Below are 230,686 nucleotides of genomic sequence, written 5' to 3' on the forward strand. Positions count from 1 at the left end.
ATTCTCGCCGTTATCGTCATGTGGCGCACGCGCTGGTCGACGCGGGCTATGTCGTCTATGCGAGCGACCATCGGGGCCACGGCGAGGCAGCGCTCGCAGCCGGTACGCGCGGCGATTTCGGGCCGCGAGGATTCAATGGGCTCGTCGACGATATGGCGACGGTGAGTCGGCATTTACGTGAGCACCACCAGGATTTGCCGCTCGTGATGCTCGCGCACAGCATGGGTTCGTTCGCCGCGCAGATCTACCTGCTCGATCATGCGGCGTTGATCGACGCGCTTGCGTTGTCGGGAACGAGTGCACTCGAGTTGCTCGATCCGCGCCGCTCCGGCTGGACGCTCGAGACGGCCAATGGTCCGATTGAGCGGCCGCTCACGCCTGTGGATTGGTTGAGCCGTGACCCCGCGGTGCCGGCGGCGTATATCGCCGATCCGCTGTGCGGTTTCGCGCTGACCGAGGCGTCGCTGTTTTCGATTTTCGACGATGGCTTGCGGACTGCCGATCTCGCGCAATTCGAGGGCGTGCCGAAAGCGCTGCCGCTCTATCTCTTCACCGGCGATCAAGACTGCGTGAACGGCTATCTCGCGTGGTTCGAGCCGTTGGTTGCCCGGCTGCGGCGGGCGGGCTTCCGAGATCTGTCGACCCATGTTTATGGCGGTGCGCGTCATGAAGTGCTGAACGAGACGAACCGCGACGAGGTGATCGCGAACCTGGTTGCATGGTTGAAACGCGTCGCCCCGTAAGCGTTGGCTTTCCCGCGGCGGTCCGATCGCCGCGGGATTGAACCGGCGGACGCAGATAGAGGTAAGTTGACGTTCACTAATCGTTTAATTTAGTTAGGACTACGAAATAAATTAACGAGCGTACAAGAAGCGCAAAAGGAGGTGGTTGTAGATCGCAAAGTACCGAGTTTAGTTAGGACTACAAAATAAATTATCAGGCATCAAGGAGACGAAGCATGAAGCTGAGTTGTGGTTGGAAAGTACGATTGATAACGGCTGCAATCGGGCTGTCGGCGGCGGGCGCCTCGCACGCGCAAGGTAGCGTCACGCTCTATGGCGTATTGGATGCCGGGCTGCTCTACACGAGCAAGACGCTGGACAGCGCAACCGGTACCAATGCGGGTCATCAACTGTCGCTGATCGATGGGGGTTCCGCGGGGTCGCGATTCGGCATCAAAGGCGCTGAGGACCTGGGCGGCGGCACTCAGGTGATCTTCGATCTGGAAAGCGGCATCAGCATCGTCAATGGCGGCTTCGCCAATTCGGACGGCAACTTCTTCGGCAGACAAGCTTGGATCGGCCTCACTGGCCACCTCGGTACCGTGCAGGCAGGCTTGCAGTACTCGCCTTTCGTGTTGTCGCTGATCAACACCGATCCGCGCAACGTATCGTATTTCGGCAGTGCCGCGCCGATTTATGTCGGCAACGTTCTCGACACCGGTTTGTTCAACCCGAACGCCGTCTCTTACACGAGCCCCGTCATCGGCGGGTTGCAAGGCAGCGCCATGCTCGCGCTCGGCGGTGCGGCGGGTGATTTTCAGGCGGGGCGGCAATACAGCGCCCGTCTCAAGTACGAGCGCAACGGGTTGCTGCTCGATGCGGCGCTGTACAGCGGTAACGCGGGCGGTAGCGCGGCCTCGACACCGGTGCCGACCACCGTCGCTTTCACGGGGCGTGCGCTTGGCGCCGGCTATACGTTCGGCAACGTGACGATGAAGGCGTCGTTCGCCAACTACAAGGTGGCCGGCTCTTTCGACAGCCGTGTCTATGGTGGCGGCGCGAGCTATGCCGTCACGCCTGCGCTCGATGTCGATGCCGGGGCCTGGTACACGAGCGACGGCAACGACACGGCCAATCATTCGATTCTCGCGAGCGCCGGCGCCGAATACTCCTTGTCGAAGCGTACCGCGCTCTATGCGCAGGTTGCGTTCGCCGACAACCATGGCCGGATGAATACCGGCGTGTCGCTGAACGGCGCGCTATACGGCGTGGCCGGTTCCACCACCGGTGTGGCGCTCGGCATGCGCCACGCGTTCTAACGCCGCGTGTGGCGCGAACCCTTCGCGCCACATCCGTGAAACGAACATGGAGACGAACGTGATCGATACCCTCAAGAGAATCAAGACCCTGTTGCTGAGCTGCGCGCTGGCGTTGGCGGCGACCGGTGCTTCAGCGGCGGATTTGCAATTGTTGCCCGACGGCCTGCTTGCGCCGACTTCCGCTGTGCAAACCAAACCGGATCAATACAAGAAGGCCCCGCCCTGGCGGGTGGGTGTGTCGTTTGCCGGCGTCGGCAATAGCTGGATCGACCAAATGATCGAGGAGATGCGACATGAAGCGGCGGCGCACCGCGAGATCGGTCAATTCATTTTCACCGAGGCGGAGTGGAAGCCTGCGAAGCAAGTGTCCGACGTCGAGGATTTGCTCGCAAAGAAAATCGACCTCCTGATCATCGGGCCGATCTCGGAAGCGATCGGCGCGCCGCTCATTGCCGAAGCGGCTAAGCGCGGCATACCGGTGGTGACGTTCGGCGCATACGGCACTGCGACGCAATCCACCACGGAGATCATGGGAGGCGGGCGCGTCTTCGGGCGCCAAGGCGGTCAGTTCCTTTGCGATGCGTTGAAGGGTAAAGGCAAGATCTGGGCATTTCGGGGCGTAGCGGGCGTGGACGAGGAACAGCTTCGTTACGAGGGGTTTCGCCAAGCGGTCGACGCGTGCGGGCTCAAGATAACGAACGAGGTATTCGGAGACTGGAGCTATGCCAAGGGCAAGCAGCTTTGCGAGAACTTGGTGCTCTCGGGCCAGCCCGTCGATGGCATCTGGTTTTCAGGCGCTGAAATGACGCGTGCTTGCATCGACGTGTTCAAGGAAGTCGGCAAGCCGCTCGTGCCGATGACGGGCGAAGCCAATAACGGCTTTCTGCGCGTATGGCGTCAATCGGGCGTCAAGAGCATCGCGCCGATCTTCACGCCCGGCCTCGGCGCAGCCGTGGTACGCGCATCGGTTGCGATCCTGAGCGGCGAACCCGTCCATCGTTCGTACTTCTCCGAGCCGCCGCCGGTGACCGGTGCGACGCTGGATAAGTACTACCGTCCCGATCTGAACGACGCCTACTGGTTTCCGTCGACGCTGCCCGACGCGATGCTGGTGAAAATGTTTCATCGCTGAGGCTACCGATGACTACGCTCTTTGACGAATCGAGCGCGCCGGCGCGGGTGGCGCTACGCGGCGTATCGAAAGCGTTCGGCCGCACGCAGGCGCTATCGCGTGTGACGCTCACGGGCGCGCCGGGCTCGGTTCACGCGATCACGGGAGAGAACGGGGCCGGTAAGTCGACGCTGATGAAGCTGCTGGCCGGTGTGCATACGCCCGATGAGGGTGAAATTCTTCTCGACGGCGAATGCGTGCATCTGGGCAGTCCGGGCCAGGCACGCCGAGCCGGCGTATCGACGGTTTTTCAAGAACTCACGGTGCTGCCGAACTTGAGCGTGGCGGAAAACCTCTGCCTCGGCCGGGAGCCGCGTCGCTACGGCCTGTTGGATCGCGCGGGCCTTCATCGGGCCGCCGCCGACGTGTTGGAGCGCGCCGGTATCGATCTGGATGGTCGAAAGCCCTGCACGACGCTGACGGTGGCCCAGCAGCAGTTGCTCGAAGTGGCGAAGGGCCTCGTGAGCGATGCACGTGTGTTTATCTTCGACGAACCCACGGCGCCGCTCAACGCAGCTGAAGTCGACAAGCTCGAGCACTTGATCGCGCGGCTCAAGCGCGAAGGCAAACTTGTCTTTTACATCAGTCATCGGCTCGACGAGATCTTTCGCTTTTGCGACACCGTCTCGGTCATGAAAGATGGCCGACATGTGGCAACGCATTGTGCGAGCGATCTGACCGAGGATGAACTGATCAGACTGATGGTCGGCCGCGAGTTGACGGCACTGTTTCCGCCGCGGCGTGCCGAGCGAGGCGGTGCGATCGCGCTCGACGTCGGCGAGTTGACCGTGCGAGCCGGCGCCGCCGCCGTGTCGTTCGACGTGCGGCTAGGCGAGATCGTTGGCATCGCCGGGCTCGAAGGGCACGGGCAACGGGAGATCATGCGCGCGCTGGCTGGTATCGAGCGGCCTGAGCATAGTGAAATTCGCTTGACCGACGAACAGGGCACGCCGCGGCGATTCAACCCCGGCGGCGGCCCGCGCGCCGCGGTACGGCAAGGCTTGGCTTTGATGCCCGAGGACCGCAAGACTGAAGGGCTGTACCTCGATCTGACGGTGCAAGAGAACATCTGGCACGGTGCGTTGCGTGGCGTTGCCCTTTGGCGGCGCGCCCGACGCGATCAGCGCTTGATCGGTCGGACGTCCGCCGCCATGCGCTTGCGCTGTCGGCCGACCGATACGGTCGGCTCGCTGTCGGGTGGCAATCAGCAAAAGGTGATGCTCGGGCGTTGGCTTGCGGCCGGCATCCGCGTGTTGCTCGTCGAGCAACCGACGCGCGGTGTCGATATCGGCGCGAAGGCTGAAATCTATGGCCTGCTGCGCGAATTCACCGCACAAGGTGGTGCTGTCGTCGCCGTTTCGGGGGATCTGCTCGAACTGATCGGGCTGTGCGATCGCATTCTCGTCGTGCGCGACGGGGCGCTCGTCGCCGATCTGCCCGCCGAACACGCTACCGAGGAACAGGTGCTGACGCATGCGCTACGCGAAGCCTCGACTGCCGACGGCCGCGCCGCGGCCGTAACCGGAGACGCGCGATGAACCGAGCTCGTTCGGGTTTGACTCGCTACACGGCAGGGCTTCCTGCCATCGCCTGCGTGGCGATGTTGATCACGGTGCCAGGCTTTCGCGATCCGCAGAACCTCGCCAACTTCAGCGGACAGATCACGGCGCTGTTGATCGTATCGCTCGGACAGATGTTCGTCGCGCTCACGGCGGGCATCGATCTGTCGGTCGGATCGGCGATGAGTCTTGCGAGCTGCATCGTCGCGACGCAACCCGATCCGCTTGCGGGTGTCGCGCTCGCGTTGGCGGCGGGTGCGGCGATTGGGCTTGTCAACGGTATAGGCGTCGCCTACGCGAACGTGCATCCGCTCGTTATGACGCTCAGCACCGCCACATTTCTCAAGGGCCTTTGCTACATCGTGCTGTCGATTCCGGGCGGCTACATAGCGCCTGTGCTGGTGCGGCTTGCCACTGCGACGGCGGCGGGCTTGCCGGTTTCGTTTTTCTGGTGCGCGGCGGCGCTCTGTATCGCATCGCTGACATTGCGGCGCAGTCGCTTCGGGCTTTACCTTTTCGCGCTCGGCGTAAATCCGCGCAGCGCGCATTTGAACGGAGTGCGCGTTGCGGCCACGACCGTCATGGCATACGTCGCTTGCAGCTTGATCGCCGTCGTTGCAGGCGTTTTCCTCGCAGCGCGCGTCTCGGCCGGTGACCCGGGGCTTGGCGACGAGTTCGCGCTCGAATCGGTTGCGGCCGTTGCGCTCGGTGGCGTGCAACTCACTGGCGGCATCGGCAGTGGCACCGCCGTTCTTGCCGGCGCTTTCTCGCTGGGGCTGATGACGAACGGATTGAATCTGCTCGGTATCTCGCCGTTCTTGAGCGCCGTCGTGACGGGTCTTTTGTTGTTGACGGCGGTCAGCGTGCAGCGCCGCCGTGTCGTGGGGTTATGACCATGAAAACGCTTATTTTTCGTCTTTCGCCGGCGATGGCGCCGCTGCATCGCGCGGCGGCTCGATGCGTGGGGTCGCCGCCGGCCTATGCGGCGAGCCTATTGCTGGTTGCGTGCGCGGCCATTTGGCGAACGAATCTCGTGACGCCGACGATGTTGTTGCTGATTCTGCGGCAAGCCGCACCGCTGGGCGTCGCCGTGATTGGACAGTCGCTGACGATCCGGTGCCGCTCGCTCGATTTGTCGATCGGCGGCATCGCGGCGGCGAGCACGTATTTGCTCACCTGCGGCGTCATGCACATGTCCGCGCCACTGGCGCTTGTGCTATGCGTCCTGTTCGGCGCGGCTATCGGCGCGCTCAATGGATTGTTGATCGCGCGTGTGCGGGCTTCGGCGGTGCTCGTCACGCTGGCGGTGTCGATGGTGCTCTCGGGTACCGTGATTGCGTTGAGCCGGATGCATGCACCGGGCGATGCCCCTATGCTGCTGACCGACTTCGCGGCCGCTCGTCTCGGGCGTGTCCCATTGGCGCCGCTCGTGTGGCTGGCGCTGCTCGTGCCGACCGCGCTGTTTTTGCGGCGCAGCGCGTTCGGTGCGGCGCTCGATGCGATCGGCGCCAATCCGCGTGCCGCGGAGCTGTCGGGCATGCCCTATCTCCAAGTGCCGTTCATCGCGCATGTCGTTTCGGGAGCGACGGCGGCATGCGGCGGATTGTTGCTGCTCAGCTTCGTCGGCGTTGGCAGCGTGACGCTCGGCGCCGATCTCACGCTGAACTCGCTTGCCGCAACGGTGCTCGGCGGCGTGTCGTTCGGCAGCGGGCGCGGCGCGATGGCAGGACCGGCGGTGGCCGCGTTCATGATGGTCTTTCTGTTCAACTTGCTCACGAGCTTCGGGCTCGGCGAAGCGGGGCATCTGATGATGGAGGGGGCGATCATCGGTGCGGCGGCGCTTGCCTATTCGCTGCGCGGCACGGCCGCCGCACATACGTGATTCGACTTTAAAGAGGAATCCTAATGAAACGGACACTTGGATGGCTGACGGCGTTCATCGTCGCATCGTCGGCAATCGCGGCGAGTGTTGCGAGCGGTGTGATCGGCTTCGGGGGCCTCGGTAGCTTCGGCGGCGAGGAGGCCGCAAGGCTTGCCGGATGTGCTGCGACGGTCGCAATCGGTGCCGCGATCGGGCTCGTTGTGCGTAGGCGCGGTGCTCGGCCGGCGAAGCCTCGCGCCATGCGATAAGTGTGTTGCTCGGCTCGGCTGCACGGGTGGCGTATCGGTCGATTGGTGGCAGTGGTGCTCGAATGAATGGTTAGGAGTGCGAATGAACCGATGGATCTCGATGGGGATGGTCCCGGGCAGAAAATGGATGCGATGCCTTGGCTTTCGGGCGAAGTTCGCTGTACTCGGCCTATTGACGGCAGCGTGTGCGGCGAATATGGCGGCCGCCTCGTTGGCGTCGCTCACAGCATCGTTCGCTGCGTCGGTGACGCGTGTCGGATCGGGCATCGCTCTTTTCGCATTGCTTTACCTCGGTGCGGCATTCCGAGCCGAGCTGCTCGCGTCGCTTGCGCAGTTGCGGCGCATGATCGACGCGGTCGGCGCCGGTAACTTGTGCGAGTCGATCGAGGTCTTGGGTTGCGACGACGTCGCTGATGCCGGTACACGAATCGAGGCCATGACGCAGCGGCTTTCGCAAATGGTCGCGCGAAGCCGGAGCGAGTCCGAACTCATTGCCATGGCGGGGCGCCGCTTGACGACTAGCGCGCGCGAGCTAGCGAGCCGTACCGAGGCTCAGGCAGCGAACTTGCAGCAAACGGCGACGAGCGTGACGCAACTGAACGCGACGACGGCGCGCAGTGTCGACGATGCGCGTGCTGTGACACAGCTTGCCGATCGCGTACGCGAAGGCGTGGATGCGGGTGTGGTGCTCGTCGACCGTTCGCTTCATGCGATGAACCGGATCGAGGCGCAATCGCGTCAGATGCGCGAGATCGTCGCGATCATCGATGGCATTGCGTTTCAGACGAACATCCTTGCGCTGAACGCCGCGGTGGAATCGGCGCGCGCCGGAGCGGCCGGGCGCGGATTTGCCGTGGTGGCGAGCGAAGTGCGCGTGCTCGCGCACCGCAGTGCGCAAGCGGCTACCGGCGTGAAGAAGCTGATCGACGATTCGACGGCGCAGGTGGCGCAAGGCGTGGAATCGATCGGTAAACTCACTAGTTCGCTCGCGAACATGGCAGAGGGTGTTCGCGAAACGGTTTGTCGAATGCATGCCATTTCGCTGGCGAACGAGGAGCAGGCAACGAGCCTGAACGAGATTTCGGCGGCGGTGACCGAACTCGAACGAATCACGCAAAGCAACGCGACGATGGCCGATGCGGCGCTCGGCTCGGCTGAAAAACTACATCAGCAGGCGGAGCTTCTGGGGCGCTCGGTCGGCGACGTTCGGCTGCGCCAAGGTTGCGCGGACGAAGCGAAGGCTTTGGTCGAGCGGGCCGCGCAATTGATCGATTCAACCGACATCGCACGGGCGAGGGCGCAATTCCATTCGCGTGACGGCGGCTTCATCGATCGGGATTTGTTCGTGTTCGTGCTCGATCGCGAAAACTACTTTCGGGCGTTCGGCGCGAATCCCGCGAAGGCCGATCACCCGGCGGTGGCCGCGCCTGGCACCGATATCGCGGAACTCTGCGCGCGCATCTGGTATGCGGCTGATAGAGGCGGCGACTGGATCGAATACCGGGCGCCACACCCTGCGACGAACGCGCTGACCGACAAGATCGGATATGCCTTGTCCGCGGCGGGCGGCCGGTATGCGGTTGTATGCGCGGTCAACCGGGCTGCCGTACAGGCGCGGTGATTGGCTGGCATATCCGAATCCGCGGCTCCGCCGTGTTCAATCTAGAGGAATCGCTAGCCGATCGATCACGGCGCTGGTCTGGGGACGCACGCCGCGCCACCATGCGAACGCTTCCGCTGCCTGTTCGACCAACATGCCTACGCCGTCCGTGACACCATGCACCCCCGCGTTGCGCGCGAGGCGAAGGAATGGCGTCAATCCCTTGCCGTATGCTAGCTCATAGGCCGTGCCATCCGGGCTGAAGACGCTCGGCGGGACGGGCGGTAGGTCGCCGGTCAGACTGGCCGACGTGGCATTGACGACCAGATCGAAGCGCCCCAGCCGTTCGAGATCGGAATAGCCGCACGCGATGAGCGGGCCTCGCCCCGCGACGCTAGCGACAAGCGCGTCGACTTTGGACACGTCGCGGTTTGCCACGACCAATTCGGCCGGATGAGCCGCCAAGAACGGCAATAGCGCACCGCGTGCGGCGCCGCCGGCACCGAGCATCAGCACGCGCTTGCCGACCATCGGCAGGCGCAGATTGACCTCGATGTCGCGGACGAGTCCGATACCGTCGAAATTGTCGGCGAGAAGGCGTCCGTCTTCGAACTTGACGGTATTGGCGGCGCCCGCCAGCGTTGCGCGCTCGCTGCGATCGTTCGCCATTGCGAAGGCTTCGAGCTTGAACGGTGCGGTAACGTTCATGCCCTTCCCGCCCCTGGAGGCGAATGTTCGCACTACGTCTTGGAAAGCATTGCGCGGTTCCAGCGGCCCCTCGATCGCCGTATAGCTCATATCCTGCCGCGTCTCTTGCGCGAAAAGGCTATGAATCAGCGGCGATTTCGTGTGCCCGATCGGATTGCCGACCACTGCGTACTGATCTTTCATCTTTACCTCACTTCGAATAAAGCACGCCTGCGGTTTGCATCGCGTCGATTTCAGCCGGATCGAAACCCAGCGAGCGCGCCACTTCCGTGTTGTGCTGTCCCAGATCCGGTGCGACATCGCGAATCGTCGTATCGCAATCGGAGAACCGAAACGGCAGATTGGGAAGGCGCAGCGTTCCGTAGCGTGGATGCTGTTGCTCGATCACCATGCCTCTTGCCTGGATTTGCGGATCGGCCAGCACTTCGTCGATGCGCTGAACCTTCGCGCAGGGAACGTCGATGCCATCGAGCAATGCGAGGATCGACGCCACTGGGCGGGCGCTCACCCAAGACTCGACGACTGACAGGATGTGCGACCGATGCGCATTACGTCCAACGCTGTCGCGCAATCGCGGGTCGGCCCCAAAGCCCGTCGGGCCGCCATACGCCTCGATCAACCTCGCAAAGCGTTGCCACGCATCGTCCACCTGCGCCGCGATGACGAGATCGCCGTCTGCGGCGCGAAATACGCCATACAGCGTGGAGGTCGGCATGTCGTGTCCTGCCTGTTCGGGCAGCACGCCTCGCAGCGTATAGCCTTGCACCGCATACTCGTGCATTGACACCAGCGTGTCGTACAGCGCCATATCGATGTGCTGGCCACGTCCGCTTTTCGCGCGGCCCAGCAATGCAGCATTGATAGCCGCAACCGCGTGGATACCCGTGTACATGTCGCCGAGCGAGATGCGCAACAGCGGAGGCCGCTCGCCCGGTGTGCCGACCATTTGCATGATGCCGCTTTTGGCTTCGGCGATCAGTCCGAAGCCGGCGCGATGTGCATCCGGTCCCGTATGGCCATAAGCGGAGATCGAGCAGTACACCAGGCCCGGATTGCTTGCCGATAGCGCTTCGTAGCCTAACCCCAACTTCTCGAGAGCGCCCGGCCGGTAGTTTTCGATGAACACGTCTGCCGAGTCGCACAGTCGTTGCATGAACATCTTGCCGCGCGGATCTTTCACGTCGACGCTGACGCCGCGCTTACCCATGTTGAGCTGCAGGAAATAGCCGCTTTGCCGATCGTCGAGCACCGTGGCGTGCTGGCGTCCGGCGTCGCCGGTCCCGGGGCGCTCGACCTTGATGACTTCGGCGCCGAGCGCCGCGAGGCAGCGGCCCACGTAAGGCCCCGCGAGGAAGTGGCTGTAATCGACGACGCGGATACCTTCGAGAGGGCGGGCCTGCATCAGAACGCTCCCGGCCGTCGCGGCACCATCAGGCGGTGCTCGCCGTGTTGAACCACGTCGCCATCCTGATTGATCAACGCCGAAGGCAGCACGACGATACCCCAGCTCGGGCGGCTTTTGCTCGCGCGCATCGAGCCCACATGAAACTTCACGTGCAAGACGTCGTTGACCTTGATCGGCAACACGAAATCCCAGGTCCAGCCGAGCGACATGCCGGGCAGGAAGCGGTAGTCGCTCTGCGTCTTGAGGCCATCGGCGATCGATAGTCCAAACAGCCCGTGTGCCACGATGCAGCCGAAATGGCTCGCGTTCGCATAGTGCTCGTCGACGTGCACCGGGGTATGGTCGCCGGTAAGATCGGCGTAAGCGAGGATGCGTTCTTTCGTCACGCTGTAATGCGGGCTGACGCATTCGTCGCCTTCCCGCGCATCGTCCCAGTATTTTTCTGCGATCGCCATGTTTACCCCTTCGCGCGCGGGTTGATTGCGAGCACTCGCGCAACGCACGAGGCCGGCTCGGCCTGAATGAGTTCGACGGTAAGGCCGTCCGGCAGACGTAGCCAGTTACGTCCCTGAAGCATTTCGGTCACACCGAATCGCTGCGCCGCGGTGAGCGCGGCTTCCAAGTCTTCGCACATCACGCCCAGGTGGGCGAGCCGCCCTTCGGGCCCTTCGTATCGGGGAGCTTGGATGAACTGGAGTCCGCCGATCGTCCAGTACTGACACGGTTCCTCGCGTGTGCCGTCCACTTCGCGCAGGGTCATGCCTAGGACTTCTTCAAAGAAACGGATGTGCCAGTGGATGTCCTTCACCCAGATGGCGACATGTTCGAGGTACGCCTTCGGGATGCTCATGCCGAGATCTCCTCGCGTCGACGGTCGGCCATTGCGCGTTCAATTCCCTTGATGCAGGCGACGAGCGTGGCATTGACCGGTGTCGGTACGCCATGCTGCTGCCCGCATCGCACAACCGAACCGTTGATGAAGTCAATTTCCGTGATCGAGCCCTTCTCCAGGCTCTGCAGCATGGATGTCTTGAACGAAGCGGGTAGACCTTCGGCGGCCAATGTCCAGGCTTCTTCGGGGTCTGCCATCGACAGCTTGACGCCGGCTGCCTGCGCGGCCGCGATCGCTTCTGTCACCGCCGCGAGCGAGGCTTCCTTCAGCAGCGGCTCGTCATAGAGCTGTCCATAGGTCAGACCCGTGATGCCGGTGAGCGCTCCGGTCGCGACATTGACCAGCAACTTGTCCCACATCGTGCCGACGATGTTGTCGCTGACGCTCGTAGCGAGCCCCGCGGCATTGAAGGCATGGGCGATTGCCTTTACACGGGGTGTGATGCGACCGTTGAGCTCGCCGATATAGGTGTGCTTGCCGACCACGCCGGACTCGATGTGTCCGGCACCGCGCAGCACGCCGCCGACGTAGGTCTTGCCCGCGAGCACCCGCTCGCGGCCGACCACGTCGGCGAGAATGTCCTCATGGCCGAGGCCGTTTTGCAATGACAGCACCGTGGTGTCGGGCCCGATCAGTGCGCGCGCGCCGCGCATCGCCGCATCGGTATGGAACGACTTCACGAGAACAATCACGAGTTCCGCGACGCCGACTTCGCTGGCCTGCGTCGTCGCGCGGACGGAAACATACGTCGAGTTGCCGGCGCCGTCGACGCGAAGTCCATCGCGGCACATGGCGTCGACGTGCGTCGCCGATCTATCGATCAGCCAGGTCTCGTGGCCGCCTTCGGTGAGCGTGGCGCCGATCGCGCAACCGAGTGCGCCCGTGCCGAGAATCGCAATCTTCAATGGCTTCTCCTTGATGTGCCGCCAAAGATAGGACTCGCCGCGCATGCTGACAATGCAATGATTACAATAGCCGTATTGCCACACGCAATAACGCTATGATGCTGACCGATCTACCGGACCTCAAGCTGCTGCAGCTCTTCGACCTTCTTTACGACATGCGCAGCGTCACCCGCGTGGCCGAGCAGCTCGGCCAGAGTCAGCCAACCGTCAGCATCTGGCTCGGACGCTTACGGGAATATCTTCACGACCCGTTGTTCATTCGAACGCCTGGCGGCATGGTGCCGACGCCGCAGGCCGATGCGTTGATCGGGCAGTGTCGGGAAATCCTCGAATCGCTGCGGCGATTCACTGCGTGGGAGATTGCGTTCGATCCTGCTACTGCGCAGCGGCGCTTTCGCATTTGCATGACCGACGCGAGCCATATAACGCTGCTGCCGCGGCTACTCGCGCATGTTCGTGCGCAGGCGCCCGGCATTCGACTGGAAGCGACGAGGATCGACGGCAACCTGGAACAGGCGCTGGAGTCCGGCGAGGCGGACCTCGCGATTGGCTACGTACCTTCGCTGGGCGGCGGTATTTATCAGCAGCAGTTGTATACGCAGGACTGGGTATGCCTAGCCAACCGCCATCATCCGAGGATTCGCGGCCGGCTGGGGCCGAGGCAATATCGTTCGGAGGGGCACGTGGCCATCACGGCCGGGACCGGCGCGCAACTCCTCGAACAGGTGCTGATGCGGGAACGCATCGAACGGCAGGTCGTATTGGCGCTACCGGGGTTTCTCGGGCTCGGGGCGATCATCCAGAGCACCGACCTTATCGCCACGCTGCCTCGCCACATCGGCGAGACCCTGGCGCAGGCCAATGACTTGGCGGTTCATGCATGCCCGATCCCCGTGGAGGGGTTCGCGGTCCGTCAGCATTGGCACACTCGATACCATCACGAGGCGGGGAATCGTTGGCTGCGGAGTTTGGTGCATCAGCTATTTGGGCGTTCGTGCTGATTGGAGGGCGATCGAGTTTTTCATGATCTCGGTTCCGTTTCGAACATCGCACGCGTCCGTGCGATAGGCGCGCAATTCTAGGGTATGCTCGAATGACGTCTGAGCCTACAGCACCGCAAATGCACCTTAATCCCGCGCGAGAGATGCCGATATATGTACCAAATAGTTAATCTCGCGAGGTGCTCGTATGAAGTTACGCACGAAACTAACTATCCTCGTTGGCGCCGCCCTCGTTGGCGTCTTACTGCTCGCTGGCGTGGCGCTGCAAACGTTGAGGGGGGCATTGATAGACAGCCGACGGGACGAGGTCGTGACGCTGCTGACGAAAGCAGAACATCTCGTCAACGGGTATCGAGAGTTGGAGGCGCGCGGGACACTCACGCGCGAGCAGGCACAGCAGCAGGCGAAGGAAGCATTGTCGCGACTCAACGCCAATACGAAGAGCTACTATTGGGTGACGACCTCCGACGGCATTAACCTAGTGCATCCGAATCCGGTGTTCATCGGCACGAAGGCCAAAGGCAATCGGACGACCGATGGAAGGACCGATAGCGAGGCTTACCGTGACGGGATGGCGCAATCGCATTTCGCACTCGTCGACATATTGGTCAAACGTAGTCCCGACGCAGCGCCTGAGCCGAAACTGCAAGGCGTCGTCGCGATCCCGGACTGGGATTGGTGGATCGGCACGGGCTTCTTTTATGACGACATCGATGCGGCCTTCATGAAGCTCGCGGTAACACTGGCTTCGGTCACGCTCGGGATTGCAGCGATTCTTTCGGCTATCGCATGGGCCGTGTTGCGCAGTATTAGGCGTACGCTGGGCGGCGAGCCTATGCACGCGACGCGCGTTGCCGTGCAGATCGCTGACGGCAACTTGGACGTGCAGCTCGATGTGGGGAAGGCCGAGCCGGGCAGCCTGCTCGCGGCCTTAGGCGAGATGAAGAAGCGGCTTAGCGGGATGATCGCGGAGATTCAGTCCGTGAGTCAGTGCATCGCGCATGGTGCAGGTGAGATTGCGCAAGGCAATCTGGATCTATCGCAGCGCACGGAGGAGCAGGCGGCCTCGTTGCAGGAAACGGCCGCGAGCATGGAGCAGATCACCTCGACCGTGAAGCAGAACGCCGATAATGCGCGACAGGCTACGGGCATCGTCGGTTCGGCAAAGGAGGCGACGGAACGCGGCGGCGCGGTCGTTCAAGAAGTGATCGCTACGATGCAGCAGATTGCAGGTCAGTCCGTGCGCATTGCGGACATCACGTCGGTCATCGAGGGCATCGCGTTTCAGACGAACATTCTTGCGCTGAACGCGGCCGTCGAAGCGGCACGGGCGGGGGAGGACGGCCGCGGGTTCGCCGTCGTGGCGGCGGAGGTGCGTTCGCTGGCGCAACGCAGTGCGGCTGCGGCTCGCGACATCAAGGATCTGATTCAGGCGTCGGTCGTGAAGGTGGACGACGGCAGCCGTCTCGTCGCGGTGGCCGGCGAGCGCATGGCGGAGATCGTCCACTCGATTGCTCAGGTGGCCGACATCATGGGCGAAATCTCATCGGCATCGGAAGAGCAGAGCACCGGCATCGAGCAGGTCAGCCGCGCGGTTACGCAGATGGACGACGTGACGCAGCAGAATGCCGCGCTAGTCGAACAAGCGGCCGCAGCGGCAGCGTCGCTCGACGAACAGACGGCGAAGCTGCATTCGGCGGTATCGGTGTTCAGGCTTGGCCTATCGATGCGCTGAGAGCAGCGTAACGCCCGAACTTGCACCCGATGCGATCGGACGGATAGGACGGCTCGTCATTGAATACAGATACGGCTCAGGTCGACCGTCCTGCGAAATACGCTTCTGTTCAGCCACGGCACGAACGTGTACTCGTAGTAAGCGTGTGTGGAAACATGGATCCAGTGACTCAAGACGTTCGACATAGCCCTTACCCGTAAATCGACCCGCCGTACGCATGCTGCATTCGCTGCGTACGGCATGACCGCACATCGGCCATGAGACAAAGGTAGGACTACTGCGTCTTCAACGCCATTCTACGAATGGTTTGCCTCGCTCCTGCATTGGCATGCGGCCTTCATACGCACGTATATCCGTATTGGACCCGAGGCATGTGTCGGTGCATCGCCGCGGCCTGTTCAGCCAGGCGACTTCATCGTTTCGGCACGGAGATGCGATCGGCCGCGCGGCCGTTGGAGAGCACACACATGATCGGCACATGCGTAGCGGATGTCGCTGGCCCTGGTAGGGAGCCGGGCCGGTTGCGACCGCTCAGGACGATGATCGGAAAGCGCCGCCGGTTTCGATAAGGGCGTGCGCGGCCTCGCTGCGGTTTCGTCGACATGAGCGCCTTCCGCGGAAAAAGGTAACGAATACATCGCGCAAATCGGGGCGGTACATATTCACGATAGACGAACGGCGCGCAATGCACAAACCTACGAACGGCTGGTTCGGCTCCGACGAGGGGTTGAGCCGATCATCCTTTCGTATAGGATGCTGCTCGATACGTTCGTATAGTGTCCGTTCCGGCGCTTCCAGCCTAGACTGCCGTCATCAACGCGTGCCAGATGTCGACTTGATCACGCTGCATTGTCCGACGCAGCGAGGAGTGACGTATGGGTGCCGGCCGAACCGTTTCGATCGTCGACGATGATGAGGCTGTCCGTTTGGCCGTCGCAAGCCTGGTTCGTTCATTGGGTTGGGAGGCGCGACTGTTCACGTCGGCTGAGGACTATCTCGCGTCCGCACACATGGGCGACGCGACTTGCTTGATCTCCGATGAGCGCATGTCGGGTATGTCCGGCACCGCCATGCACGATCGTCTTCTGCAACTCGGCTATGCAACGCCGACCATTTTCATCACCGCGTTTCCAACGCCGGAACTGTGCGCAAAAATCGGCACGAACGAGGTCTTGGCCGTGATCGAAAAGCCGTTCGACGCGCGTTCGATCGAACATTGGCTCAACGTTGCGCTGAACCGGCCATGACGTTCGGCGCGCGCAACTGCGGCTTGACGTGCAGCGCTTCTGCCTTTCTGACCAGATCGGCCAGCGAGCGAGCGCCCATCTTCTTCATGACCTGGCCGCGATGAATCTTCACGGTGATCTCGCTGAGATTCAGCGCCGACGCAATCTGCTTGTTCAGCATGCCGCCCACCACGAATTCCAACACCTCGCGTTCGCGCGGCGTCAGCGATTCGTAGGATGCATGCAGTGAGGCAATCGATCGTTCGGCAGCGAGACGCTCGCTGTCCCGCGCCAATGCGCTCGAAACCGCATCGAGCATGTCTTGCTCGCGGAACGGCTTGGCAAAGAAGTCGATCGCGCCCGCCTTCATCGCTTTCACCGTCATCGCAATGTCGCCATGCCCCGTCATGAATACGATCGGCATGTACAGGCCGCTTTTTGCCAACTCGTCCTGAAACGCGAGCCCGCTTTCGCCGCGCAATCGCACATCGAGTACGAGGCAACTCGGCGTTTCCTCCTTGGGGAACGCGAGGAACGTTTGCGACGATTCGAATGTCACGACGTGCAGCCCAGTCGAGCGAAAGAGGCTGCTGAGCGCCAATCGCATCCCTTCGTCATCGTCCACGACATAGACGACGGGCCGCTTGTCGCCCGCCGCGCTGCCGGCCGGCGCCGGATCGGAACCCAGGCTCATCCCATGCCCCTTCTCGGTGGGATCGTTGCTGTGTGACGGCAGGCACTCGATAGCGGTGCGATGCCGCGGGTATACGCTTACGGCGATCTCGTCGCGCCGGATCAATTCGATTCTCGTGTCGGGAGAGAAGAATCGGATCGCGCGGGTCAATGCTTTTGTCTATTGATTGCGAACGCACGTGAGCGCTGCTGAAGGTGATTTTACGCGCAAGAAATGTGTGGCAGGCGTGTCTTTGGGCGCGACCGCTGCGATAGTATCTTCTTCGCAGGGGTACCCTGCGAGCGCATGTTTTGGTTCGCCTTCCATGAGGGTCGATCGACCCGATGGGGGGCGTTGGGGAGCGCCATGAGGGGCTGGCTTCTGGCATGCATGTGGGCCGCATGCATGTCCTCGGGCATCGCGGCGCAGCGGTTGTCCGTGGCTTACGCGCTTCCGGTGCCGGTCGTCGCTTCGCACGGCTACTTGGCCGAAGCGAAGCGCGTCGTCGATGCCGCGGAGCAACCCGCTGCCTCGTGGAACGGGCCGCGCGCCGGGCCGCGCGCCGAATCCGGGAAGCACGTCGCGGTCGTTGCCGAAGATTTGCGCAACGGCGGCATCCTCGGCGTCGTCGACGGCGTGCTGGAAGCAGCCAAGGCCATAGGCTGGAGCGTAAAGATATTCGACGCAGGCGGCTCGCCGGATCTACGGTTCAAGATGCTTGCGAACGCATTGGCCGGGCATCCGGACGGCTTGATTGTCGTTGGCGGCGACGCACACGTGCTGCTGCCCGGGCTGCGGCCATTTGCAGAGCGGGGCATTCCGATCGTCGGCTGGCATGTCGCCGCGAAGGTTGGACCGGTGCCCGGCACGCCCGTGGCGATGAACGTATCGACCGATCCCCTCGAAGTCGCCCGAGTGACCGCGCTGGCGGCCATCGTGCAATCCGGTGGGCACGCGGGCGTCATCATATTCACCGACTCCAATTTTCGGGTTGCTCAAGACAAGGCGGACGAAATGGCCGCCGTCATACGCGCTTGCAGCGGTTGCACCTTGCTCGGCGTGCGCGACGTGGCGATCTCGCGATGCGAGGAATTGATGCCCGGCACGACCCGCGCGTTGCTCACCCAATACGGCAAGCGCTGGACGTATGCGTTGGCGATCAACGACATTTACTTCGACTATGCGGTCCCGGTTCTGACCGAGGCCGGCATTCCCAACGGCGCCATCGCCATGCTCTCCGCCGGTGACGGCAGCGAGTCCGCCTTTCTGCGCATTCGCACGGGCACGTTCCAGACTGCCACGGTAGCGGAGCCATTGAACCTGCACGGCTGGCAGTTGATCGACGAGATGAATCGGCTTTTCGCCGGAGAAAGCGTCACGGGTTACGTGTTTCCGGTGCATCTCGTGATGGCCGGCAACGTCGGCGCGGACGGCGGCGATCGCCTGCTTTACGATCCCGCCAACGGGTACCGCGACATTTACCGCCATATCTGGCAACGCCCGTGAAACTTCCGCTGCCCCAGTCCCTCATCGCACAATTTGCGCTCGGAGCGTTATGCTTGGCCGCCTTGATGGTCGCGCTCGGCGCCACGACGCTCTACTCGTTGACCGGGTCGGCATACGCGTTGCGCGAGTTGGCTGGAGATAGGCTGACGCGTTTGCAGGACGCGCAGGATCTGGCCGAGCAAACGCTGACGATCGAACGCTTGGCACTGCAACTGTCGAGTGACGGCACCGTCGACGCGGTGCGCGAGACACAGCGGCGCGTCATCGAGCGCCTGGCGTCGTTCGACCATCTGGTCGACGGGTTGGCCTCCGCGACGCCTACGCGCGACGACGTTGGAGTCGACACGCTGACGTTGCATCGATCGAGCCAGCGCTTTCGCAATATGATCAACATCGAGGCGCGGATGCGCGAGACCTCGCTGGCCGCGGGATCCTCACCGCGGCCGGACGCGTCATTGTCGAGCTTGGACGACGATCTGAACCGCCAAGCCAATACGCTAGCCGTTGCGGCGCGCCAGCAATCCGACCGCCTCACGCGCGACTACCGCAAGGCTGTCCGGGACCTGGCCGACGATACGGCTCGCACACGCGAGTGGGTTGTCGGCGAAGTGGCGATGAGCGTGCTGCTGGCGTGGTTGATCGCTCATGTATTTTTCGGTCGCCACGTTGTGGGGCGATTGCGCCGAGTCAGCCACGCGCTGCTGCATGGCGATGGCGGTGGCGTGAGCGCCGGCGTCCCCGTGCGCGGCCGTGACGAGATCGCCGGCATGGCGCGTGCAGTGGAGCAGTTTCTCGAAGATCGCCGCCAGCGCAAGCAAGCCGAGGATGCACTGAAGGCGCTCAACGCCGAACTCGAGGAGCGTGTCGCGCAGCGCACGGCCGAATTGAGTTCGGCGCTGTCGAGTCGGACGGCTGAGATCGTCGAACGACAGCACGCCGAAGAGGCTGCACGTGCGAGCGAGCACTTCCTGGACAGCATCATCGAGAATATCCCAGACACGATCTTCGTCAAGGATGCGGCCACGCTGCGTTTCGTACGCTTCAACAAGGCGGGGGAGCAACTGCTCGGCTACCGCCGCGAGGAACTCATCGGTAAGTCGGCCCATGATCTGTTTCCGGCGCAGGAGGCTGATTTCTTCGCTATGAAGGATCGCGACGTGCTGCGGGCGCGGCGCATGGTCGATATTCCGGAGGAGCCGGTGCTCACGCGTCACGGGCCGCGCTTGGTGCACACGATGAAGATCCCGATCGTCGACGTGCGGGGCGAGCCTCGGTTTCTGCTCGGCATCTCGCGCGACATCACGGAGCATAAGCGCGCGGAGGCTGAATTGCGCGAGAGCGAGCGGCGCTACCGCGAGGTTCGGATGGCGCTCGCACACGCGAATCGCGTCATGACGATGGGGCAGCTCATGGCTTCTATCAGCCATGAAATCAAGCAACCGATCGCGGCGAGTACCACGAACGCTCAGGCAGGATTGCTTTGGTTGCGTGCACAACCACCCAATCTGGAGGAAGTTCGGCAAGCGTTCGAGCGAATCACCCAGGACATGAAGCGCGCAAGCGACGTCATGAATCGGATTCACGGCCTCGTCAAGAAAGCCCCGCCGGCCATGGAGAGGCTGCAGATCAACGAGGCGATCGGCGAGGTCATTGCGCTCATACGCAGTGAGATCGTGAAGCACGGTGTCTGCGCGAAGACGCAGCTCGCGGAATATTTGCCTCCTGTGGAAGGCGATCGCGTCGCGCTTCAGCAGTTGATGCTGAACCTGATCATGAACGCCGTCGAGGCTATGAGTACGCTCGCGGAGGGGGCGCGGGAAATGACCATCAGCACCGACAGGCTGAGTTCGGGGGCCATCCTCGTCGCCGTGTGCGATTCGGGGCCGGGCGTGAAGATCGACGACATGGAGCGGCTCTTCGAGCCGTTTTACACGTCGAAGGCCAGCGGAATGGGTATGGGATTGTCGATTTGCCGTTCGATCGTCGAAGCGCACGGGGGGCGGTTGTGGGCGTGCCCGAACGTGCCCCGGGGCGTCGTGTTTCAGTTCACCGTGCCTGCCTGGGTGGTGCGAAGCAGTGCGGCATGAACCCGCACGATCGGCTCGCCGTAACGCGTTAGTAAGGCGGCAGTAAACCCTGATGCAAACGTTTTAATCCTGGCCTGGGGTTCAGGTAGCCATGTTTGTGTCCGTTGTAGTGAACACGGTAGGACGGCAATGCCGTTCCGGTGCACGACCTATATCCGTGAGCCGACAACATGGAAAATCATATGAATATTTCAAACATGACTGTGCGGCTGAAACTCACAGTCGCTTTTGGTCTCCTCACCATTCTGGTATTGATCGTTTCGGGCTTGGCGCTGAGTTCGCTCGATGCCGCGAACGCGAGATTCGATGGCTTCGTCAAAGGCATCAATGCGCGCGCGCGGCTGGCCGAGCAGATCCGCACGGCGGTCGATAGGCGCGCCATTGCCGCGCGCGACATCCTCTTCGTCACCTCGCCTGCCGAGGTCGATGCGGAGAAGGTGGAAGCGCTGAAAGCCCACGACGACGTGCATGCGAGGTTGAGACAACTCCAGGACATGCTCGCCAGTGCGACTGACACCAGCGATAAGGCGAAGGAGCTTGCTGCCAATATTGCGAACGTGGAAGAGAAGTACGGACCGGTTGCCGTCGCGATCGTCCAGGCCGGCGTTGCTGGCCGTCGAGACGAGGCGGCCAAGATGATCCGCGAGCAATGTCGTCCGCTGCTCGCCAAACTGATCGATGCGACCAATGCCTACAGCGATTACACGCAGTCGCGAGCAACGGCCATGGTTGAGCAGGCGGCCGAGAACTTCGCCCACCAGCGTGACCTGCTCATCGGAATTTGTATCACATCGGTTCTCGCGGCAGTGGTGGCAGGGGTATTGATTACCCGAGGCTTGACTCGCGCTCTCGGCGCGGAGCCGGCACAGCTCGGCGAAATAACCCGACGCGTCGCCGAAGGGGACCTGCGGCCGGTCGAAGGGGCTTCCACCGCGCCCCGAGGCAGCATCCTCGCGTCGATCGGCGAAATGCAGGCAAGTCTGGTCAGATTGATCGCGCAGGTTCGCGGCGCAGCCGACGGCATTGCAACCGGCTCCAGCGAGATCGCGACGGGGAACGCGGAATTGTCCTCACGTACCGAGCAGCAGGCCGCGTCGCTTCAGGAGACAGCATCGAGCATCGAGGAACTGACTTCGACGGTGAAACAGAATGCGGAGAACGCGCAGCAGGCGAGCGCGCTGGCTTCGAATGCCTCGGAGGTTGCAAATCGCGGCAGCGTCGTGGTGGGACAGGTGATCGGAACGATGGAAGAGATCAGCGCCGAGTCGAACAAGGTGGCCGATATCACCGGCATTATCGAAAGCATTGCGTTTCAGACCAACATCCTCGCGCTCAATGCGGCGGTGGAAGCCGCCCGTGCCGGCGAGCAGGGCAGAGGTTTCGCGGTCGTGGCGAGCGAGGTGCGCAGCCTGGCGCAGCGTTCGTCCGGGGCGGCCAAAGAAATCAAGGACCTCATCAACCGATCCGTGACTCGGATCCAAAGCGGCTCATCGCTTGCCACGCAGGCAGGTAGCACGATGTCGGAGGTGACGCAGGCGGTGACGCGGGTGACCGACCTGATGGGCGAGATTGCCGCCGCCTCTCAAGAGCAGAGTCGCGGGATTGGTCAGGTCAATGTAGCGGTGACGCAGATGGATTCCGTCACCCAGCAGAACGCAGCGCTGGTCGAGGAAGCCGCAGCCGCGTCGAAGTCTCTCGAGGATCAAGGCCGGCAGCTTTCGGCCGCGATCAGTTCGTTCCGGCTCGATGAGATGGCCGTGGGACGCTAGCGCAAAAATGTCCGGTGCCGATCGTCGCATCGTCGATCAAAGCGACTTCGCCAACTCCGGCACGGCTTCGAATAGATCCGCAACGAGGCCATAGTCTGCGACGCCAAAGATGGGTGCCTCCGCATCCTTGTTGATCGCGACGATGACCTTCGAATCCTTCATACCTGCCAGATGCTGAATGGCGCCCGAGATTCCTACCGCGACGTAGAGCTCGGGCGCGACGATCTTGCCGGTTTGGCCGACCTGCAAATCGTTGGGCGCATACCCCGAGTCCACAGCGGCGCGCGACGCGCCGATCGCCGCGCCGAGCTTTTCGGCGAGCGGCTCGAGCAGCGCGAAGTTGTCGGGACTGCCAAGACCTCGGCCGCCCGACACGACGACGCGTGCCGCGGTCAAGTCGGGGCGATCGTTTGCGGCGATCTCGCGGCGCACGAAGGTCGATAGCCTCGTGTCGGCGACCGCGGCCATTGCCGCGACCTCCGCATGGCCGCTTCCGATCTGCGCCGCTTCGAACGCGGTGGTTCTGATCGTCGCGACCTTGATGGGGTCCGGCGATTGCACGGTGGCAATAGCATTGCCGGCATAGATCGGGCGCTGGAACGTATCGGGCGAATCGATAGCGATGACGTCGGAAATTTGCGATGCGTCGAGCTTGGCTGCAACACGCGGGGCCGTATTCTTGCCCGCTGCCGTTGCCGGAAAGAAGATGTGCGAATAGCCGTTTGCAATGGCGATCACCTGCGCGGCAAGGTTCTCCGCCAGCCCATCTTTTAGATGCGGCGCTTCGACCACGATCACTTTATCCACACCGTCGATGGCTTTTGCCGCATCGGCGACGGCGCGTGCATCGCTTCCCGCGACGAGCACGTGCACATCGGCGCCGACCTTTCGTGCAGCAGCAACGGTATGGAGCGTCGAGCTCTTCAGTTGAACGTTGTCGTGTTCCGCAATAACGAGAGTAGGCATTCAGATCACCTTGGCTTCGGATTTCAGTTTCTCGACGAGTGTCGCGACGTTCGGGATCATCACGCCGGCCTTGCGCGCCGGCGGCTCGACGACTTTTAGCGTCTTCAGGCGCGGTGCCGGATCGACGCCGAGATCGGCTGGCTTGACGATGTCGATCGGCTTCTTCTTCGCCTTCATGATGTTCGGCAGCGTCACGTAGCGCGGCTCGTTCAATCGAAGATCGGTCGTGACGATCGCCGGCAAACGTAGGGATACGACCTCGAGACCGCCATCCACCTCGCGCGTGATCGTTGCCGTGCCGTCATCGATTTCGATGTGGCTGGCAAACGTCGCTTGCGGCCAGTCGAGCAGTGCGGCCAATAATTGGCCGGTTTGTCCGGCGTCGTCGTCGATCGCTTGTTTGCCGAGAATGATGAGTTGCGGCTGTTCCCGCTCGACGATCGCTTTGAGCAGTTTCGCCACGGCAAGAGGTTGAAGCTCAACGTCGGTTTCGACGAGCACGCCTCGATCCGCGCCGATCGCAAGCGCCGTGCGCAGCGTTTCCTGGCTTTGCGCGACGCCGCAGGAGACGGCCACGACTTCCGTGGCCACGCCCGCCTCCTTCAGACGAGTGGCCGCTTCCGTTGCGATTTCATCGAACGGATTCATCGACATTTTCACGTTGCCGATGTCGACGCCGCTGTGATCGGATTTGACGCGAACTTTGACGTTGTAATCGACCACGCGCTTGACTGCCGTCATCACCTTCATTGCTTGATCCTCAGGTTTCAATCGATTGTTCAGCAAGGCATGGACGCAGTGTGAGGCGGGGCAATCCGAGTCGCGAAAATATAAGGGGAGTCGATCTTTAGCAATAGCGCGTGCGGTTCATCGTCCAGGAGGCGCACGCGGCGCACGTCTAGGTAAAAACGCTCACTGTAATCGCAATGCGATTACAGTGATTTGCATTCGATTTTTTTGCTCCTATGCTTGGTTCAACGGACGGATCGGCCCATGGGCCGCACACCCGGCGCAACCCAGCGAGGAGCGGTGATGGATGACGGCGCGACATTGATCAGCCGCTTGCAGGCTGAACTCGGACCGGACGCGGTCATCACGCAAGCTTCCGAGATGACAGGCTTCATCGAGGATTTTCGCGGACGGTACAAGGCAGCGGCGCTTTGCGTCGCCCAGCCCGGTACGACCGAACAGGTCGCCGCGGTCGTCCGTCTATGCGCGGCCCACGGCGCTGCCATCGTTCCTCAAGGTGGCAACACGAGCTTATGCGGCGGCGCGGTGCCCGCAAGTGGACGCAAGCCGCCGGTGATTCTCAGTCTGTCGCGCATGAGGGACATTCGCCATATCGACGCCGTCAACGGCTCGATCGAAGTCGAAGCAGGATGCGTGCTTCAAACCGTTCACGATGCGGCCGCCGCGCTTGGACGTCTCTATCCGGTCAGCCTTGGGGCCGAAGGCTCCTGTCAAATCGGCGGTACGTTATCGACCAATGCCGGCGGCACGAATGTCTTGCGCTACGGCAATACGCGCGAGAACGTATTGGGCTTGGAAGTGGTGCTCGCCGACGGATCGATCTGGAACGGCTTGAAAGCCCTTCGCAAAAACAATACGGGGCTCGACCTCAAGCAGCTTTTCATCGGTGCCGAAGGCACGCTCGGCATCATTACGGCCGCCACGCTGAAGCTGCATCCGTTGCCTACGCAACACGCGCTCGCTTGGTTTGCACCGGTGAATCCGGAGGCCGCGCTACGCGTACTCGGCATGTTTCAAGCGGCCTGCGGATCGAGCTTGACAGCGTACGAGGTGATGAATCGTCGCCAGCTCGACCTCGTCATCGAACATGTGGCCGGGTTCCGTAATCCACTCGATGCGACCCACGAATGGCACGTACTCGTTGAGCTGGCCGATGCGCACGATGCGGGAACGATCGAGGCGGCACTCGAGCAAACGCTTGCCGAAGCGGCGGACGAAGGGCTCCTCGTCGATGCCGTTCTCGCCAACAGTGAAGCGCAGCGGACCCACCTCTGGGCGATTCGCCACAGCGTGACGGAGGCGAACAAGAAAGCCGGCGTGGGTCTGACGACCGATTGCGCGGTGCCGGTATCGTCGGTGCCGCAATTCATCGAACAAGCGATGCGCGCGGTGCACGACATCGTGCCCGGGCTCGACATCGTGATCGTCGGGCATATGGGCGATGGCAACGTGCACTTTATTCCGATGTTCTCGTTCGATGCGTGGCGTGCGTTGCCGAATGCCGTCGAACTCTCCGCGGCCGTGCGCCGTAGCGTCAACGACGTGGCCCATCGATTGGGCGGCACGTTCAGTGCGGAGCATGGAGTCGGTCAAAGCGGTTTGGCCGAGATGGCGCATTACAAGTCGGCCGAGGAATTGGTCATGATGCGCGCCATCAAGTTTGCACTGGACCCCCATGATCTTTTCAATCCTGGGCGTTTGTTTCCCTGAATCCCATCCGTCGATCGATGCTTGCCTATCGCCGCTTATCCCCGCCTATCGGGCGCGACGATCGTCGATGTGTCGTTGACTTGTAGCACGGGCATGGCGCTTGACGTCAATCCACTCCTTGGAGATCCATGATGAAGCAGAAACCAACCGCAACCGACGAGATTCAGCAGCCGAGTCGCCGCGCCGTCATCAAGACGGTTGCAGCGGGGGCGGTTGCCGTGGCCTTTCCGTTCGTTTGGACTCCGTCGCGCGCACAGAACAAGCGGATCGTCGTTCGCGACGACGGCGGCATTTATACCAAGGCCTATGACGCCGTGTATTACAAGCCCTTCACTCAGAAGACCGGTATCGAGGTCGTCGGTGTGCAGGCGAACGCCGAGCCGACCGCGCAGATCAAGAGCATGGTCGAGGCGGGCAGCTACACGTGGGACATGGCGAAGATCAGTCAGCCCGCGATCTTGTTGCTGACCAGCGGCGGCAAGCAGTATCTGGAGCGGCACGGTCTCGAGTCGGATCCCGTGATCGCGAAGATTCCGCCGCAATACATGTCGCCGTTCGGCGTCGGCACGAACGTCTACTCGACCGTGCTCGCGTACCGGACCGATGCGTTCAAGGGCCGCACGGCACCGTCATCGTGGGCGGACCTCTGGAACGTCAAGGATTTCCCCGGCCGCCGTGCGATGCGCAAGTATCCGTTCGATACGATCGAAGAATCGCTCATGGCGGACGGTGTGCCTACGGCTCAGGTCTATCCGTGCAACTTCGATCGTGCCTTCGCGAGTCTTGCGAAGATCTCCAAACACGTCGACGTTTGGTGGACGACGGGTGCCCAAGTGGAGCAGATGCTGGGTTCGCACGAAATCGATATGGTTGCCACCTGGGTCTCGCGCGCTCAATCGGCCATCGCCAATGGCGCGCCCGTCGCGATCTCATGGCATCAGAACATTTACGGCGTCGACAACTGGTCGATTCTGAAAGGTACGCCCAATGCGAACGCTTGCCGCGAATTCATCAAGTTCGCGAGCGATCCCAAACGGCAGGCGCAGCTCGTCGAGTATTTTCCGGCAGGCATGACGCAGCCCGAGGCATTCAATTTCGTCAAACCCAACGTGGCGAAGAACTGCCCGACGTACCCGGCGAACATCAAGACCGGCCTGCATATCGACGCGAAATACTGGCAGGAGAACCAGTCGGTTGCGCTCGAGCGCTTCAATAGCTGGATTCTTACCTGATTCCCGTTTTCGATTTACGGATGTCGACTGCCATGCCTGCCTCGAATCTTCAGATATCCCGACTGAGCAAACGCTACGGCGATTTCGTCGCGCTTGCTCCCACCGATCTCGACGTTGCACAAGGCGAGTTTCTGACGTTGCTCGGGCCGAGCGGCTCGGGCAAGACGACCTTGCTCAGTCTCATCGCCGGGCTGGCGCAGCCGGACGACGGTCATATTCGAATCAACGGAAACGACGTCACCTATGGTGCGCCCTACGAGCGTGACATCGGGATGGTGTTTCAGAACTACGCGTTGTTTCCTCATATGACGGTGGCCGAGAACATCGCGTTTCCGTTGCAGATGCGCAGAGTCGATACCAAGTCCGCGCGCGAGCGCGTCATGCAAGCGCTGGACATGGTGCATCTTCCTCATGTCGCCGAACGCTATCCGCGCGAACTTTCGGGCGGCCAGCAGCAACGCATTGCGCTCGCGCGCTGCATGGTCTATCGGCCCTCCATCATTCTGATGGACGAACCGCTCGGGGCACTCGACAAGAAGTTGCGCGACCATATGCAACTCGAAATCAAGCGCATTCACCGCGAACTGGGGACGACGATCGTCTACGTGACGCACGATCAGGAAGAGGCGATGACGATGTCGGATCGCATCTGCCTCATGAATGCCGGTGCGATCGCGCAGCTCGGCACGCCCGCGGATCTCTATTTCCGGCCCAAGAGTTTGTTCGTTGCCGACTTCCTCGGCGAATCGAACTTACTCGACGCGACGGTCACGGGCCGCGACGGAGACCAGGTGCGCGTGAGCGTTCGGGGTGCCGATACCGGGCAAGCGATGGTGTACGACTCGGCGATCAAAGTAGGCAGCGCGGTGAAGCTCTTGTTGCGGCCGCAGAATCTTAGCGTTCGCGACGATGGTCGCAATGGCGGCAATGACGGAGTCGGTGTGAATGGAACGATCCCCACGCAGTTGTCCGATATCGTCGTTACGGGCGGAATGACGAAGCTTTATTTGCAGCCCTTGATAGCCGAGGCATCACCCCTTGTCGCCGCATTTCCCACGAATCGCTTCGGTGCCCAGTATGAGATCGGACAAACGCTCGGCGTTTCGTGGCAGTCGGCCGATGCGGTCGCCATCGCGGGGTAAATCATGAAGCTCACCGCTTTGACCGCGCATATGCAGGCAAGCACGCGCGAGCACTCGCGCCCTTCGCGTTGGCGCACATGGGCACGGCCTGCGGCGATGTCGGCGCCGCTCGTGATCCTGTTGCTCGTCATGCTCGTTTATCCGGTCGGTCAACTTCTGCTGCTGAGCTTTCACGACCGTAGCGGGTTGACGTTGAACGAGTACCGTCGGCTGTTCGCGTCGCCGGTATACGTCGACGTGCTCTTGATCACGTTGAAGATATCGCTGTGGACGACCTTTTTCTCGGTATTGATCGGCTATCCGGTTGCGTATCTGATTTCGATGCTCAAGGGTGCGCGCAAGAATCGGCTTCTGTTCTGGGTGCTGCTGTCGTTCTGGACGAGCTTTCTCGTACGCACGTTTGCATGGGTGGTGCTGCTCGGGCACAACGGTGTGATCAATTGGGCATTGATGCGGCTTGGAATCATTCATGAACCGTTGAACATGCTCTACAGCCTTGGCGCCGTTATCGTCGGTATGGTTCATGCACTAATGCCGCTCGCGATACTGACGATGCTGGCGGTCATGGAAAACGTCGATCGTCGTTTGACGAGCGCTGCGGCCACATTGGGCGCGCGTCCCGGCACGGTGTTTTGGAAGGTGTATTTTCCGTTGTCGTTGCCCGGCGTTTCCGCCGGCGCGTTGATGGTTTTCGTCACGGCGATCGGGTTCTTCATTACACCCGCGCTGCTCGGTGGGCGGCACGAAACGATGATCACGCAACTGATCATCGATCAGGTCATGCAGGCACTCAACTGGGGCTTCGCCGGCGCCATCTCCCTCTTGCTGCTCGTCGTCGTGCTGGTCGTCTTCTTGATCTACGACAGGATGGTGGGACTCTCCACCATGACCGGCGGCGGGGATACCGCTCGCAGGCCGCGACGAGGACAGAGCTTGATGCGCAAGCTCGGCGGTGCCGTTCTCAGCGGCCTCGGCCATGCCACGGATTTCGCGATTGGCCTCGTACCCAAACGCTCCCAGCGCGCATGCGACGGCGCAGGCTTGCCGCTTCGCATCGTCGTGGCAATAGTGCTCGTCTTCTTGAGCGCACCGGCCTTTCTGATGATTCCGCTGTCGTTCGATTCGGCTTCCGGTCTCGCATGGCCGCCGCATGGCATTTCGCTGCAGTGGTACCAGCAGGTCGCTCAATCGCCGCTGTGGATGCAGGCCGTGACCCGCTCGATGTTGGTCGGGGTAGGCACTGCCACGCTCTCGATGCTGATCGGCACGCCGATGGCATTCCTGCTCGTGCGAGGCGGCCTGCGCGGTACCGGTTCGATGCTCGCGTTCGTGCTTGCGCCTATCGTCGTGCCTCGGATGATTCTCGCCGTCGGCGATTTCTACTTCTTCGCGAAGGTCGGCCTCGTCGGTTCGTCGATTGGGCTGATGCTCGGGCATACGGTCGTCGCGGTGCCCTATGTCGTCATCACGATGATGGCCGTGCTGCGCAATTACGACACGCGGCTCGATCTTGCGGCCTACAGCTTGGGCGCTCGCCCGCTGGCAACGTTGCGTCGCGTGACGTTTCCGATACTAGGCGCAGGGCTGCTGTCGTCGTTCTTGTTTGCGTTCGCGACGTCGTTCGACGAATTGACGATCGCGCTGTTCGCATCGGGTGGGTTGAGCACGACGTTGCCGAAACAGTTCTGGGACGAAATCACGATGGAGATCTCGCCGGTCATCGCAGCCGTGTCGACCTGCATCTTCGTATTCGTCGCCGTCCTGATCACTGTGGCCGACCGTCTGCGTCGCCGCAGCCTCGCCTCCTAAATTTTTAATCGAGAGACCTTCAATGCTTTCAGCTCGACAACTTCGCGGCATTTTCCCGGCGATCCCGACCCCGGTGAACAGCGACGACTCCATCAACGTCGAGGCCGCGCGCGTATTGGTGCGTTATGTGCTCGAGCGCGGTGCCGACGGCATCGTGCCGCTTGGCGGAACCGGCGAGTACGGCGCGCTTTCGCGTACCGAACGCATCCTCATGGCCGAGGTAACGGTGCGCGAGGCGCAAGGCAGGGTTCCAGTCGTCGCGGGCGTGCTCGATCCGGGGTATCACGATGCCTTGCAGGCCGGGCGCGACTTCGCCGCGGCGGGCGCGGATGGTTTGCTGGTGCTCACGCCGTACTACACGAACCCGACACAATCCGGGATTCGCGACTATTTCATGCGCTATGCGGATGAATCGCCGCTTCCGATTCTGATCTACGAAATCCCTTATCGCACTCGTATTTCGATCGCTCCCGAGATGCTGCACGAACTGTCGCGTCACGAGCGCATCATTGGGATGAAGGCGTGCAATACGGACATGTGGCATTTCCTGCGCACCGTTGCCGGCGTCGACGAATCGTTCGCAGTCCTAAGCGGTGAAGACTCGCTGTTCCCGTTGCACGTGGCCGCGGGCGCGCGCGGCGGCATTGTCGTGACGGCGACCTTGTTGCCGACGGCTTGGCGCACGATCTACGAACTGGCTGCCGCCGGCAAGACGCAGGAAGCGCTCGCCGTGCATCGAACGCTGATTCCGCTGATGAATTTGGCGTTCGCGGAGACGAATCCGGGGCCGATGAAGTCGGTCATGGATTTGATCGGCGTTCACGCGCCCGCCATGTTGGCGCCGCTCGTGCAGGCCGCGCCCGAGTTGGAAGCGAGCTTGCGAGCCGAGCTTGAAAAGCAGCTCGCGATATTCGAACGGGCGCGTTGAAATTTAGCGGCGCAAGATCGGCAAGCGGGCCTTCGAAATGGAAGTCGCGGCAACCTGAACGTGTTGCGCGAGTTCCGCTTCGACGCGCTCGACCGACCAGCGCGACGTCGGAACCGAGATGTTGATCGCGGCGACGGCCGTTCCGCCATGATCGGTAATCGGTGCGGCCACCGAGATGTCGCCGAGCACGGTTTCGTTTTCGATGACCGCATAGCCGCGGCGCGCGACGAGGCGAATGCGTTCGAGCAGTTTGTCGGGGTGGGTCTCGGTGAACGGCGTCATCGGTTCGAGCCGCGTTTGCGCAAGTATCTGCTTGACGCGTTGCTCGGGCAGCCGGGACAGAACCGCAATGCCGGCCGCCGTGAACATGGCCGGCAATCGCGCACCGACGACGATATCGATGTTGACGAGGTGCCGCCCCGGAAAGCGCGCGACGAACACGATCTCGGCACCGTCGAGTTCGAGCAGATTGGTCGTTTCACCCAGATGACGGCTGATTTCGAGCAGATACGGCGAAGCTTTGTCGATGAGTTCGTTCGCGCGAACGTAGTTGTACGAGAACTGCAGCAGCTTCGTCGTGAGCCCGTAGTTGCGCGTATCCGCGATGCGGGCGAGATACCCGAGCTCTTCCAGGGTGTGCACGATGCGTTGGGTGGCGCTGCGGTCGAGGCCCGCGGTTCGCGCGATATCGCCGAGCGTCATGTGCCGATTCGGCCCATCGAAAGCATGCAATACGCGAAAGGTTTTTTCGGTGGAGCCGAGGAAAAGCGATGAACGAGCGGGGCGCTGATCGCTTGTCGCCGTATCGGTATCGGATGGACCTGCTGGACGTCGGGGCATGGCGGGCAACAATGATTATTGAAATGCGACTTGTTTAATTGTAATGCAATCAATGGAAATTCGGAGAGGTCATGTTTGCTTTATCGTCTCAATCGGTAGGAAGAGCCGGCGCGGGGCATCAGTGAACGGCTCGAACCCATACTTCCGGTAAAACCCCGCTGCATTCTCGTCGATTGCATCGACGACAACGCACTGCACGCCTACGGCCATTGACGTTGTCAGCACTGTGTCGAGCGCGTGCATGAGAAGGTATGCGCCGAGCCCCTGACCTTTATGGTTCTTATTTACGGCCAGCCGTGCCAAGAGCACCGCGGATACCTTGTCTGGAAGCCGTTTAACCGGCATTCCTTCCGTTTCCACCAGAAATGCAGCTAGAGCGTAGTACCCGACGACCTCCTGATGTGTGTCGGACAACGTGGCCACATAGGTGCGCGAGAGGTTTTTTTTCTGATGCTGATTGGCAATGTTGCGTAGCCAATCATTCATCGAACTGACGCCGCAGTCGAAGCTCTTACGGTCGTCATCTTCCTTAAGTCGTCGAATTTGCGGTTCCAAACTTTTTATTCCTAAAGCGTGCCATTGCGCGCTGCAGCGCTTCGTTGGGCTTTGGCGGTTCATCCAGCAGTGCGAAGAAGCGCTTCGATTCGTCCAGCGTCAGGCGGATGGAACGAATGACCTCTTCCTTCTCGATGACTTGCTCCGCAGCCCGAAGTGCAGATTGCACGATGAACTGGTTAAGGGTACTGCCCGATAGGTCCGCAGCGATCTGCAGGATTTCTTGCTTTTCTGCACTCAACCGGGCCGTGACGCGCCCGCGGCTGGAGTTGTCCACACCGTTGTTGATAGCCATCGTTTTTCCTCTTTCCGAACCTCTCCGTAACGCCTCCCGGCGGATACAGTTGTGGGGTTCTGTACTTTGGTCAGTAATGGGGCCTTAGCCCTGCCTAAGGTGACTGCGTTTCGCTAGGTCATATTGGTTCTCCATCCGCAGTTAGTAGTGTGCGTCATTATAACTTGTGAGATGTCAAAATGACACCATGCGTGCAACATTGATGCTGATGGATGTGAGTGTCGAGAGCCCTGTTCCTGCCCTTTATCGAACCGGATCCCGTGCGCGAATTTACTTCCCACCCCACACAACCTCCCCATCCACCGAATAAACGCGGCATCCCTCATGGCCGTTTCCACACCGCACCAACGCGTCATTGATCGGATCAATCCTTGACGCTTCTCCCAACGCCCCATCGGGCCCGCCGGAGACCCATGTGCCATTCGTGCTCCCGATGGCGATTGCTCTGTGCAGTGGCGCCGTAAGAAAGCTCATATAGATCGACGCTTTCTGCTGCGCGTTGAGATAAGGGACTGCACGGCTTTGTGCGGAAGGGTACCCGTCCATCTGGTTGCGGACGCAACTATACAACCTTGACGCAGACGGCCTTGCCGAAGCTGTTCCACAGGTTCACGAGGTTCGCCATGATCACGCCCTCGCGTTGCTGTGATTCGAGCCGGCGCGTCAGCAGCCGCGCGCCGATACAGCGCTTGATGCGCGAGATCTGCGCCTCAACGAGCGCGCGCTTGCCATACCCGTATCTGTTCTGAAACGCATGGATCCCTTTCTCCCTGATATAGCCCACGATCTGATCATGCCAGCGTGTGGTCGGCTGGTTGTGAACCATGGCGTTGGCCGGCGGTGGAATTACCGGCAGCACGCCGCTGCCTGACCAGGCTTCGGTCTGAGCAATGCTGTAGTACGCGCCATCAGCGATCACGCAGTCCACGTTCGCATCAACTGCGAGCACACCGGGCAACGCGGTTTCATCGGCGACGTTGTCTTCGGTCACCGCGATCGCGTGGATGTTCATCTCCGGATCGATCGACAGATGCACCTTGCGCCATGGCGTTTTGCCGGCATCGCGACCGTACTTTTTGCGATGCCATTCGCTGGCCCGGCCGAAATTCATGCCGGTGCTGTCGACGATCAGGCTGACCGCTTCACCCTTCGCCAGGCGCTTCGCCACCCGTTGGCAACGTTGCTGCACCGACACCGTCAGCGTGGCAAACCGTTCGCTGAGCTGACCAAAGCTGGGCACGGCGATGTCCAGGCCGCGCAGGCGCCAGTAGTCTTCCATGAAACCCGTGATCTGGCGCATAGGCAAATGTAGCAGCCGGTAGTACGTGTAGAGCAGCTCGATATAGGCGTTCGTATGGGTCGGGTTGCGCCCGGACACGCCCGGCGCATACGGCTCCACGTTGATGAACAGGGCCTTCAGATCGCCGTATAGGCTGAGCTGGCCACGCCGCTTCAGACTCTGGTTGTACGCACGCGCGTTGGTGACCCGATACGCCGGCTTCGGACGTTTGCGCGGTTCACCGGTTTTCAGTCTGGCCTTGTAAGGCATTGAAAGCTCATGGGTGGATCGGTCGATTTGCTCTTTCTACCCGTTCCGGGCTGCCCTATCGCATACCCTTCCGCACAAAGCCCAGCCAATGCACCAGTGTTCTTGCTGTTCTCATGCGGCTCTGCAGCGGGGAAAGCCCAAGTAGATGAAATCAGCAAGCAGTTTACAACCGTCGCCTCTATATCCGTTGGTCATCGGAAAGTCAAATGCAATCGCCGAGGGGGAATGCCACACGGCGATTGCATTTGAGCATGGACCAATGCGATCAATGTTGCGACGTTGAATTCAAGCGCTGATCAGTGGTTTGATCTGCAGGATGTGCGTGCGATAGTCTTCATCCCACTCTGCCCGCTTCACGCGACTGCGAACGCTGGTCTTCGGTAGGCTGATGTCGAGCTTGATCAGGTTCAGGGCGAAGCGTCGCAGGGTCGCGTAATTGTGTGCGGCGTGGTCCTTTCTCACGCGGCAGGCGTCTTCGAGAAAGGTGACGTCCAGGCTCCAGTGCAAGCTGTTCTCGATGCGCCAGTGGTCACGCACCGCGCGGGCGAAGTCCTTCACGTCACACTGTGCGGAGGTGATGAAGTAACGGCGCTGCATGCTGGGTTCGCCCTTGCCAGTATGGCAAATGGCCTCAACCATACCGATCTGGCGGCAGTCGGGCCATGCATTCGTGTCCACCCTTTTCAGCACGTCCTGGGTGAGCCAGTAGCGGCGCTCTTCGATGCGGCCATGGTCCTTTTCGATGGTCCGAACGTAGCACTCGGGCATCAGCCGCTCAATGCGCCCGCGCTCAGTGGCGCCGAAGAAGCCCGAGAGAGCGTTGAAGAGCTTTTCCTGGTTGCCCTTGACGGCGAGCACGTAGTCGCCCCCACGCTCGCGGATCGCACGGGCAATTTCCCGCTGACAGCCCATCGCATCAATGCTGACGATGCAACCCTTGAGCGCCAGCGCGTCGAGCACCGCGGGGATCGCGTCGATCTCGTTGCTTTTATCAGCCACGCGTTCCTGGCACAGCATGACCCCAAGGCGCGTGGCATAGGCGCTCACCAGATGAACCGGGGCGCGCTCGCCGTCGCGCGAGCCACGCACACACTTGCCGTCAATGGCGATATGCTCAAGCTGCGCCGCTCCCACTACGCTGCCAATCCAGCCCCGAAAGGCCCGCTCGAAACCGCTTCGCATCCAGTAGCCGGAACACCCGGCCAAAGGTGTCGTGCGAAGGCGCCCCGTTCTCGAGCAGCAGATAGCGGCGCAGCCACGGCAGACGCAGTTGTGCAAACATCGCCATGTCTGTGAAGCTTTGCGCGCCCGCGATGATCGCGCACACGGCCACCACCAGCAGTTCAGTCAGGTCGTGTTTAAGCCCGGGGCCGTCACGCGGATCCTCCACGTCTTCCAGCCAATGCACCAGTGTTCGTGTTGTCATCAGGCTCTCCAGCAAGGGAAGGCCCGAGTAAACGAAATCGGCAAGCAATTTACAACCGTCGCCTCTCTATCCGTTGATCATCGGAAAGTCAAATGCAATCGCCGTGGGGAATGCCATAGCGTTATGCGTTGCGTAAGTCATCCGATAGTTCGACGCATGTAGGGTCGCGATGTTAATGGGTTTTTCGGCAAACGGCGGACACGCAAGTTAGGAAGAAGCGAAGCATAAAAGAAAGCGAAGCATATATATGACGGCGCCGTATGGCACCCCTGCATCAGAACCTGCCAATTGGATGTTCGATGTCAACTGGTTCAGACCGGTGAAACAGATGTTCATCGAGTTGGTTGATGTTGTCAACTCGGCGCTTGCTTTCAACGGGTTGGACGTGAGAGACACAAAATGAATCGAATCTATCGCCTGGTATTCAATCGTTGCACGGGGAAAATCGTTGTTGCTTCGGAGCACTCGCGCAGTCACACCAGAGGAGCGGGGGGGCGCAGGGGGCGGGTGTCGCTGCTGGCTTCGCGCTCGCGGATGGCGGTGGCGGTCATGATGGCGGTTGCGGGGTGGAGCGGAGGGGCGTGGGCGGATACGCCGTGCGGCACAGACAGCGTATACGGAATTGATGCCACGACGACGTGCGGGACGGGCGATACGTCCTATGGGTTTGGCGCCGGGCCCGGAGGATCTGTTGATAGCTATGATACTTACATCGGTCTAAACTCCGGCATCAATGTTATTGGCAACAGCAACACGGCTAGCGGTTATGCGTCTGGCGTTAACGTCACCGGTAACCTGAATACTGGAAACGGGACTTCGGCCGGCGCCAGCATCACCGGCAGCTACAACACGGGTAACGGGGCTGCGGCCAGTACCCTCGTCATTGGCAACTACAACACGGGTAGCGGGTATCAGTCCAGTTACAACGTTACCGGCAGCGACAACACGGGTAGTGGGGCTGCGTCCGGGACCAACGTCATCGGCAGCTCCAATACGGGTAGTGGATATGACTCCAGCTACAATGTTATCGGCAACGGGGATACGGGAAACGGGGCTGGAGCCAGTTCCAGCGTCACCGGCAACAACAACACGGGTAGCGGGTATCAGTCCGGCTACAATGTTATTGGTAATACCAACACGGGTAGCGGATATGAGTCTAGCTACAATGTTAGTGGTGATGCCAATACAGGTAGCGGGGCTCTGTCCAGCTTCAATGTTACCGGCCAAGGGAATACGGGAAGTGGGGTTTACGCCAGTTCCAGCGTCACCGGCAGCAACAACACGGGTAGCGGGTATCAGTCCACTTACAACGTTACCGGCGGCGGCAACACGGGTAGTGGGTATCAGTCCAGTTACAACGTTACCGGCAGCGGCAACACGGGTAGCGGGGCTCTGTCCAGCAACAACGTTATCGGCAGCAACAACACGGCTAGTGGATATGCGTCTGGCGCTTTCGTCACTGGCATTAACAACAGCGCCGTGGGGGCGGGCGCAGGCGCGTATGTCAATGGCAATGGCAACGTTGCAGTGGGGGTCAATGCGGGTGCGGGCGTAAGTGGTACTCCTCTGACTATTACGAACACGACAGCGCTGGGGGCGGGTGCGACCGCGACGGGGAGCAATTCGGTCGCGTTGGGTGCCAACAGTACAGACGGCGGTGTCGCGAACGTCGTGAGTGTGGGGAGTAGTTCCCAGACCCGGACCATCACTAACGTCACCGCCGGGGTGAACCCGACCGATGCGGTCAATGTTTCACAACTCAACGCCCTTTCGACATCCGCTTCCACCGGCATCAGCACGGCGCAAAGCGGCGTAGCCTCGGTCTCGACGGGGCTGAGTACGACGAATAGCCACGTCACCAGCTTGAGCACGTCGGCTTCGACAGGGATCAGCACAGCACAAAGTGGCGTGACGTCGTTGTCGACGGGGCTGTCGACGACGAACAGCAACGTGACGAGCTTGAGCACGTCGGCCTCGACAGGGATCAGCACGGCACAAAGTGGCGTGACGTCGCTGTCGACGGGGCTGTCGACGACGAATAGCAATGTGACGAGCCTGAGCACGTCGGCTTCGACGGGGATCAGCACGGCGCAGAGCGGTGTGACGTCGCTGTCGACAGGCCTGTCGACGACCAATAGCAATGTGGCGAGCCTGAGCACATCGACTTCGACGGGGATCAGCACGGCGCAAAGTGGCGTGACATCGCTGTCGACAGGCCTGTCGACGACGAACAGTAATGTGACAAGCCTGAGCACATCGGCCTCGACGGGGATCAGCACAGCGCAAAGTGGCGTGACGTCGTTGTCCACGGGGTTGAGCACGACCAATAGCAACGTGACGAGCCTGAGCACATCGGCGTCGACAGGGATCAGCACAGCGCAAAGTGGCGTGACGTCGCTGTCGACGGGGCTGTCGACGACGAATAGCAATGTGACGAGCTTGAGCACATCGGCGTCGACAGGGATCAGCACGGCGCAGAGCGGTGTGACATCGTTGTCCACGGGGTTGAGCACGACCAATAGCAACGTGACGAGCCTGAGCACATCGGCCTCGACAGGGATCAGCACGGCGCAGAGCGGTGTGACATCGCTGTCGACGGGGCTGTCGACGACGAATAGCAATGTGACGAGCCTGAGCACGTCGGCTTCGACGGGGATCAGCACGGCGCAGAGCGGTGTGACGTCGTTGTCCACGGGGTTGAGCACAACCAACAGCAACGTAACGAGCCTGTCGACGCAAGAGTCGACGGATGTCGGATCGCTGTCGACGGGCTTGTCGACGACGAACAGCAACGTGACGAGCCTGAGCACATCGGCTTCGACGGGGATCAGCACGGCGCAAAGTGGCGTGACGTCGTTGTCGACGGGGCTGTCGACGACGAACAGCAACGTGACGAGCTTGAGCACGTCGGCCTCGACGGGGATCAGCACAGCGCAAAGTGGCGTGACGTCGTTGTCCACGGGGTTGAGCACGACCAATAGCAACGTGACGAGCCTGAGCACATCGGCGTCGACAGGGATCAGCACAGCACAGAGCGGTGTGACGTCGTTGTCCACGGGGTTGAGCACAACCAACAGCAACGTAACGAGCCTGTCGACGCAAGAGTCGACGGATGTCGGATCGCTGTCGACGGGTTTGTCGACGACGAACAGCAATGTGACGAGCTTGAGCACATCGGCGTCGACAGGGATCAGCACGGCGCAGAGCGGTGTGACATCGTTGTCCACGGGGTTGAGCACGACCAATAGCAACGTGACGAGCCTGAGCACATCGGCTTCGACGGGCATTAGCACGGCACAAAGTGGCGTGACGTCGCTGTCGACGGGGCTGTCGACGACGAATAGCAATGTGACGAGCCTGAGCACGTCGGCTTCGACGGGGATCAGCACGGCGCAGAGCGGTGTGACGTCGTTGTCCACGGGGTTGAGCACAACCAACAGCAACGTAACGAGCCTGTCGACGCAAGAGTCGACGGATGTCGGATCGCTGTCGACGGGCTTGTCGACGACGAACAGCAACGTGACGAGCCTGAGCACATCGGCTTCGACGGGGATCAGCACGGCGCAAAGTGGCGTGACGTCGTTGTCCACGGGGTTGAGCACGACCAATAGCAACGTGACGAGCCTGAGCACATCGGCGTCGACAGGGATCAGCACAGCGCAAAGTGGCGTGACGTCGTTGTCCACGGGGTTGAGCACGACGAATAGCAATGTGACGAGCTTGAGCACATCGGCGTCGACAGGGATCAGCACGGCGCAGAGCGGTGTGACATCGTTGTCCACGGGGTTGAGCACGACCAATAGCAACGTGACGAGCCTGAGCACATCGGCCTCGACAGGGATCAGCACGGCGCAGAGCGGTGTGACATCGCTGTCGACGGGGCTGTCGACGACGAATAGCAACGTGACGAGCCTGAGCACATCGGCTTCGACGGGGATCAGCACGGCACAAAGTGGCGTGACGTCGTTGTCGACGGGGCTGTCGACGACGAACAGCAACGTGACGAGCTTGAGCACGTCGGCCTCGACAGGGATCAGCACGGCACAAAGTGGCGTGACGTCGCTGTCGACGGGGCTGTCGACGACGAATAGCAATGTGACGAGCCTGAGCACGTCGGCTTCGACGGGGATCAGCACGGCGCAGAGCGGTGTGACGTCGTTGTCCACGGGGTTGAGCACAACCAACAGCAACGTAACGAGCCTGTCGACGCAAGAGTCGACGGATGTCGGATCGCTGTCGACGGGTTTGTCGACGACGAACAGCAATGTGACGAGCTTGAGCACATCGGCGTCGACAGGGATCAGCACGGCGCAGAGCGGTGTGACATCGTTGTCCACGGGGTTGAGCACGACCAATAGCAACGTGACAAGCCTGAGCACATCGGCTTCGACGGGGATCAGCACGGCACAAAGTGGCGTGACGTCGCTGTCGACGGGGCTGTCGACGACGAATAGCAATGTGACGAGCCTGAGCACGTCGGCCTCGACGGGGATCAGCACAGCGCAAAGTGGCGTGACGTCGTTGTCCACGGGGTTGAGCACGACCAATAGCAACGTGACGAGCCTGAGCACATCGGCGTCGACAGGGATCAGCACAGCGCAAAGTGGCGTGACGTCGCTGTCGACGGGGCTGTCGACGACGAATAGCAATGTGACGAGCTTGAGCACATCGGCGTCGACAGGGATCAGCACGGCGCAGAGCGGTGTGACATCGTTGTCCACGGGGTTGAGCACGACCAATAGCAACGTGACGAGCCTGAGCACATCGGCCTCGACAGGGATCAGCACGGCGCAGAGCGGTGTGACATCGCTGTCGACGGGGCTGTCGACGACGAATAGCAACGTGACGAGCCTGAGCACATCGGCTTCGACGGGGATCAGCACGGCGCAGAGCGGTGTGACGTCGTTGTCCACGGGGTTGAGCACAACCAACAGCAACGTAACGAGCCTGTCGACGCAAGAGTCGACGGATGTCGGATCGCTGTCGACGGGTTTGTCGACGACGAACAGCAATGTGACGAGCTTGAGCACATCGGCGTCGACAGGGATCAGCACGGCGCAGAGCGGTGTGACATCGTTGTCCACGGGGTTGAGCACGACCAATAGCAACGTGACGAGCTTGAGCACGTCGGCCTCGACAGGGATCAGCACGGCACAAAGTGGCGTGACGTCGCTGTCGACGGGGCTGTCGACGACGAATAGCAATGTGACGAGCCTGAGCACGTCGGCTTCGACGGGGATCAGCACGGCGCAGAGCGGTGTGACGTCGTTGTCCACGGGGTTGAGCACAACCAACAGCAACGTAACGAGCCTGTCGACGCAAGAGTCGACGGATGTCGGATCGCTGTCGACGGGCTTGTCGACGACGAACAGCAACGTGACGAGCCTGAGCACATCGGCTTCGACGGGGATCAGCACGGCGCAAAGTGGCGTGACGTCGTTGTCGACGGGGCTGTCGACGACGAACAGCAACGTGACGAGCTTGAGCACATCGGCCTCGACGGGGATCAGCACAGCGCAAAGTGGCGTGACGTCGTTGTCCACGGGGTTGAGCACGACCAATAGCAACGTGACGAGCCTGAGCACATCGGCGTCGACAGGGATCAGCACAGCACAGAGCGGTGTGACGTCGTTGTCCACGGGGTTGAGCACAACCAACAGCAACGTAACGAGCCTGTCGACGCAAGAGTCGACGGATGTCGGATCGCTGTCGACGGGTTTGTCGACGACGAACAGCAATGTGACGAGCCTGAGCACATCGGCTTCGACGGGGATCAGCACGGCGCAAAGTGGCGTGACGTCGTTGTCGACGGGGCTGTCGACGACGAACAGCAACGTGACGAGCTTGAGCACGTCGGCCTCGACGGGGATCAGCACAGCGCAAAGTGGCGTGACGTCGTTGTCCACGGGGTTGAGCACGACCAATAGCAACGTGACGAGCCTGAGCACATCGGCGTCGACAGGGATCAGCACAGCACAGAGCGGTGTGACGTCGTTGTCCACGGGGTTGAGCACAACCAACAGCAACGTAACGAGCCTGTCGACGCAAGAGTCGACGGATGTCGGATCGCTGTCGACGGGTTTGTCGACGACGAACAGCAATGTGACGAGCCTGAGCACGTCGGCTTCGACGGGGATCAGCACGGCGCAAAGTGGCGTGACGTCGTTGTCGACGGGGCTGTCGACGACGAACAGCAACGTGACGAGCCTGAGCACGTCGGCTTCGACGGGGATCAGCACGGCGCAAAGTGGCGTGACGTCGTTGTCGACGGGGCTGTCGACGACGAACAGCAACGTGACGAGCTTGAGCACGTCGGCCTCGACGGGGATCAGCACAGCGCAAAGTGGCGTGACATCGTTGTCCACGGGGTTGAGCACGACCAATAGCAACGTGACGAGCCTGAGCACATCGGCCTCGACAGGGATCAGCACGGCGCAGAGCGGTGTGACATCGCTGTCGACGGGGCTGTCGACGACGAATAGCAACGTGACGAGCCTGAGCACATCGGTTTCGACGGGGATCAGCACGGCGCAGAGCGGTGTGACGTCGTTGTCCACGGGGTTGAGCACAACCAACAGCAACGTAACGAGCCTGTCGACGCAAGAGTCGACGGATGTCGGATCGCTGTCGACGGGCTTGTCGACGACGAACAGCAATGTGACGAGCCTGAGCACGTCGGCTTCGACGGGGATCAGCACGGCGCAAAGTGGCGTGACGTCGTTGTCGACAGGCCTGTCGACGACGAACAGTAATGTGACAAGCCTGAGCACATCGGCCTCGACGGGGATCAGCACAGCGCAAAGTGGCGTGACGTCGTTGTCCACGGGGTTGAGCACGACCAATAGCAACGTGACGAGCCTGAGCACATCGGCTTCGACAGGGATCAGCACGGCACAAAGTGGCGTGACATCATTGTCGACAGGCCTGAGCACGACGAACAGCAACGTAACGAGCCTGAGCACATCGGCCTCGACAGGGATCAGCACGGCGCAGAGCGGTGTGACATCGCTGTCGACGGGGCTGTCGACGACGAATAGCAACGTGACGAGCCTGAGCACATCGGCTTCGACGGGGATCAGCACGGCGCAGAGCGGTGTGACGTCGTTGTCCACGGGGTTGAGCACAACCAACAGCAACGTAACGAGCCTGTCGACGCAAGAGTCGACGGATGTCGGATCGCTGTCGACGGGCTTGTCGACGACGAACAGCAATGTGACGAGCCTGAGCACGTCGGCTTCGACGGGGATCAGCACGGCGCAAAGTGGCGTGACGTCGTTGTCGACGGGGCTGTCGACGACGAACAGCAACGTGACGAGCTTGAGCACGTCGGCCTCGACGGGGATCAGCACAGCGCAAAGTGGCGTGACGTCGCTGTCGACGGGGCTGTCGACGACGAATAGCAATGTGACGAGCCTGAGCACATCGGCTTCGACGGGGATCAGCACGGCGCAGAGCGGTGTGACGTCGTTGTCCACGGGGTTGAGCACAACCAACAGCAACGTAACGAGCCTGTCGACGCAAGAGTCGACGGATGTCGGATCGCTGTCGACGGGCTTGTCGACGACGAACAGCAATGTGACGAGCCTGAGCACATCGGCTTCGACGGGGATCAGCACGGCGCAAAGTGGCGTGACGTCGTTGTCGACGGGGCTGTCGACGACGAACAGCAACGTGACGAGCTTGAGCACGTCGGCCTCGACGGGGATCAGCACAGCGCAAAGTGGCGTGACGTCGTTGTCCACGGGGTTGAGCACGACCAATAGCAACGTGACGAGCCTGAGCACATCGGCGTCGACAGGGATCAGCACAGCACAGAGCGGTGTGACGTCGTTGTCCACGGGGTTGAGCACAACCAACAGCAACGTAACGAGCCTGTCGACGCAAGAGTCGACGGATGTCGGATCGCTGTCGACGGGTTTGTCGACGACGAACAGCAATGTGACGAGCCTGAGCACGTCGGCCTCGACGGGGATCAGCACAGCGCAGAGCGGTGTGACATCGTTGTCCACGGGGTTGAGCACGACCAATAGCAACGTGACGAGCCTGTCGACGCAAGAGTCGACGGATGTCGGATCGCTGTCGACGGGCTTGTCGACGACGAACAGCAACGTGACGAGCCTGAGCACATCGGCTTCGACGGGCGTTAGCTCGGCGCTCAGTTCAGTGAGCTCTTTGTCGACGACGGTCGGCACATTCTCGACGAGCATCAGTTCGGCGACGAGTTCGGTGAGCTCTCTGTCGACGACCGTGGGCACATTCTCGACGAGCATCAGCTCGACGACCAGTTCGGTGAACTCTCTGTCAACAACGGTCGGCACGTTCTCGACGGGCATCAGTACGGCGGAAAGCGGAGTAACGTCGCTGTCGACAGGGTTGAGCACGACGAACAACACCGTCACTGCTTTGAGCACATCCGTTTCGACGGGCATCGCGTCACTGTCCACAGGTGTGGCATCGGTCTCCACCTCGTTGTCGCCACTGATTCAGGCGGCGTCAGCGGCATCGGCCAGTAACGCGACGGCGTTGGGTGGGGTCACGATAGGGGGGGGCACTAACGGCATGGTGCAAACGGCCGGTGCGACGCAAAACAACAGCGTGCTGTCGACGGTGAATGCGGCAACGTGTAATGAAGCAAACGGTGCCGATGCGACGGGCGCAGGGCTTTGCGCGACCGCGGCGACCAATGGCGCGACAGCGATTGGTAGTAACGCCCATGCGAACAGCGCCAACACGACGGCGGTGGGCTTCCGCTCCGTGGCGACCAACGATGGCTCGGTGGCCATTGGTTACCAAGCGCAAGCGCTTGCCGACCCGACGACGGCAATCGGTTCGAATTCGCTTGCTTCGGGTAACAATGCGGTTGCCCTGGGTGCAGCGGCCACGGCCACGGCTACGAACTCGGTCGCGCTGGGTGCGAACTCGATCGCCACGACGCCGAACTCTGTTTCGGTGGGTTCGCCAGGCAACGAACGGACCATCACCAACGTTGCACCGGGTGTGAATCCAACCGACGCAGTGAACGTGGAGCAACTGAATGCAGGTATCAACAATCTGCAAAGCCAAATTACGACCAATCAACAGGAAGCCTATGCCGGCACCGCCGCAGCGATGGCGGCCGCAGGGCTGCGATACGACGATAGTCCAGGAAAGGTTTCTATGGCGGCAGCTACGGGCTACTACCACGGCCAAGCGGCACTGGCCATTGGTGCCGGAGGGACGTCTGAGAGTGGTTCGTGGCGGTTCAACGGCGGACTATCTGTAGTGCCAACGTTGAGCAAACCCGATTTTGGTGTGGTGGTTGGTGTGAGTCATACCTTGAACTGATGCGCGAGTACGGCAGGTCTCATTCAGTCAGGTCGCCGGAGGCGGTTACCCGCCTCCGACTTCCACAGATCCAGACGTGTACGTTTGACACATCCGACTCCTCGAAACATGACTTTTGATGAAGTACGTTCGATCGTGATACCGGACAACTTCGTCAAGCGCTTGAGCAGGAGGCGGAGCGTGCTGCGTCAGAGCGACTAACTGGCCAATGAGCTGGGGAGCCACGATAACATCCGTTGTCAATGATCGTGCGGAGGGATATTGTTGTTGGGTTATCGGGGTGGTGCAGGGGACGCGTACCGGTCGTCCCGCAAGGCGGTGACGCAAAATGCCCTGATAAGGCTATCGACCAGAACGCGGTCCGGGAGAGTGGCGATCGACAAGGGTGGGACCAGTCTGGCGGGACTGGATGACCTGAAGTCACGAAAGAATGAAATGTAAAAGTGGGCTGGCGGAATTATGTTCTGGAAAGATGCACGCTGGCACGGAAAAGGCAGACGTGGATAATGAATGTGAACGGGGTGAAAGATATTGCCCGAGGCGGTGCCGTCATGGCGGGTGGCGCACAGGTGCACCAGCGGCTGGTGCGTGAGTCGCTTGAACATCTTCAGGCAGGACGCGCGGCCGAGGCGCAGCGATCTGCGCGCTTTGCGATAGCCTGTAATCCTGACAGTGGTTTTGCCCACCTCCTTCTTGCACTATCCCATAGTGGCATGGGCCACCTCGATGAAGCGATTGCCGTATTCAGACATGCGGTAGCACTTGCTCCTGAGGACGCGCAGATTCACTACAACTATGCTGTAACTTTGGCTTCAACTGGCCAGACGTCGTTGGCGATGCTTGAGTACCAGTTGTGTCTTGAGCTCGCCCCCGCTTTTGCAGATGCGTTGTGGAACTACGGTGAGATGCTGCGTATGCGGGAGCATTTCGCACGGGCGCTCGAATGTTTTGACCGGCTGTTGGGTATTGAAGGGCGTATGCGCCCGAAAATGGCGCACCGGATGGCGGTATGCTGCGCCTACCTCGGACTGCAGGAACGCGCAGATAGTCTTTTCCGGCAGCAGCTTGCCGAAGACGATGATCCGTTGACGCACTGGGAATATTCGCATTTTCTGCTCGGCTGCGGCCGTATCGATGACGCGTGGGTGCACTATGCGCGACGTTTCGAGGCTGGCCAGAAAATTAGTCTGCGTTGTGCCGACTATCCTTATCCCCGATGGACGGGCGAGTTGAGGTCTGGCACCCTGCTGCTGCTCCATGGTGAGCAGGGCGCCGGGGACGAGATCCTGTTCAGTAGCTATCTCGAGCCATTGCTCGCGCGTGCCGGGGCTATTGGCGCGACAGTGGTGACAGCCTGCCGTCCCTCACTGGTCAGACTTTTTGAAGCAAGCTTCCCCCGTCTGGATGTGCTTCCACATGAGGTCCTCAAGCCCGCGGTACTTGGCAGCTCGCTGTTACGGGAGCACGCCGATATCTGCCACGCGCCAATTGGCGATCTGCCGCTGTGGGTGAAAAAGGACAGTGCCCCCGTGGCATATCTTCGACCCCATCCGGATGATGTGCAGTACATGCGGGCACTATTGCCACGCACGGTTGATACACGCCTGAGGATCGGTATTGCGTGGAGTTCGAATCCGGTCTCGACGGAGGATAACCGCCGTCAGCGCAATGTGCCGGCACCGCATATAGCTGAATTGATTGAAGTTCTTGAGCAGAAAATACCTGGGATTGAGTTTTACAGTCTGCAGACCGACGAGCATCGGTCTGAGCTTGCTGCGATGTCCGATGTCAGTGTGCGTGACATGAGTAGGCACCTGACGGATTTCAGCCGCACAGCTGCGCTGATGGGGGAAATGGACGTCGTAGTGACGGTGTGTACATCGATCGCGAATCTGGCTGGAGCAATGGGATGCGCCACGAAGGTACTTCTGCAGAAGTACGGCGACTGGCGCTGGTACCAGGACTCAACATGGTATCCACACGTGAAAACGTATCGGCAGAAGATGAAATCGAACTGGGTCGATCCGCTGCGAGAGCTGATGGCAGATCTCTCTCCTGCACATAGTTTGTGCGATGACAGTGGGTCATGATGAGGGACGGCGGGGAGTCCATCCGGTTCTGTCGCAGTAGCTTTATTTCCAGAAATGTAGCGAACCGTCACTCAAACGCCCGCCGACAATGAAGTGCTATGGGCAGGTACCGTCACCACCGTGCGCAACATCGCCTCGAAGTCTCGCGCATAGCCGCGGCTATCGAACAGCTGGAACTCCGTGCGCCCTTTGTTGAGATGCGCCTTGAGCACGTTTACACGTTCAGGCTGTTCGAGGAGACCGCTTACTATGCGCACGTATTCTTCCGCACTACTCGCGACGAGCTGGTCGAGACCGACGGCGTGAAGCAGCGATGCCGCGACGCGCGAAGCAAATGTTTCTGCGCTCAAGGTCACCACGGGCACGCCGGCCCAAAGCGCGTCACTGGTACCCGTGTGCCCGCCGTAAGGACTGGTATCCAGCATCAGGTCCGCGCACGTCAATCTCGACAAATGCCTTTGGGAATTCTCAAAGGGTCCGAAAATCAGCCGTTCCGGCTTGACGCCCCGAATGGCTGCTTCGTTGCGCAAGTTGCAAACAGTCGACTCGCAAAAATCGAGTAGCCACAACACACATGTCGGGTAACGGCGTAACAGCGCGCACCAAAGATCAAACATACCAGGCGTGATCTTCCACGCCTGACCGAAGTTGGCCAACACGAACGCGTCGGATGGCAGCCCCACCTCTTCTCTTGAAACGCGTACCGGCAACGGCCGCCGCGCATCGTTAGGCTGGTAACAGCGAGGCAGCCGCACGACTGCCTCGGAATAATTTGATTCGAGTTCTTTTGGCACGACGATGTCGTCAGCGATGATGCCATCCACGAGCGAGCCGCCAAAAGTGGCCGGATAGTATAGGTAAGCGAACTGTACTGGGGCGGGGCGTCGTGCGAGCACACCGCACCGTGCATCCGTCGGCCCCTTTAGGAAAAGCAGCACGTCGATGTTCTGCCGCGCGATGTAGGCAGCGAGCTCACCGTTATCCAGTTCCGCCACGTGATGAAAACGGTCAAATGCCACCTTGATGCGCTGACGCAAAGAGTCGCCTTCGCTCGCGTGACCAAAATCGAAAGCGATATACTCGAATGCCTCGCGATCATGCTCCTCGATGAGTCCGACCATCAGATAGGACGTGGCCTGATTGGCGAAATCGCAGCCAAGAAATCCCACTTTCAGGCGACCTGCCGTACGATTACTTTCGAATTGCCCTACTGACTCGAACGCCGGCACCGCAGTTCGAGCAGCCCGTGTATGTGCAACCGCGGCGCGTTGCGCGCACTGACGCAAACGTGATCCCGACAGCACCGGAGATGCAACGGATGTTTCGCCCAACACATAGCCCCCGTTGTCGACGGCATGCATCAAGATACGTTGCAGGTGTTCGTAGCGATGCCAATAGCAAAGATTGATCGAGCAGCGCAACTCCTGCATCACCGCGTTCAGGTCGCGGGTGAATGGGTCTGCCTCGTGGCAATGCTCATAAAGTTTGCGTGCATCCTCCCAACGCCCAGCCGCCTCGAGCGCCATTGCTTCATCGAGCGTTGCAGCTTTGCTATCCAAAGCCGGGTTAGTCACCGTTCTTGCATGCATCGCTAGCACTCCGTACGCGCTGCGACATCCAGCGCCGCTTCTCACTGTTTGAGCACATCGATTTAGGTAAGGCTTGCGACGAAGAACGCCCTCGCGACGAGACCTGAAAATAGGCCCACAAGCCGCGCCCGCATTACCGCTGGATGTGGCGATTCATCACGGAAACTCAGATAGGGCGCCGGGAAAATTTTGTGGCGCAACCATGGTAACCCGAGGTAAATCGCCGCAGATATGCCTGCAACGAGTACGACCTCTCTAATCGGTGAAACGATGCTGGTCTGGAGTACTTCGCTATCCACGAAATCAATGCCCGCGAACACCACGAGCGTAGTCAAGCCCGTGGTTAGCACATTGCCAATAAATCGGTCAGCTTCGTCGATTGCACTCATGGTCTTTCTCGTTCGCGCCGTATTGCTCACTGTCGTATGCGACACCGGAGAAAGGCGCCCAATGTGTTGCCGATCACTACGGGCTGGCGAATGGAGCGAGCCGCGGCGTTGCAACGGGCATTCGCTTTGGCGCTTGTGCGTGGTACAACTGTAGGTCCCGCAGATGGTTCATTGCCGACAGCGAGGTCGGGCTAGGACGCCCCCATGCTGCCGGGAACGGTCTGTCTTTGCAATCGGACGGGTCACCAGTCACGGCTTGTAGTAGCCATTTTCCAATTGCATCGCTTATCTGATGATCTGGAACGGCCTGCGCAAAGACGTTCCTCCACCCGTTGGTGGTAGGCAGAAAGTACCTGCGGGCGAGCGTGAGCAAATTGCTAAACATTGCAACAACCTCCGGCAACGTGTGTGTAGAAACCCTTGTTCGGCAGGGCACGGCAAAGCACGCGGCTATCGCTTCCCGCAGTGTCGGGGTTAAATCGCCAACCCCACATGCGTTCGGACAAACGGCATGCACTCCCTTGCGTACTGCCATTTTCTGTCCGCGCTTCGTCGATGACTTATGCTCGTGGCTCTCAATCCTTCGCCATCGACTACGACGCATCCCTTACGGATGCCGAACAAAGCTTATCCAATAACAGGGCCATCGCGTTTGACAAAGGTTTATTGGATAAGACTTTCGAGCTGATGACCAAGCATGGAGGCAAGAGCGTTATGGGCGGAAGGCGTTGTTTGTTGGCCGATGCCGCATGCATCGAGAATGGCTGGAAGCTCTTTACGGGCATGGCTCGGTCACATGCAGGCTTGGCTAGTGAGTGGCATGTATATGAAGTGTATGGATGTCACGTTTATGTTAAAGACAGATATATGAACCATTTGCCTATTGGACAACGCCATCATGGACTTCTCCCGGTTACTGCATTCCAATTCGCCGTGGCCACTCGATACCGTGGGCGCCAGTATACGTAACATGAATTGCGACAGACGCACCCCGTCCGAGATTGCCAGAGACAGGGGGTTGAGCCAGCCTGAGCCAGGTTCCCGGATCCCTCTGGGCGCTAGGCCGCTCGCGCGCTGAGGAGGGGATGCCTTAGAAAGGCCTTACGTCGCGGCCGCTTACTATTTGCCGGCCGGGACGTACAAGGATGCGCGAGTCAACCCGCCGAGGTCGTATAGGACTTGCAGGACCTCTGCTTGATCCGACAATGCAGCCACGTGAGCAGGTGTAAATCCATGTGGTCCTGTACGAGCATGTAGGGAGGCTTGAACGGCATCGCCCAAGCCGTGCAGAACTCGCAAGACTTCTACTTGACCCGCTTGTGCAGCGGCATGTGCGGGTGTGTACTGGTCTTGACCGACGGGGAGATATAAGGACGCTCGAGCTGCACCGCCGAAATCGTGTAGTGCTTGCAGGGCCTCGACATTACCCACATAAGCCGCGACGTGAGCCGGAGTGAATTCATGTGGGCCGGCACAACCCCGCAAGCTGTCTCGAGCTGCACCGCCAAGCTTGCTTAGAGCACGCAACACCGGAACCTGATCGACCTGCACGGCGAGATGGGCGAGAGTGAACCCATATGGGCCGGTAGGCATATGCAATGATTCCCGAGCCTCGCCGCCGAAACTATGCAATGTTTGCAAAACTTCAACGCGCCCGTCCTCGGCGGCGAGATAGGCAGGAGTGAATCCATGTCTACCCGACGGAATATGTAAAGAGGACCGGGTGGCGGAACCGAATTCATATAGAACCTGCAACACTTCAACCTGGCCAGATCTTGCGGCGAGATGTGCAGGGGCGTACCCATGTGGGCCAGTGGCGATATGCAGCGACTCCCGAGCCGTATTGCCGAACCTATACAGAGCCTGCAAGACTTCGATATGGCCAACGCTTGCGGCCAGATGCGCAATGGTATGCCCATTTGCATCGGTGGCAATTATGTCAGCACCCAGCCGAAATAGGGCTTGCAGTGCTTGGACATCACCTTGCGATGCCGCTAGCCAAGGATTCGATAAAGTCGCCTTATCCATTTGCGTTTAGAGTGGAAGTTTGGCGTAACCTTGGCATCGCGTCGTATTCAGAAGACCATTGCAGATTTATGATCTGCCTGGTGGGCAACAGGCCCGAGCGCGTCTCGCGAGCCTAACTTTGGAAGAGGATAGGCGACAAGTATTGACATTTTCCATACCGATTTCAAATTTCGATTTGTCTCTCCGATCGACCGCATTTGACAGAGTGGAATCCGGTGACTCTCACAGTCGCAAACGGACGAAACCGACGGATCGGGTGACGAACGCGCAGACCTAGCATCGGTTACTCGGTTGACGATGTCTGCCCTATCAACTGGGTTGTGACTATCCGAGCGCAATCAACGTATGCGCGCTGCAGGGCGTGATTTCGCGCCAGGGTCGCCCGGAACATTTCGCCTTTTGCACGTAGGGCGTAACCCTTCTGCTGCACGATGACGTGTCTCGGTGGCAAATCGTCGCCCAAAAAAAGCCGGCGGCCTGCGCACCCCTCGCGCCCGATGCGAGCCATACTCATTGAGTCGAGCTTTCCCACGGCGAAGACCATCGACAGCAGTGCCGTCGTCGGAAAGTAGATAGCGTCGGTATCGTCGACAATCAGTCCCGGCGACAACATCACGAGTCCAACGTGCGGCGCGAGATAGGCTCGCTCGGCTTCCGGAAGCGCTGCAAGCACGGCATTGTCATTCCAAGGTAGTCGATCCACTAGCGGTGCAGCGTCAATTTCAGATGTTGCAACAATCATTGACGCGTGGGTCCCCAGGTTAACGCGTTCGACTAACTCGGCCTGGCGCCGAATCAGATCGTCATGGTCGCGAACGGGATAGAGACTGTGCAGGATCGATCGCAGACTATCTACACCCAATGCATCGAGCAGTTTGAGCTTGATCAACGTCCCAAGCTCGCTTTTGCCGGTGCGCCACGCGGAAATTTGCGCGCGCGTCAGACCCAGGCACTCTGCCAACTGGGCGTCGCTACCAAACTGTCCACGCCGTTTGACTTCCTCGTAGAGCAGGTGCCAATCGAGCTGTCGAGTAGCGGGTTGATACATGTCAAATCCATTTGACGTTTGCAGCCAACATGCATATTGTTATGCGTTGTTGTTCGAGCTGCGGCGCCACCTATAGTGGCCGTGCATGCAAAAGCGGGAACTTCGACAAGTTGCCGCTTGCCCAAATATGTAGTCCGGAGATCGTCAATGACTGACGCTCAGCGCCACATTCGTCTACCGATCAGTTTTCTCCCGAATCAATCTTCCGTGGTAGCTGCGCCTCCACAGGACGACGAACAATTTGCCGTTCGTCAGGTAGAGTTTATCCAACAGTTGTTCGGACGAGGTGAATATTTACGGACACGATCGCGGGGTACCCCGGTGTCCGACGCTTTTCTGTCCGCATTCATCACATTACTTGATGTGCTCGCCGAAAATACTTCTGCTGACGAGGCGAACCAATGCGTCAGACAATTGCGTCATGTTCTCGGCGTAGCGTTTCCCAGATAACTATCTTTCGGTCACAGTGTCGGCCCTTTTTGCCAACGTTCTTGAGTTGGCATTTTTTCATGCGTGCCAGTCTCCGAAGCGAAGCTCACGATCCGTGGGATGGATTGCCGACAGCGACTCCCAAGTGGACGCACATGGTTGCTACCGATTGTCGTCTTCAATGGTCTCGAGCAACACTACCAGATTCATCAGGTGTGAGTTCGTCATCAGCCAGCATCTTCCACCTCGTGTGCTCGGTGATTAGGCAGCAAGGAACAGGGGCCCGATCAGGTGGAAGATCAAGTCCGCGGGACGAAACGAGAACTAGGCAAGGCAGTACGCGTCGCACGTTCCGTATGACGCATTCCAGTGCCCCGATAATCTAGATGCCTTAATTTGTGGTGTCGACGATATTTCGTGAAATGTAGGCTTTCGTGCTCAGAAGAGCGCCGACGGCGCTCGACCGTATGAACTATTCGATCGTGTAGGCAACGTCATGCCAACGACGCGATGTTTTCGATCCGAGGCGTGTACCGGGGCATCTCGTATTTCTAAGTACCTGTAGCGCTTGATGATCGAGGCTCGGGTCGCCGCAACTGCGCGTGAGTTGTACTGCTTGTACATGACCTGCATCGTCTAAAAGCACGCGGGCCAACACGCGCCGTTTCGCCGTGCCGGGTGGAATACTTCTCGCGAGCAATTTCTCCATGAGGCCCATCGTTTTCCCCACATCTTAGGTTTAGCCGCAAAGAACCCGGCGCCACAGAGAGATGCAACCGATAGGCACATTTCCTATGGAGCTATCCGCTTTTTCAGCCATCGGCGCGTGACACCGCGATATCCATATCGGCAAACCCCGTTTCTGGGATTGCACGAAGTGCCTCGTCGATAAGTTGTAGCGTCCGAGCCGAAATCAGCCCGTTCATAATCAGCGAGCGTAACTCGAGATCACCTTCAAAGCCGTAACTCACTGCTTCGTCCAGCACCGCTTTCGCGAACCACGGCATTCCTTCTGGCTTATCCCCGTGGCTGCCACTGTCGCAGTGTATGCTCACCCCGCATAGTCCCGTAGCGATCAAGGCTTGTCGAGCAAGAGCTCGAGTATCTGTCATTGCTTGTTCCCTTCCAAGGTGGATAGGTATTTGAATCACTCAACGATGATCGTTCGGCTGGGTAAGGTGGTGGATGCGATTTTTTTCGTGGGAGCTATACCCCACGCACCTAGCAATGCGTCGAACGACGGCTCGATTGTTTCTTTGCCGCGAGGTTCCGGGCAGAGACTCTGTCCCGTCAAGCGATATTGAAAACGTTCGCAATATCTCGCGTGTGGGGACAACTCCCGCGTAATTGCGCCGCACCGCATGGCGTACTGGATCGCGTCCGTAGCGGCGCGCGATGTGATGATTCCAGAGCGCGCGATAGTCGCAACCGTCGAGGGTTGATGCTCGCGAAGGTACGTCATGATCTTTTCTGCATTGCGGTGCAGGGTCAGGTAGTCTCTCTTGTGCGTCATGAGGTTCGCGCCCAAAAAACGGAAATGGCTGAATACTTCAGTGAGGCCGACAGAGGACGTTGAGGCAAGGCTGTGGGTGCGTCACCACGGCCGCCAATCATGTCGGAAAGGAGCCTACCGCATCAATACACATGCAGTTATTCAATTTCGCAAAAATTTTGAATCAGTAAGTCATCTGTTTGGTTGTTTTTTCGCTGGGTCGCTAAGATGGGTGGGCCTGCTTTCGCGACGTGGGCGATAAGAAATTTGCTTGATCCTCCTAGGGTGTCACCCGCCTGCACCGGGCCGGAAATACGGTGTGTTTCGTGCTTCGTGTTACATAGCTGAGTTGGAAGCAGAGTGAGAATGAGTGGAGCTTCTTGAGTGAAGGGCGAACTAGCCATCGAACGATTACACAAACGATATGACTGGAGTTTTTGGAATGAGATCCGCGTACATGGCTAGGGTAGTGACCTTTTCGGTGATCTATCTGATCTTCATTGCTTCCGTCTCGGCGCAGTCTTCGCCGCAAGCGTCACCACGACCTCCTTCGGGTATGTTGCGTGCGAGCTTGCCGGATGGGGTGATTGCCATTGTCAATGGAACGCCTATCGCACGTGCCGATCTCGACGATGCAGTGCAACGTTCGGGGCAGCCCGACACCCCGCAACTTCGGCAAAACCTGAAGCAACTTTTGATTACGCGAGAGGTGTTGCGTCAAGATGCTGAGGGCGCGAATTACGGTGCTAAGTCGGAAGTTCAGCAGGCAATGATCACGGCGAAAATGGGAACTGAAACCCAGTTATATCTGAAGGATAACGTGCATCCAAAAGCGGTATCGGACAATGCCATCAAGGCGCGGTACGATGCGATTACGGCATCGCTCGGTAGAGTCGAATATAAGTCGAGCCTGATTTCGGTGCATGACGCGACAACGGCCGCGATGATACTTAGAGAGCTGAAGGCGCACAAGAGGTTTGATGAGCTGGCGCGACAGTACAGTGCCGATTCGAGTGCGCAATTTGATGGAGAGTTGCCGTGGGTGAGCTTTAGGGTTCCTGTGGTGCAGGGGCAGACACAGGGTTTATCGTTTCCTATCGCGCAAGCGTTGGCGGCGCTACAGGTGGGTGCGGTGACAACGGAGCCGCTTCGGATCGGCGACATGTTTGTCATTGTCAAATTAGACGCGCAGCGCCCGACACAACCGCCTTCGTTCGACCAGGTCAAGGGCTCGCTTCGGCAACAGTTGCAAGCTGAAGCGCTTCGGGAAGCGACCGATCAATTCGTTTCCGGGCGTGTGAAGCAGGCATCAATTCAGCAATAGCGCGGTGCGCTTAGCCCAATGCTAGTCGAGTGGCCGTGTTATGTGGCGCTGACAAATTTGGCACAACAGCCCGGCGGGGCATCATAACTACGTCACCGACCTGCATTCCTTTAGGAAGAAACAGCATGAGTCGTGCATCGAGTTCATGCGCGTGTCACGGGCGCGTGCGCAATCGTGTTTGCCGCGGTGCGGCAAGTAAGTGTCGGAGCGTGTTGTGATGGAGCTCGACCGGGAAGAGGTCGAGAAACTGAAAGCGAATGTTGTTTCGATCCTGCTGGTGGCAGGAGATCTTGCTTATGACATTCGGAACGAATGGCATACGCGACGTTACGCACGCGCTCTGGTCGATGAGCTGCTTAGGGTGGCTGCAAAACACCATTTCCGTAGTTGTGAATTGCTTCGAGCTCAATTTGTGGCCGGCGAATTCTCGTCGCTTACGATGCGTTTGGCCATCAACGCCATGCGCCTCGTGCCGCTTGATGTGCAGCGCACTGCGCTTGATCGCGCCGTAGCCAGAGCGGGCGGTGCTTGAGGTTTGACGTGCTTTTGTCAAATGAGCGGCAGGTAGCGCAGGTCTAATTACCCCTTCATTCACTTGGGCCTTCGCTGCCGACGACGCTGCTGTTTGGGGCGAGATGGTGCTTGAGGTGTCATGAACGTATCTAAGCCCGCCTTTCTTATGGCAACCAGAGCAACGTCAGGTGAAACAGGTTGCATGGCTTCTAGTGCTAGGCGGACAGTTATCGCAGTGACTTTTCCCTGTGAAAATAGCGAGCGTAGATTATTTGCATGCACGAACCCGCAACTCTGTGCGGCTAACAGCAGTTCATTCAGTGCGCTTGTCGCTCGGATACGCCATTCGGGGTCGATCTGGCCGCAATAGGCGATTGCGCCGGCCGTGATGAGGAGCATCGCTATATGTGCGTGTGGTGTGTCGCTCAGTCTTTTGGTTGCCGCGTTAAGCGCTGCTTCCAGCTCCTTGACATTGGTTGTCGTCTCGGTGGAACTTGCAGCGAGAATAGCATTGGATTTTTGAGCGGACGTAGGAACGGTAGAGCGTGTACGAGCCGTATGGCTGGGCCTTTTCAGGCGCCGAGGCTTGAGTGGAGCTTGAGTCAGTCTAATACCCAACATTGATGAGCTATGATTCAAAACAAACAACCCGACAATTGAAAACGATTGCAACTGCAAGATAGTTTATTGGAGTGGCATACACTTGAGCCACCGAGTTGCGTTCCAGCAGACGATGTCCTGCAAAGGTTGAAGGTGCATTCCCATTGGACTGCGGCGGATGGATAGCCAAAATGGCCAGCGACGAAAGTAGCTATACTGCAGCAGTCGGCGCCTGTTCACCAAGCAGAAAAGCGATCACGTGAGTACGCATAGATGTCAATACTGCGCGGTTGAACGGAATCTGAGAGTGGACTCTATTCATATGAGCCTATCGGATAACTTACCGAATCCGGAAAGGTTTGATCTGGCAGACGGCGAACGCCGGGTACGTGTTCTCCGTGAAGTTGGCAGCGCAGAGTGCCGATATGCCATGCCTACCGTGCTCGTTCGATAGGATTTCCAATGCGCGCGCCTGTGCGCACCATCTGCTGTATCTCGTCTGGCTGAACTGGTTTGCTATAGAGAAATCCCTGTGCCTGGAAGCAGCCAATTGTTAGCAGAAAGTTTTGCTGCTCGATGGACTCGACGCCTTCCGCGATCACTGCAAGGCCAAGCGTGTCGGCTAGCATGACGATCGCACGCGCTATCGCACCGTCATCGTGCTCGCCGATGTGCGCGATGAAAGTGCGATCTATCTTGATGCGGTCGATCGGTAACGTACGAAGCTGGTTCAGGCTCGAGTAGCCCACTCCGAAATCATCAATCGCGATGGCGATTCCCCATTTGCGGAATTCGGCCAGTAGACGGACCGCGGTTTTCGGGTCATTCATAAACGCACTTTCAGTAACTTCTAGTTCTAACATCGAAGGAGGCATGTGCGTCCTGCGCAGCACCTGCTGTACTGTGGTAATAAATTCATCGCGTTGTAACTGAAGTGGCGAAAGATTGATCGACACTCGGAGCGGGGCGAGCCCCATTTGTCGCCATGCCATGGCTTGCGTACACGCGGTCTCGAGAACCCACTCCCCAAGAGCCGAAATCAAGCCGCAGGCTTCAGCGACGGGAATGAACATCGCAGGAGAAATCTCCCCGTGCTGCGTATCGTGCCAACGCGCGAGCGCTTCTACTCCTACGATTTCACCGCTACGCATGTCCACCTGCGGCTGATAATGCAGATAAATTTGTCCAGCCCGAAACGCGCTTCGAAGGCGAGTGAACATATCCAGTCGTGCGTCGGCCACAGTGCGCATGTTTGGAAGAAAGGTTGCGTATCCGTTGCGGCAGCGACTTTTGGCGGAGTACATTGCGAGGTCCGCGGCGCTGATCAAAGTATCTGCATCGGTGCCATCACAGGGGAATACACTGATGCCGACGCTCGCGCCTACAAAAAGCTCATGCCCAGCAATTTGCATCGGCTCGGCAATGGCGGCCAAGGCGGACTGAGGAAGCGCTCGATCGACGCCTTGCGCTTCCGACGTCGTAAATATGACGAATTCGTCGCCACCGTACCTAGCGATCGTATCGGATGGGTCAACGCATCGCTGTAATCGATCGGCGACACGGACAAGCAGTCGGTCGCCAACATGATGGCCAAGCACATCGTTGATGGTCTTGAAATGATCGAGATCAATAAATAGAACCACAACGCGGCGGTGCGCCTGTCGCGCCCACGCCAGTGTGGTTTCCAAACGATTGCTCAACGTTGCTCTGTTGAGGAGGCCAGTCAGACTGTCACGCTCGCTCATTTCGCGCAACTCGCGGGATCGCTCGTCCAGCACAATCGTCGAATCGTAGACGACCTTGGCCAGTAACAGTGGGTAGGCTATGAGAATGGGTAGCCAGACAACCCCGATCAAGCGATCGTCCGCGAAGCTATGGGTAGGGCCAAAGATCGCGAGTCCGCATAGCAATCCAATCGCAGTGGCGCCGAGTTCCATGAAAAACAAACGGCACCCACCTGTTGCCATCGCGTCCATTGCGAACATGAGTAAGATCACAACGGTAGCGATGGGTGAAAAGTGAATCATTGTGACTATCAGGCCACCCAGGGCTGCATCAACGAGAATATTGCGGTGTTCGCGTAACACAAGAGAGGGGCCGCTCTTCGCCGATTGGTATGCCAGGTGAGGCCAAGTCAAACATGCGACAACCATGCAAGCGATGAGCCAGTGGGGAGCTTGCTGGGAGTGCATGACCAAAGCGAGAGGCATGCAACCCATTCCGAATCCAGCGCAACGCAGCAAATAGACGCGCTGCACGAGGCCCGCGCCTCGCCTCGTGTTCTCATGGTTTGGGTTGCGCCTACGCTTGCCTGCAAGACGCCGATAGCTGGCGCATAAGCCCGACTGGGTCCAGGCGTGACAAGACGTGTACCGGATGATACGTCGCCATTTCATCTGTATCGAAATGCCTATCCTGGTTAAATTGACTAATTTTGGTGGTTTGTAATGCGGGGTTGTTGCGCGAATCGCGAAGTATATAAATTACATTATAATTGCAGCGGATCGCGCTGCTCAGGAATGCCCGGATTTGTAGGTGATCCGTTCTTAGGGTGATTGGAGGGTTGAGGCTGGGTCGGTGTAAGGTGAGGTTGGCATGGCGCTCTTTCCTATAGGAAAATCGTAGCCAGCCAGTGAGGTGGCGGGGGTGGCCGTGCAGTACCGCCGGCAAACGCTGGCCGTACTGTTTATTTCGCGCGTCGGGAAGGCGGAGGTATGCTGTAGGCTGGAGCCATTCCATTACACACAAGTCGGCATGAGCGGTTTGTAAACTGTCGCGGTTTGCCGTTTGCTCTTGCTTTTTGCGCGGCACGCGAATGGCACGAGCAACGGAGAGCTGGGCGGCAATGGAATTCAAGGGCATCGATCTGGGCGACAAGCGCCTGAACCGGCGGGCGATCCTGCTGGCCGAGCAACTGTCGGGCAATCCGACGGCGAGCATTCCGCTGGCGTGCGGCGGCTGGGCTGAGACGGCGGCGGCTTATCGGTTCTTCGCGCAGGACAAGCTGGAATGGACCGACGTCATGGAGCCGCACTGGCAGAGCTCGACCGAGCGGATGCGGGCATGTGAGGTGGTGCTGTGCCTGGATGACACAACCGAGCTGAACTTTAACGGGCAGGAGATCGCTGGACTGGGGCCGTTGTCGTATGAAGCACAGCGCGGCATGTACGTTCACGCGACCTACGCGGTCACGCCACAGCGTGAACCGTTGGGCGTGCTCAATGCCTGGATGTGGTCGCGTGAGCGCAAGGACGCCCGAGGCAAGCGTGGCGGCCTCAAGGAAAGCACGCGCTGGATCGAGGGATACGAGCGGGTGGCCGAGCAGGCGGTGGATCTGCCCGGCACACGGCTGGTGTATGTCGCAGACCGTGAGTCGGACATTGTCGAGCTGATGGCCAAAGCGCGCGATTTGGGTTATCCGGCCGACTGGCTGATTCGCGCCCAGCACAATCGCGTGTTGCCCGAGGGTCAAAGACTCTGGGATCACGCCACGCAAGGCGAGGCGCTTGGTGAAATCCGCTTCACGTTGCCGGGTCGCCAGCGACAGAAGGCGCGGGAGGTTCAGCAGCAAATCTGGAGTCGTCGGATCGACGTGCCCGATGGCCAGGGCGGTGTTGTGTCGATCAATTGCCTTGTTGCGCGAGAGATTGACGCGTCCGCCGGGGCGACGCCGATCGAATGGCGCTTGCTGACCAATCGCGACGTGCCGGATATGACCGAGGCCGCGCGACTGATCGATTGGTACCGCGCCCGCTGGGAGGTGGAAACCTTCTTTCATGTGCTGAAGAACGGTTGCCGGGTCGAGGCGCTACAACTGAGCACGATCGAGCGCATCGAGCGGGCGCTGGCGGTGTTCATGGTGGTGGCGTGGCGCATTGCCCGTCTCATGCGCTTAGGTCGAACTTGCCCCGACCTCGATGCCGGACTGCTATTCGAGCCCGATGAATGGAAGGCCGCCTTCATCCTCAACAAGAAGGCCCCGCCCGAAAAGCCGCCGCGGCTAAACGAAGTGGTACGGCTCGTCGCCAGGCTCGGCGGTTTCCTCGTCCGCAAAGGCGACGGTGAGCCTGGCGTCAAAACCATCTGGCTAGGCATGCAGCGAGTGGTGGATTTTGCTGCCGGCATCAGATACGCACGCGAGCTTGAGTAGCAGACTTGTGTGTAATGGAATGAGCTGGAGCGGCAACCTCGGTCGTTGATGCAAATGCAACGACTCTCACGCTTTACTGCTGCGGAAGAAATCAAAAGGTTTGATTTCGGTGCTCTCGTGGCATCGCGTAAGTGTTGCTTCTGCTTCGCGATGAATGGCTAGTGCGCAAAACTCTGCTTCTTCTAATTTTGCCGCGCGCGCTGCCTTTTGCAGATTGGCGTAGTCGGCGGGATGCAATGCCAGTGACACCTCGACAAACTTCAGCTCTTCTGTCTCGATCATTTTTTTCTCGTCTGTCTGGCTGGTCGGCCCCCCCCCCCCCCCCCCACCCCCCCCCCCCCCCCCCCCCCGCCCCCCCCCCCCCCCCCCCCACCCCCCCCCCCCCCCCCCCCCCCCCCCCCCCCCCCCCCCCCCCCCCCCCCCCCGCCCCCCCCCCCCCCCCCCCCCCCCCCCCCCCCCCCCCCCCCCCCCCCCCCCCCCCCCCCCCCCCCCGCGTTGGAACGGCAAAAATCGAGGCGGAGCGATGTAGCATGCGAATCCGAATATGCCGCCGGCTCCTGTTGTTTGCTGCTTCACCCTGAAGAGTGGTGGATACGATTGAATAATAGGCCGCAGTGACTATCCGATGGCTTACAGCGATGAATGAAAGTTTATGGGGTCAGCTGGAACACATACGGATTCCATGCGGTTGCGCTAATCCCTGATGGTATAAGGGCTGGCTGTCATACATGATGAACGTGTGGCGTGGGAATAAAAGGGTTCATCGTTGGTCGCTGTTCTTCCCGCGTCAGACTGAGTCGTCGGCGTTGCCGCCAGCGGGGCTGGCTGGCCTAAGATGCACGCTTACGGGGTGCTGGTTTGCGCTGCCACGGCAGCAGGCTGGAGACGATGATGAGTATCTGGATTGTGATTCTGTCGAACGCATATGTGGAGTATGCGTGCTGCAATCCGTGGGCGCCGGTGTTAAAACAAATTTGGAAATACCGGCGCACGGTAGATTTGGCTGCTGTCGCGGTGTAACTGCTTTCTAAGCTTTACTCGGCTTTTCGCCTTCTAACGGTCCCGAGTTATGAGGTTGCGCCTTTGGTCTGTTATTCGAACAGATCGACCTTCGCATCCTGCTGCGTGCGGTAGCGCGCGGCGTGACCCCTTTCGTTTTTCAAACAATTGAAGAAGCTTTTCGTCGGGGCATTGTCCCAACAATTTCCTTTCCAGCTCATCGATCAAAGGTATTGCGACGACCGGTTGAATCCGCCCTGGGTACCACAATCCGAATGACACAGCATACCGGGCGCAGGCCGACCACGAAACCACGCCAACGCGCCCGTGGCGAGATCCGCCGTCATGCGCGGCTGATCGCCGGCCCACCGGCACACGACCTCCTGGAAGGCGAAATTTCAGGGGAAGCTTAGTTCGGTGTGCAATCTACCGTGAGGTTTCTCGATAGTTGAGCGTGAACGGGCGGTTTGTTACGTCGGTAATATACGGCAGGGTAAGTACGGAATGTCAAAAGCATCTGACAAAATGTAGGCTTACGAATGTAACAAGATGTTTCGTCGTGCCGGCGGTGAGCGCGAAGTACGCGCTCGGGCTGTAATAATCATAAGAATATTGGGCGATGGGGCAGACTTCTCGCGATCTGCGGCGGAGATCAGTATGGCGCCAAATCATCTCTTCAACCATCAGTGTGTTTTGAACAACAGATGGTTGTTCGATGCAGCACAGAATTGCCTCGTCGATCTTGATGGGCGCATCGATACGGTAGTGTTAAAGCCGGTGGCCACACGCATCCTGACCTTGCTGGTCGACGCGCCGCGTATGCTGTTGCGTCGTCAACAGTTACTCGACGAAGGCTGGCGCGCTTTTGGCTTTGAGGTATGTGAAAACAGCCTTAATCAGGTCATGTGTTCGTTGCGCGGTACATTCGAGGCGTTAGATCCGGGGCAGGCCTACATCAAAACAATTCCGCGTGTGGGCTATTGCTTTCTGGCGGAGGTCCGCACACCGACTGTAGACGACCTGCCGGTATCGGTTGGGATGGGAACAGATGCTTCCCCGATATACGGCGGTACCGCGAGTGCTCTGCTCGACCGTTATGCTTTCGATCAGTTGATGGCGGTGGAATGGCGTCGTGCGCAGAGGAGTGGTTTGCCGCTATCGATGCTGATGATTGGAGTGAGTTGCGACACCAATTTTTCTCGGTTAGATCAAAGTGCCACGGGTGGTGATCCTCTCGCTCGCATCGCGCAGTGCATTGCTGGGGACCTTCATCGCTCCGCTGATCGGGTCGCACTATACGGTAACTCCCGTTTCGTGGCGTTGCTTCCGGATACTAGTAGGACAGGGGCAAATGCCGTGGCACGGAAAATCCTTGCGTCGTTGTGGGCGTTGGAATGGCCATCTCTCGCGGGTCCGATTCAGCTCGAGTTGACAGCCAATGTTGGCATCACTTGCACGGATTCTTGTTGTCCTGCGACGCCATACGCGTTTGTCGAGGCGTGTAGTGCGTCGCTTGACGAAGCGAAACACGGGGATCGTACTTCCAGTTTCGATCATGCGTGCTTGATTACGGCCGCTGCCTAAGCCCGCGGGAGCAGCCGTCTAAAAGGGGAAAGTGTCCGATCTTTCGTAAGAGAAGGGGCCGTTGCCGGACTCGCTGGCATGACGACGTACGAATGCGGCTACGTGTTCGTCCTCGATAAAATCGGCTGCTGACCGCGCGTTGAGAATCGCATCGGGCGATTGCGCGGGTGAAATCACCCAGCCTTGCACATAATCCACACCAAACGTGGCGAGGGTTTCGAGCGTGCCGCAGTCCTCCACCCATTCAGCAATGCTGCGTATGCCGAGGTTGCTCGCGAGCGCCACGATTGCTTCGACGATGGCTGTGTTAGAGGAATGCTCGGCCATGGAACGGATAAATGCACCGTCTATCTTTAGTGCGTCGGCAGGCAGGTTTTTTAGATACGAAAACGACGTATATCCGGCGCCGAAATCGTCGAGTGCGATTTTGGCGCCGGCTGCTTGGAGCCGGTTGATAAAGCGACGTGTGTTCACAAGGTCGTGCAGCGCGACGCCTTCCGTGATCTCGATGCATAGCTTGTTTAGGATCGGTGCATGCGCGTCGAGCAGGTTGAAGATGTCGGACACGAAGTGTTCGTCATTGAGCGATGCTCCGGAAAGATTCACACAGACAAAGCGCGTCTTGGAAAGACGCGCGCTGTGCTGCTCGAGCCATTCGAGCGTCGTCGTTAGCACCCATTTGTCCAGCTCAGAGATGTGGCCGCTTTCCTCGGCGGCAGCAATGACCTTGACTGGTGGCACCGTTCCACCCATCGCATCGCGCATACGCAACAAGACTTCAAAGTCGAGCGTGTCATACGGTGTGCGTACCGACATGATCGGCTGCATTTCCAGATATAGGCCGGCCGAGCGGAGATCGCCACGTAGGCGATCGATTAGACGCAGGGTTTCCGCCCGCTCGGTTAGAACCGCCGCTTCATGCCTGTAGACGACCACATGGTCGTGCTTGAACTTCGCTGCCCGGCACGCACGGTCTGCCGCCGATATCGCGTCGGAGACGTCGATTGCTTGGGATACTTCGAGCATACCGATAGATGCGCGCACTTGGAACGCTCTGCGCCCGAGCTGGTAGGGCGGACCGGCGATCTCGCTGGCGAGGTTATGGCACAACATGGCGGCATGTTCCATGTCACCACTGCGTACAACGATGACGAACTCATCACCGCCGATTCTGCCCAGCGCATCGTCATGGCCAATTTTCGTGTTGATTCGTTCAACCACCTGCTGCAGTACTGCATCGCCGGCATGATGACCGAACAGATCATTGATGAGCTTGAACCGGTCGAGGTCCAGGTACGCGAGGCCAAACGGTACGAAGGCACCCGGTATGGCCGACGTGTTCATCAATCGGGTAATCGTTTTCTCAAGACCAAAACGATTCAACGTCCCTGTTAGGGCATCGTGTTCCGCGAGAAAATGCAACCGCTCGCTCGCTCGCTTGCGTGCCGTGATATCTTGCAACGAACCTTCTATGTGTCCCCGCGTCAGCGTAGCCTTGAGAAGGAACCACTTTGGCAGCTCGCCGGTAGCCGCTGCACTCCGCAACTCGATTTCTTCGCCGCCTCGTCGATGAGCGATTGCTCGCAGCTTGTCCCATGCGCCGGCCTCGAAGTAATCCGTCCACGGGTGATCTTCCGATCGCGAGTCATATTGCATGATCCGTCGCAGCGCGGGATTACCTCGAATGATGTGTCCGTCGAGATCGAGCGTAAAGAGGCCGACCGGCGTCGTATCGTAGGTTTCCTGGAACTGCGACTGCGTGATCGCCAGCCGGCGGTGCTCGATACGAAGCTGCTCGGCTACAGCGAGTGCTGCTATGAGACTCGACAGCAGGGTAGCCGTCATGCTATCGAATGCAGCAACCAGCCCTTTCATTCGAAACGCTGTGCCCAGCACATCGGAGAAACTTGCAAAGAGCGTTATGCTCAAGGAGGCCGCAAACCAGACGGCGACGCGTGAATGTGTTGAGGCGATTAACCTGAATAGAATGAATACGACACCGCCGATCCCTAGCGAAGCAATCACCCACATCACGGGCAAGAACGTCCTATAGGGCAACACTATCGCAGCCAGTAGCAAGGCACGCCCTAGAAATCGCGCCGCTCTGAGAATCAGTTGATGCCTACCAACCGCGGCTAGTTCCTGCTTGAACACGGCATCCAGCATCGAGTAAGTGACGATGAAATACGTTGCCACGGTTAACTGCCGGATCACGGGCATCCACGAGTAAGGGACCGTGTAGCCGAGCCACTGCATATCTGATCCGATGGACAGTTCCGCTAGCCGGAGATTGCCTACCAGCCAGACCGCGAGCAGGATAAAGACACCTTCGTGATTGATCAAAGCGGTGATGAACGCGAACACCGCGAGAATGAGCATGCTCCCTTCAAGCAAGCCGACGTCGCGATGAAACAGTTCTTCGGATTGCCGGAATGCCTTGGCGTTCCATAGCTTGACGGTCAGTCGCGCTGGTCCAATGGAGGTCGCCCGACACAGTAGCCGTATCTGTGTGACATGTTGGCTGAGTCGCAATGCAAAGCCGGCTTTGCGTGCTGTCAGCGATTCGTTCCACGGGGCATTGTCATCGGTGCGCTCGGCATTTCCTAGCGGCATGAGCGACGTTAAATCCCAGCACGCAATGGCTTGAGTGTGCCGCGAAGGGAACTCCACGATGATTGAGCCACTGTCCCATGGAACGGGGGTTTCGACGCTTAGCCAAAATGGTCGCTCGGAAAGGTGTGTATCGCGGTAAAGCACCGCGGGTTGCAGTGACAATGCGCGACGTGCTGTACCTGGATCAAGTGTGCCGGATTCGTCCTTCAACACTTTCATCGCAGCGTGTAGCGTGTCGGATGATGAATAGTAGCGTGTGCCTGACACCGGTAAGAGGAGTGACAGCGATACGATGATGACCGGAACGACGTGCCGGGAGAAGATCGCTTCTAGTCTGTCAATCAGGCGTGGGGTGCCCGAATCGGGTGCGTTGTGCCCTGTAGCTGACGTTGATTTTGCCATAGTTCAGAGCGCCTCCGCGGCACGATGGTCGCGCGCGTATACTGTCAATTCTCGTCATATTGACACGTAGCTAACATAACGGTTTTTGCCAAACAATTAAATTGATCGAGAGATCTATTTTAGCATTTGATCTTGATTTGCATACGGATCGTATACGAGAATTAATATTGCGTTGCTTATGTAGAGGTTTTTTATTTCGTTCGATCAACTTGTCATTGCGGCGTGTTGAGCGAGAGCTCGAGGCAGGGCATGGGCATGCTCGCAGAAGTAAAGCTCGATCGCGGCGGTTGCGTGAAGGTCTAGTACGTGCGTTGGGCGTCGCGGTGACGGTGCAATCTATCGTTCGGCAACACGGGGCGCTAAAACAAAAAAGGCCGCGCACGCGGGGCGCATGCGCGGCTTACGAGGGTTGCTTGAAAATGCCCATTGCTCACCGAGGGGTTGAGCGTGGACAACGCCAGAATAGGGGTGGCAAGCTATCCAATGGCCTACGTAAGCAGTAATAGTGTTTCCTCGCTGTCGCGGCCATCGCATTTGGAAGCGCCAAACTGGACAAGGGATTGAGCGAGTGACGCGCAGCGCTATGGGCAGCGGACATTTCAGTCATCGAGATAGGTCGACCAAACGGTCGTTGTACCTCGTGGTGTTGAGGATGGCATGACGGCGACGCGCGCGCGATTCACCTCGTCGGCGCCTACGCTACGGACCTTGGCCTCGTGCTTTGCCAAGAGCACGTAGCCGATAAGTCCAATGAAATCGATGCGATTGCTGCGGTGCTTCAGGCGCTTGTGCTGAAAGGGGGCATTGTCACCATTGATGCGATGGGTACCCGGCGCGAAATCGCACGAGCCATCTGCGAGCGCGGCGGCGACTACCTCTTGGCGGTTAAAGGCAATCAGCCAGCCTTATTAATGTGCTCACCGGTATGTTTGGCACTAAGGAGCGCGATCGCATCGGTCGGCTGATGCCCGACTGCTACGCCGAGACGGTCGAGAGCGTGTCCGAGACTCGCAGTGGCGAATCCAGCGTATAGCGGCGTTACTTCGCCACCTCGGCCTTTCTGAGGTCGAGGCCTTTGCTCGACGCGTGCGTGGGCACTGGGAAATTGAAAGACTGCATGGGGCGTTGGATGTGGCCTTCGTCGAAGATGCAGGTCGGGTGCGCAAAGGCCACGCTGCTCATAACTTTGCTACCTTGCGTCGCTTCGGCCTGAATCTGCTCAAACTCGATAGAACCTCGCCCAAGCGTCTCAGGACGTTGTCGCCTGCGGCGCGCCGATTGGGACAACGACTATCGCATGGCCATGCTCGGCCTCGTTCCGCTCACTTGCTCTTGATATGCCCGCAAACCCCTATGTTTCCTGGTGTTTCCAAATGCGATGGCCGTGTGCGCCGACTATAGAAAAGACAGAAATGAAAGGCTGGAGTAAGTGACGAGATCAGAAAATGGCGGAGCTACCTGATTGAAGCGAGGTCGTTCAGGTGAGTCGCAGTGGGCAACGCAGTTGCCAGACGTGCATACGGCGACACACCCTCGGCGATTGATGGAGAACCGTTATGCCACGCATATTCTGCAGCAAAGATATAAATGATGCGATTGCCTTCCGGTGGGGCAACTGGCGGGAGGGGACGCGGGAGTACTTCTCCGGTGAAGCGGGCTGGGCTGTTTTTTTTAGGAGCCAGTTTCCCTCCAGTCCGGTCGCCGGTGGAGGCATGGCTGCTTCCTTGCAGGAAGTCGCGCAAATCCAGTGTATTTTGAGACCAGTTGTCGGCGACGAAGCCCAGAACATACAGGTTCGGCCCGCGAGTGCTGCGCATGGACAGCAAAGCCGAGGCTATTCCTTGGAGGTACCCGACGAGTTGGTAAGCCATGCGGGGGAGCCGGCGACCGACGGCATCAGAGGCTTTTTGGCGCTGTATGGAGTGCGGACCGAATTGGAGCCAGTCGTTGCTAAGCTCAGGATGCGGGGCGCCGCTTCTGGGCCGCTTAGGGCAGCCGATCGAGTTGGCGCAGCCCCCGCCGGGCCGGCGGCGATGCTGGCCGATGGTGCAGTAAGGGCTCCTGAGGGCGCTGGGCGCTCCGACGTTGCAGTCGCGCCGTGTTGGCCTGGCGCTTCTCAGTCGACGGTAGCCCGTTGGACGGTAGCCCGTTGTTCAGGAGAACGCTTCACTCCGATGGATTCTGAAGTTTGCTCAGTACCGCGAGCCGACGTCGAAGTCAATCCCTTGGTCCCGCACAATCCAGTCAGCTCGGCTAGGTTGGATTCACTTCGGAGAAAAGACGCTACTGGCGCGGTGCCGGCTGTCGCATCATGCGCTAGCTGTGAGTCATTATCGGTGCCCGGTGATGCAGGCCGGCTCGAGGAAGCGCGACGGCTTGCAGAAGAGCTCAGTCGACTGCTGCGACACGATCCCGATGGAAATCTGACACCTCGGAGTGAACGAATCGTAGATGCTTTCGGCCCAAGAAATCCTCGGCCATGCGTTGGCAGAAGCAGCCGCTAGCGGCGCGGCGACCAGACTTGCCTCGTTCCTTCCGAGACAGGGGTTCCAAATCCAGAATCCCGAATATCCAGTGCACTTGTTAGCGCTGGTGTAAAAGCGACGGTAAACGACGACACAAGGAGTAGGTCGGTTATTACGGGGACACATCCAATGCCCTGCCGCGCGACCTTGATAGGTTCCTGCGTGCGCAGGACCCGAAAGACAAGAACGGGAAGGCCCGGGCGTTTACTGCGGAGCAAAGCGAAGCTGAAGACGCAGCTCGACCAGGCAATTATTGAAAGTGCGATCGCCTTCGAGAAGAAAGGCTGGAAAGCTACTGATGTTGCCGAATTCGCGGATAAGGCGTGGCGCGCGGATCTGGGCGCGACGTTCTTGCAAAAGATGGTTGGTAGCGGTTGTGTGCGGAAGGGTATTCGCCTATTTGGTTGTGGACGCAACTATGCAACCTTGACACAGGCGGCCTTGCCGAAGCTGTTCCACAGGTTCACGAGATTCGCAATGTCAACGCCGGTTGCCCGGCTTCGACGATCACGTCATCAGCATGTATGCGCGCGGCATGAGCGTACGGGAGATCCAGGGCCATTTGCTGGAACTGTACGGGCTGCAAGTGTCGCCCGATCTGATTTCCACCGTCACCGACGAGGTGCTGGCCGAACTCGAGCAGTGGCAGCAACGGCCGCTCGAGGCGATGTATCCGATCGTCTATTTCGACGCGCTGCGGCTGAAGATCCGCGATGAAGGCACGGTCAAGAACAAGGCGGTGTACCTGGCGCTGGGCATCCGTGCCGACGGGCGCAAGGAAGTGCTGGGCTTATGGATCGAGCAAACCGAGGGTGCCAAGTTCTGGCTCAAGGTCTTCAACGAGCTGAAGAACCGCGGCTTGCACGACATCCTGATCGCCGTCGTCGACGGTTTGCGTGGCTTCCCCGAAGCGATCGAGGCGGTTTATCCGGCCGCGCAGATCCAGACCTGCATCATGTCATCTTCCGCCATATAGGAGCCACTGGGCTTCCGGCATAAAGGAGCCGGGGCGTTTTCGGCATATAGGAGCCAGGGAAGGAACCGAGCATCTCGATCGTGATGCTCATTGCGGGCTTACCTTGTGAGGCGTGATCCCCCAAGGGAGGCTGCGATGGGCCGACGGAGAATCGAGATGCATCAATATCGACAGGTTCTCGTGCGCATGCGCAACGGGGATTCCGAGCGCGAACTGGCACGCTGTCGCTACATGGGCCGGCGTAAGCTCGCCGCGCTGCGAGAGTTGGCCGAACAACGCGGCTGGCTCAAACCCGATGCGCCGTTACCGGATGACGCCGAGATCGCCGCCGCGCTAGGTCCGCCACACAAGGCAAGCTCGACTGTCTCAGGGCTCGAGGTCCACTGCGCATTGATCGCCTCATGGATCGAGCAGCAAGTGCCCGGTACGGCCATTCTGGCGGCGTTGCGGCGTGAGCACGGCTACACCGGCAGTTATTCGTCGGTTTATCGCATGATCGTTTCGATCAACGCCGATCGTCCGCCCGACGCGACCGTGCCGCTGAGCTTCGCGCCCGGCGAAGCCGCGCAAGTCGATTTCGGTGCCGGTCCGATGCTGCCCGACGCCGATGGCGTGTTCAGGCGCACGTGGGCGTTCGTGATGACGCTTGCCTTCTCACGACATCAGTACGTCGAGTTCGTCTGGGACCAGACCGTGGCGACGTGGCTGGGCTGCCATCGTCGCGCCTTCGAATGGTTCGGTGGCGTACCCACGCGCGTGATCATCGACAACCCCAAGTGCGCTATCACGCGGGCCTGCACCTATGACCCTGTCGTGCAGCGCGCCTACGCCGAATGCGCAGAAGGATACGGTTTCCGGATCGATCCGTGCCCGCCAGCCGATCCGCCCAAGAAGGGCATCGTAGAAGCCAGCGTCAAATACGTGAAGGGCAACTTCTTGCCGCTGCGCCAGTTCCGCGACTTCACCGATCTGAACCAGCAGGCTCGCCATTGGGTCATGCACGAAGCAGGGCGTCGCATCCACGGTACAACGCGCAAGGTGCCCCTCGAATTGTTCGAGGTCGAACGGCCACTGATGCGCGAACTGCCCGCCGTCGCACCCGACCTGGGTACCTGGCACAAGGTGTCCGTTCATCGAGACTGTCACGTCGCCCATCAGCGGATGTTGTATTCCGTGCCGTTCGTGTTGGTCGGCAAGCAGTTGTGGCTGCGTGCGACCGACGCCTCAATCGCCATCTACGACGATTACCGACTCGTCGCCTCGCATGTACGAGCTCGTCGTCCCGGCGATCGACTCACCGTGCGCGATCATCTGCCGCCCGAGGCGCGTGCGTTTCTCGCTCACGATCGGCAGTGGTGCCTCGAACAAGCCAAACGCGTCGGTCCCGCCTGCGCTGAGCTGATCGACCTGCTGCTGGCCGATCACATCCTCGAGCGCCTACGCGCCGCACAAGGCGTCATGCGTCTGCAACAACCCTACGGTGCCTTGCGCCTGGAAGCGGCGTGCGCTCGCGCGCTGGCACACGCCAGTCCGTTCTATCGGACCGTCAAGACGATCCTCGTCGGCGGCTTCGATCGGCATCCCCTCAGCGATTCGAGCGAACACGTCCACGCACCCAGCGCGCGTTTCGCCCGCGACGCTCAATCTCTGTTTGCCCCCGACGCCGACGTGCGTCATTAACCCTGGAGATGGCCATGCAACCCATGCCAGCCTTGACCCCGCATCTGAAGCAATTGCGCCTGTCCGGCATCCTCGACTCGCTCGAAGCGCGCAATCGCCAAGCCATCGATGCCAAGCTCTCTTACGTCGACTTCCTCGCGCTGCTGATCGAAGACGAAGTCGCTCGGCGTGAACAGAAGAAGTTCGCGCTACGCATGCGCCGCGCAGCCTTCCGCACCAGCAAGACACTGGAGCAATTCGACTTCGATCGGTTGCCGCAATTGAACCGTGCACTCGTGCACGATCTGGCCGGCGGTCGTTACCTCGGCGAACACGCGCCGGTGCTCATCGTCGGGCCTTGCGGTACGGGTAAAAGCCACTTGGCGCAGGCCCTGGGACACTGTGCCGTGCGTCAAGGCGTCGACGTACTGTTCACCACCTGCACCCAGCTGACCACAAGCTTGAATGCCGCCCGTGCCACCGGCGCCTACGAGCGCCGGCTCGCCAGCTTAACGCGCGTCGAACTGCTGATCATCGATGACTTCGGGCTCAAACCGCTTCGTCCGCCTGCTGACGAGGATCTGCACGAGCTGATCGCCGAGCGTTACGAGGCTGCGTCCACCATCGTCACCAGCAACCTCGATCTGACCGAATGGGATCAGGCCTTCCCAGCCAATCGCTTGCTCGCCTCAGCCACCCTCGACCGCCTGCGTCACAACGCCTACTGCCTCGTGCTCGACGGGCACTCTTACCGCAGCCCGCGCCACCTTCCGCAGCAGCACTTGAACCTTGCAAACAGCAGCTAAACGGCCCATTCTTGAACCACAAAGATGCTCGTTTCTACCCACTTCTGCTGGCGCCTATATGCCGGAAATACCCGGCTCCTTTATGCCGGAAGGTGACACATCGTGCATCTGATCCGCAATTCGCTGAATCTGGCGGGTTGGAAGGACCGTAAGCCATTGGCAGCCGCGCTCAAGCCGATCTATCAGGCCGCCACGGCCGAGGCGGCGGCAACGGCGCTCGACGCCTTTGCGCAAAGCGAGTGGGGCCGCAAATTCCCCACCGTCGCGGCGATGTGGCAACGCCAATGGGAGCAGGTGATCCCCTTCTTTGCCTATCCGCCGGAGGTGCGCAGAATCATATACACGACAAACGCGATTGAAAGCATGCACATGCAACTGCGCAAGATCGTCAAGAATCGTGGTCACTTCCCCAGCGACGAAGCTGCCAGCAAGCTGCTGTACCTAGCCTTGCGCAACATCGAAAGGGATTGGAAGATGCCACCAATCACTTGGCGGCAAGCCGTCAATCAGTTTGCGATCCTCTTTGGCGAGCGCTTCACCTGCGCCATGAGCTGAACTTTTTTAACCGACCTCAGCACACAAGATTTCGGACACCTCCCGAGATCTGCGCCTCGGCGAGTGCGCGCTTGCCATTGCCGCATGTGTTCTGAAACGCATGGATGTCTTTCTCCTTGAGGTAACTCACAATATGGTCGTGCCTGCCAGCGTGTCTGGCTTTGTATGGCACGGGATTGCAGTTGTCTTGCCGATTCGAAACATCGTTGCAATAGATTGGGCTTACGTCAAACGTACGCATCGTGATTCTTCACTGCGCGCCGGCCTCTGTTCACCTAGCATGAACCCAACGCAATAGACGTGCCTCGCGACACGGTGTGTCGTATGCCCCTATGAAGCGCAACGAGCCGCCGTACCGTTTTCGGGAGAACATCATGATGAAACGACCCCTTTCCCTATCGGCGATTGCCGCCGCGCTAGCATTCTTGGCAGTACTGCCGCAAGCATACGCCGGAAGCTCTAGTGGATATAGCGATGGCACGGGAACGGCCACGTTCACGACTTCTCTGACGCTGCAAGCCAACTGCACGATCGCGGCGAATCCGTTGAACTTCGGTACGAATGGGGTTCTCGCTGCGATCGTGAACCAACAGACCACGGTTTCCGTGACTTGTACGAACACTACCCCCTACAACGTTGGGCTGGACGGCGGCACCGTCTCTGGCTCAACGGTTACGAGCCGGTTAATGGCCGGTACCGCCAGCGGCAATACCAGTACGACAGTCGGATTCCAACTCTATCAAGACTCGGGCTTCAGCACTGTCTGGGGTAATACACAAGGCAGCAATACTGTTGGCGGCACGGGCACCGGGTCCGTGCAATCGATCACGGTCTATGGACAGGTACCCGCCCAGACGACACCGCAGCCCGACACCTATCAGACAACGGTCACGGCGACTGTGTATTTTTGATCATGACAAGCAACGGGTTGTGAGTTTCGCGCCTGTGCATCCACGAGCAGGCCGCTGATATCGGCTTTGTTCAGACGTGTTTCCGTTAAATTGGTTGCAGGCGCAACTATATAACTCAGATGCAGACGATTTGTCGTGCGTGGTTTAAATGTCGAGATTTTCGCGTCACACGGACTCTTGCTTAAGCATTTGCTGTCGTGATCGTGCGTGAAATGGCGGCGATCGAAAAAGAAATTGAGGCGGGCAGGCCGCTAGGGCAATCTCTATGCCTTTTTTCAGGGTTATCGCATCGTGTGGGCCGGCGCTCTGTGACTTTGTCTAAGAACGGGTGAAGAGATCGTGTCGATTTCGTTGCAATGTTCGCGCACACGAAATCGTTCCTTGATGTATTAGTTGTGCGATTGACAGTGTCCGTAGGCTTTCTCATCAGGCGCGCGGACCGTCAGAGCATCAAGCAATCACGATGCAATGATAGAGAATAGCCGGATTAAGTACTATTTATTCCATTCGTCCTGAGCAGATTCGTGCAGGCGTGTACCCCGCGACTGCACTGGCGCTCCGGCATCGGTAGGGAAGCTGTTGGTCGGCGATACCTACACTGTCATAAAGTCGGCTCGCGCCCGTGCTGGTGCGGTAGCGATAAAGCGTAAAGCGCCGCGTCACAGAAAGAGTTCTGGAATCAAGTGAAAGTGCAAGAAATTCACAAAAAAATGCGGTAACCGTAGGGTGAGATGGTAATGATTATTACAAGGTGTATTATCGCGTCTCATTGTTCGGAGGCTGGGTGAGCTATCTCCTGTGATTTGGTGAGTGCATGGGGGGCGTCTCGGTTGTGAGTGATAAATACCGTTATGCAAGTTGCAGATGGTGGCCCCGTGTTTCGAGTATAAACGCCGTTTTGTCTATTCTCTGATAGAGGAAGTGTGCTCCATTCATGAAATCCAGCGCTCGGCTACTTACGGTGTTTTGCTGTGGATGAATTGGAGTGAAGGCGTGGGGATTCACCATGACGGTGGTTTGCCTGCGCGTTACGGACTCAGTTCTTGCTTCTCGTTAGCCGTGGGATTGTTCACGCGCTCGGCACGTCGCAAGCTGCTCGACAATCGGACCATCAGCGTGCTCGAATGGAGTGCCCAGATTTTGTTGGAGGCGGATTGCGAGCAGCGGATGAGTAGTACGTCGAAAAGCGGTTGCACGATACCGCGTAATGAGAGAGCCGTGATGCCAAATGGAAATGTAATCAAAATGAGCGAACTGCGCCGACGTGCGCGTGAAGTTTGGTGCCAAACACTGCAAATCTGTCGTCGCGCACCGCAGATGCGCATCGCTTCGTCGTTGTCCGCCGTTGAGATTTTTGTAGCGCTGTACTACGGAGGCGTGCTTCGATTTAATCCGAAGGTTTTGTTTGATCCAAACAGGGATCGCTGCATCGCAAGCAAAGGGCACGGTTCGATCTGCTTATATCCGATCTTGGCCGATCTTGGTTTTTTTGACCCTTCGGAACTGATGAGGGCTGGTGAGCCCGGAAGTTTTCTCGGGGCCATTCCCGATCCCATTACGCCAGGATTTGAAACAGTGAACGGCTCGCTCGGTCACGGGTTGGGTGTGGCTACGGGGATGGCGATTGGGCTTGCCCGCCGCCAAGTAGACGCCTGCGTTTTCGTGGTGACTGGCGACGGCGAATTGCAAGAGGGCGCGAATTGGGAGGCGATCATGCTGGCCGCGCAGCATCGACTGGACAATCTGCATTTGATTGTCGATGCGAACGGTATGAGCATGCTGGGTTCTACCGAGTCGGCTATGGGGCAATCGAATCTCGCCCAGCAATTGGCGGCATTTGGTTGGTCGGTATGGACGGTATCTGATGGTCATGATCCCAACTTGCTCGCCATGACCCTCGGCACCATGAAGGCGGAGCGAAACGCAAAGCCGAAAGCGTTGATTGCGCAAACCATCAAGGGACATGGCGTGCCCGGGCTCGAAGGCAATCCACTATGCCATATGCTGGATCCAACCCCCGGCGCGTTCGATGCGCTTCTTGCTCAGGAGATGCAAGCATGAGCGCTGCAACAACACCGCTTGCCATGCAGGATGCATTCTTGTCGCGCGTTGTCGAATGTATGGCGGCCGATCGATCGATTTTTGTGGTCAGTGCCGACTTCGGCTCGCCGGTCATGGATCGAATTCGCGAAGCATTTCCCGATCGCTTCCTTAATGTTGGCGTTGCGGAACAGAACCTGATCAACGTTTGTGCGGGCCTCGCGCTCGAGGGATTCAAGGTTTTCGCGTATGCCATTGCCCCGTTCCTCACGATGCGATGCTATGAGCAGATTCGCGTCAACCTCGCGCTGCTCTCGGCGATCAGGCCGATGAGCGTCACGTTGGTCGGTGTGGGCGCAGGGTGCAGTTATGTCGCGTTGGGTCCGACTTACCAATGCTACGAGGACATAGGGGTGATGCGCGCGTTGCCAAATCTGGAGATTCTCTCGCCCTCGGACGACATGAGTGCCGCTGGACTAGTGGATCACTGCTTGACCGGTGTGAGCGTGAGGTATGTACGGCTCGACGCCCAAGTGTTGCAGCGGCTCTACACTGACTCAGTCGATAGCGAGCAAGGCTTTAGTTTGCTTCGACCAGGGAAGGCGTGTTGTGTGATCGCGACCGGCTATATGTCGCATGTCGCATTGCGTGTTGCGGAGATTTTGGAGAAAGAAGGCATCACGATTGCGGTGATCGATCTTGTGAAGCTCACGAGTTTCTGCTCTCCGGTGTTGACAAAGATGGTGTCGCGCTTCGACCATGTTGTAACGATCGAAGAAGGGTTTCATGGCCGCGGCGGGCTCGATGCGTGCATGCGTGAATGGGCAGCGAAAAAGCTAGCTTCGGAGATTTCGTGGCTTCATCTTGGCGTTAAGCCGATGTACCTTTATACCGTGGGCTCCCGAGAAATGTTGCATGAGCGTCTGGGCTTGGGGGCGCGCACGATTAGCCGGGCGATTCGTGATTTCGTCAGTCCGTCGCACAGAGTACGTCACGCGGGACATCTTCGAGCCAATGTCAGCAATCTTAGGTCGTGAATTTCGTCGTTGTTGAGGACTCGTTATTAGCGGCGGTAAGTGTTCCTGGTAAAACGGTTTGATTTTCGCTAACCTGGCGTTTTTGCCGTTGCTGGTTGCGCGGATGAAATGTGTCGTTGTGCTGACGGTAGTCGAGGAACTGACGTTGCAGCAGATGTCAATCAATCATTTTCAGCGGGATACGCGACACGCGCAGCGGGCCTGCTGATGCTCGGAAGCGGCCTCAAGCCCCTTGCCATTGCGGCCCAGTTGGGCGTGAGCGCACAGAGTGTCTACAACTGGTCGCATGCGTGGTGCAAGCGTGGCGTCTGCGGCTTGATGGGTGTCCACAACGGCGGCCGACATGCGTTGCTCGGTGACGACCAAATCGCCGCGGCCCTGCAAGATCGAAACGCTGGGTGAAGCACTCAAGCGCAACGGTTTTTCGTTCAAGCGCAATCGATTCTCGCTCAAAAAGCGCAACAAAGAAGCGTTCGCCATGAGGCAGGCCACGCTCGAGAAGCTCCAGCAGGCCGCACGCGAGGACGCCGCGCGACTGTTGTATCTCGATGAGGCTGGCTTCCATGGATCACCACCGGTTCAGCGCAGCTGGTCACCACGAGGCTTGCCTCATCAGGTTGAGCCCAAATCACTGCCGCTGTAGCGTGATCGGGGCACTGGACTTCGGCAAGAACACGCTAATCCACGCTGCGCATACCGGTACCATCAAGGCCCCGGATGTCGAGCACTTCATTGACAGCGTGCTGGCCAGCGAAAACGGTTTGCCAACGGTGATCGTGCTGGACAATGCCAGCATCCATCACGCCATCAGCGAAGTAACGCGCCAACGTTGGCTGCTCGAACATAAGGTCATCCTGTTTACCTGCCTGCCTATAGTCCCGAACTCAACATGATCGAGATCGTCTGGCGGCAACTGAAGTACCGATGGCGGCGCGCCATCACCTGGACGCGCGATATCATTGATGCCGAGTTTGCTGCATTGTTAAGCAAAGGAAACGCTGATCAATGAGTTCGCCGGCGGCGTTTTGCACGAGTCAGTTTGCAAGTGTCAGAACGGCGAACGAATTTCGTTGCGATCGGGCTGAGTTTTGCTCGAATGCGGGCCGATCGCTCGCGTTTTTCATACACATGACGGACTTTGCCCATGTATCGAGTTCAACTGGCTCTTTGCGATCACCAGATTGGCCAAGGCGAAGAGGCTGAACAGTTGCGCCGTGTTCTTGGCTAGGCCTTTATAGCGGACCTTGCGGTGGCGGAACAAATTCTTGACGACATGAAACGGATGCTCGACCCGGGCGCGAATTTGCGCTTTGGTTCGCTCCACCTGGATCAGCAAATCCTTCAGCGCCCCGTCTCGCATTGCCTTAATCTTTCCGCGCTTGACAGCCACGCGCCATTGCACCGCTTTGCCGCGCATCTCGTCGCGCTTTTCAACGCCCGTGTAGCCAGCATCACCAAACGCTTCCCGCTCGTGCCCGTGCAACAGAGCGTGCGCTTGCGATACGTCCGTTACGTTGGCCGATGTACCCACCAGGCTGTGCACCAGACCCGAGTCGGCATCGACGCCGATGTGCGCTTTCATGCCGAAGTGCCACTGATTGCCCTTCTTCGTTTGATGCATCTCAGGATCACGGCTGTTCTCGGCATTCTTGGTCGACGGTGGCGCCTCAATAATCGTCGCATCCACCAAGGTGCCTTCCTTCATCAGCAACCCGCGTTCGCACAGCGAAATGCCGATCTCGTCGAACAGCTTGCGCGTCAAGTCATGCTCGACCAGCAGGCGGCGGAACTTCAACAGCGTCGTCGCATCCGGCACGTCCTCGACCGCCAGATCGATGCCGGCAAACGCACGCATCGCAATGCTGTCGTACAGCGCGTCTTCCAACCCTTCGTCCGACAGCCCGTACCACTGTTGCAGGAAGTAGATCCTCAGCATACGTTCCAAGCCAATCGGCGGTCGGCCTCGCTTGCCCTTCGGGTAGTACGGCTCGATCGCCGACAGCAAACGTGGCCATGGGACAAGCTTGTCCATCTCCGCCAGAAAGCGTTGCCGCTTGGTTACGCGCTTCGCGCCACGGCTTTCCGCTTCTGCAAAACCGATCTGTCGCTTCATGTTCAGGGATCCGTTCCGCGTGCCTCTTTCTACAACGTCCTCGGCGGCCGATGCGATGACCGTCGAGTCGAATAAATCAGTGTTTCCCAAATGTGGCTCCGAATTTCAAACGAATTTTTCATGAACACTTATCATGCCCCTCGATCAATATATGAGTTGTATGCGATCGATTAACGACGTCTACCCAGTGATGCTCTGAGAGGCCAGCATGTGTCCACCAATCGGAGGTGGACACCTATGACAGAGCATGACTCAGAGTTGCAGGTTGTTTCGCAAAGCCGCGACGGGCGGCGGCGGTACGACGAGAAGGGGAAACGCGCGCTGGTCGAGGCGGCACTGCGTCCCGGCGTGTCGGTGGCGCGCCTCGCGCAGGAGCACGGAGTCAACGCCAACCTGCTGCGCAAGTGGATCACGAAGTACCTGCTCGAGCGTGAGAGTAGCCGCTGCGCACGGGCCGCACAGGACGGCGCCGTCGTCGTTGACCCGAGCGATGGTGTGCAGGTGCATGACGGCGTGCCGGCCACTATGCACAGCGAGGCGCCTGCGCCGGCATTCGTACCGGTTGTGGCCGCTGCTGCGACTCCATCTGTTACGCCTGCCCCGATCGCGTTTGCGCTGCGCGTACGCCTGCCCAACGGCGTCGAGTTCAACCTGGGCCAGGCCGGCATCGACGAACTTGGCACGCTGGTCCAGATGTTCGGGAGGCTGCCGTGTTCCGGTTCGACGACGAACTGAAGGTCTACCTCCATCGCGATCCGGTGGACTTCCGCTGCGGGATCAACAGCCTGTCGATCCTGGTCGAGCAGGCGATGCACCTGAGTCCGATGGCGCCCGCGCTGTTCGTGTTCGGCAACCGGCGGCGCGATCGCATCAAGATCCTGGGCTGGGAGCGCAACGGCTTCTGGCTGCTGCTCAAGCGGCTTGAGGCCAGCGACCGTTTCGTGTGGCCCGACAGCGACACGGCGGTGGTAGCCTTGAGCGTCGAGCTGCTCCACTGGCTCATCGACGGTGCCGACATCGCGGCAATCCAGCGCCATCCCAGGCGCAACTATCTGCGCGTGAGCTGAACACACGGCCGGCATGTCGGTCAAAGCAGCATGCCGATCAACGTCACCATCGATGCCGACGAACTGAAGGCGCTGCTCGCAATGCGCGAGCAGCACGACGCGCTTCAGCGTGAGCGTGACGAATTGCAAAGCACACTGCGCCTGGTGACGGCCGAACGTGACCTCGCCGAAGAACGGCTGCGCGCGTTCCGGCGCGAGCTGTTCGGCGCGAAGAGCGAAGCGCGCGATTCCGACCAGCTCGGCTTGTTCAACGAAGCCGAAGTGCTCGGCGCAAACGCGACACCCGCACAGGAAGACACGCCCGGAACGAAGGTTGCCGCGCACACGCGCAACAAACGCGGCCGCAAGCCGCTCGATCCCGCCCTGCCGCGCGACATCCACCGTCACGAATTGCCTGAGGCCGAACGGTTCTGCGCCAACGATGGCCATGCGCTGGTCGAGATCGGCGTGGAGATCAGCGAGCAACTGAACGTGATTCCGGAGCAGATTCGGGTCACCCAGCATCAGCGCGTCAAGTACGCATGCCCGTGCTGCGACCTGGGCATCAAGGTTACGCCGGCGCCCGTGCGCATCATCCCGCGAGGGCTGCTCAGCGAATCGGCACTCGCGTGGATCGCCACCGGAAAGTATCAGTTCGGCATGCCGCTGTACCGGCAAGCTGGCCTGCTGCGGCGCTTCGGCGGCGACATCTCGTCGAACACGTTGGCAGCAAGTATGGTGCGCGTGGGCCTCGCGACGCAGCCGGTGATCAACCTGATGCGTGATGCGCTGCTCGATGCGGACCTGATCTACTGCGACGAAACGACATTCCAGGTCCTGAAGGAAGAAGGCCGCCAGCCTCAGACCAAGAGTTATCTCTGGGCGCAGATGACGGACTCGGACACACCCGGGCGCGTGTTCACCTATACGCCCGGTCGCGGCAGCAAGCTGGCAGACAAGCTGTTCGACGGCATTCGCGAAGGCGCAGTGCTGATGACCGACGGCTACGCCGCATACGACGGCATCGCGCAGCGTCATCGGCTCGTCCATCTCGCATGCTGGACGCACGCAAGGAGGGGCTTTGTAAAGGCGGAAGACAACGTCCCGAAGGCAGCGCGTACGCCCGATCTGCTGGCTACGCGTTTCATCAAATTGATCGGCAAACTGTTTGCCGCCGAGGCGCGCAGCGAAACGTGGGAAGCCCAACGACGGCAACGGCTGCGACGACGATACAGTGCGCGCGTGCTCGACGTCATTCACCGGCTGATGCTGCAGCACCTGCCCGGCGTTGTACCCGGCAGCCTGCTCGGCAAGGCGTTGAACTATATACAAGGCCAATGGCCGAAGCTGGTCCGCTACATTGAGAACGGCGACTGGCCGGTCTCGAACAATCCTTGTGAGAACGCCATCAGGCCATTCTGCCTGGGCCGCCGCTATCCACAGGTCTTGGTTATGGAAGGTCATGGCGACGTGGCTTCAAACGTCCCGCTTTTTCAGGGCCCATCTCTTCCGGGAGCCGTCGTTACCTTCCATAATTTGCGGTACTTTCCTCATGCTGTTCTGTGTTTTTTCGAGGAGAGCTACCATGCCCAAATACACACGCATCAGACCCGGCCATCTGCTCTGCGAGCATTGGTTCGAAGGCGCTGCGTTGCGAACGCATGCAGACGCTTACGTTCAATACCTGATCGATCGTGGTTATGCCCGGGAGACAGTGGAATGCTACTTCAGGTGTGTCGCCCACTTCATTCATTGGATGACGCAGCGCGACATCAATCTTTGCGATGTTAGCAAGCCGACGATCGTCCAGTTTCTCGAGCGGCACCTGCCGCATTGCCAATGCGCGTCTCGCTGTCGGCACACAAGCGCCGATGTTCGCGCCGGTTTGAAGCACTTCTTCGCGATGCTCGACGGCGCGCAACCGGAGCATTTGACTCTCAACGTGTTGACGCCTATCGGCACAGAGCTCGCAGAATTCAAGCGCCATCTGGCAGAGGTTCGCGGTCTGTCCGACAGCACATGCACAGTTCGAGTACGGCAGGCCCACGAGTTTCTTGTCGATCGTTTCGGTGCGGGGCCCGTACAGATTTCGAGGTTGACCCCGGGCGATATTGTACGTTTTGTTATGCGCCGAACGAACGGACTTGCTCCAGCGACGATCAAGGGTATCGGTATCTCGCTACGGAGCTACTTGTTATTCAAGAGCAGCCGGGGAACGCCAACCGAAACGCTCATCGCAGCGCTGCCGAGGGTTGCGCAATGGCGTCTCTCCGGATTGCCCGAGGTCCTCTCGTCTGTCGAAGTCAGGCAACTGCTCAAGGCGTTCGATCGTAGCAGTGCTACCGGCATGCGCGATTACGCCATGACGCGCTGTCTTCTAGATCTTGGCTTGCGGCGCGCGGAAGTGGCACGTCTGAGTCTCGATGATATCGACTGGCGAGATGGAACATTGACGATACACGGCAAGGGCAAACGGATCGACATCGTCCCGCTTCCAAGACTGACCGGCAACGCGATCTCCGAGTACCTGCAGCGTGGGCGTCCAAACACTGCACGGCGCGAGGTATTTGTTCGCCATCGACCACCGCTTGATGCCGCAGCCAATCTGGATATTGTCCGTAACGCAGTTCGTTATGCCGCTGCGCGTTGCGGTTTGCAGCAACGTGTGCGCGGCACCCATATTTTCCGGCACACCATGGCTTGCCGGATGGTGCAAGGCGGCGTTCCATTCAAGGAGATCGGCGATCTGTTGCGCCATCGTTCTCTCGATACCACGACGATTTATGCGAAGGTCAACCTTCCAGCCCTTCGTCGCGTGGCGCTTCCATGGCCAGGGAAGCGATCATGAGCGCGCACACATCTTTTTCCAACTGGATCGACGCTTACCTCAACGTCCGTCGTCGAGCCGGATTTGATCTCCGGATCGTGGGCAATCAACTCAGGGAATTCGCGCGCTTTGCCGAACGGATCGGCCACAACGGTGGGCTGACGATACAACTCGCCGCTCAGTGGGCCGGCAACTCCGGCACCGGACGGCGGTCAACGGCGGCCCGCAGAATCGAGGTGCTTCGCCCCTTTGCCGCGTACTGCCGGCAATTCGATCCGGCAACAGAGATCCCGCCGCGATATCTGTTCGGGCGTGCCCATCATCGACTGGCACCGCATATTTTCACCGATGATGAAGTCGTGGATCTGCTGGCAGCCTGCGACGGTCTCTATCCACCCGGTGGTCTGCGCAGTGCGAGCTGCAGGACGATTTTCGGACTGATCGCTGCGACCGGACTGCGTATCTCGGAAGCGACGGGGTTAACCCGTTCGGATGTAGATTTCGAGAAGCGGCTTCTGCATATCCGGAGTGCTAAGTTTGGCAAATCACGGTGGGTGCCGATACACCCTACGACTGCATCAGCGATGCGACGATATGCCTGCAAACGCGACCGCGATTCTTCAACTGCCAACACGAATGCTTTCTTTGTGTTCGACTACGGTCGACCAGCTTCAACAAGAAGCGTCGAGTACGCGTTCAAGATCCTGCGCACCGCATTGAAGTGGCGCGCTCGCGGCGACCATCCCGCACCGCGGATACATGATCTGCGACATTCGTTCGTCTGCCATCGATTGCAGGATTGGTACGCGCAAGGGGTGGACGTCGATCGCAACATTCTTGCGCTGTCGACTTACCTCGGGCATGCCAAAGTCACCGACACGTACTGGTACGAAACAGCCTCGCCCGAGCTCCTGGCAATCGCAGCCCAACGCTTTGTGCGCCATCGCGGAGGTTCATCATGAACATATCAGCAGCGCAGTCCTTTCCAGTCCTGTTGCAGAAATTCTTCACGGAACGTTTGCTTCAGCAACGACACGCAAGCCCATGCACTGTGGCGGCCTACCGTGACAGTTTCCGACTGCTGCTGGCTTTCGCGCATCAACGCTTACACAAGCGGCCCAGCGATATCACCGTCGAGGAACTGAATGCGCCATTCATCCTCGAGTTCCTTAAATACCTCGAACAGGACCGACACAATTCAATTCGTAGCCGGAATGCCAGGTTCGCCGCCATTCGATCGTTCATGGAGTACGTTTCGTTCGCAGAGCCGTCGGCCCTGTCCTTGGCACAATCCGTACTTGCGATTCCCATGAAGCGATTCGAGCAACCGCTCGTCGGATTTCTGTCTCGCGAGCACATTGAGGCTATCCTTGCCGCTCCCGATGTTAGCACCTGGACGGGGCAACGCGACCACGTCATGCTGGCTATGCTTTACAACACCGGAGCCCGCGTTTCTGAGCTGATCGGTATGCGTGTGTCCGACCTCATGCTTGGGCCCACTACATGGGTGCTCATTCACGGCAAAGGTCGCAAGGAGCGTTCTGTCCCGCTATGGCCCGACACCGCGAGAGAACTCAAGCGTTGGCTTCGGCAATATCCCCGAACATCCGAGGAGCCGTTATTTCCCGGGCGGGCCGGCGCTTCGCTTACGCGCATCGGCTTCACCGAGCGGCTTAAGCTTGCAGTTCAGGGCGCCTCGCGACAGTTTCCCGAACTTGCGCGGCACCGCGTCTTTCCACACCTGTTTCGACATTCCGTCGCGATGCATATGCTGCAATCTGGCGTTGATATTACGGTCATCGCGTTGTGGCTCGGTCACGAGAGCCCTGTCACTACGCATCGCTATGTCGAAGCCGATCTGCAAATGAAGGACCGGGCACTGAAGGCACTCCAATCACCGTCGAGCAAGCCACTTCGATATCGACCCAAGGATGATCTTCTTCGCTTTCTGCAAGCGCTGTAGTTATGGATAGTTCGCTATCGGTCACGTCGCCGAGAACACATTCGGCATTGATGCCGTCTCCCCGCAAATGCGAGGGCGCGACATCATTGCCACCCATGCAGCATGCCTAATTCATCCAAGCCTTCCATAACTAAGACCTGTGGATAGTTTCGTTTATAGAAGGGCTTCTATAACCGCCGCGGCTGGATGTTCGCCGACACTGTCGCCGGTGCGAACGCGAGCGCAAACCTGTATTCGCTCGTGGAAACGTGCCGCGCTAACCGCATCGATCCGTACTACTACCTCCACTGGCTCTTCCAAAAACTTCCACTTGCCACGACCGTCGAGGACTATGACGCGTTGTTGCCCTGGAAGATGCCCGCCGACCTCCGCTGAGTTCGCCGCTGCCACACCTCAGAGTTTGACGCTACGACTCTGAGCGGCGTGAATTAAAGACCGCATACTATGAGTTCTCTTCTTAAGAGACTGCACCCGACGACGCTACAAATCGCGCTTGCCGTGAACAGTGAGCCGGCGCTGTCGGACTGGTCACCGTGGGGCCCATGGGAAACACCAAAACAAAGGTGGTATGTCGCCCCGGCAGCGGCACTGGCTGCTGCTGTTCCGGGCGGTGCAGGTGGCGAAGTTGTCGCTCCCCCCCCCGGGGTCGGAACAGGTCCTGCTCCCTGGCAACTAGCAACACCCCCGGCCCCGGCAAAGGCATCGGCCGCGGCAAAGGCATCGGCCGCGGCAAAGGCATCGGCCGCGGGAGTTCCTGGCGGTGCGGATGGAGTTGTGCCATCTACGTTGGAGGATTGCCACCCGATACCATATACAGACGCCTTCCAGGCGGCAGTCAACGCGCTGAATCATGTTGATGAGAGTCGACCATCGGCAGAACGTTTTCCCCCGCGCACGGATCGGTACGAGGCAGCGATCGAAGTGCTGGCTGCGTACTCCGTGGGGGAGACGGGACAAGCTCATCAGGCCCGAGCCCTCTCCTCTGCGTTACGAGCGCTCGCCGCTACCGCAAACTGGCATATCGCACGATGCGAAGATAGGGTGGGCGACTTTAACCTTGCACGTGACCAGGCACTGGGCCATTGGCAAGCGGCTGCAGTGGGCTGGCCGGGCGCACCGTAAACCTGGCGTCATCGATGCGAGGCCGGGACAGCGTTCTTGCCACCTGTCTCTGAGCTTGGACAAGCGTACTGGCAGCCACGTGGTGAACCACCATTGGCACCGGCGGCGCAATATAGGACCGTGGAACGCTATCCCGACTATGTGAATTCGCTACTGGACATGAGCTATTTCGACCTACGTGATGCGGCGGTCGGACTGCGCTCACTGGGGCGTGCTGGACAGGCAGATATGTATGAAGAACGGATGCTAAAATCGGCGGCGGGTCTGCGCATCCCTCCATTCAGCGAGCGGAAGTTCAAATACGCCGGCACCGGGGCAATGTACTTGCCATTTGGTGCACTTCAGCCCGTGATTGACCATCCAGCCACCGCGGTCGCGCCACCCGTTGAGCGCGTGCCGCCACGGCTTCGTTCGGTAGCGCATACGCGAAATTAGTTGCGGACACAACTATAAAATCTTCGGCGTGGTTCAGTGGAGTGTGCCGAAAGCTTGCCGGCGAAGGGGCTTTCTTCGACAGGGGTTTTGTGCGGAAGGGTATGTGATTGGCTAGTAGGGAACGGGTAAAAAGGAGGCGTTGACCTATTTGCCCATGAGCTTTCAATGCCTTACAAGGCCAGACTGAAAACCGATGAACCGCGCAAACGCCCGAAACCGACGTATCGGGTCACCAACGCGCGCGCCTACAACCAGAGTCTGAAGCGGCGTGGCCAGCTTACTCTCTATTGCCCGAACGGCGATCTGAAGGCGTTGTTCATCAACGCCCAGCCCTATGTACCGGGTGTGTCAGGGCGCAACCCGACCTATACGAACGCCTGTATCGAGCTGATCTATACATTCTATCGGCTGTCCGGTTGGGGGATGCGTCAGACGACCGGCCTGATGGAAGAATACTGGCAATTGCGGGGATTCGATATTCCGGCGCGTACTACAGCATCGCGCAAACCGGGGCCTGGTCGGGCGCGGCGTACTGCCGGTGATTCCGCCGCCGGCCAATGCGGTCGTTCACAATCAGCCGGGCACGCGCTGGCATGATCACACCGTGGGCTATATCAGGGAGAAAGGCCTCTATGCGTTTCATAACAAATACGGCTATGGCAAGCGCGCACTGGTTGAGTCGCAGATCTCACGCATCAAGCGTTGCATCGGTGCGCGACTCTTGACGCGCCGGCTCGAATCACAGCAGCGCGAGGGGGTGATCATCGCCAACCTCGTGAACCTGTGGAACAGCTTCGGCAAGGCCGTCTGCGTCAAGGTTATATAGTTGCGTCCGCAACCAGATTGGCGGGTACCCTTCCGCACGAAACCGCGGGTAGCGTGGTAACCGGGGTGACAACCGCAGCGATAACTAGTCCGCTTACGTCGCAGCGTGTTACGAAGCCCTTGGGGAAGGTGTTTGTTTCCGCTGACGCGACTAAAAATGGCGCGACGTCTGGCGTGGAATATCGATCGAGGTGTCCGCTACGGGCAACGCGCTGTCTTTCACAGTAGGGCCCTGATTGGAGCAACCGAGAGAGGGTGTTGTCAGCAGTCGGTGCGATGCGCGATGTGGGGGCATCGCCTTGGTTGAAAATTCTGCCGAACGTGCTCCCGTAAACTATCGGTACATGGTCTTTCGGTACCCTTCATAGGTATCTAGGCAATTCCGTAGACAAGCCATATGTTCCTGATGGGATGTGGCTGGGTCAGGCAGAGCGTTCTGTCGATGCGGCCTGCTTACAGACTTGACAGTAAGCGCCTCACGACGACCGTCATAGACGACGGCGAGAACCGACATCAAAGTGGTGCCCATCATTTTCGATTTGATGGAGATCACTGTGACGGAGTTGGAAGCCAAGCCGGGTAGCCGCAAGGGACGCCCCAATTATGATCGCGAGTTTCGACGCCGTCTCGCGGTCGCGGCATGCGAGCCGGGTGCCTCCGTCGCAAAGCTGGCGCGCGAGAATGGCATCAATGCAAACATGCTGTTCACGTGGCGGCGTCGCTATCGCGAGCAATTGCAGGCCCAAACGACGTCGCTGATTCCCGTGGCGGTGGTCCATGAAACGCCGGCGCAGCGCGTGACCATGCCCTCGGATGCTCGGGCAGCCGGCAACCGGACTACACGAGGCGGGACGATCGAGATTCGATTCGGTGAGGTGGTCGTCAAGGTGGACGGCATCGTCGACGCCGACACGCTACGCGTTGTACTGGGGAGCATGCGATCGTGATCTCTCTTCCCACGGGTACACGCGTCTGGCTGGTGGCCGGCGTTACCGACATGCGCTGCGGATTCCAAGGACTGGCGGCCAAGGTGCAGACGGCGCTCGAAGACAATGCGTTGGGCGGCAACGTGTTCATCTTCCGGGGCCGGCGCGGCGATCTCGTGAAGCTCATGTGGGCGACCGAAGACGGGCTCTGGCTTCTTGCGAAGCGGCTCGAGCGTGGGCGCTTCGTGTGGCCACAGGCCGATGGCGGCAAGGTCCATCTGACGGCGGCGCAATTGTCCATGTTGCTCGAAGGCATCGATTGGCGGCAACCGCGTCGCACCGCTGCACTGTCGATGTTGTAAACCGAGCAGAAGGCTCGTAAACTGCGCCGCATGTCGAACGGCGCCGAACTTCCTGACGATGTTCAAACGCTGCGAGCCTTGCTGCTCGAGGCTCGTGCTCAGCTTGCCGAGCGCGATCTGGAGATCGAGCAGCTCAAGGCGCAGCTCGACAAGCTTAGGCGCATGCAATTCGGGCGCAAGTCCGAGCAATTAGACCGGGAGGTTGCACGGCTCGAAACCGCGCTCGAGGACTTGACGGGCGAGCGCGGCGTCGCTGATGTGCAGCGCGCCCGCCAATCTAGCGCGAGCACGCCTGTGAGCGACGCATCGCCGAAAGAAGCGCTGCCGCCGCATTTGCCACGCGAAGAACGTGTACTGGAGGCTGACGCAACGTGTCCGAAGTGCGGCAGCGCGATGCAGCCGCTCGGAGAAGACGTGTCCGAGCAGCTCGCCCGCGTCGCGGCGGTGTTCAAGGTGATTCGTACGATCCGGCGCAAAACGGTTTGCCCGTGCGGTCACCACTTCTCGCAGCCGCCGATGCCCGGCCTGCCGATTACGCGAGGCATCGCCCATCCGAGCCTGCTGGCCGACATCCTCGTCTCGAAGTACGCCGACCACGCCCCGCTGTACCGGCAGTCACAGATAGCCGCGCGCGACGGCGTGAAGCTGGACCCGGCCAGCATGGGCCGCTGGGTTGGTCAATGCGAGGCCCTTTGCGATGCGCTGACCGAGGCACTGCGCCGCTACACGGTGGCGCCGTCGAAGCTGCACGCGGATGACACGCCTATCCCGGTACTTGAGCCGGGCAAGAAGAAGACGAAGACGGGGCGTCTGTGGGTGTATGTGCGCGATGACACTCGCTCGGGCTCGACCGAACCGGCCGCAGTGTGGTTTGCTTACTCGCCGGACCGCAAAGGCATTCATCCCCAGACCCATCTGGCCGGATTCGAGGGTATCTTGCAGGCCGACGCCTACAGCGGCTTCAACGAACTGTACGAGAGCGGCAAGATTCGCGAGGCGGCATGCTGGGACCACGCGAGACGGTACATATACGACGTGCATGCCCGAACGCCGACCGATGCGACCCGTGAGGTGCTCGAGCTGATCGGCGGACTTTACGCGATCGAGGCCGACATCCGCGGCAAACCCACCGCTGAACGGCTGCGCGTGCGCCGGGAGAAAAGCATCCCGCTGCTCGCGGCCATCAAGACGTGGATGACGGGCAAACTCGCGGCGCTGTCCAAGAAATCCGAATTGGCCAAAGCGATCCATTACTCGCTTAACCAGTGGGATGCCCTCGTGCTGTACTGCGAAGAGGGCCGTGCCGAGATCAGCAACGCCCTGGCCGAAAACGCGTTGCGCTGTGTGAGTCTGGGTCGCAAGAACTTCTTGTTCGCCGGCTCCGACAGTGGGGGGAAACGGGCCGCCGCGATGTACAGCCTGATCGGCACGTGCAAGCTGAACGGGATCAACCCGCGCGCTTACCTCGAATACGTGCTGACCCATATCGCTGATCACCCCATTAACCGCATCGACGAATTACTACCCTGGAACGTGGCAAGTAAGCTGCCAGGGACGTTCCGCCCGCCTGCCTCTACGGGCTGATTGCCAGCGCCCGATACCCAATCATGCCTCACGTGCGCGCCGTGTTGCGAACGGCCTTCGCGAGGTGCTTACACTTGACATTGACATGAAAGAGTTGTTTCGACGAGGAGGACGCAATGAGGTGGCGGGATTTTATGGCGCGGGTGGAGCGGCTGTTCATACGCCCTCGCACGCCAGTGCCAGTAGATGATGAGTTCCCCCTTCGACCGAGTAACACGGCGGACGACCTCTTTCTGTCACCAAGAGGACCTTCCAGTTCGCCCATCGAACTGATGCCAAGATCAGCCGTATTCCACGATGCAGCGGGGCCTGGCGATGTTCCTCCAGATCCTTTAGTGGGTTGCGGTCCTGCGGCGGGTTCGGTTCTGCAGCCGCGTCTGGTTCAGGTGGCGCCGGCGGCACCGGCGAAGGGCCAAACACCTTGAGCAAGTACCGACTTGCAGACCTGACGGTGCAGTACCCACGAATAGACAAGAACATCGCCTTGTATCCCCCGTATGTTTTGCTATGGGCATGGGGGAACGTGGCACGTAGCGCGGTCACGACGTGACCGCGCTACGCAATGGTTGCCGAGTTCGGTGTGCCTCGCGTCATGGGCTGCAACGGTACGATAGCCGCCCTACGCTTCGGTAGCGGAAGCGTTCTCGCTCGCAATATCACGTGAGAAACGAAACGTCCCTTTTCCCGCGGTCTTCGCTTCGTATAGTGCACCGTCGGCTCGCCGCAGCAGACGCTCAAATGAGTCGTTGTCATTGGCAAATGCGATTCCAATGCTGGTGCCGATCGTCACTCGTGTGCCGCTTGAAAGTAAATAGGGCTTGGATACCTGCTGAATCACGCGATGTGCGAGGGCTTCACCGGTAACAGGTGTTGCGCAGTCGAGCACGATGGCAAATTCATCACCGCCAAGGCGAGCAATCGACTCACCCCGATGGAGTATTGCTTTTAGTCGTTCGGCAACGGTTGTCAATACTTCGTCTCCAGCATGATGTCCGAGGTTGTCGTTGACTTGTTTAAAGCCGTCGAGGTCCAAATACATGACCGCCAGCGTTGATTTTGGGTTGTGAGTGACGCGCGGCAGTTTCTGGCTGAGCCGGTCGCACAAGTCCCTGCGGTTTGGAAGGCCGGTGAGCGGGTCGTGACGTGCGAGGTGAAGTACCTGGGCCTCTGCCTGCCGACGTTGCGTCACGTCTTCGATAATGATGACTGCGCTTCCGTCAGGCACGGAATTGCGTGTCATCTCGAGATGACGCCCATCGGTCAGCGGCAAGTCGAGTGAGCAAGGTTCCTCGGACAGCCATTGCGTACATCGCTCGACGAGCTGTTTCCTGAGGGATTCGCCAAACGTCTGTAGTGCCATGTGGCCGATGAACTCCGAAAGCGACACATTAAGCCGTAGCATCTCGATCGTTGTACCGAACAATTCCGCAGTTCGACTGTTGGCGATGATGACCTTGCCAGCGCTGTCGATGGTACAAAGCCCGTGCGGCATATGCGTTAACGCGGCATCGAATTGCGCGGCAAGTTCCGCGTGTTTTTGATCGGCCGTCATGAGGGCAACGAGCCTGACATAGTGACGGCGAATAACGGCAGCCATTCCGCCAATGTACAAGAATAGCGGAGGCACCAGAATCCACACATCGCTGTGCGGTGAGAGCGCGGCGCCCAGGCCAATGGGAAATGCGCCTAAGCATACCTGAGCCATGGCCAGCCGCGGCAAAGCCGCATTTCTGGAAGCGATGCCGCCGAGAATACCTGCTGTCACCATGACGGCGGATGTGGCTAACATGGCGTCTGACGACATCATGCATGCCGTAGTGCCGGCGCCTAGCACCAAGCAATAGGACAGCGCAAGCGGCGCATATCGCGCTGCCCATCGTCCCGGGTGGGCTGGTTCTGCGTCGTTTTGTTTGACGTAGCTGCGCACGATGACAAGCCGTGCGAGGAGCAGGGCGATATCGGTTGCAAGCCATAGTTCGGCCCACGTTTGATGCAGACGAAATACTGCGACAAGCGCAACAAATATGCTGGCGGCCCCAGACATATACAGCGGCAGGGTGTTCTCAAACAGCGCCGAAAGGAGCGACGCGCGAATCGATGCTGCCACGTCGGTGTCTCCTGACGGCGGCGTCGCAAGAATCGATTGGAGAGGTAGCGGCTGATCTCGCATATTTTGCCCCTATCGTTGATCAGGACCGGCCGTCATGGTGATTGTGCGCCGCATGTTGCACGCTGTTCTCCTGGGGCCGTGTCTCACGACGCCATATCTCTTTCGCTCATTAAATTGGATATCGGCAGATGTGGCCCAGGAATTTTATGATCATTTGTGAAATCGACAGCTGAACGCATCGCCATAATAGGTATTAGCCCTGATTTTGTCTGCTCCCCATCTTGACGTGCGCCCCGGCGGCTGGTGTGCACTCGCGCGGCGCCCAGCACCATGGCACCCGCGACAGCTGCTGAAGCGTAAGCGTGAGTTGCGATTACCTGCGGAACGACTGCGCGGGTCAAGGTAGAGCCGGAAGAGGCGAGAGCGCTTTACTTGCGAGGAACGCGTGCAAGCGCTGCCAGGCCGCATCGAACCGGTAGGATGGCAGCGAGCGCATCTGCTCATCGTGTAGCGCGACGATGCGCGCTACGAAATCGGCCTCGTACGTGTCGAGAGTCCAGCGGTTTTCTTGGTGGCCTCTCAGCCCGCAAGCGTTGAGGATTGCTTCCGCTTCGCGGAACAGATCGATGGCATGATCACCGGTCGCTTCGTTCACGAAGTACCCGAGGTAGGCAACCTTCAACAGGGTGGCCATCTGTCTCGCGTTGCCCTGACCACGTTTCATTGTCGCGAGCGCGAGATGGTGTTCGAGCGATAACGTGTTTATATGAGCAGTAGGAAGCGGCAGCAACTGCGCTTTTGAAAGGCGCTGGGTCGGCTTTCGATGTACGCGGAGGGATAATTTGCTGGTCATCTGGTGACAAGGGAAGTACTAAGTTTTTAGAAAGTAATTTCTCATCCGTGAGACAATGGCTGGATGAAATGCAAACGTTCATCAGACGGCCGCAAGCTGGATCACCACACGCTCCAGGTCATGCGCCAACAAGCGGTTAAGGCGGCGCACGAAGGCACAACGGTGGCATCGATAGCGGCTGCGTTCGGCGTGAGCACTCGCACGGTTTTTAACTGGCTCGCCCAGTTCGCCGAAGGCGGACAGAATGCACTTTTGGCCAAGCCGATTCCGGGGCGGCCACCGAAGATCAGTGCCGACGAAATGCGTTGGATTGCCCAGGCGGTTCGCGACAACTCTCCCCAACAGTTCAAGTTCGAATTCGGTCTGTGGACACTGTCGTTGATCAGCGAACTGATCAAGCGCCAGTTCGGCAAATCTTTGGCGTTGGCCTCGGTCAGCCGTGTCATGAAGCTGCTTGGCTTTTCCGTCCAAAAGCCGCTGTATCAAGCTTGGCAGCAAGACACCCAACTCGTGCACGAGTGGGAAACCAAGACGTATCCGGCGATCAAGGCGCAAGCCCGCGCGCAAGGCGCGGTGATCTATTTTGCCGATGAAGCGGGCATTCGCTCCGACTACCATACCGGCACGACCTGGGCTCCGGTCGGCCAAACGCCCGTCGTCGAGGTAACTGGGCGACGCTTCTCGTTCAACATGATCTCGGCGGTCAGTCCTGGTGGCGAATTTCGCTTCATGATTCACGAGGGATCGGTGAGGGCGACGACCTTCAAGGAATTTCTCGCTCGTCTGATGGTCGGTGCAAGCAAGCCAATCTTCTTGATCGTCGATGGTCATCCGATCCATAAATCCAAGCTCGTCAAAGACTACGTCGCATCGCTCGATGGGCAGCTCACGTTGTTCTACCTGCCGCCCTACGCGCCGCAGTTGAACCCCGATGAACAAGTGTGGGCACACGTCAAACGGCGAGTCAGCCGGCAGCTTGTGCAAAGTCTGGACGACATGAAGTCGCTCGCCCTCGGTGCGTTGCGACGCATTCAAAAACTGCCCGACCTCGTCAAATCGTTCTTCCGTCAGCCCGAGTGTCAATACGCTAGCGAGTGAGGCTACTTTCTAAAAACTTAGTAACACCTTTACAGTTGTGTTCCTTAGCAGTGGTGCATTAATTCATCTAATAAATCGTCATAGTATTCGACGAGGGGGGTATGCTCACTCGTGTATCGCGAGAGCATTTGTCGTTGCCGACCGATATAGGCGTCGTAGTTCGAATCATGCTCGCGTATGGCGCGGAGCGTTTGTGCGGCGCCGGTGACAATGTCGTTGCCATTGTAGTAGTAGCCCAGATCGCTGCACATGCTTGCGTTATGAATCAATGGAAACCCTAGCCAGCAGACATCGAAATAAAAGTAGTTAAGCGGACACTCCACTTGATGGGAAATCACGAGGTCGGTGTGCTCGGCCAGAAAAGCGGGGGTGTCGTAGCGATCGAGAAATGCTGCTTTCTGCGCCTGCACAATATCGAGCTGAAGCATCAGTGCTTGAAAATCACGATTGGTTTCGGCTAACGGCTTAGCGTTGCAAACGTTCAAGGAACCTACCTCATCGGGTGCCTCGCGAAACACTCGTTCGGCGATGAGTACGGGATAGATACAGGTCTTGACGATATCGTGATTCGGCTCCATGACGGCGATGCGCTTGGGCCGTTGGCTAGGCCGGTATAACGCGCCGTTCGGTAGCGCGGCTGCGCGTTGTTCCAGGAACATCGGATCCCAAACAAACGGAACTACTTTTGCCGGAGCGCGGCGGAGCGTTTGCCAGAACGGCAAGGTGTTATCCGCTACCTGGGGAATAAACCATAGTGCATCGAAGCCACGGTTAACGAAAAGTGCACCGTTCCACAAGCTTCGAGTACCACTAACGAGGGCTTGGACTAGCATGGCGTATTCGACCGAGCAACAGTAACTGACCAAGCGAGTGCCGCGTTCGCGTAAATGGGCGGTGGCGTCGGCATCCAACTGCCCACCCAATTCGATTAATAGGTCGAGATCATTGACACCGTCGGCAAGCGCAAACGTGGGGAATTGGTCGAGATCCCATGGCAAAGCCCGGTTTATCGGTACGGCTGTTGTGTTGAGCAGGCTCACTGTGTGGTGTAACGGCGATGCTTGAAAGAGCTTGGCCAGAAACAGCGCGTTCTGTTTGAGACCATTAATCCACAGGCTTTCGTCTGGGGAGCGTAGGCCGATCGTGATGCCGATGCGAAGTGGTCGTTTCATTTGAGCCTTCGTGAGCGATGATTTCGTCGCTCCATGAAGTGTACGCAAAGTGGGCCGGCGCTTTCAAGGCAGATGACGCCCACCTATGCAGCACCGCCTGAGGCAACGGCATATGGCGTACTTATTGAGGCCTATACCGTATCCCATATTCACGTCTCGACGAGCGAAGCCCAAGAACTTGGAGCGGTTGCATCGGAAGCACTATTAGTGGTGCAAAAAAAGATCCCGTATACACGGGATCTAAGCACACTACCAACCAGGAGCCAATCGCTTGGCGGCATACACGCACACTCTTTCGTGCATCGGAGGTTTTGCACGAGGTTAGAGAGAAAAGCTTCACGGCGACTATCTTGTGAATCCTAGTAGCAGAATAGTCATCGAAAGAGTTCAAATTACCTACAGATGGTGATGTGCCCTTTGCGCACGGCGATTGCATTTGAGCATGGACCAATGCGATCAATGTTGCGACGTTGAATTCAAGCGCTGATCAGTGGTTTGATCTGCAGGATGTGCGTGCGATAGTCTTCATCCCACTCTGCCCGCTTCACGCGACTGCGAACGCTGGTCTTCGGTAGGCTGATGTCGAGCTTGATCAGGTTCAGGGCGAAGCGTCGCAGGGTCGCGTAATTGTGTGCGGCGTGGTCCTTTCTCACGCGGCAGGCGTCTTCGAGAAAGGTGACGTCCAGGCTCCAGTGCAAGCTGTTCTCGATGCGCCAGTGGTCACGCGCCGCGCGGGCGAAGTCCTTCACGTCACACTGTGCGGAGGTGATGAAGTAACGGCGCTGCATGCTGGGTTCGCCCTTGCCAGTATGGCAAATGGCCTCAACCATACCGATCTGGTGGCAGTCGGGCCATGCATTCGTGTCCACCCTTTTCAGCACGTCCTGGGTGAGCCAGTAGCGGCGCTCTTCGATGCGGCCATGGTCCTTTTCGATGGTCCGAACGTAGCACTCGGGCATCAGCCGCTCAATGCGCCCGCGCTCAGTGGCGCCGAAGAAGCCCGAGAGAGCGTTGAAGAGCTTTTCCTGGTTGCCCTTGACGGCGAGCACGTAGTCGCCCCCACGCTCGCGGATCGCACGGGCAATTTCCGCTGACAGCCCATCGCATCAATGCTGACGATGCAACCCTTGAGCGCCAGCGCGTCGAGCACCGCGGGGATCGCGTCGATCTCGTTGCTTTTATCAGCCACGCGTTCCTGGCACAGCATGACCCCAAGGCGCGTGGCATAGGCGCTCACCAGATGAACCGGGGTGCGCTCGCCGTCGCGCGAGCCACGCACACACTTGCCGTCAATGGCGATATGCTCAAGCTGCGCCCGCTCCCACTACGCTGCCAATCCAGCCCCGAAAGGCCCGCTCGAAACGCTTCGCATCCAGTAGCCGGAACACCCGGCCAAAGGTGTCGTGCGAAGGCGCCCCGTTCTCGAGCAGCAGATAGCGGCGCAGCCACGGCAGACGCAGTTGTGCAAACATCGCCATGTCTGTGAAGCTTTGCGCGCCCGCGATGATCGCGCACACGGCCACCACCAGCAGTTCAGTCAGGTCGTGTTTAAGCCCGGGGCCGTCACGCGGATCCTCCACGTCTTCCAGCCAATGCACCAGTGTTCGTGTTGTCATCAGGCTCTCCAGCAAGGGAAGGCCCGAGTAAACGAAATCGGCAAGCAATTTACAACCGTCGCCTCTCTATCCGTTGATCATCGGAAAGTCAAATGCAATCGCCGTGGGGGAATGCCATAGCGTTATGCGTTGCGTAAGTCATCCGATAGTTCGATGCATGCAGGGTCACGCTGTTAATGGGTTTTTCGGCAAACGGCGGACACGCAAGCTAGGAAGAAGCTAAGCATAAAAGAAAGCGAAGCATATATATGACGGCACCGTATGGCACCCCTGCATCAGAACCTGCCAATTGGATGTTCGATGTCAACTGGTCCAGACCGGTGAAGCAGATGTTCATCGAGTTGGTTGATGTTGTCAACTCGGCGCTTGCTTTCAACGGGTTGGACGTGAGAGACATAAAATGAATCGAATCTATCGCTTGGTATTCAACCGTCGCACGGGGAAAATCGTTGTTGCTTCGGAGCACTCGCGCAGTCACACCAGAGGAGCGGGGGGGCGCAGGGGGCGGGTGTCGCTGCTGGCTTCGCGCTCGCGGATGGCGGTGGCGGTCATGATGGCGGTTGCGGGGTGGAGCGGAGGGGCGTGGGCGGATACGCAGTGCGGCACAGACAGCGCATACGGAATTAATGCCTATGCGACGTGCGGGACGGGCGATACGTCATATGGGTATGATGCCGGCTTCGTGGGATCTGCTTATAGCGATGATACTTACATCGGTCAAAACTCCGGCAACAATGTTATTGGCAACAGCAACACGGCTAGCGGTTATAAGTCTGGCTTCAACGTCACTGGTAGCCTGAATACTGGAAACGGGACTTCGGCCGGCGCCAGCATCACCGGCAACGCCAATACGGGTAGTGGATATGACTCCAGCTACAATGTTATCGGCAACGGGAATACGGGAGGCGGGGTTGACGCCAGCGCCTACGTCACCGGCAGCAACAACACGGGTAGCGGGTATCAGTCCACTTACAACGTTACCGGCGGCGGCAACACGGGTAGTGGGTATCAGTCCAGTTACAACGTTACCGGCAGCGGCAACACGGGTAGCGGGGCTCTGTCCAGCAACAACGTTATCGGCAGCAACAACACGGCTAGTGGATATGCGTCTGGCGCTTTCGTCACTGGCATTAACAACAGCGCCGTGGGGGCGGGCGCAGGCGCGTATGTCAATGGCAATGGCAACGTTGCAGTGGGGGTCAATGCGGGTGCGGGCGTAAGTGGTACTCCTCTGACTATTACGAACACGACAGCGCTGGGGGCGGGTGCGACCGCGACGGGGAGCAATTCGGTCGCGTTGGGCGCCAACAGTACAGACGGCGGTGTCGCGAACGTCGTGAGTGTGGGGAGTAGTTCCCAGACCCGGACCATCACTAACGTCACCGCCGGGGTGAACCCGACCGATGCGGTCAATGTTTCACAACTCAACGCCCTTTCGACATCCGCTTCCACCGGCATCAGCACGGCGCAAAGCGGCGTAGCCTCGGTCTCGACGGGGCTGAGTACGACGAATAGCAACGTCGCCAGCTTGAGCACGTCGGCTTCGACAGGGATCAGCACAGCACAAAGTGGCGTGACGTCGCTGTCGACGGGGCTGTCGACAACGAACAGCAAATTGACGAGTCTGAGCACGTCGGCCTCGACGGGAATCAGTACGGCGCAAAGCGGTGTGACGTCACTGTCGACGGGATTGAGCACGACCAATAGCAACGTGACGAGTTTGAGCACATCGGCTTCGACGGGGATCAGCACAGCGCAAAGCGGCGTGACGTCGCTGTCGACAGGCTTGAGCACAACCAATAGCAACGTGACGAGCCTGAGCACGTCGGCCTCGACGGGGATCAGCACAGCGCAAAGCGGCGTGACGTCACTGTCGACAGGCTTGAGCACAACCAATAGCAACGTGACGAGCCTGAGCACGTCGGCCTCGACGGGGATCAGCACAGCGCAAAGCGGCGTGACGTCGTTGTCCACGGGGTTGAGCACGACCAATAGCAACGTGACGAGCCTGAGCACATCGGCGTCGACAGGGATCAGCACAGCGCAAAGTGGCGTGACGTCGCTGTCGACGGGGCTGTCGACGACGAATAGCAATGTGACGAGCTTGAGCACATCGGCGTCGACAGGGATCAGCACAGCGCAAAGTGGCGTGACATCGTTGTCCACGGGGTTGAGCACGACCAATAGCAACGTGACGAGCCTGAGCACATCGGCGTCGACAGGGATCAGCACAGCACAGAGCGGTGTGACGTCGTTGTCCACGGGGTTGAGCACAACCAACAGCAACGTAACGAGCCTGTCGACGCAAGAGTCGACGGATGTCGGATCGCTGTCGACGGGTTTGTCGACGACGAACAGCAACGTGACGAGCTTGAGCACATCGGCCTCGACGGGGATCAGCACAGCGCAAAGTGGCGTGACGTCGTTGTCCACGGGGTTGAGCACGACCAATAGCAACGTGACGAGCCTGAGCACATCGGCGTCGACAGGGATCAGCACAGCACAGAGCGGTGTGACGTCGTTGTCCACGGGGTTGAGCACAACCAACAGCAACGTAACGAGCCTGTCGACGCAAGAGTCGACGGATGTCGGATCGCTGTCGACGGGTTTGTCGACGACGAACAGCAATGTGACGAGCCTGAGCACATCGGCTTCGACGGGGATCAGCACGGCGCAAAGTGGCGTGACGTCGTTGTCGACGGGGCTGTCGACGACGAACAGCAACGTGACGAGCTTGAGCACGTCGGCCTCGACAGGGATCAGCACGGCACAAAGTGGCGTGACGTCGCTGTCGACGGGGCTGTCGACGACGAATAGCAATGTGACGAGCCTGAGCACGTCGGCTTCGACGGGGATCAGCACGGCGCAGAGCGGTGTGACGTCGTTGTCCACGGGGTTGAGCACAACCAACAGCAACGTAACGAGCCTGTCGACGCAAGAGTCGACGGATGTCGGATCGCTGTCGACGGGTTTGTCGACGACGAACAGCAATGTGACGAGCTTGAGCACATCGGCGTCGACAGGGATCAGCACGGCGCAGAGCGGTGTGACATCGTTGTCCACGGGGTTGAGCACGACCAATAGCAACGTGACGAGCCTGAGCACATCGGCTTCGACGGGCATTAGCACGGCCCAGAGCGGCGTGACATCGTTGTCGACAGGGTTGTCGACGACCAATAGCAATGTGACGAGCCTGAGCACATCGACTTCGACGGGGATCAGTACGGCGCAGAGTGGCGTGACATCGTTGTCGACACAAGAATCGACGGATGTGGGCTCGTTGTCGACGGGCTTGTCGACGACGAACAGCAGCGTGACGAGCTTGAGCACATCGGCCTCGACAGGCATTAGCACGGCCCAGAGCGGCGTGACATCGTTGTCGACAGGGTTGTCGACGACCAATAGCAATGTGACGAGCCTGAGCACGTCAGCCTCGACGGGGATCAGCACAGCGCAGAGCGGCGTGACATCGCTGTCGACAGGGCTGTCGACGACCAATAGCAATGTGACGAGCCTGAGCACGTCAGCCTCGACGGGGATCAGCACAGCGCAGAGCGGCGTGACATCGCTGTCGACAGGGCTGTCGACGACGAACAGCAGCGTGACGAGCCTGAGCACGTCGGCTTCGACAGGGATCAGCACGGCCCAGAGTGGCGTGACATCGCTGTCGACAGGCCTGTCCACGACGAACAGTAATGTGACAAGCCTGAGCACGTCGGCCTCGACGGGGATCAGCACAGCGCAAAGCGGCGTGACGTCACTGTCGACACAAGAGTCGACAGATGTGGGCTCGTTGTCGACAGGCCTGTCCACGACGAACAGTAATGTGACAAGCCTGAGCACATCGGCTTCGACAGGGATCAGCACGGTACAAAGTGGCGTGACGTCACTGTCGACGGGGTTGAGCACAACCAACAGCAACGTGACGAGCCTGTCGACACAAGAGTCGACGGATGTGGGTTCGCTGTCGACAGGGCTGTCGACGACGAACAGCAGCGTGACAAGCTTGAGCACATCGGCCTCGACGGGGATCAGCACGGCCCAGAGCGGCGTGACATCGTTGTCGACAGGGTTGTCGACGACCAATAGCAATGTGACGAGCCTGAGCACGTCGGCTTCGACAGGGATCAGCACGGCCCAGAGTGGCGTGACATCGCTGTCGACAGGCCTGTCCACGACGAACAGTAATGTGACAAGCCTGAGCACGTCGGCCTCGACGGGGATCAGCACAGCGCAAAGCGGCGTGACGTCACTGTCGACACAAGAGTCGACAGATGTGGGCTCGTTGTCGACAGGCCTGTCCACGACGAACAGTAATGTGACAAGCCTGAGCACATCGGCTTCGACAGGGATCAGCACGGTACAAAGTGGCGTGACGTCACTGTCGACGGGGTTGAGCACAACCAACAGCAACGTGACGAGCCTGTCGACACAAGAGTCGACGGATGTGGGTTCGCTGTCGACAGGGCTGTCGACGACGAACAGCAGCGTGACAAGCTTGAGCACATCGGCCTCGACGGGGATCAGCACGGCCCAGAGCGGCGTGACATCGTTGTCGACAGGGTTGTCCACGACCAATAGCAATGTGACGAGCCTGAGCACATCGACTTCGACGGGGATCAGCACGGCGCAGAGTGGTGTGACGTCGTTGTCGACACAAGAATCGACGGATGTGGGCTCGTTGTCGACGGGCTTGTCGACGACGAATAGCAACGTGACGAGCCTGAGCACGTCGGCTTCGACGGGGATCAGCACGGCACAAAGTGGCGTGACATCGTTGTCGACAGGGTTGTCGACGACCAATAGCAATGTGACGAGCCTGAGCACGTCGGCTTCGACAGGGATCAGCACAGCGCAGAGCGGCGTGACATCGCTGTCGACAGGGCTGTCGACGACGAACAGCAATGTGACGAGCCTGAGCACATCGACTTCGACGGGGATCAGTACGGCGCAGAGTGGCGTGACGTCGTTGTCGACACAAGAATCGACGGATGTGGGCTCGTTGTCGACGGGCTTGTCGACGACGAATAGCAGCGTGACGAGCTTGAGCACATCGGCCTCGACAGGCATTAGCACGGCCCAGAGCGGCGTGACATCGTTGTCGACAGGGTTGTCGACGACCAATAGCAATGTGACGAGCCTGAGCACGTCAGCCTCGACGGGGATCAGCACAGCGCAGAGCGGCGTGACATCGCTGTCGACAGGGCTGTCGACGACGAACAGCAGCGTGACGAGCCTGAGCACATCGGCTTCGACAGGGATCAGCACGGCACAAAGTGGCGTGACATCGTTGTCGACAGGGTTGTCGACGACGAACAGCAGCGTGACGAGCCTGAGCACGTCGGCTTCGACAGGGATCAGCACGGCCCAGAGTGGCGTGACATCGCTGTCGACAGGCCTGTCCACGACGAACAGTAATGTGACAAGCCTGAGCACATCGGCTTCGACAGGGATCAGCACGGTACAAAGTGGCGTGACGTCACTGTCGACGGGGTTGAGCACAACCAACAGCAACGTGACGAGCCTGTCGACACAAGAGTCGACGGATGTGGGTTCGCTGTCGACAGGGCTGTCGACGACGAACAGCAGCGTGACGAGCTTGAGCACATCGGCCTCGACAGGCATTAGCACGGCCCAGAGCGGCGTGACATCGCTGTCGACAGGCCTGTCGACGACCAATAGCAATGTGGCGAGCCTGAGCACATCGACTTCGACGGGGATCAGCACGGCGCAAAGTGGCGTGACATCGCTGTCGACAGGGCTGTCCACGACGAACAGCAACGTAACGAGCTTGAGCACGTCGGCTTCGACAGGGATCAGCACGGCCCAGAGTGGCGTGACATCGTTGTCGACAGGCCTGTCCACGACGAACAGTAATGTGACAAGCCTGAGCACATCGACTTCGACGGGGATCAGCACGGCGCAAAGTGGCGTGACATCGCTGTCGACAGGGCTGTCCACGACGAACAGCAACGTAACGAGCTTGAGCACGTCGGCTTCGACAGGGATCAGCACGGCCCAGAGTGGCGTGACATCGTTGTCGACAGGCCTGTCCACGACGAACAGTAATGTGACAAGCCTGAGCACGTCGGCCTCGACGGGGATCAGCACGGCGCAGAGTGGTGTGACGTCGCTGTCGACACAAGAGTCGACGGATGTGGGTTCGCTGTCGACAGGGCTGTCGACGACGAACAGCAGCGTGACGAGCTTGAGCACATCGGCCTCGACGGGGATCAGCACGGCCCAGAGCGGCGTGACATCGTTGTCGACAGGGTTGTCCACGACCAATAGCAATGTGACGAGCCTGAGCACATCGACTTCGACGGGGATCAGCACGGCGCAGAGTGGTGTGACGTCGTTGTCGACACAAGAATCGACGGATGTGGGCTCGTTGTCGACGGGCTTGTCGACGACGAATAGCAGCGTGACGAGCCTGAGCACGTCGGCTTCGACAGGGATCAGCACGGCCCAGAGTGGCGTGACATCGCTGTCGACAGGCCTGTCCACGACGAACAGTAATGTGACAAGCCTGAGCACGTCGGCTTCGACAGGGATCAGTACGGCGCAGAGTGGCGTGACGTCGTTGTCGACACAAGAATCGACGGATGTGGGCTCGTTGTCGACGGGCTTGTCGACGACGAATAGCAGCGTGACGAGCCTGAGCACGTCGGCTTCGACAGGGATCAGCACGGCCCAGAGTGGCGTGACATCGTTGTCGACAGGCCTGTCCACGACGAACAGTAATGTGACAAGCCTGAGCACGTCGGCCTCGACGGGGATCAGCACGGCGCAGAGTGGTGTGACGTCGTTGTCGACACAAGAATCGACGGATGTGGGCTCGTTGTCGACGGGCTTGTCGACGACGAATAGCAACGTGACGAGCCTGAGCACGTCGGCTTCGACGGGGATCAGCACGGCACAAAGTGGCGTGACATCGTTGTCGACAGGGTTGTCGACGACCAATAGCAATGTGACGAGCCTGAGCACGTCGGCTTCGACAGGGATCAGCACAGCGCAGAGCGGCGTGACATCGCTGTCGACAGGGCTGTCGACGACGAACAGCAGCGTGACGAGCTTGAGCACATCGGCCTCGACAGGCATTAGCACGGCCCAGAGCGGCGTGACATCGTTGTCGACAGGGTTGTCGACGACCAATAGCAATGTGACGAGCCTGAGCACGTCGGCTTCGACGGGGATCAGTACGGCGCAAAGCGGCGTGACGTCACTGTCGACAGGGCTGTCCACGACGAACAGCAACGTAACGAGCTTGAGCACGTCGGCTTCGACAGGGATCAGCACGGCCCAGAGTGGCGTGACATCGTTGTCGACAGGCCTGTCCACGACGAACAGTAATGTGACAAGCCTGAGCACGTCGGCCTCGACGGGGATCAGCACGGCGCAGAGTGGTGTGACGTCGTTGTCGACACAAGAATCGACGGATGTGGGCTCGTTGTCGACGGGCTTGTCGACGACGAATAGCAACGTGACGAGCCTGAGCACGTCGGCTTCGACGGGGATCAGCACGGCACAAAGTGGCGTGACATCGTTGTCGACAGGGTTGTCGACGACCAATAGCAATGTGACGAGCCTGAGCACGTCGGCTTCGACAGGGATCAGCACGGCCCAGAGTGGCGTGACATCGCTGTCGACAGGCCTGTCCACGACGAACAGTAATGTGACAAGCCTGAGCACGTCGGCTTCGACAGGGATCAGTACGGCGCAGAGTGGCGTGACGTCGTTGTCGACACAAGAATCGACGGATGTGGGCTCGTTGTCGACGGGCTTGTCGACGACGAATAGCAGCGTGACGAGCCTGAGCACGTCGGCTTCGACAGGGATCAGCACGGCCCAGAGTGGCGTGACATCGTTGTCGACAGGCCTGTCCACGACGAACAGTAATGTGACAAGCCTGAGCACGTCGGCCTCGACGGGGATCAGCACGGCGCAGAGTGGTGTGACGTCGTTGTCGACACAAGAATCGACGGATGTGGGCTCGTTGTCGACGGGCTTGTCGACGACGAATAGCAACGTGACGAGCCTGAGCACGTCGGCTTCGACGGGGATCAGCACGGCACAAAGTGGCGTGACATCGTTGTCGACAGGGTTGTCGACGACCAATAGCAATGTGACGAGCCTGAGCACGTCGGCTTCGACAGGGATCAGCACAGCGCAGAGCGGCGTGACATCGCTGTCGACAGGGCTGTCGACGACGAACAGCAGCGTGACGAGCTTGAGCACATCGGCCTCGACAGGCATTAGCACGGCCCAGAGCGGCGTGACATCGTTGTCGACAGGGTTGTCGACGACCAATAGCAATGTGACGAGCCTGAGCACGTCGGCTTCGACGGGGATCAGTACGGCGCAAAGCGGCGTGACGTCACTGTCGACACAAGAATCGACGGATGTGGGCTCGTTGTCGACGGGCTTGTCGACGACGAATAGCAACGTGACGAGCCTGAGCACGTCGGCTTCGACGGGGATCAGCACGGCACAAAGTGGCGTGACATCGTTGTCGACAGGCCTGTCCACGACGAACAGTAATGTGACAAGCCTGAGCACGTCGGCCTCGACGGGGATCAGCACAGCGCAAAGCGGCGTGACGTCACTGTCGACACAAGAGTCGACAGATGTGGGCTCGTTGTCGACGGGCTTGTCGACGACGAATAGCAACGTGACGAGCCTGAGTACGTCAGCCTCGACGGGGATCAGCACAGCGCAGAGCGGCGTGACATCGCTGTCGACAGGGCTGTCGACGACGAACAGCAGCGTGACGAGCTTGAGCACATCGGCCTCGACAGGCATTAGCACCCAGAGCGGCGTGACATCGTTGTCGACAGGGTTGTCGACGACCAATAGCAATGTGACGAGCCTGAGCACGTCGGCCTCGACAGGCATTAGCACGGCCCAGAGCGGCGTGACATCGTTGTCGACAGGGTTGTCGACGACCAATAGCAATGTGACGAGCCTGAGCACGTCAGCCTCGACGGGGATCAGCACAGCGCAGAGCGGCGTGACATCGCTGTCGACAGGGCTGTCGACGACGAACAGCAGCGTGACGAGCCTGAGCACATCGGCTTCGACAGGGATCAGCACGGCACAAAGTGGCGTGACATCGTTGTCGACAGGGTTGTCGACGACCAATAGCAATGTGACGAGCCTGAGCACGTCGGCTTCGACAGGGATCAGCACGGCCCAGAGTGGCGTGACATCGCTGTCGACAGGCCTGTCCACGACGAACAGTAATGTGACAAGCCTGAGCACGTCGGCCTCGACGGGGATCAGCACAGCGCAAAGCGGCGTGACGTCACTGTCGACACAAGAGTCGACAGATGTGGGCTCGTTGTCGACAGGCCTGTCCACGACGAACAGTAATGTGACAAGCCTGAGCACATCGGCTTCGACAGGGATCAGCACGGTACAAAGTGGCGTGACGTCACTGTCGACGGGGTTGAGCACAACCAACAGCAACGTGACGAGCCTGTCGACACAAGAGTCGACGGATGTGGGTTCGCTGTCGACAGGGCTGTCGACGACGAACAGCAGCGTGACAAGCTTGAGCACATCGGCCTCGACGGGGATCAGCACGGCCCAGAGCGGCGTGACATCGTTGTCGACAGGGTTGTCGACGACCAATAGCAATGTGACGAGCCTGAGCACGTCGGCTTCGACAGGGATCAGCACGGCCCAGAGTGGCGTGACATCGCTGTCGACAGGCCTGTCCACGACGAACAGTAATGTGACAAGCCTGAGCACGTCGGCCTCGACGGGGATCAGCACAGCGCAAAGCGGCGTGACGTCACTGTCGACACAAGAGTCGACAGATGTGGGCTCGTTGTCGACAGGCCTGTCCACGACGAACAGTAATGTGACAAGCCTGAGCATCGGCTTCGACAGGGATCAGCACGGTACAAAGTGGCGTGACGTCACTGTCGACGGGGTTGAGCACAACCAACAGCAACGTGACGAGCCTGTCGACACAAGAGTCGACGGATGTGGGTTCGCTGTCGACAGGGCTGTCGACGACGAACAGCAGCGTGACAAGCTTGAGCACATCGGCCTCGACGGGGATCAGCACGGCCCAGAGCGGCGTGACATCGTTGTCGACAGGGTTGTCCACGACCAATAGCAATGTGACGAGCCTGAGCACATCGACTTCGACGGGGATCAGCACGGCGCAGAGTGGTGTGACGTCGTTGTCGACACAAGAATCGACGGATGTGGGCTCGTTGTCGACGGGCTTGTCGACGACGAATAGCAACGTGACGAGCCTGAGCACGTCGGCTTCGACGGGGATCAGCACGGCACAAAGTGGCGTGACATCGTTGTCGACAGGGTTGTCGACGACCAATAGCAATGTGACGAGCCTGAGCACGTCGGCTTCGACAGGGATCAGCACAGCGCAGAGCGGCGTGACATCGCTGTCGACAGGGCTGTCGACGACGAACAGCAATGTGACGAGCCTGAGCACATCGACTTCGACGGGGATCAGTACGGCGCAGAGTGGCGTGACGTCGTTGTCGACACAAGAATCGACGGATGTGGGCTCGTTGTCGACGGGCTTGTCGACGACGAATAGCAGCGTGACGAGCTTGAGCACATCGGCCTCGACAGGCATTAGCACGGCCCAGAGCGGCGTGACATCGTTGTCGACAGGGTTGTCGACGACCAATAGCAATGTGACGAGCCTGAGCACGTCAGCCTCGACGGGGATCAGCACAGCGCAGAGCGGCGTGACATCGCTGTCGACAGGGCTGTCGACGACGAACAGCAGCGTGACGAGCCTGAGCACATCGGCTTCGACAGGGATCAGCACGGCACAAAGTGGCGTGACATCGTTGTCGACAGGGTTGTCGACGACGAACAGCAGCGTGACGAGCCTGAGCACGTCGGCTTCGACAGGGATCAGCACGGCCCAGAGTGGCGTGACATCGTTGTCGACAGGCCTGTCCACGACGAACAGTAATGTGACAAGCCTGAGCACGTCGGCCTCGACGGGGATCAGCACGGCGCAGAGTGGTGTGACGTCGTTGTCGACACAAGAATCGACGGATGTGGGCTCGTTGTCGACGGGCTTGTCGACGACGAATAGCAACGTGACGAGCCTGAGCACGTCGGCTTCGACGGGGATCAGCACGGCACAAAGTGGCGTGACATCGTTGTCGACAGGGTTGTCGACGACCAATAGCAATGTGACGAGCCTGAGCACGTCGGCTTCGACGGGGATCAGTACGGCGCAAAGCGGCGTGACGTCACTGTCGACACAAGAATCGACGGATGTGGGCTCGTTGTCGACGGGCTTGTCGACGACGAATAGCAACGTGACGAGCCTGAGCACGTCGGCTTCGACGGGGATCAGCACGGCACAAAGTGGCGTGACATCGTTGTCGACAGGCCTGTCCACGACGAACAGTAATGTGACAAGCCTGAGCACGTCGGCCTCGACGGGGATCAGCACAGCGCAAAGCGGCGTGACGTCACTGTCGACACAAGAGTCGACAGATGTGGGCTCGTTGTCGACGGGCTTGTCGACGACGAATAGCAACGTGACGAGCCTGAGTACGTCAGCCTCGACGGGGATCAGCACAGCGCAGAGCGGCGTGACATCGCTGTCGACAGGGCTGTCGACGACGAACAGCAGCGTGACGAGCTTGAGCACATCGGCCTCGACAGGCATTAGCACGGCCCAGAGCGGCGTGACATCGTTGTCGACAGGGTTGTCGACGACCAATAGCAATGTGACGAGCCTGAGCACGTCGGCCTCGACAGGCATTAGCACGGCCCAGAGCGGCGTGACATCGTTGTCGACAGGGTTGTCGACGACAATAGCAATGTGACGAGCCTGAGCACGTCAGCCTCGACGGGGATCAGCACAGCGCAGAGCGGCGTGACATCGCTGTCGACAGGGCTGTCGACGACGAACAGCAGCGTGACGAGCCTGAGCACATCGGCTTCGACAGGGATCAGCACGGCACAAAGTGGCGTGACATCGTTGTCGACAGGGTTGTCGACGACCAATAGCAATGTGACGAGCCTGAGCACGTCGGCTTCGACAGGGATCAGCACGGCCCAGAGTGGCGTGACATCGCTGTCGACAGGCCTGTCCACGACGAACAGTAATGTGACAAGCCTGAGCACGTCGGCCTCGACGGGGATCAGCACAGCGCAAAGCGGCGTGACGTCACTGTCGACACAAGAGTCGACAGATGTGGGCTCGTTGTCGACAGGCCTGTCCACGACGAACAGTAATGTGACAAGCCTGAGCACATCGGCTTCGACAGGGATCAGCACGGTACAAAGTGGCGTGACGTCACTGTCGACGGGGTTGAGCACAACCAACAGCAACGTGACGAGCCTGTCGACACAAGAGTCGACGGATGTGGGTTCGCTGTCGACAGGGCTGTCGACGACGAACAGCAGCGTGACAAGCTTGAGCACATCGGCCTCGACGGGGATCAGCACGGCCCAGAGCGGCGTGACATCGTTGTCGACAGGGTTGTCCACGACCAATAGCAATGTGACGAGCCTGAGCACATCGACTTCGACGGGGATCAGCACGGCGCAAAGTGGCGTGACATCGCTGTCGACAGGGCTGTCCACGACGAACAGCAACGTAACGAGCTTGAGCACGTCGGCTTCGACAGGGATCAGCACGGCCCAGAGTGGCGTGACATCGTTGTCGACAGGCCTGTCCACGACGAACAGTAATGTGACGAGCCTGAGCACGTCGGCCTCGACGGGGATCAGCACGGCGCAGAGTGGTGTGACGTCGCTGTCGACACAAGAGTCGACGGATGTGGGTTCGCTGTCGACAGGGCTGTCGACGACGAACAGCAGCGTGACGAGCTTGAGCACATCGGCCTCGACAGGCATTAGCACGGCCCAGAGCGGCGTGACATCGTTGTCGACAGGGTTGTCGACGACCAATAGCAATGTGACGAGCCTGAGCACGTCGGCTTCGACGGGGATCAGTACGGCGCAAAGCGGCGTGACGTCACTGTCGACACAAGAATCGACGGATGTGGGCTCGTTGTCGACGGGCTTGTCGACGACGAATAGCAACGTGACGAGCCTGAGCACGTCGGCTTCGACGGGGATCAGCACGGCACAAAGTGGCGTGACATCGTTGTCGACAGGCCTGTCCACGACGAACAGTAATGTGACAAGCCTGAGCACGTCGGCCTCGACGGGGATCAGCACAGCGCAAAGCGGCGTGACGTCACTGTCGACACAAGAGTCGACAGATGTGGGCTCGTTGTCGACGGGCTTGTCGACGACGAATAGCAACGTGACGAGCCTGAGTACGTCAGCCTCGACGGGATCAGCACAGCGCAGAGCGGCGTGACATCGCTGTCGACAGGGCTGTCGACGACGAACAGCAGCGTGACGAGCTTGAGCACATCGGCCTCGACAGGCATTAGCACGGCCCAGAGCGGCGTGACATCGTTGTCGACAGGGTTGTCGACGACCAATAGCAATGTGACGAGCCTGAGCACGTCGGCCTCGACAGGCATTAGCACGGCCCAGAGCGGCGTGACATCGTTGTCGACAGGGTTGTCGACGACCAATAGCAATGTGACGAGCCTGAGCACGTCAGCCTCGACGGGGATCAGCACAGCGCAGAGCGGCGTGACATCGCTGTCGACAGGGCTGTCGACGACGAACAGCAGCGTGACGAGCCTGAGCACATCGGCTTCGACAGGGATCAGCACGGTACAAAGTGGCGTGACGTCACTGTCGACGGGGTTGAGCACAACCAACAGCAACGTGACGAGCCTGTCGACACAAGAGTCGACGGATGTGGGTTCGCTGTCGACAGGGCTGTCGACGACGAACAGCAGCGTGACGAGCTTGAGCACATCGGCCTCGACAGGCATTAGCACGGCCCAGAGCGGCGTGACATCGCTGTCGACAGGCCTGTCGACGACCAATAGCAATGTGGCGAGCCTGAGCACATCGACTTCGACGGGGATCAGCACGGCGCAAAGTGGCGTGACATCGCTGTCGACAGGGCTGTCCACGACGAACAGCAACGTAACGAGCTTGAGCACGTCGGCTTCGACAGGGATCAGCACGGCCCAGAGTGGCGTGACATCGTTGTCGACAGGCCTGTCCACGACGAACAGTAATGTGACGAGCCTGAGCACGTCGGCCTCGACGGGGATCAGCACGGCGCAGAGTGGTGTGACGTCGCTGTCGACACAAGAGTCGACGGATGTGGGTTCGCTGTCGACAGGGCTGTCGACGACGAACAGCAGCGTGACGAGCTTGAGCACATCGGCCTCGACAGGCATTAGCACGGCCCAGAGCGGCGTGACATCATTGTCGACAGGCCTGAGCACGACCAATAGCAATGTGACGAGCCTGAGCACGTCGGCTTCGACAGGGATCAGCACGGCCCAGAGTGGCGTGACATCGCTGTCGACAGGCCTGTCCACGACGAACAGTAATGTGACAAGCCTGAGCACGTCGGCCTCGACGGGGATCAGCACAGCGCAAAGCGGCGTGACGTCACTGTCGACGGGGTTGAGCACAACCAACAGCAACGTGACGAGCCTGTCGACACAAGAGTCGACGGATGTGGGTTCGCTGTCGACAGGGCTGTCGACGACGAACAGCAACGTGACGAACCTGAGCACGTCGGCTTCGACGGGCGTTAGCTCGGCGCTCAGTTCAGTGAGCTCTTTGTCGACGACGGTCGGCACATTCTCGACCAGCATCAGCTCAGCGACAAGCGCGGTGAGTTCTCTGTCGACGACCGTGGGCACATTCTCGACGAGCATCAGCTCGACAACGAGTTCGGTGAACTCTCTGTCAACAACGGTCGGCACGTTCTCGACGGGCATCAGTACGGCGGAAAGCGGAGTAACGTCGCTGTCGACAGGGTTGAGCACGACGAACAACACCGTCACTGCTTTGAGCACATCCGTTTCGACGGGCATCGCGTCACTGTCCACAGGTGTGGCATCGGTCTCCACCTCGTTGTCGCCACTGATTCAGGCGGCGTCAGCGGCATCGGCCAGTAACGCGACGGCGTTGGGTGGGGTCACGATAGGGGGGGGCACTAACGGCATGGTGCAAACGGCCGGTGCGACGCAAAACAACAGCGTGCTGTCGACGGTGAATGCGGCAACGTGTAATGAAGCAAACGGTGCCGATGCGACGGGCGCAGGGCTTTGCGCGACCGCGGCGACCAATGGCGCGACAGCGATTGGTAGTAACGCCCATGCGAACAGCGCCAACACGACGGCGGTGGGCTTCCGCTCCGTGGCGACCAACGATGGCTCGGTGGCCATTGGTTACCAAGCGCAAGCGCTTGCCGACCCGACGACGGCAATCGGTTCGAATTCGCTTGCTTCGGGTAACAACGCGGTTGCCCTGGGTGCAGCGGCCACGGCCACGGCTACGAACTCGGTCGCGCTGGGCGCGAATTCCGTCGCGTCGGAAGCCAACACGGTATCGGTCGGTGCGCCCGGCTCGGAGCGTCGCATTACCAATGTTGCACCGGGGGTCAATGGTACGGATGCCGTTAATGTCAACCAGCTCAACGGGTTGGCTAACAGTGTTCAGACATATCAGAAGAATGCTTATGCCGGCGCAGCAGCGGCCATCGCGATGGCCAATATGCCTCCGCCGTATGAGCCTGGCCAGAGCGGCATATCGGTTGGTGGTGGTACCTACATAGGCCAGTCGGCGCTTGCTATCGGAATCAGCCATATCTCGGAAAGCGGGCGAATGGTGTTCCGAGCTTCCGCGAGCATGACCACAGGGGGCACGGTGGGCGCGGGTGCCGGCGCGACGTGGACCTGGAAGTAAGCTCTGTAGTGCGATTAGCTTAAGTTCCGCGAACGTATAGCGGGACTTTGGTTATGCAGGCTGACGACGACACTGTTTTGCGGAGCATACGTGTACAAGTATCCCTGTTTTATGAGCGACAAGAGGTGACGTATGCCCTTTAGTGTAGAAGCCGGTTTTAAGTGCCGTGACGGACTGAGCTGGCCGCGCCGCTTCAGACTCTGGTTGTAGGCGCGCGCGTTGGTGACCCGATACGTCGGTTTCGGGCGTTTGCGCGGTTCGCCGGATTTCAGTCTGGCTTTGTAAGGCACTGAAAGCTCATGGAGCGGAGAGGTCGATTTCATCTTTCTACACAACTCCAACCAACGGGTCCCATACCCTACCGAACAAAGCCAAGCTACCCGTTCTTTTTGCCTACGGATCCATGGTGTCGGGTTGCGAACTCCACAGGGGGGGCTCTACTTTGCAGAGGCAAATAGCTTTAATGGCACAGGGCCTGCAACGGGTGTGTGACGATCATGGCTTCGTCACCTCTCAAACCGGGTGAGCATTTCGGGACGCCTGCTGCGCTTCCCGGAGCGTGAAGTGCTTCGTCTTACCGTCCCTGAGTAAGCACCTCGCGAAGACCGTTCGCAATGCGGCGCGCACGTGAGGCATGATTGGGTATCGGGCGCTCGGGTTCGCCCGCTGGCAATCAGCCCGTGGAGGCAGGCGAGCAAGGCTTGCCCGGCAGCTTACTTGCTACGTTCCAGGGTAGCAGTTCGTCGATACGGTTGATAGGGTGATCGGTCGCGGTAGGGACGATGGTTACCCATCGCCCCCCGCACGGATCCGTACGTGCTGTAAAGCGTCAACTGTGAAGTCCAGCCGAACGACAATTATCTTGTCCGGTCAGCGGGGGTAATTGTCGCTGTTCAAGAGGTCATAGTTGTCGCTTATATGGACGCCTCCCGGTTTGCCAGGTGATATTCGATGTGTGACGGACAGGATGAGGCTGCAGACTTATATCCGGCCTGTTGTGCGGATTTGTTCCGCTGGCCCTGATGGAATCTGCTGGGGAAGGCCTCATCTCCGTCGAGTCCTCTAAGGACAGACAACTTTCAGGCTTGCTTCCCGTAAGCGCGAATTTAAGCGCACCTAGAATTGGAAGCTGAACGAGCGCAGGCTTGCGTCCGCAACGACAACTTGCGGACGCAAGCGATGATACAGAACGAAGTTGATTTCCTTCCGCTGCGGGTGACCGGCGTGAGCGCGGCGGGCAAGCGCAAGTTTGACGCCGAGGGTAAGCGCAAGCTGATTGAAGCCTGTCTGCAGCCGGGCGCGTCAATTGCCGGGCTGGCGTTGAAGGCGGGCGTGAACGCGAACCAACGTATGCGATCGATTAACGACGTCTACCCATTGACGCTCTGAGAGGCCAGCATGTGTCCACCAAACGGAGGTGGACACCTATGACAGAGCATGACTCAGAGTTGCAGGTTGTTTCGCGTAGCCGAGATGGGCGGCGGCGCTACGACGAGAAGGGCAAGCGCGCGCTGGTCGAGGCGGCACTTCGTCCGGGTATGTCCGTGGCACGCCTGGCGCAGGAGCACGGGGTCAACGCCAACTTGCTGCGCAAGTGGATCACGAAGTACCTGCTCGAGCGTGAGAGTAGCCGCTGCGCACGGGCCGCACAGGACGGCGCCGTCGTCGTTGACCCGAGCGATGGTGTGCAGGTGCATGACGGCGTGCCGGCCACTATGCACAGCGAGGCGCCTGCGCCGGCATTCGTACCGGTTGTGGCCGCTGCTGCGACTCCATCTGTTACGCCTGCCCCGATCGCGTTTGCGCTGCGCGTACGCCTGCCCAACGGCGTCGAGTTCAACCTGGGCCAGGCCGGCATCGACGAACTTGGCACGCTGGTCCAGATGTTCGGGAGGCTGCCGTGTTCCGGTTCGACGACGAACTGAAGGTCTACCTCCATCGCGATCCGGTGGACTTCCGCTGCGGGATCAACAGCCTGTCGATCCTGGTCGAGCAGGCGATGCACCTGAGTCCGATGGCGCCCGCGCTGTTCGTGTTCGGCAACCGGCGGCGCGATCGCATCAAGATCCTGGGCTGGGAGCGCAACGGCTTCTGGCTGCTGCTCAAGCGGCTTGAGGCCAGCGACCGTTTCGTGTGGCCCGACAGCGACACGGCGGTGGTAGCCTTGAGCGTCGAGCTGCTCCACTGGCTCATCGACGGTGCCGACATCGCGGCAATCCAGCGCCATCCCAGGCGCAACTATCTGCGCGTGAGCTGAACACACGGCCGGCATGTCGGTCAAAGCAGCATGCCGATCAACGTCACCATCGATGCCGACGAACTGAAGGCGCTGCTCGCAATGCGCGAGCAGCACGACGCGCTTCAGCGTGAGCGTGACGAATTGCAAAGCACACTGCGCCTGGTGACGGCCGAACGTGACCTCGCCGAAGAACGGCTGCGCGCGTTCCGGCGCGAGCTGTTCGGCGCGAAGAGCGAAGCGCGCGATTCCGACCAGCTCGGCTTGTTCAACGAAGCCGAAGTGCTCGGCGCAAACGCGACACCCGCACAGGAAGACACGCCCGGAACGAAGGTTGCCGCGCACACGCGCAACAAACGCGGCCGCAAGCCGCTCGATCCCGCCCTGCCGCGCGACATCCACCGTCACGAATTGCCTGAGGCCGAACGGTTCTGCGCCAACGATGGCCATGCGCTGGTCGAGATCGGCGTGGAGATCAGCGAGCAACTGAACGTGATTCCGGAGCAGATTCGGGTCACCCAGCATCAGCGCGTCAAGTACGCATGCCCGTGCTGCGACCTGGGCATCAAGGTTACGCCGGCGCCCGTGCGCATCATCCCGCGAGGGCTGCTCAGCGAATCGGCACTCGCGTGGATCGCCACCGGAAAGTATCAGTTCGGCATGCCGCTGTACCGGCAAGCTGGCCTGCTGCGGCGCTTCGGCGGCGACATCTCGTCGAACACGTTGGCAGCAAGTATGGTGCGCGTGGGCCTCGCGACGCAGCCGGTGATCAACCTGATGCGTGATGCGCTGCTCGATGCGGACCTGATCTACTGCGACGAAACGACATTCCAGGTCCTGAAGGAAGAAGGCCGCCAGCCTCAGACCAAGAGTTATCTCTGGGCGCAGATGACGGACTCGGACACACCCGGGCGCGTGTTCACCTATACGCCCGGTCGCGGCAGCAAGCTGGCAGACAAGCTGTTCGACGGCATTCGCGAAGGCGCAGTGCTGATGACCGACGGCTACGCCGCATACGACGGCATCGCGCAGCGTCATCATCGGCTCGTCCATCTCGCATGCTGGACGCACGCAAGGAGGGGCTTTGTAAAGGCGGAAGACAACGTCCCGAAGGCAGCGCGTACGCCCGATCTGCTGGCTACGCGTTTCATCAAATTGATCGGCAAACTGTTTGCCGCCGAGGCGCGCAGCGAAACGTGGGAAGCCCAACGACGGCAACGGCTGCGACGACGATACAGTGCGCGCGTGCTCGACGTCATTCACCGGCTGATGCTGCAGCACCTGCCCGGCGTTGTACCCGGCAGCCTGCTCGGCAAGGCGTTGAACTATATACAAGGCCAATGGCCGAAGCTGGTCCGCTACATTGAGAACGGCGACTGGCCGGTCTCGAACAATCCTTGTGAGAACGCCATCAGGCCATTCTGCCTGGGCCGCCGCTATCCACAGGTCTTAGTTATGGAAGGCTTGGATGAATTAGGCATGCTGCATGGGTGGCAATGATGTCGCGCCCTCGCATTTGCGGGGAGACGGCATCAATGCCGAATGTGTTCTCGGCGACGTGACCGATAGCGAACTATCCATAACTACAGCGCTTGCAGAAAGCGAAGAAGATCATCCTTGGGTCGATATCGAAGTGGCTTGCTCGACGGTGATTGGAGTGCCTTCAGTGCCCGGTCCTTCATTTGCAGATCGGCTTCGACATAGCGATGCGTAGTGACAGGGCTCTCGTGACCGAGCCACAACGCGATGACCGTAATATCAACGCCAGATTGCAGCATATGCATCGCGACGGAATGTCGAAACAGGTGTGGAAAGACGCGGTGCCGCGCAAGTTCGGGAAACTGTCGCGAGGCGCCCTGAACTGCAAGCTTAAGCCGCTCGGTGAAGCCGATGCGCGTAAGCGAAGCGCCGGCCCGCCCGGGAAATAACGGCTCCTCGGATGTTCGGGGATATTGCCGAAGCCAACGCTTGAGTTCTCTCGCGGTGTCGGGCCATAGCGGGACAGAACGCTCCTTGCGACCTTTGCCGTGAATGAGCACCCATGTAGTGGGCCCAAGCATGAGGTCGGACACACGCATACCGATCAGCTCAGAAACGCGGGCTCCGGTGTTGTAAAGCATAGCCAGCATGACGTGGTCGCGTTGCCCCGTCCAGGTGCTAACATCGGGAGCGGCAAGGATAGCCTCAATGTGCTCGCGAGACAGAAATCCGACGAGCGGTTGCTCGAATCGCTTCATGGGAATCGCAAGTACGGATTGTGCCAAGGACAGGGCCGACGGCTCTGCGAACGAAACGTACTCCATGAACGATCGAATGGCGGCGAACCTGGCATTCCGGCTACGAATTGAATTGTGTCGGTCCTGTTCGAGGTATTTAAGGAACTCGAGGATGAATGGCGCATTCAGTTCCTCGACGGTGATATCGCTGGGCCGCTTGTGTAAGCGTTGATGCGCGAAAGCCAGCAGCAGTCGGAAACTGTCACGGTAGGCCGCCACAGTGCATGGGCTTGCGTGTCGTTGCTGAAGCAAACGTTCCGTGAAGAATTTCTGCAACAGGACTGGAAAGGACTGCGCTGCTGATATGTTCATGATGAACCTCCGCGATGGCGCACAAAGCGTTGGGCTGCGATTGCCAGGAGCTCGGGCGAGGCTGTTTCGTACCAGTACGTGTCGGTGACTTTGGCATGCCCGAGGTAAGTCGACAGCGCAAGAATGTTGCGATCGACGTCCACCCCTTGCGCGTACCAATCCTGCAATCGATGGCAGACGAACGAATGTCGCAGATCATGTATCCGCGGTGCGGGATGGTCGCCGCGAGCGCGCCACTTCAATGCGGTGCGCAGGATCTTGAACGCGTACTCGACGCTTCTTGTTGAAGCTGGTCGACCGTAGTCGAACACAAAGAAAGCATTCGTGTTGGCAGTTGAAGAATCGCGGTCGCGTTTGCAGGCATATCGTCGCATCGCTGATGCAGTCGTAGGGTGTATCGGCACCCACCGTGATTTGCCAAACTTAGCACTCCGGATATGCAGAAGCCGCTTCTCGAAATCTACATCCGAACGGGTTAACCCGTCGCTTCCGAGATACGCAGTCCGGTCGCAGCGATCAGTCCGAAAATCGTCCTGCAGCTCGCACTGCGCAGACCACCGGGTGGATAGAGACCGTCGCAGGCTGCCAGCAGATCCACGACTTCATCATCGGTGAAAATATGCGGTGCCAGTCGATGATGGGCACGCCCGAACAGATATCGCGGCGGGATCTCTGTTGCCGGATCGAATTGCCGGCAGTACGCGGCAAAGGGGCGAAGCACCTCGATTCTGCGGGCCGCCGTTGACCGCCGTCCGGTGCCGGAGTTGCCGGCCCACTGAGCGGCGAGTTGTATCGTCAGCCCACCGTTGTGGCCGATCCGTTCGGCAAAGCGCGCGAATTCCCTGAGTTGATTGCCCACGATCCGGAGATCAAATCCGGCTCGACGACGGACGTTGAGGTAAGCGTCGATCCAGTTGGAAAAAGATGTGTGCGCGCTCATGATCGCTTCCCTGGCCATGGAAGCGCCACGCGACGAAGGGCTGGAAGGTTGACCTTCGCATAAATCGTCGTGGTATCGAGAGAACGATGGCGCAACAGATCGCCGATCTCCTTGAATGGAACGCCGCCTTGCACCATCCGGCAAGCCATGGTGTGCCGGAAAATATGGGTGCCGCGCACACGTTGCTGCAAACCGCAACGCGCAGCGGCATAACGAACTGCGTTACGGACAATATCCAGATTGGCTGCGGCATCAAGCGGTGGTCGATGGCGAACAAATACCTCGCGCCGTGCAGTGTTTGGACGCCCACGCTGCAGGTACTCGGAGATCGCGTTGCCGGTCAGTCTTGGAAGCGGGACGATGTCGATCCGTTTGCCCTTGCCGTGTATCGTCAATGTTCCATCTCGCCAGTCGATATCATCGAGACTCAGACGTGCCACTTCCGCGCGCCGCAAGCCAAGATCTAGAAGACAGCGCGTCATGGCGTAATCGCGCATGCCGGTAGCACTGCTACGATCGAACGCCTTGAGCAGTTGCCTGACTTCGACAGACGAGAGGACCTCGGGCAATCCGGAGAGACGCCATTGCGCAACCCTCGGCAGCGCTGCGATGAGCGTTTCGGTTGGCGTTCCCCGGCTGCTCTTGAATAACAAGTAGCTCCGTAGCGAGATACCGATACCCTTGATCGTCGCTGGAGCAAGTCCGTTCGTTCGGCGCATAACAAAACGTACAATATCGCCCGGGGTCAACCTCGAAATCTGTACGGGCCCCGCACCGAAACGATCGACAAGAAACTCGTGGGCCTGCCGTACTCGAACTGTGCATGTGCTGTCGGACAGACCGCGAACCTCTGCCAGATGGCGCTTGAATTCTGCGAGCTCTGTGCCGATAGGCGTCAACACGTTGAGAGTCAAATGCTCCGGTTGCGCGCCGTCGAGCATCGCGAAGAAGTGCTTCAAACCGGCGCGAACATCGGCGCTTGTGTGCCGACAGCGAGACGCGCATTGGCAATGCGGCAGGTGCCGCTCGAGAAACTGGACGATCGTCGGCTTGCTAACATCGCAAAGATTGATGTCGCGCTGCGTCATCCAATGAATGAAGTGGGCGACACACCTGAAGTAGCATTCCACTGTCTCCCGGGCATAACCACGATCGATCAGGTATTGAACGTAAGCGTCTGCATGCGTTCGCAACGCAGCGCCTTCGAACCAATGCTCGCAGAGCAGATGGCCGGGTCTGATGCGTGTGTATTTGGGCATGGTAGCTCTCCTCGAAAAAACACAGAACAGCATGAGGAAAGTACCGCAAATTATGGAAGGTAACGACGGCTCCCGGAAGAGATGGGCCCTGAAAAAGCGGGACGTTTGAAGCCACGTCGCCATGACCTTCCATAACCAAGACCTGTGGATAGTTTCGTTTATAGAAGCCCTTCTATAATGTGAGCGGCTGGATGTTCGCCGACACTGTCGCCGGTGCGAACGCGAGCGCAAACCTGTATTCGCTCGTGGAAACGTGCCGCGCTAACCGCATCGATCCGTACTACTACCTCCACTGGCTCTTCCAAAAACTTCCACTTGCCACGACCGTCGAGGACTATGACGCGTTGTTGCCCTGGAAGATGCCCGCCGACCTGCGCTGAGTCGCCGCTGCCACACCTCGGAGTTCGACGCTACCACTCTGAGAGGCGTGAATTAATGACCGCGTACATTTAAGCAACTATCTTCCGGATCAATCGGTCTATGACAGATTGGCTGACCTGGCCTGCGGTCGACCTCGAGTTTGAATTCCGCATAAGCAGGCAAACGGTGTGGAGAAGAAAAAGAATGGCAATGAAATTTGGCCGTGCCTGGTGCGATGAATCTGGGGAGGCGCTGACTCCGTATCGCGCCCGGGAACTGTACACGGACGAGGGCAGTGAGTACTACGGACGCGAACTTACATTTCGGTGTGAAGACAAGGACTGTCGGGTTCGCCTGACTCCGGTCGGGATCTACATGACGCGCAAGTCGAAACGTGCGCTGCACTTTCGCACGAGGGACGAACACAATCCAGATTGTGATTTGGTTCAACCCGGTCGCGCCGGTACGACGGTTCGCCGGCCGCCCGATGGCGAGGACGACTATAAGCCCACCAACTTTCCAACCGAATTCGTTTTGAATCCGCCGAAGCGTAACAGGACCGGTGGCGGCACAAGCGACGATGGCGGCGAAGGTACTGACGGAGTGACAACGGGCGGAAGCGGGACTGGCGGTGGCGGCGGTGGCGGGCGACAGACGAGCACGAAAACTCGTTACCTCGATGAGGTCGTCGACTGCTTTCTTTCCGGCGACGATGACAGCAAGCGCCGCGAGTTCACGATCGGTAACAAGACGAAGGCATTCACGCGGTTCTTCAAGAAGGCGCAGTTTTTCGGTGACGAGACGGGGCTGATCTACTACGGACCGGTCGACTCGTTGAAAGTATACAAGGACAAGGGCGTCGGTTTGCGCTTTGCCGAGCCAGTCTGGATTGACAAGAAGCCGTATCGCATTCGGGTCTACGTACCTCAGGAGCGCATCGACGCGTCCCGGAGTAGGAAGGCGTTCCTTGCCGAAATGGTCGAGCTGGAGAAGGCGATCGCCGCAAAGGAGGAGGTGCTTGCATTCTTCGTTGGTGCTTACCCTGAAAGGGTGACCATCGAGAAGCCGGATGGCACAAGCTTCGATCTCTATAGCGCCGACCTTGCGAGCATAGATCACCTGTCACTGACGTTTGCAAAATCATAAGGCTTCGGCGCACCGGTTGTTCGTCCCCGGCGGAAAACCTGCCCTGACCGTTGAGCACCGTTTTCCGCCGGCAACACGTTAGTGGTCAGCTGTGGTCAGCATTCAAATGTCCGGTGGTCCCGGGTGTTCTCGATGATAGCGAATGTGCAACGCGCCTTTCATTTCAGGATTACCATCGTTGAACGTCTGCCAGATTGACTCGTAGGTGTGCCCAGGCCATAAGTGATTTATCAGGTGGACATGCGCGCCATGCTTGAAATGATTGTCGTGTGGGTTTAGATCACGGTTGTCGAAATAGAAGAACTGCCAGTTAGGGTGAATGGGGCTGTAAAACAAGTGCCCAACAAGGTATCGACGGTCACCGAGCAACTGATACCATTTTCTCATCGCCTTGGCCTGCTCCCTCTTAGGAGGACCGAGTTTGAGGTTAGGCATGTTGGAACTGTCTTCGGATGTGAATTGCAACTTCTCCGGAAGGAAGTCACGCCACGACATGACATGGAGCCAAGGCAATACCTGGGCGTCGCAAACCCGAATGAACTCGTCAAACGCTTCCTCCGTGATGACCGTGCGCCGGCAGAGCTTGTCGAGCTTGCTCATCTTTGATGCCGTAACAATTCGTAGAATGTCGTCTATGATGGTGGGCTGGTCCAAGGCTCGTTCTGATTTGTTGGTTATCCGTGCCGCAACTGCTTTTCAGGCTTTACAACGATCGGCTTGACCTGCTTTTGCCGCACAATTTTAAACGAGTCAAAAGCGGCCCGCGCTTTGAAAATCTCGACCGAATTGATCGGGTCGATCACCAGATCGGCGAAATCGCGCAGCGACGCCTCGCATCTGACGCCAAGGATAATCTCGCGCGGAATCAATCCAGGTTGAAACGCAAGATATGCTTTGCCGTCTGCGTCCCGCTCGCTGCCTTCGGCAAAGATCCGGCACTCTCGCTCGTATTGCCAGTCTTTGAACTTCGTCGTTAGCACCGTCATAATCTGTTCTTCGGTTGGGAGCTGTCTTTGCCCAAGCGAGTCAAGCAAACCAGGTAGGCGGTCGGTACGATAGGAAACCGGACAAACCTGTACATGCTCGGCGGTATCGAATCCAATGCAGACGCCTCGATGTTTATCGCCGTAGTGGGCCCACATGACGGGACTGTGCCAGCTCGTGCTCGTGCAGAGCATAGCGAGGTGGTTGTTCCAGTGCTTATAGATCAGGTCCTTATAAATTTGCCGGGCGTGGCGGTTCTTTATTGACACCGCCAGCAGCTCGAACGGGTCGTTGGCTTCATCGAAAGTCGATAGCTTGAACCGTTGCTCTCGGAGAGTTTTCTCAGCCCATTCGCAGGCTGTCAGATAGTAGAGACGCATGGGATGGGCTAAGCGCGCGGCACTTCATCCGGCGTGGCAGCGACCACTTCGGTTTGAAGATCGATAGCGATAAGCGCCTTGCGGACGCGCGTGGCCAACGTAGTCATGGGCAGATTCCTCGTTAGGAAACAGCGATTACGCAGGTTGTCTCATAGACGAAACAGTCGCCTGATTTCACGTTCTGCTGTCGCCGGCATGCTGTCTCTTTCATACCGCTTGACATTGGCGACAATCGTCTTGGCACGGGTGATCTCGTTGTTGGTCCATTGCGGATATGACCAGTTCGTGGCGAGATTATCAATCACAGTAAAGAAGTATTCTTTCTGGTTTGTTAGCCACCAGAACGTGAGCCCGCACACCCATTGTTCCATTTCGAAGGAGATGAACGGAGACCCACTTGCCGCATTCCAGTACTTGAATAGCCGGATCGTCGGTTTGATCAACGAATTGCTCGCCTTGTTCTTTGCCTCAAGCGTGGAATTGAATGCGCTTGGATTGGTGGCTCTCCATCCGCCCGAGCCATTGGGAATTGCAAGGTCACCGAGCCAAGTCATTGTCGCCGGTACCAGATCAAACTTGATGTGATTCAGTTCCAAAACGATGGTCGGGCTGGATTGGTAGATTGCCGACGTGCCATAGCGCTTTTCTGCAAAGGCCTTCAGGCGATTCAGGTATGTCTGGGGCGTCGCGTTGTTGTCGCTGAAGACGATCATGTAGTCGATGTCGGACTGCTCGTCCATTGAGCGTGGCAGGATAGTCCCTCGTGTTGACGATCCAAAACGAAAGTGCTGCTTGAGCACACCGTTTGTGAAATGCAAGCCCAGGCGCGTTTGGAGAGTGTTGATTGAAGTGGTAATCGACAACTGTTCGATCGGCGAAAGCACAGCGTTGCTGGCCGTGTCCGTGAGAAAGCTCAGTACCGACATGCATCAGTCCTCCTTGTCCACCTTGTGAGTCGCCTCGCCCTCTTCGATGCCCTTACGTGCAGCGACAAACGCCCATCGGGGGATGCTCGGACTCTTGTCGTTCAATTCATTGCGCATGGTCGACAGTGCTTTCAGTCTGTCGCGCAATTCGTCCAGACCATCCGTCTGGAGTAGTTCAATCTCTCTAAAGAAGCGGGCCTGGTTTCGAAGCGACAGAAATTGTCCGGCAGCAGCCCGATGCATGGCAGCGCGCTCGTTGGGCTTAAGAAATGTCATAAGCCCTGTCAAAAGCGACGCCGCAAGGGCGCTAAGGCTGGCAAGCTCAGGATAGCTCTTGAACAGGGTCGCACCGGCTAACGCCGCGAGTATTGTGGCCGGCACGCCAAGCCAGTAATTGCGTAGCATCCAGCTATCTTCGGCGTTAAAGTGGCCTTTGCTGGAATAGGTCGCGTCTTCCTCTAGTCGTTTGGCTTCCCGGCTCAAGGCGGAGATCGTATTTTGATTGGCTGGGAGAGGATCGCTCATTGTCTGGTCTTTGCTTTGAAGTTGTCGTTGTCGTGATCGAGATCTTGCGTGTTTGTTTGGGCGATGTAGGGGGCGCAAGGCCAGCGGCGCACATTGGAGAGAACAATATCACGGCGACTTGCTGATGAGATCGCTGCGCGCAAACCCCGTCTATGGAGCGATACAAGAGCGAGATTGGCGGCATAAATTCCGGAGAGAATCTCCGGGGCAATCGTCTTCACGTTGTGGCCGCAAAGTCTGGAAAACTTTCTCATCAACGACCTAGCACAGGGATCGTCTGGCCTCCGAACGTCAGATGGCCGGGCGGCACGGCTCCGACATTGACAGATGTCAGCGGACAGATCGATACGTTCGTGTCCGTTACGTTCGATGGCGGTACGACGTCACGGCGATTGCATTTGAGCATGGACCAATGCGATCAATGTTGCGACGTTGAATTCAAGCGCTGATCAGTGGTTTGATCTGCAGGATGTGCGTGCGATAGTCTTCATCCCACTCTGCCCGCTTCACGCGACTGCGAACGCTGGTCTTCGGTAGGCTGATGTCGAGCTTGATCAGGTTCAGGGCGAAGCGTCGCAGGGTCGCGTAATTGTGTGCGGCGTGGTCCTTTCTCACGCGGCAGGCGTCTTCGAGAAAGGTGACGTCCAGGCTCCAGTGCAAGCTGTTCTCGATGCGCCAGTGGTCACGCGCCGCGCGGGCGAAGTCCTTCACGTCACACTGTGCGGAGGTGATGAAGTAACGGCGCTGCATGCTGGGTTCGCCCTTGCCAGTATGGCAAATGGCCTCAACCATACCGATCTGGTGGCAGTCGGGCCATGCATTCGTGTCCACCCTTTTCAGCACGTCCTGGGTGAGCCAGTAGCGGCGCTCTTCGATGCGGCCATGGTCCTTTTCGATGGTCCGAACGTAGCACTCGGGCATCAGCCGCTCAATGCGCCCGCGCTCAGTGGCGCCGAAGAAGCCCGAGAGAGCGTTGAAGAGCTTTTCCTGGTTGCCCTTGACGGCGAGCACGTAGTCGCCCCCACGCTCGCGGATCGCACGGGCAATTTCCCGCTGACAGCCCATCGCATCAATGCTGACGATGCAACCCTTGAGCGCCAGCGCGTCGAGCACCGCGGGGATCGCGTCGATCTCGTTGCTTTTATCAGCCACGCGTTCCTGGCACAGCATGACCCCAAGGCGCGTGGCATAGGCGCTCACCAGATGAACCGGGGTGCGCTCGCCGTCGCGCGAGCCACGCACACACTTGCCGTCAATGGCGATATGCTCAAGCTGCGCCGCTCCCACTACGCTGCCAATCCAGCCCCGAAAGGCCCGCTCGAAACGCTTCGCATCCAGTAGCCGGAACACCCGGCCAAAGGTGTCGTGCGAAGGCGCCCCGTTCTCGAGCAGCAGATAGCGGCGCAGCCACGGCAGACGCAGTTGTGCAAACATCGCCATGTCTGTGAAGCTTTGCGCGCCCGCGATGATCGCGCACACGGCCACCACCAGCAGTTCAGTCAGGTCGTGTTTAAGCCCGGGGCCGTCACGCGGATCCTCCACGTCTTCCAGCCAATGCACCAGTGTTCGTGTTGTCATCAGGCTCTCCAGCAAGGGAAGGCCCGAGTAAACGAAATCGGCAAGCAATTTACAACCGTCGCCTCTCTATCCGTTGATCATCGGAAAGTCAAATGCAATCGCCGTGGCTGTCAGCAATGAAATTTAAAATCCGTAAGTAATCGGTATATGCCGTCGTGCTGTTACTAAGTTTTTAGAAAGTAATTTCACATCCGTGAGACAATGGCTGGATGAAATGCAAACGTTCATCAGACGGCCGCAAGCTGGATCACCACACGCTCCAGGTCATGCGCCAACAAGCGGTTAAGGCGGCGCACGAAGGCACAACGGTGGCATCGATAGCGGCTGCGTTCGGTGTGAGCACTCGCACGGTTTTTAACTGGCTCGCCCAGTTCGCCGAAGGCGGACAGAATGCACTTTTGGCCAAGCCGATTCCGGGGCGGCCACCGAAGATCAGTGCCGACGAAATGCGTTGGATTGCCCAGGCGGTTCGCGACAACTCTCCCCAACAGTTCAAGTTCGAATTCGGTCTGTGGACACTGTCGTTGATCAGCGAACTGATCAAGCGCCAGTTCGGCAAATCTTTGGCGTTGGCCTCGGTCAGCCGTGTCATGAAGCTGCTTGGCTTTTCCGTCCAAAAGCCGCTGTATCAAGCTTGGCAGCAAGACACCCAACTCGTGCACGAGTGGGAAACCAAGACGTATCCGGCGATCAAGGCGCAAGCCCGCGCGCAAGGCGCGGTGATCTATTTTGCCGATGAAGCGGGCATTCGCTCCGACTACCATACCGGCACGACCTGGGCTCCGGTCGGCCAAACGCCCGTCGTCGAGGTAACTGGGCGACGCTTCTCGTTCAACATGATCTCGGCGGTCAGTCCTGGTGGCGAATTTCGCTTCATGATTCACGAGGGATCGGTGAGGGCGACGACCTTCAAGGAATTTCTCGCTCGTCTGATGGTCGGTGCAAGCAAGCCAATCTTCTTGATCGTCGATGGTCATCCGATCCATAAATCCAAGCTCGTCAAAGACTACGTCGCATCGCTCGATGGGCAGCTCACGTTGTTCTACCTGCCGCCCTACGCGCCGCAGTTGAACCCCGATGAACAAGTGTGGGCACACGTCAAACGGCGAGTCAGCCGGCAGCTTGTGCAAAGCCTGGACGACATGAAGTCGCTCGCCCTCGGTGCGTTGCGACGCATTCAAAAACTGCCCGACCTCGTCAAATCGTTCTTCCGTCAGCCCGAGTGTCAATACGCTAGCGAGTGAGGCTACTTTCTAAAAACTTAGTATCTCGCGGCACCTGAATTTTCATTCAAGAGTAACGAAGCGAAATGGTGCTTCGTTGTGTTCCGTCAACATCATTGCTCTAGGTTTTTACGTGTTTGCTATCGTCGCGGGTCATTTGGTGATCGGGCGTTGCGTTCCGCGCTGTGCGTGCTTGAGTTGGAGTCCTAAATAAGTTTTTATCACGCTGCACAAGTAAACAGGCCTTCGGCGCTGACCTGTGGGAATAAGTAAAGAAGATTCAATGTGGCCGCCGATATGCAGAGTGAATTGCCCCGAGCTTTCTGGATGGTCATTCTCTTACCGGAATGGAGCTATGGAAAATACAAAGAATTCGCCAAGGGCCGCCTCGCTCGGCGAAACGCGCGCCGACACTCGGAATAGGGGCGAATAGTGTCAAAAACAGCTGCGGCATTCAGGAGCAACCGGGAGAAAACCTACCAATGGATCATGATCGTGGCAGGTGTATGCCTGTGGGGCGTCATAGGCAGTTGGGCGCAATCACACTGGGCGGATCCCAAGGTCGGTCCCGTCGTTCGCCTCTTAGTCAAATACGGAATCGCGTTAGCCATCTTCCGATGGACAGCGGGTGCGGCATATCGTGCCTCGGCGTTTGGCAACATGATCCTGCTCGGACCGCAGCAGCTTCCTGATCTGTATGCGATGGTTGTCCAGGGATCCAGGGAGCTCGGCCTTACGGTGCCACCGGATACATTCATCTACAACTCGAACGGCATATTCAATGCCTTCGCGCGGCGCCTGCTTGGGGGGCTATGTGTTCCTGACTTCTGCTCTTATCGACGCCAATAGCGATGCACAGGTGCGCTTCCTGATCGGTCACGAACTAGGACATCACGCAGCGGGACATCTGAATCCCTGGCTCAACGCACTCAAGCTGCCGGCTCATCTCGTCCCGTTTCTCGGCAAGGCCTATTCCCGCTCGCGCGAATATACCTGTGACAGCATTGGTACGTACCTGTCAAAAGACATCCATGCTTCGCGCAATGCATTGCAGATGCTTGGCTGTGGCTGCCGGCGTCTGAATACCTCAATGAACTGCGACGCCTTTGTGGCCCAGGAGCAGAGGGTGCCGGCCATCTTCGGCTTTTTCACCGAAATCACGCGTACTCACCCGCGGCTAACGCGTCGGGTGGCGGCGATCCGGGATGACTTCACAATTGTGCAGGGCGATGGAAAGGATGACGTTGAGCCGGGATTTAGGACTGCGCTGGTTATGCAGCCTCCCATTTCTGGAGATGTTTGATGAACTTCAACGATTGGGGCTTCGATCGGGTTTCTATCGCATTCACGCGATGGGTATTGGTATTGCCGATGCCTTGGGTCGCCAGGATGATTGTGGCAGCGATGCTTCTGGCTCTAACGATGCCGATCTCTGCCGCGGTGGTATCAGGCAGCCAAGGTGTCCTCAAGCCGTTTGAGAAATTTCAGGACTGCGATACTTGTTCGGAAATAATTGTGCTCCCTGCTGGCAAGTACATGATGGGGGCGACCGAAGAAGAATTTCGGAGCGTGAAAAGTAAATATAAGGTTATGTACGGAGACGAAGTGCCGCGTCATGAAGAGCACGTGGCTTCGTTCGCCATGGCGAAATTTGCTGTAACCCGAGGGCAGTTTGCTTGGTTCGCAAAAGAGACCGGATTCCAAGGCAAGGGCTGCGAGATTTTCAACGGAAAGACTTGGGTTAATGACGCGAACGCGAACTGGCAGAATCCTGGGTTCAAGCAGACCGAGGATGATCCGGTAACTTGCGTGTCGTGGGATGACGCGCAGAAGTATATTGCGTGGCTCAATTCGAAGTTGAAAGAGGCCGCGGAAACAGCCTACAGGTTACCAACCGAGACCGAATGGGAATATGCGGCGAGAGCCGGCACGGTAACCGCCGCTTACTGGGGTAACGATCCTCAGGAGCAGTGCCAATACGAAAACGCGCGAGATGAATCGGCAAGATTTCTTGATTCGGCAATAGACCATGCGTCCTGCACTGACGGGTATGTCTATACCGCTCCGGTTGGTTCGTTCAAACCGAACCCATGGGGCCTGTATGACATGCTCGGTAATACGTCGCAATGGGTTCAGGATTGCAGCCGCCTTGGATATTACGGACCGGTCAATTTGTCCTTGAGTCCGAATGCCTGTAAATACAGAGCCTTGAGAGGGACAAGCTGGGCAGGAGTTCCTGCTAGTGTCCGCTCTGCAATGAGGGCGGGAATGCCGGAGAATACCCGTGACAGTCACTACGGATTCCGCCTCGCCAGAAGTCTCTAACACTGCTCCAAAAAAGGATTTTATTCATGTCTGGAATAGAGATTATTCAAACCGGAAAAGATATCGGGGTATTCTTCAATTCGTGGGTTACGTATGTTACTAAGATTTCCGAAAGAAATGTCACATAGAGGCATATTGACATTCGGGCTGGCGAAAGAAGGACTTCACCAGCGCGGGCAACTTCTGGATGCGGCGCAGAGCACCGATAGCCAATCGCTTCATTTCGTCTTTGGACTGCACGAGACGTTTGGAGACGCTGCGCTTCACGTGCGCCCAAACTTGCTCGTCAGGGTTCAGGTGCGGCGAGTAAGGCGGCAGAAAGAACAGCTTCAGTCGTCCTTCCTGCGCCTTCACGAAATCCTGGACCAGCTTGGCCTTGTGAATCGGATGGCCGTCGACTACGAGGAACACCGGCTCGCGTGCGCCGAGCATCAGGCGAGTGAGAAACTCTGGGAAGACGACAGCGGTGACGGCTCCCTCATGCACCATGAAGCGGAACTCGCCCTGAGCACTGACCGCCGAAATCATGTTCAGCGAGAAACGCCTGCCTGTCGCTTCCACCACCGGCGTGCAGCCCTGCGGCGCCCATGTCGTGCCCGTGTGGTAATCCGAGCGAATGCCCGACTCATCGGCAAAGTAGATGCTCGCGCCAACGGCTCGTGCCTCGGCTCGAATCGCCGGGTAGGTTTCGAACTCCCACTGCCGAACGAGCGTCGCGTCCTGTTGCCACGCCTGATACAGGGGCTTTTGCACCGTGAAGCCCAACAGCTTCATGATGCGGCTCACCCCGGAAAGCGCCAGCTTTTTGCCGAACTGCCGCTCAATGAGCGCGGCAATCAGCGACAGCGTCCACAGCCCGAATTCGAACTTGAACTGCAGTGGAGTATTGTCTCGCACCGCTTGTGCCAGCCAGCGCATCTCTTCGGCATTGACCTTGGACGGCCGCCCCGGTATCGGCTTGGCCAGCAACGCGTTTTGACCGCCGTTGGCGAAATCGGCCAGCCAACGATACACGCTGCGTTCGTTCACCCCGTAGGCCGCCGCCACACTGGCCACGTCCTGCCCTTCGCGTATGGCCTTCACCGCTTGCTGGCGCATCGCCTGCAACGTCGCGTGGTCCAGTTTCCGGCCGTCCGATGTGCGTTTCGATTTCATGCACGTATTGTCTCATGTGTATGACAATACTTTCGAAAAACTTAGTAACAATACAATTGTGGGTGCACCGAACGACACAATCGATTCGGGCAACCTGACCGATTCGATTACTGGCGGGGCCGGCGACACCATCAATGCGTATGGTACGGCGGACGTCGTGACCATCGGGCAGAACGATACGCTGTTTGCCGGTCCGGGCACGGATACGTTCATTTTCAGCCGTGGTGATGGGGCTGTTACGCTAACAGAAAGCTTCTCCAAGACCGCGGGCGTGAGTAGCGACGTCCTGCAGCTGGGTCCTGGCATCACGGAGTCGGGCACCCAGGTCGTGCGCACCATGAGTGGCAACCTGGTGCTGTCGTTTGGGAACGGCGACCAGGTAACGGTGCCCTACTATTTTTTAGGCAACGCCTACACCGGCTCCGTCGCCCAACAGCTTGGTGTTACGTTCGCGGACGGGACCACGTGGAGTTTTGCAGATATCGCGAACCAGGCGGTGCTTACCGATACGACCAGCGGTGGCAATACATTGTACGGACTGCAGGGCGCCGACAGCATCGTTGTTGGGGCCACCAATGACACGATCTGGGCGGGAAATCTGACGGATGAGATTACGGCCGGACGAAACGATGTGTTGTATGCCGGCGCTGGTCTTGATACTTTTATTATCAGCCAGGGTGATGGAGCGGTAACGCTTAATGACTATACCGCGAAGACTGCTGGCAGCAACCAGGACGTGCTGCAGCTTGGGGTGGGCATCACCGAGGCTGGCACCCAGATCACCCGAACGCTCACCAACAGCCTGATCCTGTCATTCGGCAATGGGGATCAGGTCACCATTCCCAGCTATTTTTCCCTTTCCAGTGCACGCCCTACGATTGCTTTCGCGGACGGTACCACATGGAATTTTGCGGCGGTTGCCGCGCGCCTTGTCTTTGTAGACCCCAGCAGCGGCGGTAATACTCTGGAGGGGCTCGCGGGCGTAAACAACACGATTGTCGGGGCGACCAGCGACACCATCTATGCCGGCAATCTGGACGACACAATAACAACGGGCAGGGACGGGACCTTGTATGCTGGAGTTGGTGTTGACACATTTATTTTCGACCAGGGTGACGGCGCGGTCACGCTTCACGAGAGCACAACCAAGACGGCGGGCATCAACCAGGACATCCTGCAGCTTGGGGTGGGCATTACCGAGGCTGGCACCCAGATCGCGCGAACGATGTCCAACGGTCTCGTGCTTTCGTTCGGAAATGGCGATCAGATAAGCATACCAAACTATTTCGAGTCTGCCACAGCCAGCCTTGTCCAATGGCAAAGGAGTCTGGGCGGGGCGGCGTGATTCCAACGGCAAAGGAGTCTGAGCGGGGAGTTTTAGGGGTCGATCATTGCGCGATGGTGATCGACATGAATACGACAAGGCTGGAGACGATCGGGCAAGTCCGGGAGTTCCTGGCGGGGGTCTGCGACGTTGAGCTGCACGTCGTTCAGGACGAGGCTGAGCGACGACGGTTCGTTGAGCGCACGCTGCGTTGGTTCGGCTATTTTCGGCGGTCTCGCGGTGAGCGCGGGCTGCTGTTCGCCTATGTGCAGCGGGTCTCGGGCTACTCACGTGCCCACGTCATTCGACTCATTGCGCAGTACCGCGAGAGCGGCACGCTCGAGCAGCGTGAACGCGGCACGCGCACCCAATTCCCACGTCGCTACACGGACGAGGATGTCGCCTTGCTGGTCGAACTGGACAGCCTGCACGACACGCTCTCGGGGGCGGCCACGCGGGCGCTGGCGCGGCGGGCCTGCCAGGTGTATGGCGATGCGCGCTACGAACGCTTGTCGCACATTTCCGTGTCGCACCTATACAACTTGCGCGCGGGCCAGGCGTACCGCCAGCGGCGCCTCACATGGACGAAGACGCGGCCCAGCCCGGTGCAGATCGCCGTGAGGAAGGCGCCGGCGCCTGAAGGCCTGCCCGGTTATATCCGTATCGATACGGTCCATCAAGGCGATCAGGACGGCGTCAAGGGCGTCTATCACGTCAACGCGGTGGACATCGTCACGCAATGGGAGGTCGTGGCCGCTGTCGAGCGCATCAGCGAGGCGTACCTGCTGCCGGTCATCGCGCTGATGCTCCAGAGTTTTCCGTTCGTGGTGCGCGGCTTTCACTCTGACGGTGGTAGCGAGTACATCAACCGCGACGTGGCTGGCCTGCTCGAGAAGTTGCGCATCGAGTTCACCCGCTCACGCCCGCGCCAGACCAACGACAACGCACTGGCCGAGTGCAAGAACGGCGCGGTCGTTCGCAAGCTCATCGGCTATGGGCACATCCCGCAGAGGCATGCCGCGGCGATCAACCGCTTCCACGAACAGGCGCTCAATCCGTACCTGAACTTCCACCGGCCCTGTTACTTCGCCGTGGACACGGTGGATGCACGTGGGCGCATCCGCAAGAGCTACCCGAGCGAGCGGATCATGACGCCGTGGGACCGGCTGCGCTCGATCCCGGATTTCGAGCAGTACCTCAAGCCCGGCGTCACCGCCCAGACCCTTAGCGACACTGCCATGGCCATGACCGACTCCCAGGCCGCCCAGCAGCTTCAGGACATGCGCCGCAACCTGTTCGCCTCGTTTCGTCGCAAACGAGCCTGAGCCGCTGCCGGTGGCTACGGCATAATCCGGGGGCGGGAGTTGCCCACCGCCGTGCCGGCCGTGGACAACTCCCGCTTTCCGATAGAGACACAGCGACCCCTGAACCCCACACCACCTACAGGTTCAGACTCATCTCAGGATTGGAAAATACTCAGCCCAGCTGTCAATAGCGTTCGCTGACGGAACCACGTGGAACTATACCGCGATCGCGGATCGGGCCGTGTACGCTGATACGACTACGGGTGGTAATGTCCTGGAGGGACTCGCCAGTGTTAACAATACGATTGTCGGTGCGCCCGGCGATACGATTTATACCAATGGCCTGGCCGATACAGTCGTGGGCGCGCTCAACGACACAGTTCAGGCGAATGGCCTGAGCGACACGGTAACCGCCGGCAGAAACGATAACCTTTACGCGGGCGCTGGGGTGGATACATTTCTTTTCAGTGTGGGCGACGGCGCGGTCACTCTGAATGAGAGCACACCCAAGATGGCGGGCGTCAACCAGGACATTCTGCAGCTTGGGACGGGTATCACAGAGGCTGGTACTCAAATTACGCGAACCCTGTCCAACGCGCTGGTGCTCTCATTCGGCAACGGTGATCAGGTAAGCATTCCGAATTATTTCACACTTGCTACGGCTCAGCCGTCGATCGTGTTCGCTGACGGAACGATCTGGAACTACACTTCAATCACCAGTCAACTGGTATTCACCGATACGACCAGTGGAGGAAATTTCCTCGAGGGTCTGTCTGGGGTTAATAACCGGATTGTCGGTGCGCCAAACGATATCATCTTTGCGGGTAATCTGGATGATGACATTACCGCGGGGAAAAATGATACGCTTTACGCTGGCGCGGGCGTTGATACGTTTCTTTTTAACGAGGGTGATGGTGCGGTCACGTTGAATGAGAGCTTTCTGAAAACGGCCGGTACGGACCAGGACGTACTGCAGCTCGGTACGGGTATCACCGAAGCCAATACCCAGATCACCCGTAACACATCTAACGGGTTGGTGCTGTCGTTTGGCAATGGTGACCAGGTGACAATCCCGTACTATTTCAGTTATGCCGTGTGCCGGCCTACGATTGCATTCTCCGATGGCACCCAGTGGAACTTTGCAAGTGTAGCTGGCGCTCTCGGCTACAACACGCCGACCGTCACACAGACGCTGGCAAACCAGAGCGCGTCAGCGGGTACGCCATTCAGTTTTACGCTTCCCGGCACGCTATTCAGTGAGACCGGCGCAAACGATTCACTGACCCTGAGCGCGACGCTTGCAAATGGCAGTCCGCTACCTGGCTGGCTGGTGTTCAATCCGTCGACCGGTACTTTTAGCGGTACGCCCAGCGACCAGAGCACGGGACCTCTTGTCGTGAACGTCACAGCAAGCGATCAGGTTGGCCTTACAGCAAGCACGACGCTGAATCTGCAGGTGAACCCGACCTATGAAGCGCCAACCGTTGGTCAGGCGCTGGGCACACAGACGATCGCCGCTGGCAACCCCTGGAGCTATACGCTGCCAGCTTCGTTGTTCAGTGAGACCGTCGCAGGCGATACGCTGACGTATCAGGCGACGCTTGCTAACGGCAATCCACTGCCGTCGTGGCTCACGTTCAATGCGGAGACGCAAACCTTTAGCGGTATGCCGACGGACCAGACCACCGGTGCGTTAGTCCTTACCGTTTCTGCGACCGACATGGGTGGTCTCACGACAAATACGACCCTGAACGTGCAGGTCAACCCATCATATCAGGCACCGACGATAAACCAGACGCTTGTCACGCAGACGATCGCCGCCAGTAACCCCTGGAGCTATACGCTGCCAGCTTCGTTGTTCAGTGAGACCGTCGCAGGCGATACACTGACGTATCAGGCGACGCTCGCAAACGGCAATCCTCTACCGTCGTGGCTGACGTTCAATGCAGAGACGCAAACTTTTAGCGGTACGCCGACGGACCAGACCACCGGTGCGCTAGTCTTCACGATTACGGCTACTGACATGGGCGGCCTGGCGACGAGCACGACGCTGAATGTGCAGATCAACCCGTCCTATGAAGCGCCGACGGTTAGCCAGTCCCTGACTAACCAGGCGCTGTCGGTTGGTACCACGTGGTCGTATGGGTTACCCTCGACGCTGTTTGCCGAACCGGTTGAGGGTGACACGTTGACGTACACGGCGACCCTTGCAAATGGCAATCCGTTGCCATCGTGGCTGACGTTCGATCCGGCGAACCGGACGTTCAGTGGCACGCCGACGGACCAGACAACGGGCGCGTTCGCAGTGGAAATCACTGCGACGGATCTGGGTGGTTTGGCCACGAGCACGACGCTGAACCTGCAGGTCAATCCGACTTACCAGGCTCCGGCTGTCACACAGACATTGCCTGTGCAGTCGGTGACAACGGGGGCTGCGTGGAGCTATTCGTTGCCCGCATCACTGTTCAGCGAGACGATAGCTGGCGACACGCTGAGCTACGGGGCAACACTAGCCAACGGTGCGCCGTTGCCCACCTGGCTATCGTTCGATGCGACGAACCTTGTGTTCAGCGGCACTCCGCCATCCGGAACAACGGGGACCATAGCTCTTAAAGTCACGGCAACAGACCTCGGCGGCCTCAGTGCAAGCACTGCCTTGAATATCATTCCGTCTGCGCCCGCCAATGCGCCGGCTGTCACGCAGAGTCTCTCGTCACCGACCATTGCTGCCGGAACACACTGGAGTTATGCACTTCCAGCGGGGCTCTTTAGCGAAAGCGTAGCGGGTGACTCCCTGTCGTACATCGCGACGATTTCGAATGGCAATCCTTTGCCCACGTGGTTGACCTTCAATCCGGCCACGCTTACGTTTAGCGGCACACCGACGGATCAGACCACAGGCGCTTTTCAACTGGAGATTACGGCGACCGACCAGGAAGGATTGTCCGCGAGTGCGCTACTCAATCTGACGGTCAATCCGGTTTATGAAGCACCGACCCCGCCGCAGCCACTTTACTACGCCATACCGAACGAGTCGTTGCCGCTTTTCCAGATGACGACATTGGGCCAGCCGTGGCAATACACGTTGCCGTCGGCGCTCTTTACTGAGCCGATTGCCGGCGACACGCTGACATATTCCGCAACAATGGCAGACGGCGGTGCGCTGCCATCGTGGCTCACATTTGATCCGGTCCATCAGACCTTCAGTGGTACGCCGCCTGGCCAGGTGTCTTCGGCGTTGAGCCTGGAGATTACGGCAACTGATATGGGCGGATTGTCATCCAGCGTGATGCTGACAGTGCAGTTGCAGCAGAACGTCCTGAATCTTGCGGCCCAGCAGAGCCTCGCTGCGCCAAATGGACAAACCGCCATTCAGGAAGACAACGCGTATTCGACCGTGACAGCGGATAACGAAAATCACATGCTGGTGGTGGCGGGTGCGTCTGATTCGGCGATCCTCGGTGACGGGAATAACTGGGTAGCGGATACGGGGTCGTATGACACGGTGACGTTAGGCAATGGCAACAATGTTTTGATGCAAACCGGCGTGAACGACTCGGTGACGCTAGGAAATGGCAACAATTCAATCACCGTAGAAAACGGGGGGAATATTGCGGCCGGTAATGGTAACAACGTTATCAACGGGAGCGGTGCTTATGAATTTATCACCTTGGGAAGCGGGGCAAACAACGTCACGTTGAGCAATGACCGTGACAACGTGACGGCCGGTGATGGTGACAACATCATTAGCGGGAGCGGTGGTTCCGAGACCATCACCGTTGGAGGCGGGTCCAACGAGATCACGGTGAGCGGTTCGGGCGCGAATGTATACGCCGGCAACGGTAACAACGTAATCACTGCTCAGGGATACGGCGAGAACGTAACGCTGGGGAACGGGACCGACACCGTCACGGGGAGCGATACCCTTACCGCGACCGTGGGGCACGGTACCTACACCCTGGAGAATTGCGGAGGCCTCCGGTTTGGGGCGGATACCCCTTCCGGCGATCTGTGGTTCCAGCAGGTCGGTCAGGATCTTCAGATCACCGAGGTTGGCGTGGGCGGGACGGTGACGCTGAAAAACTGGTATGAGGGCGCAGCCGAGCAAACGTACAACATCTACGCGGGCGATGGAACGTCAATCTCAGCTTCCGGTGTCAACCAGCTTGTGCAGGCGATGGCCGCCTTTGCTCCGCCGGCTCCAGGCGCGACCAGCTTCACGCCCGCCGAGCAGCAGGCGCTGGCGCCTGTCCTCGCCGCTAACTGGCACTGACCACCACTGACGGGCAATCCGCGCGGGAGAGCGTCCGCGACATTCGTCGCGACGCTCTCCTGAATGATGTCGCCTGATCACCATGACTGGTAGATCGCAGGATGAATGTTCCAGAAGAAGATGCGTCGATGGCCGATCCCGGATTGGCGGCACTCGTACTGATTGCCCAGTATCATGGACTGGCGGTCGATGCCCAGCAACTGCGGCATGCAGCGGGTGTTAGCTGCGAGCCTTTTACCGCGGAGGAGCTTGAGCGCGCCGCGCGTTCGCTCGGTCTCAAAACCCGACGCGTGCGCGTGACTGTTGAACGACTCTCTCGTACTCCATTTCCTGCCCTTGTGCTAGATGGCCAGGGACAACATTGCATTCTTGCCGGCTGCGACGGTGAGAGAGCCCTGATTGTCGAAGCAGGGGCGAGCGGCCCCACCGTTGCGGACACGGGCAGCGTGATGACACGTTCAGATGGCCAGATGCTTTTGTTCGCGTCGCGCGCGTCGCTCGCAGGCGAACTCGCGCATTTCGATTTTTCGTGGTTCATCCCGGCAATCGTCAAATACCGTCGCCTTCTGCTCGAAGTACTCGGCGTTTCATTGCTGTTGCAGATGTTTGGCCTCGTCTCGCCACTGATGTTTCAGGTCGTGATGGACAAGGTGCTGGTCAACCGTACCTACAGTACCCTGAACGTCGTTTGCATCACGCTGTTCATCTGCTCGACCTTCGAGGTGCTGCTCACGGGGCTGCGTACCTATGTCTTCTCACATACGACAAACCGGATCGATGTCGAACTCGGCGCACGGCTGTTTCGTCACCTGTTCGCGTTGCCGCTGAGTTACTTTGGCGCGCGGCGTGTGGGCGATACCGTCGCGCGCGTGCGGGAACTCGAGAATATTCGAAATTTTCTGACTGGTCAGGCACTCACGGCGGTGCTCGATATCGTATTTTCATTTGTCTTCATCGGCGTGATGTGTATCTACAGCGTGTGGCTGACGCTCATCGTTGTCGCCTCGCTGCCGCTGTATGCCTTAATTTCCGGCGTGCTCGTTCCAACGTTACGGGATCGATTGAACGAAAAATTCTCGCGTGGCGCGGATAACCAGTCATTCCTTGTCGAAGCGGTGAGCGGCGTCGAGACGGTGAAAGCGATGGCCGTTGAACCACAGTTCGTCCGTCGTTGGGAGACGCAACTGGCAGCTTATGTCGCATCAGGGTTTCGGGTGACCCAACTTGCTAGCATCGGCCAGCAGCTGATCCAGTATGTCGGCAAGCTGGTCACGCTTGCTACGCTGTTTCTCGGGGCACGTCTGGTGATCGACGGAAAGCTGACCATCGGCGGCCTGATTGCTTTCAACATGATGTCGCAGCACGTCGCCGGCCCGGTGTTGCGTCTTGCGCAGCTGTGGCAGGACTTCCAACAGGTCGGGATTTCAATGAAGCGGCTTGGCGATATTCTCAATTCGCGTACGGAGATTTCGCCACGCCAGCAGGCGTTGCCCTCCATCCGGGGGGCCATTCGATTCGAGCACGTCCGGTTCCGTTATCGCCCCGATGGTCCGCCAGCGCTTGATGAGATATCGCTGGATATCAAGGCGGGACAAGTGATTGGCGTCGTTGGCCGTTCGGGCTCGGGCAAGAGCACGCTCACCAAACTTCTGCAACGGCTCTATGTTCCCGAACATGGAACGGTACGCATCGACGGCATAGACCTCGCACTGGCTGAGCCCGCGTGGTTGCGCCGACAGATCGGCGTCGTGCTTCAGGAAAACTTCCTGTTTAACCGTACCGTCCGCGAGAACATCGCACTCGTTGATCCTGGCGTATCGCTGGCGGCCGTGATGCGTGCGGCCGAGCTTGCGGGCGCGCACGAGTTCATCTGCGAGATGCCGAACGCGTATGACACGATGGTCGGTGAACACGGTGCGAGCCTGTCGGGTGGGCAACGCCAGCGTATCGCCATCGCGCGGGCGTTGCTGACCAATCCTCGCATCCTGATTTTTGACGAGGCGACCAGTGCATTGGACTTTGAAACAGAACGTGTAATCCAAAATAACATGCGCGCAATCTGTGCAGGCCGCACGGTGATCATCATCGCGCATCGGCTGACCGCCGTCCGGCACGCAGACCAGATATTCGCGATGGACAGAGGCAGACTTGTCGAGTACGGCGTGCACGATGAACTAGTTGCACGCGCGGGCTACTACGCCCATCTCGTGTCGTTGCAGAACGGATGAGGCCCATGGCTAGTTTTCGGCTCGAAGCTGCACTCGCCCTTGTGCAACGCTATGCAGCCGTGTTTCGGTTGGTATGGAGTGTCCGTGACCGCACACCAGCTTCACGGCAATTCCTACCGTATGAAGTCGCGTTTCTTCCGGCCCATCTTGAATTACTCGAAACACCGTCGCATCCCGCCGCTCACTGGCTGATTCGGTCGATCGGCGCGCTCGCCGTACTTGTGTTCGCTGTCTTGGTTTTGGGGAAGCTCGACATTGTGGTGAGCGCCAAAGGCAAACTCGTGCCGAATGCCGAAGTGAAGATTATCCAGCCCGCACTGACTGGTGTCGTTCGGAAAATTGAGGTTGATGACGGGCAACGTGTTGACTCGGGGCAAGTACTGATGAAGCTTGACACGACACAGGCAATCGCCGATCGGGATAAGGCGGATGCCGCCCGCGTTGACTCGGCTCTGGCAGCGGCGCGTGCCAGAGCACTCCTGACGGCCCAACAGGACGGCAATGATCCTGTCGTGGAACCTGTCGAGGGGGCGCCGTCGGATCGCGCGCGCGAGGCGCAACGGTTTGCAGAAGGCACTTATCGGGAATACAGCGACAAGGTCAGTTCGGCGCGGGCCGAACTCGCAAAACGGGAGGCGGAGCTGGATGGTACGAAGGCCGAGATCGCCAAGCTCGCCGCAACTGCGCCGTTGGCCCGTGAAAACGCCAATCACTATCGCGACCTTGTAGCCGGAAACTACGTTGCAAAATCCGACTATTACGACAAGGAACAAGCCGCCATCACGCAAGAACACGAGCTGGATGAGCAACGCAGCCATGCGCGGGAATTGACGGCGGGAATAGCTGAGCAACGTGCGGACATCGAATCGACTATCTCAGAGTTTCGACGCCAGCAACTGGATGAACTTGAAAAGGCAACGGAACAACTTACGCAGAGCCGGAACGACGAGACCAAAGCCATCACACGCCAGGCACTGCTGACTTTGACGGCTCCTGTCTCCGGAACCGTGCAGCAGCTCGCTGTTCACACCGTAGGCGGTGTTGTGACGACCGCTCAAAGCCTGATGGAAATTGTGCCGGATGACACGCTAGAAGTCGAAGCGACGATCGAGAACAAGGATGTCGGTTTCGTCAGAATCGGACAACGGGCGGCCGTCAAGGTCGAAGCGTTTCCGTACACCCGTTACGGCATGCTCGAGGGCACCGTTATTGATCTTTCAAACGATGCCGTTCAGGACAAAAAGCTGGGGCTGGCATTCACGGCGCGGATCAAACTTGCATCGAACCGGATGAAGATAGAAAACCGGTGGATCACGTTGACTCCCGGCATGACGGTGACGGCAGAAATCAAGACCGGAAAGCGCAGCGTTGCACAATATTTTCTTGGACCGCTGGTGGAGGGCAGTCAGGAGAGCATGCGTGAACGTTAATGCGAGGACAGTGACGAGCATGGCGTTGTTGGTCGGCGCTGGCGCGGCTTCGTCGGCGCGCGCAATCGATGTCTTCAATACCGAACATGGAATATCACAGACCGCCGCGGGATCGATTCTGGTCTCACCGTCGCTTTGTCAGTTTGGCGCACCGGGAAATCCGCTTCAACTGCGGGAAGCCGTAGAGCGAACACTTTGCGACAACCCGAAAACGCGCGAGGCTTGGGAAAGTGTAAAGGTCCAGGCTGCAGCTGTTGGAGTTGCACGGGCGGCGTATTTGCCGAGCATCACTGGGAATTGGCAGGGTGTACGGGACGATTCCATCACTGATGTTACCGATCATGCGGATCTCAGTTCCGCCACACTTGCAACGATCCGGTCCGACAGCATTTCGCTAAGCTGGACGCTGTACGACTTCGGCGCGCGCAGCGCAGCGTTGGCGAACGCATCGGCGCTGCTGGCCGCGTCACGTGCGACGCAGGATGCCACGTTGCAAACGGCATTCATCAATGTCGCGAAGGACTACTACGCCGCCCAGGCCGCAGCGGGCGCACTTGCAGCTGCGAAAGATATCGAGCGACTGGCAGCTGACAGTCTCGGCGCGGCTCAGGTCCGGGTTGCCAAGGGTGTCGCACCGATAAGCGATGCCCTTCAGGCCCAAACCGCGCACGAACAAGCAACGATTGACGTCATCAAGGCGCAAGGAGCTTTACAGACTGCGATAGGTACGCTCGCGAGCGACATGGATCTGTCACCGGGCACGCCGCTCACGATGCCTTCTGTCGATAACGGCGCGCGACCCGATACGGCGTTTTTAGATTCGATTGATAATCTCATCGAAGCCGTTAAGCAATCGCATCCCAGCGTGCTGGCCGCTCAGGCTCAGCTGGACGCTGCGGTGGCGAAAGTGGAGCAAACGAGGGCGGAAGGTTTGCCAAGCTTCAGTCTGGTCTCGAAATACAGCCGGAACAATCAGCCTGCCAGTCTTGGTCTCGGCATTCCAGAATATCCAGCGACCGGCCGCGAATGGTACGTCGGATTTCAGCTCACGATTCCGTTTTTCGAGGGATTCGGACGGCTGTATCAGGTCCGTCAGGCTGAAGCGCAGGTCCAATTGCAGCGTGATACGCTCAATGAAGTGCAGCAGAAGGCGGGGCTCGATGTCTGGACGGCCTATCAGGACCTTCACACTGCCACGGACACCGTCAGAAGCGATGCGGCGCTGCTGGATATCGCGCAGCGTTCGTTTTCCGCATCAGAACATCGGTACCACGCAGGCGTTGGCAATATTCTCGAACTGTTGAATGCGCAAACGGCTCTGGCGAATGCGGAGCAGCAGCATGTGCAGGCCTTGACCGACTGGAGAGCCGCACGTTTGCGACTCGCGGGCAGTCTGGGCAGGCTCGACTTCGATGACGTAAGAGAAAATGATTGAACAGGAGTAGCCCAATAACATCCAGAAGCGTTCGCATGTATTTACGGCAATCCTGGAGGCGGGTGCGCTCCGTTCCGGGCAACCGTCGGCCGCACACGTAGCAGCGGTTGATTGAGCAAGCAAGGAAATGAACAGGACGACAGCCCCTACCTGACCTTTTTTATTTTTAACAAGGGATTGAACTGGACTGAGAACGGACGACATTTTGAGGTACAGCACCGAGTTGTTCCCCGAGAAATTGAGTGAATTGTTGCGACGAGAAGAGAGAGGCGGTGTTGTGGAAACCGAGGACCTTTCTCAGACGCTAAGCTACGTCACGACTGAACTCCGCCGAACTTACCTGAGTCGGCGGGTCCGTGAGATGACCGGTTGCGTCGTGCAGCACGGACACATGAAGGGCTTCTACATCGGCGATCTCGTAACCTGGTGTGCCCAGGACGACGGTGCAAAGCTGCTTGGCTTTTGCGAGAGGGAAGTGTGTGATCTGCTCGCTGAACTGGGCAAGCTTCACGATACGCTGGTCGACTCGGAAGCGCAGACGGTTTTATGGTGTCGGTTCAATAGTGGCCGGAGCGTTTCGGGAGAGTCATTGCTTTGATGTGAGCGATGATAGCGGGGCAAACATCGCTCGAATTGCTGAGCGCTCGGGCGTTGCAGATCGCGATTACCTTTATAGAGTTGCCACCGCGGAGTCTCCGCGCGTGCTCGCAGCGCGCGGCGTCGCGTTCGATCGCGCGGTGATACTGATCAACATCGAAGGTGGTGAATTTGACGTGCTCACGGACAATTGCCTTCACGAACTCCGGCATGCCAACCTGATTGTGGAGATTCACGGTTTCCTGGGCGAGGGATGACCAAGGGGCAGCCATGTATGGCGAGCTGCTCGAACGTGCATCCAGGATGTTCAACGTCTACAAACTGAAAACGGGGGAACGCGATCCATCAAAAATTCCACTACTCGCTCAAGGCTGGAGTGATACGGATCGATGGCTACACTGCTCAGAAACGAGAGCAACCTTGATGACCTGGCTCCACTTGGAACCGAGGCAAGATCAATAGGATACTTGATCCATGTGCACGGCCCCGGCACCAGCAACCGGAGAACGAGTTTAAGACACGGGACACGTATTGTAATCGACACCTTTCCATACACTTGTCATGCGAACTCAGAATATTGTGCTTACCATCCTCTCCAACAAGCCGGTAGATGGACTGGTGGAAAACCACGCACGTTATGCGCATCAGTGGCAGTATCGCCACGCCGTGGTCGACGCTACCCACGTGTACGGGGAACGCCAGAGCGTGCTACACAAATATCATCTGATTTACCATCACCTCGTCAACAGCGACGACTCTCTGGTCCTGTTGGTTCTCGATCAGTTCGCCGTCGTCTATGGCGCACAGGATCTGGACGCCGTCATCGAGGGCTACGAAATGCTGGTGACGACCCAGGAGCCCGGTAGTGATCTGCCGGCTCCGAGCGCGATGATCTTTCGCAATTCGGCGAGCATGCGCGAGCGCTTAAGAAGCCTGATCTATCACATTGCCAGATGGGCGTACAATCTGCCCGATGTTCCTGAAGGGCCCGAATCGTTGTTGCTCAAGGAGTGGTTCAAGCCCGTCGGGTGCACAGAATACTTGCGCAATGGATACCTCCCATCCGTGCCAGCGGTCTGGGCAACAGGCAGCGCGATAGGAGTTATGGCCCGTGCACAGCCGTTCGTTGCACATGGCGCGCCACGGTGGACGATGTCGAACGGTTGCTGGCATCCCAAACTCGATTACGATTTTCGCTACGTTCAGGTGCTGATCGACGAATCGACCGCATTGGCTAACGGCGCTGTGCCGCCCTCTCAGCTGCTGCATCGGCCTGCCGACAACGAAGCCCCGGAACTTCATCTCAATTCGGACGCGCCAATCGCATTTGTGAGCCTGTTTACGCCTAACGTAGCTGGATACGGCAAGATTCACGAAGACAATTTCTCGCGTTACTGCCTGCGGCACGGCTATGGTTACCATCTTTACCGCGACAATCCTACGTTTCTGCCTGATGGAGTGACGGCAAACTGGGTCAAGATGCATCTGATCAGGCGGCATTTGCTTGAGCACGAATTCGTTTTCTGGGTTGACGCCGACATTCTGGCGATCAACCAGCAGATCGAGATCGAAAGGGTGATCGGACAACGCGACTTCATGATTGGCACCGATCATACCGCTTGGACAATCAATTCATGCATGATCGGCGTGCGAAACGTCTCGGCGATGCATGCAGTGGTTGAGCAACTTTGCGAACGGATCGAGCAGGTTTCAGACCGTTCGACGGTCTACGCGAGCGGCGGCGATCAACTGGCAATCCAGGAAGGACTGCAAGCGCTGAATATGTTAAATGCCGCCTACGTTGTGGATGCGATGACGCTCGCGACTTCACCGGTCTATGCGACACGTAACAGCCATCTGGTGCATTTTCCTGCTCAGATGGAGCACTATCGCGCGGCAACCATGGCAATCTGGGAGCGCTGGAGTTTGGCAAATGTGGCGGATAAGACCATGTGATGCCGCCTCGTGAGCCGTATCATTCGATCACGCCCGGTGCGACGGAGGCCAGGTTGCCTGCGGAGGGGGTTACGTGCTTTTCAACGTGACTGGGAGTTATACGACGTTCGGATGGAATTGCTATTTTCGTCGGCGATAGATGGTGTCCAGATCGGAGATGGCATCGAAGGCGTAACACAGAGGCTGGGTGCACCAACGGTTCAACGGCAGTTTGGAGACAGGATATCCTATATTTACTATCCAAACCCAACGTCATTTGAGCGATTCGATGTCTAGGCGGGCATTGTTCAAACAATTTTTATCGGGCCGCCGTGACGTTCGCGGATTCTTCGGCATCTCTCGCCCCAGGCGATCGCATGGTATCTCATCTTGCCAACGGTTTGTGTTAGCTGGGAGGGGGGAGCACATTCCATTACACACAAGTCTGATGCTCAATTTCGCGCACGTATGTAAGCGGTCGGTTATCGTTAAGGTTTATTCGATGCCAGCCATCGGGCGCATGAATGTGCATACCTCTGCACATGTCGGCAGGCGTCGAATAAGCCCGATGGAGGAAACCGCGGAGTGCCCCGATGCGGTTGGAGATTTCGCGGCTATCGTTAAATCGTTAAGGTTTATTCGATGCCAGCCATCGGGCGCATGAATGTGCATACCTCTGCACATGTCGGCAGGCGTCGAATAAGCCCGATGGAGGAAACCGCGGAGTGCCCCGATGCGGTTGGAGATTTCGCGGCTATGGCGATTGATAGGCGGGGATGCTCAATCGTGCCGGGTGCAACTGGACGGAGTTGGATGCTGGCTGGGCGCTGACAGGGTAGCGAAGCGGTGCCGTCGTGTAATCGCGATGACGAGGCGGCCGTGCGAGGAGCGTGGCGACGTGACACGCGCAAACGTCCGCTCGTGGGCCGCGTTGCCGCAAAGCCGACGGTCGGTTCGGATATCGGGGAACCGTGGAGTTCATGTGTGCGGCCGGTGCGTTGGGGGTGCGCGGATTGGGGCGCTGCGCGCGAATACGTCGATGACGATCATCGGCGCGCCGCAGTGGCGGCAGACGAAGACGGGCCGGGTAGCGATGGTGGTGTCCGGTGACGGGGCGATGCCGGGTGCGACGTGCAGCAGCTCGCGCACTTTGGCGAGACTGGCGCGTCGGACCGGGTTGGCGAGCAGCCCGTAGTGACGGATGCGATGGAAACCACCGGGCAGCACATGGAGCAGGAAGCGGCGCATGAATTCGCTAGCCTCTAGCGTCATGGTTTTGTAGCGGGTGCGCCCCTTCGCGCGATAGTCCTTCCAACGGAACGTCACGCCGCGCTCGTCGAAGGCGAGCAGACGCTGGTTGGAGATGGCGACGCGGTGCGTGTAGCGTGAGAGGTACTCGAGCACCGCCTTCGGTCCGGCGAACGGGCGCTTTGCGTAGACCACCCATTCGCAGGTACGCAGCGGTGCCAGCCACCGGGCAAAGGTGGCGGGGTCCGCGAGCCCGGTGTACTCGCCGAAGAACTGTAGCTGGCCATTGCGGTGGGCCACTTCGAGCGCTTCGAGGAAGCGTCGGCGGAACAGGCGTGAGAGCACGCGCACCGGCAGGAAGAAGCCGGGCCGGCAGGCGATCCAGCGCTCACCATCGGGCGACAGCCCGCCACCGGGCACGATGCCGTGCACATGCGGGTGATGCGTGAGGGCCGAGCCCCAGGTATGCAGTACGAGCGTGGCCGCGATCTGGGCGCCGAGGTGTTTGGGATCGGCGGCGATCGTGCGCAGCGTCTCAAAGGCGATGTCGAGCAGCAGGCCGTAGATGATCCGCTTGTTGTACCAGGCGATGGCGCTGACGGGCGCGGGCAGCGTGAAGACGACGTGGAAATATTCGACGGGCAGCAGATCGGCCTGGCGTGCCTCCAGCCAGCGGTGTGCTGCGCTGGCCTGGCACTTCGGGCAATGCCGGTTGCGGCACGAGTTGAAGGACACCTCTGTCCTTGCGCAGCCTGAACAGCGCAGCACATGCCCGCCCAGTGCCGCCGTGCGGCACCGTTCGATGGCCGACATGACCTTCAGCTGCCCCAGGCTCAACTGTGTGGTGGCCCGCCACGCTGGCCCGTGGCTGCGGAAGATGTCCGCAACCTCCAGCATGAGGCGCTACAGCACGCGGGTCTACTCGGAGGGCAGACGGTCCAGCGGACTGGTGACCTCGCGCAGCAGGTCGGTGGCCACCTGGACGTAGAGCGCGGTGTTCTCGAGCTTCGCATGGCCGAGCAGCACCTGGATCACGCGGATGTCCACCTTCTGTTCAAGCAAGTGTGTCGCGAAGCTATGCCGAAGCGTGTGCATGGACACGCGCTTGTCGATGTTCGCAGCCTCGGCGGCGGCATGAATGGCGCGGTTCAGTTGCCGCGTGCTCAACTGATCGAGCGGATCGAGGCCGGGAAACAGCCACCCGCCATCGAGCATCTTGCCCTGCGCACGCGCCACGCGCCACCACGCACGCAGACGCTCGAGCAGCACCGGTGAGAGCATCGCATAGCGGTCGCGGCGGCCCTTGCCCTGCTCGATACGCAGTGTCATGCGTTCGCTGTCGACGTCGGTGACCTTCAGCGCGACCACTTCGCTGGCGCGTAGCCCCGCGCCGTACGCGACCGACAGCGCGGTCTGGTGCTTGAGGTTGCCGGCCGCCTCGATGAGGCGCCGGACCTCATCGGGACTGAGCACGACGGGCAATATGCGGGGCACGCGCACGGGATGCATTCTGACCATCAGCTCGGGCCGGTCGAGCGTGACGGTGAAGAAGAACTTCAGGCCGGTGATCGCGTGGTTCAGCGACACGGCCGATGTGCCGTGGTCGACCAGATGGAGCTGGTAGCGGCGCAGGTCCTCGACGGTGGCCGTGTCCGGTGAGCGTCCGAGAAACCGCGCGAACTCACGCACGATGTGCAGATAGATGTCCTGCGTCTTGGGGGCAAGCTGGCGCATGCGCATGTCGTCGATCATGCGCTGGCGCAGCGGACTGACGTTTGACTGTGAGGAGGTCATGATGGGACTCCTGCTGAAGAACGAGGCGGATTGCCTCATTCGCCAACATAAAGCCGCGCGACCGGCCTCTCCCTGACCTTCAGCGTCGGATCGTAGCCCCTACCGCGCGAGCGGTTTAGTCCTTCGAGCGTGTGGCGTCGATCCCCATGCCTACCTGCTGCACGTGCTGACCGAATTGCCGCAGCGCCCACCGGATGCCGATATTAGCGACCTGCTACCGTTCAATTTCGCTCGACAGCAAGTCGTTACCGGGTAACTTCAATCGCTATCGCACTGGGCCGAAGTATTGGTCCCACTGCTGCGAATCGGGATCGAGTCGGCGCACGATCGCGTCGTCTGCCCGCACGATCAACCGTTCCAGCATCTGGCGCTTCGTTACCGAGTAACGGCGAGCTAACCGCGTCAAAGCAAGATACGCTTCCGTGCTCATCCACATATCCAGACGTCGATCACCATTGCCGTCCTTGCCTGCCGTCTCGCGTCTTGCCCGATAAGCCGCTTGCCGCTGTGCCGTCGTTTGCGCCATCTTGCACCTCCTTCGTTACCCGGTAACTATCGATTCGAAGAGCTAACGTCAAGAGTGGTGTACGAACATTTTGATGGCGGTCGATTTCAGGCGGCGAGTTTCTGCTGACCCGGCCGATCATCTTGCACCGGTTCGCCGTCTTTGAAGGCAACGCCCTCGAGCAACAGCTTGATCTTTTCCGGGCCGTTGATACGGCGCCAAGTTTTCTCGGCTTCCTCGATCAGTTTGAATGCCAGCCCGAGGAAGGTGGGTCGCGATACGCAGTTACGCGTGCGCGTTGTACGGTGGCGCACCGTTGCGAACGTCGATTCAATCGCGTTGGTCGTGCGCAAATGCTGCCAGTGCTCGGCGGGGAATTCGTAAAACGCGAGCAAGCTCTCTCGGTCCTTCTTCAACGTCTCGGTCGCCTTCGGATATTTGGCCGCATAAATCGACACGAAACGATCGAATGCGGCGTGGGCTTCGGCGCGGGTCGCCGCCATCCAAATCGATTGCATGTCGGCCTTCGCGCGTGCCTGTTGCGACTTGGGCAGCGCGTTCAGCACGTTGCCCATCTTGTGAAACCAGCAGCGCTGGCCACGTGTGGCCGGAAACACCTCTTCCAGCGCCGCCCAGAAGCCCATGGCGCCGTCGCCAACCGCCAGCCGTGGCCCTGCCTTCAGGCCGCGCTTTTTCAGGTCGAGCAGCAGCTCCAGCCACGATGCTTTCGTTTCGCGATACCCATCGCCGATCGCCACACGCTCTTTGCTCCCGTCCGGCTTCACGCCGATGATGACCAGCAAGCATTGCCCGTCGGAGTTCTCGCTGCGCAGCCCCGTGTGAATGCCGTCGACCCACCAATAGACGTAGTGCGACTCGGACATGTCACGCTGGCTCCAAGCCACATGCTCGTCGGCCCATTGCGCCTTCAGTCGGCTCACCACGTTGGCCGACAAGCCCTTGGCGTCATCGCCCAGCAGCACGCTCAACGCTTCGCCCATGTCGCCCGTCGAGATGCCCTTCAGATACAGCCAGGGCAGCGCTGCGCTCACGCGAGGCGACTTCCTCACGTACGGTGGCACGATCGTCGAATTGAACTTCACGCCCGATCCCGATCGATCTCGTACCTTCGGCACCTTCACCGCGATCGGCCCGGCGGCCGTCAGCACCTCGCGCTCGGGCAAGTAGCCGTTGCGCACAACGGCGCGTTGCCCTTGCAAAGTCTTGACGTTCGCGAACCGTTCCATCAACTCCGCCAACTCCGCTTCAATCGCTTGTTGAATCACTTGCCGCGCCCCGTGACGAACCAACTCGTCCAGACCAAGCCCGACTCCCGATAGACCGACGACTGCTTTTTCCGTATCCTTGCTCATGGTGGATGGTTTGTTTGGTTGCTGGTTTCCGACTTCGACAATCAGATTCTCAGCTGAAACCTCCACCGCCTTCAACTTCCCGCCTCAACTCCTCCGTACACCATGCATGGACGCCCCCGGTTTGCCAAGCTCTCATTTGTGACGAACTGAAGGTAGAGATTGCAGCCATGCATCCGGACTTTGACGTCCGGCGCGAGGCCGGCGGTCCCTGATGGAATGCGCTGGCCGGACTCTCATCACTTTCGCGTGCTCTTGCGCACACTGGTGTACTCAGAGTTTCCCGGCCACGGTCTGACCTGTCTCGCCATCACGTCATGATCGCCTGAGCAATCGGTGGTTTGCATCTCTCCTGTCAGTGGCTCACGTCAATGCTGTCCGACCGGATTACGCGGCCGCAGTTGCGGGCGTGTAATCCGGTCGGAACTCTCGGTCGTGAGCGAGCAGCGCCCATATGATCCGGGCGTTCTTGTTCGCGAGTGCGACGGCCGCGACATTTGCATTTCGTCGCTGTAGCAATCCATGCAACCAGCCGTCCTTTTGCAGCTTGCGCTCGGCAACCTGCATAACGGAACGCGCGCCGTGAATCAGCAGCGTTCGCAAATAGGTATCCCCGCGCTTGCTGATGCCGAGGAGAACGTTTTTTCCGCCGCTGGAGTTTTGCTTGGGCACCAGACCGAGCCACGCCGCGAGTTGCCGTCCGCTCCTGAAACTCTTTGCGTCACCGATAGACGCGACCAGTGCGCTGGCAGTCAGTGGTCCGATGCCGGGCACGCGTGCAAGCTTGCAACTTGTATCGTCGCTACGGTGCCAGGCTTGGATTTGCTGCTCGAGCTCGCGGACCTGGCGGTCGAGGTCCTTCAGATGGTCCAGGAGGCGTTGAATGAGCAGCCGGAAGGAACCCGTCAACTCATTGGTGGCATCCTCGATTAGCTCGGGCACCCGACGGGCGAGATGAGCAACCCCCTGGGGAACGACAATCCCGAATTCGCTGAGCAGGCCGCGAATCTGGTTGGCTTGCGCGGTGCGCGCCCGCACGAAACCTTGGCGAACGCGGTGCAGCGACAACACCGACTGCTGCTCGATATTCTTGACCGGCACAAAGCGCATGTTCGGTCGTGCGACGGCCTCGCAGATCGCTTCGGCATCGGCGGCGTCATTCTTGTTCGTCTTGACGTAGGGTTTGACGAACTGCGGGGCAATGAGACGTACCGTGTGGCCCATGCCTTGCAGCTTGCGAGCCCAATAGTGAGCACTGCTGCATGCCTCCATGCCCACAAGACAGGTCGGCAGATTGGCGAAGAACTCCGCCATCTGATCGCGTTTGAGAACTTTTCTGAGCACGGTTCGGCCATGCTCGTTCACGCCATGAACGGCAAACACGTTCTTCGCCAGATCGATGCCAACTGTCGTAATCTTCATGATGGGCGCTCCCCTCGGTCAGGTGGTTGCTTCGACACTTCCACTTTGGCACATCGATGCCGTTTCGGGTGGGGGCGTCCATTCCATTACTTTCGACTTTAGCTCCGATTCGAAACATGTTGCCCGGTAACGTCAGATCTCACGACGTGTGGCAGATTTAGCGCTTACGCTTAACCAGTGGGATGCCCTCGCGCTGTACTGCCAAGAGGGGCGTGCCGAGATCAGCAACGCCCTGGCTGAAAACGCGCTGCGTTGCGTAAGTCTGGGTCGGAAGAACTTCCTGTTCGCCGGCTCCGATAGTGGGGGTGAGCGGGCTGCCGCAATGTACAGCTTGATCGGCACGTGCAAGCTCAACGCGATCAATCCACGCGCCTACCTCGAATACGTCCTGACCCATATCGCTGATCACCCTATCAACCGTATCGACGAACTGCTGCCCTGGAACGTCGCTAGCAAACTGCCAGGGCAGTCTTGCTTACCGGCCTCCACGGACTGATTGCCAGCGGCCAAAAAATCAAATCGCCCGATACCTGATCATGCCTTACGCGCACGCCGTATTGCGAACGGCCTTCGCGAGGTGCTTACGACTGTTCTTCGCTTTTCGCTTCTTCTTCGGCTGTTGCCTTTTGTTCGTGCCCAACCTTCACGGCGAGGCGCAGGCATAGGCGTGCGCGCATGATCTGTCCCCAAGAAGGGCCGCGTCATGAAGCGCCTCGGACAGCGAAAGTGCCGGCATTGCGGGGCCTGGTTTCGTCCGGATCCCCGCAATGCGCGGCACCAGCGGTACTGCAGTGAATCCGCGTGTCGCCAGGCGAGCAAAGCCGCCAGCCAGCGGCAATGGCAGACCAAACCCGAGAACCAGGACTATTTCTGCGGCACGGAGCATGTCGCGCGGGTGCGGCGTTGGCGCGCCGAGCATCCGGGCTACTGGCGTCGAACGAAACGGAAGTCCGAGAGCTGTGCGGATGCGTTACAAGAGGACTGTCTTGCGCAAACCCTTTCCACACAAGGCTCTGCGGTCGATTCGGGCGACGCTGCGTTACAAGAGGTCTTATCGGCGCAACCGGCCGTCCTGATTGGGCTGATCGCCCATTTGACCGATAGCCCGTTACAAGAGGACATCGTGCGCAGCAGCCAGCGGCTGCTACAACTGGGGCAGGACATCTTGAGCGGAGGGCGCGAGCATGCCGATCAAGCGCGTGATTTGCCCTGAGCGGATCCGGCAGATTCCGGCGCACTTCAGTTGGGTCGATCACCGGCTGGTGCGCGAGCGCTACATCGAACGCTGTACCTGTTTCTGGTCTGCGTCGCCGACTCGCAGGGTCTGAGCTATTACGCCGACGCGACGCTCTCGCGGCGTCTGTCGATGGCGCCAGCGCGCCTGGAGATGGCCCGCAGCAACCTGATCCGCGTCGGCCTGATCGCCTGGCACAGGCCGATCTACCAGGTGCTGGCGCTGGATGCGCCGGGGCCTGAACCGGCGCCGCTGCCTCACGCGGACGTGGCGATGCAGCTCGAGCAACTGCACGCGGCGCTGGGCAAGTACCGTGCTTGATTACGAGACGTACTGCAAGATTCGCGACTGTCATGATCGGCAGCACCTGACGATCACACAGACGGCGAGCGCGCTCGGTCTGCATCCGCAAACGGTGTCGAAGTGGGTGAAGGCCGACCGGTATCGGCGCCGTCAATCGCCGCCGCGTGTGAGTCGGCTCGATCCGTTCAAGGCGCAGGTCGTGCGCTGGCTCGATACGCACCCGTACAGCGCGCAGCAGATCTTCCAGCGCTTGCGCGAGGCCGGCTTCGACGGCGGCTACACGATCGTGCGCGACTACGTGAGCAAGATCCGGCCGCCGCGGCGCGAGGCATTCCTGAAGCTCGCGTTCGCCCCCGGCGAATGTGCCCAGGTCGACTGGGGCGAATACGGCTCGATTGCCGTGGGCTCGACCCGGCGGCGGCTGTCGTTCTTCGTGATGGTGCTGTGCTACAGCCGGCTGATGTATTTGGAGTTCACCGTCTCGCAGACGATGGAGCACTTCCTCGCTTGCCATGAGCATGCGTTTGCGGCCTTCCAGGGCTGTCCGCGCAAGGTCATGGTGGACAATTTGAAGTCCGCGGTGCTACAGCGGCTGATCGGACAGGCGCCGGTATTCAATCCGCGCTACCTCGATGCCGCGCGCCACTGGGGGTTCGACATCGTCGCCTGCAACGTCGGCAAAGGCAACGAGAAGGGGCGTGTCGAGAACGGCGTGGGCTACATCAAGAAGAACTTCTTGAACGGGCTCGAACTGGCCGAATTCAGCGCCATCAACCCCGCAGCCCGACTCTGGCTCGATACCATTGCCAACGTGCGCATCCACGGCGAGACGCACCAGCGCCCCCTCGATCTGTTCGAGAGCGAGCGAGTGCATCTGAAGCCGCTCAATGCTTCGCCCTACGACGTCGCGCGCATCCTCACGGTGCGCGCGAGCAGCCAGTTTCGTGTGGCGCTGGACGCCAACCACTACTCGGTGCCGGCGCGCTATGCCAATACGCGCGTCACGCTCAAGGCCTACCCCGATCGGGTCTGCCTCTACTACGAGAACCAGTTGATCGCCCGCCATGTGCGCAGCTACGAGCGTCTTCAGGATATCGAGGATCTCGAACATCCGAAGGCCCTGCTCGCGCAGCGCCACCATGCGCGTGAACAGCGCCTGATGCTGCGCTTCCTGAGCCTGGGCCCGCACGCCCAGGCCTATTACGACGGCCTCGAGCAACGGCGCACCAATGCGCGCCAGCATGCGCGCAAGATCGTCGCGTTGAGCGAAATCTATGGCATCGAGGCCGTCGCGCGCGCCTTGCAGGACGGGCTCGCGTTCCAGGCCTTCAGTTGCGAGTACATCGCCAACATGCTCGAGGCCAGAGCGCGGCAGCGGCCCGAGGCCGGCGCACTGCATCTGATCCGCCATCAGGATTGGCTGGAGCTCGAGCTCGCCCAGCCGGATCTCTCGTGCTACCGCGTGCCGGAGGCCTGCGATGAACAAGACGACGACAAAGACAAAAGCTGAATCGAGCGCGCCGCAATCCGGCGCCGATGGCGCGACGACGCTGCGCATCCAGCTTATGCATCTACATCTGGCCTACACGCTGCAACACTACGAGGCGTTGGCCAGCGAGGCGGCCACCCTGCACTGGTCGCATGTCGAGTATCTGGCCCGCCTGATCGAAGGCGAAGCGCATCGACGCGAAGATCGCAGCGTCGCGCGGCGAGTCGCGCTCGCGCGTTTCCCAGTGCTCAAGACACTGGACCAGTTCGAATGGAACTGGCCCGCCAAGATCAATCGCCTGCAGATCCAGAACTTGTTTCGCCTGACCTTCATCGAGGAGCACGCCAACGTGATCTTCCTGGGCGGCGTCGGGCTCGGCAAAAGCCACTTGAGCATCGCGCTGGGCCATACCGCCTGCTTGCGCGGCTACTCGGTGCTGTTTGCCACGGCCGTGGACATCATCAATGCCGTGAATGCTGCCTGTGCCCATGGTGGGCTCAAGCGTGAATTGCGCCGCTACGTCAAGCCGCGACTGTTGATTATCGATGAGCTCGGCTATTTGCCCATCGACCAGCAAGGCGCCGACATTCTGTTCCAGATCGCCAGTCAACGCTACGAACACGGCGCTACCGTCATCACCTCCAACCGTGCCTTCAAGCACTGGCCTGAGATCCTGAACCACGACAGCACCTTGACCTCCGCGCTGCTCGATCGCGTCTTGCATCACGCCGAGACCGTCGTCATCGAAGGTAAGAGCTATCGCATGAAAGACCAGAGCGACCCCGAACCCGCCGCTTGACGCCGTTCACCATCGTGAGTTTCAAACCGCCTGTTTCGCGTGAAATTGACGCCGCCGCTAACACCAGGGCAGGTTGCACATCTATATTCGACCTTGTTGCAGCCTGATTCGGAAACGGGAGCGACGCAATGGCAGAGAGCACGAGCGGCACGGTTGACCAAGTTGTCAGGGGCCGTTGTGTCCAGTGGGGCGCAGGCGAACACGTCGTCGCACGGTGTATCGGCTACTGAGCAGCGATATGCTGACGAACTCGTGGGCCGAGTGGGGCGCGCACGTGCTGATCGTTGGTCACCCGATACGCCGGTTTGGGACGCTTGCGCGGTTCGCCGGTTTTCAGCCTGGCTGTATGCGGTACGGAAAGCTCATGGGTGGACAGATCGGGATGGCCGAACGCGGTGGTGGATTGGCTATGCCAGCTGCGGCCGATGGCTCAGGGGCTGCGGGCTCAACCGTCTCGATGCGCACGGCGTAGCCCGCCACGCGCCCAACGATTGCCTCCAGCGCCCGCCGTTGGTCGTCGTTGACGCGACACAGTTGGGCCCGCACGACGCGCATCGATCCGGGCTGCGCGCCGCTGCCGGGCTGCCAGAGATGGCGAGGCTCAACGCCGTCAGTGTCAACGCGATATGCCGAGTGCGCGAAGGGAAAAATGACCTCCCGCACGCCGTGCCCGAACCAAGCTCGCTTGATCTCGGTCAGATCGACTCCGAGCGACCCGCAACGGACGAAGATCCATTCAACTATCCGGTCCGGGTCATAGCTGGCGTCGTGCGGGAAGCGGGAAAATGACCCCGCGCAGTCATCTTCGTGCGCCGCCGGACTGGTAGCGACGGGTGCGCCCAGATGGCAGAGCGTGCCGGGCTTGGGCGAGCCTAGGGAAAATTGCTGATCGCCTATGGCACCCCGAATGAAGTAGCGCTGGTCTGCCGCGGGCACGAACAGGCCGCTGTGTTGCATCTTCATCAGGGCCGACTCCAAGTTACGCACCAGCGGGGCGACCCATTGCAGCGCACCGGGCTGGCCACCGGCGATGGGCATCGTGACTGCACCGATCACGCCCATACCGGCGCCACACCACAGACACAGGGACGCTATCTCGTCGCGGCGCAAGCCTGCTTGCTGCAGACGCTGATGCACCGCCGGGCACTCCGTTGCGAGACGACGCAGATGCTGATCAACATTGGCGCGCAAGGGCGACAGGCAATACGCGTCGAGCAGGCTCATGTCCCGAGCGGCCGCTGGATCGGCCGCCGCCTGCAGATTGACTTTCGCGAGGAGACCAGGAACCTCTTCATCCCGGTCGAGATTACGCAAGCTGTAGGCCTCGCCAAATACCTTGCCGGCCATTTGCCAATATCTGCGATAAGGCTGCGGCAAAGAGGCATGGGCGGCGACTAGCGCGTCGCAAAAGAGCTGCACATTTCCGTCCGTGCGTGGGGGCACGGGGGCGACTCCAGTGGGCCACGGGTGATTGAGGGGAGCGTGGTTGGCCAGTCTCGCACTGCTGTGCAGTAGTTGTCCTAGTCCTCGCATTCCTTTTGCTTGCAGGTTTTGTTTGAAATCACAAGGCTTCCCCAAATCCCGGGTTCCAGTTTGTGCCCGCTTGCGAAATGACAATTTCACATGGCGTGCGATTTTTTCCGAATTTTGAAGCCACCCCACATAGGCATTCAACGAAATTCAGCTTGCAAGGCGTAGTGCGTATTAAAAGTGCACTACCTAACGAGCAGTCACCAGATTCTGATGCGCTCAATCCACAATGCTGGACAGGCTACTTCGCAAACTGATGAGAGGACTGTGCCGGGGATCGAGGCGCCGACATCGGTTGCGCACTGTGACCGTGCTGATCCAGCTGCTGCGACATACCTGGCGATGGGGCCATAGGCATAGCCTTATACATAAATCAGCCGAGCCCTTCGCGGAGTGCGCGTAGCGTGTCGGCGGCAGCGTGTACTTGATCCAGGCCTCGCCAAATCGTCTTGGCACCCGGCTCGCCGTCGCCCTTGCGGCCGAGGAAGCCGCCGATTTGCGCGATCAGTCGTACGACCTCGTTCACGGTGGGCGGCGTCGCTGGCATCTTCTTTTTCGCCAACAGATGAGCCCCACGAATTTCGTCCGGATCGAAGAACAACGAGGCGTCCAGCTCCGGACAGGTGCGGCCTTTGCGCATCAGATAGGTCACGCGCCATGCCACCACCATGAACAAGGCCAGAGCACGCTCGATTCGATCGACCGCGGCCAACTGCAGGGATTCCACTTCGCAGCCATTCTTGAGCACGTGGAAATAGATTTCGATTTCCCAGCGCGCCCGGTACCAATTGATCAGTTCGACCGCTTGTTCCTGCGTGGCGACAGCGCGGCTCGTCAGCAGGCGCCATTCAATCGGCTTGGCGCCGGCGGGCGCGTCCACTTCGCGGGCCACCACGCAGTGAACCTTGAGCTTGCCTCGTTGGCCGTCCGCAATCTCGACCTCGCGCGCCCACAGTTGCTGGCGCACGGTGCGGCTTTTTTGATTCTCGCGAGCGCCGGTGACGAAGCTAATCTCACCCAAGGGCGCTGCGCTCGTGGTGCTGGACCACAGCTTCGCCCCGTCGCTATCGGGCAAGCAGCGGTCATGTTTGGCGCGCACCAGCCAGTCCGCTGGCGTGCCCAACTCGCACGCCCGGCGCATCAGCTCCACCATGTCCGCCTCGCGATCAGCCACGTACACCAGCCGTGTGCTCGGCATGTCCGCTGCCATTTCCGCCACGCGCTCGTAGCCTTCGACCCAGCGGACGCTTTCTTTCTGGCCCGCTCGCGTGCCATCGGCCTCGCGTTTTTCTCGCGCCCACATCCACGCGTCGAGCACGCCCAACGGTTCGCGCTCGCTCGTCACCGCGTAGGTCGGATGCAAATACAGGCCGCGCCGTGCTTCGTAGTTCAGCGGCCCCAGTCCGTCGATTTCCTGGCCGTTGAAATCCAACTCGGTCGTGTCTTGAATGCACAGCACGACCGGCTGGCTGCGCATGCGTTCCTGCGTGCTTGCCCAATGCGGCTCCAGGATGGCTTCCCAGGCCACGTCCGTATTGCGCAAAAAACGATAGGCCGCGCATGTCTCGCTCCAACTGTCGCAAGCCTGCGGGATGCTGGCCGTCGGTTTGGCCGCAAGTCGTTCCACCAATTTCTTCGCCCTTCGGTTGAGGCGCGCGTCGCCCAGATCCAGCCCCGCAAACTCCTGCTCGGTCCACTGCTGTGCTGCCTTCGCCACGCGTCCGCCCAAATCACGAGAGTAGACGCGATCCCGCCAAAGTTTACAAGCACCTCTTTCAAGTCATTGAATGTAAACGGTTTGCCGAAGCTCGCCGTCGGCGCGACGCGATGTGTATAACGCTATGGGCCATAGGGGATATCCCAAAGTGCCGCCGAAACCGTTCCCAAAGCTTGTTCAGGGCATTGCTGATTGACTTCATGATGCTCCTTCCTTCATGTATGAGTACCAGACATGCCATTGGGAAACTGTTCGCCCATAGCGGGCTCGCGCATCTGGTCAGTCGTTGTCATAGCGGCGCTAACAGCAGGGCGCTTGACAGCCTTCGCCACGCCTGGCGCCGATTTCGTCCGTGCTGCCGCACTCGCGCGCCCCGTCATTCCTACAATCTCCATCCAAGCGCATTCATCGCCTGTCGGAAGGGCGCGCTCACCGTGCACCGACAGCGCTTGATGCGCTGAGATCTGCGCCTCGACGAGCGTGCTTGTTATAGCCCCATCGATCATCGATCGATGAAAAGGGCCTCGGGTGGAGGAGTTCCAGAGCCGCAGCAGAACACACAAGAACAGGAGGCACATGGCCCGACATACCGAATCTGCAAGCGCACTGTAGCAGCGGCTGCGCCAGGTCGGTCGGGATTTTTTCGGGAAACGTATGTGTTCCGAGAGGGTAATCTCAGAACTACGCGAAACCGGCTATATGCCAGCCGTGAGACCGTGTCGCGCGGCTATCCGAGTATGGCGTCGAACCGAGCGCGGTGGAATGGCACAACCGCACCGCCCTACACGAAGCGGTATTGAGTGGTCATAAAAAACCATGTTCGCGCAGTCATTCGGCAATGAGGTGGTCACCTCCGCCGTGCAGACGAGTTACGCGGTAGATTACGTTTTCCTGGAGACCATTAATGCAAAGCGTGACACTGCGCTCTATCTGACCTATGAGCTTTCGTGTCTACCCCCCCCTGTGGCTACTACCACAGTTCCATCGGCTGCTCACGGCGCCTGGATCACCGGCTCGGCGTGAGCAGCCGGACTGCGAACGGAGGGGCGGGGCTGTAGAGCAGCGTGCGCAGGTGCGGCCTGCGCAGGTGCGGCCTGCGCAGGTGCGGCCTGCGCAGGTGCGGCCTGCGGGAATCCTAAGGACACAGCATTTCCTCGGCCATAGCACCAGCGAGCGCAAGCACGGCGGACCGCGGGGAAACCCGAAGCAGCGACTGCGAGCCCTCCCACGCATAGTGCTGCGCTGCCCCCGATCACCGCGAAGGGGGCCGCCGCCGGCGTCGCACCAACGAGCCATTCTGTGGGATTCTCATTCATATAGCGCATGAATAGGCCGAAGCCCATCGTCGGGAGTGCGACACCTGCCGCTACCGAGCCACTAATCTTCAACACATAATCAGGCAGCCATCTTTCTGTAGGCATTGCTAACATCTCCTTGAACTTTAGCGCATACATACCGATGGGCATGCGCGCAATTAGTTGTGAGTACAACTATACAACCTTGACGCAGACGACCCTCCCAAAGCTGCACAGGTTCGCCATGATTACGCCCTCTCGTTGCAGAGATTCGGGACTAGGTGCAAACAGCCGCGCACCGATGCTAGTCATCTTTTTAAATGGGCGACACCGAGTGTCTCAAATCCGCCGCTTCCACTAGACTATGCACAGTCTCGCATTGTGGTGTTTACACCTAACATACCGATGCTGGACGTGGTTTGTAGCATCGGCTTATACATATCTCCGGGGCCCGTCCTGGAGCTTGGGAGAACGTGTTTACTTTCAATGACATAGCGCTGGACTTGTAAACTGTCGGCGGATGCTTGGAATTACCCACATCTCAAGCAGAAATTCTGTTAACTTCTGATCGTTTAGGATTCCTAAATGATCAATGACAAGAACGGGACAAGAAGACGACACATCGTGGCTCGAGCAGGAGATCGAACGGAGCAGATTTCGGGACGCTCGCCTTCGCAAGCGCTTCGGGTTGCTGCTGGAGCGATTGTGGAAGGGTATGGGACAAACCATTCCGCTCGCCTGCCAGGACTGGGCCAACACCAAGGCAGCCTATCGGTTCATGGACAATGACCGCGTTAATGAGCAAGATATTCTGAGCGGACATTTCCAGGCTACCGCACAGCGCTTTTCCACGACCGATGGACCGATTCTCGTACTTCAGGACACCACCTCGTTTTCGTACAAAAGGGAACGTCCCGAACTCATCGGTTATGCAAGTAGCACACTGACCGCAGCCAAGCGATACGGTCGCGACAAGGAAAGCCCGCAATGCGGCATCCTGATGCACTCAAGTCTCGCCGTCACAACTGAAGGTCTGCCGCTCGGACTAGCCTCCATCAAGTTCTGGAGCCGCAAGGAGTTCAAGAACACCACGAAGAAGCGCAGCAAAGTCAATTTCACTCGCATACCGATCGAGGAGAAGGAGAGCTATCGCTGGATTGAGAACCTGCGGCAGTCAACGGCGCGACTCGGCGATCCAAGTCGCTGCGTGCATATCGGAGACCGAGAAAGCGACATCTTTGAGCTGTTTTGCGCTGCGAGCGAACTCGAAACACATTTCCTAGTGCGGACCTGCACGAACAGGTTAGCCGGCGACGGCCAGCATACGGTTGCAGACGAAATGTCAGAGGTGCGAGTGAAGGGATTACATCGAATCGAATTTCGCGATGCCAAAGGGCGCTTTCACCAAGCGCTTCTGGAGATCAGATATCGCCGCCTCACGGTTTGGACGCCCGTCGCGAAGCAGCGGCACTATCCGGCGCTCAGGCTGACCGTCATCCACGCGACGGAGTGCGGCGAGCCAGCGGGCCGACCACGAGTCGAATGGAAACTTGTCACTGACCTGCCGGTGAACTCACGTTCAGACGCGATCGAAAAGATCGATTGGTACGCGATGCGCTGGAAAATAGAGATGTTCCACAAAAACCTGAAGTCCGGCTGTAAGGCTGAAGAGTCGCAGTTGCGTACAGCCGGCCGGTTGACCAACCTGATCGCCATCTTCTGCATCCTTGCCTGGCGAGTATTCTGGCTGACCGAGATCAATCGATCCGCACCCGAGGCCCCGCCGGAGGTGGCGCTTACCGCAACCGAGGCGTCGCTTCTTGACCAACTCGTCAAGGATACGGCACGTACCGCACAAGCGCCGCCCCTATCTCGCAGCCTCATCAAGCTCGCCCAACTGGGCGGCTATCTCGCACGCGCCAACGATCCCCCTCCGGGCAATAAAGTTATCTGGCGCGGCATGCATCGTCTTGTCGACATCCAGATCGGATACTGCCTTGGGCGGGAAAATAGTGGGTAATTTCAAGTCGGCGGATCGCGTTTACTTTCGCACTTTGCGTGAACGCCTTGGCCCTGGACACGACTTGCTGGACGGAAACGGAATTCGCCCACCTCGATCTTGGCGACGCGCGCCTGAACAAGAGAGCGAGGACATTGATGGAACGATTGGCGGCCAAGCCGACAGTGGGAGTGCCGCAGGCGTGTCGCGGCTGGGGCGAGACGATAGCGGCATACCGCTTCTTCGATAACGAGGAGATCGAGTGGGCCACGATTCTCGAGCCGCATTGGCAGCAGACCCAGCAGCGCATGGCAGCAAACCCGGTGGTGCTGTGCTTGCAAGACACGACTGAACTGGACTTCAACGGCCGAGGCACAACCGGGCTTGGCCCTCTGTCGTATGAGGCGCAGCGCGGCATGTATTTGCATCCGACCTACGCGGTGACACCCGAGCGCCTGCCGTTGGGCGTACTGGACGCGTGGATGTGGGCGCGCGAGGCGAAGGACGCGCAAGGCAAGCGTGGCGGCGTGAAGGAAAGTTTGCGCTGGATCGAGGGCAAGCGCGAATTTAAGCACACCTAGAATCGGAAGCTGAACGAGCGCAGGCTTGCGTCCGCAACGACAACTTGCGGACGCAACCGATGACACAGAACGAAGTTGACTTCTTGCCACTGCGGGTGACCGGCGTGACCGCGACGGGCAAGCGCAGGTTTGACGCCGAAGGTAAGCGCAAGCTGATTGAAGCCTGCTTGCAGCCGGGCGCGTCAATTGCCGGACTGGCGTTGAAAGCGGGTGTGAACGCGAACCAGCTGCATAAGTGGATTCAATTGCGCGAACGCGCGAATGCCGCCGCTGCGACGGTAAGCGTCGAGCCGTTGCCATCGGCATTCGTGCCGGTCGTCACGGTGGGCGAGGTGGCGCCGGTGCGCACGAACCCCGAGCCGGTGAGCGTGCGGCGATCGTCACACAGATACGAAGCGGCGAAGACAGCGACGCCGGCCCGGCTATCGGCGCAGTTGCCCAACGGCGTGACGCTGCAGCTCGAATGCGCCGCACACGATGGCGCTCTCGTGAAGGCGATGATCGAAGCGTTGGGGGCGCGCTGATGTTCCGCTTCGACGCGGACCTGCAGATCTACCTGCACCGCGAGCCCATCGACTTCCGTGCCGGCATCAACAGCCTCGTCACGCTAGTCGAGCAGTCGATGCAACTCGATCCGCTTGCGCGAGCCGTCTTCGCGTTCCACAACCGCAAACGCGATCGCGTGAAGCTTCTGCTGTATGACAGGGCCGGATTCTGGCTCCTATTGAAACGCCTCGAGGCCGACCGTTTCGTGTGGCCCCGCCGTCAGCAAGCCGTGATCGAACTGACGGCCGAGCAGCTTCACCTGCTGCTCGACGGCGTCGATGTCGACGCCGTGCGTCGCCACCCAGCGCGGCAGTACTGCCACGCGAGCTGAAGCAGGGTATCGCCGCCGTTGCCGGTAAACAACGGCGGCTTTAGCTGTTACAAATTCGCGTAAACCTATTTGGCTCTGCGATTCGCTATCGTTGAGCGCATGTCCCCTCCCAATCTCCCCCGACTTCCGCGCACCGCCAAGGCCTATATCCACAAGCTGGAGGAGCGGGTGGCGGCCGATGCGCAGGTCATTGCCGAGCGTGACGCCAGGATCGACGAATTGACCCGGCGCCTGGATGCGCTTGAGGAGCAATATCGTCTCGCGTTGGCCCGACAGTACGCGCCCAAGAGCGAGAAGCGCCGCGACCGCGTGTTCAACGAGGCCGAAGAGGCAGCCCACGCTGAGCCGGCCGAGGAGGACGACGGCGAGCCGCTGACGTTGCCCGATACCGGGTTGCCGGAACCCGGCCAGCCTGAACCGCGCAAGCGTGGCCGCAAACCGCTGCCCGCGGACCTGCCGCGCGAGCGAATCGAGTACGACCTGCCCGAGGACCAGAAGATCTGCCCGTGCTGCAGCAAAGCAATGCATCGGATGGGCGAGGAAATCAGCGAACAGTTGCACATGCAGGTCAAGGTCTCGGTGCTGCAGCACGCGCGTTTCAAGTACGCGTGTCGGCACTGCGAGCGTCACGGCACGCACACACCGATCGTGGTCGCGCCGATGCCGGCGCAGCCCTTGCCGGGCAGTCACGCGAGTCCATCAATGATCGCCGCCGTCACGGCCGGCAAGTATGTCGACGGCACGCCGCTGTACCGAATGGAAGACGTGCTCGCGCGCTCGAACATCGCGGTCGGCCGCGGCACCCTGGCGAACTGGATCATCCGCCCCGCCGGGCTTCACTACACGCGCCTGTTCGAGGCGCTCAAGAAGATTCTGCTCAGCCAGTGGCTGATCCACGGCGACGAGACCACCGTCCAGGTTCTGAAGGAAACGGGCCGGAACGCGCGGGACAAGTCATACATGTGGGTCTACCGAAGCGCGGAGGATAGCGAGCAGCCGGTGGTGCTGTTCGAGTACCAGCCGGGGCGTGGCCAGCAGTACCCGAAGGAGTTCCTTGGAGAGTACGCCGGCACGCTGATGACGGACGGTTGGCCGGCGTGGCGGACGGTCAAATCGGCCACGCATCTCGGATGCCTTGCGCATGGACGTCGCCTATTTACGGACGCGCTCAAAGGGCAGAAGAACAAACCGAGCCCCCGCATCACGAAGGCGCTCGAATTCTTCCAGGCGCTGTACCAGGTTGAGACGCTCGCCAAACAGAGCTTACCCGAAGGCGAGACGCTGGCCGACTACCGGTATCGCCTGCGCCAGCAGCACAGCGTGCCGTTGCTAAACGCCTTCAAAACCTGGCTCGACGAACTCGCGCCAAAGGTTCTGCCCAAGAGCCTGCTGGGCGAGGCGATCGGCTACTGTCTCAGGCAATGGCCGTATCTGAGTCGCTACGTAGAGGACGGCCGGTTTGCAATCGACAATAACGTCATCGAGCGCGACATCAGGCCCTTTGTGACCGGACGAAACTATCCACAGGTCTTGGTTATGGAAGGTCATGGCGACGTGGCTTCAAACGTCCCGCTTTTTCAGGGCCCATCTCTTCCGGGAGCCGTCGTTACCTTCCATAATTTGCGGTACTTTCCTCATGCTGTTCTGTGTTTTTTCGAGGAGAGCTACCATGCCCAAATACACACGCATCAGACCCGGCCATCTGCTCTGCGAGCATTGGTTCGAAGGCGCTGCGTTGCGAACGCATGCAGACGCTTACGTTCAATACCTGATCGATCGTGGTTATGCCCGGGAGACAGTGGAATGCTACTTCAGGTGTGTCGCCCACTTCATTCATTGGATGACGCAGCGCGACATCAATCTTTGCGATGTTAGCAAGCCGACGATCGTCCAGTTTCTCGAGCGGCACCTGCCGCATTGCCAATGCGCGTCTCGCTGTCGGCACACAAGCGCCGATGTTCGCGCCGGTTTGAAGCACTTCTTCGCGATGCTCGACGGCGCGCAACCGGAGCATTTGACTCTCAACGTGTTGACGCCTATCGGCACAGAGCTCGCAGAATTCAAGCGCCATCTGGCAGAGGTTCGCGGTCTGTCCGACAGCACATGCACAGTTCGAGTACGGCAGGCCCACGAGTTTCTTGTCGATCGTTTCGGTGCGGGGCCCGTACAGATTTCGAGGTTGACCCCGGGCGATATTGTACGTTTTGTTATGCGCCGAACGAACGGACTTGCTCCAGCGACGATCAAGGGTATCGGTATCTCGCTACGGAGCTACTTGTTATTCAAGAGCAGCCGGGGAACGCCAACCGAAACGCTCATCGCAGCGCTGCCGAGGGTTGCGCAATGGCGTCTCTCCGGATTGCCCGAGGTCCTCTCGTCTGTCGAAGTCAGGCAACTGCTCAAGGCGTTCGATCGTAGCAGTGCTACCGGCATGCGCGATTACGCCATGACGCGCTGTCTTCTAGATCTTGGCTTGCGGCGCGCGGAAGTGGCACGTCTGAGTCTCGATGATATCGACTGGCGAGATGGAACATTGACGATACACGGCAAGGGCAAACGGATCGACATCGTCCCGCTTCCAAGACTGACCGGCAACGCGATCTCCGAGTACCTGCAGCGTGGGCGTCCAAACACTGCACGGCGCGAGGTATTTGTTCGCCATCGACCACCGCTTGATGCCGCAGCCAATCTGGATATTGTCCGTAACGCAGTTCGTTATGCCGCTGCGCGTTGCGGTTTGCAGCAACGTGTGCGCGGCACCCATATTTTCCGGCACACCATGGCTTGCCGGATGGTGCAAGGCGGCGTTCCATTCAAGGAGATCGGCGATCTGTTGCGCCATCGTTCTCTCGATACCACGACGATTTATGCGAAGGTCAACCTTCCAGCCCTTCGTCGCGTGGCGCTTCCATGGCCAGGGAAGCGATCATGAGCGCGCACACATCTTTTTCCAACTGGATCGACGCTTACCTCAACGTCCGTCGTCGAGCCGGATTTGATCTCCGGATCGTGGGCAATCAACTCAGGGAATTCGCGCGCTTTGCCGAACGGATCGGCCACAACGGTGGGCTGACGATACAACTCGCCGCTCAGTGGGCCGGCAACTCCGGCACCGGACGGCGGTCAACGGCGGCCCGCAGAATCGAGGTGCTTCGCCCCTTTGCCGCGTACTGCCGGCAATTCGATCCGGCAACAGAGATCCCGCCGCGATATCTGTTCGGGCGTGCCCATCATCGACTGGCACCGCATATTTTCACCGATGATGAAGTCGTGGATCTGCTGGCAGCCTGCGACGGTCTCTATCCACCCGGTGGTCTGCGCAGTGCGAGCTGCAGGACGATTTTCGGACTGATCGCTGCGACCGGACTGCGTATCTCGGAAGCGACGGGGTTAACCCGTTCGGATGTAGATTTCGAGAAGCGGCTTCTGCATATCCGGAGTGCTAAGTTTGGCAAATCACGGTGGGTGCCGATACACCCTACGACTGCATCAGCGATGCGACGATATGCCTGCAAACGCGACCGCGATTCTTCAACTGCCAACACGAATGCTTTCTTTGTGTTCGACTACGGTCGACCAGCTTCAACAAGAAGCGTCGAGTACGCGTTCAAGATCCTGCGCACCGCATTGAAGTGGCGCGCTCGCGGCGACCATCCCGCACCGCGGATACATGATCTGCGACATTCGTTCGTCTGCCATCGATTGCAGGATTGGTACGCGCAAGGGGTGGACGTCGATCGCAACATTCTTGCGCTGTCGACTTACCTCGGGCATGCCAAAGTCACCGACACGTACTGGTACGAAACAGCCTCGCCCGAGCTCCTGGCAATCGCAGCCCAACGCTTTGTGCGCCATCGCGGAGGTTCATCATGAACATATCAGCAGCGCAGTCCTTTCCAGTCCTGTTGCAGAAATTCTTCACGGAACGTTTGCTTCAGCAACGACACGCAAGCCCATGCACTGTGGCGGCCTACCGTGACAGTTTCCGACTGCTGCTGGCTTTCGCGCATCAACGCTTACACAAGCGGCCCAGCGATATCACCGTCGAGGAACTGAATGCGCCATTCATCCTCGAGTTCCTTAAATACCTCGAACAGGACCGACACAATTCAATTCGTAGCCGGAATGCCAGGTTCGCCGCCATTCGATCGTTCATGGAGTACGTTTCGTTCGCAGAGCCGTCGGCCCTGTCCTTGGCACAATCCGTACTTGCGATTCCCATGAAGCGATTCGAGCAACCGCTCGTCGGATTTCTGTCTCGCGAGCACATTGAGGCTATCCTTGCCGCTCCCGATGTTAGCACCTGGACGGGGCAACGCGACCACGTCATGCTGGCTATGCTTTACAACACCGGAGCCCGCGTTTCTGAGCTGATCGGTATGCGTGTGTCCGACCTCATGCTTGGGCCCACTACATGGGTGCTCATTCACGGCAAAGGTCGCAAGGAGCGTTCTGTCCCGCTATGGCCCGACACCGCGAGAGAACTCAAGCGTTGGCTTCGGCAATATCCCCGAACATCCGAGGAGCCGTTATTTCCCGGGCGGGCCGGCGCTTCGCTTACGCGCATCGGCTTCACCGAGCGGCTTAAGCTTGCAGTTCAGGGCGCCTCGCGACAGTTTCCCGAACTTGCGCGGCACCGCGTCTTTCCACACCTGTTTCGACATTCCGTCGCGATGCATATGCTGCAATCTGGCGTTGATATTACGGTCATCGCGTTGTGGCTCGGTCACGAGAGCCCTGTCACTACGCATCGCTATGTCGAAGCCGATCTGCAAATGAAGGACCGGGCACTGAAGGCACTCCAATCACCGTCGAGCAAGCCACTTCGATATCGACCCAAGGATGATCTTCTTCGCTTTCTGCAAGCGCTGTAGTTATGGATAGTTCGCTATCGGTCACGTCGCCGAGAACACATTCGGCATTGATGCCGTCTCCCCGCAAATGCGAGGGCGCGACATCATTGCCACCCATGCAGCATGCCTAATTCATCCAAGCCTTCCATAACTAAGACCTGTGGATAGCTCACATTATAGAAGGGCTTCTATAACCGCCGGTCGTGGCTCTTTAGCGATACGGTCGACGGCGCAAAAGCGAGCGCGATGGTCTACAGCCTGATGCTCACGTGTCGAGCCTGTGGCGTTGATCCTCACGCCTATCTGCGGCACGTGCTGACGGAATTGCCGCAGCGTGCGCCGGACGCCGATATTAGCGACCTGCTACCGTTCAATTTCGCTCGACAGCAAGTCGTTACCGGGTAACTTCAATCGCTATCGCACTGGGCCGAAGTATTGGTCCCACTGCTGCGAATCGGGATCGAGTCGGCGCACGATCGCGTCGTCTGCCCGCACGATCAACCGTTCCAGCATCTGGCGCTTCGTTACCGAGTAACGGCGAGCTAACCGCGTCAAAGCAAGATACGCTTCCGTGCTCATCCACATATCCAGACGTCGATCACCATTGCCGTCCTTGCCTGCCGTCTCGCGTCTTGCCCGATAAGCCGCTTGCCGCTGTGCCGTCGTTTGCGCCATCTTGCACCTCCTTCGTTACCCGGTAACTATCGATTCGAAACATGTTGCCCGGTAACGTCAGATCTCACGACGTGTGGCAGATTTAGCGCTTACCTTCATCACGTCGGCGCCATGCGGCGTTCACGAATTCGCCCGCTGCGTACGTGAGCATTGGCACATCGAAAATTTCTTGCACTGGAGCCTGGATGTGACGTTTCGTGAAGATGCCTGTCGGGTGCGTTGCGACCATGCGGCACACAACTTCGCGACGCTGCGCCGTTTCGCACTGAACCTGCTCAAACTGGATAAAACCTTCCCTAGGCTGAGCGTGCGAAGCCGTGTCAAGCGCGCCGATTGGGACGAGGATTACCGCATGACCGTGCTCGGCCTGAAGCCGATTCGCACACCCTGAAATCGAGCCCTTGTCGCCTTGCGCACCGACGTCGTCCCAAATGCAATCGCCCTGTTCCGTGGCGCAGGGCGATTGCTACAAGGAACTCCTCGTGAGCGCGAGCGTCACGACGTTTTTGTAATCACGTTGCATGACCCGTTAGGTTTCAGTGAGGTGAAGGACTGCGTGGCGTGGTTCAAAATCCACGTTTTTTGCGTTACTTCGCACTTCGGTTGCAGCGGCAGCCCATGAACAGATTCGAAATCGGTCCATGGACCGAAGCGAATCGTTGCAACTGCCGCGCTGATTTGAAGCGCCGCATGATCTTCTCACGCGCTCGGGTCGGCTGATGCGAATTCTCCGCCCGGTTGTTCAGCCCCTTGTGCTGTCGCTGCTCCAGCTCGTTTTGCCGTTGCATAGCTGCGCAGCTTGTCGGTCACGATCACGCGTAGGCGGCCATGCCGTTGAGCAGCTTGCGCATCAGTCGTTTGGCCGCCGTCTTGTCGCGACGGCTTGGCACCAGCACATCGAGCACCGCGCCATGCTGGTCGAGCGCCCGCCACAGTCAGTGTTTCTTGCCGTTGATAGTCACGACCACTTCATCACGGTGCCACTTGTCGCACCTCCCGATGACGTCGAACGGATACGCTTGTCGATGCTCAGGCCAAACTTCGTGGCCCAGCAACGCACTGTCTCGTACCTAATCAATGCCGCGGGTCGCCTGCATTTCCTCGACCATGCTCAGGATCAGCGGGAAACGGTAATACCGCCATACCGCGTGGGTGATCACGTCTGGCGGAAACCGGTAACCCTTGAACAAAATCCGTGCCTCAGCCGGAGGCAGTACAGAGACAGAAGTTTTCTTCATGTCCTATTTATCCGCCACCCTGGCAATACCCCTGCGGTTCGATTCTCGTGGACTATTTCACCTATGAGCCACGCCCGTCAACCCCGAACTCGGTTGCGAAATCGGATTCCTCGCCGCACCCATTTGCATCGCCAACACCCCCGAGGCTAACGGTACGGGATCGCTAGCCGTTTTCCTGGCCCCATAGCAGGTCCATCGCAGATATTTCCACCATGGGGGCTCCGAAAGGGCTGTCAAGCCCCCTTGATCGCCATGCACAGACGTGCATGGTTTTACGACGTACTTTTGTGCTCCAGGAGCCTGGGATCTAGCGACAAGTAGTGGAGGGTGCTCGTCTGCGAATGTTACACGACGACCCTTCGACTCCGCGCATGCTCTCGCACCGGGCGCTAATGTCATCTTCCGCCATATAGGAGCCACTGGGCTTCCGGCATAAAGGAGCCGGGGCGTTTTCGGCATATAGGAGCCAGGGAAGGAACCGAGCATCTCGATCGTGATGCTCATTGCGGGCTTACCTTGTGAGGCGTGATCCCCCAAGGGAGGCTGCGATGGGCCGACGGAGAATCGAGATGCATCAATATCGACAGGTTCTCGTGCGCATGCGCAACGGGGATTCCGAGCGCGAACTGGCACGCTGTCGCTACATGGGCCGGCGTAAGCTCGCCGCGCTGCGAGAGTTGGCCGAACAACGCGGCTGGCTCAAACCCGATGCGCCGTTACCGGATGACGCCGAGATCGCCGCCGCGCTAGGTCCGCCACACAAGGCAAGCTCGACTGTCTCAGGGCTCGAGGTCCACTGCGCATTGATCGCCTCATGGATCGAGCAGCAAGTGCCCGGTACGGCCATTCTGGCGGCGTTGCGGCGTGAGCACGGCTACACCGGCAGTTATTCGTCGGTTTATCGCATGATCGTTTCGATCAACGCCGATCGTCCGCCCGACGCGACCGTGCCGCTGAGCTTCGCGCCCGGCGAAGCCGCGCAAGTCGATTTCGGTGCCGGTCCGATGCTGCCCGACGCCGATGGCGTGTTCAGGCGCACGTGGGCGTTCGTGATGACGCTTGCCTTCTCACGACATCAGTACGTCGAGTTCGTCTGGGACCAGACCGTGGCGACGTGGCTGGGCTGCCATCGTCGCGCCTTCGAATGGTTCGGTGGCGTACCCACGCGCGTGATCATCGACAACCCCAAGTGCGCTATCACGCGGGCCTGCACCTATGACCCTGTCGTGCAGCGCGCCTACGCCGAATGCGCAGAAGGATACGGTTTCCGGATCGATCCGTGCCCGCCAGCCGATCCGCCCAAGAAGGGCATCGTAGAAGCCAGCGTCAAATACGTGAAGGGCAACTTCTTGCCGCTGCGCCAGTTCCGCGACTTCACCGATCTGAACCAGCAGGCTCGCCATTGGGTCATGCACGAAGCAGGGCGTCGCATCCACGGTACAACGCGCAAGGTGCCCCTCGAATTGTTCGAGGTCGAACGGCCACTGATGCGCGAACTGCCCGCCGTCGCACCCGACCTGGGTACCTGGCACAAGGTGTCCGTTCATCGAGACTGTCACGTCGCCCATCAGCGGATGTTGTATTCCGTGCCGTTCGTGTTGGTCGGCAAGCAGTTGTGGCTGCGTGCGACCGACGCCTCAATCGCCATCTACGACGATTACCGACTCGTCGCCTCGCATGTACGAGCTCGTCGTCCCGGCGATCGACTCACCGTGCGCGATCATCTGCCGCCCGAGGCGCGTGCGTTTCTCGCTCACGATCGGCAGTGGTGCCTCGAACAAGCCAAACGCGTCGGTCCCGCCTGCGCTGAGCTGATCGACCTGCTGCTGGCCGATCACATCCTCGAGCGCCTACGCGCCGCACAAGGCGTCATGCGTCTGCAACAACCCTACGGTGCCTTGCGCCTGGAAGCGGCGTGCGCTCGCGCGCTGGCACACGCCAGTCCGTTCTATCGGACCGTCAAGACGATCCTCGTCGGCGGCTTCGATCGGCATCCCCTCAGCGATTCGAGCGAACACGTCCACGCACCCAGCGCGCGTTTCGCCCGCGACGCTCAATCTCTGTTTGCCCCCGACGCCGACGTGCGTCATTAACCCTGGAGATGGCCATGCAACCCATGCCAGCCTTGACCCCGCATCTGAAGCAATTGCGCCTGTCCGGCATCCTCGACTCGCTCGAAGCGCGCAATCGCCAAGCCATCGATGCCAAGCTCTCTTACGTCGACTTCCTCGCGCTGCTGATCGAAGACGAAGTCGCTCGGCGTGAACAGAAGAAGTTCGCGCTACGCATGCGCCGCGCAGCCTTCCGCACCAGCAAGACACTGGAGCAATTCGACTTCGATCGGTTGCCGCAATTGAACCGTGCACTCGTGCACGATCTGGCCGGCGGTCGTTACCTCGGCGAACACGCGCCGGTGCTCATCGTCGGGCCTTGCGGTACGGGTAAAAGCCACTTGGCGCAGGCCCTGGGACACTGTGCCGTGCGTCAAGGCGTCGACGTACTGTTCACCACCTGCACCCAGCTGACCACAAGCTTGAATGCCGCCCGTGCCACCGGCGCCTACGAGCGCCGGCTCGCCAGCTTAACGCGCGTCGAACTGCTGATCATCGATGACTTCGGGCTCAAACCGCTTCGTCCGCCTGCTGACGAGGATCTGCACGAGCTGATCGCCGAGCGTTACGAGGCTGCGTCCACCATCGTCACCAGCAACCTCGATCTGACCGAATGGGATCAGGCCTTCCCAGCCAATCGCTTGCTCGCCTCAGCCACCCTCGACCGCCTGCGTCACAACGCCTACTGCCTCGTGCTCGACGGGCACTCTTACCGCAGCCCGCGCCACCTTCCGCAGCAGCACTTGAACCTTGCAAACAGCAGCTAAACGGCCCATTCTTGAACCACAAAGATGCTCGTTTCTACCCACTTCTGCTGGCGCCTATATGCCGGAAATACCCGGCTCCTTTATGCCGGAAGGTGACAGCTAACGATACAGTCGGCCCCCGGCTGTCGCCAGGGGGTGGGCCGACGGGATGCCCTGCAGGCCAGCGGGGAGCGCACATCGGCGCTGCAGGAGTAACGCCAGTATCCCGACGTGCCGGTGAAGGGTGACGTGTGGCACGCGAACACTGCAATTTATCGGTTGGTGGAATCAATGTCGGCTGCTCGTCACCGGGAACATATTCTCCAAAGCGGCCCTCGAGAAGCCAGGCGCTATATTCGACGGGATCAACTCCCGCTGGCACTTTCCGTGCGAGTCTTTCGCCAGCAAGCGGCGCAGCCAATACCGGAGTCCCGCTGACGGAGGGATGTGCTACCGCTGCCACGGCCGAACAACCGCCAGGTGCGGCGCTGGACGCACCGAACCCAGTAGAAAGCAATGGCGCCGCCTGTACGCAACCAAATTGACGCGCATCGTATTGACTGCTCACGTCTAGGGGAGGATAAACTCGATAAAAAGCGGAGCATGTCTGTTGCTGGAAACTAAATGGCCCAGCATAATAAGTCCGCTGCACGGCCGGACACTGAGCCGAAGAAAGCGCAAGACGCAACTGCGGTACATCATCGGAATACTCGCCGTGGATATACCGATAAAATGTGTATGGTGACGAGGCAGTAGGGATCGGGGGCGACATAGGATAGAGTTCCTCAGCAATTTTCGAGCGAGTGTGCGGACATTCCCCGAGCTGGGTCGACAAGCATACTCGCGCGTCATCAACGCATGCCATACCGATTGCCGAACTGTTTTCTGTGGGTTGTCAATTACGATGACCGCCGGTCGGCGGGGTTAGTTGCCGCTGTTCAGCTCGCCATAGTTGTCGCTTATATGGACGCCTTCCGGTTCGGGTTGGGGTAATTGACGTCACCGCGCAGGTACATCGCCGTCGTCGCAATCGGGGCGTGGTACGGATTGTTCGTCGGCAGTCGGTTGCGATCGTAGGTGGTCCGGTAGTGCAATTCAGCGACCAGTTGGTCGGTGTTCCCCATCGTCGAACGTTGAGGAGTCATCTGTTTGGTGGCGAAGCGTGCGGCATTCGTGATGCAGCACAATCACCTGGTATTGGCGCAGTCCTTGCGGGAACTCCGCCACGTAACCCCAAAGCTGTCGTATGGTCTCTTGACATTGGTGCAGGCCTCGCTAGAAAAACGACCGGAGTTGCAACAGGACGCGGGCCCCTTCGGGTGGCCGGAGAAGCCACGGTATGTACAACAGCGGCCAATCCGGGCACACTCGTGAACTGGACGGGCGCCCCGGGAGGCATTCGAACAGCTTCCGGGTGCTGGACCGTTCGAGAAGAAGGGCCCAGCACCTGCCGTAGCTTGCTCCCGCCAGGGGCATACAGCGCGCCGACCTGTTGCATCGGCGCAGCCGCAGCCAACATTGGATCGGTGCCAAACCGATTCACCATTTGCCGCAGTTCATCACTGGTTACGGCTCCTGGGCACACGCGGTTGATGGCATTCCAAAGCAACCATGCGTTCTGCCGAGCCTCGGGCGGCATGGTCAATAGCTGCTGGCGCATCCATTGAGGTAAGGTTGCATCAAGCGACGCAAAAAGATGGCTTTGCCCCTGGATGAGGTTTCCAAGTGACGAATAGCCCTGACAATGCAGGTATTCCCATGCGAGACCCCGAAACTGCGCTGGCTCCAACTTATCGCCGACTGCTGACGTCCGATCACGCGGACCCGCGGCCGGTGACACTCCACTCCCTGCTGGCGGCGCTGATCCAGCCGCTGCACTCATGCCAACCGGCGTTGGTGCTGGGGCCGGCTCTTCCAATGTCACGGCCTGTTGCCCGCAGGCCTCATCCAGCGCAGCAGGCGCTACAGAGACCCAAACGCCGTAATGTCCGACTCCGTCTGGGTCGCTGGGTCCCGGCGGTGTATAGCGCAAAAAGATTTCGGGCACGTTCGGACCCGCTTTCGGACCATAAGAACGAAAGGGCAAATCGTGCTGGACGACCGTAACGCGGATCGGCTGGCCCGACTTTTCTCTGCTCAGGGCAAAGTCGGCCAATTCCCGCTCGCCGAATGGTGCGCCGCGCCCATCCAGGGCGCGGCTGTGCAAATCGGTCCGCGCTTCGCCAATGACCGTAAACCCTGGTTCCCGAAGGTTTCTACCGAGCATTGCCTCACACCGGATCGGATCAACCTGAGTGCGCGCGATCGCAGCAAGCGCGCCCAAGTCGGCTACGCTGATGATCGGATGCGCGGGGGTGCCGATACCTCTTTTGTCTGCTGCCAAGGCAATGCCGATGGCCAACGGGGCACAGTCGTGAGTGTCCCCAGGTACCTGAATTTCTAGGGAAACGCTGATCAATGAGTTCGCCGGCGGCGTTTTGCACGAGTCAGTTTGCAAGTGTCAGAACGGCGAACGAATTTCGTTGCGATCGGGCTGAGTTTTGCTCGAATGCGGGCCGATCGCTCGCGTTTTTCATACACATGACGGACTTTGCCCATGTATCGAGTTCAACTGGCTCTTTGCGATCACCAGATTGGCCAAGGCGAAGAGGCTGAACAGTTGCGCCGTGTTCTTGGCTAGGCCTTTATAGCGGACCTTGCGGTGGCGGAACAAATTCTTGACGACATGAAACGGATGCTCGACCCGGGCGCGAATTTGCGCTTTGGTTCGCTCCACCTGGATCAGCAAATCCTTCAGCGCCCCGTCTCGCATTGCCTTAATCTTTCCGCGCTTGACAGCCACGCGCCATTGCACCGCTTTGCCGCGCATCTCGTCGCGCTTTTCAACGCCCGTGTAGCCAGCATCACCAAACGCTTCCCGCTCGTGCCCGTGCAACAGAGCGTGCGCTTGCGATACGTCCGTTACGTTGGCCGATGTACCCACCAGGCTGTGCACCAGACCCGAGTCGGCATCGACGCCGATGTGCGCTTTCATGCCGAAGTGCCACTGATTGCCCTTCTTCGTTTGATGCATCTCAGGATCACGGCTGTTCTCGGCATTCTTGGTCGACGGTGGCGCCTCAATAATCGTCGCATCCACCAAGGTGCCTTCCTTCATCAGCAACCCGCGTTCGCACAGCGAAATGCCGATCTCGTCGAACAGCTTGCGCGTCAAGTCATGCTCGACCAGCAGGCGGCGGAACTTCAACAGCGTCGTCGCATCCGGCACGTCCTCGACCGCCAGATCGATGCCGGCAAACGCACGCATCGCAATGCTGTCGTACAGCGCGTCTTCCAACCCTTCGTCCGACAGCCCGTACCACTGTTGCAGGAAGTAGATCCTCAGCATACGTTCCAAGCCAATCGGCGGTCGGCCTCGCTTGCCCTTCGGGTAGTACGGCTCGATCGCCGACAGCAAACGTGGCCATGGGACAAGCTTGTCCATCTCCGCCAGAAAGCGTTGCCGCTTGGTTACGCGCTTCGCGCCACGGCTTTCCGCTTCTGCAAAACCGATCTGTCGCTTCATGTTCAGGGATCCGTTCCGCGTGCCTCTTTCTACAACGTCCTCGGCGGCCGATGCGATGACCGTCGAGTCGAATAAATCAGTGTTTCCCTAGGAACCCCATGCGACCGCGTAGCCTAAGGCCACCTTGAACATTAAATGGCATACATCATCTCTCGTCGCTCTGAGGAAACAGAGACACCCGTTGTATGCAGGTGTTCCGCAAAACCATGTCGAAAGCGGCGCCAGATATCGCCGACGCCATTCCCATTGGATGCAAGTCTCGCACTGCAACACTTACGTCCAGTCCACCGATGCCTGATGTGGCTTGTGGTGCTTGGGGGGGCGCCGCGCCAAGATAGCGATACGGACGCTGCGCATAGACTATGCGTAGCTCACAGGCGGCCGTACTCGTTGCTGATTGCGATCTCGAGGTCGGTGCGGCCGATCAGGTGTTTCTTGCCGCTGATCTCGGCGATGAAGCCGCGCAGCGCATGGTATGCCTCGATGAGTTGCACTAGCAACAACACAAGGGGTTGAACAACCGGGCGGAGAATTCGCATATCAGCCGCCCCGAAGATTGGGCATTCTTTCGGGGCTCGGCCCACAACATCATCCTATGTGTATCAATCACGGGTATGGCTTAACAGTCCATTGGAATCTCTGCAGATGTCAGAACGCGTCACCTTTTTGCCCCGGGCGCTGCCGGCAACGGTGTCGCCGCGCGTGGGGGAGAAGGGGGAACCGCTAGCTTCTGCTGAGCCTCTTGCAGCGATCGGATCACCTCGCTATGCCCACACGCCGTTGCTATGTCCAGAGCGGTAAGCCCTGCTTGATTTTTCGCGCCCAGATCGGGCTCGCACGAGAGCAACAGAACGACTACATCATGCATGCCCTTCGCTGCCGCGATGTGCAGGGGGGTCTCTCCTCTTTGGTTCTGCACGTCCACGTCAGCGTCCGCGGCGAGTAGATCCCTGACCTCGACTTCATTGTCGGCGGCTGCGGCTCGGTGCAGGGCGGTGTTTCCTTCCGCGTCCTTCACATCTACGGCGGCGCCCGCTTCGTACAGCGCATCGAGGGCACCAATTTCTGTTGGATCTGCTTGAGGCGCGGCAGGTACACCACATTGTCTAAGCGCATCGCTCAGTGGGGGCAAAGGACGTGGCGCTGATCCTGGCGCAGGGGGTACTAATCGACGTCTCTTAGCGTGATGTTCAGTATCATGGAGTGGACCCGTCGTCGACAAATCTGTTTGTAGCTGATCAGTAGTGGAATATTCCGGCCCCGATGCTGCGCGCGGGCGCTCCGCCTGTCTGCGCAAGTGCCTCGCCACGCTCCACAGGCAGTTTGCTTCGCGCTGCTGGTCAGCCGCTCTGCAATGGACTGCCGGTGGGATATCCGGCGTTTCAATGACATTTTTACAGGCAAAGTGAGCAGTATGAAAGTGCACCAACGCATTAGCCCACCTCCCTTCGGTCAAGTTATAGATTCCTAGCGCGTGCTCTCTACAGGCCAGTGCGAGCGAAGTATACCCTTGGGCCTCGGTACGCTGCGGTAGCGGCAGATGCTGCGCGGCAGCAATGGCTTCAAAAGTCTCGTGTGCACAGTGATAGTGCTGTACCGCGTCGCGGAAGTTTGCGACTACGTAAAGATGGTCCCCTTGTGTGAGTGCTGTCAGACCCCTCTGCACCTCGGCATCAGGCACGTGCGGTGGCCCATCAGGGGATGCAGCGGTTTCTTCGGGCCCATGATGGGCATCGGTACCCGGAGGTGGTGCTATACCGGCGACGCCTACGGCTGCGGCAGCTGGGCGAACCTGGGCGTTTGTCTGATCGATTAGTGCCCGGGCTGCGTCGCATAGCTCAGGAGGCGCGTGTCGCACTTGTGCGGCTCTGGCCCAGTATTTGACCGCTTCTTCGCGACACGCTGCTTGCGTACCAAACTCCTGTTTTCCCAAAGCGATGTCGCTACGTGTGAGCCATGTGTAGCCACGCGACATGTGCGCCCGCGCAGCCGCTTCGGCACAAATGTTCTTAGGCACCTCTTTGCCGCGGCGGCCTAAATGACTAACGTTCGCAAATGAAGATTCCGCCCAGCGAAAGTGGTCCTCTGCGGCGTGCAACGGCTTCTTTTTTTGCAACACATCTAGTCCGAGTGCGTAGTGCTTGTAGCCATCTGCCATGCGCACATGCATAGTTTGCTCGGAGGTAGCCGCGTATGCCTCGCGCGCAGTATGAAACTGCGCCGCCGCCTCGTGCGGCTGCCCTGCCCGCAGGCACTCTAGACCACGCGCATACGCTGCATGGCCTGGTAGTAATGGTAAATCGGGGGGTGTTGACATAATTATTACCGGCTAATGTTCGATGGGGTCCCCCATATGGGTTGGGGACGCGAGGCATGGTTCAGTTGGGCATTACACTCGAGGCAGATAATTAATCGCTTTGCCAGTGCGGCTTCGATCATTTTCACGGTATCGCGGAAATCGTGCGTGCGTTCTGAACCACACGTACAAAGCCTGGTGTTTGCGCATCGAATCCGGCTTTCTGGGCAACCCCATATGCAATGATCTGATCGCTGGCGATCCGGGAATTCGGCTCGCCAAGACTCTGCATCACTGGCCCATACACGTTCCGTACGGTCACGGATCGCTGTTTACTGCTCGCGTCGGGGTGTCGGGCGGTTGCCCTGTAGATCGTCAACTACTTCGGCCGGTCGTGGAAAGACCATTTGTTTCGGCACAGTCCAGCCGCTCGATTTGATCTGGGTCCGGGCAGGTCAATCGAAACGGTCTGCCAGAGACAACTGGCCAGTTACGAGGCGCGGGTCGTGACATACGCTGTCGCACACCGCGGTTACGTACCTTCCGAACTGGAGGGCGGCCGTGCATTGGTTGGGGCGCGGAAAGAAGAGATCGCCTAGGCATTAGAGGCGTATATCCGGCGAGCCCTTACACCGCCGCTTTCGGTGTTTGTCAACGTAGTTGTCGCGTCGCTTCACGCGCACTGCTTTAGTTCAGCTCGGGGCGTACGCTCCGGATTGAGCCAGACCTCGTCCTTCAATTCCCAATTGCGAGTCGAGCGAGACCAACGGTGCGGGTTGCTCGCCTTGGCCTGCGCGTAGACGGCATCGCGTTGCGCCAACACGGCGGTGGCGACGCCGTTATGACGCTGCGCCGGCGTGACGAATTTCAGGGCGCTGTGCTTGTGCTCGTGGTTGTACCAACGCACGAACTGCTGCGTCCAAGCACGCGCAGCGTCGAGGCTCGCGAATGCTTTGCGCGGGTAGTCGGGCCGGTACTTGCAGGTGCGGAACAGCGCCTCGGCGTACGGGTTGTCGTTAGTCGGCCCTGCATAAGGTAGGCGAGGCAAGCGCAGCAGGGCGTTGGAGGAAGATCACGATTTAGCGAACTCCCAGAATCGATTTTGATCTGATTGGTTTTCTGGGAGTTTGCGAGCTACGCCGATGAGCACGCCCGACTTTTTCCGCAGCCGACTGGACACGATGATCGACCTTCGTCACCCCCTGGCGGTGTTGGCCACGCGCATGCCGTGGGCATCCATAGAAGCGGCGCTCGCGCCTATGTTTGAGCGCCGTGCTCGTGAAGGTCGTGTCCTGGAAGGCTCGGATCTGTTCGGCGCGACGGCGGTACTGGCTGGCAGCGGCCCGAGCGCGGCAGGCCGCCCTCGATTGCCGATTCGCTTGATGGCGGGGCTGCTGTACCTGAAGCATGCGTACAACGAGAGCGACGACTCGGTGTGCGAGCGCTGGGCGCAAGACGTGTACTTCCAATTCTTCTGCGGCGAGGAGTACTTTCAAGCGCGCATGCCCTGCGATCCGACCAACCTCGTTCGCTTTCGGCAAGCCTTGGGCGAGGCCGGTGTCGAGGAGTTGCTGGCGACGACGATTGCCGCGGCGACGCAAATGAAGGCGATCACCCCGGCCGAATTCGAGCGGGTGATCGTCGACAGCACGGTTCAAGAGAAGGCGATCGCCTATCCGACCGACAGCCGGTTGCTCGAGGTGGCTCGGATCAAACTGGTGTGCCTGGCGCAGCGCGCGGGTTTGGTGCTCAAGCAAACGTATCAGCGTGAAGGCAAGCGGCTGCGCCGGCGCGCTGGCGGCTACGCACATGCCAAGCAGTTCAAGCGCCTTCGTCGAGTGCTCAAACGCCAGCGTACCGTGCTGGGCCGCGTGTTACGCGACATCGAACGCAAGATGTCCGAACTCTCGCACGAACGACAAACGTCATTGCGGGTTTGGCTGGAGCGGGCGTGGCGAATCTGCCGTCAACGCCCAAAGGATAAGAACAAGCTGTACGCCTTGCACGCGCCGGAAGCAGAGTGCATTGGCAAAGGCAAAGCACGACAGCCGTATGAGTTCGGCATCAAGGTCAGCTTGGCGATCACCGAGCGGCATGGCTTGATCGTCGGCGCGCGGGCGTTCCCGGGCAATCCGTATGACGGGCACGTGCTGGCCGAACAATTGGAACAGACTTCGATCCTGCTGCAAGAGGCGCAAGGTACACCGCGCGTGAAGACGGTGCTGACCGATCTGGGCTATCGCGGCGTGGACGCCGACATTGCACCGGTGCAACTGGTCCATCGCGGCAAGAGCAAGACGCTTTCGAACAGGCAACGGCGCTGGTTAAAACGCAGGCAGGCCATCGAACCGATCATCGGGCACGTGAAGCACGATCACGGCATGCGCCGCTGCTGGCTCAAGGGGCAAACGGGCGACGCCGTGCATGCCGTGCTGTGCGCGGCCGGCTACAACCTGCGTTGGTTGCTGCGAGCCATTGCTCGTTTGGGCCTGAAGGCCTTTTATGCGCTCGCCGCTTTGCTCGGCACCGAGAAGTTCACGAAACGCCAATCACGCGGCTCCCACAAATCCTTCACGCTGTGGGCCGAGCGCTGGCGCCAAACATCCCATCGCTGGGCGCACTGAATTTTGCAGGGCCGACTCGTTACTCACGCGCGGTCGACTGAACGAAGCCACCACGCCCAGGTTTTCCAACGTGGCGAGCATCGTCGCGCCCTTCATCGCGCTGCCGTTGTCCGAATGCAGCACCAGCGGTTGTCCCGCCAAGCCCTCGGCCAAGCTCGTGCGCCGCATGAGCAACGCGGCAAGCTCAGCCGATTCGGCCTCGTGCACTTCGTGGCCGACGATCTTGCGGCTGAACACGTCCAGCACCATGTACCAGTAGTAATACTTGCCCTTGATCGCCGCAGGCAGTGGAGTAAGAGGCAGGGCGTAGTCGAACTATCTCCCGGCCTCTCCTCCCCGAACCGGACTTGCACCTCTCAGCGCATCCGGCTCTCCGTTCAAGCGTTGCTCATAGCAAAGGCGACATCGGGATAGCGCGACTCGATGGTGTTCCGGGTCTCATCGCGCATGATGTACGGATTTTCCGACGGCGTACGCCACCTGAATTGACCCTTCCGACTGGTAACGAGACGCCGAAGCGCCACCGCCCCATACCAACCTCGACTGTTTTGGCCTTGCAGCACCCATGTCGTTGCCTGTCCCGGCTCTGGTGCCCGGATGTAGTCTCGCATCAGCGACGTGAATCTGCGCCGATACCTTCGCGCGAGCCAATGTCCGAATTTCCAGAAGATCGTGCGATCTAGTTTGCTGAACATGGTGGCCGTGAAGTCGGTGTATTGGTAGAAGGCAGCCCAGCCAGCGATCTGCCGATTCAGGCTTTTCCATCAAGTCCATCCGGTTCATGCCGTAGTTGCCCGACAGTTGTTTGACTAACCGCTCGGCAAAGCCCCGATACTTCTCCCACGGAATGGTCGTCACCGGCCGCATGCGGCCACGTGGTCCGCGCTTGCGGATGATGCGGTGACCGAGGAAGACGAAGCCGTCGTTCACGTGTGTGATATGGGTCTTCTCCATATTCAGCGTGAGCTTCAGTTCGCCTTCGAGGAACTCACGGCATGCTTCACGCACTGCCTCTGCATGTTCACGAGTTCCCTTGACCACGATCACGAAGTCATCTGCATACCGACAGTAGGCGATAGCTGGTTTCCACTGCCGGTTTTCTCGAACAGCAATCGGACGCTGCTTGAGAATCGCGAAGTTCCACGCCCACCGATCCTTCCGCACCTTCTTGCTTAGATAGTTCCTTTCCATCCACGCATCGAATTCGTGCAGCATGATGTTGGATAGAAGCGGCGAGATGACACCGCCCTGAGGAACGCCTTCACTCGCGGCTCGAAACAGATCGCGATCAACGCAGCCTGCCTTGATGAACCTCCAGAGCAGGGCAAGGAAGCGCTGGTCGGCGATTCGCTTGCGGATTCCCTTCAGAAGCAAACGATGGTGAACGGTATCGAAGTAGCTGGCGAGGTCGCCCTCGATGACCCAGCGTCCGGCGACACTTTGTTCACCACCATCCTGCAACTGAAGTTTCACCGTGCGAATCGCGTGATGCACGCTTCGGGCAGGCCTGAAGCCATGTGAAGCCGGATGGAAATCACTCTCCCATATCGGTTCCATCGCCATCAGCATAGCCCGTTGCACGATCCGATCCCGTAGGCTCGGAATGCCGAGTGGTCTGAGCTTGCCGTTCGCTTTCGGTATATACACGCGTCGTGCGGGCAGCGGACTATACGAGCCCGCCAACAGCTCTTCGCGTATCGTCGCCAGTTCATGCTGGAGATTCGCTTCCAGCATGTGCTTGTCGACGCCATCCACGCCCGGCGTGCGGGCACCGCTGGAGACCAGCGTAATACGAGCCGCTTCACTCAGCCAGTCCCTGTCGGCAATCAGTCGCAGGAGTCGATCGAACTTGCGCTCTTTATTCTCCGTCGACCAAGTCGCCAGTTTGCTTTGCATTTCACTGATTATCAAAGGTCTTCACCTCTCTACGGTCAGTTAATTAACCAAGCAAACCACTTCAACTGCCTCCCTTCGCCATGTGATCGGCTTTCCCGACCTCGGACTACTACGGAAGCTCCGCCAGCCTGCACGTCATCGGGGGCACACTCCCTTGGCATCCGTGCAGACCTTCCCCAGTTCACATGCTGGACTCATCGCATGGGCGAGGTTGCCTGTCGCAGTCTTTATCCTTGCTTGCCGCAAGTCGTCGCGAACATCGCGTTCTAGCTGCGCGCTCCCCGTGATTCCGTGCTGTCTGGCATACATGTCCACTCAGCAGTCGTGTCGCCAGCCTTTGGATGTGGCCGGTGACAGTTCGCGCCCTGCCTGTTAAGCGGTGTAGACAGGGGTGACATTTCAACCCTCAGATGCGGTTTAACAGGTTCGTGTTCCTCAACCGTCCCATGCTCAGCCTAGAGACTCATCTTGGCGTATCCGCTTCGCCGCAAGCCCCGTTTCCTACGGACTACGTCACCTTGCCAGTGTCGGCAAGTCACCGCCGCTTCGGCTCACTTCCTCTCGCAGCAGAGGAAGGGCATGCCCCGGTACTACAACGTCGACTCCTCCGGGTACTGCATTCCAAACATGCTCAAGCAGCTTCACCCCCATACGGGCGGGCTACGCTGGCTGGGCGTACTCCAGGTGATGTCCCAAGACCACAGTTGATTCGGCGCCTTCGCGCAATGACTGGTGACCACATGTCGAGAAGGTTGGCGCGCACGGCCTCGGCGGTGCTGCTGCGAAGCGTCGCGCAACACACGGTAAAAGCTCGATTCCGACGCGAGGTACACGCCGCGGTCGGCGAGACTCGGCACGATCTGACTGGGCGGCAAGCTCGCGAACTCGGCGCTATTGGCCACCTCCAGAATCTGCCGCCGCTCGGCCTCGCTCAACTTGTTACGCGGCTCCGGCCGATTGGCCGTGCTGCGGCCGTCGGCGCGTGCAGCGTCGCCGTCACCAACCCAGCGCTGGAACGTGCGCGCACTCAGGCCCAGCTCTGCGCACGCCTTGTGCAAGCGGCAACCCGAGCCCACCGCCTCGCGAATCAACGATATGCATAACAGGCGATCCGGGACGTTGATCAGTCGTCCTCTTGTTCTCCCCAGATCGCCTGGACTTTTTTTCGAAGTACAAGCAGCGCCGCTGCTTCCGCCAGCGCCTTCTCCTTGCGATGCAACTCCTTCTCGAGTTGCTTGATGCGCTGCTTGTCTTCTTTGGACTGTTGACGTTGCTCGCGCGCCTGCTCGGCAGCATTGGCGTTGGCGGCCACACACGAGGCCCGCCATGCGGTGATCTGCTCGGGATACAGGCCCTTGCGCCGGCAATACTCGGCCAGCTCCGCTGCGTTCAGCGGGGCAGTTTCCAATACAACGGCAAACTTGTCTTCCGAAGACCATCCTTCGGCATTCTTCCCGTCGCCCGGCACGGCCAATCCCTTTCCTTTCGCCTCGCGGCGCCACACGTACAACGTTTGTTCGGTGATTCCCGTTTCTCGCGCTAGCGCGGATACCGGCACATTTTCCGGCGGCATCATACGACGCACCAGGGCTTCTTTTCGTTCTGCTGAGTAGGCTTTCATTCATGCCGATTCTACCGCCCCCGGACCTCGTCTAAGATTCAGACGACACGACAGCTAGTCTGACGCCGGGGGCTTTGGGGCTAGAACCACCTTGCGCCGCGCGCGAAGTCTGGGCGCGGTAGGGGCAAGACGAGGCCAGGTTGCCGCTTGTCGAACGAAAGACGCCGAAAGCTAGTTCAACAATCGGTATGGCATACGTTGATGACGCGCGCATACACTAACAAGTAAGTCCAAAGTGAGAACTAGCGCACTCGAGAGTTGCTGAGGAGCTTTGTCCTATGGGGTCGACAGTTAACTACGGATGTGGGCTAAGCGCGAATTATTCGTCTCGTATCGACAACGGGGATTACGGTGGCGCATTGTTGTGGGCGAACCAGGAATTTTTATCGAATCAGTGGTCGACCCAGCAGTGGCCTTCTTATGTTGGGTCATACGACCTGGCATGCGCCGCTTTTTGTGGAGCTTGGCCTTCTCTAGTCGCTAGCAATCCAGGCTATGCGCCTGCGGCGCCCGTACCTTGTGCTGCTTGGAACGCCGCCCCCGAGCAAGACAGCTTTTACGGAGCTTGGCCTAATCCAGGCTATGCGCCTGCGGCGCCCGTACCTTGTGCTGCTTGGAACGCCGCCCCCGAGCAAGACAGCTTTTACGGAGCTTGGCCTAATCCAGGCTATGCGCCTGCGGCGCCCGTACCTTGTGCTGCTTGGAACGCCGCCCCCGAGCAAGACAGCTTTTACGGAGCTTGGCCTAATCCAGGCTATGCGCCTGCGGCGCCCGTACCTTGTGCTGCTTGGAACGCCGCCCCCGAGCAAGACAGCTTTTACGGAGCTTGGCCTAATCCAGGCTATGCGCCTGCGGCGCCCGTACCTTGTGCTGCTTGGAACGCCGCCCCCGAGCAAGACAGCTTTTACGGAGCTTGGCCTAATCCAGGCTATGCGCCTGCGGCGCCCGTACCTTGTGCTGCTTGGAACACCGCGATGATGGGGCCGCACAACGTGGGTTGTGCGAGCGATTGCGCGCCGCAGACGGAATGGCATTCTCCTCAGGGTGCTGAGAGCTTGACTACAGCGGTCGCCTCGGCTGGGGCGGCTGCGGTGCAGCCTTCCGTAGGGGCTGGGCTGTGTGCCGGCGACACAAGCCCCCGGGGCGTCCCCAGCAAGGTGCCCGCGTGCCATGGACAGATCGAGGGGGCGCAATGGGAAGAGGGTGTCAGCCAGGACCCAGGTCCCTCCTTGGTCGTCTCCCGTCCTCCGTTCGGTACCGGGACTGAGCTTGGCGGACGCAGTGATGATTGTGGGCCGAAAGTGCGAGTGGTGCCGGTAGATGAGATACACAAAATTGATCGCTCTACGTATAAAATAGGGTCGTACCCGACTGTCATATATCAGCAGACCCCTGAGTTGCGTCGGGCTTTGGAAGCAGGAGACGCAGACGTCGGCTTTTTTGCCCACGACTGCAACGATCCCGTGACAACGAAGGCGGGACAGCCACCGGGGGCTGCGAGGCCTGGGAGCGCTGCGCCATCGCCACGCACACCGGTCGTGACGCCCCGTGCTGCTCGATAGGATTCCGCCCAATCGGGTGCGAATGCTCTCGAACAAAGTCTTCGACGTGTAGTTGAAGCGCGGCTTTGTTCGGAAGGGTGTGCGTTCAATTAGTTGCGGACGCAACTATATAATCTTGACGCAAACGGCCTTGCCGAAGCTGTTCCACAGGTTCGCGAGATTCGCGATAATCACGCCCTCGCGCTACTGTGAGGCGAGGCTTCAGGAGCCGCGCGCCAATATAACGCTTGGTCCGCGAGATCTGCGCCTCGCCCAGGGCGCGCTTGACACAGCCGTATTTGTTCTGAAACGCATGGATGCCTTTCTCCTTAATGTAGCCCATGATCTGATCGTGCCAACGTGTGGTCAGCTGGTTGCGAACAATGGCATTCGAGGTGGTGGAATCACCGGCAGCACGCCGCAGCTTGCGCGATGTTGTAGCACGCGTTGTTGGTGATCACGCAGTCGACGCTCGCTTTGACTGCCAACACGCTCCCCATGGCAGCTTCATCCGGGACGTCGTTCTCGGTCACCGCGATCGCGTGCATATTCATGTCCGGATCGATCGACAGATGAACCTTGCCCTAGGGCATGCGGCTCGCGTTGTGGCCATACTTCTGATGACGCCAATCGTTAGTCCGATCGAAATTCATCCCAGTGCTGTCAACGATTAGGCTGATCCGTCGCCTTTGGCCAAGCGCTCGCTGAGCGAAGCGAGGCACGGGAATGCTTCGTCGGTTTTCAGTCTGGTTTTGTAAGGTATCGAAAGCCCATGGGGCAGATAGCTCGATTCAATCTTTCTATCCGCCCCCAATCCGTCGATTGCATACCCTTCCGAACAAAAACCAAACAGGGGCAAGGTCAGATCGCATCAACTATGAAGGGAAGCAGAGAGTGGTTTTGTCATATCACTGTGCCTCTTCAATGCCCAAATGCAACCCAGTACATTGGGTAACCGGAATCAGATACGTTTGCTGAGGGAGATGGCCTTGTTCCAACAATCGCAAGCGATGTATCGTAAACGTAACCATATGGAACATCAGTGTAAGTACCTTCGGACTCAGCGCTGAGCACCAACGAGTCAACATTATTCGGGAACGGCGGATTGAAAACGATCTCTCTGTTAGTTATCCCGCAGTTGCAATCGTTAACACCAGGAACAAATCCCCACTCCTCAATCAACCCATTGGAAAATTGCACGTAATTGTTAGATGAGGCAACGATGCCGCTAACAGCTTGCCAGATGTTGCTCTGGCATGTGAGCAGGTTGCCGTTTGAGTCGGTTGCAACTTGGCCAGGGCCACCGCAGCCCAAGCCAGACACTGCGGATGTTGGGAGCTGGACCGTGCCGTTAAAGGTTGCCATGCTTCCCACGGTTAAGTTTTGCGAGACGTTTGCGAAGGTTGTGTTGGCCGTGCCGTTAACGGTGCCGTTGTTGGTGGTGTCGACCGTGCCGCCGTAGGTGTTGACACCGCCACCGAAAGTGTTAACGCTGCCGCCGTTGATAGTATTGACGTTGCCTCCGATATCGGCGTCGCCGAAGGTGGAAAGGCTGCCAATCGTGGCAGTGCCGGTTACACTCGCATTGCCGGAGGCATTGACGGTAGTAGCGCTGAGCGTGCCAACATCCGTGATGTTATGGGTGTTCGCATTCATGTCTCCTTGAAGCGCACGCGAACCATCGAGCTCGTAGAACATTGTCGTATCCACATACCCAATGGTTCCGCTGCCTGCTTTTATCATCAACTGGCCTGGTAAGTTGTTCGGATCCGCTGCCGTCCACGCTCCGCCATACGACACAAACTCGATGTTATTGTTGCCGACAACTTCCGACTGGGCAGCGTTGAGCCCGGCTGCCATTACCGCGTAGGAAAGAATATTGTTGCTAACCTGGCCATTGACCAGATATTGATTGTTGGAGGTGATAGCTGCCTGGAGCTGGCATCCGCTGGCGCCGAGGCCGTTGCAATTGACCGGCGTGATCGATACCGAGAAGGTCAGATTCGACGGATTCGTTTGGGTGTAACCAGCCGGCATAAAGCCGTTGTTTTGTAGATCGCTGACTAACGGCGCTAGAGGATTGTTGTTGGTAAGCGTAATTGCATTGAGGGACGGATTTTTTATTGTTTGCGGGTTCACCCCATTTAGCTGGTTCACGATCGCGCCGCTGTTCACAGTGAGGTATTCGTTCACCGCTTGTTGCAGTTCGAACATGTATTGCCCGGTTGCGGCCGCCTGGGCGGCCTCAGCTGCGTGGACTGCCTGCGTGTCGGCTTGAACGATTGCGATCGCCCCTATGCTCATGGCGAGCATTGCATCGATAATCATGGGCATATCAGATTCTCCCCGTAAAAACAAAAAACACGCATCGATCCGCGATGCTTAACAAACTCGCCAACTGTGACTTACGACGCGCGAAGGACGACGATGGTATTGTTTTCATCGAGACAGTTCATCAGTTGCGGACTGAATGCCTGGTTAAGACCCTTGACCAGGACGCCGTTAACAGTCACGGATCCGGAGGCGTTTTGGACAGCTGTCGTGAAGTTTTTGCATTCGTTCTGGTCTAGTCCCGTGAGCGTATATTCACCGGAGTCATCGGCGCCTTGGAGGGTGCCAGGACTAACAGTCAGCGTACCGGCCGCACCGACAGTGAGAGGGATATTTCCGCCGCCCAAGTCGTTCCACGAGGTGTAGCCCTTGAATAGTCCTGCACTGTCGGCGTTGACGGTAGTGAAGGTGGCCCAGTTGCCCTGGAAGGTTTGGCCGGCGTCAGCCGCCAGCGCCGTGAAATCCTTGATCAACGCCTGAGAGTTGCTTTGCTCGTTTCCGCGCAAGTAGGTTGCAACGGATATAGCGAGGACGGCAGCGGCAAGCAATGACCAAAACAGGTATTCGCCCGTCGTCGCACCGGCTTGCCGACGCATCGAGCGACGATTGACATGGCGGCCGTGCTGTAGATGACTGGCCCGGTGCGTCGTGCGATCCGACGTTTGGTCGTTCATGTCGACGCTTTGAGCGCTAGCCTCTTGGGCTTGATGATTATGTTGTTGCATGGTTTTGCTCCTTAGCGTGAGTACGCGTTGAGGGTAACTGCGTTTTGAAATTCAAAAGAAAGGTAATAGAACCCGGCCGAGATCCCGAACACGATGCTCACCATGATGACGCGAGAGATAAATTGAATGCGTTGCGCACGACGTTCCATTTCCTTCGGGCTGCGTTTCAGGATCGTCTTTCCCACTTGATCCAGCATGTCCGCCATGTCCGCATATTGGGCAATGTCGATCATGCGATATTCCATTTGCTTGCTGACCATGCCGGTCGCGAAGTTCTCGCCCTTGCCATCGGAGTTCTCTTCCATGTTGACGAGGATGCGTTCGATATGCCAACGCACCCATGGGGTTGCGTCCGCATGCATTCGCTGTAACGCTTGTGGAATCGGCAGAGCGGAGTTGTTGATGTTCTGCGTGATCGTGGCGAGCGAGGTCAGGAATTGCGCGGCACGGAACTCGCGATATAGCTGAAAATAAAGAACATGGCGGTCGAGCCAAGGCCGCAGGCGGCCGATGTAGTTAGGCACGGCCCAAAGTGACACTCCGACGAAGGCGATGATCGAAGCAAACCACAGCGGCCAGAAAGTCCGCACGCTGTAGCTGAGCGTATGCATGAACGATGCAACGGGCCCGATGTCCATGATCGACAAGTTATGCGGAAGACCCGATTCGATCTTGGGAATGATCGAGAACGAGTAGAAGCCGACATAGAATTGCAACACCACGAAAACAAGTATGGTGGATGAAAATACCGTCACCATCGCCTCCTTGGTTTGGTCCAGGCCAGCGATAACCTCGGACAGTGCAAAAAGGCCTGTCTTCAGTTCACCAGCCCTTTCCGAAATAGCGATGGGACCGATGTCGTCATCAGGAACCGTCCCGCGCACCGCTTCGGAAAACGATCCTTCTTCGCGAAATGCGTTGAGCCAGTGCGCGGAGAGTTTGCCGATAGGCTCCTTGGGATAGCGTTCCGCGTACCGGCTCAGAAAGGTTGTGATCCGCGTGCCGGGTTCGGCCTCCATGTTCTCTGCAAGGTCGTTGTAGAAGGTCGCGCGCTCCGACCGGAACGCCCGTTTGGCCCAATAAAGTGGGTCGGTGAACGGGGCCATGACGATGGATATCAGATTGGACATAAACACTTTCTCGCGTCAATGAGGCAATGAATCAATGAACGGTCTCACGGCCTACTTCGCTATGCGGCGGGTTCGCGCAGCTCCTGCGCAGCGCTGTTCTTGGTGCGCACCGGAGCCAAGAATCGTTCGGATCGCGTTCCCAATTGCTTGATTTGATGCTCGTAGGCGTCGATGGATTGGAAGCGTCGCTCAACCTCGGAGAAACAGAGCTCGCCGGCGGCGACGTTGAGCATCGCGATTTCCATTGGCGTTTTGCCGTCCGTATTCTCGTTGTCGAAATCCGCGGCGCGCATCGAACGATAGAGGCGGTAAAGCCCGATGTTGTCAGCTCTGCGAATTGCTTCGAGCATGTCGTAGGTCGGCTCGACCATTTGTGCGACGAGCTGCCGGCCTCGCAAGCCGTTGAGGTCCGGTACGCCTTCGCGCGCGCAGTGCTGACAGCCAAGCGGGTTTCGCACACGCAGGTGTTTGACGTCGATGTGGAAAAGGCGCTCGATGCGGCGCAGGATGGCGGAAGACGCTACACGGTTGGCTTTTTGTGCGAGCCGCATTACCACGGCATCGTGCCGGCCGTGCGACGCAAGAATGTTATCGAGAAGCTTCATTGTTTCGATCGCCGTGGGATCGAGCGCGCATTTCGGGCAGTTCTTGGGTACCAGCGCTTGATAGACGAGCAGCTTCAAAAATTCCGGCAGCGAAATGAGCTCACGTGTTAGCCCAAATTCTTCCGATACGAGACGTTCGGGGATCATGAGGGCGTTCGGGGCGTGGATCGTTGCGATGACACGCTGCCCAGAGAGAACGGAGTCGCGAAAGGCACTAGCGGTGTCGCGGTCGCGCAGCTCTCCGATCCACGTCACGTCCGGGTCCATCCGCTTATTCATGAGCTTGAACGACGTGAACGTATCCGAGCCCGTGTCGTCGCCGAGCCGGCGCGATGTCGAGTGTTGGTTGGCGCCCGGATGACGAAGCGGATTTTCTACCGGATCTTCGGCGGAGTTGACTTCCACATCGTCCGGCAACATGCTCAGGAGGGTATGAGCCGTCTTGCTCTTGCCCGAGTTCACGACGCCGGACAAAAGAATCGCGCCGCCCGCGGAATATAAATTCCGTTCCCACATAGACACTTGATGCGAGGTGAAGCCTGCACCGCCCTTGCAGCGGCCAAGCGACGTAAACGCCTCCTCATCGTCGAGCCGTTGCATCCGCAGAACGATTTTCAGGCCACCATGCACGGGCAATTGCCCCCAGCGAAACGCGAGCCGCATCCCGGCAATCGTTTCCTCGATTTGACATTCGAGGGGCAAAGACAAACTGAAGTAGTTGGATGTATTCGAATTGCCGTGAAAGCTGTACATATAGCCCATCACGTTGACGAGCTGCGATGTAAGCACACGGAAGCGCCGCGGACGTGCCACGCTGCCGTCCATGCGGAAGCTAATCTGCGAGTATTCCGCGTCGGTCCTGAGCCGGATGTGGAAGTCCGACGCACCATGTTCGATGCCGAACATGACGAAGTTGGCGAAGTGATTCCACAATGCACTGTCGCGCTCCGCTTCATTCGCCTTGACGCCCTGTGTATCGCGCGAGCGAAGCGCCAGTTCGGAAAGCACGTTCTGGGTGGCGATGTAGACGCACGGAGAGGCTGGCTGGAATTCGCGGCTGAGCGCCTGGATGACGACTTCCGTCATATCCGATCTCAGTGCCTTCGGGATGACGACGACGGCGAACGTGCGCTTGCCATCCTGCATTTCGCTCGCGAGCTGAATCGGGCAGAGTTCTTGTCTGTGCTCTTCCAGCACAAAGTCTTTCTGGATTGTGCGCGTGAACTTGGGCAGATCGCTAACCGCAACTACTTCGCTTTGAGCGACCTGGATGCCGCCGAAGATTTCGTTTTCGCGTGCGTCCGCGGAACGAACGACGACTGAATCAAAGCGCTTTTGCGGCAACAGCGCATGCACGGCGCTTTCATGGTGTGAGCTCGGAGCCCTGCGGCCCAAGTGCTTGAGCCGTTCTATTAGCGAGGCCATGAAGGGTTACCTCCGAGGAAAACTGAGCGCGGTTGGCGGCTGAGCGAATTGCGTTTGCTCGATCTTCAGTTCTGTGGGATCAGCTTGCACATCGGCCTCACCGGCGAACGGCACAGTGTGGACACGCCCTCGTGCATCGGCGTATGCCAACTCATGCGTCGAGATGTCCCTGACGGTGTATCGGCCATGTGGCGTGACGAAATGCTTGCCTTTGTAGACCGCTTCAACAAGACCATCGATTGCCAGCAATCCGTGATAATTGTTGTCGCCGCCGTCGATATGCATGCCGTAGACGGCATAGAAACATGCGGTGTCGATGTCATTGCAAGAATCGTTGGCTCGATGCGGTTTCTTTGGCGAGTAATCGGTTCCCTGAGCGCCCGGCGCCTGTAGTTGCCCTGGTAACGGCGGAAGGGCGGTCTGCCCCGACTTGCCGCTCTCGCTGTTCAGCTTGGCGAGTTGCGCCTTGAACGCTTCCCGTTCGGCGAGATCTTCCCAATCACCGAGCGTTGGTCGACCATTCGGCATGGACAATTCCGCAGGTGCCGTGGTCGATTCCGGCACGGTAAGCGGTGATGCAGCTTGTGTGGGTGAGGCCGTACCAGTCTGGGCAATCGTCGTAGCGGCATACGCGACGGGCGAGATACCTAGCAGGATCAGCACGGCGGTCACGAAGGGGCGAGTGTTCACGGTGCGTCTCTCCTTGTAGGGCATGCAACAATTGCGTTACGTGTGATGACTTCGCCGGTTACGTCTGCAGTGAACGGGGTTTCGTTCGCATTGGGCGATTGGCTGATGGTGACTGCAGCGCTCGTGATCGTCGTGTATGGCGGGAATTGCGATAACAACTCGACATAGTGGAGCGGTGTAGTGATATGCCAGCCTGCCCGCGACCATGTCGGCACTCCGCACACCGCTCCGGCACCACCCGGTATGGTCAACAATGGCGCCGGCGATCCGATGCGGGCATTCCTGCCCGTTCCGGCCGATGCTGCTAGAGCGTCAGCCTGCTGAAGCTGTGAGATGAAATGCACGTCGCGATCCGTCGCATCGCCTGATACGTTCAGCAGCGCGCGTAATGGTGTCGGACGCAATAGATTCGGCTGAAGCGAAACCTGCATTGAATCGCGATTCACGTTGTAGAACGAAGCGTTCCGCCAGTCGGTCGGAATTTCACGCATGAAGGTTTCATTCGTTGCAAAAGCGCGTTCGGTACGTTTATAAGTCAAGACGCACTGTGCTCTCCCGTCCCACGGAACATACGATGTCGTCGGCCCCGACTGCTTATTGTGGAAGGAGCATTCAGCATTTTGGAGTGTCCAGCCGCCGTAAATTGGCGAGAGCGAGCGAACCCATGCGTACCAGTTTGCATAATCGTTTGCTGGGACAACCGGGTCGTTCTCGTGTGCGGCAAGCAGCCGCCGATATTGTTGCGTCGGGTCGACGGGTTGTTGCGCTTGTGAGCCCTTATGGAAGGTATGCCACCACCACGGCCCGAGCACGGCGCCGATGACGCAAAATACGGCGCCGTAGATGAGTGCCTTATACAGGGGTGTTCGATTTGGCGTCTTGAGCAAGCACGAAGGGTCGGCGAGCGTAGCCAGTTCATCGAGTGTGAACGGCGTGGTTCGTTCGATGAACGGAAGGTCGGTATCGCCAACAAACGCAAAACCTTCATCGCCGCACAGATTGCCGAACTGGTCGTAGTATTGCCGAACCTCGTCGGTGGTGAGCCCGCCATGGTCGAATCCGCGGCGCGGCCTACCACCGGTGATGCCGACCATCGCAAAGCTGTTGTCCGCTGTCTTCAGTACGAGAAGGGCATTGGCCGGTAGCCCGGGCAGGCGCCTGAATGCGACGGCTGCAGCATAGAGATGCGTCCCGTTACTCGGGGTACGTCCATCGTTTGCAGGGGGCATGAAGCCGGCAAACGCACTCTTTCCGTCGTGCCACATCAGTGGCGCTTTTGCGGTCAGCGCATACTGAGTCGCGAGCGAAGCGGGCGATCCGCTTTTGACAAGCAAGCGCCACTCGAGCCCGAAAACCAGCTTTTTGCCGTTCTTCTCCAGGATCTTCACGATCAGATACCCCGGTTGTCGTCACCTTGGCCGGCACCCATGTCGCGGATCGACGCGCTAATGACAAACAGCGTAGTTGTGCGTGCGTCGGATGCGTTGACGGAACCTCCAGCAATAATCGGAACCTCGTAGCCAAGCGCATTGCGTGCGTACTGCATCAATGCATGGTCATGAGCTGCGAGCACGATAATGCCGCCGTTGCGTACGATGCCGTCGGTTGACGCACCATACTTGTTCTTGTTGACTTCCTGAACAGACTGTTGATTGGCCCCAGAACCCGACGTGAAAGTTTGAATCGGACCATTCAACGCTGAGTTGTCCATCGAAACGGTAATCGCGATGTTGTTGTCGTCAGTCACATCGCCATAAATGAGGAACTTAAGGCCGACGGAGTCCATCGACGTCGTGATACCCGGCGTACCGCCCGTGCCGCCGACGGTCGATGCCGCGGGGGTCGTCTCAGAAACGTAGGAAAACTGATTAACGTTGTCGTAGTAGCCGCTATGACGGTTCTGGACTTGCATCGGGATGTCGTCGGTACTGACCGTGTCGCCGATTTGCGAGAGCGCGTTGACGACCGCTTGCGTTCCGCTGAACTGGCCAGACGTGATGTTCAGGCCGAGCGAGCCGGCGGCACTCGTGGTGAGTGTCAACGGCGACGTCGTGCTCAGCGCGAAGCCCGGTATGTTGTGCAATGCCTTCGTCAGCAGTGCTTGCCAATCGACGCCGAGCTGCCCAGCGTTGTTGCGCGTAATCTGCACGACGCGAATATGAAACGAAATGAGTTTGGACAGGATCGCGCGATGGAATTTGATGATGGCTGCCGCGCGGTCAACGGCATCTTTCGTATCGGTGAGCGTGATCGTGCCGTCGGCGACGTTGCCGGACACCGATCCTGAGCGCGTCATCACGGTCTGCACGTCATTGAGGATCGAAGTCATTTCGTTGATGTTCGAAGCTTCGGCCTTATTCCCGTTCTTGTCGGCTGAATTGCTCAGGGCATTGGGGTTGTTCGATTGCGCGGTACTCGACTCGAATTGCGTGTTGTAAGCCATGTTGGCCGGCTTGACGGGTATCGACCACGTTTGCGTCACCATCCGATAAATGCGAATGACACCTTTCTTGGCGTCGTACGACCAGTTCACGCCCAGACGGCTTGCGATCAAGTCGAGTGACTGAGAAAGGGGCATTTCGTCACGTTGAACATCTACGTCTTCGGGGGTGTCGATCGAGGGTGCGGCCGAATAATCCGCTCCCACGGCGCTTGTAAGAGAAGGCAGGGGGCCTGCCGCGATGCGGCCTGCACTCGTCATCGCGGCGGACGGGATAGCGTTTGGCGAGCCGCCTGACTTGTTATCGTCATCGAGCTTTTGCGCGCGCGGCAAGAGGGCCGCTTGCGGCAGGTAGACGTCGGGCGAAATCACGACGGGAATGCCTGTTGCAAGCGTAATCTGCTCTGCCGCAACGGCGAGCCGAACGTGCTTGTTGGGAAACATGAGCGCGGTTTTGACATTCGCGCGCAGTGCCAACGGAAGATTGGCCACCTGCGAGAGCGCGACGCTTTTGCCTGCCAGATAGGGGTAATTGACGAACGCGCTACGACGCCGCGCATCGCGCGCGTTGTCGGTTTCCTGCGTCACTTGGCTCGCCAGTTGTTGAGCTATGTCGAGCTGCTGATTGGCGTAGGTTTTCGTACCCTTCGAGATCGATGGGTCGATACAACCCGAGAGCAACAGCGTCGCGAGAGCAGGGATGAGTGCAAGACGAAGCGCGTTCATGATCGGCCTTATTTAGCTGTTATCAGGATTGCAGACGACGCTCACGGGAACGATCCGCACAACGTTGTTGGTGTAAAAGCATGGGTGGATTGGCAAATCGGTGCCATTCGTCGAATTAGTAACGGCGAACACGGCATCGGTAAACTTACCCGAGAACGTGTACTGGCCGATCACGGGGATGTCCTGAGGGACGTCCCACACTAACGTCCAGTCTGCCAACTTCGCCCATCGGTCGAACAGTTTTTGGAACGTGCTGTCGGTCAATTCGACTTGCCAGACGGATTTGGTGTCCGAACTCGGCTCGGCAGATTCGGCCGCAGGCGCGCTGGCGGTCGAAGGCACATAAGCCGGCTCGGCCGTGGGTGCAGACACGGGCGTCGGGGCAACTGCGGATGCCTCAGAGGGGTACGCTGGGGTGAGTTGTCCGTCTTCGATGACGAGTTCGGCCCGGCAAGCGAGCGGCACCAGCAAAAGTGCGAAAAGTAGCTTCCTCATTGCATCCCTTTAAGTTTTGGTTGACGTTCGATGGAGGAGACGATTTGCATCACCGGTTTGGATTGGCGATACAGCTCGGCCGAAGAGGGCGCGCGCGAACCAATCGCAATGTCTTGAAGCGCGTGGGATGGCAATGAGGCAATCTCAATCTGCTGAAACCCGAGCGGCGTTTGCAATACCATGCCGAGGTCGAGGGTGAACCATCCACGCCTAGGCAGGGCCGCCTTGGGTGTGGGTATCCGTATGCTGTGTTCGGTCCACATCTCACTTACCTTTCGCGATCAAGGCTGCGTTGTATGGCGGCCAGTTGCTGACGCGATTCCCGTTCGGACTCGCACCTCTTGCCTCGTTCTTGCTCATCGCTTTGAGCAAGCAAGCGGTGTTTCAGCGATTCTTTACGTATCGGGCGATTGAATCATCGAAACATCGCCGGTTACAGTAAGAGTGATTGAGGTAGGCGTACATCTGACCCACAGATGGCGGGAGCCCCCACGGTGCCGCATCCGACAAAACCCTCATGTGCTGAATTGTCGTGGTTGTGGGGCTGACGCCAGAGCGCCGCTTGCTATCGGTATTGAATCGGTGGGATGGAGGGGTCGCTTTCGCGCCGCGGCTGCGCTATCTGAGTAGGCGTGACGGCGAGCTCTGAATGCCTAACAGCGTGCGGTAGATCGATCTGGCGTAGGCTTCTCGTTTTGCTGGCGTTGCTGCATTAAAAGCACCGACGGCATTCCAATTCAGCCCGAGTTGGGCAATATTGCTTGCCAAAATCCAATTTCCGACATAGGCGTTGATGCACGCGTTGAACAGATCTCTTTCCTTGATGCCGTAGCGGCTCAATCGCAGAAGCCAGGACGAATTGATCTGCATCAGGCCGATGTCGCGAGTGCCGTTTTTGTTGCGGCCAACTGCATCCGCTCGCATGCCTGATTCGTATGTTGCGATCGCGCGCGCGAGGGTGGGCGGGATGCCCCAATAGTTGGCGGCGTCATCAAGGCAATCTGCATGGCTGGTCAGCGGAGAGCATGCAAGGAGTCCGCTGCATAGGGCCAGTGCCATCGCTCTTGTGGGGCGTTTGGCCATGCTTCGAAGGTTTGCCGAATAACTCATGAAACGCCACTTTAGTGTTACGAATAGCATGAGCAAGGATGGACGCAGTGAACGTACATCTGCCTCACACATGGTTTTCATGAATGACGGGAAATTGCGGCTTCTGGACCATACCGTTTCGCGGTATGCCTTAGCTATCGTGCCCGTTGGCGGCTGTCCGTGCGAGCCGGATCGGCCCGTCGCGGGGCAGGGTTTTTTGCCCGCTGATTCGATGTGAACTTGCTTTCAGCATGGTCCAATACGCGCGACGAGGTAAGAGGATTGGTCAACGCGACTGTCGTAGCGGAGACGCCAGCCGAGCGGGCCGCACTTACAATCGTTGACACACCTGCCGAACTGTTTATCGTCAAAAGGCCCAAAGCAGAGAGCGCGCCTACAGACATCGGCAGTCCACCGAAAACAAATTCGATTGCCTTATGCCGGGTCATTCCTTTGGACTGTTCGTCCCGGAAAGATTTTGCGAAATTCTTCCTGTAGCTGTGCGCGAAATCGGCGATCGTTCGCATCGTTCGAACAGCAGCGGGCTGGTCAAGTCGCTGCCGATTGGCGACGGCTTGCCTGGAGTCAAAGGTCATCGTGCCATTCGCATCGACGGCGACACCAAACAAGGGGGCATGGGTGCGTTTGTCCATTAGATCGCGTAGACAGAACGCTAGTGGAGCAAACGCTGTCCCTACGACGGTCATCAGCGGCGAACCCAAGAAACTGAGCCACGCGGGCACGGACTGGACGAACCCCAGGAGAAGCTTCAGCGCGACGGTGAAAGCAACCGATGCCGTCGTGCCAGGCGCCTGCGCGACTAGTTCCCGCCCCCAGGCACCTTTCATGGTTTTGGGCCGGGCCACCAGCGTGAAACGGCAGCGCGAGGTACCGTCGGGCCGGATGGACCGGCTCATCTGTGTGCCGATGCCTGCGCCTGCACAAAGCGCATGCACCCCGTATTTCCAGAAGAACCCTAATGCGATGAGCCCGGGAATGACGATCGCCATTGCCGGGGGGAATATCAGACCGGCAATGACAGAGCCAACCCATAACAGGATGCCAGCGGCGCCATACGATGCAGAACAGGCGCGCAGGAAATTGAGATAGGTATGCCCGAAGTCCGCCCGTGAAGCTTTACGGCAGTACTGCCTGATCTTTTCTGAAGAATCCAAGCCTTGGGCTGCACACCATGCGGCTAGCTCATCAACGACGGCATCGTATTGACCGTACAGCGATTCCTGCTTATCCGGAGGCACCTTGTAGGCGCGAGCCAGTACGTCGGGCGTGCCCAGCGCAGATCGAATGGCGGCCTTGAGGTCGTCATCCTTTGCCGTCGGAACTTTCTGAAGTCGGTCACGCACCGCGTTACCCGTTGAGGGCCATGAGAACAGGCCTGATATCCATCAATATGTCGTGCCGCTACATCAAGACCACACGCGAGCGCCGACGTGAACCGATCCGGAATCAGCGAACCGCTTTAGTTCGCTTTTATCTCTGAGCATCAGCGCTCAGTGCCGGAGCGGAACATTGACTTTAATTACGGATACCGCAGAAGCCAACCATGTATAAGCGATACGCTTAGCTGAGTTTCGAATAAGGATTGGCGAGCCTCAAAAGATGAGTTTTCAATATCCAGGCCGCTTTTTATAAAGATGAATTCGACGCTATGGCGAGCGGATGTTGTGTAGCCGAACAGCGCATCAACATGCCTGTCCGATGCTCGCGCCCGGCAAGAGCGAGCCGCCACGGGGCGAAAGTGGGGCTATGTGCGCGACGAGCGCTTGGCGGGATCGACGTAGCCCGCTGTGCTCTGGATGGCCTTCACTGCGGATCGCAAAGGCGAACATTTGCGGCGGCACCTTGAACCCGTCGCGGGCATCCTGCGCGCCGACAGGTTTGCTGGATACGAATTTCCATCAATTTATCGAGCAAGCCATCTATTTTTCCGAATCGAAATCACAGTCCGTGTTTTCTATTTATTTGCGTTGCCCATTATAAAAAATCGAAGTTCGGAAACCCGTAACCGGTTGCGATGTCGCTTTGTGCGGGCTCCTGCTTCAGTAGGGTCCCCTCATCGGCATGCCCCTGTCGCGCTAGCCGGCTTGTGTGGAGAAGGAGGGCACGAGTCGATTTGTACTGAGGTAGGGGCGGGACTCGGCTGCCTTGGGGATTTGAGGGTATGTCGATGCTGCGGTAACTTCTACCTGGTCGCCTTGCCGCTCAACCAGCATCGCAGCTGTGGATCGAACCGATTCTGGGTTACTAGATGGGCTCACAGCACTGACGGCTTGAGTTGCCCGAAGATCAGCCAACATTGCAGTGGGCGTTGGCGGGTCGGGTGGAGTAGCCGATCGTGAAGCCTGAACAGCGGGACCCGACCCGCTCATATCATTTGGTACCGCGTTGGTACGAGCGACTATGTCGTCACGCATAGCAACTGGGGCGGATGCCTCCGCCGAAAGATAGCATCGAGCCCACGGTCCCTGGTGGCTCTATGCCGTTTTCCGTGGAAATTGACGGCTCAACAAACATGACGGTAGCGGCCGTAGTCTCGAGCAATGGCGGGCACCAAGGGGTTGCTCGGTAGATGCGTGAGCTTGGACATGCGCAGATAGGCGATCGAGATGAAGTTCTCGATGTTTCGAAACCCTCGAGCGGTCCTCTTGGTCTGCTGAAGCAGGCCGTTCATTGCCTCGAACGTAGGCGTTGCTACGTCCGTCGAGCATGCCGCGTACTACGCCGCCCAAGTGTGCTTTCAAGGTGCTCGCCAGACGCTTGAAGGGCTCCAAGCGAGAGCGTTTGGCCCACCCCATCCACTTAGTCAGCGCCGCCAGGGCGTTGTCCTCGCAATTGCTGGCGAGCGCTTCGCGATAGACCAGCCGCAGCGCCTGCTTCAGGCGCCAAGCCCGCGCTTTTCAAGTTCGAGCGTTGCAGCCAATGCATCGCCTCGGACTGTGCCTGACTCCACTGCACCGGGTTCTTGCGCATGCCCCACAGCAATTGTCTGAGCGTGTGTTTGCCGGCCGTGCCCAGCGTTTGGCGAATCGCCTCGGACGAGCTGCGCATCTCTTCGCGGCGTACCTCGTCCATCGCGGCATTGGCCAGCGCGACGACATGGAAACGGTCGTAACTAATCTGGGCGTTCGGCAACGACTGCGCAATGCCCTTGGCGTAGGCCGCGCTCATGTCGATGCAGGCATGCTCGAGCCGTTCGGGATCACCGCCGTGAGCGCGCAGATCGTCTGCAAACTCCTTCAACGTCCCGTGGTCGCGGCCCGGGCACGCGAACAGCAGCCGCTTGGCCTGCAAGTCATGCACGACGGTGATGTACTCGTGCCCCCGCTTCACGCTGGTTTCGTCCACGCCGACATGGCGAACGCCGCTCATATCGTCTTTGGTGCGCGCGGCCTGCACGTAGTGACGAATCCGCCGCCACAAGCGCTTGGATGCCACGCGCAGATGGTTGGCCGCCAGACTCACCGGAAGCTCCCGGCACAGCGACAGACCCAGCGCCTCGAATAACAAGGTAAAGCCACTGCCTTCACGCGCCCACGGCACTGCCATCTGCGTCGTCTTCCCGCAGCCGCCGCACTGAATGCGAGGCACATCGGCGTGCAACCACGCCTCGAACTGGAAAAAGTCCAGATGTCGCCAACTGCGACGTACGCGGTCGTGGATCAGTTGATGCTCGGCCCCGCAGTCCGGACAGGCCGCCCGCTTGCCCGCGTGCTCCACCTCGAAGTCGATGCGCCGCTTGGCCGTGTCCAGTTCCACCTTGGCAACGTGCCACGGTGGCTGCAAGCCGAGCGCGGTCGTGAACAGCGCTTCGATCTGGTTACTCATCATGTCTGGGTACTCGAGCAGAAAAGCGGTATTGAACCACCGATCGTCATGTTTGTTGAGCCGTCAATTTCCACGGGAAACGGCATAGAGCCTCAACGTATCGGGCGTGGCTCAGGACGTGCGGTTTTCGCGTTTCACTGAAAATGGTTGAAGTCATGCTGGACAAGCGACTCCGTTTTTGAGGGTAACGCCCAATTGAACCACGTCTGATCTGTTCGGGCAGATTTGGTACGTTTTCCAGGATCAAGTATTGTGATGTAGAACTTTCCGCTACTTACGGGGGAAGCAATGAATGATTTCGGTTTGGGATATGGATGGTCATTTCCAGGATGGCCATTACCGGCAGTTTCCGTTGATGGGGGGCGGCAGCGCTGCGGCCGGTGCGGGTCCGGCAGGGCTTGGCGGTGATGCGAGTGTAGTGTTGGGCGGAACGGCCAGTGGAATGCCGGGTGCGGCCAGTTCTCAGGTCGGGTTAGGTTTAGGTGTCAGGGCCGGTATGTCAGCGTTAGATGGTGGAGCCTGTCGTGCCCCTGTTCCGGCGGGGGTACATCGGTAATAAAGTGTCCCGCCTTGAAAAGGCGGGACACGCGCAACAAAGCATCTGCCCGTAGCTGTGCTGCCACGAGGAAATGAGGGAAGCGCTGGTGATCTTTGGGATGGTGGCGCTTATCTACTGGGCTTTCGGCATGGATTCAAAATCCGCGTTTTGCATTATGCAGACGAGTGGAAGCAGTCCACGTCCGACTGCGGAATGGGTGTTTTTGACTCGACGAAAGTTACGGTCGGGTGCCGCTACGGCGTCAGGTTTGCCCGGGCTCGAGTGGGCTGAGCTTGAGCGGTGTATCCAGTGATCGTGGAACTGGGCGGTCATTAATTCCGTGGTAGTTCGTCCTGCCTGTTCGTTCAGCATATCGGTGCGGGCGAAGCGGCGATGGTTGAAGACAAACTGCAGCAGACCAAGCCGGGACCGCCTGCCGTTCAGGTGACGTCGGTTAGTCAGGCAGGCGCGAGCGAGTTGAGGTGTTCGACCAGCGAGCTACTGCGTGGTGTGTCTCGTAGTGCCTGGGATACGCCGGTGTAGACATTGGAAACCTGCGACCCATGCGGGCAAGCAGGTGAGCCCATCCTTGCTGCTTTGTTCGGAAGGGGGAATGCCCATTTTGTTGCGGACGCAACTATAAAATCTCGACGCAGACGGCTTTGCCGAAGCTGTTCCACAGGTTCACGAGGTTCGCGCGTCGCTATCGGCGGGGATATCTCAGTGATTGAGATGGGCCGACTAAACGGTCGCCGTACCTCACAGCATTGCGGATGATGACTTACCGTTTCGCAAAATCGCGCGCTTCGGATTCTTCGCAGCCTTGATCGGCATTGATCTTGTCCTCCCGATTACCGATCTTATCGGGTTGCGACAGGATGGCTACCGCGTAGTTGGCTGAATAACCACAACAGCGAGTCGGCACTGATGATCAACGCAACGCCAATTACTGGACGATGGGCCATCCAGACAACAGCAATAGTCACGAGGGTTAGTGGTATCGTGAGCATCAGCGTAGGCAGGAAAACTCCAGCCTCAACGATATCCTCAAGGAACGGCAACATCCTGGAGCTGCTGAATACGCAAACGGCGCTGGCCAACGCGCAGGAGCGCCGGATACAGGCGTTGACCGATTGGCATAACGCGAAGATCCAACTTGCGTCGAAGTTGGGGCGGTTAGAAATGGGCCAGATCGGAAGCGACTGACCGCCGCCAGGCAGTACGAATTTCCTGGACGACGTCGTTGTGATAAACGACATGTCCAGGTGTCCGCATGAAGTCAAGCGCACCTCGTTATACATAAGACTCGTCACCGCCTTCGTCGCGTAGCAAGCGCATTGTTTCTGCGGCGATGCGCACGTGAGTGAGTCCCTTCCAGATTGTTTCCGCACCGGGTTCGCCGTCGCTTTTGCGTGCTAGGAATCCGCCTCGGCGAGCAATCAAGCGCAGCACCTCGTTGAGTTTGGGTTGCGCTGTGCGACGGGTCTTCGTGAGAAGGTAGGCAGCGCGAATTTCATCGGGATCGAAGAACAGATGGGCGTCCAGATCGGGGCAGGTTCGGCCCAGCCGCATCAAATGAGCCACACGCCAGGCCACCACCAGAAACAGCGCCAACGCGCGTTCGAGCCGTTCAATCGTACCCAACTGCAGTTCTTCGACCTCACAGCCGTTCTTCAGAACGTTGAACAGGATCTCGATTTCCCATCTCGCCCTATACCACTCGATCAGTTCGATCGCTTCATCGAGCGTGCTCGCCCCACGATTAGTCAGCAAGCGCCATTCGATCGGTTTGACGCCGGCAGGCGCGTCGAACTCGCGCGCAACCAGGCACGTTGCAGCAATGCTTTTCCCTTTGCTGGCGGGCAACTGCACACGCTCAAGCCACAGGCGCTGGCGTACCGTGCGCGCTTTCAGGCCTTGGCGCGCGGCCATCGTAAAGGCGATTTCGCCCACCGCTTCGCCGCACGTCGTGCGCTCCCACAACTTATCGCCTTCAGGCAAGCTGCGGTTATGCGAGGCACGCACCAGCCAGTCGGCCGGGTTGCCCAATGCATCAGCGCGCTCCATCAACGCCATCAGATCCGCTTCGCGGTCCGCCACATATACCAGGCGAGTCGAGGGCATATCCGGCGCCATCTCGGCGATGCGCTCGTAGCCTTCGATCCAACGCAAACTTTCCTTCGGGCCACCGCGCTTTCCCGACTCGTCCTTCTTCTGGCGAGCCCACATCCACGCGTCCAGGATGCCCAACGGCTCGCGCTGTGGCGTCACCGCATAGGTCGGATGAACGAACATCCCGCGCTGCGCCTCATACGTCAGCGGACCCAGTCCGACCGCCTCCTGACCGTTGAAATCAAGCTCGGTGGTGTCTTGAAGACAGAGCACGACCTGATGCGCCCGCATCCGCTTTTGCGTCTGCTGCCAATGCGGCTCCAGAATCGCATGCCATTGGACCTTCTCGTTATCGAAGAAGCGGTACGCCGCTATCGTTTCGCCCCAACCATGGCATGCCTGCGGCACACTGGCCGTCGGCTCGGCCGACATTCTTTCCATCAAAAGCCTCGCTCGCTTATTCAGGCGCGCGTCGCCCAGGTCCAGTTGCTCGAATTCCGTTTGTGTCCAGGGCGTCGATTCGGTGACCAAGGCGTGCGCTCAAAAGCGCAAAGTAAACGACATCCGCCGACAGTTTACAAGCGCCGCGCTATGTCATTGAAAGTAAACAGGCTTTCTCGCCCGCTCGGCGTGACCGCGACGTTGTGTATAACGACATGAGTCAAGCGTGGCGCTAGCAGTCGTCGCTTTGATGAATCGTTGTATTTGCCCAGGGGAAGGGGGATGAACGAATTGACGGTGAACTGGAAGATTGCGGCCAGCATCTATTGGGCATACATTTGGCGCGGGTTAGCACTGGGCCTCGCATGTGGCGCGGTGGTCGGCGTCATTGCGGGATTGGGAATGAGGTTTCTCAACTACAAGCTCAACGGTACTGTCTTTCTGATCCTTTGCACGGCGATAGACGTCGTCGCGCAGGTTGTCGCGATCCGTATGGCACTTCGGAAGGGTTACAGGGGATTCAGGATTCTGTTCGTGGCAACGGATTGGACTCCGCGCGAGCCGACCCTTGCCGAATAAATCGGGAAAAGTGTCCATATCGAGCGCGTCTTCAGACGGCATCCTAAATTCTCTCGGATTTATCCGAAAAGCTAGCGCAGTGGGGATCTGTCGGTGGCGTCTGCCGTATTTCCCGTGGTAATTGCTGGTGGTGCACAAGTCGCGACGCGACAGACGTTGCGGTTAGCGCAATGAGTCGATGCGATACAACCTGACCGGAGTTCCGTGTGGGCTTCAAATTTTTTCGCAATATCCCCGAGGGCATCTTGCTGGCAGTGGGCTTACCGGCATGCCTGCTCGCCTTGCCGACGCTGGCGCTCGTCATTGGCTATCTGGACTGTGCGAGATGAAGGGTGCGCGCTCCTTAGTTCCGGATTCAACCGCACGGAAGCATCGGGTTGGTGGGTGTCCGGTGTGCACGACAATATGCATGCGCGTCGTTCGTTCCAATCTGTTACGGCTGCTCGTTTCATTACTAATCGCGGCATCGAGACTCGCCCATGCCGATCTTGACCTGTCGGGCGCCGAGCCGCCGCTCGATGCATCGGTTCATGAGAGGTGGCCTCGTTCGTTCGTTCGGACAGGATCTCCGAGTTTTTAAGTGGAATCGCTGTGGCAATCAAGCTGCCGATTTTATCGCTGGCAGCGTCGCGAAGTATGCTTCATCCGGTGTCTGGTCGGAAAGCCTCGAATGAGGCCGGTTCTGGTTATACCAGTTTAGGTCGTTGCTGATTGAGCGGCGGGCGTGGCTGACCGAGTCGTAGGCTTTCAGATAGACCTCTTCATATTTGACGCTGCGCCACACACGTTCGACGAACACGTTGTCACGCCAGGCACCCTTTCCATCCATGGACAGAAGAACGTTCCGGCTGAGCACCGCGTCGGTGAATTCGGTTGCCGTGAACTGGCTGCCTTGATCCGTGTTGACGATCTCAGGCAGCCCGTATTTCGCAAACACCTCCTCCAGCGCCTCGACTGCATGGCAACTCTCCAGCGTGATCGCCACCCGGTGTGTCAGCACCCGACGGCTCGCCCAGTCCACGACGGCCGTCAGATATACGAAGCCCCGCGCCATCGGGATATAGCTCGTATCGAGCGCCCAGACCTGATTGGCCCGGTCGATCTTCCGGTTGCGCAGTAGGTACGGCCAGATCCTGTGGGCTGCATGCTTGCGGCTCGTGTTTGGCTTGCTATACAACGCCTCGATGCCCATGCGCTTCATCAGGGTGCCGACGTGCCTGCGCCCGACCTTGATGCCTTCGCGACGCAGCAGCCGTGCCAGCATTCGTGCCCCTGCAAATGGATGCTCGAGGTGAAGCTCGTCAATCCGGCGCATCAACTTCAGATCCACTGCGCTGACCCCACGCGATTGGTAATAGGCGCTCGACCGGCTGATGCCTACCAGCCGCTCCTGCTGTGTCACCGGCAGGGCATGATCACGATCGATCATCGCGTTACGCTCAGCAGTCCCGCCTTGCTGAGCGCGCTTTCTAAAAAATCGTTCTCCAGCGTCAACTGCCCGATCTTCGCGTGCAGCACCTTCACGTCAACTGGCGATGCCGCCGGCGCCGCGTTGCTCGCTTCGAACACATCGGCAACCCGCTCCTGCAGTTGCTTCTTTCAGTCCGTGATCTGATTCGGATGGACATCAAACTGCTGGGCCAGCTCTGCCAGCGTCTTGTCGCCCTTGAGCGCCGCCAGCGCCACCTTCGCCTTGAACGCCGGTGAGTGTGTCCGTCGGTTTCGTTTCGTCATCTTCTGGTTCCTGGTTGCCGGCCATTATGACCGACTCACGCCCCAGCTTTTCCACTCAACGAACTGTTCGAATTTCCGGCGCCACCTCTCTTTCGATCGGCCAAAGGCGACTGCATTTGACTTTCCGATGGCCAACGGATGGCGAAACTTCGTTTGCTCGGGCTTTACCCGCACCTGTCGGGCGCGGAACTTGTTGAGCCGATCATTACCGTGAGCGCCGACGCGGCGTTCCACGACATGATTTCCGGCGGCGTACATCGAGTTCGTGAGGTCGAGGGCTATCAGGCCGGAAGAAATGGCGACTGTCGGATGTACTCGTCACGCCATGAACGTAACTCGTCAATTTCCATTGACCCATGTCGACCAGTGCTCTTTGAGATCCCCTTCAAGGGATGCAGCTTGTAGCCTGGGTGGTTCAGTTCGCACGGCGAGCATGGTCGGCAGATGCTCGCCTGATCGCGGCAGAACTATCGAGCTCACCTAAGAGACGGTGCGTTGCTGGGCAACCAGTTGCCAGTCGCTAATTGTTATAGCCCCTGTTGACCACCGCCTGTTTGCACCAGTAAGTGCGACCGCAGTTGTTGGGGTCATCGGGTGGCAAACGATTGATGGAAACCGTATACGTGTCGACACCAGGGGCCACCCCGCCAAGCGTGCCCCGCTCCCCGCTACTCAGCGCGAACGCGCGAACGCGCCCATCCGCTTTGTCGCGGACATCAAAATGACACTTGGCACCAGGCACAGCATCACAACCGAAGGTAACTGTTTCCAGCCCCTGGGCTTGTGAAAGATCGGTGAACGTCAGCGTCGCTAGCAACACAGAAAACCAAAGGTACCCAATTCTCATAAAGATTCCTTGACGGGTTTAAAACAACTGGTTGAGCGCAGGATGAGGCCTTGCACTTCGTACTCGATCCTTTGCCACAGATAAAATCTGTGCCTTTCTAGGTAGCCACGCTTGGTTCTGTATTGTTCAGTTCAGATGCCCGGATATTTTGATTGCTTGCGGCATCGATGATATTGTGCATTTTCGATACCGAATGCGGATAGCTGAAATGCGAAAGCCGCCAACGAAGCTTTCGAGGCTGCAGAACCACAAGATGGACAATACCGCTGCATGAATGTTGTCATTACAACGATTGGAGATGACGTTATTCATATACCCGGAATCGAATCGTCTTACAGCGCCGGTAAATCTATTTAACACCCGTGAAATCGGAACGTCAAACCGGCGTGCCGCGAATGTAGGAAAACGGTAGGCGGTCAGTGTTGGTGAGCCAAGGCTACGGAAGAGGGCTTCGGTTCGCGGGACGAAGGGCCAGTCTATCCGCATAGACGTCGGCGCCGTGCTTGAGCGCAGCTCCCTAACCATGTGTCGCCACCATGCTTGATATAGCCCACGATCTGATCGTGCCAGCGTGTGGTCGGCTGATCGTGAACTGAGCTGGCCGCGCCGCTTCAGACTTTGGTTGTAGGCGCGTGCATTGGTGAGCCGATACCGTTCCACGACATGATGTCCGGCGTACATCGAGTTCGTGAGGCCGAGGGCTATCGGGCTGGAAAGAAATGGCGGCTGTCAGATTTAGTCTAGGCTATTGCACATGAGCTTTATCATGTGCGGCCCCTATCTCCTCCGAGAATGGGCGTCCGGGCGGCAGGCCTAGCCTGTTCGGCACTCCGCAACAGGGCGGCAACAGGATGGTGTGCAGCGTCGTCAGCCAGGTCGGCTGCCGTCCTACCATGCAGATGTCCTTGCGTAAAGACGCGATCTCGCAGACAAGGATTGGCACCGAGCCTCAAAAGCGCATCAACGGCCGCGCTGTGCCCGTTACGTGCCGCAGCGTGCAGGGGCGTCCACCCGTCCGCTGCCTGCGCATCGAGATCTACAGGGGCCGTACCGGCTGGACGCGGTGCCGTCACCAGCGCCGTAATGACCGGCGCATGCCCGCGTGAAGCCGCCAGATGAAGCGCTGTCACGCCGAGGCCGGGCAGCTTCGCGTTTACGTCTACGTACCTATTTGCTACCAGTGCGGTGACTGTTTTAGCTAGTCCGCGTCGGGCTGCCATGAGAAGTGGCGTTGCGCCGTCGGTTCCACCGCGCGCGTTTGGATTCGCGCCGCCGAGGTCGCATAACTGCGTGCATAGCTCTGCCCGATTAAAGGCTGCGGCAACTTGCAACGGTGTCTCTTCCCAGTATCCTATGTGCGCGTTCGGATTTCCTTTCGCCCTGAGCAACGCCTCTACCACCACTGCCGCCCATCCCTGTCGTGCTGCTGCATGTAGCGGCGTACCGTGACCGCGCACGTAACAGTTGACGTTTGCGCCGCCTTCGGCCAGAGCCCGCACGACCAATTCATGCCCACGCTCAACGACCAGGTCCATCGGCTTTTTGCCATTCAAAGCGACGGCTTCAGGGTCGACGCCGCGTGTCAACAGTTGCCAGACGATTTCGTCGTGACCATTGGCTGCTGCCAGATGCAATGCTGTGCAGTATCTAAAATCCTGCGTGTCGGGATCGGCGTTACGCCCAAGCAGCAATCTAACGAGTTGCTCATGTCCACTTGCGGCCGCCAGATGCAATGCCTGTTGTCCGTTATAGTTGCGCGCATCAAGAATGGCGTGCCGCGCAAGCAATAGTTCCACCACGTCTTGCTGTCCCGCGCGCGCCGCTGCTAGCAAGGGGTAAAGCCCTGGACCTGCGACACCCCCATTAGGATCGACGCCGTGGTCAAGCATTGTTCTAACCACCTCCACGTGTCCTCGAACTGCCGCCACACTCAAAGACGTGGTGTGATCTGGTGCAGCCAGCAGAGCATTGGCTCCTTTGTCGAGCAGTTCCCGGACGCTTGCCTCATCGCCGGCTTCGGCCGCTGCTCGCAAGTCTTGATCCAGTCCTGGAGGGGGTGGGGGCATTGTGCACGTCCTTGCTTATTGCTGATACGTGGCGTTATATCAGGCGAACAGATCTTGTCGAATAAAAATAACTTTTCTGCTTGCTGGTGTACGTAAAATTTCGAAAATCCAAATTGGCACCATGGCGCCAATTTGAGGCTTCGCCTCAGCCTCTGAAGGAAGAAGTTCCCTTATCCGACAGCGCCGGACAGCAAACGTTTTTTTAATGATTATGAAAGTTATCCGATAGATGGACGCACCCATGATGAAGGCGTCTACTTAGTCTCTATTTTCAAGTGCAATACTCGATATGAGGTAGGGTGTTGCGATGAATAAGAATGGTTCCGACGTGCTTGCACAGGACGCGCGCGCGCCCGGGCATCCATCGCGACATTACCGATGACGTTGGCATAGGTTTCCACTCGTTGCGTTGAATAAGGCCAGCGGGCGTGGTTCAATCTGACGTGACACTCGAAACACGGAATCGCTGTGCCGGTGCGGCTCCGCTTCGCCCTTTTGAGGGTAATACGGAAATCGTGCGTTCTAATGGACCACGCCGGATTTCCGATCGTCGTCAACAACAGTTACTCGAGAGGAAAATACCGCGCGACGTGGATTCGCGCATCGGCATTTTCGCTTGCCCGAGCCAACTGAAGGCTTACACACCTTTCCGCCAAATGAAAGTGTTTCTTCCTGCTCCGGACGAGGTGCAAGTAGCTTCAATAAGCGCTGCTTTGAAATTCGGGTTACTCACCATATTCTTCTTGCCGCGACACAACCACGAATACCCATCTGGCCCGAAGTGTCATTGCGGGGATGGCCGCTCCGAGTGGCGCCAGGCGCACCAGCAGTTCGGGCGAGGTGATCCGTCCCTGCGCGAGTTGCCACGGTGTTTCGCCACCATCGGACACGGCCGTACGATCCGCCCCAAGCTGCAGCAATGCAGCTATGGCCGCCTCGTGGCGGTGAATCACTGCGCTGTGCAGCGGCGTCAGGCCCCACCGGCCGCGGGCATCCATGGGTTCTCGTACAGTCAGTTTTGCGGGCCGGTACTGCGCGATGGTGGGTTCGAGGCCGCTATCACCGGAACGCGAAGCGGCCGCGCTGTCGCTGATCCTGCTGGAGGACCAGGCGGTTCTGCCGGCATTGGCGGCGGGGGATCTGATGCCGTCGGCGATCGCGCTGGTGGACGCGGTGTCCGTGGCGACACGGACCGGGAACCGACCGAAACAGTTAGTAGCGTCATGTCCGACCCAGCAGGATCCCCGGCTCGCTCAGGAGGGCGTAACGCAACTGAGGGCGGTCTGGAGGGGGCAGAGTCGGGGTTTACGCGAATTGAACGAAACCTTTGAAACAGGCGTTGCAGGCGCTCCAATGCAGTTGGCATTGCGTCCTCCTCGTCGGAACAGTCAATTCTGGCTGGATCTCCAGGCGATGAACCCTATACCCGAAGCCACCTCTTTGGCAACTGGTTGCCCAGCAATGCATCTTCTCATAGGTGAGCTCGATGGTGCTGTCGCGATAAGGTGAGCAGCTACGTAAGCACCTCGCGAAGGCCGTTCGCAACACGGCGCGCACGTGAGGCATGATTGGGTATCGGGCGCTGGCAATCAGCCCGTAGAGGCAGGCGGGCGGAACGTCCCTGGCAGCTTACTTGCCACGTTCCAGGGTAGTAATTCGTCGATGCGGTTAATGGGGTGATCAGCGATATGGGTCAGCACGTATTCGAGGTAAGCGCGCGGGTTGATCCCGTTCAGCTTGCACGTGCCGATCAGGCTGTACATCGCGGCGGCCCGTTTCCCCCCACTGTCGGAGCCGGCGAACAAGAAGTTCTTGCGACCCAGACTCACACAGCGCAACGCGTTTTCGGCCAGGGCGTTGCTGATCTCGGCACGGCCCTCTTCGCAGTACAGCACGAGGGCATCCCACTGGTTAAGCGAGTAATGGATCGCTTTGGCCAATTCGGATTTCTTGGACAGCGCCGCGAGTTTGCCCGTCATCCACGTCTTGATGGCCGCGAGCAGCGGGATGCTTTTCTCCCGGCGCACGCGCAGCCGTTCAGCGGTGGGTTTGCCGCGGATGTCGGCCTCGATCGCGTAAAGTCCGCCGATCAGCTCGAGCACCTCACGGGTCGCATCGGTCGGCGTTCGGGCATGCACGTCGTATATGTACCGTCTCGCGTGGTCCCAGCATGCCGCCTCGCGAATCTTGCCGCTCTCGTACAGTTCGTTGAAGCCGCTGTAGGCGTCGGCCTGCAAGATACCCTCGAATCCGGCCAGATGGGTCTGGGGATGAATGCCTTTGCGGTCCGGCGAGTAAGCAAACCACACTGCGGCCGGTTCGGTCGAGCCCGAGCGAGTGTCATCGCGCACATACACCCACAGACGCCCCGTCTTCGTCTTCTTCTTGCCCGGCTCAAGTACCGGGATAGGCGTGTCATCCGCGTGCAGCTTCGACGGCGCCACCGTGTAGCGGCGCAGTGCCTCGGTCAGCGCATCGCAAAGGGCCTCGCATTGACCAACCCAGCGGCCCATGCTGGCCGGGTCCAGCTTCACGCCGTCGCGCGCGGCTATCTGTGACTGCCGGTACAGCGGGGCGTGGTCGGCGTACTTCGAGACGAGGATGTCGGCCAGCAGGCTCGGATGGGCGATGCCTCGCGTAATCGGCAGGCCGGGCATCGGCGGCTGCGAGAAGTGGTGACCGCACGGGCAAACCGTTTTGCGCCGGATCGTACGAATCACCTTGAACACCGCCGCGACGCGGGCGAGCTGCTCGGACACGTCTTCTCCGAGCGGCTGCATCGCGCTGCCGCACTTCGGACACGTTGCGTCAGCCTCCAGTACACGTTCTTCGCGTGGCAAATGCGGCGGCAGCGCTTCTTTCGGCGATGCGTCGCTCACAGGCGTGCTCGCGCTAGATTGGCGGGCGCGCTGCACATCAGCGACGCCGCGCTCGCCCGTCAAGTCCTCGAGCGCGGTTTCGAGCCGTGCAACCTCCCGGTCTAATTGCTCGGACTTGCGCCCGAATTGCATGCGCCTAAGCTTGTCGAGCTGCGCCTTGAGCTGCTCGATCTCCAGATCGCGCTCGGCAAGCTGAGCACGAGCCTCGAGCAGCAAGGCTCGCAGCGTTTGAACATCGTCAGGAAGTTCGGCGCCGTTCGACATGCGGCGCAGTTTACGAGCCTTCTGCTCGGTTTACAACATCGACAGTGCAGCGGTGCGACGCGGTTGCCGCCAATCGATGCCTTCGAGCAACATGGACAATTGCGCCGCCGTCAGATGGACCTTGCCGCCATCGGCCTGTGGCCACACGAAGCGCCCACGCTCGAGCCGCTTCGCAAGAAGCCAGAGCCCGTCTTCGGTCGCCCACATGAGCTTCACGAGATCGCCGCGCCGGCCCCGGAAGATGAACACGTTGCCGCCCAACGCATTGTCTTCGAGCGCCGTCTGCACCTTGGCCGCCAGTCCTTGGAATCCGCAGCGCATGTCGGTAACGCCGGCCACCAGCCAGACGCGTGTACCCGTGGGAAGAGAGATCACGATCGCATGCTCCCCAGTACAACGCGTAGCGTGTCGGCGTCGACGATGCCGTCCACCTTGACGACCACCTCACCGAATCGAATCTCGATCGTCCCGCCTCGTGTAGTCCGGTTGCCGGCTGCCCGAGCATCCGAGGGCATGGTCACGCGCTGCGCCGGCGTTTCATGGACCACCGCCACGGGAATCAGCGACGTCGTTTGGGCCTGCAATTGCTCGCGATAGCGACGCCGCCACGTGAACAGCATGTTTGCATTGATGCCATTCTCGCGCGCCAGCTTTGCGACGGAGGCACCCGGCTCGCATGCCGCGACCGCGAGACGGCGTCGAAACTCGCGATCATAATTGGGGCGTCCCTTGCGGCTACCCGGCTTGGCTTCCAACTCCGTCACAGTGATCTCCATCAAATCGAAAATGATGGGCACCACTTTGATGTCGGTTCTCGCCGTCGTCTATGACGGTCGTCGTGAGGCGCTTACGCAGCTACCGACCGCACTGGGCTATGATCATCAGCTTTCGCCCCAAAGGGCTTGAGGCATTGTTTAGCGACGACTCGACGCGCGGTGTCTAGGCCGTGCATGAATCCAAGTTGCGGCGCATATTGGATGCTCTCGACGCGGCAGGTTAGCCGAGCGAATTGCTCCCCCCAGCCTATAAGCTGCATTCCTTGAAAGGGGAGTTCAAAGGGCATCGGCCGATATGGGTCAATGGAAAATGGCAGGTTACGTTCCGGTTTGTCGAGCGTGTTGCAACCGCTCGGAATCGATGTATCCGAGTCCGCTGCGCGGCTCGGCTATAACCCCACGCTTTCCCGTGTGCTGAACGGGCGCGCCGGCATCAGTCCAGATCTCGCAGTGCGCCTCGAGCGGTCAAACGTCAGCAATGCTTATCGGTGGAGCCCACGGTATCGCCGCGAAGAACTCTATGCGTCGAGCCCGCGGTGCGAGCCTGTCGTTATTGAAACCGGGTATCCATGCACAGCAGCACCCAACAGCCACGCCGGAACATCGCACTTGCCGTTGAGTACGCGCCAGACCTCGATGTGGTCTTCGCGCTCAATGTAGAAGATCAGATGCGGATCGCGATCGAGCGGCCACGACCGCAGCCCCGAGATGTCCAGCTCACATAACCCCGTCAAGCCTTTCCAAATGCGATACCCCTGCCGCGGCTTTGCACGGCGATTGCATTTGAGCATGGACCAATGCGATCAATGTTGCGACGTTGAATTCAAGCGCTGATCAGTGGTTTGATCTGCAGGATGTGCGTGCGATAGTCTTCATTATGGCGCGACGATCTGGATGAGAGACGCGCGACAAACAAGATGAGAATGTCGCGGTGACGCTGATGATGCCGACGTTGATTGACGCTGGCAAGCGCTGCGCGTCAGTCGGCGAGGTCGATCGCGTAACGCGTGACGATGGCCGTCAAGATGCGCATAGCGGACTGGCGCTTGGCCTCGATCAGCGGTGGCGGTACGGTGCCCGTGTCGAGCGCCGCCAACTCCTGCCCGAGCAAGGTCAACAGCGTCACGCGTGACGCGGTGAGTTCGTCGCCGATCGCATCGATGACGGCGCGTTTGCGCCGTAGGCGATATGCGCGTTGCCGTTGCGCGGCAGTGCGCGCAACGGGCGTCGAGCTTGAGCGATCGGGTACGTCGTCGCGCGTGATGCTCGTCAGTTGCGGGTTGTTGCTCATCAATGATCCTCCTGGCGCGGCGGCACGCCGACATTGCTCGGCGTGGCGAAGTTGGCGGGGCGTCCTGGGCCTTGCTGCTTGCGCTGCAGGGCGGTACGCCGGCGATAGCTTTCGACGTTCAGCTCGAAGATGGTCGAGTGGTGGACCAGCCGATCGACGGCGGCCAGCGTCATGGCCGGGTCGGGGAAGACCTTGTTCCATTCGCCAAATGGCTGATTGGCGGTGATGAGAAGAGAACGACGCTCATACCGGGCGCTGATCAGCTCGAACAACACCGACGTCTCGGCTTGGTCCTTAGTGACGTACGCCAGATCGTCCAGGATGAGCAGATCGAAACGATCGAGCCGGTTGATGGCCGATTCGAGGGCGAGTTCGCGGCGTGCCACCTGCAAGCGCTGTACGAGATCGGAGGTGCGAGCGAACAGCACCTTCCAACCCTTCTCCACGAGGCTCAAGCCGATCGCCGACGACAAGTGCGACTTGCCCCCTCCGGGCGGCCCCATCAGAATCAAATTGGCGCCGTTTCGCAGCCAGCCGTCGCCGGCGCACAGCGCCGAGACTTGCGCCTTGGATACCATCGGCACCGCGTCGAAGTCGAAGTTCTCCAGCGTCTTGCCTGGCAGCAGTTTGGCGTCTGTGAGGTGACGTTCGATACGGCGTCGATCGCGCTCGGCGATCTCATGTTCGGCCAGCGCCATCAGCAGGCGCGCTGCAGGCCAGCCTTCCTTATCGGAGCGCTCGGCGAAGCTCGCCCACATGAGCTTGATGGCAGGCAGGCGCAATTCGCTGAACAGCAGCGACACGCGGGTCGCGTCGAAGTCGTGACTCATGCCGCAGCCTCCATGTCGAAGCTGAGCAGGGCCTCGTAATCGCGCAACGAAGCCAGTTGTACATGCACTTGCGGCACACTGGCGGGATCGGGCGCGAAGCGCGAGCGCAGCGCTTGCAGGTCGGGCAATTGCCCCTGGGCGAGGCACCGGTCCAGCTCCTGAGCCAACTGGGCTTCGCAGGCGCGCTCGTGGGCCATGCTCAGCAGTTCCACCATGGTCTTGCACGCCGTGCGCGGCGGCATTTGCTCGCACAGGCGATCGAACGTCAATCGATAAGCCTCGCGCGGGAACAGTTGGTCGCGGTAAATCAGGTTCATCAGTGCCATCGGCTTGCGGCGTAACGCGTGAATGACGTGCCGATAGTCGATGACGTGTCCGTGCTTGCCGTTTACGCCCGGGCGCCCGCGCTGCAGCGTCATCAAGGCCGTGCCACCCAGAAACAGCTCGCGCCGGTCGTCGTATAGCCGCACGCGCAGCCGATGGCCGATCAGCCGCGACGGGACGGTGTAGAACACCTTGCGCAAAGTGAAGCCGCCGGTGGAGGTCACGTACACGCGCGTTTCCTCGTAGTCGCTGGTGCGCTGACCCGGCAGCGGCTGCAGGAAGGGGCGCTCGGCTTCGATGCGCTTGCCGTTGCGCGCGTTCTGGCGGCTGACGATCTCATCGACGAAGCGGCGATAGTCGGCCAGATCGATGAACTCGGTACTGCCGCGCAGCAGCAGCGCGTCACGGATGGCATTCTTGAGGTGACCGTGCGGGCTCTCGATGGAGCCGTTCTCATGGGCGACGCCGCGGTTGTTGCGAGTCGGTTGCATGCCGCAGTGAGCGCACAGCGCTTCGTAACGCGTGGTCAGATCGTCGCGTGCTTCGCGATCGAGATTGCGGAACGCCGCAGACAGACTGTCGCTGCGGTGTTCGCGGGGCGCACCTCCCAGCGCCCATAACGCGTTCTGCAGGCCTTCGGCGAGCGCGACATAGCTCTCGCCGCCGAGAATGACGTGCGCGTGCTCGAAGCCCGAGCAGGCCAGTCGGAAGTGGTACAAGCGGTGATCGAGCGCGCTACCCGCCACGCTCACGCCCAGGCTTTGCATGTCGGTAAAGTCGGACAGCCCGAGGCGACCGGGCTCATGTACCTGGCGGAATATGACGTCGCGCTCCTCGCCGTGCCGAGCGCGCCAATCGCGGATGCGTCGCTCCAACGTTCGTCGCACGGTGCGCGACAGGCTCGGATGCCGTCGAAGCATCTCCTCGAGCACGGCCACGGGCCGAATACCCGGAGCAGCTTGCAGCACTGGAACAATCTCGGCGTCAAAGATCTCGGCCAAGGGATCGGGGCGTCGGCGCTCGCGCGGCGCCTTCTTCTGCGACGGCAATCGCAAATCCTGTTCGATGCGATAGGCCGTGGCCACGCTGAATCCCGCGCGCGCGGCCGCCGTGGACAGTCCTTCCGTGCGTCTGTACTTCATGTAGAGCCTCATTTGGTGGTCGTTGACGTGTCGTCCGGGCACGGCGGCCTCCCTTGCAAGGAAGACTCGTTCATACCCGATTCACCGCGACCACCGACAAGGCTCTGTGCTAAAGGCGAGCACTTTCGGCGCGACGCAGCGGCGCCGGTTCCGGGCTACGCCCGTCACCGGCGCCGCTGCGTCCGCATTCTCATCCTGATTGACGCGCTGTTCTCATCTTGATTGACGCGCGGCACTTCATCCCACTCTGCCCGCTTCACGCGACTGCGAACGCTGGTCTTCGGTAGGCTGATGTCGAGCTTGATCAGGTTCAGGGCGAAGCGTCGCAGGGTCGCGTAATTGTGTGCGGCGTGGTCCTTTCTCACGCGGCAGGCGTCTTCGAGAAAGGTGACGTCCAGGCTCCAGTGCAAGCTGTTCTCGATGCGCCAGTGGTCACGCACCGCGCGGGCGAAGTCCTTCACGTCACACTGTGCGGAGGTGATGAAGTAACGGCGCTGCATGCTGGGTTCGCCCTTGCCAGTATGGCAAATGGCCTCAACCATACCGATCTGGTGGCAGTCGGGCCATGCATTCGTGTCCACCCTTTTCAGCACGTCCTGGGTGAGCCAGTAGCGGCGCTCTTCGATGCGGCCATGGTCCTTTTCGATGGTCCGAACGTAGCACTCGGGCATCAGCCGCTCAATGCGCCCGCGCTCAGTGGCGCCGAAGAAGCCCGAGAGAGCGTTGAAGAGCTTTTCCTGGTTGCCCTTGACGGCGAGCAGGTAATGGCCGCCGCGCTCGCGGATGGCCCGGGCAATCTCGCGCTGGCAGCTCATCGCATCGATGCTCACAAGGCACCCCTTGAGGGCGAGCGTCGGCAGCAGCCCGGGAATTGCGTCTATCTCATTACTCTTGTCGTCGACCTTCTGCTGACACAGCATCACGCCCAGCCGGTTGGCGTACGCGCTGACCAGATGGATGGCGCGTTTCTCGCCGTTGTGCGAGCCGCGCACGCACTTGCCATCGATCGCGATATGCTCCTGCGCAGCACCCACGACGTGGCTGATCCAGCTACGAAAGGCCAGTTCGAAGCGCTTCGGGTCCAGCAGCCGGAACACCCGGCCAAACGTGTCGTGCGACGCGATGCCGTTCTCCAGTGGCAGGAAGCGGCGCAGCCAGTTCAGTCGCATCTCACCCCACCCCACTCGGCGATATCGGTCACGTTTTGCGCGCCGCATAAAATCGCACACACGGCCACCACCAGCAGCTCGGTCAGGTCGTATCGCAAGGCTGGGCCGTCACGCGGATCATCCAGCTCGCCTAACCAGTGGACCAGGCTTGTTTGCATGCGGCTCTCCCATCAGGAAAGCCTCAGTTAACGAAATTCGACGCCTGTTTACAACGGCACTCCGTTGCTGGGTTTCAATCCGTTAGTCAACCGAAAGTACGCCCTGAGTGAGGGAGCGGTCGGGCAATCTGCATCGGACTGCAGCATGCGCAACAAGAGCTTGCGGCGATGATGGCAGCTTCCCGATCGATAGATCAGGTCCGGTCGCATGTATCGAAGTCGATCATCACCAGCCTTGCGGGCACGGGCTTCCAAATGCAATCGCCCTGAGTTTACAACCGTCACCTCTCTATCCGTTGGTCATCGGAAAGTCAAATGCAACCGCTGTGGACTGCTGTATCTGATGAGTCCACGCGTAGGCGTCCGGTATGTTGTGGTTCGAGAAACTGCAAACTGCAAAATGTGTACGTGTTCGCTACGAGCGTTGGTGTGGCGCATCATCTTGTGGATGACGATCCCGGGAGAAACTTATGAAGACCATTGTGTTCGCTTTGTTGTTGTGCCTGCTTTGGGTTGGCGTTCCTAGTGCGCATGCGCAAGGTGTTGTTGTTGACGATTTTGCGGTGGAAACGGACGGTTTGCAGCTTAACGATTTGACGACACAGGGCAATGCGCAAAATGAGCAGAACGCGCTGACACTGCAGGGCATAGCGACGGGAAGCTCTCCGTCGTCGCTTCTGCCTGATGGTTATCCGTCGGTGTCTTGCGCGGGCGCGGCGGTTGATAGTGCGCAGCTAACGGCGGCATGCTTGACTGCAAATAACTTGCAAGCTGTTGGCGATGACGTGTCTATGAATGGTGTTGAAAATGTGGATGTGGCAGCTGCGCAAGGTATAGTTGGAAAACTAGACGAGTTGACGATGGAGCAACAGGCTGCTAATCAGGTTGGGAGAGACAAGGACGAGATGAATCAACAAAAAGATGCATTTCTTGTGGGGCAGTTGGCCGCTTTATTACTTCCTTGAGGATGTGTCCATCTTCGGATCCACGAGCGGTTGCATTTAAGAATCAATGTGAGCAATCCTGTGCCGACATTGAAAGAGATTTGAGTCCGAGTATGTGGTGCGGTGTCCTCATCTCGCTGGGTGCGTTTGACGTGGCGGCGAACGCTGGATTTTGGCGGGTCCGTGTCGAGCTTCATCAGGTTCGAGGCGAAGTAACGTAACGTCGCGTAGTTATGCGCGGCGTGGTCATCATGTAACACTCGGGTTTGGTTGGATGCGCTCACGTTCAGTCGTGCCAAAGAGCGCGTGAGCGCATCGAATGAGCCCTTGACCGCAAGCACATAGTCGCCACCACGCATTTATATCGATCGTCTGTGCTTGAGCCGTGCGGCCTTAGCAGGCTTGAAGTACCGGCAGTAATGTCATCGCGGAGGGCCCCTGAAGCGTTGATGGAAGATTCCCCCTCGCCCCCTGGAGATCATGCGCGGCGCCGACACATTCACCGAGAGTAATGAGATGGTCACCCCCATCCTACGCGCGGGCTACGCTGTAGGATGTTTTCTTCTCTTCTGGAGGTGCGCCATGCAAAACGTGACGCTGGTTAGGATCGATCTTGGTAAGCATACCTTTCACCTTCATGCGCAAGACCGGCACGGCAAAGCGGTGTTTCGCAAGAAGATGAGCCGCAAGCAGCTGGTAGAGTTCTTCGCCACGTTCCAAACTTGCGTCGTGGTCATGGAAGCGTGCGCCGGCGCCCATCGCATGGCACGCAAGCTGACCGAGTTCGGGCACCAGATAAAGCTTATCTCGCCACAGTTCGTGCGCCCGTTCGTGAAAGGCAACAAGAATGACTTCGTGGACGCCGAGGCGATCTGCGAAGCGGCTTCCCGTCCGTCCATGCGGTTCGTCACGCCCAAGACAGAAGCACAACAAACGCTCTCTGCCTTGCACCGGGTACGCGAATCGCTGGTGCGCGACCGAGTCAAGGCGGTCAATCAAATGCATGGTTTTCTGCTGGAGTTCGGGATCAGCCTGCCGATCGGCAACGCCGTCATCACGCGCCTGCCCGCGGTGCTCGCCCAGCATGCGCTGCCACCGCGCCTGATCGCCATCCTCGAACGCCTGCACACCCACTTCAAGTACCTCAGTGAACAAATCGCCGAGATCGACAAAGAGATGGGCCGGCAACTGGGCGACGACGAACTCGGTCAGCGTTTGCTCACGATTCCCGGGGTTGGCCCGATCACCGCGAGCGTGCTGGTTTCCGAACTGGGCGATGGCAAGCAATATGACTGCAGCCGGGACTTTGCGGCGTCGGTCGGACTGGTACCACGTCAATACAGCACCGGCGGTAAGGCCAACTTGCTGGGGATCAGCAAGAGAGGGGACAAGAACTTGCGCAGATTGTTAGTCCAAGGCGCGCGATCGTACATGCGTCGGCTCGACAAAAAGTCGGGCCGTTTGGCGGACTGGGTACGCTCGATGCTGACGCGGCGACATCCGAATGTCGTTGCCTGCGCACTTGCGAACAAGGTGGCACGCACCGCGTGGGCTCTGGCGACCCGTAACACAAAATTCGAAGCAGGATTGGCGACCATGCCAGCCTGAATCGCGGATCCCGCTTCTTGCTTTTTGCTTTACCGAGGCCTACCCACCTGGTTTTGCGACCGCTGAAATTTGATGACGTGAAAAGGACCACCGGCCTGACGGATAACCTGGCAAAACAATGGGCTCTCGAAGCCGAGAGAGTTTTATAGGATCGTCAGGCGCGACTCTCATCATGGCGCGGGGAATACCCAAAACACTGACGCCGGATAGATTTAGGCAAACCCAACCACGACGTCAAAAATCAGTGTTGCAAAAATGGGGGTGACCATAGATTGTTTTCCATGCGCAAGCTGGACGAGTTCGTTCCGAAGTCGCATCCGTTGCGTTCGATCCGTGTGGTGGCGAACGAAGCACTGGCGAAGATGGATCGGCTGTTTGCCGGGATGTACGAAGCGGACATCAAGGGTGGGCGGCCGAGCATCGCGCCGGAGAAGTTGCTGCGAGCCATGCTGATCCAGGTGCTCTACAGCATCCGCTCGGAGCGCCAACTGATGGAGCAGGTGCAATACAACCTGTTGTTTCGCTGGTTCATCGGCTTGGCCATGGATGACGAGGTGTGGGTGCCGACGGTCTTCACGAAGAACCGCGAACGTCTGATCAAGCACGATGCGGTGATCGAATTCTTCAACGAAGTGGTGGCGATCGCCGAGAAGAAGTGCCTACTCTCGGGCGAGCACTTCAGTGCGGATGGCACGCTGATCCAGGCGTGGGCGGGGCACAAGAGCTTCGTGCCCAAGGACAGTGACGATCAGGACAGCGACGGGAGTGGCGCAGGCGAGTTCAAAGGCGAGAAGCGCAGCAACGAGACGCATCAGTCCAAGAGCGATCCCGGCACGGCTGTATCGCAAAGGCAATACGGCCAGCCAATTGCGTTACATGGGGCACACGCTGACCGACAATCGACATGGCTTAGTGGTCAACGCGTGCGTGACACGTGCAGACGGACATGCCGAGCGCGAAGCGGCCAAGGTCATGATCAACGACGCGCGGCAAGCGGCAGACGATGCGAGCGCGGAGATCACGCTAGGCGCAGGCAAGGGTTACGACGCACAGGAATTCATCGAGGCGTGCCAGCAGATGAAGGTCACGCCGCACGTTGCGCAAAACACCTCGGGGTGGCGTTCGTGCGTACCCGATACGATTGCCGCGAGCGTGGGCTACGCCATGTCGCAGCAAAAGCGCAAGTCGATCGAACAAGGCTTCGGGTGGACGAAGACCGTGGGGCGCATGCGCCAAGTGATGGTGTGGGGGGTGAAGAAAGTGGACCAGATGTTCGTGCTGAACATGGCTGCCTACAACCTCGTGCGCATGCGCTCACTGGCACAAGTGCGTCCGTAGCGGCGAAAACGTGGCAATGAGGCTAGAAATTGGCCTCAAACCGCCGAACAAGCGTTGAATTCGCGTTGAAATTGCACAATGCGATAAATCTTGCGGTGAGCACCGCGTGAGCGCAGAAAGGCTGCTTCTGTCCGGGTGTATTTCGGCAGCCTGTTAACCACGCCATTGGCCCAGACAAAAGGCCATTTCGAAATCTTTGAGTTGAGCAGGCGGAGCATATGTCCGAAGGTATCGTGCGACGGCACTCCATTCTCAAGGGCGAGATAGCAGCGTGACCATCGTAGACGACGCTGCGTGAACATCGCCATGTCCGTGGAGCTTTGTGCGGCGACGATGATGGCAGTCCGTATATCGACTGTATGTCACCTAGGATTACGTTGGTGTCGAATGATGAGGCATTCTCGACACCAGGAGTTCGATCATGTGTGCTGGCTGGAGGTCCTCGGGGCGGCGCTCTGTCTGCGCGGAGTCGCGGAAATGTCGTGCGCGGAGGCTGGGCGCTTTCCGGCGTGGTTGTGCTCGGGTATGTTTCGGCCATTGCAGGCGTTGACGTAATTGTGTGTCGTGCGCTGTGCAGTACATAGTCCATATGCAGTCCGATTCCAGCCTTCGGAGACGAAGGTGATAGCGAAAGTGGGTTCTCGGGAAGTGAAAATACGAGAGGCTGCGGCTGGTACCTACTGGAAGTGGCTGCGCCAGCTAACGTAACGAAGAGGTTTTCATGCCAATTGATATGCAGTATCTGACGATGATCGAGAGGGCGGCCAAAGATCTGCGGTCGTTTCATGACAGTCTTGACACCAAGGATTTGCCACCAGAGATTCTTGCGAAGACTTTACAAGACAACTGGAAGAGTTTCTGTGAGCCCCTTCTCCGGAAAGAGAATGGATTCAGTCAGGACGAGCTTCAAAAGGTAATGGACGCAGCTGTGAAGGGTTTTTTTGGAGAACCCGGTCGGGCTGCCGGTGCAGGAGCAGGCCCAGCGGGAAAAGCCCCAGCCCCAGCCCCAGCAGGAGGAGGAGCCCCAGCAGGAGTAGCCCCAGCAGGAGTAGCCCCAGCAGGAGTAGCCCCAGCAGGAGTAGCCCCAGCAGGAGTAGCCCCAGCAGGAGTAGCCCCAGCAGGAGTAGCCCCAGCAGGAGGAGGAGCCCCAGCAGGAGGAGGAGCCCCAGCAGGAGGAGGAGCCCCAGCAGGAGGAGCCCCAGCCCCAGCCCCAGCCCCAGCCCCAGCCCCAGCAGGAGGAGTCCGAGTAAGGGGGCCTGCCTCTTTCTACAACGTCCTCGGCCGCTGAGGCGATGGCCGCCGAGCCGAATAAATCAGTGTTTCCCTAGCAAGAAGGGGCACGAGCAGCCATACGAATCTGAGCGAGCGCACAACTGGAACGGGCGAATATCGCAACGGTTTCGCATCTGGCGAATCTATCCCGGCTCCACGAATGCTCGCGCAGATCGCACAGCCCAAACACCGAGACCCAAACCGACATACACGCCAGACAACACATGAGCAGCGACAACTTCGAACCGCCGGTTCCTCATGATGGCCGCCGCATTGCATTCGACGGCTCGCCGGTGTGGCTCGTGAACCTACCGCTCATGCTGCGCGGTATCGCCGTCCTGTTGCTATTGGTCATCGGTGCGGTGTTCGTGGCTTCACGGCCGCGACCCGTGCCGTGGGTTGTCTCAGCGGCGTTTGTGGTTCTTATGGTCTGGGTCCTCTCGAAGCTTGCGTACCGCGTTACCGCAACGGCCTGTACGCGTATGGTCATCGATGATGAACGCCTTACATGGCGCGATGGCATCTTCATGCGGCGAGTGGTTAGCGTCGAGCTGTACCGCATCCAGAACGTGGAAGCGAGAATGACCTGGTGGCAGCGCATGGCCGGGTTCGGCACACTGATTATCGAAAGCAGTGATGTTGCCTATCCCACCTGGGTGCTGCCGGGCATTCCAGAAGCCGAGCGTTTGCGCGAAGGCCTCATTCGGTACGCCATCGCATTGCGCGACGTAAAGGGCGTAAGAGAAATCAATACAGGAAAAGTATAAAGAGCGAATTTGTCACGTTGAAGTGCACGACGTGAGCTAATGGATGTCATGTCACGCGCAGGACACATAAGTCCAGCACGATAGCGTGCATGTCACGCTCCTCTTCTTGCGCCCCATCCGTCAAAGATGTCATTCATGTCATTCGTGAAAAGGTCGGAACACTCGAGACGGTGTTGCGCGCGGGTGGCATGTCGGCGGCGGAAATTGATGCGCTGTCTCCAGAGAAAAAAGAGCACCTTCAGCGCGGCTTGGACGATGCAATAGAGCAGGCGGCGCAATGGTACGTCAAGAAAGGATTTTCACCTGATCAGGTGAGGTGTTTGGCGCATCGCGCGTCAAAGGCCGACGGTGCGCATAGTTTCTTCAAAGCCCTGACGACCAATGCAGTCTCCAGCATGGCCGTCAATCTCGCTGTTCTGGCCTTCACCATTCCGCTGTCGTTTGTAGTGCCGGTCCTTCCCCTGATTGCAATTTCGGTTGCACTTAGCTTTGGATTTTCATGGTGCTATGGCATGCATGCTTGGGCAGCCGGCAAAACGATGGCCAAGCGCCATGACGAATCGTGCAATTCACATGGCTTCAAGCGTACCCGCTTCGGACACGCCGTGCCGCCAGACACGATGGGGCGCGCGCTTTCGCGAGAAGGGATAGCGGAATGTGCGCGCACCGGCACTCGTTTGGCGGCGTCGGCACCGCTGATGATCATCACATTGGTGTTGAGTGTGCTTCAAACGGGTACGGCGATTTTGCCGATCCTCGGCGCATTTCTGAGCCCTATCGCAGCCTTGTTTGGGCCGGTTTCCAACGGCTTGCAGGAACTCGTCAGTCATCACCTCAGTAAAAGGGACGGCCGCTATACCCAGGCCAATCTGTTCGGAGTAAGTTGGAACCGGGAAAAGGGGTTCAGCTTTGATGCAGGCCAAGCAGAAGACAACAGCAGGCGGCTTCATCCTTCGGCTGGGCAGCGTGCTCTTGGAACGATGTGGCGGATGTTCGACTTCTATCGCAGGGATTTTTCGCGTGAGGTTGAGAAGGAAAAGAAGCGAGGTATAGACGGTCCTAAGGCGAAAGAGCTACTCCTTGGAATGACGGCGGGGGCGGTTATGGGCGATGCCGCGAGCGCTGGGGCTTCGTTGTTAGGAGGTTCTATTGCGCCGGGCGTAAAAGCTGGTGGAACCGTCGCAGCCATGTTGGCAGCCGGCATGCTGCATGTTGGAAAGCGTCCGCTAGTCGAAGCCGCTTTGGAGGAGTGTGGTACTCGCCCAGGAGTACGCACACCAGTCCCGATGCCGGCGCAACGTTGCTAACGGTGAAGCTGCCTGCAACAAAGCATTCGGTCGCCGCGCGCACCGCTCCGCGAAGAGCCGCGCCAGTAGTGTGTGCGCACGGCCTAGGCAGGTAACCGATTCAATCGCGGGAACCCTCTCGATCGGTGCACGCTCGACGTGGCGTCTTTACGAAGCGCTTCCAGCTCGTTTGCTCGATTCCTTCAAGGCCGTTTCCAGAATAGCGCTTCTAGCCTGATTCAGGTGCAGACCATTTGATGTAGATCATGAGTTTGGTTGCTTCTCATTCGTCCTAAATGCAGGGCCTGCGCGCGATCAGTAGGGAGTCTGTTGGGCGCGACAACCTAGCATCGGAATCATTCGGTAGGCAGTACGGCGTGTATGAAGTGAGCGCAAATACTCACGCGCGTCGTTAACAGGGGGGGATTGCGTGCTCAGTATGTGGGGCATTGTAGTGACGGGCAAGTTTTTATAGAGGGGATCGTTATGATAGGCGAGACGGGAATCAAGCGAGGGTATCGTGGCTCGATAGCGGCATATCTGCTTTGTGCGAGCGTGCTGTTGCTCTTTAGTGGTGTTGCCGACGCGCAGAACACGTCGGCGTTCAATCAGTTGAACGCCGCGATGACAAACATCATCACCGCATTGCAGGATGCTGGCGCTGCGGTCGTCACTGTAGCAATCGTATGGGCTGGTTATAAGATGATTTTCCAGCACGCACGATGGGCCGATGTGGCGACGGTCGTGCTGGGGGCGATGCTGATCGGCGCGGCATCCTCGATTGCTAGTTGGTTGGTGCCTGCTTTTACTTGACGCCTTCTAGTTGAATGGTCCTGCCGGTGGCGGTGATTGATTTGCGGTGAACTGATCGCTGTACAAATACAGCGGTAACGGGCGGTATATCCGTTTGCGTTTGAGTCGAGGCGGTCATGGAAGATTCAATCCGGGAGCAGTTGCGCGATCCGGTTTTTAAGGGTTGCACGCGGCCAGCAATGGCTTTGGGTGTGCCGATGGTTCCGCTGATTATCGTCGGCGGAGCCTGTTTACTGTTTGCTATGTGGGGGCTATTGGTCTCTCCATTGCTTGCATTTGGTTCGTTGGTCCTCGCTGTCGTGTTGGTGTTGCTTATGCGGCAGATTACACGTCATGACGATCAACGATTGCGTCAATGGCAGTTGCGCGCCGAGTTGCGGCTTGGGCATCGCACGACCCGTTTCTGGGGTGTAACTTCCTACTGCGCCAACTCCTACGAGCGTCGCTAGCCCTATGTTTGCCCAGCCTCAATACGCTCATATCGCCCGTGCGGAAGTCTCGGTCGCGAAGTACGTGCCATTCTCTTCGCATGTGACGGAACATGTCATTCGCACTACCGAAGGAGATTACCTGCGAAGTTGGAAGGTACGGGGTATCAGCTTCGAGACAGTAGACCCCGAAGAGATTCTTGTGCGCCACAATGGTTTCAATCAATTTGTGCGTAGCTTGAGCGATGGCGATGTGTCGATTTGGGTGCATCGGTTACGCAGGCGCATCACGGATCGATTCGACAACGATTACCCCGATACGTTTTCTCAAGAGGTGAATGAGCGGTATTACGAGCGGTTCGCTGGCTATACGATGATGGCCAGTGAGTTGTACATCACGCTCGTCTATCGGCCTCATCGCGAGAACTTGGAGCGGCTGTTCAAGCGTACCGTCAGACGTAGCCTCGATGAAATCACCCGTACCGAGAATGATGCGGTCGCCAAGATAAATGATCTCGCCTCGCGGGCCGAGTCGAGTATGAAGCGTTACGGGCTCGAAGCGTTGGGTGAGTACGAGCGCGATGGGCAGAAGTATTCGAAGGCGCTCGAATTCTTGAGCTTCTTGCTCAACGGTGCATGGGAAAGTGTGCCGATGCGCCGCAGCGCCATTGCCGATTATTTGCCCACCTCGAGGCTATTCTTTGGGTGCGAGAACATCGAGATTCGCACCCCCACGGGCGTTCGTTTTGGCGCGCTGCTCGATCTGAAGGACTACCCTCCCTATTCGGAACCCGGCATTCTCAATCCCATCCTGTATGACGGATATGAGTATCTGGAGACGCAGAGCTTCTCTATCCTGAATAAGCGTGACGCGATGAACGCGCTGACGTTGCAGCGCAATCAGCTCATTGCGTCCCAGGATGCCGGAACGACTCAAATTCGAGAGATCGACGACGCGTGCGATCGACTCATCAACGGTGAGTTCGTGGTGGGTGAGTATCATTATTCGCTCGCCGTGTTTGGCGAGACGTTGGATGATGTGGCCAAGCATGTAGCGAAGGCGCGCGCGGCATTACAAGACGCGGGTTTTCAGACAGCGCTGGTGGATGTCGTGCCTGATGGTGCATGGTTCGCGCAGTTGCCGGCAAACTGGCGCTATCGCCCTCGCGCGGCGAAGATCACTTCGCGCAACTTCTGCGGGCTTTCGAGTCTACACAATTTCGATGCCGGCAAGCGGGATGGTAATCCGTGGGGTGAAGCGGTCACGATCCTGAAGACGCCGAGTGGGCAACCCTATTATTTCAATTTCCACGTTTCCCCGGAGCACGAGGAAGCGGCCGATCGCAAGCTTCCCGCCAATACGATGGTGATCGGGCAAACGGGTTCGGGCAAGACGGTGCTCACGCTCTTCTTGCTTTGCCAAGCGCTCAAGTACGGCCCGACTGTGGTGTACTTCGACAAAGATCGCGGCGCCGAAATTGCAATTCGCGCGATAGGGGGGGCGTATCTGACGCTTGCACATGGTCAGCCAACGGGGCTTAATCCATTTCAGCTCCCACCGACCGAGGCCAACATCCTGTTTTGGGACGCCCTTGTGCGGCAACTTGTCCATCATCCGTCGATGCCGCTCACGCCGCGCGACGAAGAGGAGATTGCGCGCGCCGTGCGCACGGTCGCTACGATGCCGGCGAATTTGCGGCGTTTGTCGGCTGTGCGGCAGAACCTGTTGAACACGGAGATGAACAGCCTCAGCGCGCGTCTTAAGAAGTGGTGCTGGGGAGAGCAGCTTGGCTGGTTGCTAGACAATGCCATCGACCAATTGGATCTTGCAACGCACCGAATCTATGGGTTCGACTATACGGATTTCCTCGATGATCCGACAACGCGAACACCAATCATGATGTACCTACTGTATCGGACCGAGGCCCTGATCGATGGCCGTCGCTTTATGTACTTCATGGCCGAATTCTGGAAACCACTCTCCGATCCCGTGTTCGCCGATTTTGCACAGAACAAGCAAAAGACCATTCGGAAACAGAATGGCTTTGGTGTGTTCGACACGCAGTCGCCCGCGGACATTCTGCTTAGCCCTGTTGCCCGAACCATGGTGGAGCAAACGGCGACATTTATCTTGCTACCCAACCCGAGAGCAGACCGCGAAGACTACGTGGATGGGTTGAAGGTAACCGAGGCGGAATTCGAGGTAATCAAGAATTTGGGTGAAAGCAGCCGCCTGTTTCTGGTTAAGCAAGGACACCGTTCGGCGCTCGTAGGATTGGATCTCTCCAAAATGGACGACGTTCTGAACGTGCTTTCGGGCACGACCGACAACGTTGCGTTGCTGGAGGAGATTCGCGCACAGGTAGGGGAGCGCGTGGAAGATTGGTTGCCTGTTTTCATCGAACGACTGGCGCAGCGGCGCAACGCTCGAATTTGATGAGAGCCCTTAACACTGCGATGTCCGTGAGGATCATGCCATGAGCTTTTTTGCCGATCTGGGCACTAGCGTCACTAGCCAGGCGACTGGGCTCGCTGATCAAATAGCCCTCTCGCTTGTTAGCGCGATAGAACCTTTGTTCGTGACTGCTACCGCTTTGACGCTGTTGTTTCACGGGCTGGCCTTGATTCGTGGCGAGTCACAGCAAGCGTTTGGGGCATTGTTATGGAAGACATTCAAGGTTGGGATTATTTTAGGTGTTTTGAGTTATTACATCGATCCGAATATCGGTGTGGTCGTCAATGTGATAGGTATTCAAAGTGGTTTGGTGACTTCAATCACTAATGGTCAGGCAAGCAGTGCATTTCAGATGGTTGATCAGGCGGTTGTGCCACTCATGGGTTTTTTTGCTGGACTTATGATTTTTGGTATATCGATGATCAGTGGTGGCTCGATGGGTAACATAACGATTGGGTTACTCATATTCACTTTCATTATCTTGGGTGGTGGAGCGCTGGCGCTCGCACTGTTTTATGCGTTGTTGTCAACGCTTGGTCTGGCAATTGTGCTGGGGCTGGGGCCATTATTTATCGCGGGTTTGGCATTTGGTCCAACCGCGCGATATTTTGAGGGTTGGCTGTCCAGTGTGTTTAGTTTTTTACTGCTTGGAGCGGTTTCTTCTGTCGTATTGGGTTTTGTCATGGCTACGGAAGGAAATATACTTGTGCAAGCGTTTCCGAACGTGATCCTAGGTGCATTCCAAGTGACGATGGTGAGCTTCGTATTTTTGTTGTTCATGCTCGAAGTGCCGAGGCTAGTTTCGCAATTGACTAGCGGCGGCGCGGACGTCACGAGCGGTGTCGTAGGATTTGCACAAATTCGCGGGATTTACGGGGCGCCGTGGCTCGGGGCAGCAGGAGGTGGGATTGCCTCTGTTGCAGAGCGTGCCGTGGCCGCGGGCCGGGTTGGTGGTAGGTAAGGGCGACGATATAGGCGACGAGCGTACCGTTTGGCGGACAGTGATCGAGCAATGCCTCTGAGACGTCTATGGTTAGGAGTCCTAGTTAAAAGAATGGCCGAAGAGGTGGAAAGGAGACAAGGCA

174 protein-coding genes and 26 pseudogenes are annotated in these 230,686 nt (G+C 59.1%); 108 read left to right on the forward strand and 92 right to left on the reverse strand.

Features of this window, described 5'->3' with window-relative positions; genetic code table 11:
- The 8 genes from J3485_RS18645 to J3485_RS18680 all read left to right on the forward strand — a co-directional run.
- A partial coding sequence (locus J3485_RS18645; RefSeq protein WP_206955885.1) for an alpha/beta fold hydrolase occupies positions 1 to 743 on the forward strand: 743 nt, incomplete at its 5' end.
- A 215-nt stretch (positions 744 to 958) separates the two neighbouring features.
- Complete coding sequence (locus tag J3485_RS18650) at positions 959 to 2,041, forward strand: porin (RefSeq protein ID WP_206955886.1); 1,083 nt, start codon at positions 959 to 961, stop codon at positions 2,039 to 2,041.
- A 58-nt stretch (positions 2,042 to 2,099) separates the two neighbouring features.
- A complete protein-coding gene (locus J3485_RS18655; protein WP_206955887.1) occupies positions 2,100 to 3,173 on the forward strand; it encodes an ABC transporter substrate-binding protein in 1,074 nt (357 codons plus the stop codon).
- A gap of 8 nt (positions 3,174 to 3,181) precedes the next feature.
- Positions 3,182 to 4,750 (forward strand): sugar ABC transporter ATP-binding protein, encoded by a 1,569-nt coding sequence (locus J3485_RS18660; RefSeq protein ID WP_206955888.1) that lies wholly within the window; start codon positions 3,182 to 3,184, stop codon positions 4,748 to 4,750.
- On the forward strand, positions 4,747 to 5,664 hold the full coding sequence (locus J3485_RS18665; RefSeq protein ID WP_206955889.1) for an ABC transporter permease: 918 nt from the start codon (positions 4,747 to 4,749) through the stop codon (positions 5,662 to 5,664). Before J3485_RS18660 ends, J3485_RS18665 begins: the two co-directional genes overlap by 4 nt.
- Positions 5,665 to 5,666: 2 nt before the next feature.
- Positions 5,667 to 6,653 (forward strand): ABC transporter permease, encoded by a 987-nt coding sequence (locus tag J3485_RS18670; RefSeq protein WP_206955890.1) that lies wholly within the window; start codon positions 5,667 to 5,669, stop codon positions 6,651 to 6,653.
- Between the two features lie 23 nt (positions 6,654 to 6,676).
- Positions 6,677 to 6,901, forward strand: coding sequence for a hypothetical protein (locus tag J3485_RS18675; protein WP_206955891.1), 225 nt, complete (start codon positions 6,677 to 6,679; stop codon positions 6,899 to 6,901).
- 82 nt (positions 6,902 to 6,983) lie between these two features.
- A complete protein-coding gene (locus J3485_RS18680; protein WP_206955892.1) occupies positions 6,984 to 8,522 on the forward strand; it encodes a methyl-accepting chemotaxis protein in 1,539 nt (512 codons plus the stop codon).
- A 36-nt stretch (positions 8,523 to 8,558) separates the two neighbouring features.
- On the opposite strand, the gene aroE is transcribed toward J3485_RS18680, so the two are convergent.
- The 5 genes from aroE to J3485_RS18705 are packed head-to-tail and all read right to left on the reverse strand — an operon-like array spanning position 8,559 to position 12,411.
- Positions 8,559 to 9,392: a shikimate dehydrogenase gene (aroE, locus tag J3485_RS18685; RefSeq protein ID WP_206955893.1), complete on the reverse strand. Its 834-nt coding sequence runs from the start codon at positions 9,390 to 9,392 to the stop codon at positions 8,559 to 8,561.
- Between the two features lie 7 nt (positions 9,393 to 9,399).
- Positions 9,400 to 10,611 carry a CaiB/BaiF CoA transferase family protein gene (locus tag J3485_RS18690; RefSeq protein WP_206955894.1) on the reverse strand — a complete coding sequence of 404 codons (1,212 nt, stop codon included), beginning with the start codon at positions 10,609 to 10,611 and terminating at the stop codon, positions 9,400 to 9,402.
- Positions 10,611 to 11,069: a MaoC family dehydratase gene (locus J3485_RS18695; protein WP_206955895.1), complete on the reverse strand. Its 459-nt coding sequence runs from the start codon at positions 11,067 to 11,069 to the stop codon at positions 10,611 to 10,613. Before J3485_RS18695 ends, J3485_RS18690 begins: the two co-directional genes overlap by 1 nt.
- Positions 11,070 to 11,071: 2 nt before the next feature.
- Entirely contained in the window at positions 11,072 to 11,464 is a 393-nt protein-coding gene (locus tag J3485_RS18700) for a VOC family protein (RefSeq protein WP_206955896.1), read from the reverse strand.
- A complete protein-coding gene (locus J3485_RS18705; RefSeq protein WP_206955897.1) occupies positions 11,461 to 12,411 on the reverse strand; it encodes a ketopantoate reductase family protein in 951 nt (316 codons plus the stop codon). The genes J3485_RS18700 and J3485_RS18705 overlap by 4 nt, the downstream gene beginning before the upstream one ends.
- 95 nt (positions 12,412 to 12,506) lie before the next feature.
- Between J3485_RS18705 and J3485_RS18710 the strand changes: the two genes are divergently transcribed.
- The 3 genes from J3485_RS18710 to J3485_RS18720 all read left to right on the forward strand — a co-directional run bounded on the left by J3485_RS18710 (position 12,507) and on the right by J3485_RS18720 (position 16,394).
- Entirely contained in the window at positions 12,507 to 13,412 is a 906-nt protein-coding gene (locus J3485_RS18710) for a LysR family transcriptional regulator (RefSeq protein WP_206955898.1), read from the forward strand.
- A gap of 187 nt (positions 13,413 to 13,599) precedes the next feature.
- Positions 13,600 to 15,147 (forward strand): methyl-accepting chemotaxis protein, encoded by a 1,548-nt coding sequence (locus tag J3485_RS18715; RefSeq protein WP_206955899.1) that lies wholly within the window; start codon positions 13,600 to 13,602, stop codon positions 15,145 to 15,147.
- A gap of 875 nt (positions 15,148 to 16,022) precedes the next feature.
- Entirely contained in the window at positions 16,023 to 16,394 is a 372-nt protein-coding gene (locus J3485_RS18720) for a response regulator (protein ID WP_206955900.1), read from the forward strand.
- Here J3485_RS18720 and J3485_RS18725 read toward each other — a convergent pair.
- Complete coding sequence (locus tag J3485_RS18725; protein ID WP_206955901.1) at positions 16,369 to 17,067, reverse strand: response regulator transcription factor; 699 nt, start codon at positions 17,065 to 17,067, stop codon at positions 16,369 to 16,371. The two genes, J3485_RS18720 and J3485_RS18725, sit on opposite strands and share 26 nt — an antisense overlap.
- 345 nt (positions 17,068 to 17,412) lie before the next feature.
- Here J3485_RS18725 and J3485_RS18730 point away from each other — a divergent pair, with 345 nt between their 5' ends.
- The 3 genes from J3485_RS18730 to J3485_RS18740 all read left to right on the forward strand — a co-directional run bounded on the left by J3485_RS18730 (position 17,413) and on the right by J3485_RS18740 (position 22,408).
- A complete protein-coding gene (locus J3485_RS18730) occupies positions 17,413 to 18,552 on the forward strand; it encodes a substrate-binding domain-containing protein (RefSeq protein ID WP_206955902.1) in 1,140 nt (379 codons plus the stop codon).
- Positions 18,549 to 20,639, forward strand: a complete 2,091-nt coding sequence (locus tag J3485_RS18735) for an ATP-binding protein (protein WP_206955903.1) — start codon at positions 18,549 to 18,551, stop codon at positions 20,637 to 20,639. The genes J3485_RS18730 and J3485_RS18735 overlap by 4 nt, the downstream gene beginning before the upstream one ends.
- 182 nt (positions 20,640 to 20,821) lie before the next feature.
- Positions 20,822 to 22,408: a methyl-accepting chemotaxis protein gene (locus J3485_RS18740; protein WP_206955904.1), complete on the forward strand. Its 1,587-nt coding sequence runs from the start codon at positions 20,822 to 20,824 to the stop codon at positions 22,406 to 22,408.
- 36 nt (positions 22,409 to 22,444) lie between these two features.
- On the opposite strand, the gene J3485_RS18745 is transcribed toward J3485_RS18740, so the two are convergent.
- Together J3485_RS18745 and J3485_RS18750 are read right to left on the reverse strand one after the other, a co-directional pair.
- Positions 22,445 to 23,374, reverse strand: a complete 930-nt coding sequence (locus tag J3485_RS18745) for an electron transfer flavoprotein subunit alpha/FixB family protein (RefSeq protein ID WP_206955905.1) — start codon at positions 23,372 to 23,374, stop codon at positions 22,445 to 22,447.
- Positions 23,375 to 24,124: an electron transfer flavoprotein subunit beta/FixA family protein gene (locus J3485_RS18750; RefSeq protein ID WP_206955906.1), complete on the reverse strand. Its 750-nt coding sequence runs from the start codon at positions 24,122 to 24,124 to the stop codon at positions 23,375 to 23,377.
- Positions 24,125 to 24,406: 282 nt separating this feature from the next.
- Here J3485_RS18750 and J3485_RS18755 point away from each other — a divergent pair, with 282 nt between their 5' ends.
- From J3485_RS18755 to dapA, 5 genes are all read left to right on the forward strand, one after another.
- The gene (locus J3485_RS18755; RefSeq protein WP_206958184.1) at positions 24,407 to 25,834 is read left to right on the forward strand and encodes an FAD-binding oxidoreductase; all 1,428 of its coding nucleotides are present in this window, start codon (positions 24,407 to 24,409) and stop codon (positions 25,832 to 25,834) included.
- A gap of 131 nt (positions 25,835 to 25,965) precedes the next feature.
- A complete protein-coding gene (locus J3485_RS18760; protein ID WP_206955907.1) occupies positions 25,966 to 27,066 on the forward strand; it encodes an ABC transporter substrate-binding protein in 1,101 nt (366 codons plus the stop codon).
- A gap of 32 nt (positions 27,067 to 27,098) precedes the next feature.
- Positions 27,099 to 28,208: an ABC transporter ATP-binding protein gene (locus tag J3485_RS18765; RefSeq protein WP_206955908.1), complete on the forward strand. Its 1,110-nt coding sequence runs from the start codon at positions 27,099 to 27,101 to the stop codon at positions 28,206 to 28,208.
- A gap of 96 nt (positions 28,209 to 28,304) precedes the next feature.
- Positions 28,305 to 30,017, forward strand: coding sequence for an ABC transporter permease subunit (locus tag J3485_RS18770; protein ID WP_242538975.1), 1,713 nt, complete (start codon positions 28,305 to 28,307; stop codon positions 30,015 to 30,017).
- A gap of 22 nt (positions 30,018 to 30,039) precedes the next feature.
- The gene (gene dapA, locus J3485_RS18775) at positions 30,040 to 30,945 is read left to right on the forward strand and encodes a 4-hydroxy-tetrahydrodipicolinate synthase (protein ID WP_206955909.1); all 906 of its coding nucleotides are present in this window, start codon (positions 30,040 to 30,042) and stop codon (positions 30,943 to 30,945) included.
- Between the two features lie 3 nt (positions 30,946 to 30,948).
- On the opposite strand, the gene J3485_RS18780 is transcribed toward dapA, so the two are convergent.
- From J3485_RS18780 to J3485_RS28960, 6 genes are all read right to left on the reverse strand, one after another.
- The gene (locus tag J3485_RS18780) at positions 30,949 to 31,785 is read right to left on the reverse strand and encodes an IclR family transcriptional regulator (protein ID WP_206955910.1); all 837 of its coding nucleotides are present in this window, start codon (positions 31,783 to 31,785) and stop codon (positions 30,949 to 30,951) included.
- A 69-nt stretch (positions 31,786 to 31,854) separates the two neighbouring features.
- Complete coding sequence (locus J3485_RS18785) at positions 31,855 to 32,340, reverse strand: GNAT family N-acetyltransferase (protein ID WP_242538835.1); 486 nt, start codon at positions 32,338 to 32,340, stop codon at positions 31,855 to 31,857.
- Positions 32,315 to 32,635 (reverse strand): type II toxin-antitoxin system TacA family antitoxin, encoded by a 321-nt coding sequence (locus J3485_RS18790; RefSeq protein ID WP_206955911.1) that lies wholly within the window; start codon positions 32,633 to 32,635, stop codon positions 32,315 to 32,317. The genes J3485_RS18785 and J3485_RS18790 overlap by 26 nt, the downstream gene beginning before the upstream one ends.
- A 562-nt stretch (positions 32,636 to 33,197) precedes the next feature.
- Positions 33,198 to 34,184, reverse strand: coding sequence for an IS5 family transposase (locus J3485_RS18795; RefSeq protein ID WP_206955912.1), 987 nt, complete (start codon positions 34,182 to 34,184; stop codon positions 33,198 to 33,200).
- A gap of 285 nt (positions 34,185 to 34,469) precedes the next feature.
- The gene (locus J3485_RS18800; RefSeq protein WP_309477051.1) at positions 34,470 to 35,318 is read right to left on the reverse strand and encodes an ISAs1 family transposase; all 849 of its coding nucleotides are present in this window, start codon (positions 35,316 to 35,318) and stop codon (positions 34,470 to 34,472) included.
- A complete protein-coding gene (locus J3485_RS28960) occupies positions 35,299 to 35,610 on the reverse strand; it encodes a transposase family protein (RefSeq protein ID WP_242538837.1) in 312 nt (103 codons plus the stop codon). Before J3485_RS28960 ends, J3485_RS18800 begins: the two co-directional genes overlap by 20 nt.
- A gap of 399 nt (positions 35,611 to 36,009) precedes the next feature.
- On the opposite strand from J3485_RS28960, the pseudogene J3485_RS29555 reads away from it, so the two are divergent.
- From J3485_RS29555 to J3485_RS18820, 3 genes and pseudogenes are all read left to right on the forward strand, one after another.
- Positions 36,010 to 36,144, forward strand: a pseudogene (locus J3485_RS29555) (ESPR-type extended signal peptide-containing protein); the annotation flags it as partial.
- 1,566 nt (positions 36,145 to 37,710) lie between these two features.
- A complete protein-coding gene (locus tag J3485_RS29560; protein WP_445267853.1) occupies positions 37,711 to 44,934 on the forward strand; it encodes a YadA-like family protein in 7,224 nt (2,407 codons plus the stop codon).
- Positions 44,935 to 45,446: 512 nt separating this feature from the next.
- A complete protein-coding gene (locus tag J3485_RS18820) occupies positions 45,447 to 47,024 on the forward strand; it encodes a tetratricopeptide repeat protein (RefSeq protein ID WP_206955913.1) in 1,578 nt (525 codons plus the stop codon).
- Between the two features lie 71 nt (positions 47,025 to 47,095).
- Here the strand turns inward: J3485_RS18820 and J3485_RS18825 are convergent, their stop codons facing one another.
- A complete protein-coding gene (locus J3485_RS18825) occupies positions 47,096 to 48,613 on the reverse strand; it encodes an O-linked N-acetylglucosamine transferase, SPINDLY family protein (RefSeq protein ID WP_206955914.1) in 1,518 nt (505 codons plus the stop codon).
- Positions 48,614 to 48,675: 62 nt separating this feature from the next.
- Positions 48,676 to 49,002, reverse strand: a complete 327-nt coding sequence (locus J3485_RS18830; RefSeq protein WP_206955915.1) for a hypothetical protein — start codon at positions 49,000 to 49,002, stop codon at positions 48,676 to 48,678.
- 555 nt (positions 49,003 to 49,557) lie between these two features.
- Here J3485_RS18830 and J3485_RS18835 point away from each other — a divergent pair.
- Positions 49,558 to 49,971, forward strand: coding sequence for a hypothetical protein (locus J3485_RS18835; protein ID WP_206955916.1), 414 nt, complete (start codon positions 49,558 to 49,560; stop codon positions 49,969 to 49,971).
- A 150-nt stretch (positions 49,972 to 50,121) separates the two neighbouring features.
- On the opposite strand, the gene J3485_RS29565 is transcribed toward J3485_RS18835, so the two are convergent.
- The gene (locus J3485_RS29565; protein ID WP_206955917.1) at positions 50,122 to 51,030 is read right to left on the reverse strand and encodes an ankyrin repeat domain-containing protein; all 909 of its coding nucleotides are present in this window, start codon (positions 51,028 to 51,030) and stop codon (positions 50,122 to 50,124) included.
- Between the two features lie 283 nt (positions 51,031 to 51,313).
- Positions 51,314 to 52,078, reverse strand: coding sequence for a helix-turn-helix domain-containing protein (locus J3485_RS18845; protein WP_206955918.1), 765 nt, complete (start codon positions 52,076 to 52,078; stop codon positions 51,314 to 51,316).
- Positions 52,079 to 52,225: 147 nt separating this feature from the next.
- Between J3485_RS18845 and J3485_RS18850 the strand changes: the two genes are divergently transcribed.
- On the forward strand, positions 52,226 to 52,528 hold the full coding sequence (locus J3485_RS18850; protein ID WP_206955919.1) for a hypothetical protein: 303 nt from the start codon (positions 52,226 to 52,228) through the stop codon (positions 52,526 to 52,528).
- 451 nt (positions 52,529 to 52,979) lie between these two features.
- Here J3485_RS18850 and J3485_RS18855 read toward each other — a convergent pair whose 3' ends face one another.
- The 3 genes from J3485_RS18855 to J3485_RS18865 form a co-directional block, all read right to left on the reverse strand.
- The gene (locus tag J3485_RS18855; RefSeq protein ID WP_206955920.1) at positions 52,980 to 53,225 is read right to left on the reverse strand and encodes an energy transducer TonB; all 246 of its coding nucleotides are present in this window, start codon (positions 53,223 to 53,225) and stop codon (positions 52,980 to 52,982) included.
- A gap of 94 nt (positions 53,226 to 53,319) precedes the next feature.
- Positions 53,320 to 53,619 (reverse strand): hypothetical protein, encoded by a 300-nt coding sequence (locus J3485_RS18860; RefSeq protein WP_206955921.1) that lies wholly within the window; start codon positions 53,617 to 53,619, stop codon positions 53,320 to 53,322.
- A gap of 35 nt (positions 53,620 to 53,654) precedes the next feature.
- Entirely contained in the window at positions 53,655 to 54,020 is a 366-nt protein-coding gene (locus tag J3485_RS18865) for a hypothetical protein (protein WP_206955922.1), read from the reverse strand.
- 448 nt (positions 54,021 to 54,468) lie between these two features.
- On the opposite strand from J3485_RS18865, the gene J3485_RS18870 reads away from it, so the two are divergent.
- Complete coding sequence (locus J3485_RS18870; protein WP_309477052.1) at positions 54,469 to 55,323, forward strand: peptidylprolyl isomerase; 855 nt, start codon at positions 54,469 to 54,471, stop codon at positions 55,321 to 55,323.
- A 214-nt stretch (positions 55,324 to 55,537) separates the two neighbouring features.
- Entirely contained in the window at positions 55,538 to 55,855 is a 318-nt protein-coding gene (locus tag J3485_RS18875; RefSeq protein ID WP_206955924.1) for a hypothetical protein, read from the forward strand.
- Between the two features lie 1,015 nt (positions 55,856 to 56,870).
- Here the strand turns inward: J3485_RS18875 and J3485_RS18880 are convergent.
- Positions 56,871 to 58,832: an EAL domain-containing protein gene (locus J3485_RS18880; protein ID WP_277991641.1), complete on the reverse strand. Its 1,962-nt coding sequence runs from the start codon at positions 58,830 to 58,832 to the stop codon at positions 56,871 to 56,873.
- A complete protein-coding gene (locus J3485_RS18885) occupies positions 58,738 to 59,292 on the reverse strand; it encodes a hypothetical protein (RefSeq protein ID WP_206955926.1) in 555 nt (184 codons plus the stop codon). Before J3485_RS18885 ends, J3485_RS18880 begins: the two co-directional genes overlap by 95 nt.
- Here J3485_RS18885 and J3485_RS18890 point away from each other — a divergent pair.
- A complete protein-coding gene (locus tag J3485_RS18890; RefSeq protein WP_445267851.1) occupies positions 59,252 to 60,586 on the forward strand; it encodes an IS4 family transposase in 1,335 nt (444 codons plus the stop codon). The genes J3485_RS18885 and J3485_RS18890 overlap by 41 nt on opposite strands.
- A gap of 66 nt (positions 60,587 to 60,652) precedes the next feature.
- Here the strand turns inward: J3485_RS18890 and J3485_RS18895 are convergent, their stop codons facing one another.
- Both J3485_RS18895 and J3485_RS18900 read right to left on the reverse strand, forming a co-directional pair.
- Positions 60,653 to 60,868: a hypothetical protein gene (locus tag J3485_RS18895; protein ID WP_206955928.1), complete on the reverse strand. Its 216-nt coding sequence runs from the start codon at positions 60,866 to 60,868 to the stop codon at positions 60,653 to 60,655.
- Between the two features lie 812 nt (positions 60,869 to 61,680).
- Positions 61,681 to 61,974, reverse strand: a pseudogene (locus J3485_RS18900) (IS3 family transposase); the annotation flags it as partial.
- A 268-nt stretch (positions 61,975 to 62,242) separates the two neighbouring features.
- Between J3485_RS18900 and J3485_RS18905 the strand changes: the two are divergent.
- Positions 62,243 to 63,169, forward strand: a complete 927-nt coding sequence (locus tag J3485_RS18905; protein ID WP_206955929.1) for a diguanylate cyclase domain-containing protein — start codon at positions 62,243 to 62,245, stop codon at positions 63,167 to 63,169.
- 18 nt (positions 63,170 to 63,187) lie between these two features.
- Here J3485_RS18905 and J3485_RS18910 read toward each other — a convergent pair whose 3' ends face one another.
- Positions 63,188 to 66,184, reverse strand: a complete 2,997-nt coding sequence (locus J3485_RS18910) for a putative bifunctional diguanylate cyclase/phosphodiesterase (RefSeq protein WP_206955930.1) — start codon at positions 66,182 to 66,184, stop codon at positions 63,188 to 63,190.
- Between the two features lie 677 nt (positions 66,185 to 66,861).
- Here J3485_RS18910 and J3485_RS18915 point away from each other — a divergent pair.
- The gene (locus J3485_RS18915; protein WP_206958190.1) at positions 66,862 to 67,149 is read left to right on the forward strand and encodes an ISAs1 family transposase; all 288 of its coding nucleotides are present in this window, start codon (positions 66,862 to 66,864) and stop codon (positions 67,147 to 67,149) included.
- Between the two features lie 489 nt (positions 67,150 to 67,638).
- On the opposite strand, the gene J3485_RS18920 is transcribed toward J3485_RS18915, so the two are convergent.
- Positions 67,639 to 68,055 (reverse strand): hypothetical protein, encoded by a 417-nt coding sequence (locus J3485_RS18920; protein WP_206955931.1) that lies wholly within the window; start codon positions 68,053 to 68,055, stop codon positions 67,639 to 67,641.
- A 1,135-nt stretch (positions 68,056 to 69,190) separates the two neighbouring features.
- On the opposite strand from J3485_RS18920, the pseudogene J3485_RS18925 reads away from it, so the two are divergent.
- The 11 genes and pseudogenes from J3485_RS18925 to J3485_RS29295 all read left to right on the forward strand — a co-directional run.
- A pseudogene (locus tag J3485_RS18925) lies at positions 69,191 to 69,667 on the forward strand (IS256 family transposase); the annotation flags it as partial.
- Between the two features lie 174 nt (positions 69,668 to 69,841).
- Positions 69,842 to 71,365 (forward strand): IS21 family transposase, encoded by a 1,524-nt coding sequence (gene istA, locus J3485_RS18930; protein WP_206955932.1) that lies wholly within the window; start codon positions 69,842 to 69,844, stop codon positions 71,363 to 71,365.
- Between the two features lie 14 nt (positions 71,366 to 71,379).
- A complete protein-coding gene (gene istB, locus J3485_RS18935; RefSeq protein WP_206955933.1) occupies positions 71,380 to 72,150 on the forward strand; it encodes an IS21-like element helper ATPase IstB in 771 nt (256 codons plus the stop codon).
- 99 nt (positions 72,151 to 72,249) lie between these two features.
- Positions 72,250 to 72,705 (forward strand): annotated as a pseudogene (locus J3485_RS18940) (transposase); the annotation flags it as partial.
- Positions 72,706 to 73,082: 377 nt separating this feature from the next.
- Positions 73,083 to 73,616 carry a Csu type fimbrial protein gene (locus tag J3485_RS18945; RefSeq protein WP_206958191.1) on the forward strand — a complete coding sequence of 178 codons (534 nt, stop codon included), beginning with the start codon at positions 73,083 to 73,085 and terminating at the stop codon, positions 73,614 to 73,616.
- Between the two features lie 864 nt (positions 73,617 to 74,480).
- Positions 74,481 to 75,677, forward strand: coding sequence for a transketolase (locus J3485_RS18950; protein ID WP_242538841.1), 1,197 nt, complete (start codon positions 74,481 to 74,483; stop codon positions 75,675 to 75,677).
- Positions 75,674 to 76,693, forward strand: a complete 1,020-nt coding sequence (locus J3485_RS18955) for a transketolase family protein (protein WP_206955934.1) — start codon at positions 75,674 to 75,676, stop codon at positions 76,691 to 76,693. The genes J3485_RS18950 and J3485_RS18955 overlap by 4 nt, the downstream gene beginning before the upstream one ends.
- A gap of 207 nt (positions 76,694 to 76,900) precedes the next feature.
- On the forward strand, positions 76,901 to 77,095 hold the full coding sequence (locus tag J3485_RS18960; RefSeq protein WP_242538842.1) for a helix-turn-helix domain-containing protein: 195 nt from the start codon (positions 76,901 to 76,903) through the stop codon (positions 77,093 to 77,095).
- Positions 77,049 to 77,336, forward strand: coding sequence for a hypothetical protein (locus tag J3485_RS18965; RefSeq protein WP_206958495.1), 288 nt, complete (start codon positions 77,049 to 77,051; stop codon positions 77,334 to 77,336). Before J3485_RS18960 ends, J3485_RS18965 begins: the two co-directional genes overlap by 47 nt.
- Positions 77,257 to 77,586: a transposase gene (locus tag J3485_RS18970; protein ID WP_206955935.1), complete on the forward strand. Its 330-nt coding sequence runs from the start codon at positions 77,257 to 77,259 to the stop codon at positions 77,584 to 77,586. The genes J3485_RS18965 and J3485_RS18970 overlap by 80 nt, the downstream gene beginning before the upstream one ends.
- Entirely contained in the window at positions 77,583 to 77,702 is a 120-nt protein-coding gene (locus J3485_RS29295; protein WP_206955936.1) for a hypothetical protein, read from the forward strand. Before J3485_RS18970 ends, J3485_RS29295 begins: the two co-directional genes overlap by 4 nt.
- A 111-nt stretch (positions 77,703 to 77,813) precedes the next feature.
- Here J3485_RS29295 and J3485_RS18980 read toward each other — a convergent pair whose 3' ends face one another.
- Complete coding sequence (locus tag J3485_RS18980; protein ID WP_206952492.1) at positions 77,814 to 78,806, reverse strand: IS5 family transposase; 993 nt, start codon at positions 78,804 to 78,806, stop codon at positions 77,814 to 77,816.
- A gap of 237 nt (positions 78,807 to 79,043) precedes the next feature.
- Here J3485_RS18980 and J3485_RS18985 point away from each other — a divergent pair, with 237 nt between their 5' ends.
- The 13 genes and pseudogenes from J3485_RS18985 to tnpC (J3485_RS19045) all read left to right on the forward strand — a co-directional run bounded on the left by J3485_RS18985 (position 79,044) and on the right by tnpC (J3485_RS19045) (position 89,896).
- Positions 79,044 to 79,541 (forward strand): transposase, encoded by a 498-nt coding sequence (locus tag J3485_RS18985; RefSeq protein ID WP_206955937.1) that lies wholly within the window; start codon positions 79,044 to 79,046, stop codon positions 79,539 to 79,541.
- Complete coding sequence (gene tnpB / locus J3485_RS18990) at positions 79,517 to 79,873, forward strand: IS66 family insertion sequence element accessory protein TnpB (RefSeq protein ID WP_057034127.1); 357 nt, start codon at positions 79,517 to 79,519, stop codon at positions 79,871 to 79,873. Before J3485_RS18985 ends, tnpB (J3485_RS18990) begins: the two co-directional genes overlap by 25 nt.
- Positions 79,874 to 79,903: 30 nt before the next feature.
- Positions 79,904 to 81,286 (forward strand): annotated as a pseudogene (tnpC, locus tag J3485_RS18995) (IS66 family transposase); the annotation flags it as partial.
- Positions 81,287 to 81,437: 151 nt separating this feature from the next.
- Positions 81,438 to 82,700, forward strand: coding sequence for a site-specific integrase (locus J3485_RS19000; RefSeq protein WP_206951286.1), 1,263 nt, complete (start codon positions 81,438 to 81,440; stop codon positions 82,698 to 82,700).
- Positions 82,697 to 83,641: a tyrosine-type recombinase/integrase gene (locus tag J3485_RS19005; RefSeq protein WP_242538472.1), complete on the forward strand. Its 945-nt coding sequence runs from the start codon at positions 82,697 to 82,699 to the stop codon at positions 83,639 to 83,641. The genes J3485_RS19000 and J3485_RS19005 overlap by 4 nt, the downstream gene beginning before the upstream one ends.
- Entirely contained in the window at positions 83,638 to 84,642 is a 1,005-nt protein-coding gene (locus J3485_RS19010; RefSeq protein WP_206951284.1) for a tyrosine-type recombinase/integrase, read from the forward strand. The genes J3485_RS19005 and J3485_RS19010 overlap by 4 nt, the downstream gene beginning before the upstream one ends.
- A gap of 174 nt (positions 84,643 to 84,816) precedes the next feature.
- A pseudogene (locus tag J3485_RS19015) lies at positions 84,817 to 85,017 on the forward strand (transposase domain-containing protein); the annotation flags it as partial.
- An 867-nt stretch (positions 85,018 to 85,884) separates the two neighbouring features.
- The gene (locus J3485_RS19020) at positions 85,885 to 86,199 is read left to right on the forward strand and encodes a hypothetical protein (RefSeq protein ID WP_206955939.1); all 315 of its coding nucleotides are present in this window, start codon (positions 85,885 to 85,887) and stop codon (positions 86,197 to 86,199) included.
- 165 nt (positions 86,200 to 86,364) lie between these two features.
- Positions 86,365 to 86,796 carry a hypothetical protein gene (locus J3485_RS19025; protein WP_206955940.1) on the forward strand — a complete coding sequence of 144 codons (432 nt, stop codon included), beginning with the start codon at positions 86,365 to 86,367 and terminating at the stop codon, positions 86,794 to 86,796.
- A gap of 7 nt (positions 86,797 to 86,803) precedes the next feature.
- Positions 86,804 to 87,025: a transposase gene (locus tag J3485_RS19030; protein ID WP_206955941.1), complete on the forward strand. Its 222-nt coding sequence runs from the start codon at positions 86,804 to 86,806 to the stop codon at positions 87,023 to 87,025.
- Between the two features lie 517 nt (positions 87,026 to 87,542).
- Positions 87,543 to 87,971 carry an IS66-like element accessory protein TnpA gene (gene tnpA / locus J3485_RS19035; RefSeq protein ID WP_309477054.1) on the forward strand — a complete coding sequence of 143 codons (429 nt, stop codon included), beginning with the start codon at positions 87,543 to 87,545 and terminating at the stop codon, positions 87,969 to 87,971.
- Positions 87,968 to 88,312, forward strand: a complete 345-nt coding sequence (tnpB, locus tag J3485_RS19040; RefSeq protein ID WP_206951009.1) for an IS66 family insertion sequence element accessory protein TnpB — start codon at positions 87,968 to 87,970, stop codon at positions 88,310 to 88,312. The genes tnpA (J3485_RS19035) and tnpB (J3485_RS19040) overlap by 4 nt, the downstream gene beginning before the upstream one ends.
- Before the next feature lie 30 nt (positions 88,313 to 88,342).
- Positions 88,343 to 89,896, forward strand: coding sequence for an IS66 family transposase (gene tnpC / locus J3485_RS19045; protein ID WP_206955942.1), 1,554 nt, complete (start codon positions 88,343 to 88,345; stop codon positions 89,894 to 89,896).
- Positions 89,897 to 90,515: 619 nt separating this feature from the next.
- Here the strand turns inward: tnpC (J3485_RS19045) and J3485_RS19050 are convergent.
- Together J3485_RS19050 and J3485_RS19055 are read right to left on the reverse strand one after the other, a co-directional pair.
- Complete coding sequence (locus J3485_RS19050) at positions 90,516 to 92,066, reverse strand: sensor domain-containing diguanylate cyclase (RefSeq protein WP_206955943.1); 1,551 nt, start codon at positions 92,064 to 92,066, stop codon at positions 90,516 to 90,518.
- 337 nt (positions 92,067 to 92,403) lie between these two features.
- Positions 92,404 to 92,700: a hypothetical protein gene (locus J3485_RS19055; protein ID WP_206955944.1), complete on the reverse strand. Its 297-nt coding sequence runs from the start codon at positions 92,698 to 92,700 to the stop codon at positions 92,404 to 92,406.
- Positions 92,701 to 92,922: 222 nt separating this feature from the next.
- On the opposite strand from J3485_RS19055, the gene J3485_RS19060 reads away from it, so the two are divergent.
- Positions 92,923 to 93,957, forward strand: coding sequence for an IS630 family transposase (locus tag J3485_RS19060; protein WP_206952580.1), 1,035 nt, complete (start codon positions 92,923 to 92,925; stop codon positions 93,955 to 93,957).
- Between the two features lie 44 nt (positions 93,958 to 94,001).
- Here the strand turns inward: J3485_RS19060 and J3485_RS19065 are convergent, their stop codons facing one another.
- The 3 genes and pseudogenes from J3485_RS19065 to J3485_RS28970 all read right to left on the reverse strand — a co-directional run bounded on the left by J3485_RS19065 (position 94,002) and on the right by J3485_RS28970 (position 96,745).
- On the reverse strand, positions 94,002 to 95,129 hold the full coding sequence (locus J3485_RS19065) for a DUF2827 domain-containing protein (protein WP_206955945.1): 1,128 nt from the start codon (positions 95,127 to 95,129) through the stop codon (positions 94,002 to 94,004).
- A gap of 476 nt (positions 95,130 to 95,605) precedes the next feature.
- A pseudogene (locus J3485_RS28965) lies at positions 95,606 to 96,408 on the reverse strand (ISAs1 family transposase).
- A 25-nt stretch (positions 96,409 to 96,433) separates the two neighbouring features.
- The gene (locus tag J3485_RS28970; RefSeq protein ID WP_277991642.1) at positions 96,434 to 96,745 is read right to left on the reverse strand and encodes an ISAs1 family transposase; all 312 of its coding nucleotides are present in this window, start codon (positions 96,743 to 96,745) and stop codon (positions 96,434 to 96,436) included.
- Between the two features lie 400 nt (positions 96,746 to 97,145).
- Between J3485_RS28970 and J3485_RS29570 the strand changes: the two are divergent.
- From J3485_RS29570 to tnpC (J3485_RS19115), 8 genes and pseudogenes are all read left to right on the forward strand, one after another.
- A pseudogene (locus tag J3485_RS29570) lies at positions 97,146 to 97,232 on the forward strand (ESPR domain-containing protein); the annotation flags it as partial.
- A 1,758-nt stretch (positions 97,233 to 98,990) separates the two neighbouring features.
- Positions 98,991 to 106,871 carry a beta strand repeat-containing protein gene (locus J3485_RS28975; RefSeq protein ID WP_445267854.1) on the forward strand — a complete coding sequence of 2,627 codons (7,881 nt, stop codon included), beginning with the start codon at positions 98,991 to 98,993 and terminating at the stop codon, positions 106,869 to 106,871.
- An 801-nt stretch (positions 106,872 to 107,672) separates the two neighbouring features.
- Positions 107,673 to 112,270: pseudogene (locus J3485_RS28980) on the forward strand (beta strand repeat-containing protein); the annotation flags it as partial.
- A gap of 15 nt (positions 112,271 to 112,285) precedes the next feature.
- Positions 112,286 to 112,558: pseudogene (locus J3485_RS29655) on the forward strand (YadA C-terminal domain-containing protein); the annotation flags it as partial.
- 1,179 nt (positions 112,559 to 113,737) lie between these two features.
- Positions 113,738 to 113,905: pseudogene (locus tag J3485_RS19100) on the forward strand (transposase); the annotation flags it as partial.
- 80 nt (positions 113,906 to 113,985) lie between these two features.
- Positions 113,986 to 114,483 (forward strand): transposase, encoded by a 498-nt coding sequence (locus J3485_RS19105; RefSeq protein WP_206955949.1) that lies wholly within the window; start codon positions 113,986 to 113,988, stop codon positions 114,481 to 114,483.
- A complete protein-coding gene (gene tnpB / locus J3485_RS19110) occupies positions 114,459 to 114,815 on the forward strand; it encodes an IS66 family insertion sequence element accessory protein TnpB (RefSeq protein WP_057034127.1) in 357 nt (118 codons plus the stop codon). The genes J3485_RS19105 and tnpB (J3485_RS19110) overlap by 25 nt, the downstream gene beginning before the upstream one ends.
- Positions 114,816 to 114,845: 30 nt before the next feature.
- A pseudogene (gene tnpC / locus J3485_RS19115) lies at positions 114,846 to 116,231 on the forward strand (IS66 family transposase); the annotation flags it as partial.
- Between the two features lie 146 nt (positions 116,232 to 116,377).
- Here the strand turns inward: tnpC (J3485_RS19115) and J3485_RS19120 are convergent.
- The 4 genes from J3485_RS19120 to J3485_RS19130 are packed head-to-tail and all read right to left on the reverse strand — an operon-like array spanning position 116,378 to position 119,581.
- Complete coding sequence (locus J3485_RS19120; protein ID WP_206951284.1) at positions 116,378 to 117,382, reverse strand: tyrosine-type recombinase/integrase; 1,005 nt, start codon at positions 117,380 to 117,382, stop codon at positions 116,378 to 116,380.
- On the reverse strand, positions 117,379 to 117,963 hold the full coding sequence (locus tag J3485_RS29440; protein WP_309477095.1) for a tyrosine-type recombinase/integrase: 585 nt from the start codon (positions 117,961 to 117,963) through the stop codon (positions 117,379 to 117,381). The genes J3485_RS19120 and J3485_RS29440 overlap by 4 nt, the downstream gene beginning before the upstream one ends.
- A complete protein-coding gene (locus tag J3485_RS29445; protein WP_309477055.1) occupies positions 117,858 to 118,322 on the reverse strand; it encodes a site-specific integrase in 465 nt (154 codons plus the stop codon). Before J3485_RS29445 ends, J3485_RS29440 begins: the two co-directional genes overlap by 106 nt.
- Positions 118,319 to 119,581: a site-specific integrase gene (locus J3485_RS19130; RefSeq protein WP_206951286.1), complete on the reverse strand. Its 1,263-nt coding sequence runs from the start codon at positions 119,579 to 119,581 to the stop codon at positions 118,319 to 118,321. Before J3485_RS19130 ends, J3485_RS29445 begins: the two co-directional genes overlap by 4 nt.
- 185 nt (positions 119,582 to 119,766) lie before the next feature.
- Between J3485_RS19130 and J3485_RS19135 the strand changes: the two are divergent.
- Positions 119,767 to 119,961 (forward strand): annotated as a pseudogene (locus tag J3485_RS19135) (transposase domain-containing protein); the annotation flags it as partial.
- 100 nt (positions 119,962 to 120,061) lie between these two features.
- On the forward strand, positions 120,062 to 121,087 hold the full coding sequence (locus J3485_RS19140; RefSeq protein ID WP_206955950.1) for a hypothetical protein: 1,026 nt from the start codon (positions 120,062 to 120,064) through the stop codon (positions 121,085 to 121,087).
- A gap of 102 nt (positions 121,088 to 121,189) precedes the next feature.
- Here the strand turns inward: J3485_RS19140 and J3485_RS19145 are convergent, their stop codons facing one another.
- The 6 genes from J3485_RS19145 to J3485_RS19170 all read right to left on the reverse strand — a co-directional run bounded on the left by J3485_RS19145 (position 121,190) and on the right by J3485_RS19170 (position 125,480).
- Positions 121,190 to 121,687, reverse strand: a complete 498-nt coding sequence (locus J3485_RS19145; protein WP_206955951.1) for a hypothetical protein — start codon at positions 121,685 to 121,687, stop codon at positions 121,190 to 121,192.
- 74 nt (positions 121,688 to 121,761) lie between these two features.
- On the reverse strand, positions 121,762 to 122,451 hold the full coding sequence (locus tag J3485_RS19150) for a DUF2971 domain-containing protein (protein ID WP_206955952.1): 690 nt from the start codon (positions 122,449 to 122,451) through the stop codon (positions 121,762 to 121,764).
- Positions 122,452 to 122,600: 149 nt separating this feature from the next.
- On the reverse strand, positions 122,601 to 123,377 hold the full coding sequence (locus tag J3485_RS19155; RefSeq protein ID WP_206955953.1) for an SMODS domain-containing nucleotidyltransferase: 777 nt from the start codon (positions 123,375 to 123,377) through the stop codon (positions 122,601 to 122,603).
- Between the two features lie 3 nt (positions 123,378 to 123,380).
- Entirely contained in the window at positions 123,381 to 123,902 is a 522-nt protein-coding gene (locus J3485_RS19160; RefSeq protein WP_206955954.1) for an SLATT domain-containing protein, read from the reverse strand.
- Positions 123,899 to 124,123, reverse strand: coding sequence for a hypothetical protein (locus J3485_RS19165; protein ID WP_206955955.1), 225 nt, complete (start codon positions 124,121 to 124,123; stop codon positions 123,899 to 123,901). The genes J3485_RS19160 and J3485_RS19165 overlap by 4 nt, the downstream gene beginning before the upstream one ends.
- Before the next feature lie 217 nt (positions 124,124 to 124,340).
- A complete protein-coding gene (locus J3485_RS19170; protein WP_242538846.1) occupies positions 124,341 to 125,480 on the reverse strand; it encodes an ISAs1 family transposase in 1,140 nt (379 codons plus the stop codon).
- A gap of 209 nt (positions 125,481 to 125,689) precedes the next feature.
- Between J3485_RS19170 and J3485_RS19175 the strand changes: the two genes are divergently transcribed.
- The 3 genes from J3485_RS19175 to J3485_RS19185 all read left to right on the forward strand — a co-directional run bounded on the left by J3485_RS19175 (position 125,690) and on the right by J3485_RS19185 (position 129,028).
- Positions 125,690 to 126,724 carry an IS630 family transposase gene (locus J3485_RS19175; protein WP_206952580.1) on the forward strand — a complete coding sequence of 345 codons (1,035 nt, stop codon included), beginning with the start codon at positions 125,690 to 125,692 and terminating at the stop codon, positions 126,722 to 126,724.
- A 760-nt stretch (positions 126,725 to 127,484) separates the two neighbouring features.
- Positions 127,485 to 128,006 (forward strand): M48 family metallopeptidase, encoded by a 522-nt coding sequence (locus tag J3485_RS28990; RefSeq protein ID WP_242538847.1) that lies wholly within the window; start codon positions 127,485 to 127,487, stop codon positions 128,004 to 128,006.
- Complete coding sequence (locus J3485_RS19185; protein WP_206955956.1) at positions 128,006 to 129,028, forward strand: formylglycine-generating enzyme family protein; 1,023 nt, start codon at positions 128,006 to 128,008, stop codon at positions 129,026 to 129,028. The genes J3485_RS28990 and J3485_RS19185 overlap by 1 nt, the downstream gene beginning before the upstream one ends.
- A 120-nt stretch (positions 129,029 to 129,148) precedes the next feature.
- On the opposite strand, the gene J3485_RS19190 is transcribed toward J3485_RS19185, so the two are convergent.
- Positions 129,149 to 130,183: an IS630 family transposase gene (locus tag J3485_RS19190; protein ID WP_206955957.1), complete on the reverse strand. Its 1,035-nt coding sequence runs from the start codon at positions 130,181 to 130,183 to the stop codon at positions 129,149 to 129,151.
- Here J3485_RS19190 and J3485_RS19195 point away from each other — a divergent pair.
- From J3485_RS19195 to J3485_RS19235, 9 genes are all read left to right on the forward strand, one after another.
- Positions 130,101 to 131,528, forward strand: a complete 1,428-nt coding sequence (locus tag J3485_RS19195; RefSeq protein WP_242538848.1) for a calcium-binding protein — start codon at positions 130,101 to 130,103, stop codon at positions 131,526 to 131,528. The genes J3485_RS19190 and J3485_RS19195 overlap by 83 nt on opposite strands.
- A gap of 53 nt (positions 131,529 to 131,581) precedes the next feature.
- Complete coding sequence (locus J3485_RS19200) at positions 131,582 to 132,832, forward strand: integrase catalytic domain-containing protein (protein ID WP_206950637.1); 1,251 nt, start codon at positions 131,582 to 131,584, stop codon at positions 132,830 to 132,832.
- A 220-nt stretch (positions 132,833 to 133,052) separates the two neighbouring features.
- Positions 133,053 to 137,084, forward strand: coding sequence for a putative Ig domain-containing protein (locus J3485_RS19205; RefSeq protein WP_206955959.1), 4,032 nt, complete (start codon positions 133,053 to 133,055; stop codon positions 137,082 to 137,084).
- Between the two features lie 101 nt (positions 137,085 to 137,185).
- A complete protein-coding gene (locus J3485_RS19210) occupies positions 137,186 to 139,312 on the forward strand; it encodes a type I secretion system permease/ATPase (protein ID WP_206955960.1) in 2,127 nt (708 codons plus the stop codon).
- 5 nt (positions 139,313 to 139,317) lie between these two features.
- The gene (locus tag J3485_RS19215) at positions 139,318 to 140,742 is read left to right on the forward strand and encodes an HlyD family type I secretion periplasmic adaptor subunit (RefSeq protein ID WP_206955961.1); all 1,425 of its coding nucleotides are present in this window, start codon (positions 139,318 to 139,320) and stop codon (positions 140,740 to 140,742) included.
- Positions 140,743 to 140,761: 19 nt separating this feature from the next.
- On the forward strand, positions 140,762 to 142,177 hold the full coding sequence (locus tag J3485_RS19220) for a TolC family protein (RefSeq protein ID WP_206955962.1): 1,416 nt from the start codon (positions 140,762 to 140,764) through the stop codon (positions 142,175 to 142,177).
- Between the two features lie 391 nt (positions 142,178 to 142,568).
- Positions 142,569 to 142,775 (forward strand): hypothetical protein, encoded by a 207-nt coding sequence (locus J3485_RS19225; protein WP_206955963.1) that lies wholly within the window; start codon positions 142,569 to 142,571, stop codon positions 142,773 to 142,775.
- Between the two features lies 1 nt (position 142,776).
- Positions 142,777 to 143,031 carry a hypothetical protein gene (locus J3485_RS19230; protein ID WP_206955964.1) on the forward strand — a complete coding sequence of 85 codons (255 nt, stop codon included), beginning with the start codon at positions 142,777 to 142,779 and terminating at the stop codon, positions 143,029 to 143,031.
- A gap of 304 nt (positions 143,032 to 143,335) precedes the next feature.
- Complete coding sequence (locus J3485_RS19235; protein ID WP_206955965.1) at positions 143,336 to 144,730, forward strand: glycosyltransferase family protein; 1,395 nt, start codon at positions 143,336 to 143,338, stop codon at positions 144,728 to 144,730.
- A 957-nt stretch (positions 144,731 to 145,687) separates the two neighbouring features.
- Here J3485_RS19235 and J3485_RS19240 read toward each other — a convergent pair.
- Both J3485_RS19240 and J3485_RS19245 read right to left on the reverse strand, forming a co-directional pair.
- A complete protein-coding gene (locus J3485_RS19240; RefSeq protein ID WP_206955966.1) occupies positions 145,688 to 146,854 on the reverse strand; it encodes an IS91 family transposase in 1,167 nt (388 codons plus the stop codon).
- Positions 146,855 to 146,875: 21 nt separating this feature from the next.
- On the reverse strand, positions 146,876 to 147,751 hold the full coding sequence (locus J3485_RS19245) for a tyrosine-type recombinase/integrase (RefSeq protein WP_206955967.1): 876 nt from the start codon (positions 147,749 to 147,751) through the stop codon (positions 146,876 to 146,878).
- A 115-nt stretch (positions 147,752 to 147,866) separates the two neighbouring features.
- Between J3485_RS19245 and J3485_RS28995 the strand changes: the two are divergent.
- A pseudogene (locus tag J3485_RS28995) lies at positions 147,867 to 148,007 on the forward strand (transposase domain-containing protein); the annotation flags it as partial.
- A 9-nt stretch (positions 148,008 to 148,016) separates the two neighbouring features.
- On the opposite strand, the gene J3485_RS19255 reads toward J3485_RS28995, so the two are convergent.
- From J3485_RS19255 to J3485_RS19265, 3 genes are all read right to left on the reverse strand, one after another.
- Positions 148,017 to 148,277, reverse strand: coding sequence for a hypothetical protein (locus J3485_RS19255; RefSeq protein ID WP_206955968.1), 261 nt, complete (start codon positions 148,275 to 148,277; stop codon positions 148,017 to 148,019).
- An 86-nt stretch (positions 148,278 to 148,363) separates the two neighbouring features.
- Entirely contained in the window at positions 148,364 to 149,629 is a 1,266-nt protein-coding gene (locus tag J3485_RS19260) for an IS256 family transposase (RefSeq protein ID WP_206955969.1), read from the reverse strand.
- 384 nt (positions 149,630 to 150,013) lie between these two features.
- On the reverse strand, positions 150,014 to 151,048 hold the full coding sequence (locus tag J3485_RS19265) for an IS110 family RNA-guided transposase (RefSeq protein WP_206955970.1): 1,035 nt from the start codon (positions 151,046 to 151,048) through the stop codon (positions 150,014 to 150,016).
- A 169-nt stretch (positions 151,049 to 151,217) separates the two neighbouring features.
- Here J3485_RS19265 and J3485_RS19270 point away from each other — a divergent pair.
- From J3485_RS19270 to istB (J3485_RS19290), 5 genes and pseudogenes are all read left to right on the forward strand, one after another.
- Positions 151,218 to 151,544 (forward strand): annotated as a pseudogene (locus tag J3485_RS19270) (transposase domain-containing protein); the annotation flags it as partial.
- Between the two features lie 207 nt (positions 151,545 to 151,751).
- Positions 151,752 to 152,261, forward strand: a complete 510-nt coding sequence (locus tag J3485_RS19275) for a hypothetical protein (RefSeq protein ID WP_206955971.1) — start codon at positions 151,752 to 151,754, stop codon at positions 152,259 to 152,261.
- A 30-nt stretch (positions 152,262 to 152,291) separates the two neighbouring features.
- Complete coding sequence (locus tag J3485_RS19280) at positions 152,292 to 152,603, forward strand: hypothetical protein (RefSeq protein ID WP_206955972.1); 312 nt, start codon at positions 152,292 to 152,294, stop codon at positions 152,601 to 152,603.
- On the forward strand, positions 152,596 to 154,095 hold the full coding sequence (istA, locus tag J3485_RS19285) for an IS21 family transposase (RefSeq protein WP_206955973.1): 1,500 nt from the start codon (positions 152,596 to 152,598) through the stop codon (positions 154,093 to 154,095). The genes J3485_RS19280 and istA (J3485_RS19285) overlap by 8 nt, the downstream gene beginning before the upstream one ends.
- On the forward strand, positions 154,064 to 154,873 hold the full coding sequence (gene istB / locus J3485_RS19290; protein ID WP_206955974.1) for an IS21-like element helper ATPase IstB: 810 nt from the start codon (positions 154,064 to 154,066) through the stop codon (positions 154,871 to 154,873). The genes istA (J3485_RS19285) and istB (J3485_RS19290) overlap by 32 nt, the downstream gene beginning before the upstream one ends.
- Positions 154,874 to 155,206: 333 nt before the next feature.
- Here istB (J3485_RS19290) and J3485_RS19295 read toward each other — a convergent pair whose 3' ends face one another.
- Both J3485_RS19295 and J3485_RS19300 read right to left on the reverse strand, forming a co-directional pair.
- Positions 155,207 to 156,220 carry a hypothetical protein gene (locus tag J3485_RS19295; protein ID WP_206955975.1) on the reverse strand — a complete coding sequence of 338 codons (1,014 nt, stop codon included), beginning with the start codon at positions 156,218 to 156,220 and terminating at the stop codon, positions 155,207 to 155,209.
- Between the two features lie 556 nt (positions 156,221 to 156,776).
- Complete coding sequence (locus J3485_RS19300) at positions 156,777 to 158,120, reverse strand: IS4 family transposase (protein WP_206955976.1); 1,344 nt, start codon at positions 158,118 to 158,120, stop codon at positions 156,777 to 156,779.
- Between the two features lie 1,887 nt (positions 158,121 to 160,007).
- Here J3485_RS19300 and J3485_RS19305 point away from each other — a divergent pair.
- The 9 genes and pseudogenes from J3485_RS19305 to J3485_RS19345 all read left to right on the forward strand — a co-directional run.
- A complete protein-coding gene (locus tag J3485_RS19305; protein WP_206955977.1) occupies positions 160,008 to 161,435 on the forward strand; it encodes an IS4 family transposase in 1,428 nt (475 codons plus the stop codon).
- A gap of 47 nt (positions 161,436 to 161,482) precedes the next feature.
- A pseudogene (locus J3485_RS19310) lies at positions 161,483 to 161,971 on the forward strand (IS4/Tn5 family transposase DNA-binding protein); the annotation flags it as partial.
- An 83-nt stretch (positions 161,972 to 162,054) separates the two neighbouring features.
- The gene (gene tnpA, locus J3485_RS19315; protein WP_206955978.1) at positions 162,055 to 162,519 is read left to right on the forward strand and encodes an IS66-like element accessory protein TnpA; all 465 of its coding nucleotides are present in this window, start codon (positions 162,055 to 162,057) and stop codon (positions 162,517 to 162,519) included.
- On the forward strand, positions 162,519 to 162,872 hold the full coding sequence (tnpB, locus tag J3485_RS19320) for an IS66 family insertion sequence element accessory protein TnpB (RefSeq protein WP_021163842.1): 354 nt from the start codon (positions 162,519 to 162,521) through the stop codon (positions 162,870 to 162,872). Before tnpA (J3485_RS19315) ends, tnpB (J3485_RS19320) begins: the two co-directional genes overlap by 1 nt.
- A gap of 99 nt (positions 162,873 to 162,971) precedes the next feature.
- Positions 162,972 to 164,387, forward strand: a pseudogene (tnpC, locus tag J3485_RS19325) (IS66 family transposase); the annotation flags it as partial.
- Positions 164,388 to 164,541: 154 nt separating this feature from the next.
- Complete coding sequence (locus J3485_RS19330; RefSeq protein ID WP_206951286.1) at positions 164,542 to 165,804, forward strand: site-specific integrase; 1,263 nt, start codon at positions 164,542 to 164,544, stop codon at positions 165,802 to 165,804.
- Entirely contained in the window at positions 165,801 to 166,745 is a 945-nt protein-coding gene (locus J3485_RS19335) for a tyrosine-type recombinase/integrase (RefSeq protein ID WP_242538472.1), read from the forward strand. The genes J3485_RS19330 and J3485_RS19335 overlap by 4 nt, the downstream gene beginning before the upstream one ends.
- Entirely contained in the window at positions 166,742 to 167,746 is a 1,005-nt protein-coding gene (locus tag J3485_RS19340) for a tyrosine-type recombinase/integrase (RefSeq protein WP_206951284.1), read from the forward strand. Before J3485_RS19335 ends, J3485_RS19340 begins: the two co-directional genes overlap by 4 nt.
- 174 nt (positions 167,747 to 167,920) lie before the next feature.
- A pseudogene (locus J3485_RS19345) lies at positions 167,921 to 168,130 on the forward strand (transposase domain-containing protein); the annotation flags it as partial.
- A 9-nt stretch (positions 168,131 to 168,139) separates the two neighbouring features.
- Here the strand turns inward: J3485_RS19345 and J3485_RS19350 are convergent.
- Positions 168,140 to 168,400, reverse strand: coding sequence for a hypothetical protein (locus tag J3485_RS19350; protein ID WP_206955968.1), 261 nt, complete (start codon positions 168,398 to 168,400; stop codon positions 168,140 to 168,142).
- A 73-nt stretch (positions 168,401 to 168,473) separates the two neighbouring features.
- On the opposite strand from J3485_RS19350, the gene J3485_RS19355 reads away from it, so the two are divergent.
- Complete coding sequence (locus tag J3485_RS19355; RefSeq protein WP_206955979.1) at positions 168,474 to 168,791, forward strand: ISAs1 family transposase; 318 nt, start codon at positions 168,474 to 168,476, stop codon at positions 168,789 to 168,791.
- A 196-nt stretch (positions 168,792 to 168,987) separates the two neighbouring features.
- Here J3485_RS19355 and J3485_RS29000 read toward each other — a convergent pair.
- Both J3485_RS29000 and J3485_RS29005 read right to left on the reverse strand, forming a co-directional pair.
- Positions 168,988 to 169,335, reverse strand: a pseudogene (locus tag J3485_RS29000) (DDE-type integrase/transposase/recombinase).
- A 135-nt stretch (positions 169,336 to 169,470) separates the two neighbouring features.
- Positions 169,471 to 169,638, reverse strand: a complete 168-nt coding sequence (locus J3485_RS29005; RefSeq protein ID WP_242538850.1) for a hypothetical protein — start codon at positions 169,636 to 169,638, stop codon at positions 169,471 to 169,473.
- Between the two features lie 569 nt (positions 169,639 to 170,207).
- Here J3485_RS29005 and istA (J3485_RS19365) point away from each other — a divergent pair.
- Entirely contained in the window at positions 170,208 to 171,731 is a 1,524-nt protein-coding gene (gene istA, locus J3485_RS19365) for an IS21 family transposase (RefSeq protein WP_206955932.1), read from the forward strand.
- A 14-nt stretch (positions 171,732 to 171,745) separates the two neighbouring features.
- Positions 171,746 to 172,516 carry an IS21-like element helper ATPase IstB gene (istB, locus tag J3485_RS19370; RefSeq protein WP_206955933.1) on the forward strand — a complete coding sequence of 257 codons (771 nt, stop codon included), beginning with the start codon at positions 171,746 to 171,748 and terminating at the stop codon, positions 172,514 to 172,516.
- Positions 172,517 to 173,454: 938 nt separating this feature from the next.
- Here the strand turns inward: istB (J3485_RS19370) and J3485_RS19375 are convergent.
- Positions 173,455 to 173,619: a hypothetical protein gene (locus J3485_RS19375; RefSeq protein WP_206955980.1), complete on the reverse strand. Its 165-nt coding sequence runs from the start codon at positions 173,617 to 173,619 to the stop codon at positions 173,455 to 173,457.
- Between the two features lie 965 nt (positions 173,620 to 174,584).
- Here J3485_RS19375 and J3485_RS19380 point away from each other — a divergent pair.
- Complete coding sequence (locus J3485_RS19380; protein ID WP_206955981.1) at positions 174,585 to 174,938, forward strand: hypothetical protein; 354 nt, start codon at positions 174,585 to 174,587, stop codon at positions 174,936 to 174,938.
- Between the two features lie 129 nt (positions 174,939 to 175,067).
- Here the strand turns inward: J3485_RS19380 and J3485_RS19385 are convergent, their stop codons facing one another.
- From J3485_RS19385 to J3485_RS19400, 4 genes and pseudogenes are all read right to left on the reverse strand, one after another.
- Positions 175,068 to 176,060 carry an IS5 family transposase gene (locus J3485_RS19385; protein WP_206952492.1) on the reverse strand — a complete coding sequence of 331 codons (993 nt, stop codon included), beginning with the start codon at positions 176,058 to 176,060 and terminating at the stop codon, positions 175,068 to 175,070.
- A 371-nt stretch (positions 176,061 to 176,431) separates the two neighbouring features.
- Positions 176,432 to 176,599, reverse strand: a complete 168-nt coding sequence (locus J3485_RS19390; protein ID WP_206955982.1) for a hypothetical protein — start codon at positions 176,597 to 176,599, stop codon at positions 176,432 to 176,434.
- Positions 176,600 to 176,718: 119 nt separating this feature from the next.
- Positions 176,719 to 178,377: an ankyrin repeat domain-containing protein gene (locus tag J3485_RS29575; RefSeq protein ID WP_374192450.1), complete on the reverse strand. Its 1,659-nt coding sequence runs from the start codon at positions 178,375 to 178,377 to the stop codon at positions 176,719 to 176,721.
- 652 nt (positions 178,378 to 179,029) lie between these two features.
- A pseudogene (locus J3485_RS19400) lies at positions 179,030 to 179,377 on the reverse strand (integrase core domain-containing protein); the annotation flags it as partial.
- A gap of 121 nt (positions 179,378 to 179,498) precedes the next feature.
- Between J3485_RS19400 and J3485_RS19405 the strand changes: the two are divergent.
- Complete coding sequence (locus tag J3485_RS19405) at positions 179,499 to 180,980, forward strand: IS5 family transposase (RefSeq protein WP_242538851.1); 1,482 nt, start codon at positions 179,499 to 179,501, stop codon at positions 180,978 to 180,980.
- On the opposite strand, the pseudogene J3485_RS19410 reads toward J3485_RS19405, so the two are convergent.
- The 20 genes and pseudogenes from J3485_RS19410 to J3485_RS19505 form a co-directional block, all read right to left on the reverse strand.
- Positions 180,975 to 181,277: pseudogene (locus J3485_RS19410) on the reverse strand (DDE-type integrase/transposase/recombinase); the annotation flags it as partial. The gene J3485_RS19405 and the pseudogene J3485_RS19410 sit on opposite strands and share 6 nt — an antisense overlap.
- Before the next feature lie 80 nt (positions 181,278 to 181,357).
- The gene (locus tag J3485_RS29660) at positions 181,358 to 181,735 is read right to left on the reverse strand and encodes a group II intron maturase-specific domain-containing protein (protein ID WP_242538992.1); all 378 of its coding nucleotides are present in this window, start codon (positions 181,733 to 181,735) and stop codon (positions 181,358 to 181,360) included.
- Between the two features lie 199 nt (positions 181,736 to 181,934).
- Positions 181,935 to 182,876, reverse strand: a pseudogene (locus J3485_RS29665) (reverse transcriptase domain-containing protein); the annotation flags it as partial.
- A gap of 680 nt (positions 182,877 to 183,556) precedes the next feature.
- Positions 183,557 to 184,497: pseudogene (locus tag J3485_RS29020) on the reverse strand (transposase); the annotation flags it as partial.
- Positions 184,498 to 186,144: 1,647 nt separating this feature from the next.
- Entirely contained in the window at positions 186,145 to 186,381 is a 237-nt protein-coding gene (locus J3485_RS19430; RefSeq protein ID WP_242538852.1) for a hypothetical protein, read from the reverse strand.
- Positions 186,382 to 186,442: 61 nt separating this feature from the next.
- Positions 186,443 to 186,592 (reverse strand): hypothetical protein, encoded by a 150-nt coding sequence (locus tag J3485_RS19435; protein ID WP_206955988.1) that lies wholly within the window; start codon positions 186,590 to 186,592, stop codon positions 186,443 to 186,445.
- Positions 186,593 to 186,959: 367 nt separating this feature from the next.
- Positions 186,960 to 188,372 (reverse strand): hypothetical protein, encoded by a 1,413-nt coding sequence (locus tag J3485_RS19440; RefSeq protein WP_206955989.1) that lies wholly within the window; start codon positions 188,370 to 188,372, stop codon positions 186,960 to 186,962.
- 71 nt (positions 188,373 to 188,443) lie between these two features.
- Positions 188,444 to 189,094: a hypothetical protein gene (locus J3485_RS19445; RefSeq protein ID WP_206955990.1), complete on the reverse strand. Its 651-nt coding sequence runs from the start codon at positions 189,092 to 189,094 to the stop codon at positions 188,444 to 188,446.
- Between the two features lie 11 nt (positions 189,095 to 189,105).
- Complete coding sequence (locus tag J3485_RS19450) at positions 189,106 to 190,224, reverse strand: type II secretion system F family protein (protein WP_206955991.1); 1,119 nt, start codon at positions 190,222 to 190,224, stop codon at positions 189,106 to 189,108.
- Between the two features lie 59 nt (positions 190,225 to 190,283).
- The gene (locus J3485_RS19455) at positions 190,284 to 192,254 is read right to left on the reverse strand and encodes an ATPase, T2SS/T4P/T4SS family (protein ID WP_206955992.1); all 1,971 of its coding nucleotides are present in this window, start codon (positions 192,252 to 192,254) and stop codon (positions 190,284 to 190,286) included.
- Positions 192,255 to 192,260: 6 nt separating this feature from the next.
- Positions 192,261 to 192,968: a hypothetical protein gene (locus J3485_RS19460; protein ID WP_206955993.1), complete on the reverse strand. Its 708-nt coding sequence runs from the start codon at positions 192,966 to 192,968 to the stop codon at positions 192,261 to 192,263.
- The gene (locus tag J3485_RS19465) at positions 192,941 to 194,332 is read right to left on the reverse strand and encodes a type IV pilus inner membrane component PilO (RefSeq protein ID WP_206955994.1); all 1,392 of its coding nucleotides are present in this window, start codon (positions 194,330 to 194,332) and stop codon (positions 192,941 to 192,943) included. Before J3485_RS19465 ends, J3485_RS19460 begins: the two co-directional genes overlap by 28 nt.
- Before the next feature lie 2 nt (positions 194,333 to 194,334).
- Positions 194,335 to 196,110, reverse strand: a complete 1,776-nt coding sequence (locus tag J3485_RS19470) for a hypothetical protein (RefSeq protein WP_206955995.1) — start codon at positions 196,108 to 196,110, stop codon at positions 194,335 to 194,337.
- A gap of 12 nt (positions 196,111 to 196,122) precedes the next feature.
- Complete coding sequence (locus J3485_RS19475) at positions 196,123 to 196,605, reverse strand: toxin co-regulated pilus biosynthesis Q family protein (protein ID WP_206955996.1); 483 nt, start codon at positions 196,603 to 196,605, stop codon at positions 196,123 to 196,125.
- Positions 196,602 to 196,868 carry a hypothetical protein gene (locus J3485_RS19480; RefSeq protein ID WP_206955997.1) on the reverse strand — a complete coding sequence of 89 codons (267 nt, stop codon included), beginning with the start codon at positions 196,866 to 196,868 and terminating at the stop codon, positions 196,602 to 196,604. Before J3485_RS19480 ends, J3485_RS19475 begins: the two co-directional genes overlap by 4 nt.
- A 355-nt stretch (positions 196,869 to 197,223) precedes the next feature.
- Positions 197,224 to 197,715 (reverse strand): lytic transglycosylase domain-containing protein, encoded by a 492-nt coding sequence (locus J3485_RS19485; protein WP_309477056.1) that lies wholly within the window; start codon positions 197,713 to 197,715, stop codon positions 197,224 to 197,226.
- 134 nt (positions 197,716 to 197,849) lie between these two features.
- Positions 197,850 to 199,058 carry a hypothetical protein gene (locus tag J3485_RS19490; RefSeq protein WP_206955998.1) on the reverse strand — a complete coding sequence of 403 codons (1,209 nt, stop codon included), beginning with the start codon at positions 199,056 to 199,058 and terminating at the stop codon, positions 197,850 to 197,852.
- Positions 199,059 to 200,218: 1,160 nt separating this feature from the next.
- Positions 200,219 to 201,540: pseudogene (locus J3485_RS19495) on the reverse strand (ISL3 family transposase).
- Positions 201,541 to 202,938: 1,398 nt separating this feature from the next.
- Positions 202,939 to 203,379, reverse strand: a complete 441-nt coding sequence (locus J3485_RS29580) for a TMEM43 family protein (RefSeq protein WP_206955999.1) — start codon at positions 203,377 to 203,379, stop codon at positions 202,939 to 202,941.
- The gene (locus J3485_RS19505) at positions 203,372 to 204,721 is read right to left on the reverse strand and encodes an IS4 family transposase (protein ID WP_206954153.1); all 1,350 of its coding nucleotides are present in this window, start codon (positions 204,719 to 204,721) and stop codon (positions 203,372 to 203,374) included. Before J3485_RS19505 ends, J3485_RS29580 begins: the two co-directional genes overlap by 8 nt.
- Before the next feature lie 192 nt (positions 204,722 to 204,913).
- On the opposite strand from J3485_RS19505, the gene J3485_RS19510 reads away from it, so the two are divergent.
- Together J3485_RS19510 and J3485_RS29305 are read left to right on the forward strand one after the other, a co-directional pair.
- Positions 204,914 to 205,210: a hypothetical protein gene (locus tag J3485_RS19510; protein WP_206956000.1), complete on the forward strand. Its 297-nt coding sequence runs from the start codon at positions 204,914 to 204,916 to the stop codon at positions 205,208 to 205,210.
- A gap of 206 nt (positions 205,211 to 205,416) precedes the next feature.
- Positions 205,417 to 205,539: a hypothetical protein gene (locus tag J3485_RS29305; RefSeq protein ID WP_277991644.1), complete on the forward strand. Its 123-nt coding sequence runs from the start codon at positions 205,417 to 205,419 to the stop codon at positions 205,537 to 205,539.
- Between the two features lie 269 nt (positions 205,540 to 205,808).
- On the opposite strand, the pseudogene J3485_RS19515 reads toward J3485_RS29305, so the two are convergent.
- Positions 205,809 to 206,944, reverse strand: a pseudogene (locus tag J3485_RS19515) (IS3 family transposase).
- Between the two features lie 138 nt (positions 206,945 to 207,082).
- Between J3485_RS19515 and J3485_RS19520 the strand changes: the two are divergent.
- Complete coding sequence (locus tag J3485_RS19520) at positions 207,083 to 207,349, forward strand: hypothetical protein (protein WP_206956001.1); 267 nt, start codon at positions 207,083 to 207,085, stop codon at positions 207,347 to 207,349.
- A 115-nt stretch (positions 207,350 to 207,464) separates the two neighbouring features.
- Here the strand turns inward: J3485_RS19520 and J3485_RS19525 are convergent, their stop codons facing one another.
- The 11 genes from J3485_RS19525 to J3485_RS19580 all read right to left on the reverse strand — a co-directional run bounded on the left by J3485_RS19525 (position 207,465) and on the right by J3485_RS19580 (position 218,690).
- Positions 207,465 to 207,791, reverse strand: a complete 327-nt coding sequence (locus tag J3485_RS19525) for a hypothetical protein (RefSeq protein WP_206956002.1) — start codon at positions 207,789 to 207,791, stop codon at positions 207,465 to 207,467.
- A 764-nt stretch (positions 207,792 to 208,555) separates the two neighbouring features.
- A complete protein-coding gene (locus tag J3485_RS19530; protein WP_206956003.1) occupies positions 208,556 to 209,824 on the reverse strand; it encodes an ankyrin repeat domain-containing protein in 1,269 nt (422 codons plus the stop codon).
- A gap of 758 nt (positions 209,825 to 210,582) precedes the next feature.
- On the reverse strand, positions 210,583 to 210,855 hold the full coding sequence (locus tag J3485_RS19535; RefSeq protein ID WP_206956004.1) for an ankyrin repeat domain-containing protein: 273 nt from the start codon (positions 210,853 to 210,855) through the stop codon (positions 210,583 to 210,585).
- A gap of 591 nt (positions 210,856 to 211,446) precedes the next feature.
- Complete coding sequence (tnpC, locus tag J3485_RS19540; RefSeq protein ID WP_206955942.1) at positions 211,447 to 213,000, reverse strand: IS66 family transposase; 1,554 nt, start codon at positions 212,998 to 213,000, stop codon at positions 211,447 to 211,449.
- A gap of 30 nt (positions 213,001 to 213,030) precedes the next feature.
- Entirely contained in the window at positions 213,031 to 213,375 is a 345-nt protein-coding gene (tnpB, locus tag J3485_RS19545; protein WP_206951009.1) for an IS66 family insertion sequence element accessory protein TnpB, read from the reverse strand.
- Positions 213,372 to 213,800, reverse strand: coding sequence for an IS66-like element accessory protein TnpA (gene tnpA, locus J3485_RS19550; RefSeq protein WP_309477054.1), 429 nt, complete (start codon positions 213,798 to 213,800; stop codon positions 213,372 to 213,374). The genes tnpB (J3485_RS19545) and tnpA (J3485_RS19550) overlap by 4 nt, the downstream gene beginning before the upstream one ends.
- A 955-nt stretch (positions 213,801 to 214,755) precedes the next feature.
- Entirely contained in the window at positions 214,756 to 215,067 is a 312-nt protein-coding gene (locus tag J3485_RS19560; RefSeq protein WP_206956005.1) for a hypothetical protein, read from the reverse strand.
- Positions 215,067 to 215,897, reverse strand: a complete 831-nt coding sequence (gene istB / locus J3485_RS19565) for an IS21-like element helper ATPase IstB (RefSeq protein WP_206956006.1) — start codon at positions 215,895 to 215,897, stop codon at positions 215,067 to 215,069. Before istB (J3485_RS19565) ends, J3485_RS19560 begins: the two co-directional genes overlap by 1 nt.
- Positions 215,894 to 217,405 (reverse strand): IS21 family transposase, encoded by a 1,512-nt coding sequence (istA, locus tag J3485_RS19570; RefSeq protein ID WP_206956007.1) that lies wholly within the window; start codon positions 217,403 to 217,405, stop codon positions 215,894 to 215,896. The genes istB (J3485_RS19565) and istA (J3485_RS19570) overlap by 4 nt, the downstream gene beginning before the upstream one ends.
- A gap of 122 nt (positions 217,406 to 217,527) precedes the next feature.
- Positions 217,528 to 218,532, reverse strand: coding sequence for an ISAs1 family transposase (locus J3485_RS19575; protein ID WP_206956008.1), 1,005 nt, complete (start codon positions 218,530 to 218,532; stop codon positions 217,528 to 217,530).
- A complete protein-coding gene (locus J3485_RS19580) occupies positions 218,523 to 218,690 on the reverse strand; it encodes a transposase family protein (RefSeq protein ID WP_206956009.1) in 168 nt (55 codons plus the stop codon). The genes J3485_RS19575 and J3485_RS19580 overlap by 10 nt, the downstream gene beginning before the upstream one ends.
- A 470-nt stretch (positions 218,691 to 219,160) precedes the next feature.
- On the opposite strand from J3485_RS19580, the gene J3485_RS19585 reads away from it, so the two are divergent.
- The 3 genes and pseudogenes from J3485_RS19585 (at position 219,161) to J3485_RS19595 (ending at position 222,580) form a co-directional block, all read left to right on the forward strand.
- Positions 219,161 to 219,655 carry a hypothetical protein gene (locus tag J3485_RS19585; RefSeq protein ID WP_206956010.1) on the forward strand — a complete coding sequence of 165 codons (495 nt, stop codon included), beginning with the start codon at positions 219,161 to 219,163 and terminating at the stop codon, positions 219,653 to 219,655.
- A gap of 561 nt (positions 219,656 to 220,216) precedes the next feature.
- Positions 220,217 to 221,242, forward strand: coding sequence for an IS110 family RNA-guided transposase (locus J3485_RS19590; RefSeq protein WP_206956011.1), 1,026 nt, complete (start codon positions 220,217 to 220,219; stop codon positions 221,240 to 221,242).
- Positions 221,243 to 221,523: 281 nt separating this feature from the next.
- Positions 221,524 to 222,580: pseudogene (locus tag J3485_RS19595) on the forward strand (IS5 family transposase).
- A 35-nt stretch (positions 222,581 to 222,615) separates the two neighbouring features.
- Here J3485_RS19595 and J3485_RS19600 read toward each other — a convergent pair.
- Positions 222,616 to 222,930, reverse strand: coding sequence for a transposase family protein (locus J3485_RS19600; protein ID WP_374192478.1), 315 nt, complete (start codon positions 222,928 to 222,930; stop codon positions 222,616 to 222,618).
- A 1,146-nt stretch (positions 222,931 to 224,076) separates the two neighbouring features.
- Between J3485_RS19600 and J3485_RS19605 the strand changes: the two genes are divergently transcribed.
- From J3485_RS19605 to J3485_RS19630, 6 genes are all read left to right on the forward strand, one after another.
- Positions 224,077 to 224,619 (forward strand): PH domain-containing protein, encoded by a 543-nt coding sequence (locus tag J3485_RS19605; RefSeq protein ID WP_206956013.1) that lies wholly within the window; start codon positions 224,077 to 224,079, stop codon positions 224,617 to 224,619.
- Between the two features lie 89 nt (positions 224,620 to 224,708).
- Positions 224,709 to 225,926, forward strand: coding sequence for a hypothetical protein (locus J3485_RS19610; RefSeq protein ID WP_206956014.1), 1,218 nt, complete (start codon positions 224,709 to 224,711; stop codon positions 225,924 to 225,926).
- 465 nt (positions 225,927 to 226,391) lie between these two features.
- A complete protein-coding gene (locus tag J3485_RS19615) occupies positions 226,392 to 226,718 on the forward strand; it encodes a TrbC/VirB2 family protein (protein ID WP_206956015.1) in 327 nt (108 codons plus the stop codon).
- Positions 226,719 to 226,834: 116 nt separating this feature from the next.
- Positions 226,835 to 227,167: a VirB3 family type IV secretion system protein gene (locus J3485_RS19620; RefSeq protein WP_206956016.1), complete on the forward strand. Its 333-nt coding sequence runs from the start codon at positions 226,835 to 226,837 to the stop codon at positions 227,165 to 227,167.
- A gap of 4 nt (positions 227,168 to 227,171) precedes the next feature.
- Positions 227,172 to 229,583, forward strand: a complete 2,412-nt coding sequence (locus J3485_RS19625) for a VirB4 family type IV secretion/conjugal transfer ATPase (RefSeq protein ID WP_206956017.1) — start codon at positions 227,172 to 227,174, stop codon at positions 229,581 to 229,583.
- A 40-nt stretch (positions 229,584 to 229,623) separates the two neighbouring features.
- Positions 229,624 to 230,562: a type IV secretion system protein gene (locus tag J3485_RS19630; protein WP_206956018.1), complete on the forward strand. Its 939-nt coding sequence runs from the start codon at positions 229,624 to 229,626 to the stop codon at positions 230,560 to 230,562.
- Positions 230,563 to 230,686: the final 124 nt, after the last annotated feature.

The sequence above is a fragment of the Trinickia acidisoli genome (genome assembly GCF_017315725.1).
GTDB classification, from domain to species: domain Bacteria; phylum Pseudomonadota; class Gammaproteobacteria; order Burkholderiales; family Burkholderiaceae; genus Trinickia; species Trinickia acidisoli.

What these genes read in the sequence shown, in the direction of transcription:
- J3485_RS18650 (WP_206955886.1), top strand. Translation starts at nt 959, where the DNA reads ATGAAGCTGAGTTGTGGTTGGAAAGTACGATTGATAACGGCTGCAATC.
- J3485_RS18660 (WP_206955888.1), top strand. Translation starts at nt 3,182, where the DNA reads ATGACTACGCTCTTTGACGAATCGAGCGCGCCGGCGCGGGTGGCGCTA.
- J3485_RS18665 (WP_206955889.1), top strand. Translation starts at nt 4,747, where the DNA reads ATGAACCGAGCTCGTTCGGGTTTGACTCGCTACACGGCAGGGCTTCCT.
- J3485_RS18670 (WP_206955890.1), top strand. Translation starts at nt 5,667, where the DNA reads ATGAAAACGCTTATTTTTCGTCTTTCGCCGGCGATGGCGCCGCTGCAT.
- J3485_RS18675 (WP_206955891.1), top strand. Translation starts at nt 6,677, where the DNA reads ATGAAACGGACACTTGGATGGCTGACGGCGTTCATCGTCGCATCGTCG.
- J3485_RS18680 (WP_206955892.1), top strand. Translation starts at nt 6,984, where the DNA reads ATGAACCGATGGATCTCGATGGGGATGGTCCCGGGCAGAAAATGGATG.
- aroE (WP_206955893.1), bottom strand. Translation starts at nt 9,392, where the DNA reads ATGAAAGATCAGTACGCAGTGGTCGGCAATCCGATCGGGCACACGAAA.
- J3485_RS18690 (WP_206955894.1), bottom strand. Translation starts at nt 10,611, where the DNA reads ATGCAGGCCCGCCCTCTCGAAGGTATCCGCGTCGTCGATTACAGCCAC.
- J3485_RS18695 (WP_206955895.1), bottom strand. Translation starts at nt 11,069, where the DNA reads ATGGCGATCGCAGAAAAATACTGGGACGATGCGCGGGAAGGCGACGAA.
- J3485_RS18700 (WP_206955896.1), bottom strand. Translation starts at nt 11,464, where the DNA reads ATGAGCATCCCGAAGGCGTACCTCGAACATGTCGCCATCTGGGTGAAG.
- J3485_RS18710 (WP_206955898.1), top strand. Translation starts at nt 12,507, where the DNA reads ATGATGCTGACCGATCTACCGGACCTCAAGCTGCTGCAGCTCTTCGAC.
- J3485_RS18715 (WP_206955899.1), top strand. Translation starts at nt 13,600, where the DNA reads ATGAAGTTACGCACGAAACTAACTATCCTCGTTGGCGCCGCCCTCGTT.
- J3485_RS18720 (WP_206955900.1), top strand. Translation starts at nt 16,023, where the DNA reads ATGGGTGCCGGCCGAACCGTTTCGATCGTCGACGATGATGAGGCTGTC.
- J3485_RS18725 (WP_206955901.1), bottom strand. Translation starts at nt 17,067, where the DNA reads ATGAGCCTGGGTTCCGATCCGGCGCCGGCCGGCAGCGCGGCGGGCGAC.
- J3485_RS18730 (WP_206955902.1), top strand. Translation starts at nt 17,413, where the DNA reads ATGAGGGGCTGGCTTCTGGCATGCATGTGGGCCGCATGCATGTCCTCG.
- J3485_RS18740 (WP_206955904.1), top strand. Translation starts at nt 20,822, where the DNA reads ATGAATATTTCAAACATGACTGTGCGGCTGAAACTCACAGTCGCTTTT.
- J3485_RS18745 (WP_206955905.1), bottom strand. Translation starts at nt 23,374, where the DNA reads ATGCCTACTCTCGTTATTGCGGAACACGACAACGTTCAACTGAAGAGC.
- J3485_RS18750 (WP_206955906.1), bottom strand. Translation starts at nt 24,124, where the DNA reads ATGAAGGTGATGACGGCAGTCAAGCGCGTGGTCGATTACAACGTCAAA.
- J3485_RS18755 (WP_206958184.1), top strand. Translation starts at nt 24,407, where the DNA reads ATGGATGACGGCGCGACATTGATCAGCCGCTTGCAGGCTGAACTCGGA.
- J3485_RS18760 (WP_206955907.1), top strand. Translation starts at nt 25,966, where the DNA reads ATGAAGCAGAAACCAACCGCAACCGACGAGATTCAGCAGCCGAGTCGC.
- J3485_RS18765 (WP_206955908.1), top strand. Translation starts at nt 27,099, where the DNA reads ATGCCTGCCTCGAATCTTCAGATATCCCGACTGAGCAAACGCTACGGC.
- J3485_RS18770 (WP_242538975.1), top strand. Translation starts at nt 28,305, where the DNA reads ATGTCGGCGCCGCTCGTGATCCTGTTGCTCGTCATGCTCGTTTATCCG.
- dapA (WP_206955909.1), top strand. Translation starts at nt 30,040, where the DNA reads ATGCTTTCAGCTCGACAACTTCGCGGCATTTTCCCGGCGATCCCGACC.
- J3485_RS18780 (WP_206955910.1), bottom strand. Translation starts at nt 31,785, where the DNA reads ATGCCCCGACGTCCAGCAGGTCCATCCGATACCGATACGGCGACAAGC.
- J3485_RS18790 (WP_206955911.1), bottom strand. Translation starts at nt 32,635, where the DNA reads ATGGCTATCAACAACGGTGTGGACAACTCCAGCCGCGGGCGCGTCACG.
- J3485_RS18795 (WP_206955912.1), bottom strand. Translation starts at nt 34,184, where the DNA reads ATGCCTTACAAGGCCAGACTGAAAACCGGTGAACCGCGCAAACGTCCG.
- J3485_RS28960 (WP_242538837.1), bottom strand. Translation starts at nt 35,610, where the DNA reads ATGACAACACGAACACTGGTGCATTGGCTGGAAGACGTGGAGGATCCG.
- J3485_RS18825 (WP_206955914.1), bottom strand. Translation starts at nt 48,613, where the DNA reads ATGCATGCAAGAACGGTGACTAACCCGGCTTTGGATAGCAAAGCTGCA.
- J3485_RS18830 (WP_206955915.1), bottom strand. Translation starts at nt 49,002, where the DNA reads ATGAGTGCAATCGACGAAGCTGACCGATTTATTGGCAATGTGCTAACC.
- J3485_RS18835 (WP_206955916.1), top strand. Translation starts at nt 49,558, where the DNA reads ATGACTTATGCTCGTGGCTCTCAATCCTTCGCCATCGACTACGACGCA.
- J3485_RS29565 (WP_206955917.1), bottom strand. Translation starts at nt 51,030, where the DNA reads ATGGATAAGGCGACTTTATCGAATCCTTGGCTAGCGGCATCGCAAGGT.
- J3485_RS18845 (WP_206955918.1), bottom strand. Translation starts at nt 52,078, where the DNA reads ATGTATCAACCCGCTACTCGACAGCTCGATTGGCACCTGCTCTACGAG.
- J3485_RS18850 (WP_206955919.1), top strand. Translation starts at nt 52,226, where the DNA reads ATGACTGACGCTCAGCGCCACATTCGTCTACCGATCAGTTTTCTCCCG.
- J3485_RS18855 (WP_206955920.1), bottom strand. Translation starts at nt 53,225, where the DNA reads ATGGGCCTCATGGAGAAATTGCTCGCGAGAAGTATTCCACCCGGCACG.
- J3485_RS18860 (WP_206955921.1), bottom strand. Translation starts at nt 53,619, where the DNA reads ATGACAGATACTCGAGCTCTTGCTCGACAAGCCTTGATCGCTACGGGA.
- J3485_RS18865 (WP_206955922.1), bottom strand. Translation starts at nt 54,020, where the DNA reads ATGACGCACAAGAGAGACTACCTGACCCTGCACCGCAATGCAGAAAAG.
- J3485_RS18880 (WP_277991641.1), bottom strand. Translation starts at nt 58,832, where the DNA reads ATGAAATGGCGACGTATCATCCGGTACACGTCTTGTCACGCCTGGACC.
- J3485_RS18890 (WP_445267851.1), top strand. Translation starts at nt 59,252, where the DNA reads ATGGCACGAGCAACGGAGAGCTGGGCGGCAATGGAATTCAAGGGCATC.
- J3485_RS18895 (WP_206955928.1), bottom strand. Translation starts at nt 60,868, where the DNA reads ATGATCGAGACAGAAGAGCTGAAGTTTGTCGAGGTGTCACTGGCATTG.
- J3485_RS18905 (WP_206955929.1), top strand. Translation starts at nt 62,243, where the DNA reads ATGGCGCCAAATCATCTCTTCAACCATCAGTGTGTTTTGAACAACAGA.
- J3485_RS18910 (WP_206955930.1), bottom strand. Translation starts at nt 66,184, where the DNA reads ATGGCAAAATCAACGTCAGCTACAGGGCACAACGCACCCGATTCGGGC.
- J3485_RS18920 (WP_206955931.1), bottom strand. Translation starts at nt 68,055, where the DNA reads ATGGCTTACCAACTCGTCGGGTACCTCCAAGGAATAGCCTCGGCTTTG.
- istA (WP_206955932.1), top strand. Translation starts at nt 69,842, where the DNA reads ATGCATCAATATCGACAGGTTCTCGTGCGCATGCGCAACGGGGATTCC.
- istB (WP_206955933.1), top strand. Translation starts at nt 71,380, where the DNA reads ATGCAACCCATGCCAGCCTTGACCCCGCATCTGAAGCAATTGCGCCTG.
- J3485_RS18945 (WP_206958191.1), top strand. Translation starts at nt 73,083, where the DNA reads ATGAAACGACCCCTTTCCCTATCGGCGATTGCCGCCGCGCTAGCATTC.
- J3485_RS18950 (WP_242538841.1), top strand. Translation starts at nt 74,481, where the DNA reads ATGGTGGCCCCGTGTTTCGAGTATAAACGCCGTTTTGTCTATTCTCTG.
- J3485_RS18955 (WP_206955934.1), top strand. Translation starts at nt 75,674, where the DNA reads ATGAGCGCTGCAACAACACCGCTTGCCATGCAGGATGCATTCTTGTCG.
- J3485_RS18960 (WP_242538842.1), top strand. Translation starts at nt 76,901, where the DNA reads ATGCTCGGAAGCGGCCTCAAGCCCCTTGCCATTGCGGCCCAGTTGGGC.
- J3485_RS18970 (WP_206955935.1), top strand. Translation starts at nt 77,257, where the DNA reads ATGGATCACCACCGGTTCAGCGCAGCTGGTCACCACGAGGCTTGCCTC.
- J3485_RS29295 (WP_206955936.1), top strand. Translation starts at nt 77,583, where the DNA reads ATGATCGAGATCGTCTGGCGGCAACTGAAGTACCGATGGCGGCGCGCC.
- J3485_RS18980 (WP_206952492.1), bottom strand. Translation starts at nt 78,806, where the DNA reads ATGAAGCGACAGATCGGTTTTGCAGAAGCGGAAAGCCGTGGCGCGAAG.
- J3485_RS18985 (WP_206955937.1), top strand. Translation starts at nt 79,044, where the DNA reads ATGACAGAGCATGACTCAGAGTTGCAGGTTGTTTCGCAAAGCCGCGAC.
- J3485_RS19000 (WP_206951286.1), top strand. Translation starts at nt 81,438, where the DNA reads ATGCCCAAATACACACGCATCAGACCCGGCCATCTGCTCTGCGAGCAT.
- J3485_RS19005 (WP_242538472.1), top strand. Translation starts at nt 82,697, where the DNA reads ATGAGCGCGCACACATCTTTTTCCAACTGGATCGACGCTTACCTCAAC.
- J3485_RS19010 (WP_206951284.1), top strand. Translation starts at nt 83,638, where the DNA reads ATGAACATATCAGCAGCGCAGTCCTTTCCAGTCCTGTTGCAGAAATTC.
- J3485_RS19025 (WP_206955940.1), top strand. Translation starts at nt 86,365, where the DNA reads ATGCCTTACAAGGCCAGACTGAAAACCGATGAACCGCGCAAACGCCCG.
- tnpC (WP_206955942.1), top strand. Translation starts at nt 88,343, where the DNA reads ATGTCGAACGGCGCCGAACTTCCTGACGATGTTCAAACGCTGCGAGCC.
- J3485_RS19050 (WP_206955943.1), bottom strand. Translation starts at nt 92,066, where the DNA reads ATGCGAGATCAGCCGCTACCTCTCCAATCGATTCTTGCGACGCCGCCG.
- J3485_RS19055 (WP_206955944.1), bottom strand. Translation starts at nt 92,700, where the DNA reads ATGGCCACCCTGTTGAAGGTTGCCTACCTCGGGTACTTCGTGAACGAA.
- J3485_RS19060 (WP_206952580.1), top strand. Translation starts at nt 92,923, where the DNA reads ATGAAATGCAAACGTTCATCAGACGGCCGCAAGCTGGATCACCACACG.
- J3485_RS19065 (WP_206955945.1), bottom strand. Translation starts at nt 95,129, where the DNA reads ATGAAACGACCACTTCGCATCGGCATCACGATCGGCCTACGCTCCCCA.
- J3485_RS28970 (WP_277991642.1), bottom strand. Translation starts at nt 96,745, where the DNA reads ATGACAACACGAACACTGGTGCATTGGCTGGAAGACGTGGAGGATCCG.
- J3485_RS19105 (WP_206955949.1), top strand. Translation starts at nt 113,986, where the DNA reads ATGACAGAGCATGACTCAGAGTTGCAGGTTGTTTCGCGTAGCCGAGAT.
- J3485_RS19120 (WP_206951284.1), bottom strand. Translation starts at nt 117,382, where the DNA reads ATGAACATATCAGCAGCGCAGTCCTTTCCAGTCCTGTTGCAGAAATTC.
- J3485_RS29445 (WP_309477055.1), bottom strand. Translation starts at nt 118,322, where the DNA reads ATGAGCGCGCACACATCTTTTTCCAACTGGATCGACGCTTACCTCAAC.
- J3485_RS19130 (WP_206951286.1), bottom strand. Translation starts at nt 119,581, where the DNA reads ATGCCCAAATACACACGCATCAGACCCGGCCATCTGCTCTGCGAGCAT.
- J3485_RS19140 (WP_206955950.1), top strand. Translation starts at nt 120,062, where the DNA reads ATGACAGATTGGCTGACCTGGCCTGCGGTCGACCTCGAGTTTGAATTC.
- J3485_RS19145 (WP_206955951.1), bottom strand. Translation starts at nt 121,687, where the DNA reads ATGAGCAAGCTCGACAAGCTCTGCCGGCGCACGGTCATCACGGAGGAA.
- J3485_RS19150 (WP_206955952.1), bottom strand. Translation starts at nt 122,451, where the DNA reads ATGCGTCTCTACTATCTGACAGCCTGCGAATGGGCTGAGAAAACTCTC.
- J3485_RS19155 (WP_206955953.1), bottom strand. Translation starts at nt 123,377, where the DNA reads ATGTCGGTACTGAGCTTTCTCACGGACACGGCCAGCAACGCTGTGCTT.
- J3485_RS19160 (WP_206955954.1), bottom strand. Translation starts at nt 123,902, where the DNA reads ATGAGCGATCCTCTCCCAGCCAATCAAAATACGATCTCCGCCTTGAGC.
- J3485_RS19170 (WP_242538846.1), bottom strand. Translation starts at nt 125,480, where the DNA reads ATGACAACACGAACACTGGTGCATTGGCTGGAAGACGTGGAGGATCCG.
- J3485_RS19175 (WP_206952580.1), top strand. Translation starts at nt 125,690, where the DNA reads ATGAAATGCAAACGTTCATCAGACGGCCGCAAGCTGGATCACCACACG.
- J3485_RS28990 (WP_242538847.1), top strand. Translation starts at nt 127,485, where the DNA reads ATGCCTTCGCGCGGCGCCTGCTTGGGGGGCTATGTGTTCCTGACTTCT.
- J3485_RS19185 (WP_206955956.1), top strand. Translation starts at nt 128,006, where the DNA reads ATGAACTTCAACGATTGGGGCTTCGATCGGGTTTCTATCGCATTCACG.
- J3485_RS19195 (WP_242538848.1), top strand. Translation starts at nt 130,101, where the DNA reads ATGGCCTTCACCGCTTGCTGGCGCATCGCCTGCAACGTCGCGTGGTCC.
- J3485_RS19190 (WP_206955957.1), bottom strand. Translation starts at nt 130,183, where the DNA reads ATGAAATCGAAACGCACATCGGACGGCCGGAAACTGGACCACGCGACG.
- J3485_RS19200 (WP_206950637.1), top strand. Translation starts at nt 131,582, where the DNA reads ATGGTGATCGACATGAATACGACAAGGCTGGAGACGATCGGGCAAGTC.
- J3485_RS19210 (WP_206955960.1), top strand. Translation starts at nt 137,186, where the DNA reads ATGAATGTTCCAGAAGAAGATGCGTCGATGGCCGATCCCGGATTGGCG.
- J3485_RS19215 (WP_206955961.1), top strand. Translation starts at nt 139,318, where the DNA reads ATGGCTAGTTTTCGGCTCGAAGCTGCACTCGCCCTTGTGCAACGCTAT.
- J3485_RS19220 (WP_206955962.1), top strand. Translation starts at nt 140,762, where the DNA reads ATGGCGTTGTTGGTCGGCGCTGGCGCGGCTTCGTCGGCGCGCGCAATC.
- J3485_RS19225 (WP_206955963.1), top strand. Translation starts at nt 142,569, where the DNA reads ATGAAGGGCTTCTACATCGGCGATCTCGTAACCTGGTGTGCCCAGGAC.
- J3485_RS19235 (WP_206955965.1), top strand. Translation starts at nt 143,336, where the DNA reads ATGCGAACTCAGAATATTGTGCTTACCATCCTCTCCAACAAGCCGGTA.
- J3485_RS19240 (WP_206955966.1), bottom strand. Translation starts at nt 146,854, where the DNA reads ATGCTGGAGGTTGCGGACATCTTCCGCAGCCACGGGCCAGCGTGGCGG.
- J3485_RS19245 (WP_206955967.1), bottom strand. Translation starts at nt 147,751, where the DNA reads ATGACCTCCTCACAGTCAAACGTCAGTCCGCTGCGCCAGCGCATGATC.
- J3485_RS19255 (WP_206955968.1), bottom strand. Translation starts at nt 148,277, where the DNA reads ATGGCGCAAACGACGGCACAGCGGCAAGCGGCTTATCGGGCAAGACGC.
- J3485_RS19260 (WP_206955969.1), bottom strand. Translation starts at nt 149,629, where the DNA reads ATGAGCAAGGATACGGAAAAAGCAGTCGTCGGTCTATCGGGAGTCGGG.
- J3485_RS19265 (WP_206955970.1), bottom strand. Translation starts at nt 151,048, where the DNA reads ATGAAGATTACGACAGTTGGCATCGATCTGGCGAAGAACGTGTTTGCC.
- J3485_RS19275 (WP_206955971.1), top strand. Translation starts at nt 151,752, where the DNA reads ATGAAGCGCCTCGGACAGCGAAAGTGCCGGCATTGCGGGGCCTGGTTT.
- istB (WP_206955974.1), top strand. Translation starts at nt 154,064, where the DNA reads ATGAACAAGACGACGACAAAGACAAAAGCTGAATCGAGCGCGCCGCAA.
- J3485_RS19295 (WP_206955975.1), bottom strand. Translation starts at nt 156,220, where the DNA reads ATGGCCGGCAAGGTATTTGGCGAGGCCTACAGCTTGCGTAATCTCGAC.
- J3485_RS19305 (WP_206955977.1), top strand. Translation starts at nt 160,008, where the DNA reads ATGACAAGAACGGGACAAGAAGACGACACATCGTGGCTCGAGCAGGAG.
- tnpA (WP_206955978.1), top strand. Translation starts at nt 162,055, where the DNA reads ATGACACAGAACGAAGTTGACTTCTTGCCACTGCGGGTGACCGGCGTG.
- tnpB (WP_021163842.1), top strand. Translation starts at nt 162,519, where the DNA reads ATGTTCCGCTTCGACGCGGACCTGCAGATCTACCTGCACCGCGAGCCC.
- J3485_RS19330 (WP_206951286.1), top strand. Translation starts at nt 164,542, where the DNA reads ATGCCCAAATACACACGCATCAGACCCGGCCATCTGCTCTGCGAGCAT.
- J3485_RS19335 (WP_242538472.1), top strand. Translation starts at nt 165,801, where the DNA reads ATGAGCGCGCACACATCTTTTTCCAACTGGATCGACGCTTACCTCAAC.
- J3485_RS19340 (WP_206951284.1), top strand. Translation starts at nt 166,742, where the DNA reads ATGAACATATCAGCAGCGCAGTCCTTTCCAGTCCTGTTGCAGAAATTC.
- J3485_RS19350 (WP_206955968.1), bottom strand. Translation starts at nt 168,400, where the DNA reads ATGGCGCAAACGACGGCACAGCGGCAAGCGGCTTATCGGGCAAGACGC.
- J3485_RS29005 (WP_242538850.1), bottom strand. Translation starts at nt 169,638, where the DNA reads ATGAAGAAAACTTCTGTCTCTGTACTGCCTCCGGCTGAGGCACGGATT.
- istA (WP_206955932.1), top strand. Translation starts at nt 170,208, where the DNA reads ATGCATCAATATCGACAGGTTCTCGTGCGCATGCGCAACGGGGATTCC.
- istB (WP_206955933.1), top strand. Translation starts at nt 171,746, where the DNA reads ATGCAACCCATGCCAGCCTTGACCCCGCATCTGAAGCAATTGCGCCTG.
- J3485_RS19375 (WP_206955980.1), bottom strand. Translation starts at nt 173,619, where the DNA reads ATGGGGAACACCGACCAACTGGTCGCTGAATTGCACTACCGGACCACC.
- J3485_RS19385 (WP_206952492.1), bottom strand. Translation starts at nt 176,060, where the DNA reads ATGAAGCGACAGATCGGTTTTGCAGAAGCGGAAAGCCGTGGCGCGAAG.
- J3485_RS19390 (WP_206955982.1), bottom strand. Translation starts at nt 176,599, where the DNA reads ATGCGAATTCTCCGCCCGGTTGTTCAACCCCTTGTGTTGTTGCTAGTG.
- J3485_RS29575 (WP_374192450.1), bottom strand. Translation starts at nt 178,377, where the DNA reads ATGTCAACACCCCCCGATTTACCATTACTACCAGGCCATGCAGCGTAT.
- J3485_RS19405 (WP_242538851.1), top strand. Translation starts at nt 179,499, where the DNA reads ATGAGCACGCCCGACTTTTTCCGCAGCCGACTGGACACGATGATCGAC.
- J3485_RS19430 (WP_242538852.1), bottom strand. Translation starts at nt 186,381, where the DNA reads ATGGGCTACATTAAGGAGAAAGGCATCCATGCGTTTCAGAACAAATAC.
- J3485_RS19435 (WP_206955988.1), bottom strand. Translation starts at nt 186,592, where the DNA reads ATGAATATGCACGCGATCGCGGTGACCGAGAACGACGTCCCGGATGAA.
- J3485_RS19440 (WP_206955989.1), bottom strand. Translation starts at nt 188,372, where the DNA reads ATGCCCATGATTATCGATGCAATGCTCGCCATGAGCATAGGGGCGATC.
- J3485_RS19445 (WP_206955990.1), bottom strand. Translation starts at nt 189,094, where the DNA reads ATGCAACAACATAATCATCAAGCCCAAGAGGCTAGCGCTCAAAGCGTC.
- J3485_RS19450 (WP_206955991.1), bottom strand. Translation starts at nt 190,224, where the DNA reads ATGTCCAATCTGATATCCATCGTCATGGCCCCGTTCACCGACCCACTT.
- J3485_RS19455 (WP_206955992.1), bottom strand. Translation starts at nt 192,254, where the DNA reads ATGGCCTCGCTAATAGAACGGCTCAAGCACTTGGGCCGCAGGGCTCCG.
- J3485_RS19460 (WP_206955993.1), bottom strand. Translation starts at nt 192,968, where the DNA reads ATGCCCTACAAGGAGAGACGCACCGTGAACACTCGCCCCTTCGTGACC.
- J3485_RS19470 (WP_206955995.1), bottom strand. Translation starts at nt 196,110, where the DNA reads ATGAACGCGCTTCGTCTTGCACTCATCCCTGCTCTCGCGACGCTGTTG.
- J3485_RS19475 (WP_206955996.1), bottom strand. Translation starts at nt 196,605, where the DNA reads ATGAGGAAGCTACTTTTCGCACTTTTGCTGGTGCCGCTCGCTTGCCGG.
- J3485_RS19480 (WP_206955997.1), bottom strand. Translation starts at nt 196,868, where the DNA reads ATGTGGACCGAACACAGCATACGGATACCCACACCCAAGGCGGCCCTG.
- J3485_RS19485 (WP_309477056.1), bottom strand. Translation starts at nt 197,715, where the DNA reads ATGAGTTATTCGGCAAACCTTCGAAGCATGGCCAAACGCCCCACAAGA.
- J3485_RS29580 (WP_206955999.1), bottom strand. Translation starts at nt 203,379, where the DNA reads ATGTATAACGAGGTGCGCTTGACTTCATGCGGACACCTGGACATGTCG.
- J3485_RS19510 (WP_206956000.1), top strand. Translation starts at nt 204,914, where the DNA reads ATGAACGAATTGACGGTGAACTGGAAGATTGCGGCCAGCATCTATTGG.
- J3485_RS19520 (WP_206956001.1), top strand. Translation starts at nt 207,083, where the DNA reads ATGGCGAAACTTCGTTTGCTCGGGCTTTACCCGCACCTGTCGGGCGCG.
- J3485_RS19525 (WP_206956002.1), bottom strand. Translation starts at nt 207,791, where the DNA reads ATGAGAATTGGGTACCTTTGGTTTTCTGTGTTGCTAGCGACGCTGACG.
- J3485_RS19535 (WP_206956004.1), bottom strand. Translation starts at nt 210,855, where the DNA reads ATGGATGCCCGCGGCCGGTGGGGCCTGACGCCGCTGCACAGCGCAGTG.
- tnpC (WP_206955942.1), bottom strand. Translation starts at nt 213,000, where the DNA reads ATGTCGAACGGCGCCGAACTTCCTGACGATGTTCAAACGCTGCGAGCC.
- J3485_RS19560 (WP_206956005.1), bottom strand. Translation starts at nt 215,067, where the DNA reads ATGAGCAACAACCCGCAACTGACGAGCATCACGCGCGACGACGTACCC.
- istB (WP_206956006.1), bottom strand. Translation starts at nt 215,897, where the DNA reads ATGAGTCACGACTTCGACGCGACCCGCGTGTCGCTGCTGTTCAGCGAA.
- J3485_RS19575 (WP_206956008.1), bottom strand. Translation starts at nt 218,532, where the DNA reads ATGCGACTGAACTGGCTGCGCCGCTTCCTGCCACTGGAGAACGGCATC.
- J3485_RS19580 (WP_206956009.1), bottom strand. Translation starts at nt 218,690, where the DNA reads ATGCAAACAAGCCTGGTCCACTGGTTAGGCGAGCTGGATGATCCGCGT.
- J3485_RS19585 (WP_206956010.1), top strand. Translation starts at nt 219,161, where the DNA reads ATGAAGACCATTGTGTTCGCTTTGTTGTTGTGCCTGCTTTGGGTTGGC.
- J3485_RS19590 (WP_206956011.1), top strand. Translation starts at nt 220,217, where the DNA reads ATGCAAAACGTGACGCTGGTTAGGATCGATCTTGGTAAGCATACCTTT.
- J3485_RS19605 (WP_206956013.1), top strand. Translation starts at nt 224,077, where the DNA reads ATGAGCAGCGACAACTTCGAACCGCCGGTTCCTCATGATGGCCGCCGC.
- J3485_RS19610 (WP_206956014.1), top strand. Translation starts at nt 224,709, where the DNA reads ATGTCACGCTCCTCTTCTTGCGCCCCATCCGTCAAAGATGTCATTCAT.
- J3485_RS19615 (WP_206956015.1), top strand. Translation starts at nt 226,392, where the DNA reads ATGATAGGCGAGACGGGAATCAAGCGAGGGTATCGTGGCTCGATAGCG.
- J3485_RS19620 (WP_206956016.1), top strand. Translation starts at nt 226,835, where the DNA reads ATGGAAGATTCAATCCGGGAGCAGTTGCGCGATCCGGTTTTTAAGGGT.
- J3485_RS19625 (WP_206956017.1), top strand. Translation starts at nt 227,172, where the DNA reads ATGTTTGCCCAGCCTCAATACGCTCATATCGCCCGTGCGGAAGTCTCG.
- J3485_RS19630 (WP_206956018.1), top strand. Translation starts at nt 229,624, where the DNA reads ATGAGCTTTTTTGCCGATCTGGGCACTAGCGTCACTAGCCAGGCGACT.